Source organism: Streptomyces sp. NPDC002144, from assembly GCF_053593695.1.
Map to the genome: position 1 here is coordinate 57,672 of NZ_JBSFDB010000012.1, position 198,254 is coordinate 255,925.

The 198,254-nt window shown below is 72.2% G+C and carries 189 protein-coding genes and 4 pseudogenes (1 of these 193 only partly in view); 91 read left to right on the forward strand and 102 right to left on the reverse strand.

From position 1 onward, the window contains the following. From ACWCQ1_RS19620 to ACWCQ1_RS19640, 5 genes are all read left to right on the forward strand, one after another. Window positions 1–402, forward strand: the 3' portion of a protein-coding gene (locus ACWCQ1_RS19620) for a PaaI family thioesterase (protein ID WP_358599291.1). It extends 12 nt beyond the left edge of the window; 402 of the gene's 414 nt are visible here — the last part of the coding sequence; its start codon lies off the left edge, out of view; the stop codon is at window positions 400–402. A gap of 454 nt (window positions 403–856) precedes the next feature. Beyond that, window positions 857–1,072 carry a type A2 lantipeptide gene (locus ACWCQ1_RS19625; RefSeq protein ID WP_133043658.1) on the forward strand — a complete coding sequence of 72 codons (216 nt, stop codon included), beginning with the start codon at window positions 857–859 and terminating at the stop codon, window positions 1,070–1,072. Window positions 1,073–1,191: 119 nt separating this feature from the next. Next, a complete protein-coding gene (locus ACWCQ1_RS19630; protein WP_358599288.1) occupies window positions 1,192–1,998 on the forward strand; it encodes an HlyD family efflux transporter periplasmic adaptor subunit in 807 nt (268 codons plus the stop codon). Continuing rightward, complete coding sequence (locus ACWCQ1_RS19635; protein ID WP_451026998.1) at window positions 1,995–4,217, forward strand: NHLP family bacteriocin export ABC transporter peptidase/permease/ATPase subunit; 2,223 nt, start codon at window positions 1,995–1,997, stop codon at window positions 4,215–4,217. Before ACWCQ1_RS19630 ends, ACWCQ1_RS19635 begins: the two co-directional genes overlap by 4 nt. A gap of 1 nt (window position 4,218) precedes the next feature. Continuing rightward, entirely contained in the window at window positions 4,219–7,035 is a 2,817-nt protein-coding gene (locus ACWCQ1_RS19640; protein ID WP_451026999.1) for an NHLP bacteriocin export ABC transporter permease/ATPase subunit, read from the forward strand. A 7-nt stretch (window positions 7,036–7,042) separates the two neighbouring features. Here ACWCQ1_RS19640 and ACWCQ1_RS19645 read toward each other — a convergent pair whose 3' ends face one another. Further along, the gene (locus tag ACWCQ1_RS19645; protein ID WP_358599279.1) at window positions 7,043–7,570 is read right to left on the reverse strand and encodes an SRPBCC family protein; all 528 of its coding nucleotides are present in this window, start codon (window positions 7,568–7,570) and stop codon (window positions 7,043–7,045) included. A gap of 6 nt (window positions 7,571–7,576) precedes the next feature. Beyond that, a complete protein-coding gene (locus ACWCQ1_RS19650) occupies window positions 7,577–7,921 on the reverse strand; it encodes an ArsR/SmtB family transcription factor (RefSeq protein WP_133043653.1) in 345 nt (114 codons plus the stop codon). A gap of 184 nt (window positions 7,922–8,105) precedes the next feature. Here ACWCQ1_RS19650 and ACWCQ1_RS19655 point away from each other — a divergent pair, with 184 nt between their 5' ends. The 7 genes from ACWCQ1_RS19655 (at window position 8,106) to ACWCQ1_RS19685 (ending at window position 13,536) form a co-directional block, all read left to right on the forward strand. Then, window positions 8,106–9,611 (forward strand): MFS transporter, encoded by a 1,506-nt coding sequence (locus tag ACWCQ1_RS19655; RefSeq protein ID WP_451027000.1) that lies wholly within the window; start codon window positions 8,106–8,108, stop codon window positions 9,609–9,611. Window positions 9,612–9,764: 153 nt separating this feature from the next. After that, window positions 9,765–10,772 carry a Ppx/GppA phosphatase family protein gene (locus tag ACWCQ1_RS19660; protein ID WP_358599273.1) on the forward strand — a complete coding sequence of 336 codons (1,008 nt, stop codon included), beginning with the start codon at window positions 9,765–9,767 and terminating at the stop codon, window positions 10,770–10,772. An 18-nt stretch (window positions 10,773–10,790) separates the two neighbouring features. Continuing rightward, window positions 10,791–10,973: a hypothetical protein gene (locus ACWCQ1_RS19665; RefSeq protein ID WP_358599270.1), complete on the forward strand. Its 183-nt coding sequence runs from the start codon at window positions 10,791–10,793 to the stop codon at window positions 10,971–10,973. A 169-nt stretch (window positions 10,974–11,142) separates the two neighbouring features. Next, the gene (locus ACWCQ1_RS19670; RefSeq protein WP_358599267.1) at window positions 11,143–12,156 is read left to right on the forward strand and encodes an iron-containing redox enzyme family protein; all 1,014 of its coding nucleotides are present in this window, start codon (window positions 11,143–11,145) and stop codon (window positions 12,154–12,156) included. A 21-nt stretch (window positions 12,157–12,177) separates the two neighbouring features. After that, window positions 12,178–12,831, forward strand: coding sequence for a HemK2/MTQ2 family protein methyltransferase (locus ACWCQ1_RS19675; RefSeq protein WP_451027001.1), 654 nt, complete (start codon window positions 12,178–12,180; stop codon window positions 12,829–12,831). Continuing rightward, window positions 12,812–13,009 carry a CDGSH iron-sulfur domain-containing protein gene (locus tag ACWCQ1_RS19680; protein WP_358599261.1) on the forward strand — a complete coding sequence of 66 codons (198 nt, stop codon included), beginning with the start codon at window positions 12,812–12,814 and terminating at the stop codon, window positions 13,007–13,009. Before ACWCQ1_RS19675 ends, ACWCQ1_RS19680 begins: the two co-directional genes overlap by 20 nt. A 149-nt stretch (window positions 13,010–13,158) precedes the next feature. Next, window positions 13,159–13,536 (forward strand): STAS domain-containing protein, encoded by a 378-nt coding sequence (locus ACWCQ1_RS19685; RefSeq protein ID WP_358599258.1) that lies wholly within the window; start codon window positions 13,159–13,161, stop codon window positions 13,534–13,536. Window positions 13,537–13,669: 133 nt separating this feature from the next. On the opposite strand, the gene ACWCQ1_RS19690 is transcribed toward ACWCQ1_RS19685, so the two are convergent. Beyond that, window positions 13,670–14,101 carry a protease inhibitor gene (locus tag ACWCQ1_RS19690; protein ID WP_133043645.1) on the reverse strand — a complete coding sequence of 144 codons (432 nt, stop codon included), beginning with the start codon at window positions 14,099–14,101 and terminating at the stop codon, window positions 13,670–13,672. 324 nt (window positions 14,102–14,425) lie between these two features. Here ACWCQ1_RS19690 and ACWCQ1_RS19695 point away from each other — a divergent pair, with 324 nt between their 5' ends. Next, the gene (locus ACWCQ1_RS19695; RefSeq protein ID WP_358599255.1) at window positions 14,426–14,983 is read left to right on the forward strand and encodes a hypothetical protein; all 558 of its coding nucleotides are present in this window, start codon (window positions 14,426–14,428) and stop codon (window positions 14,981–14,983) included. Between the two features lie 118 nt (window positions 14,984–15,101). Next, a complete protein-coding gene (locus ACWCQ1_RS19700) occupies window positions 15,102–16,271 on the forward strand; it encodes a lactate 2-monooxygenase (protein ID WP_358599252.1) in 1,170 nt (389 codons plus the stop codon). A gap of 248 nt (window positions 16,272–16,519) precedes the next feature. Here the strand turns inward: ACWCQ1_RS19700 and ACWCQ1_RS19705 are convergent, their stop codons facing one another. From ACWCQ1_RS19705 to ACWCQ1_RS19715, 3 genes are all read right to left on the reverse strand, one after another. Further along, window positions 16,520–18,127 (reverse strand): RICIN domain-containing protein, encoded by a 1,608-nt coding sequence (locus tag ACWCQ1_RS19705; RefSeq protein WP_133043642.1) that lies wholly within the window; start codon window positions 18,125–18,127, stop codon window positions 16,520–16,522. 500 nt (window positions 18,128–18,627) lie between these two features. Continuing rightward, on the reverse strand, window positions 18,628–19,005 hold the full coding sequence (locus ACWCQ1_RS19710) for a toxin Doc (RefSeq protein WP_133043641.1): 378 nt from the start codon (window positions 19,003–19,005) through the stop codon (window positions 18,628–18,630). 3 nt (window positions 19,006–19,008) lie between these two features. After that, window positions 19,009–19,254 (reverse strand): hypothetical protein, encoded by a 246-nt coding sequence (locus tag ACWCQ1_RS19715; RefSeq protein ID WP_133043640.1) that lies wholly within the window; start codon window positions 19,252–19,254, stop codon window positions 19,009–19,011. Between the two features lie 146 nt (window positions 19,255–19,400). Between ACWCQ1_RS19715 and ACWCQ1_RS19720 the strand changes: the two genes are divergently transcribed. Both ACWCQ1_RS19720 and ACWCQ1_RS19725 read left to right on the forward strand, forming a co-directional pair. Continuing rightward, the gene (locus tag ACWCQ1_RS19720) at window positions 19,401–19,892 is read left to right on the forward strand and encodes a methylated-DNA--[protein]-cysteine S-methyltransferase (protein ID WP_451027002.1); all 492 of its coding nucleotides are present in this window, start codon (window positions 19,401–19,403) and stop codon (window positions 19,890–19,892) included. 14 nt (window positions 19,893–19,906) lie between these two features. After that, on the forward strand, window positions 19,907–20,629 hold the full coding sequence (locus ACWCQ1_RS19725; protein ID WP_451027003.1) for a 2OG-Fe(II) oxygenase: 723 nt from the start codon (window positions 19,907–19,909) through the stop codon (window positions 20,627–20,629). Here the strand turns inward: ACWCQ1_RS19725 and ACWCQ1_RS19730 are convergent. Beyond that, window positions 20,626–21,249: a hemerythrin domain-containing protein gene (locus ACWCQ1_RS19730; protein ID WP_451027004.1), complete on the reverse strand. Its 624-nt coding sequence runs from the start codon at window positions 21,247–21,249 to the stop codon at window positions 20,626–20,628. The genes ACWCQ1_RS19725 and ACWCQ1_RS19730 overlap by 4 nt on opposite strands. 171 nt (window positions 21,250–21,420) lie before the next feature. Between ACWCQ1_RS19730 and sigJ the strand changes: the two genes are divergently transcribed. Together sigJ and qcrB are read left to right on the forward strand one after the other, a co-directional pair. Then, window positions 21,421–22,329, forward strand: a complete 909-nt coding sequence (sigJ, locus tag ACWCQ1_RS19735; RefSeq protein WP_133043636.1) for an RNA polymerase sigma factor SigJ — start codon at window positions 21,421–21,423, stop codon at window positions 22,327–22,329. Further along, entirely contained in the window at window positions 22,326–23,795 is a 1,470-nt protein-coding gene (gene qcrB / locus ACWCQ1_RS19740) for a cytochrome bc1 complex cytochrome b subunit (RefSeq protein ID WP_358599240.1), read from the forward strand. The genes sigJ and qcrB overlap by 4 nt, the downstream gene beginning before the upstream one ends. Window positions 23,796–24,090: 295 nt before the next feature. Here the strand turns inward: qcrB and ACWCQ1_RS19745 are convergent, their stop codons facing one another. Then, window positions 24,091–26,334 carry a glycoside hydrolase family 9 protein gene (locus ACWCQ1_RS19745; RefSeq protein ID WP_358599237.1) on the reverse strand — a complete coding sequence of 748 codons (2,244 nt, stop codon included), beginning with the start codon at window positions 26,332–26,334 and terminating at the stop codon, window positions 24,091–24,093. 152 nt (window positions 26,335–26,486) lie between these two features. Next, entirely contained in the window at window positions 26,487–29,585 is a 3,099-nt protein-coding gene (locus ACWCQ1_RS19750) for a glycoside hydrolase family 2 TIM barrel-domain containing protein (protein ID WP_451027005.1), read from the reverse strand. 257 nt (window positions 29,586–29,842) lie between these two features. On the opposite strand from ACWCQ1_RS19750, the gene ACWCQ1_RS19755 reads away from it, so the two are divergent. Beyond that, the gene (locus tag ACWCQ1_RS19755) at window positions 29,843–32,209 is read left to right on the forward strand and encodes a SpoIIE family protein phosphatase (RefSeq protein WP_358599231.1); all 2,367 of its coding nucleotides are present in this window, start codon (window positions 29,843–29,845) and stop codon (window positions 32,207–32,209) included. A 4-nt stretch (window positions 32,210–32,213) separates the two neighbouring features. Here the strand turns inward: ACWCQ1_RS19755 and ACWCQ1_RS19760 are convergent, their stop codons facing one another. Next, the gene (locus tag ACWCQ1_RS19760) at window positions 32,214–32,783 is read right to left on the reverse strand and encodes an RNA polymerase sigma factor (protein ID WP_358599228.1); all 570 of its coding nucleotides are present in this window, start codon (window positions 32,781–32,783) and stop codon (window positions 32,214–32,216) included. A gap of 19 nt (window positions 32,784–32,802) precedes the next feature. On the opposite strand from ACWCQ1_RS19760, the gene ACWCQ1_RS19765 reads away from it, so the two are divergent. From ACWCQ1_RS19765 to ACWCQ1_RS19775, 3 genes are all read left to right on the forward strand, one after another. Next, window positions 32,803–34,173 carry a serine/threonine-protein kinase gene (locus tag ACWCQ1_RS19765; RefSeq protein ID WP_358599225.1) on the forward strand — a complete coding sequence of 457 codons (1,371 nt, stop codon included), beginning with the start codon at window positions 32,803–32,805 and terminating at the stop codon, window positions 34,171–34,173. A 112-nt stretch (window positions 34,174–34,285) separates the two neighbouring features. Next, window positions 34,286–34,978 (forward strand): DUF4232 domain-containing protein, encoded by a 693-nt coding sequence (locus ACWCQ1_RS19770; RefSeq protein ID WP_358599222.1) that lies wholly within the window; start codon window positions 34,286–34,288, stop codon window positions 34,976–34,978. Between the two features lie 82 nt (window positions 34,979–35,060). Further along, window positions 35,061–36,311 (forward strand): SLC13 family permease, encoded by a 1,251-nt coding sequence (locus ACWCQ1_RS19775; protein WP_451027065.1) that lies wholly within the window; start codon window positions 35,061–35,063, stop codon window positions 36,309–36,311. 25 nt (window positions 36,312–36,336) lie between these two features. Here ACWCQ1_RS19775 and ACWCQ1_RS19780 read toward each other — a convergent pair whose 3' ends face one another. After that, the gene (locus ACWCQ1_RS19780; RefSeq protein ID WP_358599219.1) at window positions 36,337–38,256 is read right to left on the reverse strand and encodes a ricin-type beta-trefoil lectin domain protein; all 1,920 of its coding nucleotides are present in this window, start codon (window positions 38,254–38,256) and stop codon (window positions 36,337–36,339) included. A 390-nt stretch (window positions 38,257–38,646) separates the two neighbouring features. After that, window positions 38,647–39,552 carry a helix-turn-helix domain-containing protein gene (locus ACWCQ1_RS19785; protein ID WP_451027006.1) on the reverse strand — a complete coding sequence of 302 codons (906 nt, stop codon included), beginning with the start codon at window positions 39,550–39,552 and terminating at the stop codon, window positions 38,647–38,649. Window positions 39,553–39,615: 63 nt separating this feature from the next. Here ACWCQ1_RS19785 and ACWCQ1_RS19790 point away from each other — a divergent pair, with 63 nt between their 5' ends. Then, a complete protein-coding gene (locus ACWCQ1_RS19790) occupies window positions 39,616–40,434 on the forward strand; it encodes a phytanoyl-CoA dioxygenase family protein (protein WP_451027007.1) in 819 nt (272 codons plus the stop codon). Window positions 40,435–40,463: 29 nt separating this feature from the next. Here ACWCQ1_RS19790 and ACWCQ1_RS19795 read toward each other — a convergent pair whose 3' ends face one another. The 3 genes from ACWCQ1_RS19795 to ACWCQ1_RS19805 form a co-directional block, all read right to left on the reverse strand. Further along, window positions 40,464–41,435 carry an aldo/keto reductase gene (locus tag ACWCQ1_RS19795; RefSeq protein WP_133043624.1) on the reverse strand — a complete coding sequence of 324 codons (972 nt, stop codon included), beginning with the start codon at window positions 41,433–41,435 and terminating at the stop codon, window positions 40,464–40,466. A 71-nt stretch (window positions 41,436–41,506) separates the two neighbouring features. After that, window positions 41,507–42,040 carry a flavoprotein gene (locus tag ACWCQ1_RS19800; RefSeq protein WP_133043623.1) on the reverse strand — a complete coding sequence of 178 codons (534 nt, stop codon included), beginning with the start codon at window positions 42,038–42,040 and terminating at the stop codon, window positions 41,507–41,509. Between the two features lie 49 nt (window positions 42,041–42,089). Continuing rightward, window positions 42,090–42,551, reverse strand: a complete 462-nt coding sequence (locus ACWCQ1_RS19805; RefSeq protein WP_133043622.1) for a nuclear transport factor 2 family protein — start codon at window positions 42,549–42,551, stop codon at window positions 42,090–42,092. A gap of 134 nt (window positions 42,552–42,685) precedes the next feature. Here ACWCQ1_RS19805 and ACWCQ1_RS19810 point away from each other — a divergent pair, with 134 nt between their 5' ends. After that, the gene (locus ACWCQ1_RS19810) at window positions 42,686–43,237 is read left to right on the forward strand and encodes a TetR/AcrR family transcriptional regulator (protein WP_358599320.1); all 552 of its coding nucleotides are present in this window, start codon (window positions 42,686–42,688) and stop codon (window positions 43,235–43,237) included. Between the two features lie 3 nt (window positions 43,238–43,240). Here ACWCQ1_RS19810 and ACWCQ1_RS19815 read toward each other — a convergent pair whose 3' ends face one another. The 3 genes from ACWCQ1_RS19815 to ACWCQ1_RS19825 all read right to left on the reverse strand — a co-directional run bounded on the left by ACWCQ1_RS19815 (window position 43,241) and on the right by ACWCQ1_RS19825 (window position 45,245). Beyond that, on the reverse strand, window positions 43,241–43,447 hold the full coding sequence (locus ACWCQ1_RS19815) for a ferredoxin (RefSeq protein WP_358599205.1): 207 nt from the start codon (window positions 43,445–43,447) through the stop codon (window positions 43,241–43,243). Between the two features lie 13 nt (window positions 43,448–43,460). Beyond that, entirely contained in the window at window positions 43,461–44,660 is a 1,200-nt protein-coding gene (locus tag ACWCQ1_RS19820) for a cytochrome P450 (RefSeq protein ID WP_358599202.1), read from the reverse strand. A gap of 165 nt (window positions 44,661–44,825) precedes the next feature. Next, complete coding sequence (locus tag ACWCQ1_RS19825; protein WP_358599199.1) at window positions 44,826–45,245, reverse strand: nuclear transport factor 2 family protein; 420 nt, start codon at window positions 45,243–45,245, stop codon at window positions 44,826–44,828. Window positions 45,246–45,423: 178 nt separating this feature from the next. Here ACWCQ1_RS19825 and ACWCQ1_RS19830 point away from each other — a divergent pair, with 178 nt between their 5' ends. Further along, on the forward strand, window positions 45,424–45,876 hold the full coding sequence (locus ACWCQ1_RS19830; RefSeq protein ID WP_451027008.1) for a nitroreductase family deazaflavin-dependent oxidoreductase: 453 nt from the start codon (window positions 45,424–45,426) through the stop codon (window positions 45,874–45,876). 102 nt (window positions 45,877–45,978) lie between these two features. Here the strand turns inward: ACWCQ1_RS19830 and ACWCQ1_RS19835 are convergent, their stop codons facing one another. After that, window positions 45,979–46,947 carry a cation diffusion facilitator family transporter gene (locus ACWCQ1_RS19835; RefSeq protein ID WP_133043617.1) on the reverse strand — a complete coding sequence of 323 codons (969 nt, stop codon included), beginning with the start codon at window positions 46,945–46,947 and terminating at the stop codon, window positions 45,979–45,981. A 98-nt stretch (window positions 46,948–47,045) separates the two neighbouring features. Here ACWCQ1_RS19835 and ACWCQ1_RS19840 point away from each other — a divergent pair, with 98 nt between their 5' ends. Both ACWCQ1_RS19840 and ACWCQ1_RS19845 read left to right on the forward strand, forming a co-directional pair. Continuing rightward, window positions 47,046–48,056, forward strand: coding sequence for a glutathione S-transferase family protein (locus ACWCQ1_RS19840; protein WP_451027009.1), 1,011 nt, complete (start codon window positions 47,046–47,048; stop codon window positions 48,054–48,056). Window positions 48,057–48,073: 17 nt separating this feature from the next. Further along, on the forward strand, window positions 48,074–48,376 hold the full coding sequence (locus ACWCQ1_RS19845) for a DUF4235 domain-containing protein (protein ID WP_133043615.1): 303 nt from the start codon (window positions 48,074–48,076) through the stop codon (window positions 48,374–48,376). Between the two features lie 15 nt (window positions 48,377–48,391). Here the strand turns inward: ACWCQ1_RS19845 and ACWCQ1_RS19850 are convergent, their stop codons facing one another. Beyond that, window positions 48,392–48,784 carry a VOC family protein gene (locus ACWCQ1_RS19850; protein WP_133043614.1) on the reverse strand — a complete coding sequence of 131 codons (393 nt, stop codon included), beginning with the start codon at window positions 48,782–48,784 and terminating at the stop codon, window positions 48,392–48,394. Window positions 48,785–48,864: 80 nt separating this feature from the next. Beyond that, window positions 48,865–49,329: a pyridoxamine 5'-phosphate oxidase family protein gene (locus ACWCQ1_RS19855; RefSeq protein WP_133043613.1), complete on the reverse strand. Its 465-nt coding sequence runs from the start codon at window positions 49,327–49,329 to the stop codon at window positions 48,865–48,867. 367 nt (window positions 49,330–49,696) lie between these two features. On the opposite strand from ACWCQ1_RS19855, the gene ACWCQ1_RS19860 reads away from it, so the two are divergent. Genes ACWCQ1_RS19860 through ACWCQ1_RS19870 form a run of 3 tightly spaced genes read left to right on the forward strand, consistent with a single transcriptional unit; the run spans window position 49,697 to window position 51,901 of the window. Next, a complete protein-coding gene (locus ACWCQ1_RS19860; RefSeq protein WP_133043612.1) occupies window positions 49,697–50,932 on the forward strand; it encodes a helix-turn-helix domain-containing protein in 1,236 nt (411 codons plus the stop codon). 46 nt (window positions 50,933–50,978) lie between these two features. Next, window positions 50,979–51,341 (forward strand): DUF1304 domain-containing protein, encoded by a 363-nt coding sequence (locus ACWCQ1_RS19865; RefSeq protein WP_133043611.1) that lies wholly within the window; start codon window positions 50,979–50,981, stop codon window positions 51,339–51,341. After that, window positions 51,338–51,901, forward strand: coding sequence for a TetR/AcrR family transcriptional regulator (locus ACWCQ1_RS19870; RefSeq protein WP_358599179.1), 564 nt, complete (start codon window positions 51,338–51,340; stop codon window positions 51,899–51,901). The genes ACWCQ1_RS19865 and ACWCQ1_RS19870 overlap by 4 nt, the downstream gene beginning before the upstream one ends. A gap of 54 nt (window positions 51,902–51,955) precedes the next feature. Here the strand turns inward: ACWCQ1_RS19870 and ACWCQ1_RS19875 are convergent, their stop codons facing one another. After that, window positions 51,956–52,918, reverse strand: a complete 963-nt coding sequence (locus ACWCQ1_RS19875) for a GlxA family transcriptional regulator (RefSeq protein ID WP_133043609.1) — start codon at window positions 52,916–52,918, stop codon at window positions 51,956–51,958. 72 nt (window positions 52,919–52,990) lie between these two features. Here ACWCQ1_RS19875 and ACWCQ1_RS19880 point away from each other — a divergent pair, with 72 nt between their 5' ends. Continuing rightward, a complete protein-coding gene (locus tag ACWCQ1_RS19880; protein WP_451027010.1) occupies window positions 52,991–53,941 on the forward strand; it encodes an NADP-dependent oxidoreductase in 951 nt (316 codons plus the stop codon). Window positions 53,942–54,008: 67 nt separating this feature from the next. On the opposite strand, the gene ACWCQ1_RS19885 is transcribed toward ACWCQ1_RS19880, so the two are convergent. Beyond that, the gene (locus ACWCQ1_RS19885) at window positions 54,009–55,115 is read right to left on the reverse strand and encodes an NAD(P)-dependent alcohol dehydrogenase (protein ID WP_358599173.1); all 1,107 of its coding nucleotides are present in this window, start codon (window positions 55,113–55,115) and stop codon (window positions 54,009–54,011) included. Between the two features lie 39 nt (window positions 55,116–55,154). Then, window positions 55,155–56,609, reverse strand: a complete 1,455-nt coding sequence (locus tag ACWCQ1_RS19890; RefSeq protein ID WP_133043607.1) for an aldehyde dehydrogenase family protein — start codon at window positions 56,607–56,609, stop codon at window positions 55,155–55,157. Between the two features lie 103 nt (window positions 56,610–56,712). On the opposite strand from ACWCQ1_RS19890, the gene ACWCQ1_RS19895 reads away from it, so the two are divergent. Together ACWCQ1_RS19895 and ACWCQ1_RS19900 are read left to right on the forward strand one after the other, a co-directional pair. Continuing rightward, window positions 56,713–57,150, forward strand: a complete 438-nt coding sequence (locus ACWCQ1_RS19895) for a MarR family winged helix-turn-helix transcriptional regulator (protein WP_358599170.1) — start codon at window positions 56,713–56,715, stop codon at window positions 57,148–57,150. A gap of 158 nt (window positions 57,151–57,308) precedes the next feature. After that, window positions 57,309–57,689 (forward strand): anti-sigma factor antagonist, encoded by a 381-nt coding sequence (locus ACWCQ1_RS19900; RefSeq protein WP_451027011.1) that lies wholly within the window; start codon window positions 57,309–57,311, stop codon window positions 57,687–57,689. Between the two features lie 57 nt (window positions 57,690–57,746). Here ACWCQ1_RS19900 and ACWCQ1_RS19905 read toward each other — a convergent pair whose 3' ends face one another. Then, a complete protein-coding gene (locus tag ACWCQ1_RS19905) occupies window positions 57,747–58,700 on the reverse strand; it encodes a ribose-phosphate diphosphokinase (RefSeq protein WP_133043604.1) in 954 nt (317 codons plus the stop codon). Between the two features lie 208 nt (window positions 58,701–58,908). Between ACWCQ1_RS19905 and otr(A) the strand changes: the two genes are divergently transcribed. After that, window positions 58,909–60,771: a tetracycline resistance ribosomal protection protein Otr(A) gene (otr(A), locus tag ACWCQ1_RS19910; RefSeq protein ID WP_358599164.1), complete on the forward strand. Its 1,863-nt coding sequence runs from the start codon at window positions 58,909–58,911 to the stop codon at window positions 60,769–60,771. 453 nt (window positions 60,772–61,224) lie between these two features. Here otr(A) and ACWCQ1_RS19915 read toward each other — a convergent pair whose 3' ends face one another. Continuing rightward, entirely contained in the window at window positions 61,225–62,415 is a 1,191-nt protein-coding gene (locus ACWCQ1_RS19915) for a cytochrome P450 (RefSeq protein WP_358599161.1), read from the reverse strand. Window positions 62,416–62,564: 149 nt separating this feature from the next. Between ACWCQ1_RS19915 and ACWCQ1_RS19920 the strand changes: the two genes are divergently transcribed. After that, a complete protein-coding gene (locus ACWCQ1_RS19920; protein ID WP_208778316.1) occupies window positions 62,565–63,227 on the forward strand; it encodes a DUF4230 domain-containing protein in 663 nt (220 codons plus the stop codon). Here the strand turns inward: ACWCQ1_RS19920 and ACWCQ1_RS19925 are convergent, their stop codons facing one another. The 6 genes from ACWCQ1_RS19925 to ACWCQ1_RS19950 are packed head-to-tail and all read right to left on the reverse strand — an operon-like array spanning window position 63,228 to window position 66,965. Continuing rightward, window positions 63,228–64,988: a complex I subunit 5 family protein gene (locus tag ACWCQ1_RS19925; RefSeq protein ID WP_451027012.1), complete on the reverse strand. Its 1,761-nt coding sequence runs from the start codon at window positions 64,986–64,988 to the stop codon at window positions 63,228–63,230. Further along, a complete protein-coding gene (locus ACWCQ1_RS19930) occupies window positions 64,988–65,335 on the reverse strand; it encodes a sodium:proton antiporter (protein WP_358599317.1) in 348 nt (115 codons plus the stop codon). The genes ACWCQ1_RS19925 and ACWCQ1_RS19930 overlap by 1 nt, the downstream gene beginning before the upstream one ends. 8 nt (window positions 65,336–65,343) lie before the next feature. Then, complete coding sequence (locus tag ACWCQ1_RS19935) at window positions 65,344–66,084, reverse strand: MnhB domain-containing protein (protein ID WP_451027013.1); 741 nt, start codon at window positions 66,082–66,084, stop codon at window positions 65,344–65,346. Continuing rightward, a complete protein-coding gene (locus ACWCQ1_RS19940) occupies window positions 66,081–66,341 on the reverse strand; it encodes a Na(+)/H(+) antiporter subunit B (RefSeq protein WP_451027014.1) in 261 nt (86 codons plus the stop codon). The genes ACWCQ1_RS19935 and ACWCQ1_RS19940 overlap by 4 nt, the downstream gene beginning before the upstream one ends. Then, complete coding sequence (locus tag ACWCQ1_RS19945; RefSeq protein ID WP_451027015.1) at window positions 66,334–66,786, reverse strand: MrpF/PhaF family protein; 453 nt, start codon at window positions 66,784–66,786, stop codon at window positions 66,334–66,336. Before ACWCQ1_RS19945 ends, ACWCQ1_RS19940 begins: the two co-directional genes overlap by 8 nt. Beyond that, entirely contained in the window at window positions 66,783–66,965 is a 183-nt protein-coding gene (locus ACWCQ1_RS19950) for a hypothetical protein (RefSeq protein ID WP_451027016.1), read from the reverse strand. Before ACWCQ1_RS19950 ends, ACWCQ1_RS19945 begins: the two co-directional genes overlap by 4 nt. Before the next feature lie 246 nt (window positions 66,966–67,211). On the opposite strand from ACWCQ1_RS19950, the gene ACWCQ1_RS19955 reads away from it, so the two are divergent. Together ACWCQ1_RS19955 and ACWCQ1_RS19960 are read left to right on the forward strand one after the other, a co-directional pair. After that, window positions 67,212–67,904: a VanZ family protein gene (locus ACWCQ1_RS19955; RefSeq protein WP_451027017.1), complete on the forward strand. Its 693-nt coding sequence runs from the start codon at window positions 67,212–67,214 to the stop codon at window positions 67,902–67,904. Between the two features lie 139 nt (window positions 67,905–68,043). After that, complete coding sequence (locus ACWCQ1_RS19960) at window positions 68,044–69,273, forward strand: lectin (RefSeq protein ID WP_133043594.1); 1,230 nt, start codon at window positions 68,044–68,046, stop codon at window positions 69,271–69,273. 9 nt (window positions 69,274–69,282) lie between these two features. On the opposite strand, the gene ACWCQ1_RS19965 is transcribed toward ACWCQ1_RS19960, so the two are convergent. From ACWCQ1_RS19965 to ACWCQ1_RS19975, 3 genes are read right to left on the reverse strand one after another with little or no spacing between them, the layout of a single operon-like run. Beyond that, window positions 69,283–69,528 carry a hypothetical protein gene (locus tag ACWCQ1_RS19965; protein WP_133043593.1) on the reverse strand — a complete coding sequence of 82 codons (246 nt, stop codon included), beginning with the start codon at window positions 69,526–69,528 and terminating at the stop codon, window positions 69,283–69,285. A 37-nt stretch (window positions 69,529–69,565) separates the two neighbouring features. Continuing rightward, window positions 69,566–70,588 (reverse strand): DNA topoisomerase IB, encoded by a 1,023-nt coding sequence (locus ACWCQ1_RS19970; protein WP_451027018.1) that lies wholly within the window; start codon window positions 70,586–70,588, stop codon window positions 69,566–69,568. Window positions 70,589–70,598: 10 nt separating this feature from the next. Next, complete coding sequence (locus tag ACWCQ1_RS19975; protein WP_451027019.1) at window positions 70,599–71,402, reverse strand: SDR family oxidoreductase; 804 nt, start codon at window positions 71,400–71,402, stop codon at window positions 70,599–70,601. 100 nt (window positions 71,403–71,502) lie between these two features. Between ACWCQ1_RS19975 and ACWCQ1_RS19980 the strand changes: the two genes are divergently transcribed. The 4 genes from ACWCQ1_RS19980 (at window position 71,503) to ACWCQ1_RS19995 (ending at window position 75,736) form a co-directional block, all read left to right on the forward strand. Continuing rightward, window positions 71,503–72,543 carry a PHP domain-containing protein gene (locus ACWCQ1_RS19980; RefSeq protein WP_451027020.1) on the forward strand — a complete coding sequence of 347 codons (1,041 nt, stop codon included), beginning with the start codon at window positions 71,503–71,505 and terminating at the stop codon, window positions 72,541–72,543. A gap of 37 nt (window positions 72,544–72,580) precedes the next feature. Further along, window positions 72,581–73,237: an HAD family hydrolase gene (locus ACWCQ1_RS19985; protein WP_451027021.1), complete on the forward strand. Its 657-nt coding sequence runs from the start codon at window positions 72,581–72,583 to the stop codon at window positions 73,235–73,237. 85 nt (window positions 73,238–73,322) lie between these two features. After that, the gene (locus tag ACWCQ1_RS19990; RefSeq protein ID WP_451027022.1) at window positions 73,323–74,486 is read left to right on the forward strand and encodes an FUSC family protein; all 1,164 of its coding nucleotides are present in this window, start codon (window positions 73,323–73,325) and stop codon (window positions 74,484–74,486) included. 284 nt (window positions 74,487–74,770) lie between these two features. Next, window positions 74,771–75,736 (forward strand): SDR family NAD(P)-dependent oxidoreductase, encoded by a 966-nt coding sequence (locus ACWCQ1_RS19995; RefSeq protein WP_451027023.1) that lies wholly within the window; start codon window positions 74,771–74,773, stop codon window positions 75,734–75,736. 42 nt (window positions 75,737–75,778) lie between these two features. On the opposite strand, the gene ACWCQ1_RS20000 is transcribed toward ACWCQ1_RS19995, so the two are convergent. Continuing rightward, window positions 75,779–76,609, reverse strand: coding sequence for an alpha/beta fold hydrolase (locus tag ACWCQ1_RS20000; protein ID WP_451027024.1), 831 nt, complete (start codon window positions 76,607–76,609; stop codon window positions 75,779–75,781). A gap of 137 nt (window positions 76,610–76,746) precedes the next feature. Here ACWCQ1_RS20000 and ACWCQ1_RS20005 point away from each other — a divergent pair, with 137 nt between their 5' ends. Next, window positions 76,747–77,775 (forward strand): SDR family oxidoreductase, encoded by a 1,029-nt coding sequence (locus tag ACWCQ1_RS20005; RefSeq protein ID WP_451027025.1) that lies wholly within the window; start codon window positions 76,747–76,749, stop codon window positions 77,773–77,775. A gap of 29 nt (window positions 77,776–77,804) precedes the next feature. Here ACWCQ1_RS20005 and nrfD read toward each other — a convergent pair whose 3' ends face one another. The 6 genes from nrfD to ACWCQ1_RS20035 all read right to left on the reverse strand — a co-directional run bounded on the left by nrfD (window position 77,805) and on the right by ACWCQ1_RS20035 (window position 87,058). Beyond that, on the reverse strand, window positions 77,805–78,701 hold the full coding sequence (gene nrfD, locus ACWCQ1_RS20010) for an NrfD/PsrC family molybdoenzyme membrane anchor subunit (protein ID WP_451027066.1): 897 nt from the start codon (window positions 78,699–78,701) through the stop codon (window positions 77,805–77,807). Window positions 78,702–78,757: 56 nt separating this feature from the next. Continuing rightward, entirely contained in the window at window positions 78,758–79,600 is an 843-nt protein-coding gene (locus ACWCQ1_RS20015; RefSeq protein WP_451027026.1) for a 4Fe-4S dicluster domain-containing protein, read from the reverse strand. Continuing rightward, window positions 79,597–82,842: a formate dehydrogenase gene (fdh, locus tag ACWCQ1_RS20020; protein ID WP_358599115.1), complete on the reverse strand. Its 3,246-nt coding sequence runs from the start codon at window positions 82,840–82,842 to the stop codon at window positions 79,597–79,599. The genes ACWCQ1_RS20015 and fdh overlap by 4 nt, the downstream gene beginning before the upstream one ends. A gap of 355 nt (window positions 82,843–83,197) precedes the next feature. Further along, on the reverse strand, window positions 83,198–84,487 hold the full coding sequence (locus ACWCQ1_RS20025; protein ID WP_451027027.1) for an ROK family protein: 1,290 nt from the start codon (window positions 84,485–84,487) through the stop codon (window positions 83,198–83,200). Between the two features lie 116 nt (window positions 84,488–84,603). After that, window positions 84,604–85,575, reverse strand: a complete 972-nt coding sequence (locus tag ACWCQ1_RS20030) for a phosphotransferase family protein (protein WP_451027067.1) — start codon at window positions 85,573–85,575, stop codon at window positions 84,604–84,606. Between the two features lie 442 nt (window positions 85,576–86,017). Next, window positions 86,018–87,058 carry a LacI family DNA-binding transcriptional regulator gene (locus ACWCQ1_RS20035; RefSeq protein WP_358599107.1) on the reverse strand — a complete coding sequence of 347 codons (1,041 nt, stop codon included), beginning with the start codon at window positions 87,056–87,058 and terminating at the stop codon, window positions 86,018–86,020. 136 nt (window positions 87,059–87,194) lie between these two features. Between ACWCQ1_RS20035 and ACWCQ1_RS20040 the strand changes: the two genes are divergently transcribed. Beyond that, window positions 87,195–88,859 carry a glycoside hydrolase family 13 protein gene (locus ACWCQ1_RS20040; protein ID WP_451027028.1) on the forward strand — a complete coding sequence of 555 codons (1,665 nt, stop codon included), beginning with the start codon at window positions 87,195–87,197 and terminating at the stop codon, window positions 88,857–88,859. 66 nt (window positions 88,860–88,925) lie between these two features. Here ACWCQ1_RS20040 and ACWCQ1_RS20045 read toward each other — a convergent pair whose 3' ends face one another. Continuing rightward, window positions 88,926–89,804 carry a DUF3626 domain-containing protein gene (locus ACWCQ1_RS20045; protein ID WP_358599101.1) on the reverse strand — a complete coding sequence of 293 codons (879 nt, stop codon included), beginning with the start codon at window positions 89,802–89,804 and terminating at the stop codon, window positions 88,926–88,928. A 40-nt stretch (window positions 89,805–89,844) separates the two neighbouring features. After that, window positions 89,845–90,843 carry a quinone oxidoreductase family protein gene (locus ACWCQ1_RS20050; protein WP_358599098.1) on the reverse strand — a complete coding sequence of 333 codons (999 nt, stop codon included), beginning with the start codon at window positions 90,841–90,843 and terminating at the stop codon, window positions 89,845–89,847. A 138-nt stretch (window positions 90,844–90,981) separates the two neighbouring features. Here ACWCQ1_RS20050 and ACWCQ1_RS20055 point away from each other — a divergent pair, with 138 nt between their 5' ends. Then, a complete protein-coding gene (locus tag ACWCQ1_RS20055; RefSeq protein ID WP_133043575.1) occupies window positions 90,982–91,566 on the forward strand; it encodes a CGNR zinc finger domain-containing protein in 585 nt (194 codons plus the stop codon). 38 nt (window positions 91,567–91,604) lie between these two features. Here ACWCQ1_RS20055 and ACWCQ1_RS20060 read toward each other — a convergent pair whose 3' ends face one another. Further along, window positions 91,605–92,198, reverse strand: coding sequence for a TIGR03086 family metal-binding protein (locus ACWCQ1_RS20060; RefSeq protein WP_451027029.1), 594 nt, complete (start codon window positions 92,196–92,198; stop codon window positions 91,605–91,607). Window positions 92,199–92,370: 172 nt separating this feature from the next. Between ACWCQ1_RS20060 and ACWCQ1_RS20065 the strand changes: the two genes are divergently transcribed. From ACWCQ1_RS20065 to ACWCQ1_RS20075, 3 genes are all read left to right on the forward strand, one after another. After that, the gene (locus ACWCQ1_RS20065; protein ID WP_133043573.1) at window positions 92,371–93,642 is read left to right on the forward strand and encodes an FUSC family protein; all 1,272 of its coding nucleotides are present in this window, start codon (window positions 92,371–92,373) and stop codon (window positions 93,640–93,642) included. 27 nt (window positions 93,643–93,669) lie between these two features. Beyond that, entirely contained in the window at window positions 93,670–94,698 is a 1,029-nt protein-coding gene (locus tag ACWCQ1_RS20070) for a hypothetical protein (RefSeq protein WP_358599091.1), read from the forward strand. A 406-nt stretch (window positions 94,699–95,104) separates the two neighbouring features. Beyond that, window positions 95,105–96,331 (forward strand): lactonase family protein, encoded by a 1,227-nt coding sequence (locus ACWCQ1_RS20075; RefSeq protein ID WP_451027030.1) that lies wholly within the window; start codon window positions 95,105–95,107, stop codon window positions 96,329–96,331. Here ACWCQ1_RS20075 and ACWCQ1_RS20080 read toward each other — a convergent pair. After that, window positions 96,299–97,024, reverse strand: coding sequence for a DUF2470 domain-containing protein (locus ACWCQ1_RS20080; RefSeq protein ID WP_358599085.1), 726 nt, complete (start codon window positions 97,022–97,024; stop codon window positions 96,299–96,301). The genes ACWCQ1_RS20075 and ACWCQ1_RS20080 overlap by 33 nt on opposite strands. Before the next feature lie 125 nt (window positions 97,025–97,149). Beyond that, window positions 97,150–97,758 (reverse strand): TetR/AcrR family transcriptional regulator, encoded by a 609-nt coding sequence (locus ACWCQ1_RS20085; protein ID WP_451027031.1) that lies wholly within the window; start codon window positions 97,756–97,758, stop codon window positions 97,150–97,152. A gap of 106 nt (window positions 97,759–97,864) precedes the next feature. Here ACWCQ1_RS20085 and ACWCQ1_RS20090 point away from each other — a divergent pair, with 106 nt between their 5' ends. After that, complete coding sequence (locus ACWCQ1_RS20090) at window positions 97,865–99,370, forward strand: cytochrome P450 (protein WP_133043568.1); 1,506 nt, start codon at window positions 97,865–97,867, stop codon at window positions 99,368–99,370. On the opposite strand, the gene ACWCQ1_RS20095 is transcribed toward ACWCQ1_RS20090, so the two are convergent. Beyond that, window positions 99,332–100,162: a pentapeptide repeat-containing protein gene (locus ACWCQ1_RS20095; RefSeq protein WP_451027032.1), complete on the reverse strand. Its 831-nt coding sequence runs from the start codon at window positions 100,160–100,162 to the stop codon at window positions 99,332–99,334. The two genes, ACWCQ1_RS20090 and ACWCQ1_RS20095, sit on opposite strands and share 39 nt — an antisense overlap. A gap of 66 nt (window positions 100,163–100,228) precedes the next feature. Further along, window positions 100,229–100,717, reverse strand: a complete 489-nt coding sequence (locus tag ACWCQ1_RS20100; RefSeq protein WP_358599076.1) for a GIY-YIG nuclease family protein — start codon at window positions 100,715–100,717, stop codon at window positions 100,229–100,231. Between the two features lie 215 nt (window positions 100,718–100,932). Between ACWCQ1_RS20100 and ACWCQ1_RS20105 the strand changes: the two genes are divergently transcribed. Continuing rightward, the gene (locus tag ACWCQ1_RS20105) at window positions 100,933–101,133 is read left to right on the forward strand and encodes a DUF5999 family protein (protein WP_358599314.1); all 201 of its coding nucleotides are present in this window, start codon (window positions 100,933–100,935) and stop codon (window positions 101,131–101,133) included. A gap of 4 nt (window positions 101,134–101,137) precedes the next feature. Here the strand turns inward: ACWCQ1_RS20105 and ACWCQ1_RS20110 are convergent. Next, window positions 101,138–101,581 (reverse strand): annotated as a pseudogene (locus ACWCQ1_RS20110) (RNA polymerase subunit sigma-70); the annotation flags it as partial. A gap of 107 nt (window positions 101,582–101,688) precedes the next feature. Here ACWCQ1_RS20110 and ACWCQ1_RS20115 point away from each other — a divergent pair. Then, window positions 101,689–102,543: an alpha/beta fold hydrolase gene (locus ACWCQ1_RS20115; RefSeq protein ID WP_358599073.1), complete on the forward strand. Its 855-nt coding sequence runs from the start codon at window positions 101,689–101,691 to the stop codon at window positions 102,541–102,543. Between the two features lie 50 nt (window positions 102,544–102,593). On the opposite strand, the gene ACWCQ1_RS20120 is transcribed toward ACWCQ1_RS20115, so the two are convergent. The 8 genes from ACWCQ1_RS20120 to ACWCQ1_RS20155 form a co-directional block, all read right to left on the reverse strand. Beyond that, window positions 102,594–103,895 (reverse strand): alpha/beta fold hydrolase, encoded by a 1,302-nt coding sequence (locus ACWCQ1_RS20120; protein ID WP_358599070.1) that lies wholly within the window; start codon window positions 103,893–103,895, stop codon window positions 102,594–102,596. Window positions 103,896–103,996: 101 nt separating this feature from the next. Continuing rightward, window positions 103,997–105,022 carry a LacI family DNA-binding transcriptional regulator gene (locus tag ACWCQ1_RS20125; protein ID WP_358599067.1) on the reverse strand — a complete coding sequence of 342 codons (1,026 nt, stop codon included), beginning with the start codon at window positions 105,020–105,022 and terminating at the stop codon, window positions 103,997–103,999. 82 nt (window positions 105,023–105,104) lie between these two features. Further along, on the reverse strand, window positions 105,105–106,517 hold the full coding sequence (locus tag ACWCQ1_RS20130; RefSeq protein WP_451027033.1) for a BNR repeat-containing protein: 1,413 nt from the start codon (window positions 106,515–106,517) through the stop codon (window positions 105,105–105,107). A 42-nt stretch (window positions 106,518–106,559) separates the two neighbouring features. After that, window positions 106,560–106,880 carry an L-rhamnose mutarotase gene (locus ACWCQ1_RS20135; RefSeq protein ID WP_358599061.1) on the reverse strand — a complete coding sequence of 107 codons (321 nt, stop codon included), beginning with the start codon at window positions 106,878–106,880 and terminating at the stop codon, window positions 106,560–106,562. A gap of 32 nt (window positions 106,881–106,912) precedes the next feature. After that, window positions 106,913–107,992, reverse strand: coding sequence for a rhamnose ABC transporter substrate-binding protein (gene rhaS / locus ACWCQ1_RS20140; protein WP_358599058.1), 1,080 nt, complete (start codon window positions 107,990–107,992; stop codon window positions 106,913–106,915). Between the two features lie 125 nt (window positions 107,993–108,117). Beyond that, a complete protein-coding gene (locus tag ACWCQ1_RS20145) occupies window positions 108,118–109,095 on the reverse strand; it encodes an ABC transporter permease (protein WP_451027034.1) in 978 nt (325 codons plus the stop codon). Further along, window positions 109,088–110,158 (reverse strand): ABC transporter permease, encoded by a 1,071-nt coding sequence (locus tag ACWCQ1_RS20150; RefSeq protein ID WP_133043548.1) that lies wholly within the window; start codon window positions 110,156–110,158, stop codon window positions 109,088–109,090. Before ACWCQ1_RS20150 ends, ACWCQ1_RS20145 begins: the two co-directional genes overlap by 8 nt. Beyond that, on the reverse strand, window positions 110,155–111,672 hold the full coding sequence (locus tag ACWCQ1_RS20155) for a sugar ABC transporter ATP-binding protein (RefSeq protein WP_358599053.1): 1,518 nt from the start codon (window positions 111,670–111,672) through the stop codon (window positions 110,155–110,157). Before ACWCQ1_RS20155 ends, ACWCQ1_RS20150 begins: the two co-directional genes overlap by 4 nt. 282 nt (window positions 111,673–111,954) lie before the next feature. Between ACWCQ1_RS20155 and rhaI (ACWCQ1_RS20160) the strand changes: the two genes are divergently transcribed. Further along, a complete protein-coding gene (gene rhaI / locus ACWCQ1_RS20160; protein ID WP_451027035.1) occupies window positions 111,955–113,115 on the forward strand; it encodes an L-rhamnose isomerase in 1,161 nt (386 codons plus the stop codon). Window positions 113,116–113,152: 37 nt separating this feature from the next. Here the strand turns inward: rhaI (ACWCQ1_RS20160) and ACWCQ1_RS20165 are convergent, their stop codons facing one another. Continuing rightward, the gene (locus ACWCQ1_RS20165; RefSeq protein WP_358599047.1) at window positions 113,153–114,040 is read right to left on the reverse strand and encodes a LysR family transcriptional regulator; all 888 of its coding nucleotides are present in this window, start codon (window positions 114,038–114,040) and stop codon (window positions 113,153–113,155) included. A gap of 165 nt (window positions 114,041–114,205) precedes the next feature. Between ACWCQ1_RS20165 and ACWCQ1_RS20170 the strand changes: the two genes are divergently transcribed. Next, window positions 114,206–115,081: an NmrA family NAD(P)-binding protein gene (locus ACWCQ1_RS20170; protein ID WP_451027036.1), complete on the forward strand. Its 876-nt coding sequence runs from the start codon at window positions 114,206–114,208 to the stop codon at window positions 115,079–115,081. Window positions 115,082–115,096: 15 nt separating this feature from the next. Here the strand turns inward: ACWCQ1_RS20170 and ACWCQ1_RS20175 are convergent, their stop codons facing one another. Then, the gene (locus tag ACWCQ1_RS20175; RefSeq protein ID WP_451027037.1) at window positions 115,097–117,730 is read right to left on the reverse strand and encodes a family 78 glycoside hydrolase catalytic domain; all 2,634 of its coding nucleotides are present in this window, start codon (window positions 117,728–117,730) and stop codon (window positions 115,097–115,099) included. 229 nt (window positions 117,731–117,959) lie between these two features. Between ACWCQ1_RS20175 and rhaI (ACWCQ1_RS20180) the strand changes: the two genes are divergently transcribed. From rhaI (ACWCQ1_RS20180) to ACWCQ1_RS20205, 6 genes are all read left to right on the forward strand, one after another. Then, window positions 117,960–119,120 carry an L-rhamnose isomerase gene (rhaI, locus tag ACWCQ1_RS20180; protein ID WP_451027038.1) on the forward strand — a complete coding sequence of 387 codons (1,161 nt, stop codon included), beginning with the start codon at window positions 117,960–117,962 and terminating at the stop codon, window positions 119,118–119,120. Between the two features lie 55 nt (window positions 119,121–119,175). After that, on the forward strand, window positions 119,176–121,215 hold the full coding sequence (locus ACWCQ1_RS20185; protein WP_358599035.1) for a bifunctional aldolase/short-chain dehydrogenase: 2,040 nt from the start codon (window positions 119,176–119,178) through the stop codon (window positions 121,213–121,215). Then, on the forward strand, window positions 121,212–122,660 hold the full coding sequence (locus ACWCQ1_RS20190; RefSeq protein WP_358599032.1) for a rhamnulokinase: 1,449 nt from the start codon (window positions 121,212–121,214) through the stop codon (window positions 122,658–122,660). The genes ACWCQ1_RS20185 and ACWCQ1_RS20190 overlap by 4 nt, the downstream gene beginning before the upstream one ends. A 72-nt stretch (window positions 122,661–122,732) precedes the next feature. Then, on the forward strand, window positions 122,733–123,488 hold the full coding sequence (locus ACWCQ1_RS20195; RefSeq protein WP_358599028.1) for a (Fe-S)-binding protein: 756 nt from the start codon (window positions 122,733–122,735) through the stop codon (window positions 123,486–123,488). Next, the gene (locus ACWCQ1_RS20200; protein WP_451027039.1) at window positions 123,485–124,972 is read left to right on the forward strand and encodes a LutB/LldF family L-lactate oxidation iron-sulfur protein; all 1,488 of its coding nucleotides are present in this window, start codon (window positions 123,485–123,487) and stop codon (window positions 124,970–124,972) included. The genes ACWCQ1_RS20195 and ACWCQ1_RS20200 overlap by 4 nt, the downstream gene beginning before the upstream one ends. After that, complete coding sequence (locus ACWCQ1_RS20205) at window positions 124,969–125,625, forward strand: LutC/YkgG family protein (RefSeq protein WP_358599022.1); 657 nt, start codon at window positions 124,969–124,971, stop codon at window positions 125,623–125,625. Before ACWCQ1_RS20200 ends, ACWCQ1_RS20205 begins: the two co-directional genes overlap by 4 nt. Window positions 125,626–125,627: 2 nt before the next feature. Here ACWCQ1_RS20205 and ACWCQ1_RS20210 read toward each other — a convergent pair whose 3' ends face one another. Both ACWCQ1_RS20210 and ACWCQ1_RS20215 read right to left on the reverse strand, forming a co-directional pair. Continuing rightward, a complete protein-coding gene (locus ACWCQ1_RS20210) occupies window positions 125,628–126,212 on the reverse strand; it encodes a hypothetical protein (protein WP_358599019.1) in 585 nt (194 codons plus the stop codon). Window positions 126,213–126,751: 539 nt separating this feature from the next. After that, the gene (locus tag ACWCQ1_RS20215; protein ID WP_451027040.1) at window positions 126,752–127,321 is read right to left on the reverse strand and encodes a TetR/AcrR family transcriptional regulator; all 570 of its coding nucleotides are present in this window, start codon (window positions 127,319–127,321) and stop codon (window positions 126,752–126,754) included. Between the two features lie 137 nt (window positions 127,322–127,458). Between ACWCQ1_RS20215 and ACWCQ1_RS20220 the strand changes: the two genes are divergently transcribed. The 3 genes from ACWCQ1_RS20220 to ACWCQ1_RS20230 all read left to right on the forward strand — a co-directional run bounded on the left by ACWCQ1_RS20220 (window position 127,459) and on the right by ACWCQ1_RS20230 (window position 130,760). Beyond that, the gene (locus ACWCQ1_RS20220; protein ID WP_133049433.1) at window positions 127,459–128,316 is read left to right on the forward strand and encodes an AAA family ATPase; all 858 of its coding nucleotides are present in this window, start codon (window positions 127,459–127,461) and stop codon (window positions 128,314–128,316) included. Next, window positions 128,313–129,668, forward strand: a complete 1,356-nt coding sequence (locus ACWCQ1_RS20225; RefSeq protein WP_451027041.1) for a vWA domain-containing protein — start codon at window positions 128,313–128,315, stop codon at window positions 129,666–129,668. The genes ACWCQ1_RS20220 and ACWCQ1_RS20225 overlap by 4 nt, the downstream gene beginning before the upstream one ends. A 120-nt stretch (window positions 129,669–129,788) precedes the next feature. Then, window positions 129,789–130,760: an NAD(P)-dependent alcohol dehydrogenase gene (locus tag ACWCQ1_RS20230; RefSeq protein ID WP_358599010.1), complete on the forward strand. Its 972-nt coding sequence runs from the start codon at window positions 129,789–129,791 to the stop codon at window positions 130,758–130,760. Between the two features lie 32 nt (window positions 130,761–130,792). Here the strand turns inward: ACWCQ1_RS20230 and ACWCQ1_RS20235 are convergent, their stop codons facing one another. Then, window positions 130,793–131,155 (reverse strand): cupin domain-containing protein, encoded by a 363-nt coding sequence (locus ACWCQ1_RS20235; protein WP_133049431.1) that lies wholly within the window; start codon window positions 131,153–131,155, stop codon window positions 130,793–130,795. A gap of 133 nt (window positions 131,156–131,288) precedes the next feature. Between ACWCQ1_RS20235 and ACWCQ1_RS20240 the strand changes: the two genes are divergently transcribed. Beyond that, window positions 131,289–131,684, forward strand: a complete 396-nt coding sequence (locus ACWCQ1_RS20240; protein ID WP_208779989.1) for a nuclear transport factor 2 family protein — start codon at window positions 131,289–131,291, stop codon at window positions 131,682–131,684. On the opposite strand, the gene ACWCQ1_RS20245 is transcribed toward ACWCQ1_RS20240, so the two are convergent. From ACWCQ1_RS20245 to ACWCQ1_RS20260, 4 genes and pseudogenes are all read right to left on the reverse strand, one after another. Further along, on the reverse strand, window positions 131,679–132,662 hold the full coding sequence (locus tag ACWCQ1_RS20245; RefSeq protein ID WP_358599006.1) for a threo-3-hydroxy-L-aspartate ammonia-lyase: 984 nt from the start codon (window positions 132,660–132,662) through the stop codon (window positions 131,679–131,681). The two genes, ACWCQ1_RS20240 and ACWCQ1_RS20245, sit on opposite strands and share 6 nt — an antisense overlap. A gap of 212 nt (window positions 132,663–132,874) precedes the next feature. Further along, window positions 132,875–133,582, reverse strand: a pseudogene (locus ACWCQ1_RS20250) (helix-turn-helix transcriptional regulator); the annotation flags it as partial. Next, the gene (locus ACWCQ1_RS20255) at window positions 133,579–134,937 is read right to left on the reverse strand and encodes a hypothetical protein (protein WP_451027042.1); all 1,359 of its coding nucleotides are present in this window, start codon (window positions 134,935–134,937) and stop codon (window positions 133,579–133,581) included. The pseudogene ACWCQ1_RS20250 and the gene ACWCQ1_RS20255, both read right to left, overlap by 4 nt. Window positions 134,938–135,016: 79 nt before the next feature. Further along, on the reverse strand, window positions 135,017–136,237 hold the full coding sequence (locus ACWCQ1_RS20260) for a 4-hydroxybenzoate 3-monooxygenase (protein WP_358599001.1): 1,221 nt from the start codon (window positions 136,235–136,237) through the stop codon (window positions 135,017–135,019). Between the two features lie 199 nt (window positions 136,238–136,436). Between ACWCQ1_RS20260 and ACWCQ1_RS20265 the strand changes: the two genes are divergently transcribed. The 3 genes from ACWCQ1_RS20265 (at window position 136,437) to ACWCQ1_RS20275 (ending at window position 139,390) form a co-directional block, all read left to right on the forward strand. Then, window positions 136,437–137,675, forward strand: a complete 1,239-nt coding sequence (locus ACWCQ1_RS20265) for a PP2C family protein-serine/threonine phosphatase (protein WP_358598998.1) — start codon at window positions 136,437–136,439, stop codon at window positions 137,673–137,675. A gap of 129 nt (window positions 137,676–137,804) precedes the next feature. Then, window positions 137,805–138,605: an SDR family NAD(P)-dependent oxidoreductase gene (locus ACWCQ1_RS20270; RefSeq protein ID WP_133049424.1), complete on the forward strand. Its 801-nt coding sequence runs from the start codon at window positions 137,805–137,807 to the stop codon at window positions 138,603–138,605. Between the two features lie 47 nt (window positions 138,606–138,652). Next, complete coding sequence (locus ACWCQ1_RS20275; RefSeq protein ID WP_451027043.1) at window positions 138,653–139,390, forward strand: SDR family NAD(P)-dependent oxidoreductase; 738 nt, start codon at window positions 138,653–138,655, stop codon at window positions 139,388–139,390. A gap of 9 nt (window positions 139,391–139,399) precedes the next feature. On the opposite strand, the gene ACWCQ1_RS20280 is transcribed toward ACWCQ1_RS20275, so the two are convergent. The 17 genes from ACWCQ1_RS20280 to ACWCQ1_RS20360 all read right to left on the reverse strand — a co-directional run bounded on the left by ACWCQ1_RS20280 (window position 139,400) and on the right by ACWCQ1_RS20360 (window position 154,671). Beyond that, the gene (locus ACWCQ1_RS20280; protein ID WP_133049422.1) at window positions 139,400–140,452 is read right to left on the reverse strand and encodes an MBL fold metallo-hydrolase; all 1,053 of its coding nucleotides are present in this window, start codon (window positions 140,450–140,452) and stop codon (window positions 139,400–139,402) included. Beyond that, a complete protein-coding gene (locus ACWCQ1_RS20285; protein WP_358598989.1) occupies window positions 140,449–141,981 on the reverse strand; it encodes a class I adenylate-forming enzyme family protein in 1,533 nt (510 codons plus the stop codon). The genes ACWCQ1_RS20280 and ACWCQ1_RS20285 overlap by 4 nt, the downstream gene beginning before the upstream one ends. Before the next feature lie 81 nt (window positions 141,982–142,062). Then, window positions 142,063–142,383 (reverse strand): EthD family reductase, encoded by a 321-nt coding sequence (locus ACWCQ1_RS20290; RefSeq protein WP_133049420.1) that lies wholly within the window; start codon window positions 142,381–142,383, stop codon window positions 142,063–142,065. 9 nt (window positions 142,384–142,392) lie between these two features. Continuing rightward, complete coding sequence (locus ACWCQ1_RS20295) at window positions 142,393–142,773, reverse strand: hypothetical protein (RefSeq protein ID WP_358598986.1); 381 nt, start codon at window positions 142,771–142,773, stop codon at window positions 142,393–142,395. Beyond that, complete coding sequence (locus tag ACWCQ1_RS20300; protein ID WP_451027044.1) at window positions 142,770–143,120, reverse strand: nuclear transport factor 2 family protein; 351 nt, start codon at window positions 143,118–143,120, stop codon at window positions 142,770–142,772. The genes ACWCQ1_RS20295 and ACWCQ1_RS20300 overlap by 4 nt, the downstream gene beginning before the upstream one ends. Window positions 143,121–143,218: 98 nt before the next feature. Further along, window positions 143,219–143,845, reverse strand: coding sequence for a TetR/AcrR family transcriptional regulator (locus ACWCQ1_RS20305; protein WP_133049417.1), 627 nt, complete (start codon window positions 143,843–143,845; stop codon window positions 143,219–143,221). 604 nt (window positions 143,846–144,449) lie between these two features. Beyond that, window positions 144,450–145,289: an enoyl-CoA hydratase-related protein gene (locus tag ACWCQ1_RS20310; protein ID WP_451027045.1), complete on the reverse strand. Its 840-nt coding sequence runs from the start codon at window positions 145,287–145,289 to the stop codon at window positions 144,450–144,452. Further along, a complete protein-coding gene (locus ACWCQ1_RS20315; protein WP_358598979.1) occupies window positions 145,286–146,053 on the reverse strand; it encodes an SDR family NAD(P)-dependent oxidoreductase in 768 nt (255 codons plus the stop codon). Before ACWCQ1_RS20315 ends, ACWCQ1_RS20310 begins: the two co-directional genes overlap by 4 nt. Next, the gene (locus tag ACWCQ1_RS20320) at window positions 146,050–146,826 is read right to left on the reverse strand and encodes an SDR family oxidoreductase (RefSeq protein WP_358598976.1); all 777 of its coding nucleotides are present in this window, start codon (window positions 146,824–146,826) and stop codon (window positions 146,050–146,052) included. The genes ACWCQ1_RS20315 and ACWCQ1_RS20320 overlap by 4 nt, the downstream gene beginning before the upstream one ends. Then, a complete protein-coding gene (locus tag ACWCQ1_RS20325; protein WP_358598973.1) occupies window positions 146,823–148,037 on the reverse strand; it encodes an acyl-CoA dehydrogenase family protein in 1,215 nt (404 codons plus the stop codon). The genes ACWCQ1_RS20320 and ACWCQ1_RS20325 overlap by 4 nt, the downstream gene beginning before the upstream one ends. A 12-nt stretch (window positions 148,038–148,049) precedes the next feature. Next, window positions 148,050–149,021 carry a phosphotransferase family protein gene (locus ACWCQ1_RS20330; protein WP_451027046.1) on the reverse strand — a complete coding sequence of 324 codons (972 nt, stop codon included), beginning with the start codon at window positions 149,019–149,021 and terminating at the stop codon, window positions 148,050–148,052. After that, the gene (locus ACWCQ1_RS20335; RefSeq protein ID WP_451027047.1) at window positions 149,018–150,229 is read right to left on the reverse strand and encodes an acyl-CoA dehydrogenase family protein; all 1,212 of its coding nucleotides are present in this window, start codon (window positions 150,227–150,229) and stop codon (window positions 149,018–149,020) included. Before ACWCQ1_RS20335 ends, ACWCQ1_RS20330 begins: the two co-directional genes overlap by 4 nt. Before the next feature lie 10 nt (window positions 150,230–150,239). Then, window positions 150,240–151,388, reverse strand: coding sequence for a thiolase family protein (locus ACWCQ1_RS20340; RefSeq protein WP_451027048.1), 1,149 nt, complete (start codon window positions 151,386–151,388; stop codon window positions 150,240–150,242). After that, on the reverse strand, window positions 151,385–151,756 hold the full coding sequence (locus ACWCQ1_RS20345) for a Zn-ribbon domain-containing OB-fold protein (RefSeq protein ID WP_208783031.1): 372 nt from the start codon (window positions 151,754–151,756) through the stop codon (window positions 151,385–151,387). Before ACWCQ1_RS20345 ends, ACWCQ1_RS20340 begins: the two co-directional genes overlap by 4 nt. Then, window positions 151,741–152,529: an enoyl-CoA hydratase/isomerase family protein gene (locus tag ACWCQ1_RS20350; protein WP_133049409.1), complete on the reverse strand. Its 789-nt coding sequence runs from the start codon at window positions 152,527–152,529 to the stop codon at window positions 151,741–151,743. The genes ACWCQ1_RS20345 and ACWCQ1_RS20350 overlap by 16 nt, the downstream gene beginning before the upstream one ends. 93 nt (window positions 152,530–152,622) lie before the next feature. Then, window positions 152,623–153,759: an acyl-CoA dehydrogenase family protein gene (locus ACWCQ1_RS20355; protein WP_358598960.1), complete on the reverse strand. Its 1,137-nt coding sequence runs from the start codon at window positions 153,757–153,759 to the stop codon at window positions 152,623–152,625. Window positions 153,760–153,876: 117 nt separating this feature from the next. Then, window positions 153,877–154,671, reverse strand: a complete 795-nt coding sequence (locus tag ACWCQ1_RS20360) for an SDR family NAD(P)-dependent oxidoreductase (protein WP_358598957.1) — start codon at window positions 154,669–154,671, stop codon at window positions 153,877–153,879. 62 nt (window positions 154,672–154,733) lie between these two features. On the opposite strand from ACWCQ1_RS20360, the gene ACWCQ1_RS20365 reads away from it, so the two are divergent. From ACWCQ1_RS20365 to ACWCQ1_RS20385, 5 genes are all read left to right on the forward strand, one after another. Further along, window positions 154,734–155,801, forward strand: a complete 1,068-nt coding sequence (locus ACWCQ1_RS20365; RefSeq protein WP_358598954.1) for an NAD(P)-dependent alcohol dehydrogenase — start codon at window positions 154,734–154,736, stop codon at window positions 155,799–155,801. A 146-nt stretch (window positions 155,802–155,947) separates the two neighbouring features. Beyond that, entirely contained in the window at window positions 155,948–157,300 is a 1,353-nt protein-coding gene (locus ACWCQ1_RS20370; RefSeq protein ID WP_358598951.1) for an FAD-dependent oxidoreductase, read from the forward strand. 163 nt (window positions 157,301–157,463) lie between these two features. Continuing rightward, a complete protein-coding gene (locus tag ACWCQ1_RS20375) occupies window positions 157,464–158,333 on the forward strand; it encodes a branched-chain amino acid ABC transporter permease (protein ID WP_133049404.1) in 870 nt (289 codons plus the stop codon). 12 nt (window positions 158,334–158,345) lie between these two features. Next, window positions 158,346–160,868 carry a branched-chain amino acid ABC transporter ATP-binding protein/permease gene (locus ACWCQ1_RS20380; protein WP_358598948.1) on the forward strand — a complete coding sequence of 841 codons (2,523 nt, stop codon included), beginning with the start codon at window positions 158,346–158,348 and terminating at the stop codon, window positions 160,866–160,868. A gap of 25 nt (window positions 160,869–160,893) precedes the next feature. Continuing rightward, on the forward strand, window positions 160,894–162,102 hold the full coding sequence (locus ACWCQ1_RS20385) for an ABC transporter substrate-binding protein (protein WP_358598945.1): 1,209 nt from the start codon (window positions 160,894–160,896) through the stop codon (window positions 162,100–162,102). A gap of 493 nt (window positions 162,103–162,595) precedes the next feature. Here ACWCQ1_RS20385 and ACWCQ1_RS20390 read toward each other — a convergent pair whose 3' ends face one another. The 3 genes from ACWCQ1_RS20390 to ACWCQ1_RS20400 all read right to left on the reverse strand — a co-directional run bounded on the left by ACWCQ1_RS20390 (window position 162,596) and on the right by ACWCQ1_RS20400 (window position 166,748). Then, window positions 162,596–164,218 (reverse strand): sensor histidine kinase, encoded by a 1,623-nt coding sequence (locus ACWCQ1_RS20390; protein ID WP_451027049.1) that lies wholly within the window; start codon window positions 164,216–164,218, stop codon window positions 162,596–162,598. Next, on the reverse strand, window positions 164,215–164,967 hold the full coding sequence (locus ACWCQ1_RS20395) for a response regulator transcription factor (protein WP_451027068.1): 753 nt from the start codon (window positions 164,965–164,967) through the stop codon (window positions 164,215–164,217). Before ACWCQ1_RS20395 ends, ACWCQ1_RS20390 begins: the two co-directional genes overlap by 4 nt. Before the next feature lie 212 nt (window positions 164,968–165,179). Then, window positions 165,180–166,748 (reverse strand): streptophobe family protein, encoded by a 1,569-nt coding sequence (locus tag ACWCQ1_RS20400; protein ID WP_451027050.1) that lies wholly within the window; start codon window positions 166,746–166,748, stop codon window positions 165,180–165,182. 460 nt (window positions 166,749–167,208) lie between these two features. On the opposite strand from ACWCQ1_RS20400, the gene ACWCQ1_RS20405 reads away from it, so the two are divergent. After that, window positions 167,209–167,520 (forward strand): hypothetical protein, encoded by a 312-nt coding sequence (locus ACWCQ1_RS20405; protein ID WP_358598936.1) that lies wholly within the window; start codon window positions 167,209–167,211, stop codon window positions 167,518–167,520. On the opposite strand, the gene ACWCQ1_RS20410 is transcribed toward ACWCQ1_RS20405, so the two are convergent. Continuing rightward, window positions 167,448–168,413: a pirin family protein gene (locus ACWCQ1_RS20410; protein ID WP_358598933.1), complete on the reverse strand. Its 966-nt coding sequence runs from the start codon at window positions 168,411–168,413 to the stop codon at window positions 167,448–167,450. The genes ACWCQ1_RS20405 and ACWCQ1_RS20410 overlap by 73 nt on opposite strands. Window positions 168,414–168,488: 75 nt before the next feature. Between ACWCQ1_RS20410 and ACWCQ1_RS20415 the strand changes: the two genes are divergently transcribed. Together ACWCQ1_RS20415 and ACWCQ1_RS20420 are read left to right on the forward strand one after the other, a co-directional pair. Next, on the forward strand, window positions 168,489–168,980 hold the full coding sequence (locus ACWCQ1_RS20415) for a MarR family winged helix-turn-helix transcriptional regulator (RefSeq protein ID WP_451027051.1): 492 nt from the start codon (window positions 168,489–168,491) through the stop codon (window positions 168,978–168,980). Continuing rightward, on the forward strand, window positions 168,977–169,420 hold the full coding sequence (locus ACWCQ1_RS20420; RefSeq protein WP_358598927.1) for a MarR family transcriptional regulator: 444 nt from the start codon (window positions 168,977–168,979) through the stop codon (window positions 169,418–169,420). The genes ACWCQ1_RS20415 and ACWCQ1_RS20420 overlap by 4 nt, the downstream gene beginning before the upstream one ends. 42 nt (window positions 169,421–169,462) lie before the next feature. On the opposite strand, the gene ACWCQ1_RS20425 is transcribed toward ACWCQ1_RS20420, so the two are convergent. Further along, the gene (locus tag ACWCQ1_RS20425) at window positions 169,463–170,854 is read right to left on the reverse strand and encodes a PepSY-associated TM helix domain-containing protein (protein WP_451027052.1); all 1,392 of its coding nucleotides are present in this window, start codon (window positions 170,852–170,854) and stop codon (window positions 169,463–169,465) included. Between the two features lie 146 nt (window positions 170,855–171,000). Between ACWCQ1_RS20425 and ACWCQ1_RS20430 the strand changes: the two genes are divergently transcribed. Next, complete coding sequence (locus ACWCQ1_RS20430; protein WP_133049395.1) at window positions 171,001–171,645, forward strand: peptide deformylase; 645 nt, start codon at window positions 171,001–171,003, stop codon at window positions 171,643–171,645. Window positions 171,646–171,673: 28 nt separating this feature from the next. Here the strand turns inward: ACWCQ1_RS20430 and ACWCQ1_RS20435 are convergent, their stop codons facing one another. Further along, window positions 171,674–173,107 carry a dihydrolipoyl dehydrogenase family protein gene (locus ACWCQ1_RS20435; RefSeq protein WP_133049394.1) on the reverse strand — a complete coding sequence of 478 codons (1,434 nt, stop codon included), beginning with the start codon at window positions 173,105–173,107 and terminating at the stop codon, window positions 171,674–171,676. A gap of 120 nt (window positions 173,108–173,227) precedes the next feature. On the opposite strand from ACWCQ1_RS20435, the gene trxA reads away from it, so the two are divergent. Further along, window positions 173,228–173,614 (forward strand): thioredoxin, encoded by a 387-nt coding sequence (trxA, locus tag ACWCQ1_RS20440; RefSeq protein WP_133049393.1) that lies wholly within the window; start codon window positions 173,228–173,230, stop codon window positions 173,612–173,614. Between the two features lie 43 nt (window positions 173,615–173,657). Here trxA and ACWCQ1_RS20445 read toward each other — a convergent pair whose 3' ends face one another. The 3 genes from ACWCQ1_RS20445 to ACWCQ1_RS20455 are packed head-to-tail and all read right to left on the reverse strand — an operon-like array spanning window position 173,658 to window position 177,367. Further along, entirely contained in the window at window positions 173,658–175,094 is a 1,437-nt protein-coding gene (locus ACWCQ1_RS20445; RefSeq protein WP_358598918.1) for a benzaldehyde dehydrogenase, read from the reverse strand. 30 nt (window positions 175,095–175,124) lie between these two features. Continuing rightward, on the reverse strand, window positions 175,125–176,303 hold the full coding sequence (locus tag ACWCQ1_RS20450) for a 4-hydroxybenzoate 3-monooxygenase (protein WP_358598915.1): 1,179 nt from the start codon (window positions 176,301–176,303) through the stop codon (window positions 175,125–175,127). A gap of 17 nt (window positions 176,304–176,320) precedes the next feature. After that, window positions 176,321–177,367, reverse strand: coding sequence for a LacI family DNA-binding transcriptional regulator (locus tag ACWCQ1_RS20455; protein WP_451027053.1), 1,047 nt, complete (start codon window positions 177,365–177,367; stop codon window positions 176,321–176,323). A gap of 115 nt (window positions 177,368–177,482) precedes the next feature. Between ACWCQ1_RS20455 and ACWCQ1_RS20460 the strand changes: the two genes are divergently transcribed. Both ACWCQ1_RS20460 and ACWCQ1_RS20465 read left to right on the forward strand, forming a co-directional pair. Further along, entirely contained in the window at window positions 177,483–178,175 is a 693-nt protein-coding gene (locus tag ACWCQ1_RS20460; protein ID WP_133049389.1) for a TetR/AcrR family transcriptional regulator, read from the forward strand. Then, on the forward strand, window positions 178,172–179,302 hold the full coding sequence (locus ACWCQ1_RS20465; RefSeq protein ID WP_451027054.1) for an FAD-dependent oxidoreductase: 1,131 nt from the start codon (window positions 178,172–178,174) through the stop codon (window positions 179,300–179,302). Before ACWCQ1_RS20460 ends, ACWCQ1_RS20465 begins: the two co-directional genes overlap by 4 nt. A 343-nt stretch (window positions 179,303–179,645) precedes the next feature. Here the strand turns inward: ACWCQ1_RS20465 and ACWCQ1_RS20470 are convergent, their stop codons facing one another. Further along, the gene (locus ACWCQ1_RS20470) at window positions 179,646–180,326 is read right to left on the reverse strand and encodes a TetR/AcrR family transcriptional regulator (RefSeq protein WP_207930038.1); all 681 of its coding nucleotides are present in this window, start codon (window positions 180,324–180,326) and stop codon (window positions 179,646–179,648) included. Between the two features lie 99 nt (window positions 180,327–180,425). Between ACWCQ1_RS20470 and ACWCQ1_RS20475 the strand changes: the two genes are divergently transcribed. After that, on the forward strand, window positions 180,426–180,989 hold the full coding sequence (locus tag ACWCQ1_RS20475) for an NAD(P)H-dependent oxidoreductase (protein ID WP_358598904.1): 564 nt from the start codon (window positions 180,426–180,428) through the stop codon (window positions 180,987–180,989). Between the two features lie 53 nt (window positions 180,990–181,042). On the opposite strand, the gene ACWCQ1_RS20480 is transcribed toward ACWCQ1_RS20475, so the two are convergent. Continuing rightward, the gene (locus ACWCQ1_RS20480) at window positions 181,043–181,948 is read right to left on the reverse strand and encodes a LysR family transcriptional regulator (protein WP_358598901.1); all 906 of its coding nucleotides are present in this window, start codon (window positions 181,946–181,948) and stop codon (window positions 181,043–181,045) included. 119 nt (window positions 181,949–182,067) lie between these two features. Here ACWCQ1_RS20480 and ACWCQ1_RS20485 point away from each other — a divergent pair, with 119 nt between their 5' ends. Continuing rightward, window positions 182,068–182,259: a hypothetical protein gene (locus tag ACWCQ1_RS20485; protein WP_133049385.1), complete on the forward strand. Its 192-nt coding sequence runs from the start codon at window positions 182,068–182,070 to the stop codon at window positions 182,257–182,259. Window positions 182,260–182,261: 2 nt separating this feature from the next. Here ACWCQ1_RS20485 and ACWCQ1_RS20490 read toward each other — a convergent pair whose 3' ends face one another. After that, window positions 182,262–183,143, reverse strand: coding sequence for an LLM class F420-dependent oxidoreductase (locus ACWCQ1_RS20490; protein WP_358598898.1), 882 nt, complete (start codon window positions 183,141–183,143; stop codon window positions 182,262–182,264). A 127-nt stretch (window positions 183,144–183,270) separates the two neighbouring features. Between ACWCQ1_RS20490 and ACWCQ1_RS20495 the strand changes: the two genes are divergently transcribed. From ACWCQ1_RS20495 to ACWCQ1_RS20505, 3 genes are all read left to right on the forward strand, one after another. Next, on the forward strand, window positions 183,271–184,035 hold the full coding sequence (locus ACWCQ1_RS20495) for an FkbM family methyltransferase (protein WP_133049383.1): 765 nt from the start codon (window positions 183,271–183,273) through the stop codon (window positions 184,033–184,035). Between the two features lie 136 nt (window positions 184,036–184,171). Then, a complete protein-coding gene (locus tag ACWCQ1_RS20500; protein ID WP_358598895.1) occupies window positions 184,172–185,143 on the forward strand; it encodes an alpha/beta hydrolase in 972 nt (323 codons plus the stop codon). Window positions 185,144–185,531: 388 nt separating this feature from the next. After that, the gene (locus ACWCQ1_RS20505) at window positions 185,532–186,554 is read left to right on the forward strand and encodes a helix-turn-helix domain-containing protein (RefSeq protein WP_133049381.1); all 1,023 of its coding nucleotides are present in this window, start codon (window positions 185,532–185,534) and stop codon (window positions 186,552–186,554) included. On the opposite strand, the gene ACWCQ1_RS20510 is transcribed toward ACWCQ1_RS20505, so the two are convergent. Then, window positions 186,551–187,105, reverse strand: coding sequence for a 2'-5' RNA ligase family protein (locus ACWCQ1_RS20510; RefSeq protein WP_451027055.1), 555 nt, complete (start codon window positions 187,103–187,105; stop codon window positions 186,551–186,553). The two genes, ACWCQ1_RS20505 and ACWCQ1_RS20510, sit on opposite strands and share 4 nt — an antisense overlap. An 88-nt stretch (window positions 187,106–187,193) precedes the next feature. Between ACWCQ1_RS20510 and ACWCQ1_RS20515 the strand changes: the two genes are divergently transcribed. Beyond that, window positions 187,194–187,652, forward strand: coding sequence for a MarR family winged helix-turn-helix transcriptional regulator (locus tag ACWCQ1_RS20515; RefSeq protein ID WP_451027056.1), 459 nt, complete (start codon window positions 187,194–187,196; stop codon window positions 187,650–187,652). 188 nt (window positions 187,653–187,840) lie between these two features. Continuing rightward, window positions 187,841–189,052, forward strand: coding sequence for an MFS transporter (locus tag ACWCQ1_RS20520; protein ID WP_451027057.1), 1,212 nt, complete (start codon window positions 187,841–187,843; stop codon window positions 189,050–189,052). Between the two features lie 82 nt (window positions 189,053–189,134). Here the strand turns inward: ACWCQ1_RS20520 and ACWCQ1_RS20525 are convergent, their stop codons facing one another. From ACWCQ1_RS20525 to ACWCQ1_RS20545, 5 genes and pseudogenes are all read right to left on the reverse strand, one after another. Continuing rightward, window positions 189,135–189,518 carry an NAD-binding protein gene (locus ACWCQ1_RS20525; RefSeq protein WP_451027069.1) on the reverse strand — a complete coding sequence of 128 codons (384 nt, stop codon included), beginning with the start codon at window positions 189,516–189,518 and terminating at the stop codon, window positions 189,135–189,137. Between the two features lie 12 nt (window positions 189,519–189,530). Continuing rightward, window positions 189,531–189,812, reverse strand: a pseudogene (locus ACWCQ1_RS20530) (hypothetical protein); the annotation flags it as partial. A gap of 37 nt (window positions 189,813–189,849) precedes the next feature. Continuing rightward, window positions 189,850–190,392 (reverse strand): DoxX family protein, encoded by a 543-nt coding sequence (locus ACWCQ1_RS20535; RefSeq protein ID WP_133049377.1) that lies wholly within the window; start codon window positions 190,390–190,392, stop codon window positions 189,850–189,852. Continuing rightward, window positions 190,389–190,757: a hypothetical protein gene (locus tag ACWCQ1_RS20540; protein ID WP_451027058.1), complete on the reverse strand. Its 369-nt coding sequence runs from the start codon at window positions 190,755–190,757 to the stop codon at window positions 190,389–190,391. Before ACWCQ1_RS20540 ends, ACWCQ1_RS20535 begins: the two co-directional genes overlap by 4 nt. A 21-nt stretch (window positions 190,758–190,778) precedes the next feature. Further along, window positions 190,779–191,699 carry a LysR family transcriptional regulator gene (locus ACWCQ1_RS20545; RefSeq protein WP_451027059.1) on the reverse strand — a complete coding sequence of 307 codons (921 nt, stop codon included), beginning with the start codon at window positions 191,697–191,699 and terminating at the stop codon, window positions 190,779–190,781. A 142-nt stretch (window positions 191,700–191,841) separates the two neighbouring features. Here ACWCQ1_RS20545 and ACWCQ1_RS20550 point away from each other — a divergent pair, with 142 nt between their 5' ends. From ACWCQ1_RS20550 to ACWCQ1_RS20580, 7 genes and pseudogenes are all read left to right on the forward strand, one after another. Beyond that, complete coding sequence (locus ACWCQ1_RS20550) at window positions 191,842–193,083, forward strand: MFS transporter (RefSeq protein WP_451027060.1); 1,242 nt, start codon at window positions 191,842–191,844, stop codon at window positions 193,081–193,083. Window positions 193,084–193,301: 218 nt separating this feature from the next. After that, on the forward strand, window positions 193,302–193,571 hold the full coding sequence (locus ACWCQ1_RS20555) for a hypothetical protein (protein WP_133049375.1): 270 nt from the start codon (window positions 193,302–193,304) through the stop codon (window positions 193,569–193,571). A 239-nt stretch (window positions 193,572–193,810) separates the two neighbouring features. Next, window positions 193,811–195,010, forward strand: coding sequence for an MmgE/PrpD family protein (locus ACWCQ1_RS20560; RefSeq protein ID WP_451027061.1), 1,200 nt, complete (start codon window positions 193,811–193,813; stop codon window positions 195,008–195,010). Between the two features lies 1 nt (window position 195,011). Continuing rightward, window positions 195,012–196,199 (forward strand): CaiB/BaiF CoA transferase family protein, encoded by a 1,188-nt coding sequence (locus ACWCQ1_RS20565; protein ID WP_451027062.1) that lies wholly within the window; start codon window positions 195,012–195,014, stop codon window positions 196,197–196,199. A gap of 21 nt (window positions 196,200–196,220) precedes the next feature. After that, complete coding sequence (locus ACWCQ1_RS20570) at window positions 196,221–197,387, forward strand: acyl-CoA dehydrogenase family protein (RefSeq protein ID WP_451027063.1); 1,167 nt, start codon at window positions 196,221–196,223, stop codon at window positions 197,385–197,387. Beyond that, entirely contained in the window at window positions 197,380–198,126 is a 747-nt protein-coding gene (locus ACWCQ1_RS20575) for a GntR family transcriptional regulator (protein WP_358598853.1), read from the forward strand. The genes ACWCQ1_RS20570 and ACWCQ1_RS20575 overlap by 8 nt, the downstream gene beginning before the upstream one ends. A 32-nt stretch (window positions 198,127–198,158) precedes the next feature. Continuing rightward, a pseudogene (locus ACWCQ1_RS20580) lies at window positions 198,159–198,254 on the forward strand (electron transfer flavoprotein subunit beta); the annotation flags it as partial.

Consider the following 198,254-nt stretch of genomic DNA (forward strand, 5'->3'; position numbering starts at 1 on the left):
ACCGCCGAAGCCGACAAGATCCTCTCCGTCAACTTCGCCCCATGGGTGCTCGACCTCGGCCTGCGTGTCGAAGCGGTGGGAGACGACCGGGCCATCCTGCGTCTGCCCTGGTCGGACCGCTTGTCGCGGGAGGGCGGAGGGCTGTCGGGGCAGGCACTGATGGCCGCCGCGGACACGGCGACGGTGATCGCGGTGTCCGCGGCGCGCGGGGCGTACGGGCCCATGACGACGGTTCAGCAGTCGACGTCGTTCCAGCGCGTGGTGTCCGGTTCGGATGTCCTGATCGAGGCGGTCCTGAGCAAGCTCGGCCGGCGCATGGCGTTTGCAGACATCACGATGACCGATGGGAACTCCGGCGAGATCGCCGCTCGGGCGAGCACGATCTACGCGCTTCTGGGCTGACACGTTCCGCAGTCGGCCGGTGACGGCCCGTCGTGAACAACGCGCCGAATCCCGGCTCCCGAGAATCTGCACATTGAATACTCAACGAAGTCACGGCGGGCGAAGGTTCTGCACAAGCGCGCCCACCCCCCATGCCATTGCGACGGGAGTGTCGGATTCACCTGACGATCAGCAAGACCCGGGACGAGCCGATGCGGTGACGCATGTGAAGAACCTGCCACCGAGCCGTGCGCACTCCTGCACGGATCGGTGGTCCTGGGACTCAAGTTGCCTGGTGAGGCGGTTGGTTGATTGGAAGCCCGGACCCGCCGCGTGCTTTGATCCATCGCACCGCGGGAGCCGCGAAGGGCTCCGGAGACGGACGCCCGGCACCCGCGGTCCGCGGTCGTCGCTCTGTCCCCAGAGGGGTGCCGCTCCCCCCTTATGAGATATCCATGTGAAGGGAAGTTCCATCATGAACTCCACCCCCCAGGTTGAGACCGTCGAGATCTCCGACGCCGAGCTCGACAACGTCTCCGGCGGTCTGTCCGTGAACGCCCTCGGCACCGTCACCGGCCTGGTGGACGGCATCGCCCCGGTTTCCGGCCTGGTCGACACGGCTGTCGGCACCGTCGAGGGTGTCACCGGCCTGAACACCGCCCCGGTCACCAACCTGGTCGCCGGTCTCTGATCGCACCTCCTGTGATCGTGAGTCCCGGAGCCGTTCGCCGGCTCCGGGGCTTGTCGTTGTCGTGAACCAGCCGGCTCACCGAGCCGGTCCTTCCTCGTTTTCAGGTGAGGGAAAGTCCCGTGCAGTTCCGCCAACAGGCCCTCGCCAAGCTCCAGTCGCCGGAGGAGCTCGACCTCCCCGTGCGCTTCGCCCGGCCGCAGGGCTGGCTCGCGCTGTCCGTGACGGTGGTCGCGGTGGCGGCCGCCTCGGTATGGGCGGTGACCGGCTCGGTGGCCTCCACGGTCAGCGCGCCCGCCATCCTCACCCATGGCCAGGGCAGTTACATCCTGCAGAGCCCGGTCGCCGGCCAGGTCACCGCCGTGCTGGCCGAGCAGGGCGAGCGACTGCCCGCCGGCTCCCCCGTCCTCAAGGTCAGGACGGCCCAGGGCGACACCGTCGTCCGCACGGTCGCCGCGGGCCGGATCACCGGGCTCGCCGCCACCATCGGGCAGATCATCCAGACCGGCGCGAACGTGGCCGCCGTGGAGAAGGTCGCCCACGCCTCCGACCCGCTGTACGCCACGGTGTACGTGCCCGCCGAGAACGCCGCCTCCATCCCCGCGCACGCCGAGGTCGACCTGACCGTCTCCTCGGTGCCCACCCAGACGTACGGCGTGCTGCGCGGGCAGGTGAAGTCGGTGGACCGCTCCGCCGAGTCGGCGCAGCAGATCGCCGCGTTCCTCGGGGACAGCCAGTTGGGCGAGCAGTTCACCAAGAAGGGCCGCCCGGTGGCCGTACTCGTGAAGCTGGACAAGTCGTCGGCGACGAAGAGCGGTTACCGGTGGTCGTCCAAGGACGGCCCGCCGTTCGGCCTCACCTCCATGACCATGGCCTCGGGCTCGATCCGGCTGGCCGACCAGCGTCCCGTCGATTGGCTGCTGCCGTGAGCACCGCACAGGAGACCCGGAGCAGGCGCCGCTCCGCTCCGCCCAAGCGCCCGGTCCCCAAGGGCAGGGCGAAGACCGTCCGTACGCCGACGGTCCTGCAGATGGAGGCCGTGGAGTGCGGCGCCGCCTCCCTCGCCATGGTGCTCGGCCACTACGGCAGGCACGTCCCGCTGGAGGAACTGCGCATCGCCTGCGGTGTCTCCCGGGACGGCTCGCGTGCCAGCAACCTGCTGAAGGCGGCCCGCAGTTACGGCCTGACGGCCAAGGGCATGCAGATGGACACGGCCGCCCTCGCCGAGGTGAGGACCCCGGCCGTGCTGTTCTGGGAGTTCAACCACTACGTCGTCTACGACGGCATGGGCCGTCGCTTCGGCAGGCGCGGTGTCTTCATCAACGACCCCGGCAAGGGCCGCCGTTTCGTGCCGATGGAGGACTTCGACGGCAGCTTCACCGGTGTCGTGCTGGTGATGGAGCCCGGCGAGGGATTCATCCGGGGCGGCCGCAGGCCCGGCGTCCTCGGCGCGATGCCCGCCCGGCTGCGCGGCACGGCGGGCACCATGCCGGCCGCGGTGCTGGCGAGCCTGCTGCTCGTCCTGGTCGGGGCTGCGGTGCCGGCGCTCAGCCGTACCTATATCGACATGTTCCTGATCGGCGGGCAGACCTCGCTGCTGGGGGTGCTGTTCGCGTCGATGGGCGCGTGCGTGCTGTTCACCGTCCTGCTGACCTGGCTGCAGCAGGCCAACCTGCTGCACGGCCGCATCATCTCCTCCACCCTCTCCAGCGCCCGTTTCCTGCGCCATCTGCTGCGGCTGCCGGTGACGTTCTTCGCCCAGCGCAGCCCGGCCGACCTGGTGCAACGGCTGCAGTCCAACGACCAGGTGGCCGAGACCCTGGCCCGCGACCTCGCGGCGGCGGGCGTCGACGCGGTGGTCGTCGTCCTGTACGCCGTCCTCCTCTACACCTACGATCCGCAGCTGACCTTCGTCGGCATCGGCGTCGCGCTGCTGAACATCGTCGCAATGCGGGTCGTCATCCGGCTGCGGGCCACCCGTACGGCCAAGCTGCGCGCGGACAGCGCCCGGCTCACCAACACCGCGTACACGGGCCTGCAGTTGATCGAGACGATGAAGGCGACCGGCGGCGAGGACGGCTACTTCCGCAAGTGGGCCGGACAGCACGCCACGACGCTGGAGGAGCAGCAGCGGCTCGGGGTGCCGAGCGCCTGGCTGGGCATGGTCGCGCCGACTCTGGCCTCGCTCAACAGCGCGGTGATCCTGTGGGTCGGCGGCATGCGCGCGGTCGAGGGCGGCATCTCGGTGGGCCTGCTGGTCGCCTTCCAGTCCCTGGTCACCCGCTTCACCGCCCCCATCACCCGCCTCAACGGAGTCGCGGGCCGCATCCAGGACTTCGCCGCCGACGTGGCCCGCCTGAAGGACGTCGAGAACTTCCAGGCCGACCCGCTCTACGGGCGTCCGGGCGCCGGTGACTCCACGCGCCGGCTGCACGGCCATGTCGAGCTGCAGAACATCACCTTCGGCTACAACCCGCTGGACAAGCCGCTGCTGACGGGCTTCGACCTCACGGTCGGCCCGGGCCAGCAGGTGGCCCTGGTCGGTGGCTCGGGCAGCGGCAAGTCGACCGTCTCCCGCCTGATCTCGGGTCTGTACTCCCCCTGGGAGGGCGTGATCCGCATCGACGGACAGCGCCTGGACGACATCCCGCGCGGGGCGCTGGCCGCCTCCGTGTCCTTCGTCGACCAGGAGGTCTTCCTCTTCGAGGGCTCGGTCCGCGACAACGTGGCGCTGTGGGACCCCTCGATCCCGGACGACGCCGTGATCGACGCGCTGCGCGACGCGGCCCTGTACGACGTGGTGACGCGCCGGCCCGGCGGCATCCACAGCAAGGTCGAGCAGGACGGCCGCAACTTCTCCGGCGGTCAGCGCCAACGCCTGGAGATCGCACGGGCGTTGGTGCGCCGGCCCAGCATCCTGGTCCTTGACGAGGTGACCAGCGCGCTGGACGCGGAGACCGAGCAGGTCGTGATGGACAACCTGCGCCGGCGCGGCTGCGCCTGCGTGGTGATCGCGCACCGGCTCAGCACCGTGCGCGACAGCGACGAGATCGTCGTCCTGCAGCACGGCACGATCGTGGAACGCGGGCGGCACGAGGACCTGGTGGCACGCGGCGGCGCGTACGCGGCGCTGGTCAGGGAGCGATGAGATGACGACCGCACACCAAGGCGACCTGGTACTCGGCGCCCTCGGCTCCCTGGGCAGCCGGATCGGCTGCTCGGGCCTCACCCGGCTCGATCTGGAGGGCCCGCAGGTGCTGTGGCTGGTCGCGGCCGGCAGCCTGGACCTGTTCGCGGTGGACGCCGTGCAGCAGGGCCACTGGCACCACCTCGGCCGGCTGGAGGCGGGCTCACTGGTCCTCGGCCCGGTCCTCGGGCCCCAGCACACCCTGGTCGCCCGTCCGTTGCGCGACTGCGTGGTCCACCGCATCGGCCTGCGCGAGCTGTACCAGACGGCCGACACCCAGACCTGGTCCTACGACGCGTACGGCAACCCGCAGTACGTCCCCCCGACGACCAGCCCGCTGGAGTACGCGCTCGCGCTCGGTGTCGGCCGCGGGCTGTCCGTCCTCTTCCAGGCGCCGATGGCGACCGACCGGGCCACGGAGGTCACGGACGACGACGTGTTCTGGATGCAGGTGCCGCCGGGCAGCGTCCAGTACGGCTCGCTGTACGGCGCCGAGGCGGCGGCCGACCTGCTGATGGACCCGGCGGTGTGGCAGAGCATGGTCGACCAGCAGTACCGGCTGCTCACCACGCTGGACCGTTGGATCGAGCAGGTGGAGCGCACCCACGAGACCCGGACGGCCGCCGGGATCAAGGCGGGTGAGGCCGTCCGCGCCCAGGCCGACCGGACACTGCTGGCCTCGATCGGCAAGTCCTCCGCCCAGCGCGCGACGTCCGCCGACGCCGACGCGAGCTACGCGGCGTGCAAGCTCGTCGCCGAGGCGGCCGGCATCCAGCTCGCCGACCGCGCGCAGAGCGGAACGGGAAGCGACCGGCTCGACCCGGTGGAGCAGGTGGCCGTCGCCTCCCGGGTGCGCACGAGGGCCGTACGCCTCGACGGCCACTGGTGGCGGGACAACATCGGGCCGCTGGTCGGACACCGCGCCCTGTCGGGTGCGCCGGTCGCGCTGCTGTGGCGGCGCGGCGGCTATGTGGCCGTCCATCCGTCGACCGGACGCGAGACCCCGATCGAGAAGGCCAACGCGGAGGAGTTCGAGCCGCGTGCGGTGATGTTCTACCGTCCGCTGCCCGACCGGACGTTGAGCCCGCTGCGGCTGCTGCGGTTCAGCATGCGCGGCACCGGCGGTGACCTCATGAACCTGCTGGCCGGTGGTCTGGTGACGGTGGCGATCGGCGCGCTGGTGCCCATCGCCACCGGCAAGGTGCTGGGCGAGTTCGTGCCGAGGGCCCAGACGAACCTGATCGTGCAGGTCTGCCTCGCGGTGATGCTGACCAGCGTGGTGGCGGCGGCCTTCATGCTGCTGGAGAACCTCACCATCCTCCGGCTGGAGGGCCGTATCGAGGCCACCCTCCAACCGGCCGTCTGGGACCGGCTGTTGCGGTTGCCCACGAAGTTCTTCACCGAGCGTTCCACGGGTGAGCTGGCGAGCGCGGCCATGGGCATCAGCGCGATCCGCCGCATGATGGCGGGCATCGGACCGGTCGTCGCGCAGTCGGTGACCGTCGGCGCGATGAACCTGGGCCTGCTGTTCTGGTACAGCCCGTCGATGGCCATGGCGGCGATCGGCATGCTCATCGTCATCGCGGGCGCCTTCCTCGGGCTCGGTCTGTGGCAGGTGCGGTGGCAGCGCAAGCTGGTCGTGCTGAGCAACAAGCTCAACAACCAGGCCTTCCAGACCCTGCGCGGACTGCCGAAGCTGCGGGTCGCCGCGGCCGAGAACTACGCGTACGCGGCCTGGGCGTCGCAGTTCGCCCGCAGCCGGGAGCTGCAGCAGAAGGTCGGCCGTATCAAGAATCTCACCACGGTGATGGGCGCGGTCTATCTGCCGCTGTGCACCCTGCTGATGTTCATGCTGCTCGCGGGGCCCGCGCGCGGGGTGATGTCGGCTGCCGCGTTCCTCACCTTCAACACCTCGGTGACGATGCTGCTGACCTCGGTCACTCAGCTGACCGGCGCGTTCGTGTCGGTGGTGGCCGCGCTGCCGCTGTACGAGGAGATCAAGCCGGTGCTGGAGGCGACGCCGGAGGTGCGCACGGCGAGCACCCGGCCGGGTCCGCTGACGGGGGCGATCGAGGCGCGCCGGCTGTCCTTCCGGTACGCGGACGACGGGCCCCTCGTCCTGGACGACGTGTCCTTCGAGATACGCCCGGGTGAGTTCGTGGCGATCGTCGGACCGAGCGGCTGCGGCAAGTCGACGCTGCTCAGGCTGCTGATCGGCTTCGACAAGCCGGTCTCGGGCAGTGTCCTGTACGACGGCCAGGACCTGGCCGCGCTCGACCAGTCGGCGGTGCGCCGGCAGTGCGGGGTCGTGCTCCAGCACGCGCAGCCCTTCACCGGCTCGATCCTGGACGTCATCTGCGGCACCGAGCCGTACACGCCGGAGGAGGCGATGGCGGCGGCCGGGATGGCGGGGCTCGCCGAGGACATCAAGCGGATGCCGATGGGGCTGCACACCATCGTCTCGGGCAGCGGCGCGGTCTCCGGTGGCCAGCGTCAACGCCTCATGATCGCGCAGGCGTTGATCCGCCGGCCACGGATCCTGTTCTTCGACGAGGCCACCAGCGCCCTGGACAACGAGACGCAGCGCATGGTGATCGAGTCGACGAAGGCCCTGAACGCGACGCGGGTCGTCATCGCGCACCGCCTCTCGACGGTGCTGGACGCCGACCGCGTCATCGTGATGGAGGACGGCAAGGTGGCCCAGCAGGGCCCGCCCGCACAGCTGCTCGCGGACACGGGCGGGCGGCTGCACGAGCTGGTGCGGCGGCAGATGGCCTGAGGCCGGGTCAGTCGAGGCCGGGAACGGGCGCCCCCGAGGGCACACCGGCTTCGATGTAGCCCTCGTAGAACTCCTTCCAGGGTTTTCCGGCCCCGGTGTGCGGCCCCTCGGACCGCTCGTCACGTGCCCTCGCGTCCAGGGCCGCCAGGCACACCTCCCAGCCGGCTCCGTTGCGGGCGGCGGTGTCGGTGGACTGGAGCACGTTGGTCAGGGTGAAGCGGGTGCGGCTGTCGTCCAGGGCCTCCAGGTCGAAGTGGAGTTCGTCGCCGCCCCACTCGAAGGAGAGGTGGCGCGGCTCGTCGAGGGCGAGCACCCGGCCCGTGGACTCGGGCATGTTCGGGTCGCCGGTGAAGGTGATCGTGCCGCCGGGGCGCGGGTCGATCTCGGCGCGGGACGGGAACCAGTGGGCGAGTTCCGCGGGGTCGGTGACGAACTGCCAGACGCGCTCGATCGGATGGTCGTAGACGCGGCTGAAGCGGACGGCCGGGCGGCCGTCGTCCAGGGTCAGATAGGTGCCGGTGAGATCAGCGGCCATGGTGGATCAGTCCTTCGGGGCGGGTTCCTCGGGATCGTCCGGCGCCGTCCGGTCGAGGCGGCGGCCCAGCTTGTCCAGGCTGCGGTTCCACAGCTCGCGGTACGGCGCGAGCCATGCGTCGAGCTCGGCGATGGGGGCCGGGTCCAGGGCGTAGACACGGCGCTGCGCGTCCTGCCGGACCCGGACCAGGCCGGCCTCCCGCAGCACTCTGAGGTGCTTGGAGGTGCTCGGCTGGCTCAGCCCGCATGCCTCCACGATCTCGCCGACGGGCCGCGGCCGCTCAAGGAGCAGCGCGACGATGGCCCGCCGGTGCGGATCGGCGAGAGCGGTCCAGAGCGAGGCGTCGGACATGGTTCCTAATATGCCTTCACGGTTATATTCCCGTCAAGGAATAAGAGACGGAGAACACATCTAGCGAAACGTTGCCGTTTCGCTCCCTGTGTGTCTAATCTACAGGTGTACGAAACCGTTTCGTTCAAAGCCTTCCTTTCGATTTTCGCCGTCCAACCCGAACGACTTCCCTGGAGTGGTTCTCATGTCCGAGAAGACCCTGGCCGAGAGTGCCGAAGCCGGCACCCTCGCCGAACCCGAACACCCCTCGTCGTCGAAGCGGTGGTGGATCCTCGCGGTCATCGCCCTCGCCCAGCTGATGGTGGTGCTCGACGCGACGATCGTGAACATCGCGCTGCCCTCCGCACAGAAGGACCTCGGCTTCTCCGACGGCAACCGGCAGTGGATCGTCACCGCGTACGCCCTGTCCTTCGCCTCACTGCTCCTGCTCGGCGGCCGGATAGCCGACCTGTTCGGCCGTAAGACCGCCTTCCTCGCCGGCGTGGCCGGCTTCGCCGCGGTGTCCGCGCTCGGCGGTGCCGCGAACAGCTTCGGGATGCTGGTCACCGCGCGCGCCCTCCAGGGTGTCTTCGGCGCCCTCCTCGCACCTGCCGCGCTCTCGCTGCTCAACACGACCTTCACCGAGGCACGGGAACGGGCCAAGGCGTTCAGCGTCTACGGCGCCATCGCGGGTGCCGGCGGTGCGGTGGGGCTGCTGCTCGGCGGACTGCTGACCGACGCGTTCGACTGGCGCTGGACGCTGTACGTCAACGTCGTGATCGCCGTCTTCGCCTTCGCGGGCGGCTGGATCCTGCTGACCAACCACCGTGACGCGACGAACGGCAAGTTGGACATGCCGGGCACCGTGCTCGTGGCCGGCGGTCTGTTCTCGCTGGTCTACGGCTTCTCGAACGCCGAGACGCACGACTGGGGCTCGCCGCTGACCTGGGGCTTCCTGATCGCCGGTGGTGTGCTGCTGGCCGCCTTCGCCTGGTGGCAGACCAAGGCCGCACACCCCCTGCTTCCGCTGCGCATCCTGCTGGACCGCAACCGGGCCGCCTCGTTCGTCTCGGTGCTGATCTCCGCCGGTGGCATGTTCGGCGTGTTCCTCTTCCTCACCTACTACCTTCAGCTCAACCTCGGCTTCAGCCCCACCAAGACCGGTGTCGCGTTCCTGCCGATGGTCGGCGCCCTGATGGTGGCGGCGCAGTTGGGCAGCACGGCCCTGCTGCCGCGTATCGGGCCGAAGGCGCTCATCCCGTTGGGCTTCGCGATCTCCGCGGTGGGCATGGCCTGGCTGACCGGGATCGGTGTCGGCTCCAGCTACGTCAGCGCGGTGCTGCCGCAGCTCATCGTGACGGGCTTCGGTCTCGGCCTGGTGATGCCCTCGGCCATGCAGCTGGCCACCGGTGGAGTGACCCCGGAGGACGCGGGTGTGGCCTCAGCGACGGTCAACGCCATGCAGCAGGTGGGCGGTTCGATCGGTACGGCGCTGCTGAACACCCTCGCCGCCAGCGCTGCCACGAACTACCTGAGCGGCCGGGACGCCACCAGCAAGCTGGTGCAGGCCCAGGCGACGATCGAGAGCTACACCACCGCCTTCTGGTGGTCGGCGGGTCTGTTCGCCGCGGGTGCCGTGATCGCCTTCCTGCTCTTCCGCCGCGGAGTGCTGGAGCAAAACGCGGACGCCGCGCCGGTCATCCACATGTGATCACCGCCGTGTGAGCCGCGCCGGACCGAGGGGCCGCCGTCTGCAGGGAGACGGCGGCCCCTCCTCGCATGTCGTGGCGTCTTCCGAGGATCGAGACCAGGGTGAGACCACCGGCGAGCTTTGGTCCGCGCACAATCGGGTACCCACGGGCCCATGCGAATCAGCGTGGTGGATGTGGGGTCGAACACCGTCCGGCTCGTGGTGGCGGACGCGGAGGGCGGAGTGCCGCTGCCGGTGCATACGGCGAAGTGGCGGCTGAGGCTGTCTGAACATGTCAAGCCGGGGAGCGACATCCCGCAGGAGGACGTGGAACGGCTGGTCGAAGCGGTCGGCGAGGCGAGCCGCACCGCGAGCCGCTGGGGTGCGGCCGGGCCACTGGCCTTCGCCACCGCCGTGGTTCGGGCCGCCCCGAACCGGCAGGAGGTGCTGCGCGCCGTCCGCTCGCGGACCGGGGTCGGGCTGTGCGTACTGCCCGGCGAGGTCGAGGCCGAACTGACCTTCCTCGGCGCGCGTCGCTGGATGGGCTGGCGGTCGGGACCGCTCGCCCTGCTGGACATCGGCGGAGGCTCCCTCGAAGTGGCCTTCGGGCGGGGCCGGTTGCCGGACTTCGTGGCCTCCCTCCCCCTCGGGGCGGGCCGGCTCACGCACGAGTTCTTCCCGGACCAGGACGCTCCCACCCCCGAGCAGGTACGCGCCCTGCGCCGTAAGATCCGTCATCAACTGCGGGACGTCGCGGCGCGGATCCGCTGGGAGGGGCCACGCACCGCGGTCTTCACCTCCCGCACCTTCCAGCAGCTGGGCCGGCTGTGCGGGGCCGCGCCCGGGCGCCACGGACCGTTCGTGGAACGGGAGTTGCACCGCGCGGACCTGCGGCTGGCCGCCGACCGGCTGGCCGCGCTGTCCGTCGCCGAACGCGCCCTGCTGCCCGGCATCTCCGCGCCACGCGCCGCGCAGAGCCTGGCGGGAGCGGTCGTCGGCCACACCGCGATGAAGCTGACCGGCCTCAAATCGGTCAGCGTCTGCCCTTGGGCGATCCGCGAGGGAGTGCTGCTGCGCCACATCGAGGACGGGCCGTCCTGGTGGGCGGAGGTCATCCGGCTCAACGAGGCGCCTGCGGCGCCGGAACCCGTGCCGCTGCGGATCGCTGCCGCGACGAGTTGAGGAGAGGTGGGAGTTTTCGTGTCGCGAGACGACAAGAACAGGGATGAGCAGACGGACACGGCGCTGGAGGAGGTTCTGCGCGAGATCGAGAACGCGGAGACCCGTGCGGGGGGCTCCGCCGGGCGGGGGCGGCATGAAGGGGAGGCGGGTGATGCGATCACGCCCAATGCGGGGGCGCAGGAGGAGTCGGAGGGGGAATGACGCCAGTGACGCCGTCGGATGTGTCACGGACGGACGGTCGGATGGCGGGTGCTGCTCCGTTGTGGCTGGTCGCGCCCCGCGGCAGAGCCGCACATTGACACAGCCCCGCGCCCCTTTGGGGCGTGACGGCTGCCGGGATGATGACGTGGCGTACGGGTACTCGGGCGTCATGAAGCACGACTGTGAAGGGCCGCTGCTGCCCGCTTCCCGGGGGCCCGTTTCCGCTGCCGTCATGGAGTATCTGGTGAGGGGCGGGGGGTTGCCCCGGGATGAGGACGTGGCGGGGGCCGGGGTGTATGGGGACGATCTCCAGCTGGCTCTGTACCTCTGTTACGAGCTGCACTATCGCGGGTTCGCGGGGGTCGGGCCGGAGCGGGAGTGGGATCCGGATCTGCTGCGGGTGCGGGCGCGGCTGGAGCACCGGTTTCTGACCGCGCTGCGCGCCGACACCCCGGTGCACGACACCGTCGAGTCCGCGCTCGGTGAGTTGCTCGTCGAGCCCGTCGACGGCGCCGGTGTCTCCCATTTCCTGCGCGACGAGGGCGAGTTGTGGCAGCTGCGGGAGTATGCCGCCCAGCGGTCGCTCTACCACCTCAAGGAGGCCGACCCGCATGCCTGGGTGCTGCCGCGGCTCGCGGGGCCGGCCAAGGCGGCGATGGCCGCGGTGGAGTTCGACGAGTTCGGCGGCGGCCGCCCCGACCGAGTGCACGCCCGGCTGTTCGCCGACCTGATGACCGACCTCGGCCTGGACACGACGTACGGCCGCTATCTCGACGCGGCGAGCGCGGAGATGCTGGTCACCGTCAACCTGATGTCCCTCTTCGGCCTGCACCGGGCCCTGCGCGGTGCCCTGGTCGGCCACTTCGCCGCGGTCGAGATCACCTCCTCCCCCGGCTCCCGGCGGCTCGCCGAGGCGATGCGCCGCACCGGAGCGGGTCCTGCCGCCGAGCACTTCTACGACGAGCACGTCGAGGCGGACGCCGTCCACGAACAGGTCGTACGCCAGGACGTCATCGGCGGTCTGCTGGCCGACGAGCCGCACCTGGCGCCTGACGTGGCGTTCGGCATCGACGCGACCGGATTCGTCGAGGACCGCTTCGCCTCCCGGCTGCTGGACGACTGGCGGGCCGGCCGGTCGTCCCTGCGGACGGGCGACCTTTCGGAAATCTCCTTTATTTCGTGACACCGGGGGTACCTGAGCCCGGTGAATCCACTGGTACCCCCGGGTGTGTACGCCCCACAGGAAGACACCGACCTCCTCGTCGGAGCCCTGTCCGAGGAACCTCTCGCGCCGGGTGCGCACGTCCTGGACGTGGGCACCGGAAGCGGCGCCCTGGCACTCGCCGCCGCCCGCCGTGGCTCGCGGGTGACGGCCGTCGACGTGTCCTGGCGGGCGGTGTGCACCGCGCGCGTGAACGCGTGGCTCGCCGGACTGCCGCTGCACATCCGCCGCGGAAACCTTTTCGCACCCGTACGGGGTCAGTCGTTCGACCTCATCCTGTCCAACCCGCCCTATGTGCCCACCCCGAAGCACCACGTGGCGCCGCGCGGTGCGGCCCGGGCCTGGGACGCGGGCGGGGACGGCCGGCTGGTCGTCGACCGGATCTGCCGGGAGGCGCCGGATCTGCTGCGCCCCGGAGGGGTGCTGCTGATGGTCCACTCCGCGCTCAGCGGACCCGACCGGACGCTCGACCACCTGCGGACCGCGGGCCTCAAGGCGGCCGTGACGGGGCGCCGCAGGATCGCGCTCGGTCCCGTGCTGCGCAAGAGAGAGCGCTGGCTGCGGGAGCAGGGGCTGCTGTCGGCCGCCGAGGAGAAGGAAGAGCTGGTGATCGTCCGTGCCGAACTCCCCGTCTGACTCCCCCCGCCGTATCAGGATCCAGCGCAAGGGCCCCCTGCTCGTGGAGGGCCCGGTGGAGGTGGAACTGGAGGACGGCACCACGGTCGCCTCCGACCGCTTCCGGGTCGCGCTGTGCACCTGCCGCCGCAGTCGCCGCTTCCCGTGGTGCGACACCAGCCATCGGGACCGCGCGTGACTGATCGAACTGACTAATTGTCAAGCACTTTCAGTGGTATTCACCTTGTCGAGTGAACCAGATCTTGCGGGCCGCCCCGCAGGGATGTTTCCGCGCGAGCCGGGGTAACTACGGGGATCGAATGCGCCCCTTGCCCCGGTGGAGCGGCCATGACCCCGGATGCGGACGACCGTGCCCTCGAACATCCCGCGCCGAACCCCCATGCCCGCACCAGGACCTCGGGCCGGTTCACCGTCATCGAGGTCGCGGGCGAGATCGACCTGGCCACCGCGGGGTTCGTCGCCGAGCACCTGGACGCGGCGACCGCCCGGCCGCTGCCGGACGTGCTGGTCGACCTGCGGTACGTCGCCTTCTTCGACTGCTCCGGACTGCGCGTCCTGTGCCGGGCCGAGTCCCGGGCCCGGGAGCGCGAGGGGCGGCTGCGGGTCGTCTGCGACCAGCCGCGCATCCGTCGGCTGTTCGCCGCTACGGGTCTGCTGAAACGCTTTCCGCCCCTCCCCGGCGTTCCCGGGGAGGGGCGGAGGTGATGCCAGGGGTCGGCGGGCGGCCCCACTCCGCCCTGCCGACCCCTGGTGCGAGATCGCTGCGTACCCCGCGACGGAGGCCCACACTCCCCATCCGCGGGCCTCTCAGGTGCCCGGGGACCGCGCGATCCCGGTCTCAGAAGGCGAAGACGTCGCTCGTGGAGGCGTCCTTCACGCACTGGTTGGCGAAGGTGCGCTCGTAGGAGACACGCTTGCCCTGCCAGACGCCATCGGCGGTCACGACGACGGGGTCGTACAGCTTGGTGCACAGCACGTCGTCCCTGGGCGCCAGGGCGTCGAGACCGCCGGCGGCGCGCAGTTCGGCGCAGGCCAGGGCGGCGGCCGGATGGGTGCCGGAAGGCGTGGGGGCGCAGCTCAGGGTGACCGCGCGCTGCGGGGTCACGGTGGCGGCGCTGTCTCCGTGCCCGATGGTGAGCACCAGGGCCGAGGGGGCGTAGAGCGAGGCGGGGGCGGCGGCCGGGGTGGCGAGGGCGGCTCCGGTGAGGGGGCCGCAGACGGCGGTGGCCGTGAGGGCGAGGGTCGCCGCCCAGCGCGCGGTGTTCCGCATTGTGTGCATCCTTCCGCTGGATTCCAAGGGGTGCCGGACCGTTTCGGGTTGGTGCCGGACCGGCGAGCGCGAGTCTGCCGAGTCCGCCGCGGAAACTCACGTCGACCCCCTGTGAATCAGTAACCTTGCGTGTTGAATCAGTGGCGCGAAGTCACGGCATCCGAACCATCGAAGCCCGGAACTGAGCGGTTCTTGATCGCCCGAAGCAGCCAAGTGGCTGATTCTGCCCGCTTCGTTAATCGGCCTGAAACATTCCGGTTGAGCTCTCGGCTGACTCCCCAGCACCCCCTTGTGTTCATGAGAATGCCGAGTAATCGTCATTACATGATTACGACAGAGCAGCACGAGAAGCTGCGCGGCTGGTTCACCGGCCGCCTTCCCGACGACCTCTTCGAGGAACTGGCCGAGCTCACCGCCGACCGCGAGGAGATCACCGTGATCGGCCGCATCCCGGAACCCCGGCTCGCCGAGGACGCCTCGGCCGCCGAGCGGGAGGCGGCCATCCGGAGCCGTATCGAGGAATTCCGCGAGCGCACCCGGGAGGCACGGGTGGCCGTGGCGCGCGAGGCCGAGCACCGCTTCCGCCGCAAGGTGTCCTGGGGGGTGGTGTGCGGCGGCGAGCGCGCCCTGTTCACCCATGTCGCCGCGCCCGTGATGACCCGGCTGCGCCAGCCCGAGCGCCAGGTCCTCGACACCCTCATCGCGGGCGGGGTGGCCCGCAGCCGCAGCGACGCCCTCGCCTGGTGCGTACGGCTGGTCCAGCGCCACACCGACGACTGGCTGACCGAACTGCGGGACTCCCTCGAGCAGGTGCAGCGGGTGCGGGCGCAGGGACCCGACACCGACGCCGAGCCGGAGGACGCACCGGCCGACGACGAATGACGGACCAGCCGTCCTCCCGGCGACCACGACCTGGCTTCAAGACCGGTGCCTCGCCCCGTACATACCCGCGAGTATGGTCATTGCTGCACGTGCTCGAGGCGGAGAGGTGGGGCGTACGGTGGCGAAGCACTGGGCCGATTTCCAGTACGAGATCTATCTCAACGGGATGAGCGGGGCGGTGCCCCGGCTCCCCACGGATCTGACCAGACTCGAGGCGCTGGCCGAGACGCGGCTCGGGCCGGGCCCGGTCGGTTATGTGGCCGGCGGCGCGGGCGACGGCAGCACCATGCGGGCCAACCGCGCGGCCCTGGAGCGACGCCGGATCGTGCCCCGCATGCTGCGAGACGTCGCTGAGCGGGACCTCTCGGTGCGGGTGCTGGGCCGCCCGCTGCCCGCGCCGGTGGCGCTGGCGCCCGTCGGCGTACTGTCGATCATGCATCCGGACGCCGAGTCCGCCGCCGCCCGCGCCGCCGCCGCGCACGGAGTGCCGTACATCCTGTCCTCGGCGTCCAGCACACCGCTGGAGCAGGTGGCGGAGGCACTCGGCGACACCGAACGGTGGTTCCAGCTGTACTGGGGCAAGGACCGCGAGGTGACCAGGAGCTTCCTCGGACGGGCGAAGGCCGCCGGGTTCTCCGCGCTGCTCGTCACCCTCGACACCCCGCTGGTGTCCTGGCGCCCACGGGATCTCGACCTCGCCTACCTCCCGTTCCTGCACGGGGTGGGCACCGCCAACTACTTCACCGACCCGGCCTTCCAGGCGGGACTGGCCAAGCCCGTGCACGAGGACCCGAACGCGGCCGTGCGGCACTTCCTCGGGCTGTTCGGGGATGCCGGACACACCTGGCCCGACCTCGCGTTCCTGCGGGAGAACTGGGACGGTCCGATCGTCCTCAAGGGCATCCTGCACCCGGACGACGCCCGGCTCGCCGCCGACGCCGGCATGGACGGCGTGGTGGTCTCCAACCACGGCGGCCGTCAGGTCGCCGGTTCCGTCGCAGCCGCCGACGCGCTGCCGCGGGTGGCCGAGGCGGTCGGCGACCGGCTGACCGTCCTGTTCGACAGCGGCGTCCGCAGCGGCGACGACGTCTTCAAGGCACTCGCGCTCGGCGCGCAGGCCGTCCTGCTCGGGCGGCCGTACGTCTACGGTCTCGGCCTGGACGGACAGGCGGGCGTCGAGCACGTGATCCGCTGTCTGCTCGCCGAGCTCGACCTGACCCTCGCCCTGTCCGGGCACGCCACGCCGGCCACGGTCAGCGCCGCCGACCTCGCCGAGGATCCCATGTGACGGCCCCGAGAACGTCCGCGCCGCCACCGCCCCGTCGATGGCGCGCTGAAGGACGGCGGCCGGGCCGGCGCCGGCCGCTTCCCGGCCGCAGCGGGCGGGCACAGGATCGTCTGCGGGGCCGGTTGCGAAATCCCGCCTGCCCCGCGACGCCCAGCACGCTCCCCCATGACTGCCGCACTGCCCTCCCTCCGGGCGGACGGCGGGACCTTCCCGACAGGCCCTTGCGGTCGCCCCCGAGCCCCCCTGCGCTACGCCCGCTCCCTGGCCAGTTCGGCGGGCCGCACCGCGGGCTTCTCCGGGCCCGTGATCGACAGCGAACCCGGGCTGGCGGACGCCGGCGGCTCGGTCAGCCACCGCTGTGCGGGCGAGCCGTCCCGGACCTTGACGACGATGTCGGCTCCCGGATCGTCGGTCGTGGCGGCCAGCGCGAGCTGCTCGTCCCAGCGCGGCAGCAACTCCCCGCGCACCGTGAGGTCGTAGCGCACGTCGTCACCGCCCCCGCAGGTGCCGAGGACGACCACACCGGCGTCCACGTGCGAGTCCAGGCACAGGTCGGGGGCCGCCGCGCTGCGCAGCCGTCCGTCGCCGCCGTAGGACCACTGCTGGCTCGCGTCTGTCGAGCAGGCCGCCAGTTCGGTGTCGGCCCCCGCCTTCGGCCTGCCCCTGACGGCGAGGCAGAGGTCGGCGGAGGCGTTGCGCAGCCTCGAGTCCCGCGGCACGGTGGGCAGTTGGGCGGTGCCGGGCGAGGACCCGGCGCCGGCACCGGGGGTCGAGCCGTCGCTCGCGCTGGTGGAGGCGGCCGGGTCGACACCGTCGTCGTGGGACCACATGCCGACGACGGCGACCGTGGCGATCAGCCCGGCGGAGGCGACGCCCAGCCCGGTCAACAGCGTCCGCGAGGTGCGCAGCGCGCCCGGGGTGCCGCGCCCGCGCAGCGGGATGCGGGGCAGGATGCGGGGGCGGCCGCCGCCGTGCCGGGCGGAACCACGCGGGCGCGGGGTGCGCGACCGCGTGCCCTGGCCCGCGCGGCCGGGACGGGACTCCAGATAGCGGCGGGCGCCCCAGCCGAGTACGGACTCGGCCAGCAGCACTCCCAGGCCGCCCTCGAAATGGCTCAGTTGTTCGGCGGCGAAACGGCAGTAGCGGCATTCGGTCAGATGTTGCTGGACATCGGGCAGCAACGCTCCGCCACGCCGAATCGGAACGTCGAGGAGACGGTTGTAGAAGCGGCAATCCTTGGTCGGCGCGAGTTCCCGATGGGCATGTACACATCCTTCACGGAATTTTTCCCGCGCCTGTTCGAGTGCGGCCGACGCGGTCTCGGTGTCCATGCCCAGCAGACCGGCCGGGACGGTTATCGCTTCAGCCTCCACCTCGGTGTGCCAGAGCAGACACCGGGCGAGCCCGGGTAGGGCCTGGAATGACCGCTCGGACAGTATGCGATTTTCGGGCGTCATCGACTTCGCCGAACGCATGCCGCGGCCGCCCGCGGGTTTGAGCAGCTCCGGCAGAACGGCGGATATCCGGTCCTCCGTGGTCCAGACGCGGACCGTGTCCCGCACCGCCACCAGGAACCGCGGGCGCAGCGCGAGCGCCGGCTCGCCGAGTGCCAGCCGGTCGAGCACCTGGTGGAAGGCGGCCGAGGTCACCATGGAGGCGACCTCGTTCCGGGAGGCGAGGCAGATGGCCGCGTAGTCGCGGGCCGGCTGCCAGTGCCGCGTCATGAGCAGCGCGACGGAACGTGCGGTCTCACCGTCGGGGCGGCCGCGGAGCCGGGCGGCGACGTTCTCGTCGGATTCTCCCGGAACACCGCCGGCCGGCGGGTAAGGCGGACGAGGGGGGTGGGGGGTGGCCACTGAGCGAATTCCTTCCCACGCGCATAGGACACACAGGAGTCACCGCCGCCGAAAAGGCCCCCTGGTGGTACACACCTCTTGGACGGCGAGCGCGAGGAGCGTGAATTCGGGTACGTCCGTCGGCCCCTGCTCCCCTCAGCCAGGCGAACGTGTCCCGGCCATTCCCCCCGCACGGGTGGTCAACCCTTGCACAACACACTGATGACCAACAAGGCACTTGAGCAACATCCGCATCTTTGAAGGGACTTCAGATACGCTCGCAACTCGCGTTCCCCGCCCCGGCTTTCCTCATTCCATGCGCCCCGTGTGAAACAGGCGCACGCGCCGGAGCACCGCGCACGCTCCCGGCGTGCGCGCCCCCGTGGTGCACTGGTGGCGGACCTTCTCGAAAGGCCCCGCGCAGGACGGCGGCTCTCCTGCGCAGCACGGGCCGCCGGCCTTGTTCCTCCCGCCCTGGGCCGGCGGCCCCGGGGGGTGACAGGGCCGTGCGGCCGGGGTCCTCAGATCTGCCAGGAGCGCAGCCGGTCCGCCGCGCCGTAGACATCGGTCTTGCCGTCGATCAGATCGCGGGCGAGATCGACGAGGGCGCCGTAGGGCGGGTCGATGCCGACGCCGCTGACGAACATGTACGCCACGGCGGTCGAGCAGGCGAAGCGGGCGTTGGCCGAGGGCAGCGGCTTGAGCAGCGCGAGGGTGTGCAGCAGGGCGGCCGCCCGCCAGGCCGGGTCGGAGTCCACGCCGAGGCGGGGCGGGTCCACGCGGTGCCGGGCCACGGCGGCGACCAGCGCGGAGAAGTCGTTGACGGTCGGCTGGTCGGGCAGGACCTCTTCATGCCGCTGGAGCAGCCAGGGCACGTCGATGTGGATGACGGATGCCATCGGTCAGGCGACCCGCCCCTCGCCCGTGGCGGACGGTTCGTCCTCGGGGAACGCGGCCGCGAACTCGTCGGCGTGGGAGGCGAAGAAGCGGCGGAACGCCTCCGCCCCTTCCTGCAGGGCCCGGTGCCGGGCTATGTCGGCCGCCGCCGCCTCGCGCACGAGCGCCTTCATCGACGTGCCGCGTTCCTTGGCGATCTGCCGCAGATCCTCGAGTTCACGATCACTGAACTCCACATTCAGGGCTGGCATGCCCTCACGGTACCGCCGAGGTACTCACGCGTAAATACTCCCTGCTCACAGTGCCCGTGTGACGGTACCTCGAGAGGTGCTCCGAGAGTGAGGACCACGTCCGATTCCCGCCGGTCGTGACCGGTGCCGCGCAGCAGACTTGAGCCATGAACACGTACACGACCATCGACAGCCCCCTGGGCGAACTGCTGCTGGCAGGGCGGGAGACGACCCTCACCTCGCTGTCCCTGCCGGGTCAGCGGGGCGCGCCGGCCGTCGGCGCGGACTGGCGGCGCGACGACGCGGCCCTCGCCGAGGCGGCCCGGCAGCTCTACGACTACTTCGCTGGCCGGCTCACCCGCTTCGACCTCGACCTCGCCCCCGCCGGCACCGGATTCCAGCAGCGGGTGTGGCGGGCCCTGGACGACATCCCGTACGGCACCACGACCACCTACGGGGAACTCGCCGGGCACCTGGAGGTGCCGCGACACGAGATCCGGGCCGTGGGCGCGGCGATCGGGGCCAATCCCCTGCTGATCGTCCGCCCCTGCCACCGCGTGATCGGCGCCGACGGCTCGATGCGCGGCTACGCGGGCGGAGTCGAGCGCAAGGTGCGGCTGCTCACCCATGAGGGCGCGCTGCAGCCGATGCTGGTGTGACGGAGGGAGACGACGTGACGCTCACCAGGGCCCAGGCCCGCAAACGGGCAGGCGACACCGACTGGACGGCCCTCGCCGCCGAGCTCGACGTGCACGGCAGCGCGCCCACCGGGCCGCTGCTCACACCGGCCGAGTGCCGTGACCTCGCCGCTCTGTACGACAAGCCGGAGCTGTTCCGGACCACCGTCGACATGGAGCGCCACCGGTTCGGCTCCGGCGAGTACCGGTACTTCACCCATGACCTTCCGGCCCCGGTGGCCGCGCTGCGTGCTGCCCTGTATTCCCGGCTGCTGCCCGTCGCCCGGGACTGGGCGGCCCGGCTCGGCCGCCCGGCGCCCTGGCCGGACTCCTTGGAGGAGTGGCTGGAGCGGTGCCATGCGGCCGGACAGGACCGGTCGGCGCAGATCCTGCTGCGGTACGGAGCGGGCGACTGGAACGCGCTGCACCGGGACGTCTTCGGCGAGCTGGTCTTCCCGCTCCAGGTGGTCGTCGGCCTCGACGTGTACGGCGCCGACTACACCGGGGGCGAGTTCCTCATGGTCGAGCAGCGGCCCCGGGCCCAGTCCCGGGGCACCGCGACCGCGCTGGAACAGGGCCACGGGCTCGTCTTCACCACCCGGGACCGTCCGGTGCGCACCCGGCGGGGCTGGTCGGCCGGGGCGATGCGGCACGGGGTGAGCACCGTGCGCTCCGGCCGCAGGCACGCACTGGGCATCGTCTTCCGCGACGCGTCCTAGAACGCCTCCTGGACGCCCGCCCACAGCCCCTTGCGGCGATAACTCCCCTCCCAGAACAGCCGGTTGAGGACGCGCACCGGCGCCGGGAGGGAGCCGAAGAAACGCTCGCGGTCCGCCGGCCCGGCGCCGTCGACGATCCACGGCACGAACACCGAGGCACCGCGCAGCCCTTGGGTCTCGCGCATCCGTCCGGTGAAGGCGCCCCAGTCCGCAGCGGTGAGGACGTCCTGCATCAGCGGCAGCGCGCTGTCCTCCTCGTGCCCCAGATGGTCGTCCAGAGTGGCCGTCAACGCCCTTACCAGGTCGGGCAGTTCGGGTGCCCGGTCGGTCAGCGCCGTGTCGACCGACGCGAGCAGGGGGTCGATACGGGCGTGCTCGGCCTCCATGTCGTCGAGGAGGGCGAGGTCGCGGGGGCGCCCGGTGAGGCGTTCCCGTACCCGGGGCCACAGCTCGGCGTCCTCGGCGGTGTGGTGGATGTGCAGCTGCCGGGTGAAGTTCGCCCAGCCGGCCCGGACACCCGGCGTGTGCGCCCGGCCCTCGGCGACCGCCTGCGCGAGGCGCTCCAGATCGCGCCGGAAGGCGTCGTGCGAGGCGTACATGGCGGTGAAGTCGATGCTCATCGGGTCCCTCCTGTCGAATCGGTCTCCCGTGCGGGACTCGCGTTCAAGAGGGCGGACCGGCCGGCGAGTGTGACGTCGCTGAGACGTGCGTCACACACCTCCGGTCCGATGTCACATTCGGGCCCCCGGTTCGGGTCGAAGTAGTGAGCGCACCGACGGGGAGGTCCACGTATGTCCGAGAGTTCTGTCGATGAGGCGACCGATGTGTTCATCGGCCATCGCGAGCTGCTGTTCGGCCTGGTCTACAACATGCTGGGCAGCGTCGCCGACACCGAGGACGTGCTGCAGGAGACCTGGCTGTCCTGGACCGGCCGGGGCACCGACGGCATCGACAACCCGCGCGCCTACCTGGTCCGCATCGCCGTCAACCACGCCCTTCAGCGCCGCGCCGTGATCACCCGCCGCCGTGAGACCTACATCGGCCCCTGGCTGCCCGAGCCCCTGGTCGCCGACGGCGACGGCGCCGAGGACCCGGCCCTGCGCACCGAGTCCGTGTCACTGGCGATGCTGGTCGTCCTGGAGTCGCTGACGCCACTGGAACGCGCGGTGTTCGTCCTGAACGAGGTCTTCGGGTACGCCCACACCGAGATCGCGGAGATCATCGACCGCACCCCGGCCGCCGTACGCCAGCTCGCGCACCGCGCCCGGGGGCATGTGCACGCCCGCCGGCCGCTGTACCGGGCGCATCCACGGGTGCGGCGGGAGGCGACCGAGCGGTTCGTGCGGGCGGCGCTCGGCGGGGACATCGCGGAGCTGATGGAGATCCTCGCGCCCGATGTCACGGTGTGGACGGACGGCGGCGGCAGGCGCAGGCCGGCGGGCCTGAAGCCGGTGCACGGCCGGGACAAGGCGGTCCGGCTGATCAACTCCTTCGCCACCCGGGGACGCGGGCCCACGGACCTCGACCTGCGCTACCGCCGGGTCAACGGCGACGACGCCGCCGTGCTGTTCCAGGGCGACTCCCCGTACGCGGTGATGGTCATGGACCTCACGCCCGACGGCGACCGGGTCAGCGACGTCTACATCGTGACCAACCCCGACAAGCTCACGCACGTGCACAAGGACGAGGAGGCGGAGTGAGCGCCACCGAGACCCCCGGCAAGGGCGAGCGCGTCGCCGACTGGCTCGACGGCCGTCTCGCCATCCACTCGCTGGGCCGCAAGTACCTGCGCAAGGTCTTCCCGGACCACTGGTCCTTCCTGCTGGGCGAGATCTGCCTGTACAGCTTCGTCGTCCTCGTCCTGACCGGGATCTTCCTGACCTTCTTCTTCCATCCCTCGATGAACGAGGTGACGTACCACGGCGGTTACCTGCCGCTGAACGGCGTGCGGATGTCGGAGGCCTACGCCTCCACGGTGCGCCTCAGCTTCGACGTGCGCGGCGGGCTGCTGATCCGGCAGCTGCACCACTGGGCGGCGCTGGTCTTCGTCGCCGGGATGCTGACGCACATGATGAGGCACTTCTTCACCGGGTCGTTCCGCAAACCCAGGGAGATCAACTGGCTGTTCGGCTGGGCCCTGCTGTTCCTCGGCCTGTTCGAGGGCCTGTTCGGCTACTCGCTGCCGGACGACCTGCTGTCGGGGACGGGGCTGCGCTTCGTCAACGGCGCGCTGCTGTCGGTGCCGATCGTCGGGACGTATCTGTCGATGTTCCTGTTCGGCGGCGAGTTCCCGGGCCACGACATCGTGGCGCGGTTCTACTCGCTGCACATCCTGATCATCCCCGGCATCATGGCCGCGCTCGTCGTGGCCCACCTCATCCTGGTCGTGTACCACAAGCACACGCAGTTCGCGGGGCCCGGGCGGACCGAGCGCAATGTCGTCGGCACTCCGTTCATGCCGGTGTACCTGGCCAAGGCGGGCGGCTTCTTCTTCCTGGTCTTCGGTGCCCTCACGCTGGTCGCGGCGGTGGCGACGATCAACCCGGTCTGGGTCTACGGCCCCTTCCGCCCCGACCAGGTCTCCACAGGTGCCCAGCCCGACTGGTACCTGGGGTTCGCGGAGGGTCTGGTCCGGGTGATGCCGGGGTGGGAGATCACCCTGTGGGGTCACACGCTGGTCCTGGGCGTGCTGATCCCGGTCGTGGTCTTCCCGCTCCTGCTCGTCTTCATCGGGGTGTACCCGTTCCTGGAGGCGCGGGTGACCGGCGACCGGCGTGAGCACCACCTGCTGGACCGCCCGCGCAACCGTCCCGTCCGTACCGGGATCGGGGCGGCCTGGATCAGCCTCTACCTGGTCCTGCTGGCCGGCGGCGGCAACGACATCGTCGCCACCCGCCTCCATCTCTCCATCAACACGGTCACCTGGACGGTCCGCGTCGCGGTGTTCGTCCTCCCGGCGATCGTCTTCGTCGTCACCCGCCGTGTCTGCCTCGGCCTCCAGCTCCGCGACAGGGAGCTGGTGCTGCACGGCCGGGAGACCGGCGTGATCAAGCGGATGCCGAACGGCGAGTACGTCGAGGTCCATCAGCCCCTCACCCAGGCCGAGCTGCACACCCTCACCGCGCACGAACGGCCCCGCGAACTCGTCGAGCACGAGCGGCAGTAACGGGACCGGCGGCGCAACCGCCGAGCCCTTTCCTGGCCGAGGTGCGGCGGATCGAGGCCGCCGACGTGGCCGTGCGCTCCGGAGCACGGCGTCCGGCCTCGCCGGCGTGGGACTCGGCGGCATCCACACGCCCGACGAGTACGAGCTCTCCCGCACCCTCCTGGAACGGATCACCGACAGCCATGAGGTCGTCGGCGAACTGCTCGCCTGGGGCCGGCACCACGCCGCGGAGGGCACCCCGCGCCGCGAGGAGCGCGAGGCGCTGCTCCGCAAGTGGGCCGGCGTGCAGGGGCGGTCAGCCCTGGTCGGCGACGAAGGAAGCCATGCGGGCCAGGGCCGCGTTCCAGTTGATCGCGGTCTCGTTGGTCGACCAGGACTGGATGTCGTCGATGTAGCAGAACTGGCCGACGCAGCCCTGGAGTTTGCTCTGTGCGTAGGGGTCCTGGATGGAGGAGTTCGGTCCGCCCGCGAGGGTCCCCCTGGGCGGGTTCGGCAGGTTCGGGTCGAGCTCGTGGGCGTACCAACGGCTGTGCTGGTTGTGGGAGGCGACCTCGCCGTAGCCGGTGACGTACGAGATGTTCAGGGCGTTGCGGCCGAGGACGTAGTCCATGCTCTGCGTCGCCGCGTCTCGGTACTTCGAGGCGCCGGTGATGTCGTACGCCGTGGCCAGGACGACCGCGTTGTTGAGGACCTGGTGGCTGGAGCCCCAGTCGTAGACGTTGTCGTCGGGGGCGTAGGGCATTCCGTACGGCTGGGACGTGAGCGTCGCCAGATAGCGGTCGGCGCCCTTCACGACGGACTGGCGCACCTTGTCCCGGCCGGGCAGCTTGCTGGGCACCGTGGCCAGGTCGAGCCGCCCCGCCGCCGCCGTCCGGCCCCAGTCGAAGCCGAGCGGGCCGAAGATGTCGGCGGTGTGCACGGGCGAGGTGCGGACGTAGTCGGCGAACTGCTGCTCCCCCGTGGTGAGATACAGCTCGGCCGCCGCCCAGTAGAACTCGTCGGTGGCGTTGGTGTCGTCGTAGGTACCGCCTCCCGTGCCGTCGCTCGCGGAGGCGTACATCGCGGGATGGGCGAGAGCGGCGGCCCACGCCTTGCGCGCGGCGGTCAGGGCCTTCGCGGCGAACGCGCGGTCGTAGGGCCGGTACAGACGGGCCGCCTGGGCCGCGGTCGCCGCCAGGTTGAGGGTGGCCTGGGTGGACGGCGGGTGCAGCTCACGCTTCTGCGGGTCGTCGCTGGGCAGCAGGGGCAGGCCCGTCCACTGCTCGTCGTGGACCTTGTGGTGGGCCATCCCGGCCAGCGGCCGGCCGTCCGGCACCTGCATCTTCAGCAGGAACTCCAGCTCCCAGCGCGCCTCGTCGAGGACGTCCGGCACCTTGTTGCCGCTCTCCGGGATGGCGAGCGTGCCGTCGCGCAGCCTGCCCGACTCGCCTGTGCGGGCCAGCAGTTCGCGTTCGTACGTGCTCAGCAGCTCCCAGGTGGCGATGCCGCCGTTGACGACGTACTTGCCGTGGTCGCCCGCGTCGTACCAGCCGCCGGTGACGTCGAGGGTGTAGTCGCAGACGCCGGGCTGACAGGGGACCTTCGCGTCGCCCTGGTTGGGCGGGACGTCGACATGGCCGGCGGGCCTGCCGTAGCCAGGGCGCAGGTCGTCACGGATCGCGATGCCGCTGCGCTGGGTGTAGTAGTACTTCAGCGAGTCCAGTCGCAGCTGCTCGTAGTCACCGGTGCCGATGTCGAACGGGCGGCTGGTCTCCCCGTCGGCCACCAGCGTGAAGCCCTTGCCCGGCTTGCGGTAGGCGCCGAAGTCGATGGAGTGGACGTTCTGCCCGGAGGAGGCGTCGACCCCGCGCGGCACGCTCCAGCCGTGCGCCACGGTGGTTCCGCCGGCGTTCTTCAGCTGCCAGGGCAGCCTGGCGGTGGCGTCGGTGACGAGGGTGGCGTTCTTCGGGCCGGAGGGCAGATAGCCGACCTGGTTGACGCGCACCCGCGGTCCTGTGTCGGGGTGGTACACCTCCGGCGGCACCCCGCCCAGCAGGGAGACGTCGTCCATGCACATCCGCCACGCGTCCGTGCTGCCGCCGGCCTGGAAGGCGACCTGCGCCTGGGTGGTGTCGACGGGCGAGGTGAAGGTGTAGGCGTAGGTGTCCCCGGAGACCGTCAGCTGCGGGCTGATCTCGAAGTAGGTGTCGTACGGCGACACCTGGAGCCCCACGATCGCCCGCACCACGTGCCCCTCGGGAGAACCGGAGGCCTTGAAGGCGAACCGGTACGACTCCCCCTTCACCAGGGTGACGTCGTTCTGGCCGACGGCCGCGTCCCAGCGGTTGGCGGTGCCGCCGGGGACGTCCGCGCAGAGCTGTCCGTCGGACAGGCCCGCGGTGACGTTGCTCGTCGTCCACCAGGGGGCGGTGGTGGTGTCGAAGGTGCCGTTCTTCAGCTGCTCCACCTCGTCGGCCGCCGCCGGGCCGGCGGGCAGCGCGGTGAGGGTCGCGCCCAGCAGGGCGGCCAGGGTCAACAGGACGGTTCTGCGTCGTTTCACGTCTGGGCTCCTCGGGTGGAGGGGCGGGTGACGCTCACCGGAACGAGAATGGGAGCGCTCCCAGATGCGGACGCAGCTCATGTTTGTTCGCGCCATGACACTCCGTCAACGGTCCGGACGGCACGACTTCCCGTCCGGACCGTTGCCCGGGGTCAGCCGGCCGGTACCTCCAGCTTGCTGATGCGCACCGCGCCCGCGGCGGTACCGGGGTGCGCGCTGGTCATCGTCAGCCGCAGCCGGGAGCCGCCGCTCGCGTCGAAGGTGATGACGGTGGGCGCGTCCGAGGCGGTGGCCCAGTCGGTCGACACCCCGGTCACCGGCACATACGTGTGCCCGTTCCACGCGGCGACCTCGACGGAGGCGGGCAGGCTGTGGGTGGCGTCGACGGTGAAGGACACCTCCACCCGGCCGAGGTTCCGGGTGCGTCCGAAGTCGACGGAGACCCAGTCCCGCGTCCGGGCCCCGTTGAAGGCGGGCAGCAGGGCGGTGGCCGACTTGGCGAAGGCGTTGGACCAGCCGGTGGCGGGGTCGCCGTCGAGCATCGCCGCGGGGAGGGTGTCCGGGCGGCCGGAGTAACTGGCGTCCGCGTACGGGTAGTTCGGGGCCGCCGGGTGGTCGGGCTCGAACGCGGGGGCCGGTGTGGCCGCGACCGAGCGGGCGGGCGTGGTGCGCACGGTCGCCGTACCGGTCCGCAGACCCGCCGCCCGCGCGGTCACCTTCAGGGAGCCGGGCCCGGTCCCGGAGCGGACGATCGCGAGGGCCTTGCCGTGAAAGGCGGTCCGGGTGGTGGCCTGGTAGCGCTCGGCGCTCTCCTCGCGGCCGTTGTCGAGCCCGGCCAGCGAGCCGCCCTGCACGTCGAAGGTGAGCAGATGCCCGGCGTCGGGCACCACCACGCCCCGCGCGTCGACGATCTCCGCGGTCACGAACACCAGTGAACGCCCGTCCGCGGCGAGCGACGTGCGGTCGGCGGTGAGGCGTACCGCGTGCGCGTCGCCCGCCGTGCGCAGCACGTCGGTGGCCACCGCCTTGCCGTTCCGCCGCGCCACCGCCTTCAGCTCGCCCGGCGCGTACGGCACCTTCCAGGTCAGGTGGAGCTTGCCCGCGCTGCCGTTCGGGCTGGTGTAACTGCCCGGATAGGGGCCGCCGGTGACGGTCTTGTCGTCGCCTGTGGCCTCGGTCGTCTCCAGATAGGTGCGGCCGTCGGTGGTCGTCTTGGTGTCGAAGCTCCTGGTGCCGAGGGACGTCCCGTTGAGGAAGAGCTCGACGGTCTCCACGTTGGAGTACGCCCACACCTCGACCGTGTCACCCTCCTCGTGGTTCCAGGTCATCGGCAGCAGATGGACCATCGGCTCGTCGACCCACTGGCTGCGGAAGAGGTGGTACATGTCCTTCGGGAAGCCGGCCGTGTCGACCGCTCCGAAGAAGGACGCCTTCACCGGGAAGACGTCGTACGGGGTCGGCTCGCCGATGTAGTCGATGCCGGACCACAGGAACTGCCCGGCGAACCACTTGCGGTCCCGGTCCTTCTTGTGGCCGTACTCGCCGCTCATGGTCCAGGAGGCGAGGTTGTTGTCGTAGGAGGAGACCTCCCGCCTGCCCGGCGTGTGGTTCTCGCCGGTGTTGAGGTGCTCGGGCTCCTGGTAGGTGCCGCGCGTGGAGGTCTCCGAGGAGGACTCCGACTCGAAGAGGAACAGCTTCGGATACCTCGCGTGCAGGGCGTCCACCGACTTGGCGGTGTTGTAGTTGAGTCCGAGGCCGTCCAGCTTGGCGAGCATGAGGTCGGCCGCCGAACCGGCGGCGGGCACGGAGTGGTACTTGTTGGAGCCGATGACGACCGGCCGCGTGTCGTCGGCCGCCTTGACGGCGCCGATGATCCGGTCGGCCATCGCCAGCCCCGCGCTGGAGGTGGAGTCGGGTATCTCGTTGCCGATGGACCACAGCACCACGGCCGGTGAGTTGCGGTGTGCGAGGACCATCTCGGTGGCGTCCTTCTCGCACCACTCGTCGAAGAAGCGGCCGTAGTCGTACTTCGTCTTGCCGGTCCTCCAGCAATCGAAGGCCTCCACCATCATCACGATGCCCAGTTCCTCGCAGACCTGGACGATCTGGGGCGAGGGCGGGTTGTGGGAGGTGCGGAAGGCGTTGACGCCCATCGACTTCATGATGGTCAGCTGCCTGCGCACCGCGTCGATGCTGATCGCGGAGCCGAGGGCGCCCTGGTCGTGGTGGAGGTCGACGCCCTTGATCTTGGTGTGGGTGCCGTTGAGGGAGAAGCCCTCGTCGGGGTCGAAGCGGTACTCGCGGATGCCGAAGGTGGTGCGGCAGGTGTCGACGGTCCTGCCGCCGACGCGTAGTTCGGTCTCCAGGGTGTAGCGGTGGTGCGGGGTCGCGAAGTCCCACAACTTCGGCTTCAGAACGGTGAGTTCGTGTGTCTCGGCGGCCTTGTCGGCGACGGTGGCCGTGGTGGCCGCGCGGGCGACCGTACGGCCGGAGGGGTCCTTCACCGTCGAGCGGATCTCCACCCGGCTCGTGGCGCCGGACTCGTCGACCACCGAGGTCCGGGCCCGGACGACGGCCCGCTCACCGCTGATGTCCGGCGTGGTGACGTACGTGCCCCAGCGCTCCACGTGCACCGGCTCGGTGATGACCAGGCGGGCCTCGCGGTAGATGCCGCTGCCGGAGTACCAGCGGCTGCTGGGCAGCTGGTTCTGCACCTTGACCGCGAGCACGTTCCCGGTGCTGCCGTCGGTGTGCACGAGACCGGTCAGATCGAGGGCGAAGCCGGTGTAGCCGTAGGGGTGGCGACCGACCTGGGTGCCGTTGCAGTAGACGTGGGAGTCCATGTAGACGCCGTCGAACTCCACCGAGATCCGCTTGCCGGCGAAGGCGGGCGGCAGGGTGAAGGCCAGCCGGTACCAGCCGAGGCCGCCGGGGAAGAACCCGGTACCGCTGGTGGTGCCGTACTGGGTGGTGGGGGTCTGTTCGATGCTCCAGTCGTGCGGAACGGCCACCTCGCGCCAGGCCGAGTCGTCGTAGCCGGGGTCGGGGGCGTTCTCGTAGGCACCGGTCGGATCGGTGATGCCGCCCGGATCGACCAGCGCGAAGCGCCAGCCGTCGCGCAGCGCGACCGTGTGCCGGCCGGACGCGCCCCCGGCCGCCGCGGCGGCGCGGGCCGCCGGGGTGGCCAGGAGCACACCGGCCGCGGGTGCGGCGGTGGAGGCGAGCAGAACCGATCTGCGAGTGACCGTCATGGCGGCTCTCCCTCATCAGGGCCCAGAAGTACTCACAACTGATCGTGAACAAACAGATTCTGACGGGCTGCCACGCGCGCCCGTCAAGGGTGCGGCGGGCGCCGTTCTGCCGCGCGGGCGACAGCGGCCGGTTTTGCCCCTTGACCGACCGCACGCCCACACTCGGGGGTTCCTCGTTCGCCGCGGACCACTTCGCACTACGCTGGGACTCCGGTGACGCACTTGTTCACTGTGCGTAGGCGCGATGGGTGGCGACGATGAGCCCGGTGGATCCGTTCGACGATGCCTCGACCGCGAGGGCCGTCATCGATGAGCGGGGACTCGTGGTCCGGTGGGGCGCCGGAGCCCGACGGCTGCTGGGGTTCGAGGCCGCCGAGATCCTGGGCCGCCCGGCGGCCGCCCTTCTGGCCGACGCGGACGAACTCGCCCCTCCCCCGGGTCCCCGCTGGAGCGGCGGCATCGACCTGCGCCACCGGGACGGTCGCACCCTGTCCGTCCGGCTGCTCGCGCTGCGCAGACCGCCCGAGGGGAACCCGGCCAGCTGGCAGGTCGTGGTCCCGCCGGACGGCGCGGAACTCCGTCCGTCCGACGGCGCGCTGACCGCGGCGGCACTGGCGCAGTCCCCCTGTCCGATGCTGGTCTGCGACGGGGAGTTGCGCCTGCGCTGGCTCAACGAGCGCATGGTCGGGATGATCGATCTGCCCGTCGAGAAGGTGACCGGGCTACGGATCACCGACATCGGCGTCCGCAAGGAGAACCAGGACCTCGAGGACCTGCTGGGCGAGGTGCTCGCGACCGGACAGCCGCGCGACATCGAGACGTACCTGCGCCCCAGCGGTCTCGACCACTCCTCCGCCTTCCTCACCCGGCTCGCACCGCTCACCGATGCCTCGGGACAGGTGCGCGGCGTCTGTCTGACCGGCCACGACTTCACCGAGCACTACCTCGCCCGCGAGCGCCTCCGCCTGGTCAACGAGGCCAGCGTGCGCATCGGCACCACCCTCGACGTCACCCGGACGGCTCAGGAGCTGGCGGACGTCTTCGTGCCCGCGCTGGCCGACCTGGTCAGCGTCGACCTGCTGGACCTCCAGGAGCACGGCGGAGAGCCCCCGCCCCGGCTCAGCGCGCCGATCGCCCTGCGCCGGGCCGCGCACGCCTCGCTCAACCCCGGGACCCCCGAGGCCGTTCTCAAGCCCGGGCAGACGGAGCACTACCCCGCCGGCTCGCCCCAGGCAGACTCACTGGTCGCGGGCCGCACCATCGTCGCCTCGGTCTCCGAGCTCGCCCAGTGGCTGAGCTGGCACAAGGCGCGCGCCGACCAGGTCAGGGAGTACGGCGTGCACTCCACGATGGCCGTGCCGATGCGGGCCCGCGGGCTGACCCTGGGCGTCGCGGTCCTCACCCGCTTCCGGCGGCCGGACCCCTTCACGGCCGACGACGTACTGCTGGCCGAGGAGATCACCACCCGGGCCGCCGTCTGCATCGACAACGCCCGCCGTTTCTCCCGCGAGCGCGAGACCGCCCTCGCCCTGCAGCGCAGCCTGCTGCCCCGCTCGCTTCCGCACACGGCCGCCGTGGACGCCGCCTCCCGCTATCTGCCCGCCGCGCGCGCGGGGGTGGGCGGCGACTGGTTCGACGTGATCCCGCTGTCGGGGATGCGCGTCGCCATGGTCGTCGGGGACGTCGTCGGCCACGGCATCCAGGCCTCGGCCACGATGGGACGGCTGCGCACCGCCGTACGCACCCTCGCCGACATCGACCTGGCCCCGGACGAGCTGCTCACCCATCTGGACGACCTGGTGGTGCGGCTGTCCGCGGAGTCCGGCAGCGACGGCACCGGCGAGGTCGGGGCGACCTGTCTGTACGCGGTCTACGACCCGGTGTCACGGCGCTGCACGCTGGCCCGGGCCGGGCATCCCCCGCCGGTCGTGCTGCCGCCCGGCGGCGAGCCTCAGCAGGTCGAGCTGCCGGCCGGACCGCCGCTGGGCCTGGGCGGGCTGCCGTTCGAGTCCACGGAGCTGGAGCTGCGCGAGGGCAGCGTGCTGTCGTTCTTCACCGACGGTCTGATCGAGATCCGCGAGCGGGACGTCGACGCCAGTCACCGGCTGCTGTGCCACGCCCTGTCCCGGCACGTGGACTCGCTGGACGAGACGTGCGACCGGATCCTGCACACCCTGCTGCCCCCGGGCGGCGCGCCGGACGACGTGGCCCTGCTGCTGGCCCGTACCCGGGGGCTGCCCGCCACCCGGGTGGCGACCTGGCACATCCCCGCCGACCCGGCGCTGGTGGCGCCCATCCGCAAGCAGGTCGTCGAGCAGCTGGACACCTGGGAGCTGCAGGAAGCGGCGTTCACCGCCGAGCTGGTGGTGAGCGAGCTGGTCACCAACGCGATCCGCTACGGCGCCCACCCCATCCGGCTGCGGCTGATCCACGACGAGTCCACGCTGATCTGCGAGGTGTCCGACACCAGCCACACGGCCCCGCACCTGCGCCGCGCCAAGACGTGGGACGAGGGCGGCCGGGGTCTGCTGCTGGTCGCCCAGCTCACCCAGCGCTGGGGCAGCCGGCACACCGGCGAGGGCAAGACGATCTGGGCGGAGATCGGCCTGCTCGACGAGGACTGAGCGCTCAGGCCCGGTCCGCCAGCCAGGGGCGGACCCGGCGGCGCGCCTCGTGCAGGCGGGACTTGAAGGTGCCGAGGGGAATCCCGGCGCGCTCCGCGGCCTCCGCGTACTCCAGCTGGCAGATGTCCCGGTAGACCAACGGCTCGACCAGCTGCGGGTGTTCGCGCTCCAGCCGCTCCAGGGCCTCCAGCAGGTCGATCCGGGAGCCGGCGATCACGCTCGTGGTGCGGGGGTCGACGGACCGGTCGGCGTCGAGGGGAGCCGGCTGCTCGGCGGCCCGTCGCTTGAGCTCCCGGTACTTCTGGCGGCAGCAGTTGGCGACGACCGTGTGCAGCCAGGTGCTGAAGCGGCTGCGTCCCTCGAAGGTGCCGATCTTCCGGGACAGCTGCAGCAGGACGTCCTGGGCAGCCTCCTCGGCGTCCTCGCGGCAGGGCAGGAAGCGGCCGCAGCGTCTGAGGATCTCGGGCCGGATCGCCTGGATCAGTTCCTCCAGTGCCGCCGGGTCGCCCGTGGCGGCCAGACGGGCGAGTTCCTCGGTGGGCACGACCAGGTGCTCGGCTCGGGATCGATCCACGTCCAGGCATGATAGTCGTATGCACTCCGTGGAGCGGATCGGGCGCTACCGCCTCGAACGACGCCTGGGCACGGGCGCGTTCGGCACGGTCTGGCTCGCCCACGACGACGTGCTGCGAGCGCCCGTCGCGGTCAAGGTCCTCGCCGACAACTGGGCTCACCGCCTCGATGTGCGCGAGCGCTTCCTGGAGGAGGCGCGCATGCTGCGCCGGGCCGGCTCCGAGCGGGTGGTGCAGGTCTACGACATCGGTGAACTGCCCGACGAGCGGCCGTACTTTGTCATGGAGTACGCCGACGGCGGCACCCTCGCCGACCTGGTCGCCGACGGTCCGCTGCCGGTCCCCGAGGCGCTGCGGCTGACGGCGCTGGCCGCCCGGGGCGCGGCGGCGCTGCACGAGGCGGGGATCGTGCACCGGGACATCAAACCGACCAACGTACTGCTGTCCGGGAGCGGTCCGCGGGTGCTGCTCGCCGACCTGGGGCTGGCCAAGAGCCTTGCGCAGGCCTCCGGACTCACCCTGGCCGCGGGCTCGGCCGGCTACCGTCCGCCGGAGCAGGCCGAGGCCGGTGCGGGGATCGACGAACGGGCCGACGTGTACAGCCTGGGCGCGGTCGGCTACCACCTGGTCACCGGCACGGTGCCGGGCGAGCCCGGCAGGGTCGTACCGCCCGACCGGCTGCGCCCGGACCTGGACCCGGCGGTCCGGCGCGCCCTGATGCGGGCGCTGGAGCCGGACCGGGAACGGCGCTGGCCCACCGCGCGGGCCTTCGCCGAGGAGCTGGAAGGGCTCACCTCGACGGGTCGACGGCCCCGGCGGCACCGCCGGGCCCTCGCCGTCACCGGGGTGGTGGCGGTGGCCGCGGCCGTCGGGGTGATTCCGATGCTCGTCCACCGGTCCGCGCCGGCGTCCGCCGTGCGGGTCGCCGACACCGGCGGACGGGTCACCGCCGAGGTCCCCGCCTCCTGGGACCGCCAGCTGCGCGACTCGGGCTGGGATCCGCGGGCGCTCGGCCTGCCCGGCGGGCACGAACCGGGGTTCGCCGTCGCGGACGACCTGGCGCGGTGGCCGGACCTCGCGGCCCCGGTGAACGGCGCCTTCGTCGGCCTGAGCGAGCACGGGGACCTCACGGCCGCGGTCAACGCCCTCGACCACCCCGGCTGCCACTACGACGGCGGCCACCCCTACACCGGCACGGCGTGGCGCGGCAGGGTCCGCGTCTGGAGCGACTGCTCGGGCCGGCCGGGGACGGTGACCGAGGCCGCGCTGGCACCGGCGGACGGTGCCGGGCAGCCCCGGGTGTACGTCCAGATCCGTACCCACGGCAAGGCCTCCGCCGCCGACCGCGTACTGGCCTCCGTGCGCGTGACGGGCCGGCAGGGCGCACCCTGAACACGCGCGAACTTTTTCGTCCGGGCGCGCATCGGACATGTATGACGGGGCACAGAGCGCCGTACGCACGCGCTGTGGCGTGTGCGGGCAAACTCCGGGAGTGTTGAGGACCATGGCGAACAAGTCCCCCTCCGTCCACCGGGCGGCTCTGGTGGCGGGCGCGGCCCTGCTGCTGGGCACGCTGACGGCCTGCGGCAGTGGCGGTGACAGCGGCGCGAGCTCTCCGCAGACGCTGAGCGGCACGGCCGCGCCGGCCACCGGCGGCGCCACCACCGGCTCGGCGAGCGCGTCCGTCACCGCCTCGGCCTCCGCGCCCGGCAGCACGGCCGGCAAGGCCACTCTCTCCGTGGGCAAGTCACCCTCGCAGCCCGCGTCGGCCGCCTCCAAGAGCCGCTGTCACACCTCCGAGCTGCGGGCGAGCGTCGGGCGCAACGACCCCGGCGCCGGGCAGGAGAACTTCCCGATCGTGCTGACCAACACGTCCTCGCGCACCTGCACGGTGCGCGGCTATCCCGGTGCCGCCTTCCTCGACGCGTCGGGCAGGCAGCTCGGACCGGACCCGGTGCGCGAGCCGGGGACACCCACGACGGTGACGCTGGCGCCCGGCAGGAGCGCCTGGGCCGGGATGACGTTCTCCAACCCCGGCGTCAGCGGCGCGCACGCCGCCACCCCGGCGGCGCTGCTGGTGACCCCGCCGGACGAGCGGGACCCGTTGAAGGTGACGTGGACGGGCGGTCCGGTGCCGGTCTCCGGTAACGCGTCCTCCGTACGCCTGATGGTGTTCGCCCCCGGGACGGGCCCCTGAGCAGCGGGGTCCTGACGGGTCTCTTACCGGGGCCTGATTTCATGGAGCCCTCCCGCCTCGCGCCGCCCTGAAGGACCGTGCCCTGAACACCCCGCTCGCCGAAGCCCTGTCCGTCGTCCTGCTCGCCGCCGTCCTCGGCTTCGCCGTCGTCCGCCCGAAGGGGCTGCCCGAGGCGGTGCTGGCCGTGCCGGCGGCGGGGCTCGTGATCGCCACCGGCGCGATCCCGCTGGACCATGCCAGGCAGGAGGCGGCGCGGCTCGGCCCGGTCGTCGGCTTTCTGGCGGCGGTGCTGGTGCTGGCCCACTTCTGTGACGTCGAGGGGCTGTTCCAGGCGTGCGGGGCGTGGATGGCGCGGTGGGCGGCCGGGTCGCCCGGGCGGCTGCTGACCGCGGTGTTCGCGCTGGCATCGGTGATCACCGCGGTGCTCAGCCTGGACGCCACGGTGGTGCTGCTGACGCCGGTGGTGTTCGCGACGGCCGCCCGGGCGGGCGTACGGGCCAGGCCGCACCTGTACGCGTGCGCCCATCTGTCGAACACCGCCTCGCTGCTGCTGCCGGTGTCCAACCTGACCAACCTGCTGGCGTTCGAGACGAGCGGGCTGAGCTTCACCCGGTTCGCCGCGCTCATGGTGCTGCCGTGGGTGGTGGCGATCGGCGTCGAGTACCTGGTCTTCCGGCGCTTCTTCCATGACGACCTGAGCGCCGCCGCCCACTCCCCCGAGCCCGGCGAGACGCCCGAGCTGCCGCTGTTCGCGCTGATCACCGTCGGCTGCACGCTGGCCGGGTTCGTGGTCGCCTCGACGCTCGGCGTCGAGCCGGCGTGGGTGGCCGCCGCGGGCGCGCTGGTGCTGGCCGGCCGGGCGCTGGTACGGCGGCGCGCCACCCCGCTGGCGGTGGTGAAGGCCGCCTCGCCCGCGTTCCTGGCGTTCGTGCTGGCGCTCGGCGTCGTGGTGCGGGCGGTGGTGGACAACGGGCTCGCCGACGCGCTCGGCCATGTGGTGCCCACCGGTTCGGGGCTGCTCGCGCTGCTCGGGATCGCCGCGCTGGCCGCCGTCCTCGCCAACCTGATCAACAATCTGCCGGCCGTGCTGGTCCTGCTGCCGCTGTCCGCCGCGGCCGGACCCGGCGCGGTGCTGGCGGTGCTGCTCGGGGTGAACATCGGCCCGAACCTGACCTACGCCGGGTCCCTGGCGACGCTGCTGTGGCGGCGCATCGTGCACGGGCACGGGCAGGACGTGCACCTCGGGCACTTCACCCGGCTCGGCCTCGTCGCCACGCCGGCCGCGCTGGCGTCGGCCGTTGCGGCGCTGTGGCTGTCGCTGCAGGTGGTCTGAGGCCGAGCGGGCCCGGGCCGGGCGGTCAGTGGCGGCCGCCGCCGTATCCGCCCCAGCCGTAGCCGCCCGGGCCGCCGCCGTATCCGCCCGGGCCTTGGCAGTAGGCGGGGTTGTAGGAGCAGTACGGGTTCGAGGGGTACGGGTTCGACGGCGTCGGCCGGGCGGTGGTCGGCTTCGCGCTCGGCGTCGGTGTGGCGGTCGGAGTGCTCGAGGCCCTGGGGGCGGCCTTCTTGACGGAAGGCGACGTCTCGGCCCTGGTGTCCGCGTCCCAGTTGACGACCTGCATCTGCAGGTCGGCGCGGGAGGTGTCGAACGCCCAGCGCTGGGCGTCCGTGTCGTCGCGGGTCTTGACCACGAGCGCGCCCGAACCGTCGGTGGCCGCGGGGCTCAGGGCCAGGTTCTGGTTCCAGCGCGGCACGACGGTGCCCTGCAGGGTGAAGTCGTAGCGGATGTTCTTCGGGTTGCCGTCCGTGCACGGGGCGAGCTGCACCGAGTAGGCGAGGTGGGAGTCGAGGCAGAGCTCGGGGTCGGCGACACTGCGCAGCCGGCCGTCCGTCTCGTACGCCCACTGCTGGCCGGTGGCCGAGGAGCAGGTGGCCAGTTCGGTCTCGGCGCCCTGGACGACCTTCTTGCCGACGACGGCGATGCACAGACCCGAGTCGAGGTTGTGCAGCCGGCCCTGGACGTCGCCCTGCGCGGCCTCGGCGGCGCTGATCCAGGAGGGGTGGTCGGCGGCGGTGCTCCGGCCGGGCTCGGGGGTCGGGGAGGCGTGGCCCCCGGCGGTGGGGGCGGAGTCGTCGCCGGAGCCGAGGACGGACCACAGGACCACCGGGAGGACCACCAGTCCGCTCACGGTCAGCACGGCCGCGGTGAGGTTGCGGCGGCGGGCCGCGGCACGCCGTGCGGCCTTGTGCGCCGAGCGGCGGGAGGCGGGACGGGCGCCCGGCGCGGTGTCGGCGGGCGCGCCGGCCGCCGGGACGGCCTCGCGTGTCCGCATGAACGGCGTGCCCGGCGTCGTGAAGGGTTCGCCCGCCATGGTGAACGACTCGCCCACGATCCCCTGGGGCTTGGGCGGCCGGGCCTCGGCGGGCGGCGGGGTGCCGTCCCGCAGGGGGCCCGCGATCCGGGACTGCACATAGGCCTGGGCGCCCCAGCCCAGGACCGCCTCGGCCAGCGCCAGGCCGAGGCCGTGGTTGAACTGGGCCAGCTGGTCCGCGGTGTGCCGGCAGTGCGTGCAGCGCGCGAGGTGCTCGGCGAGGTCGGGGTCGACGTCGATGCCGCCGCGCCGGTAGGTGACGTCCAGCATCCGCAGGTAGCGCCGGCACTCCTGCTCGGGCGCGAGTTCGCGGTGGACCTGCAGGCACTCCTCGCGCAGCCGGTCGCGGGCCCGCCCCAGCTCGACGCGCGCGTCCTCCACCTCCAGACCGAGCAGCCCGCCGGGTATCTCCAGCGGTTCGGCCTCCACCTCCACGTGCCACAGCACGCAGCGGAGCGACTGGGGCAGCCGCTGGAACGCCCCGGACAGCAGGCGCCGTTCGGCCGAGGGCAGCAGATGGGCGACGACACGGTCGCCGCCCTCGGCCGCGGAGCGCAGTTCGGGGTGGAGGTGTTCACGGCGGTGGTCGATGTCCCACTCGGCCGCGATCCGGCGCACGGTCACGAGGAGTTGGGGCCGCCAGGCGGAGGTGGGGCCGTTCTGCCGCAGGGTCTCGCCGAAGAGGCGGGTGAACGCCGCGGTGGTCAGCATGCCCGCGGCGGGAGCGCCGTCGGTACACAGCCGCGCGTAGGCGAACCCGGCCTCCCAGTGCCGGTCGAGGAGCTCACCGACGGGCTGCAGCGCGGGCGTCGTTCCCGTCCACTTCTTGAGTTCGGCACTCAGTTGCTCGTCCGTCACCTCGAACCGACGGGCAGATGTGGGGGAATTCGACAGGCCGACGTCTTTCACGGCTGCATTCCTCTCGGGGCATGCGCATAAAGTCCATACCAATTGGCATGGAGACCCGTCGGCAAGGCGACGAGTCCACTCGTACGGGTTCGGCATCTCGAACGTCCGCCGGGGACAGCTCTTTTGGAGCTCGGGAACGAACGGGAGTGGCCTCGCGCGCACAGTGAAAACGTGCATTTTCTGTGCGCCGACGACGCACACTTTTTCACAGGTCAGCGAACCGGAACAAGGGATCTCGCGGTTTTGTGCATTGCGCGCGGGCCGCCGGAGTTTGACGAATCGTCAATCCGCGGGAGGAAATTTCCCGCCGCCGCGCCGGGACGCCGGACGAAAACCATTGAGGGACCTCGCCCACCATACGCGCCGCCGGTCGCGCCGGCGTACGCCGGTTCACTCCCCAACCATTGACCCGCTCGCCCGGTACGCGCCGGGCGGCACCCCGTAGCGGGCGCGGAAGACACGGTTGAAGTGGAACGGGCTCACGAACCCCGAAACCGCGGCCACCCGCTCGACGGGGAGGTCGCTGCCCTCCAGCAGCCTCGCGGCGTGTCGCAGCCGTGCCTCGCGCAGGGCGCGCATCGGGGACTGGCCGAGTTGCTCGGTGAACAGATGGGCGAAGCGGGAGGGCGAGAGGGAGACGCTCGCGGCGAGCGAGCGGACGGTGTGCGGGGCGGCCGGGTCGGCGGCGATCAGCGCCTCGGCCCGGCGCACCCGGGTGTCGACACCGGCGGCGGGCGGGGCCGGGCGCGCGCCGGCGGCCGTGAGCAGGACGACCTCCTCCAGCGCCGTCAGGGCGAGTTCCCGGGCGGCGGTGCCGTGCGCCACGGCGACCCGGTCGTCGTCCGGCGCGGCGGCGGGCGGCGCCTCGGTTCCCGTCCAACGGGCGTCGGCAAGCATCCGGCGGAACGCCGCCTCGACGCGGCCGTGCAGTGCGGCCGGGGTCGGCGTGACGGCGTACAGCCCGTCCCCGGTGCCGTACGGGCGCAGCCACGGCGTCCAGGAGGGCCGTGCCTGACAGTGGGCCCACCAGAACCGCCAGCCGGAGGCGCCCGGTTCGACGCCGTACTGGTGCCCGACGCCCGGGGCGAGCACCACCAGGTCCCCGGCGCGGGCACCCGCCTCCGCGTCGCCCTGGCGCAGCCGGCCCCTTCCGCCGGTCGTCCAGGTGAACAGCCAGCTGCGCGCGCCACGGGGCCGGTTGATGGCGTAGCCCGGGCCTTCGTCGTAGTGGCCGATCACGACCAGACCGGGCGGCGGCGCAGCAGTCCCGGGCAAGTGGTCAGCCTTCACGGGCATCCTCCTGGTGAGGGCCGCAGCCTAACGTGACCAGAGGGAGGAACCCGACCGAGGAGGGAACTGATGACAGTCACGGACAAGGACGCGTCCGGCGCGGAGATCCTGACCCAGGACGGACTGCGGCGGTTCGCGCAGGACGGCTTCACGGTGGTGCGCGGGCTGTTCGGACACGACGAGATCGAGCGGCTGCGTGAGCGGTTCGCGGCGCTGCACGCGGGCGGGCCGGTGCCGGGACACTTCGAGCCGCGGGAGTCGGAGGATCCGCTCGCCGCGTACCCGAGGGTGATGCACCCGCACGAGATCGACGACCTCGCGCGGAGCGTGCTGCTCGACGCGCGGCTGCGGACGGTGCTTGAGGCCCTGCTGGGCGAGGAGGTGCTGGCCGCGCAGAGCATGTTCTACTTCAAGCCGCCGGGGGCCCGGGGGCAGGCGCTGCACCAGGACAACTTCTATCTGCGGGTGGAGCCGGGCACCTGTGTGGCGGCGTGGGTGGCCTGTGACGTGATCGACCGGGACAACGGCGGTCTCGAGGTGGTACCCGGCACCCACCTCATGGACCTGTTCTGTCCGGAGGAGGCGGACCGCGATGTGTCGTTCGCCCGGGAGTACGTCCCTCCGCCGCCGGGTCTCGCGGCCGTGCCGGTCGACATGGCGCCGGGGGACGTCCTGTTCTTCAACGGCAGCCTGGTGCACGGCTCCCAGCCCAACCGCACGGCCGACCGGTTCCGCCGCTCGTTCATCGGCCACTACGTGGGCCGCTCGGCCGAGCGCATCGGGGTCTACTACCGCACGCTCACCATGAGCGGCGAGCCCGTGCGGCTCGCCGAGAGCGAGGGGGCGGGCCCGTGCGGCACGGAGTTCGCACCTCAGGGGCCCCACTAGGCGAATCCCACGGGCCGGATCCGCACCGGTCAGCTGTGCCCGACGATCGGGTGCGGGGTGTAGGGCTGCTGGAGTTCCTCGATCTCCTTGTCGCTGAGCTCGAGGTCGACCGCGGCCACCGCGTCCTCGATGTGGTGCGGCTTGGCGGCGCCGACGATCGGGGCCGCCACCGTGTCCTGGTGCAGCAGCCAGGCCAGGGCGACCTGGGCGCGCGGCACGCCCCGGTCGTCCGCGATGCGGGTCACGGCCTCGACGACGGTGCGGTCGCTGTCCGGGTACAGACGGCTGCCGAAGTTGTCGCCCGCGCTGCGCTCGGTGACGGTGCCCCAGTCCCGGGTGAGCCGGCCACGGGCCAGCGGGCTCCAGGGCAGCACGCCAACGCCCTGGTCGGCGCAGAGGGGCAGCATCTCGCGCTCCTCCTCGCGGTAGAGGAGGTTGTAGTGGTTCTGCATGGACACGAACTTCGTCCAGCCGTGCCGCTCGGCGACGTACTGCATCTTGGAGAACTGCCAGGCGAACATCGAACTGGCCCCGATGTAGCGGACCTTGCCCGCCTTGACCACGTCGTGCAGGGTCTCCATGGTCTCCTCGACCGGGGTGTGCGGGTCGAAGCGGTGGATCTGGTACAGGTCGACGTAGTCGGTGCCGAGCCGGCTGAGGCTGTGGTCGAGCTCGCTCAGGATCGCCTTGCGGGACAGGCCGGCGCCGTTGGGGCCGGGCCGGGTCCGGCCGTGCACCTTCGTGGCGAGCACGATCTCGTCGCGGTTCGCGAAGTCGCGCAGCGCCTTGCCGACGATCTCCTCGCTGGTGCCGTCCGAGTAGACGTTGGCCGTGTCGAAGAAGTTGATCCCGGCGTCGAGCGCCTGCCGGATCAACGGCCGGGACGCCTCCTCGTCGAGCGTCCACTCGTGCGTGCCTCGGTCGGGCAGGCCGTAGGTCATGCAGCCCAGACAGATCCTCGAGACGTCCAGGCCCGTCGAACCGAGCTTCACGTACTGCATCGTTGCCGCTCCTGCCTTCGGTATGGGGGTACCCGAGGGGAGCGTACGTCCTCGTGCCGGAGGGCTGAACGTCATCGTCGCCCGAGCAGGTCCAGCGCCGTCTCCCAGCCGAACTCCGGTCGTGCGCCGTCCTCTCCCGCCTCGCCGGAGTACGGCTCGCCGAACCGGACGCCCATGGCGCGCAGCCGGATCAGGCTGTCCCGGTAGGCGGGATGGGCGGCCAGGGAGTCGGCCACGCACGGGAGGACGGCGACCGGGACGCCGAGGCCGTAGGACTCGCAGAGGGTGGCCACGGCGAGGGTGTCGGCGAGGCCGGCCGCCCACTTGTTGACCGTGTTGAAGGTGGCCGGCGCGACCACGACCGCGTCCGGGGGCGGAAAGGGGCGCGGGTCGCCGGGGTTGCGCCAGGCGGAGCGTATGGGCCGGCCGGTGCGCGCCTCGACGGCCGCGGTGTCGAAGAAGCCGTTCATGGCGACCGGGGTGGCGATGACGCCGACCTCCCAGTCCCGTTCCTGCGCGGCGGTGATCAGCCTGCCCACGTCCGCGGCGATCCCGGCGGCACAGACGACGACGTAGAGGAAGGGCCTTTCGGCCTGTTCGGTCATCCCGAGACCCTACTGCCCTGCTGAACGGCAGCCCGGCTGAACGGAGTCCCTACTGAAGCGGGAAGCTCTCCCCGCGTTCGGCCTCGGGGCGCGGGCCGTGGATGCGGCGCTGCTTCTCCTCGATGGGCACGTCGTTGATGCTGGCCTCGCGCCGGGTCATCAGTCCGTGTGCGTCGAACTCCCAGAGCTCGTTGCCGTAGGAGCGCCACCACTGGCCGTCGGCGTCGCGGCACTCGTACTGGAAGCGGACGGCGATGCGGTTGCCGTCGAAGGCCCACAGGTCCTTGCGCAGGGCGTAGTCCAGCTCGCGCTCCCACTTCGCGGTGAGGAAGCCGACGATCTCGGCGCGTCCGGTGACGAAGGTGTCGCGGTTGCGCCAGACCGAGTCCTCCGAGTAGGCGAGCGCCACCTTGTGCGGGTCGCGGGTGTTCCAGGCGTCCTCGGCGGCCTGGACCTTCTGTGCCGCGGTCTCGCGGGTGAACGGGGGCAGGGGCGGACGGTCGGCGGCCATGGGTTCCTCCTCGGCGGATGGACGGGCAGCGGCGGAGAACGGGCGTTCTCCGGCTCGGCTGCTACCATAGGAGAACGCTCGTTCTCACGTCAAGGAACGCCGCGCACGAGGAGGTCGCACACCGCATGGCCGTCATGGACAGCGCAGTCGCCCGGGAGCAGGCGCTGGACGCCGCCGAGGAGTTGTTCTACGGGCGGGGCGTCCAGGCCGTCGGCATGGACGACATCCGGGGCGCCTCCGGGGTCTCCCTCAAGCGGCTCTACCAGCTGTTCCCGGCGAAGGAGCAGTTGGTGGAGGCGTATCTGGAGCGGCGGGACGTGCGCTGGCGGGATCGGCTGGCCGCGTTCGTGGCGCGGCGCGAGGATCCCCGGGAGCGGATCCTCGCGGTGTTCGACTGGCTGGAGGAGTGGTTCGGGGAGGACGGCTTCCGCGGGTGCGCGTGGATCAACTCCTACGGCGAGCTGGGCGCCACGTCGACCCGGGTGGCGGGCCAGGTGCGGGCGCACAAACAGGCGTTCCGCGGCTACCTCGCCGGGCTGGTGGCGGACGCGGGGCTGCCCGGCACGCTGGCCGGGCAGCTGTTCCTGCTGGCGGAGGGCGCCATGGTCACAGCGGGCATCACCGGGGAGACCGAGCCCGCGCGCGAGGCCCGTGCGGCGGCGCGGCTGCTGGTGCGAGCCGGCTGAGCCTCACCTCTCGGCCACAGTGATGGCGCTCACCGGGCAGGCACGGGCGGCCTCACGGACCATCGGGTCGCCGCCGCCGTCCTCGCGGCCCGGCAGCAGCGTGCTGAGGCCGTCGTCGTCCTGGGTGAAGACCTTCGGGGCGGCGAGGGCGCACTGGCCCGCGCCGATGCAGACGTCCCTGTCGATCTCTATACGGGTGTCGGTGTGCATGGCCTCGAGCCTCTTACCAGGTCACGGGGAGTTCCAGCATCCCCTGGATGGTGTCGCCGGGCTTGAAGGGGATCTCCTCGGGCGGGGCGGCCAGCCGCAGTCCGGGCAGCCGGTCGAAGAGGGTGTGCAGGGCGATCTCCAGCTCGGCACGGGCCAGGTTCTGGCCGAGGCACTGGTGGATGCCGAAGCCGAAGGCGACATGGTGACGGGCGGGACGGTGCCAGTCGAGGGTGTCGGGGGCGGGGTAGACGTCCGCGTCGCGGTTGATGACCGAGGTGGAGAAGACCACGCCGTCACCGGCCCGGATGGTCGTGGAGCCGGCCTCGATGTCCTCCGTGGCCCTGCGCAGCAGCCCGTCCGCGATGGACAGCAGACGCAGCAACTCCTCGACGGCGTCCGGGAGCAGCCCCGGGTCGGCCCGCAACTCGGCCAGTTGCCGCGGGTGCTGGAGGAGGGTGAAGGTGCCCAGCGAGATCATGTTGGCGGTCGTCTCATGGCCCGCGACCAGCAGGATGGTCGCGAACGAGATGACTCCCCGGCGGTCCAGCACGCCCTCGCGCAACTGCCCGTGGACGAGTTCGTCCAGCACCCCGTCGCCGGGCTCGGACTGCTTCTGCTTGTGGTCGATCAACTCCTCGAAGTAGCCGTCCAGTTGGTCGCGTGCGTCCTGGACGTCCGTGACCGCGGGGCCACGCAGCAGACGCCGTGACTGCGCCTCGAAGAAGTCGTGGTCCTCGTACGGGACGCCGAGCAGTTCGCAGATCACCATCGACGGCACGGGGAGGGCGAAGGCGCTCACCAGCTCGGCGGGCGGCCCCTTCTCGGTCATCGCGTCCAGCAGCCCGTCGACGATCCGCTGGATCCGCGGCCGCAGTTCGGCGGCGCGCCGGAGGGTGAAGCTGGGCACCATCATGCGCCGCTGGGCATGGTGCTCGGGGTCGTCGACGCCGAGCAGCGCGACCCGCCGGTTCTTCACCGCCGCGAAGCGCTCGGTGGGCGCCGGGAAGCCGGGATGGTTGCGGTCGGTCGACAGGCGGGGGTCGGCGAGCAGTTGGCGGGCCAGGGCGTGTCCGGTCACCAGCCAGGCGGGACGGCCGTCGTAGAGGGTGATGCGGGTGAGCGGGCGGGCGGCACGCAGGGCGTCGTAGCCGGTGGGCGGGTGGTAGGGACAGGTCCGGTCCTGGGGAAAGGCCACAGGTTCCGTTTCCGTCATGGAAGACCTCGCAGACGATGAGTGCGTCGTGCAGATCTTCATTAGATGCCCGGGGCATCTATGGGGCGACGAACAGTTCGGCCAGATCGGTGACGCGGGGATTCTGGCCGAGGACGCTCGCTCGGGCTCCGGCGGGCCGGCCGTGGTCGGGGACGGGTCGGCTCCTCAGCCGAACGCCCGGCTGACGGCGAGGCTGTCCTCGTAGACGTGGTGGCGGGTGATACGGCCGTCCGCCGCCGTGAGGTGCAGCGCGAACCTGGCCTGATAGGGGCGTCCGGTGGGCCTGGCGGTCTGCCGGATCTCGCCGAGTACGACGGCGTGCTCGCCGTCGACCAGGATCCGCTCGATCCGCGTCGCCGCGCGCTCCGGGACGTGCTGGGCGGCCAGTTCCCGGAAATGGGCGGCGGCCTCGGCGCGGGTGGCGCGGTGGCGGATCCACGGCGTGGCGGCGCGGCCGTGCTCGTCCTCGGGCCAGTTGACCAGCCAGTCGACGTCGGGAGCGTACAGCTCGGCGATGCGGTCCGGGTCCCCCTCGCCGATGCGGCGCAGCAGTTCCTCGACCACCGCGCGGGTCGTGACGGTCATGGGCGTTCCCTTCCGGTGGGTGTCGTCGACACTGTGCCGCGCCCGTGCGGGTGAACGCGATGACCCGCGGGGTAATGGTGTGGTTCCGCGGGCGGTGCGATAGGGATGAACCATGCGGGCACCTGTGTTGCAGCACGGTGCCAGTCGAGTACCGGAACACGACGATGGGACGGATGCCATGCCTCTCGAGGGCGAGTACGTACCGAGTCCGGAGCAGTGGGTTCGCGATCAGGTGGAGCTGTACGAGAGCTCCGGCGGCACGAAGGGCACGACCCTGATGGACACCGGGATGCCCGTCATCGTGCTGACCACCCGCGGCGCGAAGAGCGGCAAGATCCGCAAGACGCCGCTGATGCGTGTCGAGCAGGGCGGGCGGTACGCGGTGGTGGCCTCCAAGGGCGGCGCTCCCGAACACCCCGTCTGGTACCACAACATCAAGGGCGATCCCCATGTGGAGCTCCAGGACGGGCCGGTGAAGCGGGACTACACGGCCCGCGAGGTGACCGGCGCGGAGAAGGACGAGTGGTGGGAGCGCGCGGTCGCGGCCTACCCGCCGTACGCCGACTACCAGAAGAAGACCGACCGGGAGATCCCGTTGTTCGTGCTGGAACCGGACGAGACGAACGGGTGACGCGCTCCCGGCCCGGTCGCTGGTGAACCGGGCCGGGAGAAAATCTCGGGGAAATTCTCCGGGAGAAGACGCATGTTCCGGTGAGTGCCGGGCACGCGTGCGTCAGGCCCCGCCGCGTTCCCCCGTCGCGGCGGGGCTTTCCCATGCCTCCTCGGCCGGCCGGTCGGTGATGTCGAGGAAGATCTGGTCGGCCTCCGGCACGCTGCTTGCCACGGACCGCTTGATGCGTACGGCGACCTCCTCCACCCGCTCGCTGTCCAGTCCGGGCACCAGGTCGACACGTGCGGCGACCAGGGCCTTGTCGAGGCCGGTCTTCATGGTGAACAGCGCCTCCACGCTGTCGATCTCGGGCTGTGCCTCCAGCACCTCCCGGATCCGGTCGGCCGCCTCCGGGTCGGCGGCCTCCCCGATCAGCTGGTCGCGTGCCTCACGGCCCAGGTGGTAGGCGACGTACACGAGCAGCGCGCCGATCACGATCGAGGCCGACGCCTCCCAGACCACCTGACCGGTGACCATGTGCAGCGCCATGCCGATGGCGGCCACCGTCACACCGAGCACCGCCGTGCCGTCCTCGGCGACCACGGTGCGCAGCGCCGGGTCGCGCAGCCCGCCCTTGCCGCCCTGCCGGCGCACCTGGTGCAGGGCCCGCAGCAGGGAGGCGCCCTCCGCGAGGAAGGCGACGCCGAGCACGACGAGGCCCGCCACATAGCCGCTGGTCTTCTCCTCGGCGCCGTTGCGGAACGCCTCGACGCCCTGGAAGAAGGAGAAGCAGCCGCCCATCACGAAGATGCCGACGGCCGCGAGAAGGGACCAGAAGAAGCGCTCCTTGCCGTAGCCGAAGGGGTGACGCCGGTCGGCCGGCCTTCTGCTGCGGCGCAGCGCGGCCAGCAGGAAGACCTCGTTGAGGCTGTCCGCCACCGAGTGCGCCGCCTCCGACAGCAGGGCCGGCGATCCGGCGATCAGGCCGCCCGCCGCCTTGGCCGCCGCGATCACGAGGTTGGCCCCGAGCGCCACGAGTACCGTGACGCGTGTCCTTCGATCCGCCTGGTTGTCCGAGGATGTCCTACTCACCTTCGCCGACTGCCCCTGACGGTTCGGATCACACCGTGCGGGCGGCCGAATTCGGGGAACGCGGTTGTCAGAGCACCGGCGCAGTGGGAGGAGGAGGCATGGGCGGGGGCAACGAGGCGTACGGTACGAAGGCCTTCAAGCGGTCCAAGAGCCATTTCACGGACCGGATCACCGCGGACGGCCGGGACGGCTGGCCCGTGGAGGCGGGGCGCTACCGGCTGGTGGTCAGCCGTGCCTGTCCGTGGGCGAGCCGTGCGGTGATCTCGCGCCGGCTGCTGGGCCTGGAGGGCGCGCTGTCGATGGGCATCGCCGACCCGATCCAGGACGACCGCAGCTGGCGCTTCACCCTCGACCCCGACGGACGTGACCCCGTCCTCGGCATCCGCTTCCTCAGCGAGGCCTACGACCGGCGGGAGAGCGGCTACCCGGGCGGGGTCAGCGTGCCCGCGATCGTCGACGTACCCAGCGGAAAGCTGGTGACCAACGACTACCAGCAGCTCACCCTGGACCTCGCCACCGAGTGGACGGCCCTGCACCGCCCCGGCGCGCCCGACCTGTATCCGCAGGCCCTGCGCGACGAGATCGACACGGTGATGGCGGACGTCTACGAGGACGTCAACAACGGTGTGTACCGGGCGGGTTTCGCCACCGACCAGGAGGAGTACGAGGCCGCCTGCGCCGGGGTGTTCCGGCGGCTGGAGCTGCTGGTGCCGCGGCTGGAGAGGCAGCGATACCTGGTCGGGGACACGATCACCGAGGCGGACATCCGGCTGTTCACCACGCTGGTGCGGTTCGACGCCGTCTACCACGGCCACTTCAAGTGCAACCGCTGGAAGCTCGCGGAAAATCCGGTGCTGTGGGCCTACGCCCGCGACCTCTACCAGACGCCGGGCTTCGGTGACACCGTCGACTTCGATCACATCAAACGGCACTACTACCAGGTGCACACCGGAATCAACCCGACCCGGATCGTGCCCCTGGGCCCGGACCTGTCCGGCTGGCTGACGGCCCATCACCGCGAGGAGCTGGGCGGCCGGCCGTTCGGTGACGGCACCCCGCCGGGACCCGTGCCGGCGGACGAGCGGGTCGCCGCGACCGGGCGCCCCTGACGACGAAGGAGTAGGACATGGCCAAAAAGAAGAAACTGAAGCTGCCCCTCGCCTACAAGCCGCTCGGTTTCGCGCTCGGCTGGGTGAGCGGATCCCTCGCGGGGCTCGCCTTCCGCAAGACGTGGATGGCGATCCGGCACGAGGAGGACGCGCCCGACGCGCTGGACAAGGACCGCGGCTGGGGGGAGATCCTGCTGGCCGCCGCCGTACAGGGCGCGATCTTCGCGGTGGTGCGCAGCGCGGTGGACCGCGGCGGCGCCAAGGCCATCGAACGCTCGACGGGCGTCTGGCCGGCCGCCGACGACGGCGGCCGGGACTGACGCGGCCCCTGTGCCTCAGCCCTGCTTCGGGGCTGTCGGTGTGGTGCGGCGCAGGGTGAAGGAGTGGCCGGCCGGGTCGGCGTACCCGCGTTCCTCGTACGGCCCGGCGGCGTCCTTGGTCTCCAGCGGGCGCCCGCCGAGCTCCACCACCTTGCGCTCGGCCGCGTCCAGGTCCGTCACGACGAAGTCGAGATGGGCCTGGAGCGAGTTCTCCGGGCGCGGCCAGCTCGGCGGTGTGGCGTTCACATCGCGGCGGAAGGCCATCCGGGAGCCGTCGGCGCTCCTGATCTCGACGCGGTTGGCGGTCGCGTCCGTCTCCTCCGCCTCCAGCAGTTCCTTGTAGAACACGGCGAGCTTCTCGGGCTCGGCACAGTCGAGCACCACGTAACCCGCTTCGACCAGTGGCATGTCTCCTCCGAAGGGTCCCGGGCGCGGGGCAGTCCGTGTCCCGCCGCCCTCACCCTGTCGGATATCCCGCGCCCGTCGATTCAGTCGGCGACCAGCCACTCCCCGTTCCGCATCACCTCGCGTCCCGGGAGCTCGTCGGCCTCCCGCCAGGCCTGGATGCGGCTCGGCCGGACGCGGAAGTACAGGTAGGGCGTGGCCAGTTGGCGTGGGTCGAAGCCCGTGCCGGCGGCGAAGAGGTCGCCCTCCTCCTGGCTCAACTCGGCCTGGGACACGGTCTGGACGGTGCCCTCGACCATCACGACGTCCCGGGTGGGGCCGATCCCGACGCGTGCGGTGCCGGTCGCCCGCAGATTGCGGCCGGTGGGGCTCGCGGCGGGGGTCGCGAACAGCAGGGTCTCACCGTCCCAGCGGTAGGAGAGCGGTACGAGGTACGGCGCTCCCCCGTCGGCGCCGGCGCTGGCGACCCACGCGTCGACGTCGTTCTCCAGCCGGTGCAGGGTGTCCTTCTTGCGCTGTTCGGGGGTGCGTGGGGCGGGTGCGGTCATGGTGCGGCGGGCCTCCTCGCGGTCCTGGTCAACTGGCCTGTCCAGTGTGGTCGGTGATCGTCTCCGGCGCCCGCTTTTCCGCGAGCCGGGCCGCCGCCGCGTCCAGCAGCAGATCCAGGGCGGCCGGGTAGGCGCTGCGGTTCATGTCGGCGACCAGATGGCGGGCGCTCGCGGCGATGTGCGGGTGGGTGGTCGCGGGTGGCGCTGACGTTCGTGGGAGGGCAGGAGGTGTACGCGGCGCACGACGCGTGAGCGCCGCGAGACGGCCGTGTGGGGCCGGCCTGTTGTCGCCGGCCGACAATCCGCGGGTCCACGACTGTCCGCCGGTGATAAGCCCCGCCGTATTACCGGCGGGTATCGTCGCCGGATGCCGAAGAGAGCCGCTGTGACCGAGGACGATCCGGGCGGCCCGTTCAACGCCCTGCCACCGGACCTGCACCGCCATCTCAGACCCTTCTTCGCCGACATCACCAAGGAGGTCGTACGGGCGATCCAGACCGAGATCCCCGAGTACGCGCGGCCTGCCGACGACGCGTATCTGCAGGGGGTGCACCGGGGTGTGGACCACGCGCTGCGGGGACTGCTGGAGCGGATGGCCGAGCCGGACACGGACTGGGAGCCGGTGAAGGCGACGTACCGGCGCATCGGTCGCGGGGAGGCGGAGGAGGGCCGCAGCCTCGACTCGTTCCAGTGGGCGCTGCGCCTCGGCGCCCGGGTCACCTGGCGGCGGGTGAACGCGCTGGTCGACGCCGACCTGCTGCCGCGCAACGTGCTGGCGGCGTTCGGCGAGGCGCTGTTCCTGCACCTGGACGAGATGGCGGCCGCGACCACGGCGGGGTACACGGAGGCGCGGCTGCACGAGGCCGGCGAGCTGCAGCAGCGCAGGTCGCGGCTGGTCGACCTGCTCACGGCCGATCCCCCGGCCTCCGCCGAGGCCATCGCGGAGCTGGCGCACGGCGCGCGCTGGCCGGTGCCGCGGGCGCTGGCGGTCGTCGCGGTCGACCAGGGTCAGCGGCGCGGTCGGCAGCCCATCGTGGCGCCGGAGTTCCTGGCCCGGTTCGACGTCCAGCCGGCCGTGGTGGTGGTGCCGGATCCCGAGGGCCCGGGCCGGGCGCGGGCCGTGGCGGCGGCGCTGCACGGGCTGCGGGCCGCGATGGGGCCGACGGTGGCCCTGCAAGAGGGGGCGCGGTCCCTGCGCTGGGCGGGCCAGGCGCTGGACCTGATCCGCCGGGGGGTGCTCGGGGACGCCGGGATGGTGCGCTGCCAGGACCATCTGGCGACCCTGTTGCTCCTGCGCGACGACACCCTGATCGACGCCCTGGCCGCACAACGGCTGCGACCCCTCCGGCGGGTCCGTCCGCCGCAGCGCGAGCGTCTCGCCGAGACCCTGCTCAGCTGGCTGCAGTGCGGGCACAACGCGAGCGAGGTCGCGGTGCGGCTGGCCGTGCACCCGCAGACGGTGCGCTACCGGATGCGGCAGCTGGACGATCTCTTCGGCGCCCAACTGCACGACACGGCGGCCCAGTTCGAGATGCAGCTGGCGTTACGGGCACTGGAGCTGCGCGGCGGCACCGTCACTTCCTGGACGGATGTCCAGCTATAGTGGACACCTGTCCAGGAAGTTGGTTCGGAGAACTCGGAGCCCAGCAATGCAGACGGTCGCGAACGTGCTGGTCGGCCTGGTGGCCGCCCTGCACGCCTACATCCTCGTGATGGAGATGTTCCTCTGGCAGAAGAAGCCCGGGCGGGCCCTGCACGGGTTCGACCCGGAGATGGCGCGGGCGACCGCTCCGATGGCCGCCAACCAGGGCCTCTACAACGGCTTTCTGGCCGCCGGGCTGGTCTGGGGCCTGATCGCGGCGGACCCGACGGGTTACCGTGCCCAGGTGTTCTTCCTCTCCTGCGTCGTGGTCGCGGGCGTCTTCGGCGCCGTCACGGCCAACCGCCGCATCCTGTTCGCCCAGGCCCTGCCCGGCGCGCTCGCCCTGGCCGCCGTGCTGATCGCGCGGTGACCCGGCCGGCGCCCGAGGACCCGAGGGCCGCGCGCACCCGGGCGCGGTTGCGCCAGGCCCTGCTCGCGGAGTGCGCCGAACGCCCGCTCGCCGAGGTGGGGGTGGCGGCGCTGGTGCGCAGGGCCGGAGTCGGCCGGGCCACGTTCTACGTCCACTACGCCGATCTGGAGGCGCTGGCGGTCGACGCCTGCGCGGATGTCGTACGCGAGGCCGTGGAGGCGCTGCACTCCTGGACGAGCCGCCCCGACCCGGTCCACGCGCCGCCCGCGCTCGGGGAGTTCTTCGCCTCGCTCACCCCGCACGCCGGTCTGTACCGCGAGTTGCTGACCCCGGGCGGCGGCGGTCCGCTGGGCCGGGTGCTCCACCGGGATCTGCGCGCCTACAGCCTGCGCGAGCGTGAGCGCGCGGGCGCCGCGGACGCCCCGCTGGTCGCCTCGGCGGTGGCCGCCACCTTCGCCGGGGTACTGGCGGACTGGCTGCACGGCCTGCTGGACTCGGACGCGGCTGCCATCGCCGATCAGGTGTGGCAGTTGCTGGTCGCACTGCACGCCAGCCGCTGAGCGCTGAGCAGGAAGCACGGCGATGAGCCGTCGATCCGCTGTCACCCGACCTGCTCAGCCGACGGCCGCCGCCTGGAACGTGCGTCGGTACGCCTGTGGGGACACCCCGATCGCGGCGTGCAGATGCTGGCGCAGGGAGGCGCCGGTGGCGAAGCCGACCTGGCCGGCGATCTGATCGACGGGCAGATCGCTGGATTCCAGCAGGTGCCGGGCGCGGGCGACGCGCTGCTGGATCAGCCAGCGGCCCGGGCTCAGGCCCACCTCGTCGTTGAAGCGGCGAGCGAAGGTGCGCAGGCTCATCCGGGCGTGCGCGGCCAGGTCCGCCAGGGTGAGCGGTTCGTCGAGGTGCTCCAGGGCCCACGCGCGCGTGGCGGCCGTGCTCGCGGCGCCGCTCTCCGGCACCGGCTGCTCGATGTACTGGGCCTGGCCGCCGTCCCGGAACGGGGGGACGACACAGCGCCGGGCCACGGCGTTCGCCAGTTCGCTGCCGTGGTCGGTGCGCACGATGTGCAGACAGACGTCGACACCGGAGGCGGCGCCGGCCGAGGTGAGGATGCGGCCGTCGTGCACGAAGAGGACGTCGGGGTCGAGGTCGACGTGCGGATAGCGGCGCCGGAAGGCGTCGGTGACCTGCCAGTGCGTGGTGGCCCTGCGGCCGTCGAGCAGGCCGGCCGCGGCGAGCACGAAGGCGGCGGTGCAGATGGAGACGATCCGGGCGTCCGGGCGGATCCGGGCGAGCGCCGCGGCGACCTCGGCGGGCAGCTCCGCGGGGATGTGCGAGGACGTCATGGAGGCGACCACGACCGTGTCGGCCGTGGCCAGGATCTCGGGTCCGTGCTCCACGCCGATGGTGAAGTCGGCGCAGCTGCGCACCGGTTGGCCGTCGACGCTGCACGTCAGCACCTCGTACCGGCCGTCGGCCGCGCCGAAGATCCGGCTGGGGATGCCCAGCTCGAAGGGGTACACACCGTCCAGGGCCAGCACCACGACCCGTTCCACCCGCCGCTGATCACTCATGGCATGATTCTATCGAAGGTTGGCAATCGTGCCATTTTCCGGGGCGGGCGGACCCCGGCAGGCTGGTTCACCATGAGCGATGTGAAAACGATGCGAGCCATCAGCCAGGACGTCCTCGGCGGTCCCGAGGTCCTCAGGGAAGTGGAGTTGGAGCGGCCCGAGCCGCGTACGAACGAGGTGCTGGTGCGGGTGCGCGCCGCCGGCGTCAACCCGACCGACTGGAAGCACCGCGCGACCGGCGGCTTCCTGGGCGAACCGCCCTTCGTCCTGGGCTGGGACGTGTCCGGCGTGGTCGAGGCGGTCGGGGTGGGCGTGGCCCGCTTCCAGCCCGGCGACGAGGTCTTCGGCATGCTGTCGTACCCCTTCGGCCACGGCTCGCACGCCGAGTACGTCACCGGTCCGGCGCGCTGGTTCGCGCACAAGCCGGCCTCGATCGACCACGTCCAGGCGGGCGCGCTGCCGCTGGTGTCGCTGACCGCGTGGCAGGCGCTGGTGGAGTACGCGGACGTGCGACCGGGACAGCGGGTGCTGATCCACGCGGCGGCCGGCGGGGTCGGGCACGTGGCGGCGCAGATCGCCAAGGCGCGCGGCGCGTATGTGATCGGCACGGCCAGCGCGGGCAAGCACGAGTTCCTGCGCGGCATCGGCGTCGACGAGACGATCGACTACCGGGAGACGGACTTCGCCGAGGCCGTGAAGGACGTGGACGTCGTCCTGGACACGATCGGCGGCGACACCTCGACGCGTTCACTGCGCGTGCTGCGCCCGGGCGGCATCGTGGTGTCGATCCTGCCGGTGGGGTCGAGCGACTTCTACGACGAGGCCGAGCGGCTCGGTGTCCGGGCGCTGCGGATGCTGGTCGACGCCTCGCACAGCGGCATGGCGGCGATCGCGGCGCTGGTGGAGGCGGGGAAGCTGAGCGCCACGATCGCCGGCACCTTCCCGCTGGCCGATGCCGCCGAGGCACACAGGCTCGGCGACACCGGCCGGACCACGGGGAAGCTGGTCCTGACGGTCGACTGAGTCAGACCTTCGGCACGGTCGGGCGTCAGACGGGTCAGAACGTCAGCACGGTCGGGCGTCAGGCGGGTCAGAACGTCAGCACGGGCTTGATCGCCTTGCCCGCGCCCATGTCCCGTACCGCCTGGTCGATGTCCGCGAACGGATACGTGCTGATCAGGCGGTGCAGCGGCAGCCGGCCCTCCTTGACCAGGCGCACCAGGGAGGGGATGAAGGACTGGGTCTCGGCGTCGCCGAGGGTGAGGCCGACGACCTGCTTGCCGCCCAGCAGCCCGTTGACGTCCAGGGCGACCTCGGTGCCGAAGGGCGGGGCGCCCACGACGACCAGGGTGCCGCGGGCGGCGAGCGCGTCGACGCCCTGGCGCAGGACGGCGACGTTGCCGGTGGTCTCCACGATGCCGTCGGCGCCCTGCCCGCCGGTGATCTCGGCGAGCGCCTCGCCGAGATCGGTGTCGCCGGCGTCTACGGTGTGGGTGGCGCCCAACTTTCTTGCCAGGCAGAGCCGTTCAGCGACCCGGTCGACGGCGACGATCCGCGTGGCGGGAGTGAGGGAGGCGGCCATGACGGCGGAGAGGCCGACGGCGCCGGCGCCGAGGACGACGACCGTGCTGCCGGTCACCGGCTTCAGCACGTTCCAGACGGCGCCGACTCCGGTCTGCACACCGCAGCCGAGCGGGGCGATGGACTCCAGCGGGACGTCCGCGTCGACCTTGACGAGGCTGCGCTCGTCCACCAGCGCCCGCTCCGCGAAGGAGGACTGGCCGAAGAAGTGGCCGCCCAGCGGCTCCCCGTCCCGGCTGATGGTGCTGCTGCCGTCGGCGCGGCGGCCGCCGATCAGGTTCAGCGGCAGCCAGGACGCGCAGTACGCGGGGTGGCCGCCGTTGCAGTTGCGGCACTCACCGCAGGAGGTGAAGGACAGCACCACGTGGTCTCCGGGCGCCACACCGGTGACCGCGGAGCCGACGGCCTCCACGACGCCGGCGCCCTCGTGGCCGAGGACCCCGGGCAGCGGGAAGGGCAGGCCGCCGCTCGCGACACCGAGGTCGGTGTGGCACAGGCCGGTCGCCACCATGCGGACCAGTGCCTCGTGGGGACCGGGCTCGTCGAGCTCGACCTCGGAGAGGGTGAACGGTGCTCCGCCGGACTCGACGACCGCGGCGCGGGTGGAGATGGACATCGTACGGACTCCCTTTGCTGTCGGGCGCGTTCAGCGGGCTCAGTCGAGCGAGACGACGACGGACTTGACCTTGGTGTAGGCGTCGAGTGCCTCGGGGCCGTACTCGCGGCCGTAGCCGGAGTCCTTCACCCCGCCGAAGGGCACCGCGGGGTCGAGCATCGCCCAGTCGTTGATCCAGACGATGCCCGCCTGGAGGCGGCCGGCGATACGGTGCGCGCGGGCGAGGTTCTGCGTCTGGATGCCCGAGGCCAGGCCGTAGGGCGTGGAGTTGGCGAGCTCGACCGCCTCGTCCTCGGTGTCGAAGGGCTGCACGGTCAGGACGGGGCCGAAGATCTCCTCCTGGACCACACGGGAGTCGTTCGACAGGTCGGCGACGACGGTCGGCTTGTAGTAGTAGCCGCCGTCGAGGTCGAGGCGCTCGCCGCCGCAGACGATGCGGCCGCCCTCCTTGCGCGCCAGGTCGATGTACTCCTCGACCTTCTTCAGGTGCTTCTCCCCCGCCATCGGTCCGACGACGGTCTCGGGCTGCCGGGGGTCGCCGACCGGGACGCCGGGCACGGCGTCGGCGAGGATGCCGAGCAGGGTGGCGTAGACCGGGCGGGAGACGAGCAGACGCGGGCCGCCCATGCAGAACTGGCCGGTGTTGAAGACGAACGCCTTGATGATCGCGCCGACCGCCTTCTCCAGGTCGGCGTCCTCGAAGACGATGTGGGCCGCGTTGCCGCCGAGCTCCATGGTCACGGGCTTGAGGGCCTCGCCGGCCACGCTTGCGACATGCCGGCCGATGGCGGTGGAGCCGGTGAAGGCGACCTTGTCGACCCCGCGGTGGCGCAGCAGTGCCTCACCGGCGACCGGGCCGGCGCCGGTGACGACGTTGACCACGCCGTCGGGGACGCCCGCCTTCTGCAGCAGGCGGGCCATGTACAGGGCGCTGAGCGGGGTCTCGTCGGCCGGCTTGTGGACCACGGTGTTGCCGGCGGCGAGCGCGGGGCCGAGCTTCGAGCCGGCCAGGATCAGCGGGAAGTTGAAGGGAGTGATCGCGGCGACCACGCCGATCGCCTCACGCCTGGTGTACGCGAGGGCGTTCATGGGGGTGTCGCGCACGGAGCCGTCCAGCGAGTGGGCCAGGGCGGCGAAGTGCTCGTAGTCGTTGGCCGCGTTGGTGATGTCGACGGCGTGGCACAGCGAGATGGGCTTGCCGACGTCCAGGCTCTCCAGCCGGGCGAGTTCGTCGGCGTTCTCGCGGATCAGCTCGGCCACCCGGTACAGGATCCGGCCGCGCTCACGGCCGCTCAGCCCGGACCAGGTCCCGCTGTCGAAGGCCTCGCGGGCCGCCCGTACGGCCGCGTCCACGTCGGCGGCGCCCGCCTCCGCGACGGTGGTGACGACCGCGCCCCGGGACGGGTCGACCACCTCGGTGCGCGCTCCGTCGGCGGCCTCGCGCCACTGCCCCCCGATGAACAGCCGTCCGGGTTCGATCTCGAAGGTGGTCATCACCACTCCTCAGCCTCTTCGCCAAGATTTCAACAAACAGGATTCCTGTTGGTTCGCAGTTTCATTACAGACAGGTTTCCTGTCAATGCTCTAGGCTGGATCCATGCTCGACACCCAGGCTACGAAGACTTCTCCGTCCCTGCTCTACATGGTCAAGCAGGTGGAACTCGTGGTGCGCTCCCATCTGGACGAGCTGGTCAAGCCGTCCGGGATCACCGCGCTGCAGTACACCGCCCTGACCGTCCTGGAGCGGCACGACGGGCTGTCCGCCGCACAGCTCGCCCGGGACTCGTTCGTCACCGCGCAGTCCATCGCGGACCTCGTGCGGTCCCTGGAGAACCGCGGCCTCGTGCGCCGGGAGCGCAACCCCCACAACCGCCGCGAACTGCTGATTCTGCTGACCGACACCGGGCGCGAGCTGCTCGCCCAACACGCGACTCCCGTAAGGGAGTTGGAGGAGCGGATGGTCCAGGAACTCACGGCACACCAGACCGAGCAGTTCCGCCAGGCGCTGTCCAAGGCGTGGCACGCCCTGTCCTAGGCGTGCGCCGGCGCAATCCTTCCTCGCAATTCGAAGACATATGTCAATCGAACATGCTCAAATTCACTCGTTCGAGGGTAACTTGCAGGGCGGGGAGGGATGTGCGCCCGCTCGGTACCCGGGGGCACCATCAGGAGCAGGTTGGAGGCGAGGTCGTCGTGCAGCAGGAGCCTGCGCCGCTCACCCGGCATCTGCGCGTCCACCAGGACCGGGGCCACACGGTGCTGGAGTTCCGGGGTGAGATCGACATCGCCGCCGCGACGGAGATGGCCCCGTACCTGGACGAGGTGACGGCGCAGCCCGCGGCCCGGCTGGTGATCGACCTCCGCCGGACGGAGTTCTTCGACTGCTCCGGGCTGCGCCTGCTCTACCGGGCCCGCAGCCGCTGTCTGGACCACGACGGCGAGCTGCGGCTCGTGTGCACCCACCCGCTCACCCTGCGGATCATGCGCGTCACCGGCCTGTCCCGGCTGCTGCCCGCCCATCCGACCCTGGACGCGGCCCTGGGGCAGCCGGAGGCGACGTCGGGGACGTTATGAAGCTCCCTGCCTCGGGACGACGGGAGAGATGCCGAGCGTTACTCCGTCGCCTCATGTCTATTCGTTCCGCGGCGCGTCGAACAGGGCGCTGACGGACTCGCCGTTGTGAATGCGCCGTACGGCCTCGGCGAGCGCCGGGGCGACGGTCAGGATCTGCAGTTTCTCGGTGCGCTCCTCCTCCGGGACCGGCACGGTGTTGGTGCACACGATCTCCAGGACGTCCGGCTGCTCCCCGATCCGCTTCAGCGCACCGGCCGCGAACAGTCCGTGGGTGCAGGCGACCCGGATCGAACGCGGCCCCAACTCCCGCAGCCGCTCCAGGAGTTCGAGGACGGTACTGCCCTTGGCGATCTCGTCGTCCAGGATGATCACGTCCCGGTCGGCGACCTCGCCGATCACCGAGCTGATGGTGACCCGGTCGTCCGCGTACCGCTGCTTGGCGCCGGCGGCGACCTGGGCGCCGATCATCCGGGCGAAGGCGGCGGCCTCCTTGGCGTTGCCGAGGTCGGGCGAGACGACGGTGGTGCGGGTCAGGTCGTAGCGCCGGAAGTACGCGGCGAGCTCGCGCCGGGCGTGCAGATGGTCGACCGGAACGGAGAAGAAGCCGTGCACCTGCGGCGAGTGCAGGGTCATGGTCAGGACACGGCTCGCGCCCGCCGCCACCATCAGGTCGGCGACCAGCCGGCCGCCGAGGGAGATGCGCGGCGCGTCCTTCTTGTCGGAGCGGGCGTAGGAGTAGTGCGGCATGACGACGCTGATCCGGGCCGCCGAGGCCCCGCGCGCGGCGTCGCACATCAGCAGCAGCTCGACGAGGTTCTCCTGGACCGGCTTGACCAGCGGCTGGATCAGGAAGACGTCGCGCTCGCGGCAGTTGGCCTGCAGCTGCACCTCGAGGCAGTCGTTGGCGAAGCGGCTGACCCGGGTGGGGCTGAGCGGCACACCCAGATGCGCGCACACCTCGGCGGCGAGCTCGGGGTGGGCGCTGCCGCTGAACACGGAGATGTCTCGCACGATCCGCTCCTCGCATGATCATGACGGGGGGACGGCTTCATGCTACGGGCCCGCGTTCGGGCCGGATATTCGGTTGCGGACCGCCCCCGGCCGCGCGCCATGATGGCGCCGTCCGTGTCCTCTCACGTCAGGATTCCTCGCATGCGCCGACTCCTCGGAATCAACCAGCGCCCCCACTGGCCCACGGTTCTCGAGGACTCGACCCCGCATGCACACCCTGAACATCGGAATTCTGGCCCACGTCGACGCCGGTAAGACCAGCCTGACCGAGCGGCTGCTGTTCGACCACGGAGCGATCGACCGGCTCGGCAGCGTCGACAGAGGTGACACCCGTACGGACGACGGGGAGATCGAGCGGCAGCGCGGCATCACCATCCGCTCCGCGGTGGCCGCGTTCACCGTCGGTGACACCCAGGTCAACCTCATCGACACACCCGGTCACTCCGACTTCATCGCCGAGGTCGAACGTGCCCTGGAGGTGCTCGACGGCGCGATCCTGCTGCTGTCCGCCGTGGAGGGCGTGCAGGCGCAGACGCGGGTGCTGATGAGGACGTTGCGGCGGCTGCGGCTGCCCACCCTGGTCTTCGTCAACAAGATCGACCGGGCGGGTGCCCGCGGTGAAAGCCTGCTCGCCGACATCCGCAGCAAGCTGACGCCGTACGTCGCCCCGCTCACGGACGTGACGGGCATCGGCACCCCCGACGCGCGCGTGACACCCCGCCCGGCCGCGGATCAGCGGCTGGCCGAGGGGCTCGCCGAGGTCGACCCGGGCATCCTCGCGGCGCTCGTCGACGGCCCCGAGCCGACCGCCGACGACCTCTCCAAGGCCCTCGCGGCGCACACGGCCGCCGGCTCCTTCCACCCCGTCCTGTTCGGCTCGGCGCTCGGCGGCCAGGGCATCGCCGGTCTCGTGGACACGGTGATCCGCCTGATCCCTCCGGCCCCGACGTCCGGTGCCGTGGGACCACATGGCACCGTGTTCGCCGTACGGCCCGGACCGGGCGGCGAGCGGACGGCGTACCTGCGGTTGTACGACGGTGAGGTGGCGCAGCGCCAGCGGCTGACGTTCCTGCGGCGCGAGGCCGACGGCCGGACCACCGAGGTCTCCGGTCGGGCTCACCGCCTGGACGTCGTCGGCCGGGAGGGGCCCTTGACCGCCGGGAACATCGCGGCGATCGGCGGGCTGGGTGGAGTGCGGGTGGGTGACCGGCTCGGTGAACTCAGCGACCGGGCACCGCAGTTCGCGCCTCCGACACTGGAGACCGTGGCCCGTGCCCGCCGCCCGGAGCAGGCGGCGCGACTCCGTGAGGCCCTTCTGGCCCTCGCCGACCAGGACCCCCTGATCCACGCCCGGCCGGCGCCCGGGGGAGCCACCGCGCTGCTGCTGTACGGCGAGGTCCAGATGGAGGTGATCGCGGCGACGCTGGCCCAGGACTTCGGTGTCGAGGCGGACTTCGAGCCGGGCCGGGTGCGGTTCCTGGAGCGGCCGCGGGGCGTGGGCGAGGCCTGCGCGGAGATGCCGTGGCACCTGGGCACCCGTTACTGGGCGACGATCGGGCTGCGGGTGGCGCCGGGACCGCGCGACTCCGGCGGGGTGTTCACGTACGAGACGGAACTGGGCGCACTCCCCCGCGCCTTCCACCAGGCCATCGAGGACGCGGTGCACGCCGGCATGCTGACCGGGCTTTCGGGCGCGCCGGTCACCGACTACCGCGTGACGCTGATCCGCTCCGGCTACTGCTCGCCGATCAGTACGGCGGCCGACTTCCGGGGTCTCACCCCGGTGGTGCTGCGCCGCGCGCTCGAGGAGGCGCGGACGCGGCTGTACGAGCCGTACCACGCGTTCGAGACGGAGATCCCGCTCGCCGCCCTGGCCCCGGTGACCGCCGAACTCGCCTCACACGGCGCGGAGTTCACCGGAACCACGCCCGGCGCGTCGTCCTGGCTGATCACCGGCGAGCTGCCGGCCCGCCGGGTACGCGAGATCGAGCTGCGCCTGCCCGGCCTCACCCACGGCGAGGGCGTGTGGTGGTCCCGCCCATCGGGCGACCGGGAGCTGCGGACGCACTAGCCCCTTTCGGCCGTGCCCGTCGTCCGCCCTGGAGGGCGAGCCCTGTGGCGTCATGGGCCCCTGGGGAGCGTGCTCTCGGCGTGCCGGGTGCAAGCCCGCGTAATGGACGTACTTGGATTTGTGCCCGGTGCGGCGAGTGGGGTGCCCCCTTGGGGAAGCGTGTCGAGCACCTCGGGGCAGGCGGGACTGTCGCAACAGGCTCTGGCCCCTTTCGGCCGCTCCCGTCGTCAGCCCGGAGGGCGGGCGCCGAGGTGGCCGGTGCCTGTCGGCATGCCCTCTCCGGGGACTGCGTGCCGGGTGACCCGGTGCGGGCGGACGGTGTCGGCGGCTTCCGGCCGGGCGGCGGACGTGCTGCCCGGCCGGCGTGCGGGCCCGGGGCGGTGCGGTGGCCGGGTGATCTGGCCGGAGCGGTCGGTCAGGGGCGGCCGACGCGGCTGTACCCCCCGTGCCGCTTCACCACGACACCGGCAGGGTGCGTGGGCTTCGGGTCATCTGGCCCTCGCGCCAGTCGATCGTCTCCGGGGTGAACTCGGCGCGCAGGCCGGGGAAGCGGGAGGCGAGGCGGTGCAGGGCGAGGCCGAGTTCCAGGCGGGCGAGCCAGGCGCCGAGGCAGTGGTGGGGGCCGGCGCCGAAGACGACGGTGGGCGCGGGCAAAGGGGTGAAGGGATCCGGCGGGCCGGGCGGGAAGACGGCGGTGTCGCGGCTGGCGGAGTTGGTCTGTACGGCGACCACGCTGCCCGCCGGAATGCGGACACCGCCGACCTCGGTGTCCTCGACGGCCCGCCGGAGCAGCCCGGGCAGGACGCGGCCCTCGCTGAGCGGGACGGCGCGCAGCAGCTGCTCGGCGGCTGTGGCGGCCGTCTCCTCGCCCTCGGCGAGACCGGCGTAGACGTCACGGCGGTCGGTGAGGAGGTAGACGACGAGGTTGCCGAGCGCCGTCATGGTCGTCTCGTGCCCGGCCACCACCAGACCGCACACCAGCCGCACGAGCTGCCGTTCGTCGATGCCGAGGGCGTCGCCCGCCGCCACGAGACCGCTGACCAGGTCGTCGCCGGGTGCCTTGCGCCGTTCGGCGATCAGTTCGGCGCCGAACTCCGCGAACTCCGCCATGGCGGCCACCACCTCCTCCCGCGTGTGCGCGCCGCCGGAGAGGGCGTGGTCGGCCCAATGGCGGATGCGCTCGCGGTCGAGGTGGTCGAGGCCCATCAGACGGCAGATCACCGAGACGGGCAGCGGACGGGTGAACCCCTCGACGATGTCGGCCGGCCGCTCCCCGGCCGCGAAGTCGTCGAGGAGGGTGTCGACGACGGAGGCCACCCAGGGCCGCCAGCGGGCGATCGCGCGGGGCGTGAACGCCCGCTGCACGGTGCCGCGCAGCCGCTGGTGCGGTTCGCCGTCGAGGTTGACCATGCCGTCCGGGTCCCCCAGCAGGTTCGGCACGACGAGCAGCGGCGGCGCGTCGTCCGCGTGCAGCGATCGCCTGTCGAAGCGGTGGTCCATGAGCACCTGGCGGACGTCGGCGTAGCGGGTCACGAGCCAGACCGGGGTGCCGGTGGCCAGCGCGGTGCGCCGGGGCGGACCGGCCTCGGGGAGGTCGATGCGGTGCATGGGGCAGCGGGAGAGGGCTGTGCTGTCTGTACTCATCCGGGACTCCAGGGGTGCCGGTACGGACAGTTCTCCCACGCTAGTGCGCCCCGTCTGCCCCCCACCAGATATCGATCGGCCAACGACACGGTCTGCCAAGGGATTTGGCGGGCATCCGTGGAAGTAGTTCAGGAAGGAGGACCGCCGCCATGACGACTCCCATCAGGCGCGTGTCCAGGCGCATGCCCGGCTGGGCGAAGGCGGTGAGCGCCGTCGTGCTGGTGCTCGTGGTGTTCTTCGCCGGGATCCGGCTGAGTGTGCTGCCCGGTCTCAAGGACCTGTTCGGGACGCAGACGCACGACCGCACCGGTCCCGCGCTGCTGCAGTCCATTCAGGACATGAGCCGTTACGACGCCGCCTCCGGCAACTTCCAGGTCGTGGTGGACCTGGAGAAGGACACCAAGTATCTGCCCGACGCGATCCGCGGCAGCCGGACCCTGTACGTCGGGGCCGGCACCGTCGACGCCTATGTCGACCTGGGCAAGGTCGGCAAGGACGACGTGACGGTCAACGGCGACCGCACGTCCGCCACCATCCGGTTGCCGCACGCCGCGCTCGGCAAGCCGGCCCTCGACCCCGACCGCTCCTACGCCGTCTCCAAGCAGCGCGGTCTGCTGGACCGCCTCGGCGACTTCTTCTCGGACAACCCCAACGGTGAGCAGGCGGTGCAGAAGCTCGCGGTGAAGCACATCGGCGAGGCCGCCAAGGACAGCGGGCTGACCAAGCGTGCCGAGACCAACACCGTCGACATGCTGCAGGGGCTGCTGCACTCGCTCGGCTTCAAGGAGGTGCACGTCTCCTACCAGAGCTGATCAGGCGCCCAGCACTCCCGGCAGCGCCAGCGCGCCGAGCAGTGCGGCCCCGACCAGCACCCATGCCACGTAGTCCCCGACGTGCCCGGACTGCAGGCGCCGCAGCGGCAGCGCCCAGTCCGGGCACGTCAGCAGTTTCGGGCGGACGGCGGCGAGGGCGGCGAGGCCCACGGCGAGCCCGGTCGACAGCAGGCCGAGCAGCACGCCGGGTCCCGTCCACTCCGCGGACCCGATCACCCCGCCGGACCCGGCCTCGTTCACCGAGCGCGCCACGACGTCGGCGAAGCCGGGGCCCACGCCCACGGCGAGCGCTGCGGCCAGCAGTACGGCCGGCACCGCCGTCATGGTGTCCGGGATCCGCCGGATGCGGTGTCCCGTCTCCGGCTGTTCGCCCGAGCCGGTCGTCTCGAAGTCGCCCTGGTCCGGCGGGGTGGGGCCGAGGCCGAGGAACACCCCGGCGGCGACGCGCAGCACGGCCGCGGCGGTCACCGCGCTCCCCGCGACGTACAGCACGGTCAGCGGGCCGCCCCCGGCCTCCTCGGCGACGGCCTTGCCGAGCGCGGTGCCGAACGGCGGCAGCCCCGCGAGGGCGAGGCCCCCGAGGACGTACATCACGGCCACCCCGCGCAGCGCGCGGGCGCGCCCGTGCAGGGCGTGCTCGTCGACGCTGCCGTAGCGGTCGAGGAGGATGCCCGTGAGGGCGAACAGGGCGGCCTTCACGCCGGCGTGTCCGAGGACGTACAGCGCGACCCCGTCGTCGGCCTCGGGGGTCAGCACACCGATGCCGATGAGGAAGAGCCCGGTGTGGGCGACCGTCGAGTAGGCGAGCAGCCGTTTGATGTGCCGCTGGTACCAGCACATCACCGCGCCGATCACCACCGTGAGCACGCCGAGCACCACCAGAGCGCGCCGCAGGTCCTGGGGCGGGATGCCACCGGGTCCGGCGAAGACGGTGCCGTACACGCGCCAGACGCCGTAGGCGCCGAGTTCGACCATGACACCGGACAGCAGCATGCACACCGGGGTGGGGGCGACGGCGTGCGCGTCGGGGAGCCAGAAGTGGAAGGGGACGGCCGCGGCCTTGACCAGCAGACCGGTCAGGACGAGGACGAAGCCGGCGACGGTGAGCGCGTCCGGCGCGCCGTGTGCGTCGAGACCGCGCCCGATCTGCGTGAGGGCCAGCTCGCCGGTGCGGGCGTACAGCAGCCCGAGGCCCATCAGCATGGCGTACGCGCCGAGGGAGTTGACGACGGCGAAACTCAGCGCTCCCTGCACGGGCCTGGCCTCCTCGACCCGGGTGCCGGTCAGCGCGTAGGCGACGACGCTCATCAGCTCGAACCAGACGAACATGTTGAACAGGTCGCCGGCGATCGCGAACCCGCACATGCCGCCCTGGAACAGCAGCATCAGCGCCGGGAAAGAGCCCGCGTGGCGGCGCGGCGGTTCGTCGAAGTAGTGCCAGGAGTAGACCAGCGCCGCCAGGGTCAGCAGCGAGGCGAGCGCGGCCATGCCGAGGCCGGGTCCGTCGCCGGTCAGGACGATGCCGACGCTGTGGCCGTCGACGGGCGTCCAGCCGCCCACCCACTCCGCCATCGGCGGCGAGGAGCCGAGCAGCAGCACGACGGCGAGTCCGGCCGTCGCGGCCGACACCGCGCAGCCCGCGGACTCGGCGGCGACCCGGGGCAGCCGGCGGCCGACGGCGACGAGCAGGGCGGCCCCGAGGACGGGGACGGCGACCAGGAGCGGCAGCAGGTCGTTCATCAGCCGCGCAGCTCGGAGAGTTCGTCGGGGTCGACGGTGCCGTGGCGTTTGGCGATCTGGACGACGAGCGCGAGGAGCAGGGCGGTGACGGTGGCGCCGACGACGACGTCGGTGAGGGTCAGCGCCTGGACGACCGGGTCGACGACCGGGCGGGAGCCGGGCTTGATGTCGGAGAAGACGGGGGCGGTGGCCTTGTCCCGGTAGCCGACGGCCAGCAGCAGGACATAGGTGCCGGCCTGGCAGACGGACAGACAGCCCACGGCGTGGATGAGGTTGCGGCTGGTGGCCAGGCCGTAGCAGCCGGTCAGGAAGACCCACACCGCCACCAGGTACGGCAGCACGTCCATCACGGATCTCATCTCCCGCTCTCCTCCTCGATCTCGACGGCCTGGTCCAGGAAGCGGGCGAGCAGGACGACGACCGCGCAGGCGACCTCCATGCCGATGGCCGCGTTCAGCAGCGGCACGGTGCCGCCGGACGAGAGGGTGTTGAAGGTGCCGTACGGCAGCAGGGTGTTGGCCAGGAAGGCCGTGCCGCCGATGAGGCCCGCGATGCCGGTGACGACGTAGGCGGAGGAGGCCAGCGCGTCGCCGACCTCGTATCGGCCGACCGGGCGGACGCGTTCCAGGGCGGCGTAGTCGGCGCCGAGGTAGAGCAGGTGCAGGGCGGTCGCGGCGACGACCCCGCCCTGGAAGCCGCCCCCGGGGCTGAGCTGGCCGTGGGCGACGACGTAGAGGCCGGTCAGCAGGGCGACGGGCAGGACGAGGAGGGCGTAGCGGCGCACCGGCCGGGCCACGTCGGCGGGTTCGGGGCGGGCGCGCCGCTCGTCCTGGGTCTGGCGCAGCAGGACCACGCAGCCCAGGACGGCCGCGAAGAGGATGGTCATCTCGCCGAGGGTGTCGAAGGCGCGCTGGTCGAAGTTGACGGAGGAGATGGTGTTGGCGGTGCGCCGGGCCAGGGAGGCGTGGACCGCGCGGTCGCCGTAGGGGTGCCGGTCGCCGCCGAAGTGCGGCAGCCGCAGGCAGGCGGCGACCAGCAGGGCGGCCAGGCCCGCGCCGCCGGTCAGCAGGACCCACAGTCGGGCGCGCCGGGTCACCGCTCGCCCTCCTTCTCCCGGCCGCGCCGCCTGATCTTGCGGACGGCGAGCATCAGCAGCAGCGGGGTGAGGGCGGAACCGACGGCGAGCTGGGACAGGCCGACGTCCGGTGCCTGCAGGACGGTGAACAGCACGGCGAGGACGACGCCGAGGACGGACAGGACGAGGGCCTGGCGCATCGGGTCGCGGGTCGCCACGGCCATCGTGGCGGACGCCGCGACCAGCAGCAGCGCGACGACGATCACCGCGTCAGCCACCGCGGACCCCCCGGAAGCCGCCGGACAGGGCACGCGAGGCGATCACGTTCCCGCTGATCAGCAGGGCGCCGATGACCAGCAGTTTGACCATCGCCCGGCTGGGTCCGGTCGCCACGCACAGGGCGGTCACCGCGGCCGCGCCGAGGCCGGCGACCGTCCAGGTCAGACCCCAGGCGCGCGGCGGGTCCTCGGCCAGTTCGTCGGCGAGCAGCCGAGCGAAGACCAGGGTGCCGACCGGGCCGAGCAGGGCGAGGACCAGACCGAGGTCGGCGTACGACGGCCGGTGGTAGGCCTGGGACAGCAGCAGCAGGCCCGGGCAGGCGAGGGCGGTGGACAGGTTCTGCGCCACGACGCGGCGGCGCAGCGGGCCGGTGGCGACGCCCCACAGGGCCGCGCCCAGGCCGCCGGCGAGACCGACGGTGGCGGCGAGCAGCCAGCCGTTCACGATCCGGTCACCGCCCGTCGCGCCGCCCGCGCGGCGAGGGCGCCGACCAGGGCCGAGGCCGCGCCGACCGCGAGTTCGAGGGTGTCGACGGTGCTGATGAGGACCAGCCACAGCAGGGCGAGCGCGACCCACCAGCCCAGCAGTTCGGCCGCCGCGAGGAGCGCGGTCCGCGGGGTCATGCGCCACCTCCTCGGGCTCCGCTCGCACGCCTTCGCGGCGAGAGGTCCGGTCCGTCCTTCCGCGGCATCCAAGCATCGCGGCGGGCGCCGCGGGGAGCGGCGCGCTCGGCTCACCGCCCGGTTGCCCCGACAGCGGGAAGAAAAACCGCGCGGGCGCACCACCCAGGAACCGGGCACGGCGGCATCGTCGGCGGATGTGGGGGTAACCGCCTTTCGACACAGGGAAGTTGAAGACTGGAGGACCGGATGGCCCGTGCAGCCTTGCGCCCACGTTCCGCATGGCGCCTGGGTGTCGCCAAATCCGACAAGGCCGGGAAGGCCGGGAAGCCCGCGAAGAACGGCAGAGCGGAGAAGGCCGCGAAGCCCGCGAAGAGCGGCGCACCGGTGAAGGGCGGCACATTCTGGAGGAGGGCGAGGACCGAGCCGGCCTCGCGTCCTGAGCCGCGCGAGCGGCATGTCCTGCCCCTGCCGATCCGGCTGCTGGCGATGCTGGTCGCCTTCGGGTTCATGGTGGCGTTCGCCGTGGTGCTGGCCAAGCTGACGCTGGAGCCCTCGCCCGCCTCGGCCTCGCTGGTGCACACCAATCTGCATCCGGGCCGCTCGATCCGGGCGTACATCGAACAGCCGGCGCTGCGCGACGCCGTGAAGCAGATCGGCGGCAACATTCTGCTGGGCATCCCGTTCGGCGTTCTCATCCCCGTCGTCGCGCCGCGAGCGCGCGGGCTGCTGCGCGTGCTGCTGCTGACCGCCATGGTCATGCTGCTCGTGGAGTTCGCCCAGGGCGCGCTGGTCGACGGACGCGCCTTCGACATCGACGACGTCATCCTCAACACGAGCGGCGCGCTCATCGGCTGGATCGTCCTGGGGCGGCGGATGGGCAGGGTGCACGCACGGGAACGGGTCCCGCGCCGGGCCGCCAAGGGGACAAAGAGCGCTTAGCCGGTCACGTCAACCCCTGGTCCGTACCAGGGTATTGACGGTGTCCTTATCTCACTCCTTAAATCAAGAGGCGACGCCTTCACCCCCCACCTCGGCCGGGCGCATCCGTGCGCCCGGCCGCCGCATGGAAGGAAGTGCCGTGGCCTCCCCACGACTGCTGCGCCGATGTCTGTTCGCCGCCCTGTCCGCCGTGCTGGTCGCGTCCGCCGCGACCGGTGCGGCGCACGCGGATCCGCCCAGGGCCGCCGCAGCCGCGGTGGCCTTCTCCGACACCTTCGACGGGCCCGCCGGTGCCGCCGTCGACTCCTCCAAGTGGCAGACCGAGACCGGCGACAACGTCAACAACCATGAGCGGCAGTACTACACCGCCGGCACCCGCAACGCGGCCCTGGACGGCCAGGGCCATCTGGTGATCACCGCCCGGCGCGAGAACCCGGCCAACTACCAGTGCTGGTACGGCACCTGCCAGTACACCTCGGCCCGGCTCAACACCTCCGGCAGGTTCACCGCCCAGTACGGTCATGTCGAGGCGCGGATGAAGATCCCGCGGGGGCAGGGCATGTGGCCCGCGTTCTGGATGCTGGGCACGCCGGTGAACTGGCCGGACTCGGGCGAGATCGACGTCATGGAGAACGTCGGCTTCGAGCCCTCCACCGTGCACGGCACGATCCACGGGCCCGGCTACTCCGGCTCGGGCGGCATCGGCGCCGCCTACTCCCTGCCGAACGGACAGGCCTTCGCGGACGCCTTCCACACCTTCGCCGTCGACTGGGCACCGGACTCGATCACCTGGTCGGTGGACGGCACCGTCTACCAGCGGCGCACCCCCGCCGATCTCGGCGGCAGGACCTGGGTGTTCAACAAGCCGTTCTTCCTGATCCTGAACCTGGCCGTGGGCGGCTACTGGCCGGGCGACCCGGACGGCTCGACGTCCTTCCCGCAGCAGCTGGTCGTCGACTCGGTGTCGGTCACGACGGGCGACTCCCCCACAGGGACGGCCATCAGGGGCCTGGCCGGCAAGTGCGTGGACGTCGCCGGCGCGAACCCCGCCAACGGCACGCCCGTTCAGCTCTACGACTGCAACGGCACCGCCGCGCAGCAGTGGACCGTGGGCTCCGACGGCACGATCCGGGCGCTCGGCAAGTGCCTGGACGTCACCGGCAACGGCACCGCGGACGGCTCGACCGTCCAGCTGTGGGACTGCACCGGCGGCCCCAACCAGAAGTGGACCGTCACGGGGGCGCAGGACATCGTCAACCCGCAGGCGAACAAGTGCCTGGACGTCACCGGCAACAACGCCGCCAACGGCACCCGGCTGCAGATCTGGACGTGCACGGGCGGCGCCAACCAGAAGTGGACGGTCGGCTGAGCCGGCGGCTCAGTGCTTCGTCCAGGTGTACTTGTCGCCTCCCACCCAGCGGATCAGGTCCGGGTCGTCGAGGTCGTGGATGGGGATGCCGTACGAGGCGGCGGCCTCCAGTACGTCGGTGACGGCCCGGGCCTCGCCGATGACCTGACCGTCGATCTCCACGATCCGGAAGGGGGCCTGCCCCGGCCTGCCCGGGCACACCCCGAGCACCAGAACCCGTGGACGGGCGATGTGCGGAACTCCTTGTTCGGTCATGCAATAGAGCGTAGAACGCGAGGCGGACGGCGACCCGTCAACGCCCGCTCTCCAGCAGATCCAGCACCGCCCGCTCGACGGCGCCCTGCGTGGCCGGACGCCCGAACTCGCCGTGCTCGCCCAGCCGGGTGAGCACGGCGGCGATCGTGACGTCCCGCTCGAACAGCTCGAAAACCTTCGGGTCGATGTAGGAGGCCCGGCACACGGCGGGCGTGTTGCCCAGGTAGTGACTGACCTCGCGGACCGCGCGGGCGATCTGCCGCCGGCGGGACGCGGGGGTGGCACGGGCCTGCGCGGTGGGGACGGAGAGCGCGACGGCTGCGAGGACCGTGGCGTGCCAGGTGCGGAAGTCCTTCGCGGTGATCTCCGTCCCGGACAGCCGCCGCAGCGCCTCATTCAGGTCGTCGCCGTGCAGATCGTGCCAGGCACCCCGGTCCCGGTACACGAACAGCCGCTCCTCAGGACGCCGGCGCCGCGCCAGGGACCGTACGACGGCGTGCGCCTGTTCGTCGACGAGGGCCCGTACGAGCTCGACGCCCCCCTTGGCCGGGTAACCGAACTCGATCTCACCACGGCGGCAGGTGACGTGCTCGCGCAGCATGGTCGTCAGGCCGTAGGTCTCGCTCTGCCTGGTGTGCCGGTCGCTGCCGATGCGGAAGAAGCCCAGGTCCAGCAGGCGCACGGCGCAGGCGGTGACCCGGGCCCGGCTCAGTCCGCGTCCGGCGAGGTCGATCGCCACCTTGGCGCGCAGTTCGGGCAGGGTGCGGGCGACCTCGCGGACGTGTTCGTGCTTGGCCTGCTCCTGCTGCGCGCGGAACCGCTCGTGGTAGAGGTACTGGCGGCGTCCGGCGTCGTCGGTGCCGACGGCCTGCAGATGCCCGTTGGGCCAGGGGCAGATCCACACGTCCCGCCAGGCCGGCGGGATGACCAGGCCGCGGATGCGGTCGAGATGGGCGGGGTCCTTCAGGGGTGCGCCGGTCTCGTCCCGGTAGCGGAAGCCGCGCCCGCAGCGGACGCGGCTGAAGCCGGGACGGTCGCAGTGGCTGGTGCGCAGTCTCACGGCCGCCCGCTCAGGGCCGCCGCCAGTCGTCACTGGCGAGATGCGAGCCCGCCTGCGGGCCCATCCGCAGCATTCCGCCGTCCACGCTCCAGGACGCGCCGGTGACGTATCCGGCGTCGGGGCTCGCGAGGAAGGCGATGACGGCGGCCACCTCACGGGCGTCACCGGGCCGGCCGAGCGGAATGCCCGGACGGGGCTCGGTGTGCACGTCGCCGTCCTCCTGGCCGGTCATCGGCGTGGCGATCTCACCCGGCGCGACGGCGTTGACGGTGATGCCGTACTCGGCGAGTTCCAGGGCCATCACCTGGGTGAGCAGTCCCAGACCGCCCTTGGCCGCGCAGTACGGGGCCGCGCCGACCCTCGGCTGGTGCTCGTGGACGGAGGTGACGTTGACGATGCGGCCGCCGTCGCCCTGCCGGATCATGTGCCGAGCCGCCCGCTGCCCGCACAGGAACGGGCCGACCAGATCGACGTCGAGGACCTCGCGGACGGTGTCCAGGTCCAGATCGAGGAACGGGGTCATGGTGCCCGTACCGGAGTTGTTGACCAGGACGTCGAGGCGGCCGAGCCGTTCGCACAGCTCGTCGACCGTGTCGGCGGCCTCGGGCAGGCCGGTCAGGTCCAGGTGGGCCACCTCGGCCCGCCGCCCGTGGGCGCGCACCTCGTCGGCGGTCTCCTCGGCGCCCTTGTGGTCGGTGTTCCAGGTGATGCCGACGTCCATGCCCGCCTCGGCCAGCCGGACGGCCGTGGCGCGGCCGATGCCCGAGTCGGAGCCGGTGACCACGGCCACCTTGCCGGAAGCTGATGGGGACATCGCCGACCTCCTGACCGTCGCTGAGGGTGGGGCATCGCAGTACCCCGGGTGAGCGGGCACAAACCGTGCGAGATCCGTGCGGCCGGGGAACCCTGGAGCCATGGATCCCGTCGAGGCGCTGGACCGGATCGCCTTCCTGCTGGAGCGGTCCCTGGCGCCGACCTACCGTGTCCGCGCCTTCCGTACGGCCTCCCGCGTGCTGGCGAGGCTGCCCGCGGACGAGGTGCGCGACCGGGCCGCCTCCGGGTCGTTGGAGTCGCTGAAGGGGGTCGGCCCGAAGACGGCTCAGGTCGTCCAGGAGGCACTGGCCGGGCAGGTGCCCGGTTATCTGCGCAAGCTGGAGGACGAGGCCGGGGCGGCGGACGGGGACCGGGCGGGCGCGGAGCTGCGGGCGCGGCTGCGCGGGGACTGCCATCTGCACTCGGACTGGTCGGACGGCGGCAGCCCGATCGAGGAGATGGGACGGGCCGCCGCGGCGCTCGGGCACGAGTGGGCGGCCCTGACCGACCATTCGCCGCGGCTGACGGTGGCGCGCGGGCTGTCGCCGGAGCGGCTGAGGGAGCAACTGGACGTGGTGGCGCGGCTGAACGAGACCTGGGCGCCGTTCCGGCTGCTGACCGGCATCGAGTGCGACATCCTCGAGGACGGCTCGCTGGACCAGGAACCCGGACTCCTCGAGCGGCTGGACGTGGTCGTGGTGTCGGTGCACTCCAAGCTGCGCATGGACGCCCGCTCGATGACCCGGCGCATGGTGGCCGCGGTCCGCGACGAGCACTCCGACGTGCTCGGGCACTGCACCGGCAGGCTGGTGACCGGGCGGGGGCGGCCCGAGTCGGAGTTCGACGCGGACGAGGTGTTCGCCGCGTGCGCCGAGACGGGCACCGCCCTGGAGATCAACAGCCGGCCCGAGCGGCTGGACCCGCCCCGGCGGCTGCTGCGCCGCGCGGTTCAGGCGGGCGTGCTCTTCTCGATCGACACCGACGCGCACGCGCCCGGCCAGCTGGACTGGCAGATCCTCGGCTGCGCCCGCGCCGAGGAGTGCGGGGTGCCGGCCGAGCGGGTGGTGAACACCTGGGCCCTCGACGACCTGCTCGCCTGGACCCGCCGGCGGCGCACGCCGGCGGGCGTGGCGGGCCCGTGACGTGGTACCCGAGCGAAGAGCGAGCAAGGGAGAACGCATGGAACGGGCGGCCGTGTTCGACGTCGACGGAACCCTCGTGGACACCAACCACCTGCATGTGGCGACCTGGTGGGAGGCGTTCCGGCAGGCGGGCCACCAGGTGCCCATGCACGCCATCCACCGGTCCGTCGGCCTGCCCTCGGAGGATCTGATCACCCGGGTGCTGGGCGAGGAGCGGGACAAGGACCGGGACGGCGAGCTGAGCGCCGCGCACAAGACGCTGTACGCGCAGTACTTCGACCGGCTGCCCGCGCTGGAGGACGCCGGCCGGCTGCTGCGACGGCTCCATCACGACGGCTGGCGGGTGGTGCTGGCCACCTCCGCGAGCGGCCCGGAACTGTCTGCCCTGCGGCGCGCGCTCTCCGCCGACGAGGCGATCCACGCCACGGCCAGCGCCGACGACGTCGAGGAGGGCAAGCCGGCCCCCGAGCCCGTCGAGCACGCCCTGGAGCTCGCCGGGGTGCCCGCCGAACGGGCGGTCTTCGTCGGCGACACCGTGTGGGACATGCGTGCGGCCACCCGGGCCGGCGTGCGCTGCGTCGGTGTGCTGTGCGGCGGAATCCCGCGCGCCGACCTGGAGGAGGCGGGCGCGGAGGCGGTGTACGACGATCCCGCGCACCTCCTGGCCGATCTGGACGGCAGCCCGCTGGCCTGACTACGGCCCGCAGTCCGGCTCCGAGTGCGGCACGTCACTGTGTCCGGGCTGCTGTGGTCAGCCGATCTTCGGTTACCCGCACCGGATGACGCGAGTGACCGAAGCGGTACGACGATCAGCACAGGGCGGGCAGTGGACCGGCGTCGGACGGAACGTGCGGGCGGCCTGGCGCTCGCCGGGCCGGGAGCGGGATCTGGTCGTGCAGTCGCTGAAGGCCGCGGGGGCGGCGGTGCTGGCGTGGTTCGTGGCGAGCGACGGCATGGACGACCCGATGGCCCTGATGGCTCCCTGGGTGGCGCTGGTGCTGGTGCAGGCCACCGTGTACAGCTCCCTGCGGCGCGCGGCGCAGCAGTTCGCGGCGATCTGCACCGGCACGGTGTTCGCCTCACTGGCCCAGGCGGTCACCGGGAACACGCTGGGCGCGCTGGCGCTGTGCCTGCCGGTGCTCATGCTGCTGTCCAACTGGTCCCGCTTCGGCGACCAGGGCATCTACGGCGCCACCACCGCGGTGTTCACGCTCGCGGCCGGCAGTGTCACTGCGGCCACGGTCGGGCACCGGGTGGGGCAGGCGGCGCTCGGCGCGGTGATCGGGATCGCCGTCAACGCGCTGGTGCTGCCGCCGATCCATCTGCGGGACGTCCGGGAGAACCTCGCGACCCTCGCCGAGGAGGCGGGGGACATGCTGCGGACGGTCGCCGACGACATGCGGCACGAGCGCTGGGACGCGGCGACCGTGGGCGGCTGGCGGCACGGCGCCGCCCGGCTCGAACACCGGCTGGAGGCGGTGCGCTCGGCCCGCCGCTGGAGCCGGGAGAGCCTGCGCCTGACCAGCAGGCCGCTGCGCAGGCTGCGCCGGCTGCCCTCGGACATACCGCCCGACAGCGAGGACGAGCGCTGGAGCCGGATCACCGGCCACGTGGTGACACTCACCCGCACCCTCGCGGTCGCCGCCGAGGACGAACGGACGCCCACGGCGCCCGACGCCCCGGTGCTGCACACCTACGGGCAGCTGCTGGAGCTGATCGCGCGGGCCTGCCACGCGCAGGGGCGCCGGCTGCTCGACGGGCCCGGCGAGGAGGAGGTGGACGAGCGGGTCGAGGAAACCCGGCGCGAGCTGCACCGGCGGCTGCAGGAGGGGCTGCGGGAGCAGGCCGGGTACGGGGCGGACCGTACGACGGTCCTCGGGTCGCTGCTGCTGCAGGCGGAGAACCTGTGGGCGGACACCGTTCCGGCCGCCGCGCGCGGGTGACGCAGATCACCGCGCAAGGATCCCAACGGCGGAACACCACAAGGTAGTTCGCCGTTGAACAAGCCGTGGGTGCGGATGGGACAGTGTCCCCGGGCCTCACCATTCGCCCACAGGGACGATCGTTCGGCTGAAGCCCTGTGGAGCCCTTCGCCGAGAGGCGACCGCCATCCGTGCCCACCCTTCGACGGCCCCGACCGAGATTCCCCCGTCCGGTCGGGGCCCTTCCGCATCCGGCCCCGGTCCCGCTTGACTTCGAGCGCACTTCACTTCGTAGCGTTCACGGCATGACCACTGCACAGCACAAGATCGGATCCGGATTCGGCGCGACCAGCACCGCCGACGACGTCCTGCGGGGCATCGATCTCACGGGGAGGCTCGCGCTGGTCACCGGCGGCTACTCGGGCCTCGGCCTGGAGACGACCCGGGCCCTGACGAGGGCGGGCGCCCATGTCGTCGTCCCGGCGCGGCGCCGGGCCACCGCCGAGGAGGCGCTGGCCGGTGTGACCGGCGTCGAGGTGGACGAGCTGGACCTCGGGGACCTGGAGAGCGTGCGTTCCTTCGCCGACCGGTTCCTGGCCTCCGGACGGACCGTCGACATCGTGATCAACAGCGCCGGGATCATGGCGTGCCCGGAGACACGGGTGGGACCGGGCTGGGAGGCGCAGTTCGCCACCAACCACCTTGGTCACTTCACCCTCGTCAACCGGCTGTGGCCGGCGATCGCGGCGGGCGGCGCCCGCGTCGTCTCCGTCTCCTCCCGCGCCCACCACTTCTCCGGCATGCGCTGGGACGACGTGCAGTGGACGAGCGGCTACGACAAGTGGGAGGCCTACGGCCAGGCCAAGACCGCGAACGTCCTCTTCGCCGTCCACCTCGACCGGCTGGGGCGTGACGCCGGTGTCCGCGCCTTCTCCCTGCACCCCGGCGGCATCCTCACGCCCCTCCAACGGCACATCCCCAAGGAGGAGATGATCGAACGCGGCTGGATCGACGCGGACGGCAACCTCCTCAACCCGCAGGGCTTCAAGACCCCGGAACAGGGCGCCGCCACCCAGGTGTGGGCGGCGACCTCCCCCCAACTGGACGGCCTGGGCGGCGTCTACCTGGAGGACTGCGATATCGCCGAGATCGCCCCGCCGGACGAGTCGACCACCAACGGCGTCAAGCAGTGGGCGATCGACCCGGACCAGGCGGCCCGCCTGTGGGACCTGTCCGCGCAACTGACGGGCGTGAACGCCTTCGCCGCCTAGCGGAAGGAGCGGCGCCCGGTCGGCGGGGGCCGGGGGCCGGACTCAGTCCGTCATGAACTCCCGCAGATCCGCGGTCAGTTGCTCGGCATGGGTGGCGAAGAGGCCGTGGCCGGCGTTCTCGTAGACCTTGAGGGTGGCCTCGGGCAGGAGGCGGGCGGCCCGGTGGGCTGTCGTCTCCAGGGGGGCCGAGGTGTCGTGGGTGCCGTGGATCACCAGGGCCGGCAGGTCGAGCTTGGGGAGTTCGGCGGTGACGTCGACGACGGCGATCAGCGCCTGGACGGCGGCCGTGGAGCGAGGCGTGGAGATCAGGGCGCGGTCGACGATGTGGTGCCGGTACGCCGGGGACACGTCGTTGCCGGGGCGCTCGACGGCGAAGAAGGCGTCGACGCCGTCCCGGAAGAAGGCCGCGCGGTCGCGCCGGCAGACCTCGTTCGCGGCCAGCACCACGTCCTGGTCCACGCCGTCCGGGTTGTCGGCGGTGCGCACCACGCCCGGCGCGATCCCGGCGACGAAGGCGACCCGGGCCACCCGCTCGGTGCCGTGCCGGGTGAGGCAGCGGGTGATCTCGACGCTGCCCATCGAGTGACCGATCAGGGTCGCCTGCCACAGGTCCAGGTGGTCCAGGAGCCCGTGCAGGTCGTCGGCGAGGGTGTCGAGGTCGAACCCGCCCCACACGTCGTCGGAGCGGCCGTGCCCCCGGCGGTCCAGGCCCACGCAGCGCAGGCCCTCCTCGGCGAGCCGGGGCACCTGGAACTCCCACATCTCCGAGCCCAGGTAGGCGCTGTTGACGAAGACGGCCACGGGTCCGTCGGCCGGTCCGTAGTCGACGTAGTGCAGCCGCGTACCGTCGGCGGGGCTGGCGAAGTACGGCATGGACGTCCTCCTGGGATCCGGTGCGGTGGGTACGTCCCTCATGCTTCCGCGCGGCGCCGAGCGGGTCGATTACCTCCGACGTCATGAACCCAGCACGGGCCGGGTACTCGGTCTCTCCCCCGGGAAGGGAGTCGATCGTGAGCGGCACGACGGGCAGCAGGATCGTGGTCACGGGCGCCACCGGCAACGTCGGTACCAGCGTGGTGCGCGCCCTGGCCGAGGAATCGGACGTCGGCTCCGTGCTGGGGCTGGCCCGGCGGATACCCGAGTGGTCCCCGCCCCGGACGGACTGGTCCCCGGTCGACCTGGCGTCGGAGCGCACGGATCTGGCCAAGGTGTTCGCGGACGCCGACGCGGTGGTGCATCTGGCCTGGGCCTTCCAGCCCACGCACGATCCGGCGGTGACGTGGCGGACCAATGTCCTCGGCAGTATCCGGGTGTTCGAGGCGGTGGCGAGGGCGGGGGTGCCGACGCTGGTGCACGCCTCGTCGGTCGGGGCGTACTCGCCGGGGCCGAAGGGACGCGCGGTGGACGAGTCCTGGCCGACGCACGGCTGGCCGGACGCGGCGTACTGCCGGGAGAAGGCGTATCTGGAGCGCGCCCTGGACACCTTCGAGCGGGAACATCCCGAGGTGCGGGTGGTGCGGATGCGGCCGGCGTTCCTGTTCAAGCGGGAGTCGGCGAGCGAGCAGCGCCGGATCTTCGGCGGACGGTTCCTGCCGGGGCCGCTGGCGCGTCCGGAGATGCTGCCGTTCCTCCCGGACATCCCGGGGCTGCGGGTGCAGGCCCTGCACACCGACGACGCGGCCCGGGCGTACGTCCTCGCGCTCGCCCAGGAGGTACGCGGCGCCTTCAACCTGGCCGCGGAGCCGCCGGTCGACGCGGAGATGCTGGGCGAGATGCTGGGCACGCGCCCGGTGCGGCTCCCCCGCGCCGCGGCCCGCAGGGCGATCGCCGCGGCCTGGGGACTGCACCTGCTGCCCGCCTCACCCCACCTCTTCGACGCGGTCCTTCGGCTGCCCCTGATGGACTGCACCCGCGCCCGCACGGAGCTGGGCTGGGAGCCCGAGCACACGGCGACGGAGGTTCTGGAGGAGTTCCTGCACGGCCTGCAGCACGGAGCGGGAGCCGACACGGAGCCGCTGCGCGGACGCAAAGTCGGATGAGGCCCGGGACCGGGGTGTGAGCCGAGGGCTCACACCCCCTCTTCGTCGAGCCTCTCCCGCTGGGGCACCACCGTGTACTTGGGGTCCTTCGCCGAGGCCACGCCCGCCGCGAACACACCGAAGCGGGTGCAGGCCGAGCCGGCGAGGAGGGCGAGGCCCGAGGCGATCGCCGGACCGCGGCGGCCGCCGAAGGCCACCGCGCCCAGCCCGCCTGCCGCCGTCAGCACCCGGGCCGCCCGCAGGAGGTTTCCGGCCCTGCCCTCCTTCCAGGTCTCCGCGACCATGCCCAGCCGCCGCTCCGCGGCCTTCTCCACCGCCGCGTCGGCCAGCGCAGCGAGCCCCGCGGCGCAGCGCGCCGGCGCGTTCTCGCCGGTGGGACCGACCGCCAGGGCCATCCCGGCCGCCGCGGCCGCCGCGGAGGCACCGAAGAGGTACGGCAGCTCACGGTGGGCCCCGTGCCAGGCCGGAACGGCGGTGTCCGCGGCCAGCACCCCGGTGTACGTGGCGACCGCGGGCCCCAGCAGTGCCGCGGCGCCGGTTGCCGCGCCCCCGAGCCGCGGCAACCGGCCGGTCACGGCGCTCGCCGCCGCCGCGCCCGCCGCCGGTCCGTAGACCGACAGCAGCCACGACCCCACGCTCATGGGCGAGGTCGGCTTGAACACCCGCAGCATGTTCGCGAACCGGCCGGGCCGGCCCAGGTCATGGATGAGCGCGGCCGCGGACAGCGAGATCGCGCCGAGCGAGGACACCTTCAGCGCCGTGGCGGTCGTCGTACGGCCGGTCAGATGCGCGCCCGCCGCGAGGACCGACCCGGCGCCCGCGAGCCCGCCCAGGAAGAAGTACCCGGCGATGTCGGGGGCGGCCCAGGACGGCGCCTTGATGACGGGACGGCCGTAGTACGACTGGAATTCCGCGCGCGGCACCATCGCCTGCTCGCCCCGCCGGCGCCTGCGCCCCGAGCGCTGCGGACGTTCCGAGACGGTCATCGCCGGCCCCTTCCCGCGAGCGCGAAGCAGGCCGCGACCCCGCCCAGCAGGGACAGGGCGGCCGCGCCCGCGTGCTTCCACATGGCCGGCAGGTCCCGGGTGGTGACGACGGGGTCCGGCGGCAGCCCGTACACCTCCGGCTGGTCCAGCAGCAGGAAGAACGCGCCGTCGCCGCCCACGCCGTTGTCGGGGTCGTCGCCGTACAGCCTCGCGTCGGTGACGCCGGCCTCGTGCAGCTGGTCGACGCGCAGCGCGGCCCGCTCGCGCAGTTCGTCCAGCGGGCCGAACTGGATGGACTCGGTGGGGCAGGCCTTGGCGCAGGCCGGTTCCTGCCCCGCGCCAAGGCGGTCGTAGCACATCGTGCACTTGAACGCCCGGCCGTCGTGCGGGCGTTGCTCGATGACGCCGTACGGGCAGGCCGGCACGCAGTAGCCGCAGCCGTTGCAGATGTCCTCCTGCACGACGACGGTGCCGAACTCGGTGCGGAACAGCGAGCCCGTGGGGCACACGTCGAGGCAGGCGGCGTGGGTGCAGTGCTTGCACACGTCGGAGGACATCAGCCAGCGCAGTTCGCCCGAGCCGTCGACGGCCGTCTCCTGGGCGGTCGCCCCGCCCTCCACGACGGGCAGTTCGGTACGGCCGTCGGGGCGCGGCTGCTCGATGAAGGCGACGTGCCGCCAGGTGGAGGCGCCGAGCGCCTGGGTGTTGTCGTAGGACATGCCGGTCAGGGACAGGCCGTCCTCGGGGATGGCGTTCCACTCCTTGCAGGCCACCTCGCAGGCCTTGCAGCCGATGCAGACGGAGGTGTCGGTGAAGAACCCGACGCGTTCCTCGCTCACTTGCGCACCTCCGTCCCGGTGGTCCCGGTGATGCCGGCCCGCCGCCGGTACTCGGCGACCAGCTTCGGCAGGTCAGGTCCGCGCGGCCGGCGGCCCGGGAGGATGTCGGCGGACAGCGCCTTGTCCTCCTGGATGTGAGCGTTGGGGTCGAGGGAGATGGAGGTCAGCTCGTTGGCCGCGTCGCCCGTGGCCACACCGTTGGGCCCCCAGTGGAAGGGCAGCCCGATCTGGTGGACCGTGCGGCCCTGCACCCGCAGCGGGCGGATCCGCTCCGTCACCAGCACGCGTGCCTCGACGGCGTTGCGGGCGGTGACGACGGTGGCCCAGCCGCCGTTCTCCAGGCCGCGCTCGCGGGCCAGTTGGGGCGAGACCTCGCAGAAGAACTCCGGCTGCAGCTCGGACAGGTACTCGGACCAGCGGCTCATGCCGCCCGCCGTGAAGTGCTCGGTCAGCCGGTGGGTGGTGACGACGTACGGGAAGACGTCGGCGCCCTTCTCGTCGCCGCTGGGGTGGTAGCGGTTGCCCTCGCGGGGCATCAGCTGGCGCACCGGGCTGCGCGGGGTCGACGGGTAGAGGGCGTTGGGGAAGGGCGAGTCCTGGGGCTCGTAGTGGGTCGGCAGCGGACCGTCCTCGAGGCCCGCCGGGGTGTAGAGCCAGCCCTTGCCGTCGGCCTGCATGATGAACGGGTCGTCGCCGCGCAGCGCGTCGGGGCCTTCGGCGTCCTCGTCGGGCACGTGGTCGGGGGCGCGGTCGGGCACGAAGTCCGGGACGTCGTGGCCGGTCCACTTCCCGGCCTCCGCGTCCCACCAGAGGTACTTCTTGCGTTCGCTCCACGGGGTGCCGTCGGGGGCGGCGGAGGCGCGGTTGTAGAGGATGCGCCGGTTGGCGGGCCAGGCCCAGGCCCATTCGGCGGCCACCCAGTCCTGCTCCGAGCCGGGCTTCTTGCGGGCGGACTGGTTGACGCCGTCGGCGTAGACACCGCAGTAGATCCAGCAGCCGCAGCGGGTGGAGCCGTCGTCCTTCAGCTCGGTGTAGGCGCTGAGCGGGCCGTTGTCGGGGCCGTGGCCGCTGATCTCGGCGAGGACGGCGTCGGCGACGGGTTCCTCGAGCTCGCCGGTGACCGGATAGTCCCAGGCGAGGTCCTGGATCGGCCGGTCCATGGGGTCGGTGGAGCCGGCCAGCCGTTCCTTGATGCGGCGCCCCAGGTGGTACATGAACCACAGGTCGCTGCGCGCGTCGCCCTCCGGTTCCACGGCCGCGTAGTGCCACTGCACCCAGCGGTTGGTGTTGGTGAAGGAGCCGGACTTCTCGGTGTGGGCGGCCGCCGGGAAGAAGAACACCTCGGTGCCGATGTCCTCGGTGCGCAGCTCGCCGCTCTCGATCTCGGGACCGTCCTTCCACCAGGTCGCCGACTCGATGAGGGAGAAGTCGCGTACGACCAGCCACTCCAGGTTGGCCATGCCCAGGCGCTGCAGCCGGGTGTTGGCGGAGCCGACGGCCGGGTTCTCGCCGAGCAGGAAGTAGCCCTTGCAGTCGCCGTCGAGCTGGGCCATCACCGTGTCGTAGGTGGAGTGGGAGCCGGTCAGGCGCGGCAGGTGGTCGAAGCAGAAGTCGTTGTCGGGGGTGGCGGCATCGCCGTAGTAGGCCTTCAGCAGGCTGACGATGTACGCCCGCATGTTCGCCCAGAAGCCCTTCACCGTGCGGGTCGTCTCGATGAAGTTGTCGAGGTTCATGTCCTCGTGGGCGTGCGGCATCGGGATGTAGCCGGGCAGCAGGTTGAACAGGGTCGGGATGTCGCTGGAGCCCTGGATGGAGGCGTGGCCGCGCAGCGCCTGGATGCCGCCGCCGGGGCGGCCGATGTTGCCGAGCAGCAGCTGCAGGACGCACGCGGCGCGGATGAACTGGGAGCCGGTGGTGTGCTGGGTCCAGCCGACGGCGTAGCAGAAGGCGCTGGTGCGCTCGGGTCCGGAGTTGCGGGTCAGCTCGTCGCACACGCGCCGGAAGGTCTCGCGGGGGATGCCGCAGACGTCCTCGACCATCTCGGGGGTGTAGCGGGCGTAGTGGCGCTTGAGTACCTGGTAGACGCAGCGCGGGTGCTGCAGGGTCTCGTCGGTGGGGGCGCGGTGCCCGGTGCGGGCGCCGCCGGAGCCGTGCGCCTCGGCGCCGGCGGCCTTGCGGGTGCGCTCCTCGTACATCTCGTCGGCCTCGCCCGCGGGCTGCTGGATCTGCACGCCCTCGTACTGCCAGGTGGAGGGGTCGTAGTGGGCCTTCTCCGCGTCGAGTCCGGAGAACACGCCGTCGAGGTCCTCGGTGTCCTGGAAGTCCTCGCTGACCAGGGTGGCGGCATTGGTGTACTTCAGGACGTACTCGCGGAAGTCCTTCCCCTCGGTCAGGACGTGGTTGATGATCCCGCCGAGGAAGGCGATGTCGGTGCCCGCGCGGATCGGGACGTACAGGTCGGCGAGGGCGCTGGTGCGGTTGTAGCGGGGGTCGACGTCGATGATGCGGGCGCCGCGTTTCTTGGCCTCCATCACCCACTGGAAGCCGACCGGGTGGCACTCGGCGAAGTTGGAGCCCTCGATGACGATGCAGTCGGAGTGCTGCAGGTCCTGCATGAAGGTGGTGGCGCCGCCGCGGCCGAAGCTGGTGCCGAGTCCGGCGACCGTCGCGCTGTGACAGACCCGGGCCTGGTTCTCCACCTGGACCACGCCGAGGCCGGTCAGCAGCTTCTTGATGAGGTAGTTCTCCTCGTTGTCCAGTGTCGCGCCGCCGAGGCTGGCGATGCCCATGGTGCGGGCGGTGCGCATCCCCTCGTGTTCCCACTCCCAGGTCTCGCGCCGGGTGCGGATCACGCGCTCGGCGACCATGTCCATCGCCGTTTCCAGGTCGAGGGTCTCCCAGTCACCCGAGTACGGACGGCGGTACAGCACCTGGTGCTCACGGGCCGGTCCGGTGGTCAGCTGGAGGGTGGCCGAGCCCTTGGGGCACAGACGGCCGCGGCTGACCGGGGAGTCGGGGTCGCCCTCGATCTGGACGACCTTCTCGTCCTTCACGTACACCTGCTGGCCGCAGCCGACCGCACAGTACGGGCAGACGGACTGCACCACCCGGTCCGCGCGGTCGGTGCGCGGACGCAGGCTCTCGGTGTACGGCGATTTCGCGGCGGCACCCCGTCCTGTGCGGTCGGTGCCGGTGAGCTGACGGTAGACGGGCCAGGAGCGGATCCGGTCGCCCATACCCATGATGGCTCCCTGTCGCAGTCAGGCGGAGGACTCGTCCGGCGCGGGATGTTCGGGGTGGACGGTGGCCGAGCGGGGGGCCGTCCTGGCGTCCCGTCCCGGCCTCGTCGGTGTCGGGCGTATCCGACTCGTTCTCCGCGTCGGCCGGCAGCGGGATGTCCAGGGGATCCTCACCCTCACGCACCAGCTGGTCCGGCAGATCCCTCGGCACGGGCTCGCCGCCCTGGCCTGTGTCACGCCGATCGGCCACGGCGCACTCCCTTCACCTCGTCGGGCGAGACGCGAGTACCTCCGGGCGCGGCGCGCGAAACGTCCGTATGCGCGGATGACTGCCGTGACCGGCGCGTCGCGCGGCGCCTCAGTGGGGAGCGCGCTCCTCCAGCGCCGTCCGCCAGGCCGGGACCGGCCCCTCGGGAGCGGGTTCCAGGCGCCGCCCGCCACGGGCGAAGAAGTCGGCGAGCGGCAGGATCGCCGCACCGACGGTGACCGCGTCCGGACCGAGCCGGCCCAGGTCGATCGTGACCTTCTCGGCCGGGTGCCGCAGCGCGTACGAGGCCGCGTGCCGGCGCACCGCGGGCAGGAACCGCGTACCGAGCTGGAGTCCCGCCCAGCCACCGATGAGGATCCGCTCGGGCTGGAAGAGGTTGATCAGGTCGGACAGTCCGGCGCCCAGGTACTCGGCCGTCTCCTCCAGCACGGCCAGAGCGACCGGGTCGGCCGTGCCTCCCTCGGCCGGGTACGCGGCGGCGAGCATCGCGGTCAGCGCCGTCTCCTCGTCGGTGCCCTCCGGGGGCCGCCCGCCCTCCTCGCGCCAGCGTTCCAGCAGGGACTCGGCCCCGGCGTAGGCCTCCAGGCAGCCGAGCGCGCCGCACCGGCAGCGGCGCCCCCTGACCCGTACCGTCAGATGCCCCCACTCGACGGCCCGGCCGTGCTCCACCTCGGGCGTGACCAGACAGGCGCCGACGCCGGAGCCGAACAGGACGACGATCGCGTTGTGGGCCCCGCGTCCGGCGCCGAACCACATCTCGGCCTGGCCGAGGGTCTTGGCGCCGTTGTCGATGAAGTAACGGACGGTGTCCGGGAGTCCGGACGTCGAGCGGAGCAGCGCCTCCAGCGGGATCGCGTCCCAGCCGATGGTCTGCCCGTGCACGACGGCACCGCGGTCGGGGGTGTGCTCGACGATGCCGGGGACGCCGATGCCGACGCCCAGCAGCCGGCCGGCGTCGACTCCGGTGCCGGCGAGCACCTCGGCGATTCCGTCGCGGATGTGGCCGACGATGACCTCGACCTCGTACCGCTGCTGGGTGAGGGGCCGCTCGGCGCGGGCGAGTTCGGTGAGAGTGAGGTCGAACAGCTCGACGCGGACGCGGGTCTCGCCGACGTCGACGCCGATCATGTGGCCCGCGCCGGGTGCCACGCGCAGCAGGGTGCGGGGGCGGCCGCCGTCGGAGTCGACGCTGCCGGCCTCCTCGACCAGCCCGTCGGCGACCAGGTCCGCGACGACGTTGCTCACCGAGCCGGAGCTCAGTCCGGTGACCGGGCCGAGTTCGAAGCGGCTCAGCGGTCCGTCGAAGTAGAGCCGCTGCAGCACGGCCGTGCGGTTGGCCCGCCTGAGGTCCCGTACCGTGCGCCCGTTCCGCCCCGCCATGTGGCTCCTCCCGAACCCTGTCCGAGCTGCAACATACCTCCGCGAGGGGGCCCGGCGCGACATTCCTCCAACCCTTAGTTCACGTTGTGAGCTAAGAGACGGTGCTCTGCGGCGGGCTATGCGGCGGAGCTGGAGGCCAGATCCTCGATCTCGTCCAGGGCCGCGACGAGTTCGGGGGCGACCCGTTCCTGACGCCACTCCTCGTGCTCCAGTCCGCGCGGGACGACCTCCGTCAGCATGATCAGGTAGAGGTAGGCCCGGTAGAGGGCGAGCCGCAGGAGAGCTCCCCGGTCGAACTCGGTCCGGCCGCCGGCCTCGCGATAGCCCGCCAGGAACACCTCGTCCTTCCTGATGTCCCCGAGCAGCGCCAGCGAGACGAAGTCGGCCAGCGGGTCGCCCCAGAACATGCGCTCGCCGTCGATCAGCCCGCCGATGCGGGTCTCCCGCGCCGAGCGGTCGAGCAGGATGTTGCCCTGCCACAGGTCGAAGTGGACGAGGCGCGGGACGGTGACCGTGTCGAGCGCGCCGTAGGCGGAGCGGACGGTCCGGGCCACCTCGTCGACGGGGCGGGGCAGCCGGGCCCGGTACTCGCGGGCGTCGTCCAGGACGGCGTCCAGCATTCCGGCGAACGCCGTGCGCCAGTCGGCGGCGAGCGGACCGAGCGCCCCGGACGGATACCCGAACGCCGGCCCGGTCACCCGGTGCAGCCGCGCCACCTGGCGCCCCAACTCGGTCCGCAGCGGCGGCCGTTGGACCGGCGGCAGCGAGTCGTCCCAGGGGTCGCCGGGGCACGCGGTCATCAGCAGGACCTCGCGTTCGGCGTCGAGCGCGATCACCCGCGGTGCGGGCACGTCGGCCTGCTCGGCGCCCCGGTAGAACTCGGCCTCCGCGACGAGCAACCGGCGCTCGTGGCGCAGGCCGGGGGTGTTCGGCGCGACCTTGAGCACATAGCGGACGCCGTCGGTGAGCCGCAGCTCCTCGACGGTGTTGTAGGTGCCGCCGCTCAGGGGGCGCAGCTGGGCGAGTCGGCCGGGCGGGATGTCCGCACCCGCCAGGATGCTTCGGGCCCGCTCCCAGGAGTCCACCACCGTGCGCCCACCTCCCCTGCCGGTCACGTCCTCGACGTCATGCCCGTCCGCGACGAGTGCGTCGATCCACTCCTCGGCCGCCACCGTGTCCCCGCCCGGCGTGCGATCACGGAACAGGGTACGGAACGCCTCCCGCACACCGGCGCCATTCTCGAACCGTCGCCGCACGAAGGTCCCCGCGGTGCTGAAGGCCGGGCGGAGCGAGACGGCCCCGGCCCTCTCCGCGGCACGGGGCTCGTCGGCGTGCGGGAAGTCGACATCGGGTGCGTCACGGCCGAAGGAGCAGAGAACAAGGGCGAGTTCGGCGCCCGCCGCGCTTGCCGCGGTGCGGTCGGCGCCAGCACCCCGGAAGGGGGCGAGGCCCGTTCCCTACGGATCATGATCACCGGGGCGACGTGGTCGGCGATGCGGAAGGACTCCCAGCAGGGCGGGATGCTCATGGTCAGGACGCGTTCTCCGGCTCGGGCGGGGCGGCGGTCGTGGCCCGTGGGATGAGCCGGGTCGGCAGGACGACGTGCCGGCGGTGGTCGGTGCCGGCCTCGCCGATCAGCTCCAGGGCGAGTTCGCCGGCCAGCCGGCCCATCCGTGCCGGGGACTGGGCGACCGTGGTCAGGTCGAGCCAGTCGGCCACCGGCTGGTCGTCGAAGCCGAGGACGGACATCCCCTCCGGCACCGCGATCCGGGCTCTGCGCAGGGTCGCGATCAGGGCGGCGGCGAGTTCGTCCTGCTCTGCGAAGACGGCGGTCGGCGGCTCGCGCAGGCTCAGCAGCTCGCCGAGCGCCTCGGCGACGCCGCGTCCGTCGGCGACCCGGGCCGCCACCACCAGGGAGTCGTCCAGCGGGACGCCCGCCTCGGTGAGCGCCCGCTGGTAGCCGAGCAGCCGCTCGTGCGAGCTGAAGGCGAACCCGGTGGCGCCCACGGTCTGCATGAAGGCGATCCGCCGGTGGCCCAGGTTCAGCAGATGCCGGGTGCCGTTGCGGGCGCCGGCCACGTCGTCGACGTACACGCTCGGGCGTCCCTCGGCGTGCTGGCTGACGTAGATCACGGGCATCCCGAGGTCGTCCAGGCGCGTGCTCTCCTCCTCGGTGAGGTCGAAGGAGAACACCAGCAGCGCGTCGGCGTTGCGCCGGGCCGGCAACCGCTCGAAGAACGCGGCCCGTTCGGCGAGGTCGGGTATGACGTAGACGGTCAGCTCCATGTCGGCCGCGCGCAGCAGCGGGCCCAGGCTGGACAGGGCCGAGCCCATGAACCAGGAGTTGAGCGTGGGCACCAGCGCCGCGACCACTCCGGTCCTGCCGGTCACCAGGCTGGAGGCGTGCCGGGAGACGGCGAACTCCAGCTCCCGCGCGGCCCGTTCGACGCGGGCGCGGACCGGCGGCGAGACGTTGTCCAGGCCCCGCAGGGTGCGGGAGACGGTGGAGACGGAGACCCCGGCCCGTTCGGCGACGTCGGCCATCGTGGGGTGCCGTCGATCGGCTGGCATGCGCGGACGCTAGCACAGGCGTACGGGAGCCGTGGCAGCGCTGTCACGGCCGTTACCGGCACGTAGCGCATTGACGGTGCGACCCTTCAGACCGCAAGCTTGCAAGCGTTGTCACAGGCGAGGAGCGCGCACCCCTATGTCCACCCACCCCGCACCCTGGTGGCGCGACGCCGTCATCTACCAGGTCTACATCCGCAGCTTCGCCGACGGGAACGGCGACGGTGTCGGCGACATCGCCGGCATCCGCTCCCGGCTGCCGTATCTGAAGTGGCTCGGCGTCGACGCCGTCTGGATCAACCCGTGGTACCGGTCCCCGATGGCGGACCACGGTTACGACGTGGCGGACTTCCGTGAGATCGACCCGTTGTTCGGCACGGTCGCCGAGGCGGAGCAGCTCATCGAGGAGGCGCACCGGCACGGGATCCGGGTCATCCCGGACATCGTGCCCAACCACACCTCGGACCGGCACGCCTGGTTCCAGGCGGCGCTGGCGGCCGGTCCGGGCAGCCCGGAGCGGGAGCGCTACGTCTTCCGGCCGGGCCGCGGACCGGACGGTGCCGAGCCGCCCAACGACTGGGTCTCCACCTTCGGCGGCCCGGCCTGGACCCGGCTTCCCGACGGCGAGTGGTATCTGCACCTGTTCGCCCCGGAGCAGCCGGACCTCAACTGGCAGCACCCTCAGGTGCGCGCGGAATTCGAGTCGATCCTGCGGTTCTGGTTCGCCCGGGGCGTGGACGGTTTCCGCATCGACGTCGCCCATGGGCTGATCAAGCATCCGGAACTGCCCGACCTGCCGCCGCGCCGGGCGGACCACGGGCCGCGGGAGCACGTCGACCATCCGCACTGGGACCGCGACGAGGTGCACGACATCTACCGGGCCTGGCGCCGGGTGGCCGACGAGTTCCCCGGCGACCGGTCCTTCGTCGCCGAGGCATGGGCGGACACGCCGGAGCGGCTGGCCGCCTACGTCCGCCGGGACGGCCTGCACACCGCGTTCAACTTCGACTTCCTGATGTCGAGCTGGGACGCGAAGGACCTGCGCTCCGTCATCGACGACTCCCGCGCGATGCTCGGGGCGGTGGGCGCGCCGGCCACCTGGGTGCTCTCCAACCACGACGTGGTACGCCATCCCAGCCGCTACGGCCGCAAGGTCGTACGGCGGTGGACGGTGAACGAGCCCTACCGGCCCGAGGGCCCCCTGGACCTGGAGCTGGGCACCCGGCGGGCCCGCGCGGCGGCCCTGCTGATGCTGGCGCTGCCCGGCGGTGCCTACGTCTACCAGGGCGAGGAGCTGGGGCTGCCGGAGGTGGAGGACCTGCCGGAGGCAGTGCTGCAGGACCCCGTCTGGGAGCGGTCGGGGCACACCGACCGGGGCCGCGACGGCTGCCGGGTGCCGATTCCGTGGTCGGGCCGGAGCGCGCCGTACGGTTTCAGCCCGGACGGCGCGCGGGGCGAGCCGTGGCTGCCGCAGCCGGAGGCGTGGGCCGAGCTGAGCGTGGAGAAGCAGAAGGGGGACGCTCGCTCCATGCTGACGCTGTACCGCGCGGCGCTGCGGCTGCGGCACGAGCATCCCGCGCTCGGCGACGGCGACCTGGAGTGGCTCGACGCCCCCGCCGGAGTGCTGGTCTTCCGCCGGGAACCCGGATTCGTGTGCGCGGTCAACCTCTCCGCTGACCCCTGCCCGCTGCCCGGGCACGCGTCGGTGCTGCTGGCCAGCGGCCCGGTGGAGGACGGTGTGCTGGCGCCTGACCAGGCGGTCTGGCTCGCCACCGACGCATTCACCCCCGGGCCCGCCGCATGACGGTGCAGCGCTGGGTGATCGGGACGCGCACGCGGGCCAGGCAGCCCGCGGGCATGCCTGACGGGTTCACCCACGTGCCGGCGCCCGGCGCGCCGTCCCCGCTCCCTCCGGGGCGCCGAAGCGGGCGAGGGTGTGCCACACCATCTTGAGGTCCTGCAGTTCATGGCGGCCGGTGCGGGCGGCGTCCCCGATGATCCGTGGATCGACCACGCCGTCCTGGGCGATCCGGGCGCCCAGCTCCACGTACTCCCGTCCGCGGTAGTCCGCGTGCTCGCGCAGCTCGGCCACCGTCAGCCGGTAGCCGGGGTGCCACTCGACGGGACAGGGCAGCAGGCGGGCCGCGGCCTCGACCGGCGTGCCGCGGTAGCTCGCGTCCAGGACCAGGGCCTCCACGTGCCCGGCAAGGGTGACACCGCCGTGGACCTGGGCCTCGATGTAGTCGTTCAGGGCGTCCTGCTCGTCGGCCTCGGCGAGCGCGACGAGGGACATGCCGGCGGCCACCCCGAAGTCGGTCGGCTCGGCCGCGCTGTCGGGATAGCAGAAGGTGGCGCGGGCCAGGGCGTCGCCGGTGAGACGGAAGTGCGAGGAGCCGAACCGCGGGGCGGCGCCGACCACTTGGCGGCGGAAGTTCAGGGCGCCGTAGACGGGCCGCTCGTGCGGTTCGGCCTCGTCGTAGGCGCCGGCGAAGATCCGGCTCTCCCAGCGCCAGCGGTCGCCGCCGGGGTGCGCGGTCAGGCCGCCGTTGCTGGTGCCGGTGACGAACTGCGAGTGGTAGGCGCCGTCCTGGCCCAGTGCCCGGAGGATGGGCAGCCCGCCGATCAGCCGGTCGGGATGGAAGTTCAGCGTGATCCGCACGTCGGCAGCGACGGCCCGGCCCGTCGAGCGGGAGGCGACATGGCGCAGCGCCCGCCGTGCCCGCTCGGACAGGACGTTCGTGAGGTCCACCGCCGGCTCCTCCCCCGGGCCGCCCGTCTTCGGCCGCGGCTCAGAGGTCGGCCACGGCGAGCACGATCTTGCCACGGTTGTCCCGCCGCTCCAGCGTTTTATGGGCCCTGCGGGCCTCGTCGAGGGATACGACGGTCTCGACCGGGACCCGGAACGCCCCGGAGGCCACGCGTTCGGCCAGTTCGCGCAGGTCGGGACGGGGATCGTAGCCGTGGATCTGGAGGTTGGTGAGCTGGAAGCCGAGGATGGAGACGTTCTTGGGGTAGAAATCGCGGGTGTCGATGGTGCTGGGCTCCAGGGCCACGTTGGCGAGCGCGACGACCCGGCCGCCGTGTCCGACCTCGCGCAGACTCCGCTCGAACGCCGGGCCGCCGACCGTGTCGAGGACGACGTCGGCACCGCGCCCGTCGGTCAGCCGCAGCACCTCCTCGACCTCCGCCTCCCCTGAGTGGGCCGATGTGTCGATCACGTCGTGGGCGCCGAACTCCCCCGCCCAGGCGGCCTTATCGGCCGACCCGGCGAGCGCGATCACCCGCGCGCCGGTCTCGGCGGCGATCTGCACGGCCGCGCTGCCGACCCCGCTGGCGGCGGCCTTCACCACCACCGTGTCGTCCTTGCCGGCCCGGGCGAGTTGCCGCACGCAGTACCAGGCCGACAGACAGGCGACGGGCAGCGCGGCCGCCTCGACGAGTCCCACGCCCTCGGGCAGCGCGGTGACCTGGGTGACGGGTACGACGGCCAGCTCGGCGTAGAAACCGGGGGCGTTGACGCCGTCCAGCGCCATGACCCGCTGGCCCACCGCGAGTTCGGTCACCCCCTCTCCCACCGCCGCGACGACACCCGCCGCCTCCACGCCCGGGATCAGCGGCGGCCGGCCGGCCCGGTGGTACTTGCCCGCCCTGATCAGCGCGTCCGCACGGTTCACCCCCGCGGCCGCGACCCGCACCAGGACCTCACCGGGGCCCGCCACGGGGTCGGGCACCTCGACCGGCACCAGCACCTCGGGCCCGCCGAACTCGTCGATCCGTACCGCACGCATACCGCACCTGCTTCCTGTCGCAGCCGCCCATCCGACTGACACCGGTTGAAGTGGTGTCACTCTCCGACACCCGTTCAACCGGTGTCAAGAGGCTCTGCCGACGCGACGACACCTCATGAACCGGTGTACGCTCTGCTCATGACCGGCACCTCGCCCGCCGACCCGGCGCTCGCGTTCCCCTTCATCGGCGGCCGCCCCTGCCTGGACTTCGTGGCGACGCTGGGCCGACGGCACGCCACCCCGCTGGAGCGGCTACCGGATCCGGCCGCGCTGGCCCGCTGGTTCGCCGAGGCGGGGCTGGCGGTGGGCGACGAGCCTGCGCGCGTCACCGCCAGGGAGCTGGCGGACGCCCGCGTCCTGCGCGAGGCGCTGTACCGGGTCGTACGAGCCGCGATGGCCGGGCGGCAGCCCGAGGCCGTGGACACCGAGCTGGTCAACGCGGCGGCGGCCCGACCCGACCTCGCGCCCCAACTGGGCCCCGAGCCCTGGTCGGCGCGGCAGCCGGTCCGGGCGGCGCTGGCGACGGTGGCCCGGGACGCCGTACTCCTGGTGCGCGGTCCCCTGCTGGAGCGGGTCAAGAAGTGCGAGAACCCGGACTGTTCCCTGCTCTTCCTCGACGACTCCCAGGCGCGACGGCGCCGTTGGTGCTCCATGGAGCGGTGCGGCAACCTCGCGAAGGTGGCCGGCTACCGCTCCCGCAGCCGGGCCGCCCCCGCACGGTGAAGGCCGACCGGTCGTGGAACGTCCGGAGCTCCGCAGCTTCAGGAAGAAGCGGGCGTCCAGTGCGGGTCGCGGCCGAGGAAGGCCAGCAGGGCCTCGGCCCTGTCGTAGTCCGGCGCAACCGTGAGGGCGGGCGCGAACACCCGGTACGCGTCACGCAGCCGATCGACGAGGTGGTCCGCGGCCGGCCGGATCCCCTCCGCCAGTTCCGCGCTCAGCGGCCGGTCCTGGCCGGTGGCGACGGCGATGTCCCAGGCGTGCACGGCCGCGTCCATGGCGGCCGCCCCGGCGGCGAGCGGCAGGGGCAGCGGGCCCAGGGGCGTCGGCACCTGGCCGGCGCCGGACGGCAACCCGGCGTAGGCGTCGGCAACCTGACGCAGCGCCTTGTCGAGTTCGCCCGCCGGGTCACCGTCGAGGGCGTCCGCGGGGTGGAAGGGGTCCGAGTCAGGCTGGCCGCCGGTGATCGCCAGGCCGTAACCCTGCTGGTCGATGCGCGCGTGGTTGAGGACCTGCCGGGCCGTCCACTCGTCGCACGGCGTCGCCGCTCCCCAGGCCGACACCGGCACCCCGGCGACCACCTCACCGAGATAGGCGTGCGCGCGTGTGAGAACCTCGAAACCCCGGAGGTCCGCCATCACCGTTCTCCCCTCGTGCCGTCCTTCGACCGTTGCCAACAATCTAGGTTTCCTTGCGGACAGTTACGGTCCGCAAGGAGTACGAGCGCCAGGGAGGGCCCGGGAAAACCAAGCAAAGCCAAGCGAAGCCAAGAAACGCCAAGGAACGCCAAGGAAAGAGGATCAGCGCCAGGTGCCAGATGTACGTGCGTGGACGGCGCCGCTCGTCGAGTTCGTGAAGCGGCGCCGGGACCCCGTGGTGGTGCAGACACTGCGGTCGGCCGTCGCGGCGACGGTCGCCTACGTCGTCGCCCTGCGCCTGAGTCCCGAGGCCGCACCACTGACCGCGCCGCTCACCGCGCTGCTGGTCGTCCAGGTCACCCTGTACGCCACCCTCACCAACGGCATCCGCCGGGTCAACGCGGTCGTGGCCGGTGTCCTGGTCGCGATCGCGTTCAGTCTGCTGGTGGGCCTGACGTGGTGGAGTCTCGCGCTGCTGATCGTCGCCTCGCTCGCGGTCGGACGGCTGGTCCGCGTCGACGAGTACGTCCCCGAGGTCGCGATCAGCGCGATGCTGGTGCTCGGCGTCACCACCGTCGGCGACACCGCCTGGGCCCGGATCGTCGAGACGCTGATCGGCGCGGTCGTCGGGATGGCCTGCAATCTGCTGCTGGCGCCGCCGGTGTGGGTGGACGAGGCCGGCGAGTCGATCGAGGGGCTGGCCCGTCGGGTACGGCGCCTGATGCTGCGGATGGGTGAGGAGGCCGCGGGCCGTACTCCGGTCGAGCACGCGACCGAGCGGCTGTACGAGGCACGCCGGCTCGACCACGACATCGTCGAGGTGGACGCGGCCCTCCGACAGGCCGAGGACAGTCTGCGGCTCAACCCACGCGTGCGTGAGGGCCTGCTGCACCGGGTGGTGCTGCGCACGGGGCTGGACACGCTGGAGATCTGCACGGTCGTCCTGCGGGTGCTGGCGCGCACGCTCACCGACCTCGCCAAGCAGCGCGATCCGGAGCCGTTGTTCGCGCCGGAGACGGGGGCCGCGGTGGAGCGGCTGCTGTCCGAGATCGCGGACGCGGTGGTCAGTTTCGCGGTCCTGGTCACCACCAGCGTGAGCGTCAGCGCCGAGTCGGCCGAGGCCCGGCTGACCGCCGAGCTGCGGCAGGCGGCGGCCACCCGGGACAAGCTCGCCCAGCTGCTCCTCGAGGAGGTGCAGCGCGACGCCCGCACCTGGCAGCTCTACGGGGCGGTGCTGACCGAGGTCAACCGGATCCTGGACGAGATGGACACCGAGCACCGCTCCCGGCGGCTGCTGGAGGAGCTGGACCGCACCTCTCGTGAGCAGCGCGAACGTATGCCGCGGCTGACCCGGCTGCGGGAGAGCGTGCGCGACAGCGGGCGGATGCGGGTGCCGGAGGTGCTGCGCCGGAACCGGGGCGAGGGCGCCCGTCGTTCTAGGTGACGTGACCGGAAACGAGGGGGCGGGCGGATGAGCGGCGAGGCCGTGCGGATCGACGGGGACGTACTGCGGCTGCCGGGCGGGGCGGCGGTGCGGTTCATGCGCACGCTGCGGCTGCCCGAGACGGGCACCCATCCGCTGCCGCCCGGGCTCGGTCAGTTCCCGGTGCGCCGGATCGCCGACTACCCCGACACGGTGCCCGAGCAGTGGCGCGTGCGGGGCGGTGTGATGCTGCCGGTGTATCTGCGCGAGGCGATGTGGCTGAGCTTCTACGGCACCGCCGAGCCGGCCGCCCTGCAGGTCGGGGTGGGCAAGGTGTGCGCGGTCTCGGGCGAGCCGTGGAGCGACCGGCTGTCCCGGAACCCGCAGAACTACCTCGTGCTGCCGCGCCAGCCCTGGCTGGACGGCATCAACTCCGGCAAGGGCACGGTCCGCCAGTTCGTGGCCGTGCCGCTGGGCCTCGGGGCGACGGTCGAGGGCCAGGTCACCGGCGAGGAGGTGTGGGGCGGCGTACAGCTGCAAGCCTTCCCGCTGAGCGGGCCGAGGCTCGCCGAGTGGCGGGAGGCGGAGCGGCGCCGGGCGCGGGCGTCGCGCCGGATGACGACGCTGGGCGGCTACGGTGCGGCGATGCCGATGGCGGCGGCACCGCCACCCGCCCCTGGCGCGGCCCCGGCCGCCGCGGCGATGGGGCTGGGGGTCGGCGGCTCGATGCGGCAGGAGGTCTATGAGGACGACCGGCCGCTGTCGGACTGGGCCGAGGAGCCGGCGGGGCGGGTGTTCGTGCACCTGGTGACGCCTCCGGAGTGGCGCCGCATCACCGGCGAGGCGCCCCCGCCGTCGCCGGTGGACCGCGCGGCCTACACCCGCGCGGGCCTGCCCTGGTTCGACTACTACGACCAGGACGCGGCCGATCTCGCTCCGACGGACACGCTGGAGGCGGTGAAGCCGGTCGGCGACTGGCTCGGCGACGACCACGAGCCCTGGCAGCCCCCGACCCCGCACCAGGTGCAGCAGTTGGGCGACGCACCGGGCAAGCCGGTGCAGGACGGCGACTGGTAGACACGTCCGCCACGTGCGGCAGGGCGGGGAGCTCTGGCAGCCCCACAGGTCCGGCAGGCAGGCGGCTCCGGCGGCCAGCAGCTCCGGCAACTCCGGCAGGCCTGGCAGCTTCGGACCCCTGCACGCCCGGCTGCTCCCGGGCCATCTCGTAACCCCCGGGGTCCCGCAGCGGACGTCGCTGGAGCGCGAAGAACACGGCCGGCGGGATCACCATCGAGATGCGCTCGCCGGGTGCTGGCACCCACCCGGACGGGTCCGGCCGGGCGGCGGTGTTGCAGGGGCCGGCGCGCGACGGGAGCTCTCATTGCGCTCTGCGCAACGAAGGGTGCCCGTGTTGCACGGGCCGGGGGGTCCGGGTCATGGTGGCTAGTCACGATCGGGGCGAGCGACCGGCTGAGGTGCGGGCATGGGCAGTGGGACACGAGCGGCGGGCGGCGGCTGGAGCAGGCGCCGCTTCGTCGGCGCGCTCGCGGGAGCCGCCGCGATCACGGCACTGCCCGCGCCGGCCCCGCCCAAGGGCACCCCGGACGCCGAACCCGCGGCCGCCACCACACCGCGGCCGTCGGCCAAGCCCTCCACACCGCGCCCCGCGCCCCGCAAGTCCGGGCCGCGTCCCCTCTACATCGGCACCTACACCTCCGTCGAAGGCGGCGGCAGGGGCGTCGGACTCGCCACCTACGACCCCACGAGCGGCCATGTCACCGGCGCCGGCACCCTCACCGGAGTGCCCGATCCGTCCTATCTGGCCGCGCATCCCGACGGCCGCACGCTGTACGCGGTGGACGAGCGGGACGACGGCGCGGTGACCGCCGTACGCCTCGCCGACCGCAAGGTCCTGGGCAGCCGCGCCACCGGCGGTGCCGGGCCCTGCCATCTGTCGGTGCATCCGAGCGGCCGCTGGCTGCTGAGCGCCAACTACGGTTCCGGCAGCGTGGCCGTGCACCCCATCGACGGCTCGGGCGCCCTGGGCAAGCGCGCCGACCTGGTCGTGCACTCCGATCCGGCGCCGGGACCCGGCCAACAGGGGCCGCACGCCCACCAGTTCATCACCAGCCCCGACGGCGGCCATGTCCTCGCGGTCGACCTGGGCACGGACACCGTCTACACCTACCGCCTCGACGAGCGCACGGGCCGGCTCACCGAGGTCGCGCAGGCGCACACCCGGCCGGGCGCCGGTCCGCGCCATCTCACCTTCCACCCGGGCGGCCGCTACGCCTATCTGGCCAACGAGGTCGACGACACGATCGCGGTCTGCGCCTACGACCCCTCCAGCGGGCGGCTGACCATCGGCGCACCGCAGTCCACGGGCTCCGGTCCGGGCACCAACTACCCGGCGCAGATCCTGGTGACCCGCAACGGCTCGTACGCCTTCCTCGCCAACCGCGGCGACAATACCCTGGCGCGCTATGCCGTCGAGGCGGACGGCGCCCGGCTGCGGCTGCTCGGTACGGTCCCGGTATCGGGCGACTTCCCCCGGCAGATCGCCTTCTCGCCGGACGGCGGGCTGCTGTTCGCGGCGAACCAGAAGTCCGGCACGGTCAGCGTGTTCCACGTCGACGACCACAGCGGTGGACTGCGGCTCGCGGGCGCCCCGTTCGCCTCACCGGTCGCGGTCTGTGCGCTGCCGCTGTAGGGCACGCGGGCAGGAGGCGGCGCTCGCCTGGGAGAGCAGGGCGTGCATGCGCTCGGTGAGCTGACCGACGTCGTCGGCGGGGGTGTGGAAGGGCAGGCGTACGTCGCCGTGGGCGCGGTTGCGTTCGATGCGCAGGGTCAGCCCGTGCCGGTCGACGGCGAGGGGCTGGACGCGGACGGCGCCGTGCAGACTGGCGTGGTCGACGAGGCGGGTGAGCCGTTCGACCGCGTCGGGGTGGCAGTCGGCGAGGTGGGTCAGCAGATGCGCCTCGGCGAGGGCGAGCGGGTCGGGCGCCGCGGCGGCGAACTCGTCGAGGTCGACCACCACCGCGCCGGACGGCTGCCGCAGCACGATCCGGGTGGGGCGGAAGGCCAGTCGGTCCTCGTCGGGGACGAGGCATCCCGCGAGCCAGAGCCGCGCGCGGATCCGGCTGCGCACCGGGACGGGCGCCACGTCGGCGAACTCCAGCACGGCGGACGGCTCGCCGCGGGGTGCGCAGATCGCGGCCGTGAGCAGCGCGCTGTCCTCGGGCACGCTCAGCAGGACCCTGCCGTCCTCGGCCACGGTGTGCGCGCCGACGAACTCCTCGCGCCCGCCCTCGGCGGTCACCGCGCAGGACCACGCGGTGGCGAGCACCGAACGGGCCCGTTCGGCCGCGGCAGGCGCGGCCGTCCAGCTCTGGCTGTCACCCATCCCAGAAGCCTCCTTAGGTAAGCCTTGCCTAACCTATCGAAGATCGAGGCGCACGCCAACCAATCGGAACGCACGCCACCAATCGGGATGCACGCCAACCACGAGAGGGCCGGACCAGCAGATCCTCAGGGCGCGATGACACCCAGCAACGCCCGCGCGCACAGATCACGGATCTGCTCGCGCCCCAGCTCCGAGCCGCGCAGCCACTCCAGGCAGACGGCCGTGGTGAAGGCCAGCCAGCCCCGGACCGCGAGTTGCAGGTCGGGACGCGCTCCGGCGACCGGGCCGAACTCGGGGTCCGCTTCCAGCGCCGCGAGAATCTGACGCTCCTGCGCGGCCAGCGCCCGCTGGTAGACCCGGCGTACCGCCTGGTCCCCGGCGGCGTCGGCGCGGTGGAAGGCCCGGAAGCCGTGCGCATGGGCCTCGACGTACTCGAGGTACGTCTCCAGCCCCGCCGCGAGCTGCCGGCGCACCGGGACGCCGGGCACGGCCGCCGTCATCCGCAGCATGCGCTCGCTCTCCCGCTCGACGACGGCCGCGAAGAACTCGCGCTTGGTCGGGAAGTAGTGGTAGAGCAGCCCCCGGGAGACACCGGCGATCTCGGCGACCTGCTCGATCCAGACGTCGTCGTACGGACTCTCCGAGAACAGCCGCGCCCCCACCGACAGCAGCTGCTCCCGGCGCTCACCGGTGCTGAGCCGGCGGCGCGCGCGCTCGCCCTGGTTCGCGGCCATGTCCGCACTTTACTTGACGCCGGTTCAACAGCGGGACCAGACTGGCCACGCTATTGAACCCACGTACAACGAGCTCAATCGCCGCTGGATCAAGGGAGATCGCGTCATGGCGCAGACCACGACAGGGGCGGCGCTGCCGGGCGGATTCCGCAGTGCCGAGCAGGGCTGGCCGGAGCTGCACCGCATCCCGCATCCGCCGCGCCGACTCCCGCTGCTCGGTGACGTGCTGGGCGCCAACCGGGCCACGCCGCTGCAGGACTCCCTGCGCTTCGCCCGCCAACTGGGGCCGATCTACCGGCGCAAGGCCTTCAACCGGGAGTTCGTGTTCGTCTGGGGCGCCGATCTGGTGGCCGACCTCGCCGACGAGTCGCGGTTCGCCAAGCACGTGGGCCTCGGCGTCGCCAATCTGCGGCCCGTCGCCGGGGACGGGCTGTTCACGGCGTACAACCACGAGCCGAACTGGCAGCTGGCCCACGACGTGCTGGCCCCGGGGTTCAGCCGGGAGGCCATGGAGGCGTACCACCCGATGATGCTGGCCGTCGCCGGGCGGCTGACGGACCACTGGGACCGGGAGCAGGCGGCGGGGCGGGCGGTGGACGTGCCCGGGGACATGACCAAGCTGACGCTGGAGACCATCGCGCGGACCGGGTTCGGCCACGACTTCGGCTCCTTCGAGCGGTCCCGGCCGCACCCCTTCATCACCGCGATGGTGGGCACGCTCACCTACGCCCAGCGGCTCAACTCCGTTCCCTTCCCCGGGCTGCTCCGGCGGGCCGCGCAGCGCAACGCGGCCGACATCGCCTTCCTCAACCGCACGGTCGACGACCTGGTCCGCGCGCGGCGCACGGCGGGCGGTGACGGCGACCTGCTGGACCGGATGCTGGAGACCGTCCACCCAGAGACGGGCGAACGGCTCTCCCCCGAGAACGTCCGCCGGCAGGTCATCACCTTCCTGGTGGCGGGCCACGAGACCACCTCGGGCGCCCTCTCCTTCGCCCTCCACTACCTCTCCCGCCACCCCGAGGTCGCCGCCCGCGCCCGCGCGGAGGTCGACCGCGTCTGGGGAGAGACCCCGACGCCCGGCTACGACCAGGTGGCCAAGCTCCGGTACGTACGCCGGGTCCTGGACGAGTCGCTGCGGCTGTGGCCGACCGCGCCCGCGTTCGCCCGCGAGGCTGTCCAGGACACCGTGCTGGCCGGACAGCACCCGATGCGGCGGGGCGCCTGGACGCTGGTGCTCACCCCGATGCTGCACCGGGATCCCACGGCATGGGGCGCCGACGCCGAGCACTTCGACCCGGACCGCTTCGACCCGAAGGCGGTACGGTCCCGCCCCGCGCACACCTTCAAGCCGTTCGGCACCGGAGCGCGGGCGTGCATCGGCCGGCAGTTCGCGCTGCACGAGGCGACCTTGGTGCTCGGCCTGCTGCTGCGCCGCTACGCGTTCGTCCCCGACCCGGGGTACCGGCTGCGGGTGACCGAGCGGCTCACCCTGATGCCGGACGGGCTACGGCTGCACCTGGACCGCCGCACCGTGACCGCCGGTGCGGCGGCCACGGTCGAGGAGGCTGCGTCAGAGCTGCGCTGCCCAGTGCACCGGGCGGCTGACTGAGCCCGGCAGCCGGGTGCCGGCGCTGCCCCGGGCCGCGTTGAGCTGGGGCTGGGTCAGGAAGAACGCGCCGGTCAGATCGGCGTCGGTGAGCTCGGCGTCCCGCAGGTCGGCGCCGATCAGGTCGGCGCCCCGCAGATCGGCACCGGTGAGGTCGGCGGCTATCAGACAGGCGCCGCGCAGATTCGCCCCGCGCAGGTCGGCGCCCTTGAGGCGGGCACCGATGAGGTCGGCCCCGCGACGGTCCTTCTTGCGGCCCCGGACACCCGCCCGCGTCGCCTCGCTCGCCTCCAGCAGCAGGACGTTCACCGTCTGCCGGTGCGCGCCGACGTCCAACGCGGCCAACTGGTCCGGGCCCTGACCGGCGAGGCTCTCGGTCTCCTCCAGGAGGCGGCGCAGCTCGGCGTGGAGGGGGCGGGCGGCCGGCAGGGTGAGCGCCTCGGTGAGGTACCACAGCAGTTCGTGCAGCTGCCGTACGACCGGGAAGACGTCGAACATCAGCCGTGCCTGCTCCGGCGAGCCGGCGCGCCAGTCCTGTCCGCCGAAGGTGATCTGCGAGACCTGCTGCCCGGCGCCGAAGCAGTCGTAGACCGTGCAGCCGGTGAACCCCTTCTGCCGCAGCGTGGCGTGAATGCCGCAGCGGTGATCGCCCCGGAGGTTCGGGCAGGGTGTGCCGGCCTGTTTGTCGATCGCGAAGTCGGCGGAGGCGGCGAAGGGCAGGGCGACACAGCAGAGCCCGAAACACCGCTCGCAGTCGGCACGCAGGTCGGCGCGGCCGACGGTCTGATCTGGCATATCGCACATGTTATCGACCGGGCGGCTCCCCCGAAGGGCACCCGCGCGCCGCCGCCGGTCCGCCGGCTAGGGATGCCGTGCCGCCTCGGCGGCCTCGATCTGCTCCCGCAGCCTCGCGATCTTCTCCTTCTTCGCCTCGATCCCGCGGACGATGAGCCGCAGATGGGCCGACGACTCGGGTACGGCCGCCTCGAACTCCCTGAGCCGTCGCTGCTCCACGGCGAGTTCGGTTCTGAGCCGGGACGCGGGGTCCGCGGGCGGGGGCGGGAGGCGGCCGTTGAAGACCACGTTGTACTTGGGGCGCTCGGTCCAGACCGCCTCACGCTCGGCCGCTTCCGCGTCGTCGGGATAGCCGATCCGTATCCCGATGACCTGCGGACCCCACGGCTGCTCGCGCAGGTGCGTGCGCACCCGGGTGCGGGGAGCGACCGATATGCCGACATACAGCAGGCCCTCGAGGCCGTAGAGCCGGTACAGCGCGATCCGGCCGCCGGCATGCAGGCTGCCCTCCTCGTCGAACAGGCCCCGCAGGAACTGCGCGTCGACGTCGCCCATGACACGACCCCCTTCGCGTGCTCACGCCGCCACGCCCCACGGTCCCACGCGGGTCCGACAGTGGGCCTTCCCGGCTTTCATGACCCGGCGGAACCGAACCTCACCGATGAGTTTCCGGGCTTGTGGGGGTCTTCTCATACAACGGAAAACAAACTCGGCTACCACGGATACGAGCCCACTTCAGGCGGGAGCCAGACGGATCGAGGAGAGAGATCATGTGCAGCCACCGGCCTCCGTGCCCCAGCGCAGACAGCCCCGACCACCACACGGCCGCCGTCGTCGCGGCCCACCCGGAACAGGGGTGGAGCCTGCTGTGCAACGGGACGATCGTCTTCGACGACACCGGCGAACTCCTGCCGGACGGGCGGGTCGTGAACCCGTACCGCACCCTCGGCCCCCTGGCCGTGGCGGCCTGAGACCCGGCCGCCCCTCGGGGGCGTTGAGGATCCCGACCTCCATATCGACCAGGACCATCCGCATCGAGCGCGCGAACTGCCGGAAGGCCAGGGCCTGTTCGGCCACACTCCGCGCACCGCGCACCACCTTCGAAGCGGCGCCCCCGACCGGTGCCCAGGAGTCGGCGCGCAGCACGATGTCGCGGTCCAGGACCGCGACCAGCGCCTCGAAGTCGTCCGCCCGGGTGGCGGCCGTGAACGCGCCCACGACCTGCCGCTATCGGCCGAGAGCGGGCTCCGCCGACGGGGTGGCGCTCCGCGCCCGGCGCCGGGCGCACAGGTCGTGCAGCACGAACGCCGGCCGCTCGGCCGGTTCCAGCGGCTCGAGGACCACCAGCGGCGCGAGCCTCACCGAGTCGACCTGGAGACCGCGCGAGCGGAGCATGTCGGGGCAGACCCGGGCGACGACGTCCATCCCGTCCCCGTCGGTCGGCGCCACGCCTCACGGTGGCCCAGGCACACGGCGGCCTGCCCCTCCTCCCAGCGGCAGAATGGCTGCGGTGAGGAGGTGTGGCGGTGGCCGAGCGGATGATCGACGCGCGCGGTGTCTCCCTGTGCACCGAGTCCTTCGGTGACCGGTCGGACCCGCCGGTGCTGCTCGTCATGGGGACCGGCGCCTCGATGCTCTGGTGGGACGAGGGGTTCTGCCGGATGCTCGCCGAGGGCGGACGGTTCGTGATCCGGTACGACCATCGCGACACCGGCCGGTCGGTCACCTACGAACCGGGCCGCCCCGGATACACCGGTTCGGATCTGGTGCGCGACGCCGTGGGGATTCTGGACGCCTACGGGATCGAGGCCGCCCATCTGGTGGGGGTCTCGGCCGGAGGGGCCTTGGCGCAGCTGGCGGCGCTCGACCATGCGCCTCGCGTTCTCTCGCTCGTCCTCATCAGCACCTCCCGGGCGGTACGCGGAGGCCCCGAACTGCCACCGCCGAACGAGGAGTTCATGCGGTTCGTGTCGTCCGCGCGGGTCGACTGGGAGGACAAGGCCTCGGTGGTCGACCACCTGGTCGAGTACGCACGCGTGCTCGCGGGAGGGCGGCGTCCGTTCGACGAGGCCGCCGCCCGGGATCTCGTCCGCCGTGACGTCGAGCGTGCGCGTGACTTCGCCGCCGTGCGCAACCACGACCTGCTGGCCGAGGGCGAGCCCTCGCGTCGGCCGCTGTCGTCGATCGCGGTACCCACGCTGGTGATCCATGGAACCGCGGATCCGCTGTTCCCCCTCGCCCATGGCGAGGCGCTCGCCGAGGAGATCCCCGGCGCGCGGCTGCTGGCCCTCAAGGACGCCGGGCACGGGGTCGACAGAGCCGACCGGGAGACGATCGTCTCCGCGGTCATCGCGCACACCGCGACCGACGAACGGCGTTGAGCACGTTCTGCGCGGTCACGGGGCGGACGGTGGATTCGGCCGCCGTGGTGTCAGGCCTCGTCGCGGGTGAGGGCGAGCAGCCGGTCCAGGACGCGGGGGCCGCCCGCGCGGACGCCGTCGTGCTCGAACTCGTTCGTCACCCAGGTGCGCAGGCCCCGGATCGTCCGGGCCGTCTCCAGGGCGTGGGCCGTGTCGACGTACATGTCGTCGTGGTAGACGGCCGCCGCGGCCGGGACGTCGTTGGCGGCGAGCCGGACGGGGTCGTACAGCGGCGGCCAGTCGGTGCGGGCGGCGAGGAGTTCGGCCGTTTCACGCAGGGGCCGCAGTGCCGGGTCGCAGTCGAACATCCAGGGGTGGATCGATTCGCCGGTGAAGAGCAGGGGGGTGTCACCGGCCAGCGTCTTGGGGGCGTCGAACTGCGGGAACTCGGCCCGCACCCGCTCCGCCGACCAGGCGGTGGGGCGCTCGTCCTGGCCGTAGCAGGCCTCGTGGACGAGGGCGTACAGGGGATGGCTCGCGAACGACAGGCTGCCCTGCACCTCCTCCTGGAACGCGTCGGAGAGGGCCATGCCCCGCGGGGTGCGGACGAAGGCGTGCTCGAGGAGGTGGTGGAGGCGGTGGCTGCCCTCGCTGCCGCCGAGCATGATGCCGAGCGACTGGAAGGCCTCGACCGTGAGGCGGTAGCCGTTCGGCAGGGTCACCTCGTGGGTGAGCAGGTGGTCGGCGATACGGCGGGCTCGCTCGATGTCCTGCGGGTAGCGGGCGTAGTGGGCGGCGACCTTGCGTTCGATGCGCGGGTAGGCGGCCCGGTAGACGTCGTCGGCGTGGGCGTCGAGGGAGGGCAGACCGCCGGTGATCACGGCGGCGGCCAGGCCCTCGGGGGCGCTGGAGAGGTAGGTGACCGTGCAGAAGCCGCCGAAGCTCTGGCCGAGGACCGTCCAGGGGGCGCCCCCGGTGACCTGTGGGCGGATGGCCTCGCAGTCACGGACGATCGCGTCGGCGCGGAAGTGGGCCAGGTAGTCGGCCTGCTGGGCGGGCCCGCCGCGCAGCGGGAGGGTCTGGCGGTTGGCGGGCGTGGAGTGGCCGGTGCCGCGCTGGTCGAGGAGGAGGACCCGGTACTCCTTCAGGGCCCGCCCCAGCCACGCCGGCTTCCCGACGAAACGATTCGCTCCGAATCCGGGTCCGCCCTGCAGATAGACCAGCCAGGGCAGGTCCTGCCGTACCTTCTCACCCGCGACGACCTCACGGGCGTACAGCTCGATGGACTCCCCCGCCGGGTCGTCGTGGTCGAGGGGCACGGTGAAGTGGCGGTCGGTGAGGACGACGCCGGGCTGGCGGTACGTGGCGCTCAACTGATCTCCAGGGACGGACGGACTTCCGGTCGGGTCCCACTTCACCACAAGTTCGTCCGCCGGCCGACCCCGACGATCATGAAATCCTACTGAACAGGCGATCAGCGGGCCGAAAGACTCGAACGCCGTACGACCAGCTCCGGCTGAAGGACGACACGCCGGTGCTCGTGCCGCCTGCCCCCGCCCTCCGCCTCCGTCTCCTCCAGCAGCAGATCCGCCGCCAGGGCGCCCATGGTGACGGCGGGCTGGCGTACGGAGGTGAGCGGGACGGCGGCGGCGGCCGCGAACTCGATGTCGTCGTAGCCGACGATGGCGAGGTCGTCCGGGACGGTGATGCCAGCCGCGTACATGGCCTGCAGTACGCCGAGGGCGAGCAGGTCGTTGGCGCAGAAGACGGCGCTGGGGCGGTCGGCGAGGCCGAGCAGTCGGGCGCCGGCGTCCCGGCCGGCGGCCACGTCCAGCCGCTCGGTGGGCAGCTCCCGCAGGCATTCGGGGCCGAGGCCCGCCTCGCCGAGCGCGTTCAGGGCGCCCGTGCGGCGGTCGCGGACCTGGTTGAGGCCGGGCGGACCGCTGACGTACGCGATGGAGCGGTGCCCGGCGTCGACCAGATGGCGCACGGCGAGCGCACCGCCCGCCACGTCGTCGACGGACACCGAGCACTCGGTCGTCCCCTCGGCCACCCGGTCGACGAGGACGAAGGGGATGTTGTGGCGGCGGAACGTCTCGATGTTGCGGCCGGTCGCGTCGGCGGGGGTGAGCAGCACGCCCCGCACCCGCTGCTCGGCGAAGAGCGAGAGGTACTCCGCCTCCTCACCGGCGCTCTGCGCGCTGTTGCAGACCATCACGCCGAGCCCGGCGTCACGCGCGGCGCGCTCGGCCCCGCGCGCCACGTCGACGAAGAACGGGTTGCCCATGTCGAGCACGAGCAGCCCCATGATCCGGCTGCGGCCCGCGCGCAACTGGCGCGCGGACTCGCTGCGGACGTATCCGAGCCGGTCTATAGCGGACTGCACCCGGGCCCGGGTCTCGGTCGCGACCGTGTCCGGACGGTTGATGACGTTGGACACCGTGCCGACGGAGACTCCGGCGGCACGGGCGACGTCCTTGATACCCACCGACTGGGCCATCAGGCAGGGACCTCCAGAGGAACGCGGGACGGCGGGAAGAAGACCTTCACATTACCGTCATCGCCCCGCACATCGGCGCCGGTCACGAGGGCAGTGCGAAGTCGACGACATGCAGCGCCGACGGGGTCGTGCCGCTCGACTTCTCCTGGTACATGAACGACAGGATGTTGTCGTACCTCACCCGCAGCTCGTCGATGACGACCTCGCCGAAGGCGTTGAGGTCACCGCCGTCGTACAGCAGTGTCCAGTCGGTGTACCCGGACGCCTTCGACGCGGCGGCGATGCGGCCGTAGGGGAAGACGGCGTAGGCGTTGTCGTACCTGTCCAGGACCAGCTTGGTGCGCTGGCTGGAGTTCAGGGCGACGGGGATCTCCGTCTTCTGCCAGGTGCCCGACGCGTTCTTGCGGACGTGGAAGGCGCGGCCGTTGGCGGTGCGGTCGGCGACGTAGTTCGTGGTGCACTGGCCGAAGCGGCCGGGGACGTAGCTGATGATCGCGTGCGGGAGGCCGGTGGAGTCCGTCCACTGGCTCTCCTGGTTCATCAGGGAGTGGTCGGGGTTGAGGGAGTCGACGACCAGTCCGGAGTCCGTGACGGCGACGGTGTCGGCGGTGCCGGTGGTGGCGACCAGGCTGCCCGCGTTGTTGCGCCAGGTGCGGCCGCGGTCGGTCGAGTAGACGTAACCCGTGTCGTGGTTGGTGATGCCGCCGCTGTCGCACATCACGGCCGCGTTCTGCTCACGCCAGGTGAAGAAGGAGTGCAGCCGGCCGTTGACGTCGTAGTCGATGCCGTGCAGATACATGTTGCGGGCCGTCGAGGAGCCGTGCGAGCTGGTGTACGTGCCCGTGGAGCTGGACCACTCCCCCAGCGCCGTCCAGCCCGAACCGTCGTACTCGGCAAGCGCGTTGCGGCCGTTGCCGGAGATGCCGACCCGGTAGCCGAGCTGGAGCTTGCCCTCGGGGGTGGAGACGAACTGGGGGTAGGTGAACTGCGAGGTCAGGGCGAGGCCGTCCAGGGACGTCTGGACGGGGCCGAAGACCGACGAAGTCCAGCCGGTGGTGCCGGGGTTGTCCAGCAGCCCGGCGACGGACTTCACGTAGAAGTAGCCGTCGCTGTGCGAGTCCATGTTCAGATGCAGCCGGCCGTCGACCTTGGAGACCCCCATGGAGATGACGTTGTGGGAGTCGCTGGTCTTCAGGACGTGGGAGAGGGTGACGGTCGACCAGCTGCTCGCGCCGAGGGCGCGCCGGCCGACCACGGCGTTGCCCGTCGAGGTGTACCAGGCGGCGTACTGGTAGCCCTTGTAGGTCAACAAGCCGTTCTTCTGGAACGAGTTGTTGTTGACCAGACCGTCGTAGGAGACGAAGAAGACCGCCCGGGAGTCGAGTTGGGTGGTGCTCTTCCTGCTGACGGAGGGGCCGGGATCGGCGGCCCGTGCGATGCCCGGTGTTGCCACGGCCGCCAGTATGGCGGTGGCGAGCACGGTGCGTCTCTTCATGAGCGGCTCCAGCGAGGGGGCGGGGAGGATCGGCGGGGACGGTCAGGCGAGGTGGAACACTTCCGTGAGCGGTTTCATGGCCTCGTCGGGCCGGGCGCCGTCCAGCGACTCGAAGAACGGCGCCATCTCCGCCTGCCAGCGGGCGTTGACCTCGGTGGCCTCCATGCCGGCCTGGGCGGCGGCGAAGTCCTCGGTCTCCAGATAGCCCACGAGCAGGCCGTCGTCGCGCAGGAAGAGGGAGTAGTTGTGCCAGCCGGTGGCGGAGAGTGCCTCGAGCATCTCCGGCCACACGGCGGCATGGCGTTCGCGGTACTCGGCGAGCCGGTCCTCGCGGACCTTGAGGAGGAAACAGACGCGCTGCATGAAGTACCAGCTCCCGAACGGGACGAAGGGGCCTAGAAGTTGAACTGGTCGATGTTCTTCGCGGTGAACACGGTCGGCTTGCCGAGCGTGATCACGCCGTCCTTGCCGATGGTGTACGTGGTCGAGCCGGCCTTGAACGTCTCGCCCTCCTTGCCGGTGATCTGACCGGAGGCCAGCGCCACGGCGGTGCGGGCGGCGAGGTCGCCGAGCTTCGCCGGGTCCCACAGCTCGAAGCCCTCGACGGTGCCGTTCTTGACGTAGTTGCGCATGTCGTTGGGGGTGCCGAGGCCGGTGAGCTTGACCTTGCCCTTGTACTTGGAGCCGGACAGGTACTGGGCGGCGGCCTTGATGCCGACGGTGGTCGGGGAGATGATCCCCTTCAGGTTCGGGTACTGCTGCAGCAGGCCCTGGGTCTGCTGGAAGGACTGCTGGGCGTCGTCGTTGCCGTAGGCGATCTTGACCAGCTTGATGTTCTTGTACTTGGGGTCCGCCAACTCCTTCTTCATGAAGTCGATCCACACGTTCTGGTTGGTCGCGGTCTGCGCGGCCGACAGGATCGCGATCTCGCCCTTGTAACCGATCTGCTGGGCCAGCAGCTGCACCTCGGTACGGCCGAGGTCCTCGGCGGAGGCCTGCGAGACGAAGGCGTTGCGGCAGTCCGGCTTGGTGTCGGAGTCGTAGGTGACGACCTTGATGCCGTTGCTCATGGCCTGCTTCAGCGCGGTGCACAGGGCGCCCGGGTCCTGCGCGGACACGGCCATCGCGTTCACCTGCTGCTGGGTGAGGGTGTTGACGTAGGAGACCTGCCCGGAGGTGTCGGTGGCGCTGGAGGGGCCGACCTCCTTGTACTTGCTGCCGAGTTCGGTCAGCGCCTTCTCGCCGCCCTTGTCGGCGGAGGTGAAGTAGGGGTTGTTGACCTGCTTGGGCAGGAACCCGACGGTCAGTCCCTTCTTCAGCGCGGCGTTCGGGTCGGCCTTGGCGGTGGAGGTGGCCCCCGAGTCGTCACTCTTGGAGTTGTTCTTGGTGGTCCCGCCGCAGGCGGTGAGAGCCAGGGCGAGGGAGGTTCCGGCGGCGAGCGCCGCGCAGGCACGACGAAGGGATGACTTACGCATGGCATGGAGTCCTTTGATAAAGGGGTGAGCTTGGACGCGCCCCTCAGGGGCGCGGGGCGGAGTCGATCTGCGGCTCCGCCGCGCGGGCGCGACCAGCCACAGCCGGCCCGCAGTTGACGAACGACCTATCCCGCGGCGCGTGCGGCAGCCCGTGCGACCGCGATCTGCCGGGCGACACGCGGACCCAGCACGGACACGACCAGCAACACACCCGTGACGACGATCTGCGACTGCGCCGACACGTTCAGCAGGCTCATCACGTTCTGCAACGCCCCGAGCAGGAAGACACCGGCGATCGCACCGCCCAGCGTCCCCTTGCCCCCGTCGAAGTCGATGCCGCCGAGCAACACCGCGGCGACCACGGACAGTTCGAGCCCGGTCGCGTTGTCGTACCGTGCACTGGCGTAGTGCAGCGCCCAGAAGATCCCGGTCAGGGACGCCATCAGTCCCGTCGCCATGAACAGGATGAGCTTGTGGCGTTTGACCCGGATCCCGGCGAACCGCGCCGCCTCCTCGCTCGCGCCGATGGCGAACAGCGACCGCCCGAACGGCGTGGCGTGCAGGACGACCACGGCGATGACGAGCAGTACGAGGAAGGGCAGGAAGGCCTGCGGCAGGAAGGTGTTCCCGAGGCGTCCGGCCGCGAAGTTCAGGTACTGGGAGGGGAAGTCGGTCACCGCGTCGGAGCCGAGCACGATCTGTGCGATGCCCCGGTAGGCGGCGAGGGTGCCGATGGTGACGGCGAGGGAGGGCAGCCCGAGCCGGGTCACCAGCAGGCCGTTGACCAGCCCGCAGACCAGGCCCAGCAGAAGGCACAGCGGGATGATCGTCTCGATCGCCATGCCCTCGTTCCACAGCTTGCCCATCACCGCGCCGGACAGGCCGGCCGTGGAGGCGACGGACATGTCGATCTCACCGGAGACGACCAGCATCGTCATGGGCAGGGCGACCAGGGCGATCGGCAGGGTGTTGCCGATGAGGAAGGAGAGGTTCAGGGCGTTGCCGAAGCCGTCCACCGTGCCGAACGACAGCAGCAACAGCACGACCAGGAGGGCGCCGACGACCGTGTCCCAGCGGACCGCGTGCGTGAGGGAGTCAGGCATGGCGGGCGTTCCCCTTCTGCAGGGCCGTCTTCTTCGCGGCCGACTTCTTCAGCGCGGAGGCCACGCGCAGCGCGACGATCCGGTCGACCGAGATGGCGAGGATGAGCAGGATGCCGTTGATGGCGAGCACCCACACCGAGCTGACACCGAGGGCGGGCAGCACGCTGTTGATGGAGGTCAGCAGCAGAGCGCCCAGCGCCGCCCCGTACACGCTGCCGGAGCCGCCGGTGAAGACGACACCACCGACCACGACCGCGCTGACGACGGTGAGTTCGTAACCGGTTCCGGTACCGGAGTCGACGTTGCCGAAGCGGGCCAGGTACATGGCGCCCGCGAGGCCGGCGAGTGCGCCGCAGAAGGTGTACGCGGCGAGGATCCGCTTGCGGACGGGGATGCCGGCCAGTCGCGCGGCCTCCGGGTTGGAGCCGAGCGCGTACAACTCCCGTCCGCTGCCGAAGTGCTTGAGGTAGTACGCCGTGGCCACCAGCACCGCCAGCGCGATGAGCGCCAGCCACGGCACCGCGGAGATGCCGCCGGAGCCGAAGTCCACGAAGCCGCCCGGCAGGTCGGCCGCCGTGATCTGGCGGGAGCCGACCCAGATGGAGTCGATGCCGCGGATGATGTAGAGCGTGCCCAGGGTGACGACGAGGGCCGGGACCTGGCCGAGGCTGACGAGCAGACCGTTGAGCAGGCCGAAGCCGATGCCCAGCAGCACCGCCAGGACGACGGCGACGACCGCGTTCCCGCCGCCGTGGAGGTAGTCGCCCGCGGCGAAGGCGGCGATGCCGAGGGTGGAGCCGACGGACAGGTCGACGTTCCTCGTGATCACCACCAGGGACTGGCCGGTGGCGACCAGGACCAGGATGGTCGCGTTCAGCAGCAGGTCCTTGATGCCCTGTTCGGACAGGAAGTCGCTGTTGCCGATCTGGGTGATGACGATCATCACCAGGAAGACGACCAGGATGGCGAGTTCGCGCATCTTGAACACGCGGTCGACGAGCCGGGTGCCGCTGGAGCTGGGCACCTCGGCGACGGGGGTTTCGTTGGGGGTGGTCACCGTCATGCGGCGGCCCTCCCGGTGGCTGCGGCCATCACGGTTTCCTCGGTGGCTTCGGCGCGTGGGATCTCGGCGGCGAGGCGGCCCTCGTGCATCACGAGCACGCGGTCGGCCATGCCGAGGATCTCGGGCAGGTCGGAGGAGATCATCAGGACGGCCACGCCGTCGGCGGCCAGTTCGCTGAGCAGCCGGTGCACCTCGGCCTTGGTGCCGACGTCGATGCCCCGGGTGGGCTCGTCGACGATCAGCACCTTCGGCCCGGTGGCGAGCCATTTGGCGAGGACGACCTTCTGCTGGTTGCCGCCGGACAGGGTGTTGACGGTGTCGGCGATCCGGGCGTACTTCACCTGGAGCTTGACCGCCCAGTCGAGGGAGCGGCTGCGCTCGGCGCCCCGGTCCATCAGGCCGGCCCTGACGGTCGTACGGAGGCCGGTGAGGCCGATGTTGCGCTCGATGGACATGTCCATCACCAGGCCCTGCGCCCGCCGGTCCTCGGGGACGAGGGCGAGGCCCGCGGCCATCGCGGTGGAAGGGGCGCCGTTCGTGAGCTTGCGCCCCTCGACCTCGACCTCTCCGGCGTCCCAGCGGTCGATGCCGAAGACGGCGCGTGCCACCTCCGTGCGACCGGCGCCGACGAGTCCGGCGAGACCGACGATCTCTCCGTGGCGCACCTCGAAGGAGATGTCGGTGAAGACGCCCTCCCGGGTCAACCGCCGTACGCTGAGGGCGACTTGACCGGGCTTGACGTCCTGCTTGGGGTAGAGCTCGTCGAGGTCGCGGCCGACCATGCGGCGCACCAGGTCGTCCTCGGTCATGCCCTCGATCGGCTCGCTGGAGATCCAGGCGCCGTCGCGCAGGGTGGTGACCCGCTGGCAGATCTCGAAGATCTCCTCCAGCCGGTGCGAGATGAACAGCACCGCGGCGCCCTGTTCGCGCAGGGTGCGCACGACACCGAAGAGCCGGGCGACCTCGCTTCCGGTGAGGGCGGCCGTCGGTTCGTCCATGATCAGGACGCGGGCGTCGAAGGAGAGTGCCTTGGCGATCTCGACGATCTGCTGGTCGGCGATGGACAGGCCGCGGGCCGGGCGGTCGGGGTCGAGTTCGACCCCGAGGCGCTGCATCAGCGCCAGGGTCGCCGCGTGCGTGGCCTTGTGGTCGATCCGGCCGAGCGCGCGCCGGGGCTGGCGGCCCATGAAGATGTTCTCGGCGATCGAAAGGTCGGGAAAGAGCGTGGGCTCCTGGTAGATCACGGCGATGCCGGCGTCGCGGGCGTCACCGGGGCCGTGGAAGACGACGGGCTCACCGTCGAGCACCACCCGGCCGGCGTCCGGCCGGTGCACCCCGGCGAGGGTCTTGATCAGGGTGGACTTGCCCGCACCGTTCTCACCGGCGAGGGCGTGCACCTCGCCGGGGAACAGTTCCAGGGACACGTCCCGCAGGGCACGCACGGCGCCGAAGGACTTCGAGATGTCCTCGAGCGCCAGCACCGGGGCCGGACCCGTGTCGGACGGGTGGGTCATGAGGGGCTCCTCGACGACGCCCCAGATGACCCTCGGGAGGTCCTCACGGCGTCGTGAAAGGTTTCAACTTGGTTGCCGGGACGTTAGGCGCGGCGAGCTTGTCACGTCAATGGGTGGGCCCCGAAAAAATTTCGAGAGCGCCTCGAGAGCCAAAGGTCACGGTCAGGCCACGGGCAACAGGGTGTGCGCGAACGCTTGACACCCTGCACAACCGGCCTAAGCTTCCCCTCCTGAATCGATTCATACTGAAGCCTTCCGACCCGACGTCACAGGAGCCCTGAAGTGACCGAGCTCGCCGCGGTGAAGTCCGCGCTCAAGACCCAGGCAGTCGAGACACCGTCGTGGGCGTACGGGAACTCGGGGACCCGGTTCAAGGTGTTCGCCCAGAAGGGAGTTCCCCGTACACCGCAGGAGAAGCTGGCCGACGCCGCGCAGGTGCACGCGCACACCGGTGTCGCCCCGACGGTCGCCCTGCACATCCCGTGGGACAAGGTCGACGACTACGGCGCGCTGGCGAAGTACGCCGAGGACCACGGCCTGAGGCTGGGGGCGATCAATTCCAACACCTTCCAGGACGACGACTACAAGCTCGGCAGCATCTGCCACCCCGACGCGGCCGTACGCCGCAAGGCGGTCGACCACCTGCTCGAATGCGTCGACATCATGGACGCCACCGGCTCCCGCGACCTGAAACTCTGGTTCGCCGACGGCACCAACTACCCCGGCCAGGACGACCTCCGCGCCCGCCAGGACCGCCTCGCCGAAGGCCTCACCGAGGTCTACCAACGGCTGGGCGAGGACCAGCGGATGCTGCTGGAGTACAAGTTCTTCGAGCCCGCCTTCTACTCCACCGACGTCCCCGACTGGGGCACCGCCTACACCCACTGCCTCAAGCTCGGCGAGAAGGCACAGGTCGTCGTCGACACCGGCCACCACGCACCCGGCACCAACATCGAGTTCATCGTCGCCACCCTCCTGCGCGAGAACAAACTCGGCGGCTTCGACTTCAACTCACGCTTCTACGCCGACGACGACCTCATGGTCGGCGCCGCCGACCCCTTCCAGCTCTTCCGCATCATGTACGAAGTCATCCGAGGCGGCGGCTACAGCCCCGACATCGCCTTCATGCTCGACCAGTGCCACAACATCGAAGCCAAGATCCCCGCCATCATCCGCTCCGTCATGAACGTCCAGGAAGCCACCGCCAAAGCCCTCCTCGTCGACCGCGACACCCTGGCAGCCGCCCAGCGCGACGGCGACGTCCTCGCGGCCAACGCCACCCTCATGGACGCCTACAACACCGACGTACGACCACTGCTCGCCGAACTCCGCGAGGACATGGGCCTCGACCCCGACCCGATCGCCGCCTACCACCGCTCCGGATGGGCCGAGAAGATCATCGAGGAGCGGGTCGGCGGGCAGCAGGCCGGGTGGGGGGCGTAAATTCCCGGTTCGGACCGCTGTCACCCCCCGGGACCACTCAGCCCCGTTGCTTCGTGGCCGTTCCTTCTGCCGCCGTCTGGAGGGGTGCCACTGACGTGGCGACGCGGACCAGGGCCGCCGTGGCCGTCGAGCGGGAGTGCTGGGGCCAGGCGATGGAGAGGGTGGCCGGCGGGGCGTCCGGGAGTTCGCGGTAGGCCACACCCGGCCGGGGGTAGCGGGTCGTGACCGACTCCGGGAGCAGCGTCACCAGATCGCCGAATTCGACGAGCGCGAGCAGTTGGGCCAGATCTGTGATCGCGTACTGCTCCATGATCGCGTCCAGGTAGCGGCACAGGCCACCCGAGTCGCCCGGTTCGACGCCCGGGAGGGCGAGATCGGCGAGGGTGAGGTCGTCGCGGGCCGCGAGCGGGTGGGTTGCGGGCAGCGCGGCGAGGCGGGGTTCGACGGTCACCGTCTCGGCGTCCAGGCCGGTGCGGTCGAAGGGTTCGTAGACGAGGGCCGCGTCCGCCTCGCCCGCACGCAGGAGCCGGGCCTGTTCGCCCCAGCCGGAGAGGCGGACCGTGACGGGCCGGGCCGCCGGCTCGGTGGCGTAGCGGGCCAGGATGGCATCCAGGAGACCCGCCGCGCCGTCGGCCTTCACGGTCAGCACGAGCTTGGGTTCCGGGTCGGCCGCGCGCTGGGCTCGCCGTCCGGCCGCCTGGAGGGCGTCCAGGGCGATCCGGGCCTCCGCCAGCAGGACGGTGCCGGACGGGGTGAGGGTGACGCTGTGGGTCGTGCGCTCGAAGAGGGTGATGCCGAGGTCCGTCTCGAGTTTGCGGATGGCGCGGGAGAGGGGCGGGGCGGAGATGCCCAGCCGTTCGGCGGCGCGGGCGAAGTTCAGTTCCTCCGCGACCGCGACGAAGTAGCGCAGTGACCGGGACTCCATGGCCGTGGACCTCCTTCGGTATGACCCGGAGGGTAACAAGCGGGACCTGGTCGGTCCTTCCCCGGCGGAGGCTCACGGCGCAGGATCGAGGTACGCGGTCCCCCGTACCGCCGCAGGCGACGGGACGTGAACCGCGCTTCCAGCGAACCGTTTTGGAGCTTCTGCATGCTTGTCATCACCACGCCCACCGGTCAGATCGGCCGGCAGGTCGTCGACCGTGTCCTCGGCGCCGAGCAGCCGGTCCGTGTGATCGTGAGGGATCCCGGCCGGCTCGCCCCCGAGGTGCGGGAGCGGGTCGAGGTCGTCCAGGGCTCGCACGCCGACCCCGATGTCCTCATGAAGGCCTTCACGGGCGCGGAGGCCGTGTTCTGGGTGATACCGCCGGACCCGCGCACGGAGAACCTCGAGCGCCACTATCTGGACCCGACCCGGTCGGCGTGCGAGGCCATCACCAGGCACGGCGTGGAACGGGTGGTCGGCGTGTCGACCATGGGCCACGGCATCGAGAAGAACGCCGGGCACCTGTCGGCCGCGCGGGCCGCCGAGGAACTGATCGCCGGAACGGGGGTGAAGTCCCGGGCGCTGCGGCCTCCGTTCTTCATGGAGAACCTGCTCCGTCAGCTCGACGCGATCAAGAACCAGGGCACCTTCTTCCTGCCGAGCCGCCGCGACCGCACCCTGGCCCTGGCCGCCACCCGCGACATCGCCGAGCGAGGCACCGAGCTGCTGCTCGACGACACCTGGAGCGGACAGGGCGGTGTACCGGTGGTCAGCCCCGACTCCCTCACTCCCGACGGCATGGCGGAGGTCCTCGGCGATGTGCTGGAGCTGCCGGTCCGCTACCAGCAGGTCCCGATCGACGCGTACAGGTCGATGATGCTGGAACACGGGGCGAGCGAGGCCACGGCCCAGGGCGTGGCCGACATGGCCGTCGCCCAGAACGAGGGGGCCTACGACGAGGAGCACCGCACCGCGCGGCCGAGCCCGACCGGTTTCCGCCAGTGGTGCGAGGAGGTGCTCAGGCCCGCCCTTCTGGCCTGAACACTTCCGCCGCGCTCACCCGGGACCGGCGAACGGATGCCGTACGGCGGCGGGCGGCCAGGCGGGAGCGGTGTGGGGCCGCCGGAAGGTGTGGTGGCCCGAGCCGACCTCGAACGGCTGCTCGTCGCCCGGCAGTTGTACGTCGGCCCGGGTGTTCGGCGGGACACGGACCTCCACCACCAGCGTGTCGCCCTCGATCCGCCAGCCCGCCTCCGCACGGCCGTACGGCGTCTCGTGCGCGGCCTTCGCGAAGCTGAGGTCGCCGCCGGGCACCGGCGCGATCCGCAGCCGGCGCCAGCCGGGCTCGGCGGCCTCCAGCCCGGCGACCGTGCGGTGCAGCCAGTCGGCGACGGCACCCAGGGCGTAGTGGTTGAAGGACGTCATCTCGCCCGGGTTGATGCTCCCGTCGGGCAGCATCGAGTCCCACCGCTCCCAGACGGTCGTCGCACCCATGGTCACGGGGTACAGCCAGGACGGGCAGCCCTTCTCGACGAGCATCCGGTAGGCCAGTTGCGGCTCGCCGGCCGCGCACAGCGCGTCGCAGACCAGCGGCGTCCCGGCGAAGCCGGTGGCGATGCGGAAGCCCGCCTTGCGCACGATGAGCGCCAACCGCTCTGCGGCGCCCTGTCGTTGACGCTCCGTCGGGAGCAGCGAGAAGCAGAGGGCGAGCGCGTACGCGGTCTGCGCGTCGCTGGCCATCAGCCCCGCCGGCGTGACGAACTCCTCGGCGAACGCGGCCCGTACGGACCGCGCCAGCTCCTCGTACCGCACGGCGTCGTCCTTCTCCCCCAACAGCCGTGCCGTTTCGGCGAGTACGTCGGCCGAGCGCGCGACGTGGGCGTTGGCGACGAGGTCACCGTTGGTCCGGGCGGCGCCGGGGTCGTCGGGCGGGGCGGCCGGATCGAGCCAGTCGCCGAGCTGGAAGTCCTGCCGCCACAGCCCGCCGCCCTGCTCGGTCAGCCGGGCGGCGGCCTGCATCCAGGCCCGCATGCTCGGGTACTGGGTGCGCAGCACCTCCAGGTCGCCGAAGCGGCGGTAGAGCGTCCACGGCAGCAGCACGGCGACATCGGCCCACACCGCGTGCGGGGTCCCGCCGAACGCGTCCCCCAGGATGTCGGGCACGACCAGCGGCGGTACCCCGTCGGCGCGCGCCAGTTGCTCGGCGGCGAGGTCGCGCAGCCAGCCGCCGAGCATGCCGGAGCAGTCGTACAGGAAGGACGCGGTGGGGGCGAAGACCTGGATGTCGCCGGTCCAGCCGAGGCGTTCGTCGCGCTGCGGGCAGTCGGTGGGGATGTCGAGGAAGTTGCCGCGCATGCCCCGGACGACGTTCTCGTGCAGCCGGTCGACCAGTGCGTGCGAGGACCGGAACCAGCCGGTGCGGGCCATGTCGGTGTGCAGGACGACGGCTTCGACCGCGCTCGGATCCAACTCACCGGGCCAGTCGTCGACCTGGGCGTAGCGGAAGCCGTGGAAGGTGAAGCGTGGCTCGTACGTCTCCTCGCCCTGGCCCGCGAGGGTGTACGTGTCCGTCGCGCGGGCGACGCGCAGGGGCCGCACGCCCAGTTCGCCGTGTTCCAGCACCTCCGCGTGGCGCAGGGTGACCGTGTGCCCGGCGGGTCCGCAGACACGGATGCGCAGGCGGCCGACCAGGTTCTGGCCGAAGTCGAGGACGGTCCGGCCGGAGGGGGTGGTGATGACCTCGACCGGGGCGAGGGTCTGGGTGCGGCGCACGGGCGGGCCGGTGGGCGCGACCAACTCGGCCGCGGGGGCGGGTAGTTCGATGACCGGTGACCAGCCGGCGGTGTCGTGGCCCGGTTCGGACCAGCCGGGGCGGGCCAGCCGGGCGTCGTACGCCTCGCCGTCGTACAGCTCGGACCGCAGGATCGGGCCGGTCGTGGCACGCCAGCTCTCGTCGGTGACGATGGTGGTGACGGTGCCGTCGGGGTGGGTGACCTCGAGTTGCGCGAGGAGGGCACGGTGGTCGCCGTAGAGGTTGCGGCGGCCGCCGTGGAAGCCGAGTCGGCCGGAGTACCAGCCCTCGCCGAGCAGCGCGCCGATCGCGTTGTCGCCGTGCCGGAGCAGGCCGGTGACGTCGAAGGTCTGGTAGCGCAGGCGGTGGTGGTAGGAGGTCCAGCCGGGCGCGAGGACGTGGTCGCCGACGCGGGTGCCGTTGATCTCGGCCTCGTAGACGCCGTACGCGGTGATGTGGAGACGGGCCGAGGTGACGGGCCTGTCGAGGGTGAAGCTGCGGTGCAGCAGGGCCGCCGGGAGCGGGGAGTCGGCGCGTTCCCGGTCGGGGGTGACGGGGCGGGCGGTCCAGTCGACGGGGGCCAGCAGTCCCGTCTCCGCGTAGGTGACCGGCGACCAGGCCGACGGCTCGGCGCCCGCACCCCACACCCGGACCCGTACCCCGACCCGGCTGCGGGAGCCGAGCACCGGCCCCGGCCACTCCACCAGAACCGAGTCGGCGCTGACCACGCGCCCGGTGTCGGCGAGGACCGCGCCGTCGGCGTCGGTGATCTCGACCCGGTAGGCGCGCTGGGTCCAGTCCGGCGTCTCGGTTTCCGTGCGCCAGGTCAGCCGGGGGCGGGACTCGCCGATACCGAGCGGCTCGCGGTGGTGCTCCAGGACGGGGGCGGTGACGATCACAGGGCGGCTCCCGGTGGGCGCGTGTCTGTTTGAGTGCATACAGACTCGACAAAGGCCGTGAAACGATTCACGGCATGGTGAGGGTGTCGCGACGCCGAGTCAAGGGGTCCGACTCCGAATGATCCGGTTTTCGCAAACGTCACCGAGGTGGTCGCGTCGACACCTTGACGGCGTCGCGCTGCTGCGCTTAGCTTCCCTGAAACGATTCAAACAGTGTTCAGAGGTGGTCATGCCAGACCCGTCCGCCGTGAAGGCAGCACTCGCGGCACAGAAGATCGAGACCCCGTCGTGGGCCTACGGCAACTCCGGTACGCGCTTCAAGGTCTTCGCCCAGCCCGGCGTGCCGCGCGATCCCTGGGAGAAGCTGCTGGACGCGGCGAAGGTGCACGAGTTCACTGGCGTGGCGCCGACGGTCGCCGTGCACATCCCGTGGGACAAGGTCGACGACTACGGGAAGCTCGCGGCGTTCGCCCGGGAGCAGGGGGTGGCCCTGGGGGCGATCAATTCCAACACCTTCCAGGACGACGACTACAAGCTCGGCAGCATCTGCCACCCCGACGCGGCCGTACGCCGCAAGGCGGTCGACCACCTGCTCGAATGCGTCGACATCATGGACGCCACCGGCTCCCGCGACCTGAAACTCTGGTTCGCCGACGGCACCAACTACCCCGGCCAGGACGACCTCCGCGCCCGCCAGGACCGCCTCGCCGAAGGCCTCACCGAGGTCTACCAACGGCTGGGCGAGGACCAGCGGATGCTGCTGGAGTACAAGTTCTTCGAGCCCGCCTTCTACTCCACCGACGTCCCCGACTGGGGCACCGCCTACACCCACTGCCTCAAGCTCGGCGAGAAGGCACAGGTCGTCGTCGACACCGGCCACCACGCACCCGGCACCAACATCGAGTTCATCGTCGCCACCCTCCTGCGCGAGAACAAACTCGGCGGCTTCGACTTCAACTCACGCTTCTACGCCGACGACGACCTCATGGTCGGCGCCGCCGACCCCTTCCAGCTCTTCCGCATCATGTACGAAGTCATCCGAGGCGGCGGCTACAGCCCCGACATCGCCTTCATGCTCGACCAGTGCCACAACATCGAAGCCAAGATCCCCGCCATCATCCGCTCCGTCATGAACGTCCAGGAAGCCACCGCCAAAGCCCTCCTCGTCGACCGCGACACCCTGGCAGCCGCCCAGCGCGACGGCGACGTCCTCGCGGCCAACGCCACCCTCATGGACGCCTACAACACCGACGTACGACCACTGCTCGCCGAACTCCGCGAGGACATGGGCCTCGACCCCGACCCGATCGCCGCCTACCACCGCTCCGGATGGCAGCAGCGCATCGCCGCCGAACGCGTCGGCGGCACCCAGGCCGGCTGGGGCGCCTGACTCCCCCGCCTCTCGTTTTCCCACCGTTCCGACGAAGCAAGGAAGAGACCCGCTCATGGCACCCCACCCCGAAGCCGCCGCTCTGCTGGCCCGTTCGCATCGGCTCGGCTCCGATCCCCGTAACACCAACTACGCCGGCGGCAACGCCTCGGCGAAGGGCACCGAGACCGATCCCGTGACCGGTGGTGACGTCGAGTTGATGTGGGTCAAGGGGTCCGGTGGTGACCTCGGGACGCTCACCGAGGCCGGACTGGCCGTCCTGCGCCTGGACCGGTTGCGGGCGCTCAAGGGGGTGTACCCGGGCGTGGAGCGCGAGGACGAGATGGTCGCCGCGTTCGACTACTGCCTGCACGGCAAGGGCGGTGCCGCTCCCTCCATCGACACGGCCATGCACGGGCTCGTCGAGGCCGCGCACGTCGACCATCTGCACCCCGACTCCGGGATCGCGCTCGCCTGCGCCGCCGACGGGGAGAAGCTGACCGCGGAGTGTTTCGGGGACAGTGTGGTGTGGGTGCCGTGGCGGCGGCCCGGGTTCCAGCTGGGCCTGGACATCGCGGCCGTGAAGGAGGCCAACCCGCAGGCCATCGGCTGCGTGCTCGGCGGACACGGGATCACGGCGTGGGGAGAGACGTCCGAGGAGTGCGAGCGCAACTCACTGCACATCATCCGGACCGCGGAGGCGTTCCTGGCGGAGCGCGGCAGGCCTGAGCCGTTCGGTCCGGTGATCGAGGGCTACGAGGCGCTGCCCGACGACGAGCGCCGGGAGCGGGCCGCCGCGCTGGCGCCGTACGTCCGGGCCCTCGCTTCCCGGGACAAGCCGCAGGTCGGGCACTTCACCGACGCGGATGTCGTGCTCGACTTCGTCGCGCGGGCCGAGCATCCGCGGCTGGCGGCGCTGGGTACCTCGTGCCCGGACCACTTCCTTCGGACGAAGGTACGGCCGCTCGTCCTCGACCTGCCGCCCACCGCGCCGCTGGAGGAGGCCGTCGCCCGCCTCAAGGAGCTGCACGCCGAGTACCGCGAGGAGTACGCCGCCTACTACCAGCGGCACGCGCTGCCCGACTCCCCCGCGATGCGGGGCGCGGACCCGGCGATCGTGCTGGTGCCGGGGGTGGGCATGTTCTCGTTCGGCAAGGACAAGCAGACCGCGCGCGTGGCCGGTGAGTTCTACGTCAACGCCATCAACGTGATGCGGGGCGCCGAGGCGGTGTCGACGTACGCGCCGATCGAGGAGTCGGAGAAGTTCCGCATCGAGTACTGGGCGCTGGAGGAGGCCAAGCTCCGGCGGATGCCGAAGCCCAAGCCGCTGGCGACGCGGGTGGCGCTGGTGACGGGGGCCGGCAGCGGGATCGGGAAGGCGATCGCCGAGCGGCTGGTCGGTGAGGGCGCCTGTGTCGTCGTCGCCGATCTGAACGCCGAGAACGCGGCCGCCGTGGCCGAGGAGCTGGGCGGGTCGGACAAGGCTGTCGCCGTGACCGTCGACGTGACGTCGGAGGAGCAGATCGCGGAGGCGTTCAAGGCGGCCGTGCTGGCGTTCGGGGGGGTCGACCTGGTCGTCAACAACGCCGGCATCTCGATCTCCAAGCCGCTGCTGGAGACCTCGGCGAAGGACTGGGACCTGCAGCACGACATCATGGCCCGCGGTTCCTTCCTCGTCTCGCGCGAGGCGGCCCGGGTGATGATCGCGCAGGAGCTGGGCGGCGACATCGTCTACATCGCCTCCAAGAACGCCGTCTTCGCCGGGCCCAACAACATCGCCTACTCCGCCACCAAGGCCGACCAGGCCCACCAGGTGCGGCTGCTGGCCGCCGAGCTGGGTGAGCACGGCATCCGTGTCAACGGGGTCAACCCGGACGGTGTGGTGCGCGGGTCCGGCATCTTCGCGGGCGGCTGGGGCGCACAGCGCGCGGCCGTGTACGGGGTGCCGGAGGAGAAGCTGGGCGAGTTCTACGCGCAGCGGACCATCCTCAAGCGTGAGGTGCTGCCCGAGCATGTCGCGGGCGCCGTGTTCGCGCTGACCGGCGGGGAGCTGACCCACACCACCGGCCTGCACGTCCCGGTCGACGCCGGCGTCGCGGCCGCGTTCCTGCGATGAGCGGCGCCGTGAAGTCGTACGCCGCGGTCGACCTCGGCGCGTCCAGCGGGCGGGTCATGGTCGGCCGCGTCGGCCCCGACAGCCTGGAGCTGTCCGAGGCGCACCGGTTCGTGAACCGGCCCGTGCGCGTTCCGGAAGGGCTGCGCTGGGACGTGCTCGCGCTGCACGGGGGTGTGCTGGACGGGCTCAGGGCCGCCGGGCAGGTCGACTCGGTCGGCATCGACAGCTGGGCCGTGGACTACGGGCTGCTGGACGCCGACGGGGCGCTGCTCGGCAACCCGGTGCACTACCGGGACTCCCGCACCGAGGGCGTCGCCGAGAAGGTGTGGGCGATCGTGCCCGCCGAGCGGTTGTACGCGGCGACCGGGTTGCAGTACGCGCCCTTCAACACGCTGTACCAGTTGGTCGCGGCCCGGGATTCCGCCCAACTCGCGGCCGCTCGGCGCCTGTTGCTCATTCCCGATCTGCTGGCGTACTGGCTGACCGGCGAGCAGGGCACCGAGCTGACCAACGCCTCGACGACCCAGCTGATCGACCCCCGGACGCGCGCGTGGTCGTACGACGTCGCCTCCCGGCTGGGCGTCGACCTCGGCCTGTTCGCGCCGCTGCGCCGGCCCGGCGATCCGGCGGGTGTGCTGCGGGCGGAGGTGCTGGAGGAGACCGGGCTCACGGGGCCGGTGCCGGTGACGACGGTCGGCTCGCACGACACGGCGTCCGCGGTGGCCGCCGTGCCGGCGGACGGGGAGCGGTTCGCGTACATCTGCACCGGGACCTGGTCGCTGGCCGGGCTCGAGCTGGACGCGCCCGTGCTGAGCGAGGAGAGCCGGGCGGCCAACTTCACCAATGAGCTCGGGCTGGACGGCACGGTCCGGTATCTGCGCAACATCATGGGGCTGTGGCTGCTGCAGGAGTGCGTACGGGCCTGGGGCGAGCCTGAGTTGGGCGGGCTGCTGCTGGAGGCGGCCAAGGTGCCCGCGCTGCGGTCGGTGGTGGACGCGGGGGACGCCGCGTTCCTGGCGCCGGGCCGGATGCCGGAGCGGATCGCCGAGGCGTGCCGCGCCTCGGGGCAGCCGGTACCGGGGACGCCCGCCGAGATCACCCGGTGCATCCTCGACTCGCTCGCCCTCGCGCACCGCAGGGCGGTCGAGGACGCGCAGCGGCTGGCGGGTCACCCGGTCGACGTCGTGCACGTGGTCGGGGGCGGCACCCGGAACGCGCTGCTGTGCCAGCTGACCGCCGACGCCTGCGGGCTGCCCGTGGTGGCGGGCCCGACGGAGGCGGCGGCGCTGGGCAACGTGCTGGTCCAGGCCCGGGCCCACGGTCTGGTCGGCGATCTCGCGAGCGGGCGGCGGCTGCTCACCCGTACCCAGCCACTCACCCGGTACGAGCCGCGGGGCGACACGGCACCGTGGCGGGAGGCGCAGGCCCGGCTCGCCGACCGGTGAACGGGGTCTCCCCCGCGCCCGCCTGGCCGACTACTCTGCACTCATCCGATGATCGATTCACAAGGAGCCGCGATGCGTGTCGCTCTGTTCCTGACCTGCGTCAACGACACGCTGTATCCGGACACCGGGCGCGCCGTGGTGAAACTGCTGACCAGGCTGGGCGTCGAGGTCGACTTCCCGATGGCCCAGACCTGCTGCGGGCAGGCGCACTACAACACCGGCTACCGGCATGAGGCCGAGCCGCTCGCCCGGCATTTCTCCGATGTCTTCGGGGAGTACGAAGCGATCGTCACGCCCTCCGGGTCGTGCGGGGCGATGGTGCGGGAGCTGTATCCGCGGATGGGTGAGCGGGCCCGGGCCGAGGGGCGCGGGGACACCCTCGCCGCGACGCTGGCGCCGGTGGTGCCGAAGACGTACGAGCTGACGGAGTTCCTGGTGGACGTGCTGGGGGTGACGGACGTCGGGGCGTACTACCCGCACACGGTGACCTACCACCCCACCTGTCACGGGCTGCGCGGGCTGGGCCTCGGCGACCGGCCCCGGCGACTGCTGAAGGCCGTCAAGGGGCTGGAGTTGGTCGAACTGCCCGGTGCCGACGAGTGCTGCGGCTTCGGCGGCACCTTCGCGCTGAAGAACTCCGACGTCTCCACGGCGATGGGCGTCGACAAGGTGCGCAACGCCGAGTCGACCGGCGCCGAGGTGCTGTGCGCGGCCGACAACTCGTGTCTGATGCACATCGGCGGCACCATGACCCGGCTCGAGGTGGGGATGAAACCGGTGCACATCGCGGAGATCCTGGCGAGCACGGAGGAGGAGGCGGCCGTATGAGCGGGACCTATCTGGGAATGCCGGCCTTTCCCGAGGCCGCGCACGAAGCGGTGGGCAACCAGACCCTGCGCGGGAATCTGCGCCACGCCACGCACACCATTCGCGCCAAGCGGGCCAAGGCGGTCGCGGAGGTGTCCGACTGGGCGCTCCTGCGGGAGGCCGGCAAGCGGATCAAGGACCACACCCTGCGGCATCTCGACCGGTATCTGCTGCAGTTGGAGGAGTCGGTCACGGCCGCGGGCGGCACCGTCCACTGGGCCGCCGACGCCGACGAGGCCAACCGGATCGTCGCCCGGCTGGTGAAGGAGACCGGCGAGTCGGAGGTCGTCAAGGTCAAGTCCATGGCCACGCAGGAGATCGGGCTCAACGAGGCCCTGGAGGCGGAGGGCATCCGGGCCTACGAGACCGATCTCGCCGAGCTGATCGTGCAGTTGGGCAAGGACCGGCCCTCGCACATCCTCGTCCCGGCCATCCACCGCAACCGGGGCGAGATCCGGGACATCTTCCGCGAGGAGATGGGCGAGTGGGGGCGCCCGGCCCCCGAGGGCCTGACCGACACGCCCGCCGAACTCGCCGAGGCCGCCCGGCTGCATCTGCGCGAGAAGTTCCTGCGGGCCAAGGTCGGCATCTCCGGCGCCAACTTCATGATCGCCGAGACCGGCACGCTGGTGGTCGTGGAGTCCGAGGGCAACGGGCGCATGTGCCTGACCCTGCCGGAGACGCTGATCTCGGTCGTCGGCATCGAGAAGATCCTGCCCACGTGGCGGGATCTGGAGGTGTTCCTGCAGACGCTGCCCCGCTCCTCGACGGCCGAGCGCATGAACCCGTACACCTCGATGTGGACCGGAACGACGGACTCCGGGACGGCTGACGGGCCGCGGACCTTCCACCTGGTGCTGCTCGACAACGGCCGCACCGACACCCTCGCCGACGAGGTCGGCCGCCAGGCGCTGCGCTGCATCCGCTGCTCGGCCTGCCTCAACGTCTGCCCGGTGTACGAACGGGCCGGCGGGCATGCCTACGGCTCGGTCTACCCGGGCCCCATCGGCGCCATCCTCAGCCCCCAGCTGAGGGGCACGGCAAGCGAGATCGACGCCTCGCTGCCGTACGCGTCGTCGCTGTGCGGCGCCTGCTACGAGGTGTGCCCGGTCGCGATCGACATCCCGGAGGTGCTGGTGCATCTGCGCGAGCGGGTGGTGGAGGGCGGTCCGGCGGTACGGCAGGGCAACAAGGTGGTGCTCAAGCCCGCGAAGGGTCATGCCGCCGAGCGGGCCGCCATGCGTGCCGCCCGCTGGGCGTTCACCCACCCCGGCGCCCTGCGCGGCGGCCAGCGGCTCGCCTCCCGCACCCGCCGGCTGCATCCGCGGACCCTGCCCGGACCGGGCAGGGCGTGGAGCGGCAGCCGGGATCTGCCGGCTCTCCCGGCGGAGCCGTTCCGGGACTGGTGGCAGCGCACCAACGGCGGAAAGGACGGTGCCAAGTGAGCAGCAGGGACAGGATCCTGGGCCGGGTGCGGCGCGCGCTGGCCGATGTGACACCGGACGAACGGCCGTACGAAGAGGCCGTCGCCCGGGACTATCTGCGCGAGCACGGTGAGCGGAGCGTCGAGGAGACGGTCGATCTGCTGGCGGAGAACCTGGCGGACTACCGGGCGCTCGTGCATCGGTGCTCCGCGGGCGAACTGGCGGCCCTGATCGGCCGGTTGCTGGCCGAGCGGGGTTCGAAGACGGTGGTGGTGCCCGCGGGGCTGGAGACGGAGTGGCTCTCGGCGGCCGAGGTCGAACACATCGCGGATCTCGCCGACAGTACCCCGCACGAGCTCGACCGGGTCGACAGCGTGATCACGGCCTGCGCGCTCGCCGTCGCCGAGACCGGCACCATCGTCCTCGACGGCTCCCCCGACCAAGGCCGGCGCCGGATCACCCTGGTTCCCGACCATCACATCTGCGTCATCCGGGTGCCCGACCAGGTGGTCTCCTCCGTGCCCCAGGCCCTCGAACGCCTCGACCCCGCCCGCCCGTTGACGTGGATCTCCGGCCCGTCGGCCACCAGTGACATCGAGCTGGACCGGGTCGAGGGGGTGCACGGCCCGCGCACCCTCGAGGTCGTGCTCGTGAGCGAGGAGGCGGAGCTCTAGCGTCAGCAGTACGTCATCGGGCAGCCGCGGCGCAGTGAGTGCTCGGCGGCACGCAGGTACAGGGCGACGTAGAACGCGGTGTCCAGGTCCTCGCTCCAGGGGCCTGGCCGGACCGCGGCCAGCTCCTTCGCCTCACCCTCGAGGAACCAGAACGTCAGGCCGAGGTTTCCGGGCTCCTGCGGCACCTCCGGCGGCAGTCCGATGACGTCCGACAACCGCTGGGCCAGGGCGAGCACCTGCGGCGCTCCCGCGATCACGGTCGTGTCGGTGTAGGCGGAGCCGATCGGCAGATGTATCTCCTCCTCCAGCGAGACCGGCACCAGCACCGTCCACGCGCCGAGGGTCTCCTGCTCCCGGGGCGTCAGATGCGCGCGGCACAGCGCGGCGAACCCGTCCATGGGCGGGCTGATCTTCTCCTCGAACCAGGCATTCGGTTCCTCTTCCGCGACGGGCTCGTACCGCGGCAGTCCGCGCCGCTCCAACTCCTCGTTGAGCGCCGAGGCGACGGCTCCACGGCCGCCCTCGTCCTCGTCCTCGTCGCCTTCGGCCCATTCCCGGGCGCCCACACTGACCAGATAGATACCCATGCCCGGAAGCTAGCGCCTACCACTGACATTCAGGTGCCGGGCGGTGGGAGCCGAGGCTCTGATCGTGACGGCCATCGGCGCACGCACCGGGCTCGTGCTGCGGGTGATCGCTTCGGTGCCCGCACCGGCCCGGTGCTGCGAGCGACCGCTTCGGCGTCCCCACCGGGCTCCGTGCTGCGCGTGATCGCTCCCGCGTCGGCCGACCCGGCGCTGCGGGCGACCGCTTCGGCGTCCCCACCCGGCTCCGTACTGCGCGTGATCGCTCCCGCGTCGGCCGACCCGGCGCTGCGGGCGACCGCTTCGGCGTCCCCACCCGGCTCCGTACTGGCAGCGACCGCTTCGGCGTCCGCACCGGCCCGGTGCTGCGGCGCCTGCTTCGGCATCCGTGCCTTCCGCTGGGCGGACCTGTTTCGCCAGGCGGACCTGGTGAAGTCCGCTGCGGTCCGGTCGCGCCCCCGAAGGGGCGCGGGGAACTGCGCGACCGGCCACGACGGCGCCGCGGACGGCCGACGACGCATCCGGCTTTCCCAGCGGAGCGCTCAGCGCATGCCGGCCGCGTCCAGCAAGGTCGTCACGGTGGCCGTGGTCAGGTCGTCCAGGGTCTCGATCCGGGCGCCCGCGCGGGCACTCGCGCCGTCGAAGACCAGCATCAGCTGGCGGGCGAGAAGGTCGGGGTCCGCGGCGCCGCCCAGCTCCGCCTGCGCACGGAAGACGTTCTGCAGATGCAGCTTGGCCTCCCGGGCGACCACGCTCGCCGGGTGCTCGGGGTCCTTCAGCTCGACGAGGGCGGCGAGGTAGGGGCAGCCCCGGTACTCCGGCTCGGCGGAGAGGCTTTCCACCTGCCGGAAGACGTAGAGGATGCGTTCCCTTGGGGTGTCGGCGTCCTGAGGGCCGGGGGTGAGCTGGGCCGCGTAGCCGGGCGCGCGGCGCTCCAGACTGGCCGCGAGGACCTCGTCCTTGCCGGCGAAGAGCTGGTACATCGACCGCTTCGACACTCCCGCCGTCCGGCACAGCGCCTCCACGCCGATGGAGACACCGTCGCGGTAGAAGAGCTCGGAGGCGGCGTCGAGCAGCCGATCCCTGGTGGACGCCTTGTCTGTCGTGGCCATACGGGGAGCGTACCTCCCGAAACCGCCGAAGGAAACCGATCGGTGTACAGGCCGGAGCTGCGGATTCCGGGGTGACACAAGCGCTGAACAAGCGCTTAGATAGTAGACCCGGTACCGCCGCCCACCTGGAGGCCCCGTTGTTCACGTCCGTCGACGACGTCTCCGCGCGTCTCGCCGCCACCGGTTACCTCGCCTCACCGGCCGTGGCCACGACCGTCTTCCTCGCCGACCGGCTCGGCAAGCCGCTGCTGGTCGAGGGCCCGGCCGGGGTGGGCAAGACGGAGCTCGCCAAGGCGGTGGCCGAGGTCGCCGGGGCACGGCTGGTCCGTCTGCAGTGCTACGAGGGCGTCGACGAGTCCCGGGCGCTGTACGAGTGGAACCACGCCAAGCAACTGCTGCGCATCAGCGCGGGCCGCGACGAGACCTGGGACGAGACGCGCACCGACATCTTCAGCGAGGAGTTCCTGCTCACGCGCCCGCTGCTGACCGCGATCCGCGGCGACGAGCCCAAGGTGCTGCTGATCGACGAAACCGACAAGGCGGACGTCGAGGTGGAGGGCCTGCTCCTGGAGGTGCTCAGCGACTTCCAGGTGACGGTCCCCGAACTGGGCACGATCACCGCCACCCGGCGCCCCTTCGTCGTCCTGACCTCCAACGCGAGCCGTGAGCTGTCCGAGGCGCTGCGCCGCCGCTGTCTGTTCCTGCACATCGGCTTCCCGGACGAGGAGCTGGAGCGCCGGATCGTACGGCTCAAGGTGCCCGGCCTCGACGAGGCGCTGGCCACCTCCGTGGTCCGGGTGGTGGGCGCGCTGCGCGCCATGGACCTGCGCAAGGTCCCCTCGGTCGCCGAGACCATCGACTGGGCGCGCACCCTGCTCGCGCTCGGCGCCGACACCCTGGAGGAGACCGTCGTCCGCGAAACGCTGGGCGTGCTCCTCAAGCACCAGGACGACGTCCTCAAGGCCGCCGCCAAGCTCGACCTGGACGCGGTGTGACGGCGCCGGGCGTCGCGGAACGGCTGACCTCGCTGGTCGGGGCCCTGCGGGCGCACGGTATGCGGATCGGCACCGGCGAGACCGTGGACGCGGCGCAGGCCGTCGCCGAACTGGGGCTGACCGACCGGGAGTTGCTGCGGGAGGGGCTGGCGGCGACGCTGCTGCACGGCCCGGCCCAACGCCAGGTGTTCGACCCGGTCTTCGACCTGTACTTCCCGCGCGGCATCGGCGCGCCCGAGACCGGGCCGGCGGACCGGGACGACCTGCGCGACCGTCTCGCGGCCGCCCTCGCCGCCGACGACCTCGCCCTGCTGGGGCGGTTGGCGGCGGAGGCGGTCGACGGCTTCGGCGGGTACGGCACCGCGCCGGGGTCGGACGGCTGGTCGTCGTACCAGACGCTGGAACGGCTGCGCCCGCAGACGCTGTTCGCCCGGGTCCGGGACGACGTCCGCGCCACGAGCGGCGGTTCGGAGTTCACCGACCGGCTGCTGGACGACGAGATCCGGCGGCGCATCGAGGCCTTCCGGCGGCTGGTGGCGGCGGAGGCGCGTCGACGGGTGGCCGAGCGGCGCGACCGGGACCAGCTCGCCCGGCGCGCGGTGGCCACCACCCCCGACCGGGTCGACTTCCTGTACGCCGGCAAGGACCGGCTGGCCGAGCTGCGCCGGACGGTGCAGCCGCTCGCCCGCAAGCTCGCCACCCGGCTCGCGGCGCGACGGCGCCGGGCCGCGCGGGGCAGCATCGATCTGCGGCGCACCCTGCGCGGCTCGCTGTCGACGGGCGGGGTGCCGGTGAAGCCGGTGCTGCGCAGGCGCCGTCCGGTCCGGCCCGAGCTGGTGCTGCTGTGCGATGTGTCGGGTTCGGTGTCGGGGTTCTCGGACTTCACGATGCTGCTGGTGCAGGCGCTGCACGACCAGTTCAGCAAGGTGCGGGTGTTCGCCTTCGTCAACCGGATCGACGAGGTGACCGGGCTGCTGGAGCACGGCGCCGCGGACGCCGAGGGCCTGAGCGCCCGTATGCGGGCCGAGGCGACACTCACGGGTTGGCACGGCAGCAGCGACTACGGCGTCGCGCTGGGCGAGTTCGCGGAACGCTACGGCGACGCGGTCGGCCCCCGCACCACGGTGTTCGTGCTCGGCGACGCCCGGACGAACATGAGCGACCCCAACCTGGCGGCCGTACGCCACATCGGGGAACGGGCCCGCCGCGTCTACTGGTTGAACCCCGAGCCGCGCACCCAGTGGGGCACGGGAGACTCCGCGGCACCGGAGTACGCCGAGCTGGTGGAGATGCACGAGTGCCGCAACGCCCGCCAGCTCGGCGCGTTGGTCGGCCGGCTGCTGCCCGTCTGAGCACCGGGCCGCGCGTCGGCTCGGGCCGGGCAGCGGGCTCATCCCCGGGAACTAGGGCATCTCCCCTATGTCGCCCGGGGCTCCGTTTCCCTACGCTCGCCGGTGGCGGAGGGGGAAGCGATGAAGGCGATCATGCAGGACCGGTACGGATCGGTGGACGTGCTGGAGTACGGGGAGACGCCCCGGCCGGAGCCCGCCGACGGCGAGGTGCTGGTGCGGGTGCACGCGGCCTCGGTCAACGCCTACGACTGGCATTTCCTGCACGGCGACCCGAAGCTCGCCCGTCCCATGATGGGCCTGCTGCGGCCGAAGCAGCGCATCAGGGGCCGCGACTTCGCCGGGCGGGTGGAGTCGGTGGGTGCCGGCGTCACCTCGCTCAAGCCGGGGGACGAGGTCTTCGGCGAGGCCGACGGCGCCTTCGCGGAGTACGTGTGCGCCCCGGAGAGCACCGTGGACGTGAAGCCCGCCAACCTCACCTTCGAGCAGGCGGCCGCGGTCCCGCTGGCGGCCAACACCGCGCTCATCGGCATCCGGGACGTGGCCCAGGTGGATCCCGGCGAGACCGTGCTGGTGAACGGTGCCTCCGGCGGCGTCGGCACGTTCGCCGTGCAGATCGCCAAGGCGTACGGCGCACAGGTGACCGCCGTGTGCCGCACACGCAACGTCGATCTGGTCCGCTCGCTGGGAGCCGACCACGTCATCGACTACACCGAGGAGGACTTCACCCGCGGCGGACCGTACGACGTCGTTCTGGATCTGGTGGGAAACCGCTCCCTGGCCGAGTTCCGGCGCGCCCTGACTCCCACCGGGACCCTCGTGCTGTCCGGCGGAGGCATGTACGAGGGCGGCAGCTTCGTCGGGCCGATGGGACTGTTCCTCAAGCGCCGGGCGATCGCCCCCTTCGCGCGCCAACGGCTGGTGGAACTCCCGGCGAAGCAGAGCAAGGCGAATCTGGCCGAGCTGCGGAGGCTGGTCGAGTCCGGGAAGATCGCCCCTGTCGTGGAGCGGGTGTTCCCCCTCAGCGAGGCGGCTCAGGCCATTCGCCACCTGGAGGTGGAGCACGCCCGCGCGAAGATCGTCATCACGGTGTGAGCGGGCTCCACCCCGCGGTCGGTCCCTGCCCTTCAGCCTTTCGCCTTCGCGTACTCCGTCGCCATCTGGCCCGCGAAGTCGTAGACCACGCACGGCTCGTCGCTGACCACCCAGGCGTCGTGGCCCGGTGACACCACGAACACGTCGCCCGGTCCGACCTCCTGCTCGGCGCCGTCGTCCATGCGCAGCCGCATACGACCGGAGACGCAGTACCCGTTGTGGTGGACCTCGCAGCTCTTCGTTCCGGCGATGGGACCTACGGACTCGGACCAGCGCCAGCCGGGTTCGAAGGTGCCAACGGCGAAGTCCAGCCCGGACATGTGCACCGCTTCGAGGTGTCCGCGCGGGAAGTCGCGCCGCTCGTCGGGCTTGTCGATGGCCTTGATCTCAATCATGTCGGCTCCCTCCATTGCGAGCCCCGCCCACGCCACCATCGTCCGCCCGTGCGGTCGACACCGCCATTCGGGTGAGCGCAGAATGACGGCTGGAAGCCGCAATCGCCGAACCACCAGAAAGGTGGCGATCACCGTGGCTGAACACCCTCACGCACAACTCGTCCGCACGGGCTACGAAGCCTTCTCACGCGGCGACATGGACACCCTGCGCTCGATGATGACGAGCGACGCGACACACCACGTGCCCGGCAGCCACCAGCTGTCCGGCGACTGCAAGGGGATCGACGCGATCCTCGACTACTACCGCCGGCTCTACGAGGAGACGGGCGGCACCTTCAAGGTCGAACTGCGCAACATCCTGGTGGACGGCCGCGGCCATGCCGTCTCCATGCACCATGTCACCGCCCAGCGCGGCGACAAGCGGATCGACGAGGACGGATGCATCGTCTTCCGGATCGTCGGTGACAAGATCACCGATCTCGACGAGTGTGTCGAGGACCTCGAACGGGGGGACGAGTTCTGGTCATGACGTCGCCGCCCGGCCGCACAGCCGGGCGAATCGGTCGGCGTCCACATTGCCGCCGGAGACGATGACACCGACCCGGCGGGGCAGCGCATCCACCCGCCCGGCGAGCAGCGCGGCCAGACCGGTGGCGCCGCTCGGCTCGACGACGATCTTCAGCCGCTCGAACGCGAACCGCATCGCCGCGCTGATCTCGTCGTCGGACACGAGAACGACTCCGTCGACGAGCCGCTGGTTGACGGAGAAGGTCAGCTCGCCGGGCGTCTCCAGCGCCTGCCCGTCGGCGATGGTGCGCGGCACCGGGATGGTGACGCGCCGGCCCGCGTCCAGGGACCGTTTGGTGTCGTCCCCGGCCTCCGGCTCGACGCCGGTCACCCGGATGCCGGGGCTGACGCCCTTGGCCGCGGTGGCGCTCCCGGCGATCAGCCCGCCGCCGCCGACGGGCACGATCAGTGCGTCCAACTCTCCTGCCTCTTCCAGGAGTTCGAGAGCGGCGGTGCCCTGTCCCGCCATGACATCGGTGTGCTCGTAGGGCGGGATGAGCGCGAGGCCGCGTTCGCCGGCGAGGGCTTCGGCGACGGCGGTGCGGTCCTCGGTGTAGCGGTCGTAGGTGACGATCTCGGCGCCGTAGCCCTCCGTGGCCGCCCGCTTGGAGGCGGGGGCGTCCTCGGGCATGACGATGACGGCCGAGGTGCCCAGTTCACGCGCGGCCAGGGCGACGGCCTGGGCGTGGTTCCCGGAGGAGTAGGCGGCGATGCCCCGGGCCAGCTGTTCGGGGGTGAGCCGGGAGGCGGCGTTGTAGGCGCCGCGGAATTTGAAGGCACCCACGCGCTGGAAGTTCTCGCACTTGAGGTGGACCTCGGCCCCGACGAGGGCGTCGAGGGTACGTGAGCGCAGGACGGGCGTGCGGTGGACGACGCCCCGGAGCCGGGCCGCCGCGTCGCGAACGGTGTCGAGGGTGACGGGCGGGGTGGTGGTCGTCACGCGGGTCCTCCAGCGGTGGTCGGGGTGGCGGCGGCGCGGGCCGCGGGTCCTCCACGGGTGGTCGGGGCGGAGGCGGCGCGGGCCGCGGTGGTCGGGGCGGTGACGCCACGGGCCGGGGGTCCTCCAGCCGTGGTCGGAGCGCTGGCGGCGCGGGCCGCGGGTCCTGCAGCCGTGGTCGGAGCGGAGGCGGCACGGGCCGCGCGTCCTGCAGCCGTGGTCGGGGCGGAGGCGGCGCGGGACTGGGAGAGATAGCTGTACGCGGAGGCGCGGGAGATGCCGAGGCTGCCGGCGACCTGTTCGACGGCGCGGCGCACCGCGAAGACGCCGTGGTCGTCGAGGGCGCGGAACAGGTCGAGGCGTTCGGCGCGGTCGAGGGCGGCCCAGGGACGGTTGCGCCCGATCCGGTGGGCGTCGAGAAGGGCGTCGACGACCGAGTCGATGTCGTTGCCGAAGGTGGTGACCGGCGCCTCGGCCGCGCCGGCGGCGACCCCGGACAGCGCGCCGAGCAGGGCGTGGGCCTCCTGGACGGCGGTGACGTCGACGTTGAGGCACAGGGCGCCGAAGACCGCTCCGGTGGAATCGCGCAGCACCATCGTGGACGCCTTGACCAGCGTGCCGGAGGGGGTGCGGGTGACGTAGTTCAGCTCGTCCTCGGCCCGGTCGCCGCGAGCCAGGACGCGCAGGCCGATCTCGCTCATCGCGCCGCCCACGGCCCGCCCGGTCACCGAACCGGCGACGGCCACGACCGAGTGCTCCGGGTGGCGGTAGTCGTGCAGGACCGCCTCGCACACCGGCCCAAAGGTCGCCACGATCCCCTCGACGACCGGACGCAGCGCCGCGAGGATCGCGTCCCGCTCGGCGTCGAGGGCCCCCTCACCCGTGGCACCCGTGTCGTCCGCGTCGTCGGTGTCATCCGTCACGAACCGTAGACTACCGGTCCAACTCCTGGACGAACAGTCCAGGACGAGGCGCTGTCATGGGTCGCGGCGTACGTCAGCGCGTCACGGGCGGCGTGCCGGTCGCCGATCGTCTCCCACCACGGGTGCGTGTGCATCTCCTCGGCGAGGCGCCGGCACCGCTCCCGCGCGTCCGCCAGTCGCTCCCGCTGCTCGCCGGTGATCTCGGCCCGGCCCGCCGCGATGTCCGCGCCGCTCGGCAGGTGCGCGGCGATGTCCGCGGCGTGTTCCAGGGCCCGGGTGAAGGTGCGCCGGGCGGCGACCAAATCGCCCGGTATGACGAACTCCCCCACGACGAAAGGGCGGGAGAACTCGGACGGTCCCGGCTCGGTGTGCCACAGCGAGGCGTCGATGGGCCGCTCGTCGTCCAGCGCCCCGGTCAGCTCGGCCCGCACGCCCCCGGCGGCCCCCTCCCCGCGCCGCTCCGCGCCGGTCGCGGGCCGAGCCGTCGGCACGACCATGCCCGGGACGGGCTCGGGCCGGCCCTCGAGGAACTCCTCCTTGTCGTTCGGGGTGACCCACATGTGCCAGCCGCGCCGGCCCGAGGGACGGGGCAGATACAGGGAGACGAGCTCACCCGTGGCGGTGCGCCGGATGACGTCCTCGTAGTACAGACCCCGGACCGGTTCCCACAGCGCGTGCCGGCCGCCGCACCGGCCCGCGCCCTGCTGGGGGCAGGGCACCGGGTTGCTCCAGTCGCAGCGGGACATGTGCAGCTGCTTGATCCCGCCGCGCACCGGGAGGGCGGCACGGTCGGAGACGTCGCGCCAGCTCTGCACGTTCAGCCGGGCCCACGGGGCGCGGTCGATCGGTATCGCGTTCTCGTTGTTGACCAGCCACAGCGGGGTCAGCCCCGCCCGTCGCGTCATCCGGGTGCGGTCGTCGACGGAGCCGCCCGCTATCGCGGCGAGCTGGATTTCGTAGGCGAGCCGATGGCTGTCGGCGCCCTCCACGGTGACGTCCACGCGGCCCTTTCCCTGCTCGCCCGCCGCCGGTCGTGTCACACGGAATCCCTCGCCCGACGCGACCTCGGCCGTGTATTCCCCCAGCGCCTTGTGGAGATCGCTTTCCGCCTTCGTCTCGGGGCGTTCCCCTTTTGCCACATGCATCGCGTGCGGACGGCCGTTGACCTTGCGGATGGTCATGAAGCCGGGGCAGATGAACCCCTCGTCCTCATGGGCTTCCAGGCAGTAGAGAAGATCCGGTTGGTAATTGCCGTAGATCTCGTCGAGCAGCCGGGGGTATTCGGGGTGCCCGAGATCGGCCTCGGTCAGATCGAGCGTGATACCGAGGCCCCTGTGCCAGACGCTGTAGGTCATATGGCGAGAGTAGGACGTACCACTGACAATGGGCCCCCGGAAAGATCACGAAGGCCCGGGAAAAGCGCGTTCGGCGTTTTCAGGAACCGACGGAATTGGCCTCCGGATCAAGGCCCGTCATGAGTTCCGCGAAAGCGCCGGCCGCGGCCTGTGAGGTGAAGAGCCGCTCGAGGCGGGCGCGGGCGAGGTGCTTCAGGAACGGCCCGGCGTCGGTGTCGTCGCCCGCGTCGTGGACCGTGCGGGTCAGCCAGTGGGAGAACTCCTGGTCGTTCCAGACGCGGCGCAGACAGCGGCGCGAGTAGGCGCGCAGGCCGGTGTCGTCGTGGTCGTGCGCGAAGTCGCGTACGGCGCGGGCGAGGACGTCGGCGTCGTAGAGGGCGAGGTTCATGCCCTTGCCGCCCATCGGGGAGACGATGTGCGCCGCGTCGCCGACCAGGAAGAGACGGCCGTACTGCATCGGGTCGTGGACGAGACTGCGCAGCCGGAAGATCTCCCGGTCGGTGATCGGGCCGGAGGGCAGCGCCGGGTCGCCGAGGCGGGTGCGCAGGGCGTCCCAGACGCGGGTGTCGGACCAGGCGTCGGGGTGGTCGTCGGGCGGGCACTGGAGGTAGTAGCGGCTGCTGCGCGGGCCGCGCGGGAAGTGCGCGGCGAAGCCCTGGGGGCTGACCGCAAGGAGGGGGTGGGCCGGGGGCGGTGCGTCGGCGAGGACGGTGAGCCAGCCGATGCCGTGGTCGAAGGCGTGGGCGGTGAGGGCTCCGGCGGGGACCGTGGCGCGGCTGATGCCGTGGTCACCGTCGCAGCCGGCGACGAAGGCGCAGGTCAGGGTGTGGAGCGTGCCGTCGGGGCCGCGGTAGCGGACGGTGGGGTGCTCGCCGGTCAGGTCGTGCAGGGAGACGTCGGCCGCCTCGAAGCGCAGGTCGCCGCCGTCGGCGAGATAGTGGGCGGTGAGCTTCTGGACCAGGACCTGCTGGGGGCAGAGCTGGGCGGCCGGGCCGTCGGAGCCGTCGCCGTCGGACACGAAGTGACGATCGCCGTCCACCCGGAACTCGAGGATTCCGTCGTAGGGGACTCCGCCCAGGACCCGGTCGGCCAGCCCCCAGGAGTCGAACATACGCACGGCCCGGGTCTCCACGATGCCGGCCCGCTGCCGCTGCGCGACGTATTCGCGGCTGCGGCGTTCCAGAACCACGCAGTCGACGCCGCTGCGCCGCAACAGGTTGGCGACCGTCATGCCGGCGGGCCCCGCGCCGATCACCACCACCGTGGTCGACTCCGCCAACTCCCGCTCATTTTCAGCCACTTGGCCACCTCCTGGGTCAGGGTAGCCGAGCGGGACCGATCCCAGGAGGGCGGACGGCCGGGTGAGTACGGCCGCCGGGTTCCGCCGTCGCCGCGTCAACCTGCGGACACCGGACGGAGCACTCGAGCACCCCCGTGGCCTTTTGCCCTCTATCGTGGAAAATCACTCATATGACGGCTCGGGGCGAGGCAGGCAGTGCATGACGGAACCGCAGATCGACTACGCGGCGGTCTTCCGAGGTCTCCCTGGCATGGTGGCCCTGCTGACCCCCGACCTGGTGTACGCGGACGCCAACGAGGACTTCCAGCGCCTGTCCGGACGCACCCGCGAGCAGCTGGTGGGCCGCTACATCTTCGATGTCTTCCCGGAGAACCCGAACGACCCGGCGGCCGCCGGCATGCGCGACGTGAAGGCCTCGATGCTGCGCGCGGTCGCCACCGGCGAGCGCGACACGATGGCGCTGCAGCGCTACGACATCGAAGACCCGGAGCGGCCCGGGCACTGGCACGAGCACTACTGGAGCCCGGTCAACGCGCCCATCCTCGGCCCGGACGGGAAAGTGGCCCTCATCGCGCACCGGGTGGAGGAGGTCACGGAGCTCATCCGGGCCCGCGGGGGCACCGGAAGCAGCGACCGGCAGGCCCGTGTGCTGGAGGCGGAGCTCTACACACGCGCGCGTGAGCTGCAGGAGGTCAACGAACGTCTGCGCCAGGCGCACGCCCGGGAGCGTGAGGTGGCGCTGGCGCTGCAGGCGGCACTGCTGCCCGCCCCGCGGCCGATCGAGCAGCACCGGACGGCCGTGCGCTACCGGCCCGCCATCGGCGCGCTGAACGTGTGCGGGGACTGGTACGACCTGGTCGACCTGCCCACCCAGGGCGACCGGATCGCGCTGGCCGTCGGTGACGTCGTCGGCCACGGGCTCGCGGCCGCGTGCGTCATGGGACAGCTGCGCAGCGCGCTGAGCTCGGCGTCCCGGGTCGTGGAGGGACCGGCTCAGGCACTGGACGCGCTGGGACTGTACGCCCGCCATGTCGAGGGCGCCGAGTCGACGACGGCGGTGAAGACCTTCGTCGACTGGGACAGCCACACCATCACCTACAGCAGCGCCGGTCACCCGCCGCCCGCCCTGGTGGACCGCGAAGGCACCGTGACCTTCCTGGACCAGGCCACCGACCCGCCGCTCGGCGCCCGCCCGGAGCATCTCCCCCGCCAGCAGGCCACCGTGTCCTTCACCGAGGGCGCCACCCTGGTCCTCTACACGGACGGGCTGATCGAGCGGCGCGACGAGGACATCGACGTCGGCCTGGCCCGCCTGGCCGACGCCCTCGCCCGCCACCGCAAGGCGGACCCGGAACCCCTGGCCGACGCCCTGCTGGCGGACCTCCTCCCCGCGACCGGCAGTACCGACGACACCGCCCTGGTGGTCCTGCGGCTCTGATTCGCCACCACGGCCGGAATCGGGTTCAGTCCGCCCGGGGCTTGTCGCCCCCGCTCAACCGACCGTAGACTCCGAGAAAATGAAGCTAGTTCAGTTCATGTCGTAGGTCGGACTCGGGAGGGCTCAGCGGTGGGTTCCCTGGACGGCAAGGCCGCGCTGGTCACCGGCGCGGGGCAGGGCATCGGGCGGGCGATCGCCGTGGAGCTGGCCCGTCGGGGCGCGTCCGCCGTGGCCGTCGCCGACCGCGACGCGGAGACCGCCACCGAGACCGCGGCCCTGGTGCGCGCCGCCGGGGCCCGCGCGGAGCCCATCGTCTGCGATCTGCGCGTCCGCGACCACATCGCCGCCATGGTCACGCGGGCCGCGGAGCACTTCGACGGACTCGATGTCCTGGTCAACAACGCCGGGGTGATCGAGACCGCGTTCACGACCGAACCGGACCGCGGAGTCGACTCCCTCCCGGAGGAGGTCTGGGACGCGGTCTACGAGGTCAACCTCAAGGCGGTGTGGCTGACGACGAAGTTCGCCGCGCCGTATCTGCGCCGCTCCACGCGCGGTCCCGCCATCGTCAACACCGCCTCTGTCTCCGGCCTCACCGGCTTCGCCAACGCGCCCGCCTACGGGGTCACCAAGGCCGGCGTCATCCATCTGACCAAGGTCACCGCCGTCGACCTGGCGCCGGTGCGCTGCAACTGCTTCTGTCCCGGTGTCATCGAGACGCGGCTCACCCGGGACTTCCTCGCCGCCGCCGCGGATCCCGAGGCCGCCGAACGCGAGCTGACCGCGCCCCAGTTGGTGGAGCGGCTCGGACAGCCGGAGGAGGTCGCCGCGCTGGCGTGCTTCCTCGCCTCAGACGACGCCGCGTTCATCACGGGGTCGTCGTACGTCGTCGACGGCGGCGCCCTCGCCTGGCTCGGCGTACGGAACTGACCACCACCGACACGGCCGAGAGGCAAGGGGATCCGATGGGCTCCAGGATGGCAGGGAAGACCGCGCTGGTGACCGGTGCCACGGGAGGCATCGGCGACGCCGTCGTGCGCCGGCTCGCGGCCGAGGGCGCGGCGGTCGTGGTGACCGACCTCGACGCCGACCGCTGCGAGAAGCTCGCCGAGGAGGTAGGGGGCGGCGCCCTGGGGCTGGCCCTGGACGTCTCGGACGAGGCGGCCTGGCAGGAGGCCGTCGCCGAGGCGACCGCCCGGCGGGGCGAGTTGTGCGTGCTGGTGAACAACGCCGGCATCGCCAGCATGAACACCGTCGTGACCGAGACCATGGAGTCCTGGGAGCAGGTCCTCGGGGTGACCCAGACCGGTGTCTGGCTCGGCATGAAACACGCCGGGCCGTCCATCGAGCGGGCCGGCGGCGGCTCCATCGTCAACGTCGCGTCGATCTTCGGCACGGTCGGCGGGTTCGGCGCCCAGTTCTCGTACCACGCGGCCAAGGGCGCCGTACGTCTGATGACGAAGAACGCCGCGCTGCACTGGGCGAAGCGGGGCGTCCGGGTGAACTCCCTGCATCCCGGGTTCATCGAGACACCGCGCTCGCGCGAACTGTGGCGTGACACACCCCGGTTGACCGCGATGCTCGAGGGGACGCCGCTCGGCCGGCTCGGCACGCCCGAGGAGGTGGCGGCCGCCGTGGCCTTCCTCGCCTCGGACGAGTCGAGCTTCATGACCGGGTCCGAGCTCTACGTCGACGGCGGCTGGACCGCCCGGTGAGCGGACCCGTCAACCACCCACGGCCGTATACCGATTGACCTCGTCGGTTCGTGTGCGCTCGGCCCTTCCCCGGGCCACCAGCACGTCCAGGTGCGCCGCCGTCTCGTTGACGGCGAGCATCTGGTCGAAGGGTCCGAGCTTCGAGAAGGGGACCCTTCGGCGGGTCCATCCCAGCTCCCCCGCCACCTCGTACGCGGTCCTGGTACGGCCGTCGAGGGCAGCCAGCGTCTCGGCGAGACGGTCGTCGTGGTGGGCGAGGAGTTCCCCGACCCGGGTGTGCACGCTGTCGCCGACCGGGCCGTGCGCGGGCAGCAGCCGGGCGTCCGCGAGTGTGGTCATCAGCCGCAGTGAGTCGAGGTAGTCGCCGAGCGGCAGCGCGGGACCGCCGAGTTCGAAGCCGATGGAGGGGGTGATGTGCGGCAGGACATGGTCACCGGAGAACAGCAGTCCGCGTGCCTGGTCGAGGTAGACGACATGGCCCTGGGTGTGGCCGGGTGTCGGAACGACCGTCAGGCGCACGTCGCCGAAGTGGAGTTCCTCCGCCTGGAGCCAGCGGTCGGGTGCCTCCCAGACGGTGGCGTCGAAGTCGCCGTCGTACATCGCGGCGACCCGCTCGGCGAGTTCGTGGGCACCGGCCCGGCGCAGGGTCGCCAGCGAGCCGACCGGCTCGTCGGTGCGCAACTCGCCGAGCAGTTCCAGGCCCCGCCGCTCGCCCGCGCCGAGGTAGACCCGGGAGCCCAGCAGCCTGCGCAGTTCGACGGCCTGGGTGTAGTGGTCCCGGTGGATGTGGGTCACCAGGACATGGCTGATCTCGCCGAGGTCGTGACCGAGTTCGCCCAGCGCGTCCTCAAGTGCCGTGCGGGATTCGGGGACCGACCACCCGCCGTCGACCAGGACCAGCCCCTCCGTCAGCCCCTCCAGCGCGTAGACGTTGACGGCGCGCAGTCCGTCGTCCGGCAGCGGGAGCGGAACGCGGTGGACGCCGGGTCCCACGGTCTCGGGTCCGGCGTGCGCCCAACGGCCGCGGTCGAAACGGGGGGTGTGGGTGGTGGGGGTGGTCATGCATCTCCTCGGCGGTGCTGTTCGGGGTGGGGGGCGAGCCCCGCGTGCAGCTCGTGGACGAGCGCACGGGCCCCGGAGCGGTCGAGCTTGCCGACGGTGGTCTGCGGCAGCTCGTGGACGGTGAAGAGGAACTCGGGCCACTTGGCCTTGGACAGGCCGGTGCGGGCGAGGTGCGCGGTGATCTCGTCGAGGCCGAGTCCGTCGTGTCCGTCCTCCACCACCACGAGCACGGCGGCGCGTTCGCCGAGGAGCGGGTCGGGTACGGGGGCCACGCAGGCGCGCGCCACCGCCGGGTGGGCGGCGACGGCGCGCTCGATCTCGGTGATGTCGAGGTTGCGTCCGCCGCGGATGATGACGTCCTTCTCCCGGCCCATGACGGTGACCGTGCCGTCCTCGGCGGTCATCAGCAGGTCGCCGGTGGGGAAGAAGCCGTCCGCGGTGAGGGCCGGCGGTTCGACCTTGCCGTCGCGGGCGTAGCCGAGGAAGAGGGACGGGCCGCGCACCTGGGCGCGACCGGTCGCGCCGGGCCCCAGGACGGCGCCGTCGGCGGCCACGGCCCGGAGGTCGGTGCCGGGGAAGGGCCGTCCGTCGCGGCCGAGGCGGACCTCCTCGGGGTCGTCGGGCAGGGGCGAGGTGTGGCCGAGACACTCCGACATGCCGAAGACGCGCAGGATCGTCGTCCCCAGGGAGCGTTCGGCACGGGCGAGGGCGCCGCGGTCCATGGGGCCGCCGCCGACGGTGATCGAGCGGACCCCGTCGAGGACCTTGGAACCGGCGGCAGCGGAACCCATCTGGAGGGCCATGGTGGGCACGCACATCGTCCACCGGACGTCATGGGCGGCCATCCGCGCGAGCGCGTCCTCGCGGTCCCACCGCCCGGACAGCACGAGCGGCCCGCCCAGCATCAGCGCGAGGCAGACCCCGAAGCAGTAGGCGGCGGTGGAGGAGAGCGGGACGACGGCGGCCACCGCGTCCCCCTCGCGCAGACCGTTGACGTCCACAGTGCAGGAGCACGCGTAACGCAGGGCGCTCTCCGACTGGACGACACCCTTGGGACGCCCGGTGGAGCCGGAGGTCAGACCGATGACGGCACCGCCGGACCACCGGGAGACATCGCGCGGGCCCCGGCCGGCGAGGACGGTCCAGCCGTCGAGCGCCTCCGTCGCCGCCGCACCCGGCAGCGCTCCCGCGCCGCCCCAGTCCTCGATCGCGGACGGTTCGGCGATCAGGACGTCGGGCCGGATGTCCTCCAGGGCGGCGGCGAACTCGGCGCGGGTGGTGTGCCGGTTGACCAGGGCCAGGACCCCGCCGGTCCGTCCGACGGCAAGCGTCGCGGCGACCGTGCGCCACGAGTTGTCGGCCTGCAGCAGCACGGTGCCGCCCGGGGTGCCGGCCGGCGTCATCGCCTCGGCCAGCCCACTCGCCCGCCGCAGCAGATCGCGCGCGCCGTGGCGTCCGTGATCGTCGACGACGGCCGTGAAGTCGGCCTGCTCGGACCGTTCCTGGAACTCCCGCACTGTCTGTCGCATCCGCTTCCTCGCCTCGTCGCGAAGGGCCCACCGCGCGTAGGAGGGTGGGCGGGGTCGGCCCGGGACGCGCCCCGGGCGTGCTCAGCCGCCGTACATCTCCGTCTCGCCGCCCATGACGGCGATCCGGCGTCCGCGCATGTCGCCGACCTGGGCGACGGCCGCCGCCCACTCGGGGCTCCGGAGTGCCGTGCGCAGGTCCTCGGGGGTGTCGAAACTCAGCACGGAGACGCCGTCCCAGCCCTCCGAGCGCGGTTCGAGGGCGGCGTCGAGGTCGGTGTGCCGCCAGGACCTGAGACCGGGCAGCCGCCGGGTGAGCTCGGCGTGATCGCCGCGCCACCAGGCGATGAACCGCTCGTGGGTCCACTCGGGCGGCCGGGCGGCCAGCAGGACCAGGTTGTACATCGCGCCTCCTCAGGTGAACAGGACCGCGGGCGAGCGCCCGATCAGCAGCCGCCGGACCCTGCCCTCGTCGTCCAGCCGGGCCGAGGCCACGAAGGTCGCTTCCGGCGCGCCCGACCTGCGCACCTCGCCGAGATACAGCTCGTCCCGGCCGACGGCGGACGCGGTGAGCAGATGGTGGGTGCGCACGCCCACCTCGCGCTGGGCGAGGTAGCCCTCCATCTCGGCCCGTCCGCCGTGGAAGTCGGTGCCGGCGCCGCCCCCGGTGGAGAAGAGGATCGAGAAGGAGAAGTCCTCGCTGATCAGGTCGAGGATGCGGTCGGCGTCGTCGCTGTCGAGGATCCCGAACCAGGTGGTCAGGAACGGGGCGGCGGATGTGGCCGGCGCGCTCACGGCCGGTCCACGAGGTCGAAGTCGGGGGTGAAGAAGGACTGGTAGCGCGCCATCAGCCCGGCGGGCGAGACCTGCGCGGCGGAGAGGAAGGCACCGGTCGTCACGCCCTGGTCGACGACGAAGCCGTACGCCGTCTCGACGTCCCCGTCGACCGAGTACCGGACGATCTCGTGCCGGCGGTCCACCGCGTCGCGGCCGGCGAGGTAGCCGGTGAAGTCCTCGCGGGACGTGCCGGTGCGCTGGCCGCTGGGGAGGGAGATGAGAAACCGGAAGCCCGGTTCCAGGAGTTCGAGGGCCTTTTCCGGGTCGTGGCCGTCCATCCTGGCCATGTATTTGCGAAGCACCATCGCCGATCGCTCTCCCTCAGCTCCTGAAACAACCTGAGTTCAGTTCAGTTTGACTGTAAGGCAGCCGCCCCGCCGCCGACAAGGGGCGGGGCCGGAGCCTATTCCGCGACCATCCGCACCACGCAGCCCTCGATCATCTCGCTGATCTCCGACAGGGGGATCGCCCCGCTCGGGCGGTACCAGCGCCAGACGCTGACGATCATGCCGAGGACGGCGAGGCCGAGGGTGTGCGCGTCGCGGACCGGGTAGGCGCCCTTGGACATGCCGCGCATCAGCAGGTTCGTCCAGTCCCGCTCGACCATCTGCACCAGCTGACGGGCGGCGACGCGTTCGGTCTCCTCGCGCTTGGACTTCCGCGGGGTGGCGAGCAGCGACATGTTCGCCTGCAGGATGCGCATCTGGCGGATCTCCTGCTCGGTGACGGCGAAGGCGGCACGCACGGCGGCGCGCAGTTCCTCCACCGGTTCCGTCTCGTCCTTCGTGGCCTCGACGAACTGGTCGTGGGAGCGCTGGAGTTCGAGGCGCATGATGGTGAGCAGGCAGTGGGCCTTGGACTCGAAGTAGTGGTAGAGGGCGGTCTGCCCGATGCCGACCCGGTCGGCCACCTCCGACCACTTGGTGTTCTCGTAGCCGTCCTCCCCGAACCGCTCCACGGCGGCCACGAGAATCGCGCCGCGCTTCGACCTGGGCCCCTCCTCCGGATCCACGATCCGCGCCCTCGCCATCGCCTCTCCCTCTCCTTCACGGACGATTCCGATCACCGCCCGGTCGTCCGAGAGTAGACCCAAGTTCAAGTCGGTCACGAATCGGGGATCGGACGGGGTGTGCACGCGCCGGGGGCACGGGGAAGGGCGCCGGGGCGGAGCGCCGGGGGCGGGTTTCTGGGCCGGGGGTACGCGGTGGAGGGCACGGGGCGTGGGGCCTCGGGCCGGCTTTCGAGGGCCGGGGTTCGCGGTGGCGGTTGCTGCGGCTGGGGGTGGGTCGTTTCGAACGTCGGCTGCGGCGGACTCGGGCGTGGGCTCGGGCGGCGCCGACTCCACGAGCGGGTCGGGCGCATGGGGGCGAGCCCGCGTCGCGGAGCCGGCACCGGAGCGGGGTCAGGATGCCGCGGGGGAGGCCGTGGCCTCGGGCCCGCGGGAAAGGGCCGCAGTCCGGGGTCCGCCCGGGAGGGCATGGCCTCCGCACGCCGCCCCACAACATCGCCACCACACACCGCCCCACGACACCGCCACCGCACACCGCCCGCCCCAGTCGCCACCGCACGCGCCCCTACAGCGTTGCTGCCGGCCGCGGCCCGACGTCGGCACCACCGGCCCTCGCCGTGCCCCGTCAGATGGCACGGTCCTCCGCCCCCGGGAAGTTCCCGCCCCCAGACTCGGTCCCGCCCCCATCGAGCCCCCGAAAATTCGGGCGGCGCCCCGCGACGAACGCTGTCACGCCCTCCCGGCCCTCCGCCGACGCCGCCGCGGCTGCGAGGTGGCGGGACTCCTCGTCGAGGTGTTCGGCGAGGTCGGCCGAGAGTGCCCGGGTGACCAGCCGTCGGGTCACGCCGTACGCCGACGTGGCTCCACGGGCCAGTGCCCTGGCCGTCCCCACGGCCTCCTCGGTCAGCCGCTCCGGGGCGACGACCCGGCCGACCAGTCCCAGCCGCAGCGCCTCCTCGGACGTCACACGCCGATTCGTCAGCAGCAGGTCCAGCGCCCGTCGGGGTCCGACCAGTCGGGGCAGGGCCCAGCTGACCCCGGCGTCCGGCGTGTACCCGATCGCGGTGTAGGCGGCCGTGAAACCCGCGTCGGTCGACGCGAGGCTGACGTCCGCCGCCGCGAGCAGACCCAGCCCCGCCCCCGCGACGGCCCCCTGCGCGGCGACCACCAGCGGAGCGTCCAGGCCGGAGAGAAGGCGCAACGCCCCGTGGAGCGCGTCGGTGACCTCGGTGAGATGGTCCGCCAGACGGCCGCCCGACAGCCCGGCGAACTCCTTCAGGTCACCGCCGACGCAGAAGGACCGCCCCCGCCCGGTGAGCAGCACCGCCCGGACCCGCGCCTTCTCGCACTCCTGGGCGGCGTCCAGCAGCGCCCGGGCCATCGCCAGGTCGATGGCGTTGCCCGCTCCCCGGCACATCTCGACCCGTGCCAGCCCGTCGTCGTCGACCTCGACCGTGACCCTCATCGCGCCGTCCACCCGCCGTCGACGGTGAGCACGTGCCCGGTGCAGTACGAGGACGCGTCCGAGGCCAGATAGAGCAGCGCCCCGTCCAGCTCGCCCCGCTCGCCGCCGCGTCCGAGCATGGTGCCGCGTTCGACCCAGCGCCGAGAGCGGTCGTCGGAGAACAGCTCGTCCGTCATCTCCGAGCGGAACCAGCCGGGTGCGAGCGCGTTGACCCGCACCCCTGACCTCCCCCACTGTCCCGCCAGTTCCCGGGTCAGCCCGACGAGCCCGGCCTTGGACGCCGCGTAGGCCGCGCCTCCCAGCGGCGCGCCGGAGACCAGCCCCAGGACGGAGGAGACGTTCACGACCGACCGGGTACGGCCGCCGTCCGGAACCGGCGCCTCGGCCAGGAGCCGCGCGAGGTGAAAGGGTGCCACCAGGTTCACGTCCAGCACCCCCGCGAAGTCCTCCGCGCTCTCGTCCTCCGCACGTACGGCGCCCGGCGCGCCCGCGTTGTTGACCAGGACGTCGATCCGGCCGGTCGCGTCGAGCGCGGTCCCCATCAGCCGGACGCGGTCCTCCGCGCGCGAGACGTCGCAGACGACGGGGTGGATGCGCGGGTCGTCGGCGGCGAGTTCCTTGAGCCTGTGCGGTCGCCGCGCGGCGGCGAACACGCCGGCGCCGGCCGACGCGAGGACCGTGGCGAACCGGGCCCCGAGCCCCGAGGAGGCCCCCGTGACCACGGCCGTGCGCCCCCGCAGCGAGAACAACTCGGCGGGCGTCACGCGTCCACCCCGATCGGCAGCACGGTCGCCCCGCCGTCCAGGACCAGGGTCTGTCCCGTCATCCAGGCCGAGGCCTCTGACGCCAGGAAGACGGCGGCGTGCGCCACGTCCTCCACCGTCCCGAGCCTGCGCAGCGGCAGCCTCGCGGTCAGGATGGGCTCGCGCGGCTCCCACACGGCACGGGCCAGCTCCGTCTTGATCAGTCCGGGCGCGATGGCGTTCACGCGCGCCATCGGCCCGAGCTCGTAGGCGAGTTGCCGGGTCATGTGCAGCATGGCGGCCTTGGTGGCGTTGTACCAGCCGATGTGCGGATCGACGATCAGCCCGCCGACGGAGGCGATGTTGACCACCGCTCCCCCGTGCTCGCTCATCCACGCCTGCCAGGCGTACCGGGTCCAGGCGAGCATGCCGTACTGGTTGACCCGTACGGTCTTCTCCGCGCGCGGCAGGTCGAGGCCGAGGAGGTCGCCCATGTAGGGGTTGGTGGCCGCGTTGTTGACGAGGACGTCGAGTCGGCCGAGGCGGGCCATCGTCTGCTCGACGCAGGCCTCGGCGTCCTCGGGCTCGCCGACGTTGGCGACCACCTCGTGGACCTCGCCGTCCCCCTTGATCCGCAGCAGTTCCTCGCGTGCGGCGGCCAGTCCGTCCGCCTTGCGGGAGGCGATGACCACATGGGCACCCGCCTCCCGGTACGCCTTGGCGATCCCGAGGCCGATGCCCCGGGAACCGCCGGTGACGACGGCGACCCGGCCGTCCAGTTGTCGTCCGTTCACGCCGACTCCTCCGGGTACTTGGCCAGTTCACGCCGTGCCACCGTCCGCAGATGCACCTCGTCCGGTCCGTCCGCGATCCGCAGCGCCCGGGTGATGGCGTACAGCCGGGCCAGGACGGTGTCGTCGCTGACCCCCGCGGCCCCGTGCGCCTGGACCGCGCGGTCGACCACCCGGTGCGCTACCTCCAGCGCGGCCACCTTGATCGCGGCGACTTCCGTCCGGGCGGCCGCGTTGCCCGAGGTGTCCATCAGCCAGGCCGACTTCAGGACCAGCAGCCGCAGTTGCTCGATCTCGATGCGGCTGCGGGCGATCCACTCCCGTACGACGCCCTGTTCGGCGAGCCTGCCGCCGAAGGCGGTGCGGGTCAGGGTCCGGCGGCACATCAACTCCAGTGCCCGCTCGGCGAATCCGACCGCCCGCATGGCGTAGTGCATCCGCCCCGGCCCCAACCGCCCCTGCGCCAGGGCGAATCCCTCGCCCTGGCCGCCGAGGAGCGCCGAGACCGGCACGCGCACGTCCTCGAAGAGCACGTCTCCGTGGCCGCAGCGGTCGGTGTAGCCGAACATGGGGAGATCGCGCAGCACCGTGATGCCCGGGGTGTCGCGCGGAACGAGCAGCATGCTCTGCTGCCGGTACGTCGGCGCGTCCGGGTCGGTGACACCCATGAGGATGATCAGCCGGCAGTCGGGATCGAGGATTCCGGACGTGTACCACTTGTGCCCGTTGACGACGTACTCGTCACCGTCCCGGGTGATCCGGGTGCGGATGTTGCGGGCGTCGGAGCTGGCCACCTCGGGCTCGGTCATGGCGAAGCACGACCGGATCTCGGCGGAGAGCAGCGGCCTCAGCCAGCGGTCCTGCTGCTGGGGTGTGCCGAAGAGGGCGAGCAGTTCCATGTTGCCGGTGTCGGGTGCGGAGCAGTTGAACACCTCGGGCCCGATCACCGAGCGGCCGGCGAGTTCGGCGAGCGGCGCGTACTCGAGGTTGGTGAGGCCAGCGCCCCAGTCTCCGTGCGCGAGGAAGAGGTTCCACAGCCCTTCGGCTCGGGCCTTCTCCTTCAACTCCCTCATGACGGGCGGCAGTTCATGCGGGTCGTCGGCCTCGGCGAGCTGCCGGTCGTGGACCGGCTCGGCGGGCAGGACGTACTCCTCCATGAACGCGGCCATGCGCGAACGGAGTTCGTCGGCCCTCGGGGAGAGTGCGAAATCCATGGTGGCGCTCCTTCAGGGCCGTCGGACGAGGATGCCGTGGGCCGAGCGGATCATCGCCGCGATGGTCGGCGGCAGCCGCTCCTGGTCGGGGTCGTGGTGGGTGCCCTCACGGTGCCGACGCAGGTTGTGGCCCATGATCGCGGCCATCTTGGTGCGGGCCAGGGCGCGGAACCAGTCGAAGGCGGGGGGTTCGGGGCGGCCGTCGAGGTAGGCATGGAGCAGTTCCCGCTCGGTGGGCAGGCCGGGAACGGCACTGCCCAGCCGGGGGAAGTTGCGGTGGTCGGCGAAGAGGAGGAACCAGGCCAGGTCGATGCGCGGATCGCCGAGACCCCAGATCTCCCAGTCGACGACGGCGGCCGGCCGTTCGCCCCGGCACAGCACATTGCCGAGGCGGAAGTCGCCGTGGGTGAGCACCGGGGCGACTGCGTCCGGGAGTCGGGAGCCCAGCGCCTCCAGCACCTCCTCGGCCCCGGACCGGAGTTCGGCCGGCACCGCGCGCATGGTGCGGCTCCACCTGTCCAGCTCCCCCGCCGGGTCGAGCGGTTCGGTGGCCTGCGGCGGCTTGGTGTCGTGGAGATCGCGCAGCACGTCGGCCAGGGCCAGCATCCGCGTCCGGCACAGTCGCGGATCGAGGCGGTGTTCGTCGAGGACCGGCTCGATCGCCTCGCCGTCCACGAACTCCATGGCGAACCAGGCCGGTTCGGTGTCGTCGACGGCGACAATCTCCGGTACGGGGACGGATGATCCGGCGAGGGCGCGCAGGATCCGGGCCTGGCGCAGCACGTCGTTGCGGCCGACGGGCCGCCGGCCGGGTGGCACCGCCTTGATGACGTACGACACCGGGCCCGCCGCGATGCGGTAGGTGAGCCCGGAGTGGCCGCCCGGCAGGGTGTGCAGGTCGCCGAGGGACGTGCCGGGGTGCCGTGGGGTCAGTCGGCCCCGGACCCGGCCGGCGAGGTCGCTCACCTCGGTCGTGGTGCTCAACGCCCGGCCCCTTTCGGCTCCTTGGGCAGTCCGAGGACGCGTTCGGCGAGGATGTTGCGCTGGATCTCGTCGCTGCCGCCGGCGATGCGGTAGCCGGGTGCGCCGAGCAGGTGCTCGGTCCAGGCGAACGTTCCCCACTCCCCCGTGTCGGCGGCCAGCCGCGGCCCGAGGAGTTGCTGGACGAGGTCGGTGGTGGCGCGCATGGTCGCGGTGGCGTGAAGCTTGCCGACCGAGGCCTCGGCACCGGGTGCGCGGCCGGCCGCCAGCGCCGAGGTGACCCGCACGGCGATGAGCCGCTGGACCAGGGCGCGGACGAACAGGTCGGCCGCCTGCTGCCGTTCCCCGTCGGTCAGCGATCGGGGCAGGTGCCGGGCGAGGTCGAGGGCGCGGTCGGCGTTGTCGAGGCCGAGTCCGCCGGAGTCGAGGCGTTCGGCGGCGAGCACGGTGAGGGTGACCCGCCAGCCCTCACCGACGGGTCCTAGCCGGTCGGTGTCGGGGACGAACACGTCGTCCAGATAGACCTCGTTGAAGCTGGAGCCGCCGGTCATCTGCCGGATGGGCCGTACGGTCACGCCCGGCGCGTCCATCCGGACCAGGAAGACCGTGATGCCCGCGTGCTTGGGCACATCGGGGTCGGTCCGGCAGACGGCCACGCCCCAGGTGGCGACCCGGGCTCCGGAGGTCCAGATCTTGTGGCCGTTCAGCCTCCAGCCGTCCTCCTCCGGCACGGCCCGGGTGCGGACGGCGGCGAGGTCGGAGCCCGCCTCGGTCTCCGAGAAGAGCTGGCAGGCGAGTTCGTCGGTGCGGAGCAGGGGGCGCAGCAGGCGCCGCTTCTGCTCCTCGGTGCCCCAGATGCGCAGGGCGGGGGCGACGAGTTGCTGGGTGACCGGGAAGATCTCGGTGCGCCGCGGTACGTCGAACGCGGACTCCTCGGCGCGGTACAACTGCTCGTAGTGAGCGGGGAGTTCGCGTCCTCCGTACTCCGCCGGCCAGGAGAGCGCGCCCCAGCCCTGGTCGTGACGGATGCGCTCCCAGGCCCGTGTCCGCTCGGTGTGGGCGCGTTCCTCGGCCTCGGTCCAGTTCTCGAAGACGGCCACCGAGTCGTCGCCTCGGCCCCACTCCAGGTGGGCGGCGCGCGCCGGCGCCACGGTCCTCAGCCAGCTGCGGGCCTGCGCCCGGAACTCGTCCGGGCCGGGTATGCCGTCCATGGTCCTCCTCTCAACGGGTCAGCACGGTGCAGGCGCTGACGCCGGGCGCCCCGTACACATGGGTGAAGCCGGTCCGTGGATCGCCGGGCACCTGTCGTTCGCCGGCCCGGCCGCGCAGCTGCTGCACGATCTCGTGGACCTGGCGCAGTCCGGAGGCGCCGATGGGTTCGCCGTTGGCGATGCATCCGCCGTCGGTGTTGACCGGCAGCGAGCCGCCGATCCCGGTCGCCCCGAACGGGATGAGGGACTCCTGCTCGCCGTGCTCGCAGAACCCGCACTCGGCCAGGTGCATCACCTCGGCGCCGCTCTCGGTGTCCTGCAGCTGGCACACGTCGATGTCCCGCGGCCCCAGTCCGGCCTGCTCGAAGGCGCCGCGGGCGGCGTCCGCGCTGACGCTCGTCGGGGTTCCGGGGGGCGCCCACGGGCTGAACACCTCGAAGGAACCGAACCGGCGGGTGCGCACGACCGCCGCACGCAGGGTGACGGCCTTCGCCTCGATCTCGCGGGCCACCGCCGGACCGCACAGGACCAGGGCGACCGCGCCCTGGCCGGGCGAGCAGAACATGTAGCGGGTCAGCGGGTCGTTGACCATCCCGGACGCCAGGATCTCGTCCGCGTCGAGCGGCTTGCGGCGCCAGGCGTGCGGGTTGAGCACGCCGTTCGCGTACGCCTTCTCGGCGACCAGTGCGAGGGTGCGGGCGCTGATGCCGTGGTCGTGCATGTACCGCTGGATCTTCATGGCGAAGAACTGGGTGGTCACCATCAGCCCGTCGCGGCCGTAGACCTCGTCGAGCCCCCAGTCGGCGGGGCGCGGGTCGAAGGCGCCGCGCGGATGCTTGTCGAAGCCGACGGCGAGCGCCACGTCCGCCGCGCCGGAGCGGATGGCGTGGGCGGCCGAGACGAGCGCGCTGCCGCCGGTCGCGCAGCCGTTGCGCACATTGGTGAACGGCACTCCGGTCAGGCCGAGTTCGGCGACCAGGGTGTCGGCGTTGCCGGCGGCGTCGCTGCCGCCGTACGCGGCCCGCACCCGGGACCACGGCAGTCCGGCGTCGGCGAGGGCGGCCCGCACGGCCCGCACGGCCAGGCGCCGGCCGCTCGCCTGCGTACGGGCGAAGGAGGTGATCCCGGCACCGCAGACCAGCACGTCCTCGCCGCTCATACGGCGGCTCCCGTGGCCCTGGGCACTCCGTCGCCGGCTGTCAGCGTCACCGGCATGCCGATCTCCGCGTCCTCGGGCCGGATGTCGAGCCTGGCCAACACCCGCACCCCTTCCGGCAGTTCGACGTATCCGACGGTGAACGGCGCGAAGCCGGCGGCGGGTGGGACGTAGGGCGGCGACTTGGGCGCGTAGCGCTGCACGGTCCAGGTCCACAGGGTGCCGGTGGCGGAGAGCACGACCGGTTCGGCCGGTCCCCCGCAGCGCGGACACGCCGGGTCTGCGGGGTAGACGGCCACCGCGCAGTCGGCGCACCGGGAGCCGCGCAGCCGGCCCCCGGTCCCCGGCACTTCGCTCAGCGGCCCTTCCACTGCGGCTCCCGCTTCTCCAGGAACGCCGACACACCCTCCGCGGCGTCCTCGGAGTTGAGCATCACGCCGACCGCGAGGTGCTCCATGACCATCAGCGACTGGATGTCCGCGTCGAGGCTTCGGTCGATGGTCATCTTGGTGATCCACATGGTGAACGGGCTCTTGTCGACGAGCTGGTCGGCGAACTCCTCGACGGTGGCGTCGAGTTTGTCGGCGGGGGCCGAGGCGTTGATGAGGTCGAAGTCGGCCGCCTCGACGCCGGTGAGCAGCTTGCCGGTGAGCATGAGCTCCTTGGTCTTGCGGACGCCGATCATGCGCGGCACCCGGTAGATCGGGCCGGCGCCGCCGAACAGCGCGCGCCGGATGTGGAAGTCGCCGATCAGGGCGTCGTCCGCGGCGATCGCGAAGTCGCAGGAGATCATCAGCTCGAAGCCGCCCGCGGTGACGTGGCCCTCCAGGACGGCGATCGACGGCGTCTTCATCGAGTACAGCCGGTCGCAGACCTTCGCCGACAGCACCGCGACGTCGATGGCGTTGGAGCGGCCGACGAAGTCGGCCTTGAGGCTGTCCAGGTCGAACCCGGAGCAGAAGGTGTTGCCGCGTCCGCGCAGGATCAGCACGCGCAGCTCCGGGTCCGCGTCGACCTCGGTGATGATCTCGTCCAGCCGCTCGAGAATCGGCACGGTCACGCAGTTCTTCTTGTGCGGGCGGTTCAGCCAGACCCGCGCCACATGCCCGTCGCGCTCGAACTGGATCTCGTCCTCGACTGCCATGAGTTCCTCCAAACTGAACTGAATTGAGTTCGATTCTGTGGGCAGTGGGTGCCCCTGTCAATGGACCGGCCGCTGCCGGTCGACCCCGAGAAGTCAGCCGGTGCGGCCGGTGAGCCCCAGCAGCCCGGCCAGGCGCAGACGGTGGTCGTCGCCGGTGCCGAACAGCGCCTCGTCGGCCCGGGCCCGGCGCAGATAGAGGTGGGCCGGGTGCTCCCAGGTGAAGCCGATGCCGCCGTGCAGTTGCACGTACTCCGCGGTGGCCAGACGGTAGGCCGCGGTGCAGGCCACCGCGGCCGCGCTCGCCGCCACCGGCAGCTGGTCGGTCCGTCGCCCGGCCACACAGGCGGCGGCGTACGCCGCCGCCGACCGCGCGCCCTCGACCTCGACGAGCAGGTCGGCCAGCCGGTGCTTGACCGCCTGGAACGACCCGATGGGGCGCCCGAACTGGGTCCTGCGCACCACATGCGCGAGTACGGCGTCCAGGGCGTGCGCACTCCCGCCGACGTGCTCGGCGGCCAGCGCCGCCCGTGTCGCGTCGAGGACCCCGGCGACCGTGTCCGGCGCCCGTCCGGGCTCGCCGACCGGCTCGGCCGGTGCTCCCCGGAAGCGGACGAGCGCCTGCCGGCGGGTCGGGTCGAGGACGCGACGAGCCGTGCGCTCGCAGGTCGCGGGGTCGGGTTCGCAGGCGAACAACCGCTCCCCGTCCGGCGCCCGGGCGGCGACCAGCAGCAGATCGGCGCCCTCTCCGTCGGGCACGAAATCGGCCTCGCCGCGCAGCATCCAGCCGCCGGCGCCCTCTTCGGCCGTGACAGCGCCGGGATGCGGGAATCCGGCGACCGTGGCGGTGAGCGAGCCGTCGGCGATGCCCGGCAGCCAGCGCGCGCAGGCCTGCCGGTCACCGCTGTCCAGCAGGGTGTGCCCGGCGAGGACGACGGTGCTCAGCAGCGGCGCCGGGCTCAGCACACGCCCGGTCTCCTCCATGGCCACGGCGAGTTCGGCGAACGTGCCGCCGGCGCCGCCGTACTCCTCGGGGACGGCGAGCCCATGGACGCCGATCTCGTCCGCGAGCCGGTGCCACAGCACCTCGTCGTGGCCCCGCGGGCTGTCGGCCTGCTTGCGGACCTCCTCGGGTTCGCAGGTCTGCGCGAGGAAGTCCCGCAGGACGGAGCGCAGTTGGCGCTGCTCCTCGGTCTCCCGCAGCAGCGCGGGGTCGGCGTCGAGCCGGAACATGCGTACCTCCCTCGGCCGCGCCCGCCCCAGGGGGCGCGGGGGTGTGACATCGTGCGGCTGCGCGGACGGGCGCCGCCGCCCGCCGGGACCGGGCGGTCACCCAGGACGGTTCGGTGCTCACACCGTGAACCGCCCGCCGTTGGCGAGCAGCACCGCGCCGACGAGATTCGCCGCCTCCTCGCTCGCCAGGAACAGGGCGACGTCGGCGATCTCCTCCGGTGTGGCGTACGGCCGTACCCGGCCGTCCGCGAAGCCCTGCCGCAGCGCCGCGGGCGTTCGCGCCGCCATGCCGGTCTCGGTCGGCCCGGGTGCCACCGTGTTGACGCGGACGCCGAACGCGATCGCCTCCTTGGCGACGGACTGGCTCAGCGCGTGGGCCCCGGCCTTCGAGGCCGCGTAGTGCGGATAGCCGACCAGGGTGTCGAAGGCCGAGGAGGAGCCGACGGTGACGACGGCCCCGGACCGGCGGGGTGCCATGGCCCGGACGGCCGCGCGCAGCACATGGAAGGTGCCGTCGAGGTTGACGCGCATGACGCGGCGCCAGGCCTCGTCGCCGAGCCGCGCCGTCACCTCCGGCGGCCGGTCCGCGTGCAGCGCCTCGGCGATCCACTCCTTGGCGGCGGGATCGTCGACGCCGGCCGCGTGCACCACGACGTCCAGCCGCCCGTGCCGCCGTACGGCCTCCTCGAAAGCCGCGTCGACCTGGGCCGGTTCGGCCACGTCCACGGTCAGGGGGTGCGCCCGCGGCAGCTCCTCGGCTACGGCCCGGGCCGCCTGCCCGTCGATGTCCACCACGAGAACCGGGGCACCCTGTGCGGCGAGTCGCCGGGCGGCCGCCGCGCCGATGCCGGATCCCGCGCCGGTGACGAGCGCGACCCGCCCGTCGAAGCGCCCCGCGTGCTCACCCTCCACGTACGGTCACCACCCCCACGGCCGACTACTGAACTGACTTCATTTTTGTTAATGTCCCGGGTATGTCAACAGGCAGGACGAGAGCGGTCCGGCTGACCCGCTGGGGCGGTCCACCGGAACTCACCGAGGTGCCCCGGCCGAGCCCGACGGGCGAAGAGGTCCTCATCGAGGTGGAGGCGGCGGGCGTGTGCCGTTCGGACCTCCATGTCATCGACGCGCCGCCGGGCGCCCTTCCGTACCGGCTCCCGTTCACCCTCGGGCACGAGACCGCGGGCCGCGTGGTCGAGCGCGGCCCGCTCGCCACGGGTCCGGCGAGCGGCGAGCGCGTGGTCGTGTACGGCCCCTGGGGCTGCGGGAGTTGCGCGCGCTGCGCGGCGGGGGCGGAGAACTACTGCGACCGGCGCCCGGCGCTGGACGCGGACCGCGCGGGGACCGGGGCGGGCCTCGGGCGGGACGGCGGGATGGCCGACCTGCTGCTCGTGCCGTCCGGGCGGCTGCTGGTGCCGGTGGGCGACCTGCCGGCCGTACAGGCGGCACCCCTGTCCGACGCCGGGCTCACGGCCTGTCACGCCGTGGCAGCGGTCCGGGGCGCGCTGGACGAGGACGCCTGCGTGGTCGTCATCGGCATCGGCGGCCTGGGGCACCTGGCCGTTCAGCTGCTGCGGGCCACGACGACCGCGCGGGTGCTGGCCGTCGACGTACGCGAGGAGGCGCTCGCCCTGGCCGAGGAGTGCGGCGCGCACTTCGCCACCCTCCTGCGGCCCGACACCGCGGCGATCCTGCGGAACCGGACGGGCGGCGCGGGTGCGGCGGCCGTGCTCGACTTCGTCGGCGGCCCCTCCAGCCTGGAGCTCGCGGTGGAGGTGCTGCGGCCGGGCGGGGAGCTGGCCGTGGTGGGCAGCGGCGGCGGAGAACTGACGGTCCGCAAACCGGGCGCACTGCCTCCGGGGACGCGGATCTCGCTGCCGTTCTGGGGAACCCTGCCCGAACTGCGGACGGTGGTCTCCCTGGCCCGCGAGGGCGTCCTGCGGGTGGGGGTCGAGCGGTTCCCGCTGTCGGAGGCGCCGCGGGCCCTCGCGAGGCTTCGGTCCGGCGACGTACGGGGGCGCGCGGTCCTGGTTCCCGACTGACGTGCCGGTTGCCGACCCGTCCGGCCGGGCCATCGACGCGGCCGGAACCCGTACCGGCCCACCTCGCGCGATCCACCCTCTCGACTCCAGAAGTGAGTTCAATTAGCGTCTGTCCCACTCGGCGACACGAAGGCGGTGGACCCGCTATGGATGCGGAGACAGTGGATCTTCTGGTGATGGGCGGTGGCATGGCCGGTCTCTCGGCCGCCGCGAAGGTGGCCGCCGAGGGCGGCACGGTGGTCCTGGTGGAGAAGGCGGAACGCACCGGCGGCTCCGCACGCTTCGCCGGCTTCGTCTGGACGACCCCGACGGTCGAGGAGATGCGCCGGGTCAACCCGGACGGCGACCCCGAACTGGCCACCGCCCTGGTGCACGGGTTCGCCGACGGGGTGGCCTGGATCCGGTCGCTCGGCGTGGAATGCCGGCCGCCGGTGCCCGTGCTCGGCTTCGGCCGGGGGCACCAGGTCGACACCCACCACTACCTCGACACGTGCGAACGGCTGATCCGCGACCGGGGCCAGGAGGTGCTGACCGACACCTGGACGCGCGCCCTCGTGACGGACGACGGCGCGGTCAAGGGCGCGGAGTGCGTCCTGCCGGACGGATCGGTGCGCCGCATCGAGGCCACCTGGACCCTCCTCGCGACGGGCGGCTTCCAGGGCGATCCGGGCCTGCGCGCCGAGCACGTCCACCCGCGCGCCGCCGACATCGGGCTGCGGGCCAACCCGCACAGCCGGGGCGACGGCCTCGCGCTCGGCCGTTCGGCCGGCGCCGCGTTCGGGAAGAAGGACGCGGGCTTCTACGGCCACCTGATGCCGGCGGGCGTCTCCCTGGCCGACCCCGCGCGCTTCGTCGACCTGGCGCTGTACTACAGCGAGCACGCCCTGCTCTTCGACACGACCGGCGAGCGCTTCGTCGACGAGACGGTCGGGGACCATCTGACCGCGATGGCGCTGCTGGAACGGCCGGAGGCCCGCGGCCTGCTGGTCGCCGACGCGCGCGTGCACCGGGAGTGGATCAGCGCCTCCTACGTCGAGGGCATCCCCGGCGTGGACAAGTTCCAGCTGTGCCACCGCGCCGGCGCCCGCAGTGCGGTGGCCGACAGCCTGGAGGACTTCGCGTCGATGCCCGAGGAGTGGGGCTATCCCGGCGCCACGATCCGCGACCGCGTGGAGGAGTTCAACGCGGCCGTGCGCGCGAACGCCACGACCGCACCCGGCCGGCTGCTGGACCGGCGGCCGCTCGACGAACCGCCCTTCTACGTCCTCGAGGCGGCCCCCGCGATCACGTTCACCTTCGGCGGCCTGCTGATCGACACGGAGGCACGCGTGCGGTCCGCGGACGGGGCCGGTCCGGTGCCGGGGCTGCTGGCGGCGGGTGCCGACGCCGGCGGCCTGTACCGGCGCGCCTACGCGGGCGGCCTCGCCCCCGCCCTGGTCTTCGGTCTGGCGGCGGCGCGGACCGCGCTCGCCGGGGCTCCGGCGAGCGTCGCCCGCTGAGCCCGATCGGGCCGCCGCGCACAAATCCCGTGCACGAGGGTTGCCCGCCCGGCACCGGAGTGCCTAGCTTACTGAATTGAGTTCACTTTAACTTCGCGGTCCGTGAGGTGATCATGCCGTTTGCATGCGTGGCGCGAACGCGCCCTTCCCCGGGGGAGGGACTATGAGTCAGTTCCTGCTTGTCCTGGTCAGCGGTCTGGCCAGTGGAGCCGTCTACGGCCTCATGGGCCTGGGGCTGGTCATCATCTACCGGGCCACGGACGTCGTGAACTTCGCGATGGCGTCGCTCGCGACACTGGGCCTGTACGTGGCGGTCTCGCTCCACGACCACGGTGTGGCCACGGTGCTCGGCATCCTCGCCGCCGTCGCCATCACCGTCGCGGCGGGCCTGCTCGTCCGGGAGACGGTGATCCGGCCCCTGGGGCAGGGCCAGTTGTTCTCCGCGCTCGTCGTCACGATGGGCGTGTCCCTGATCGCCGAGAGCGCCGCCGGATCGATCTGGGGCGACCAGCCCAAGTCCTTCCCCAGCCTGGTCGACGGGACGGTGCGCTGGTCGGGTGCCGCGGTGCCGGTGCAGAGCCTGGTCACGATCGGCGTCGCCGCCGTGGCGATGACCCTGGTGGGCTATCTGTTCGCCCGCACCACGCTCGGCTCGGCCATGCGCGCCGTCGCCGAGTCCGCCGACACCGCGCGCGTGGTCGGGCTGAGCGCCCAGCGGCTGGCACGGATCTCCTGGGCGCTCGGCCTGGGGCTGGCCGCACTGGCCGCCTCCCTGTACGCGCCGCGCTCCGGTCTGGTTCCCACCGCGCTGGTCGCCCCGCTGTTCCGGGCCTTCGCCGGGATCTTCCTGGGCGGTCTGACCAGCATGTACGGGGCGGTCCTGGGCGGGTTGACCATCGGCGTCCTGGACAACCTGGCGGCCAACTACGTCTCCGCCAGCTTCCGGGACACGTTCGTGTTCACGTTCACCGTGCTGGTCCTGCTGATCCGTCCGCAGGGCATGTTCGGCACCCGCACCTTCCAACGGGTCTGAGGGGTCGCATCCATGGTCTTCAACCGTTCCCTCCTGGCCAGGGCCGCCCTGGGTCCGGCCGCCGGCGCGGTGCTGATGGTGTTCATGGCCTCCGGCGCGATCCCCGCGTACCAGATGTACTCCGTCGGACTCGCGGCCGTGTACACGATCGTCGTGCTCTCGGTCGGCCTGCTCGCCGGCTGGTCCGGCATCTGGTCGGTGGGCCACCCCGCGTTCTTCGCCGTCGGCGCATACTTCGCGGCGTACGGCAGTGCCCACGACTGGCCCCTGGAAGCGGTAGTGCTCGGTGCCGTCGCCACCGGCGCCGTCCTGGGCGCCTTCCTCGGATACGCGGGCGCCCGCTTCTCGGTGCTCTACATCGCCCTGCTGACCCTCGCCTTCACCATGGTGACCCTCGAACTCGTCAACCGCTGGAGCAGTGTGACCGGCGGCGACCAGGGAGTGCCGGTCGTCCAGCTGCGCAGCGCGCTCGGCCTCGGCACGATCCTGGGCGGCAGCACCGAGGCCCAGTACCTCGCGGTCGGAGCGGCCGCCGTGGTGCTCGCGCTGGCGGTACCGGCCGCCGCCTCGGGGCTGCGGATGCGGCTCGTGGCCGCCAAGTCGCACCCCCTGGCCGCCCGTACGATCGGCATCGCCCCCGAGGCGCAGTCGTCGCTGTCCTTCGCCGTGAGCGCGGCCTGCACCTGCCTGGCGGGCGTGCTGCTCGGGCTGCTCACCGGCTTCGTCAGCCCCGACCCGTTCTCGCTGTCCTTCGGCATCTCGCTGATCGCGGCGTGCGTGCTCGGCGGGGTCGGCACCATCGTCGGCGCCGTGGCCGGAGGCGTCTATCTCACGTGGAACCCCTCGCTGTCCTCCGCCGTGGGGCTGCCCCAGCCCGTCGTGCAGGGCCTCGTCCTGATCTGCGTGCTCCTCTTCCTACCCGGCGGCGTCGTGCCGTTCCTCGGCAAACCCGTGCGCAGTCTCGCGCGGCGCCTGCTGCGCCGACCGGACACCCGACTCCCCCTGCCCGCCGAGGAGTCGACCGCCCCCGCACCCATCCGGCCTCCCACCGACGACTCCGTCCTGCTGCGCCTGGAGCACGTGTCGGTCTCCTACGGCGGACTCCAGGCCCTGGAGGACGCCTCACTGACCGTGCTTCAGAACGAGATCCTGGCCGTCATCGGACCCAACGGGGCAGGAAAGACGACCCTGTTGAACGCCCTGTCGGGACTCACCGGCAACGGCCGGGTGAGCGGAACCGCCGACTTCGCCGGCCGGCCCCTGCTGCGGACCAGGGCGACCGCGCGCCGGCGGCTGGGCATCGGCCGTACGTTCCAGCACGCGGAGGTCTTCTCCGAACTCACCGTCGCCGAGAACGTGTTGTGCACCCGTCGCCGGATCACCGCCCGGGACCGGGCCGAGGTGGCACGGGTGCTGCACTCCGTCGGCCTCGCGGAGGTGGCCGACCGCCGCCCCGGGGAGCTGCCCTTCGGCCTGCAGAAGCGCCTCGACCTCGCCCGCGCGATGGCCGAGGACCCGAAACTGCTGGTGCTGGACGAGCCGTTCGGCGGCCTCGACGCGAGTGAACGGGCCCTGCTCGCCGGGCACATCAGGCGGCTGCACGCCGGCGGCACCGCCGTGGTGGTCATCGACCACGTCCTCGACGACCTCTTCTCCGTCGCCCACCGGGTCCTCGCCTTCGACTTCGGACGCACCATCGGCGAGGGCGCCCCGGACACCGTGCTGCAGGACCCGAAGGTGCGCTCCTCGTATCTGGGCACGGTCGACGGCAGGACCCGGCCGCCCGAGCACACCGGCGAGCGCAGCATGATCCGCCTGCACGGCATCGGCCACGGCTACGGCGGCGTGGTCGCCCTGCGCGACGTCGACCTCGACGTCCGCCAAGGCGTCGTGCTCGGCGTCGCCGGAGCCAACGGCGCGGGCAAGAGCACCCTGGCCGGCGTCCTGCACGGCTCCCTCACACCCGCGCACGGGGTCAGGGAGGCGGGCACGGGCGTCCGCACCAGCCTGGCGCCCGAGGGACGGGCCCTGTTCAAGACGCTGTCCCTGCGCGAGAACCTCGAAGTCGCCGCGTACGCGGGCGGTGTCACCGGCGCGCGACTGCGCGAGCGGCTGGAGGAGACCGTCGAGTGGCTGCCGGTGCGGCTGCGCGACCGGATGTCCGCGCCGGCCGGCGGACTGTCCGGCGGCGAGCAGCAGATGCTCGCCATCGCCCGGGCCCTGATCGTCGGGCCGGACGTCCTGATCGTCGACGAACCGGCGCTCGGGCTCGCCCCGGCGCTGGTCGACGAGGTCTACGACCGGCTGGCGGGCCTGGCCCGGGAGGGTCTGACCGTCGTCCTGCTCGAGCAACTGCTCAGCCGGGCCATGTCCGTGTGCCACGAGGTGGCCGTGCTGCACGAGGGCGTCGTCGCAGCCCACGGCCGGCCGGGCGATCCCGCGTTCGCGGCACAGGCGGAGGCGGCGTACTTCAGCGGCGGCCTGGAGGCCGCCCCGAACGCGGCGGCTCCCGCCCGGACCTCACGAGTGAACTGATTCCTGTAGCGATACGAGGTGGACCATGTTCCGGACCGTAAGAAGACTCCGCCGCGCCGCGGGAACGGCGGCCGTCCTGGCCGCGGTGGCGCTGACCGCCAACGCGTGCGCCGGCCAGGACTCCGCGGGAGCCGCCGCGAGCTCCACCGAGATACACATCGGCGCGTGGCTGCCGCTGACCGGGTCCACCGCCGCGTACGGCGTGCCCCAGAGAGCCGGTGCCGACGCCTACTTCAAGATGCTCAACGCCCAAGGAGGCATCAACGGACGCAAGATCCGGTGGACCGTCAAGGACAACGCGGCCGACCCTCAGCAGACCGTGCAGATCGCCCGTGAACTGATCGGCCAGGACAAGGTCGTGGCCATCGTCAACGCGAACGGCACCTCCCAGGCCGAGGCGGCCTTCCCGTTCGTCCTCAACCAGTCCAGGGTCCCGATCCTGAACGAGGTCGGCGGCGCCGAGAACTGGTACAAGCCGCCGCGCCCCGGCCTGTTCGGCACACAGACCCTCTACGAGGACCAGGCCGCGGCGGTCGCCGCGTGGGCCGTGCAGGACGGCGCGAAGAAGATCCTCGTCGTGCACAGCGACCCGGCCGCGTTCGTGAACGTCGCCAAGCAGGTGGAGCCCGTCGCGAAGAAGGTGGATCCCACGGTCGAGGTCGACCGGCTGCCGGTCAAGTACCAGACCACCGACTACACGCCGGTGATCAGCAAGGTGAAGGCGGCGAAACCCCAGGCGGTGATCCTGATCCTCACCTCGCCGGAGGCGGCGGCCTTCGTCAAGGAGGCCAAGCTGCAGGGGCTTTCCCTGCCCACCTACGCCTACGCGCCCGTCGCCGCCGAGTCGACGATCTCGCTGGCCAAGGACGCCGCCGAGGGCCTCAAGGCGGTGCAGCTGGTGAAGGCGCCGTCGGATCCCGACCCGTCGGTCAAGGAGTTCCGTACCGCGATGGCGAAGTACGAGCCCGGTCAGGACGCCGGGTTCCTCGCCCTGTGGGGCTGGAGCAACGCGAAGGTGTTCGCCCAGATCGCCAAGACCGTCAAGGGGCCGGTCACGTCCCAGTCCCTCATCGCCGCGTGCCAGAAGGCGTCCTCCGTGGACCCCGGGGTGTCTCCGGTGATGAAGTTCGGCGCCGACGACCATCTCGGCACCCGCAGCGTGCAGCGCGTGGTCGTCAAGAACGGCGTCTGGACCTCCGTCGGCTCCTTCTACACCCCTCCCACCCGCGACTGAGCACACCGACCGCCCCGAACGCCGTGTCCCCGACAGGGACACGGCGTCCCCTTGCACCCGCCGCACCAGCACCGCGGTACCGGTCTGCGGACCGCCCCACTCCACGCGGACCGGCGGCGGCAGGGACCTGGTCGGCATGCGCGAACGCGCCGCCCTCTACCAGGGCCAGGTCACCTCCGGCCGCAACCCGCGCGGAGGCAGGAGCGTCCACGCCCGTCTCGTCCCGGCGCCGACGGCTTCTTCCTCAAGGACGCCCGGCCCGACGAACTCGTCGTCGGCATCCGCGCGGGGGCCGCCGGCGACTCCGTCGTCTCCCCCGGCATCACCCGCAGCTCATCGAGACCTACACCCGGCGCGCCCCGGGCGGACGTGCCGCCGGACAGGAACACAGGATCAACCCCGTCACCGAGCGCGGACAGTGGAGGCGGTGGTCTTCGCCTGCGACGTCGGACTGGTCCGGCCGGTCTGACCTCGCCCCGCTTCGGCGTCACCGTCAGTCCTGCAGGACGGGCTGTCGCGGTGAGCCGGTCCGCGTCGGCCGGTCGGTCAGCAGCGGAAGGACGACCCGGAAGGTGGCACCCCGGCCGGGGACCGAGTCGACCTCGACGTGGCCCGCGTGGGCGCTCACCAGGGAGTGCACGATGGACAGGCCGAGACCGGCGCCCCCGGTGGCACGGTTGCGGGAGGCGTCCGCGCGGTAGAAGCGTTCGAAGATGCGGCCGCTCGTGCCGGGAGCGAGGCCCGGGCCCTGGTCGGCGACCTCCAGGACGGCGTGGTCGCCGACGGTACCCACACCGATGCGGATGGCCGTGCCGGGTGGTGTGTGGGTGACGGCGTTGCCGACGAGGTTGGTCACGACCTGACGCAGCCGGGCCTCGTCGGCGAGGGCCGGGGCGGAGGTGGGCGGACCGTCGCCGTCCGGGCCGGTGAGACTGACGGTCCGGGCCGGGTCCAGGGCACGTACGTCGTGCAGGGCGTCCGCCGCGAGTGTGCGCAGGTCGGTGGGAGCGAGGTCGAGGTCGGACGGGGAACCCGGCACGGGGTGGACCGCCGGCCTTCCCGTGGCCCTGAGCGCCTGTTCGTAGAGGCGGGCCAGCAGGAGCATGTCCTCGACGAGCCGGGTGAGGCGTTCGGACTCGCGGGCGATACGGGCCATCGTGGCGTCGACGTCCTCCCGTTCGGGCAGGGCGCCCATACGGTGCAGGTCGGTCAGCCCCTTGATACCGGCGAGCGGGGTGCGCAGCTCATGGCCGGCGTCGGCGACGAACCTGCTCATCCGGGCCTCCGACTCGGCGCGGGCGGCGAACGCGGTCTCCAACTGTCCCAGCATTCCGTTCAGCGCCCTGGCCAGGCGGCCCAACTCCGTTCGTGGGCCGCCGAGTTCGGGCACGCGTCGGGAGAGGTCGCCGCGCGCGATCTCCGCGGCCGTCCGCTCGACCCGGGAGAGCGGACCCAGTCCGGAGCGGACCGCGAACCAGCCCGCCACGGCCAGGACCGCGAGAAGCACGAGCCCGGTGTCGCGGTAGGTCTCCCACATGCGTCCCACGGTGCCGTCCACCTGTTCCATCGACGTCGCCACGACGACGCCGTCGGAGTCGGCCACCGTCGCCGTGGTTCCGGGCAGGAGCGCGTGTGCCGTCCGGTGCACGGCGATCACCCGCCAGCGGCCGTCCCCCTTCGTGCCGTCGACGGTGAACGGGCGGCCGCCGCGCTCGGCGATGGCGGCCTCGTCCAGCCGGGGCAGCGCCGGGCCCTGGGCGTCCCGGGCCCGCGTCCCGCCGGCGAGCGAGTCGATACTGCTCTCGACGGTGCCGTCGGCGGCGACATAGGTGATGACGGGGTTGCCGAGGACGTCCGTACTGAAGTCGGCCAGCGCCGTCGGCGGTCTCCGCTCGGCGCCGGTCTCCGCCACAGCCGGCGGCAGGACGGCGAACACCTGGGCGGCGGCGCGGAGTTGGGAGTCGACGCGTCCCTGCAGGTAGCCGTGCAGGGCGTTGCCGGTGGCCAGGGCGAAGGCGGTGAACCCGGCCGCCAGCAGGGCGACGGCCAACACCAGTACCCGGCCGCGCAGCGACGCGCGCGCCCACAGCGCACCGACCCGGCGAGGCCGGCTCATGACCTCGGTCCACGCAGCACGTATCCCACGCCGTGCACGGTGTGGACGAGTTTCGGACCGCCGTTGTCGATCTTGCGGCGCAGGTAGCTGATGTAGGTGTCGACGATGCCGGTGTCGCCGTTGAAGTCGTAGTCCCACACCCGTTGAAGGATCTGCGCCTTGGAGACCGTGCGACCGGCGTTGGTCATCAGGTAGTGCAGCAGCCGGAACTCGGTGGGCGACAGACGGATCGGCTCGCCCGCGCGGGCCGCCTGGACGGCGTCGGGGTCGAGTTCCAGATCGGCCACGCGCAGCAGGGCGGTGGGGTCGCCGCTGGTGCGGCGCAGCACCGCGCGGATACGGGCGATCAGCTCCTGCAGATCGAACGGCTTCGTCACGTAGTCGTCGCCGCCCAGCACCAGGCCCTCGATCTTGTCCCGGGTGGCGTCCCGGGCGGTGAGGAACACGACGGGGATGTGCCCGGTGCGGGGTGCGGCGGCCGGACGGTGCCGCTCGCGCAGCCGCCGGATGACCTCGAAGCCGTCCAGGTCGGGAAGCAGCACGTCCAGCAGCACCAGATCAGGTGCGGCCTCGTGCGCGCGGTCGAGGGCCTCCTGACCGGTCCCGGCGGCCGTGACCGTGAAACCGGCGTGTCCCAGCGCCGCGCACAGCAACTCCCGGACGGTGGGCTCGTCCTCGACGATCAGCAGATGCGTGTTGCCGGCGGCCGGCGCCGCGCCGGGCTCATGTCCGGTGCCCGCACCGGTCAGGGCGGAGCGCTCGACAGGTGTCACAGGGTCCTCCAGGCGCGAGACGGCGCGGTCCCGGTGCCGCCGGGAACGGGTGTGCGGCGGAAGACGCGCGGCCCGCGGGACACCCGGGATGCTGTCGCGCAGCGTACGGCCGCGGGTGTCTCCGCCATGTAAAGCCCACGGTCGCCGGGATCAACGGTCGCCGGGATCACGATCATAAGGCTCTGCGGTCAAAGGGCTCTGCGGTCATAGGGCTCCACCGTCATCGGGCCACGGCGTCCGCGTGTCCGGGCCAGGAGGCTCCCGGCGAACCCGGCGAGAGAGCCGACCAGCAGTCCGAATACGACGGTCCGCAGCACGCTGCCGCTGAGTTCGCCCCGCATCCCGCCCATCTCGCTGCCGAACATGCTGAAGCCGAAGTGCCCGGACACCCCCGCCGCCCAGACGCCCGCACCCAGGACGAGGGCCGTGACCACACCGATCCGTTCGGCCATGGCGAGGTGCCCGGCCAACGGGCCCCGCCAGGGCAGCAACGGCACTTCATGGCCCGGGCGCGTGGTCCGCGCCGCGCGGTAGGCGCAGGCGGTCAGGATCAGGCCGGACACCATGAGAGCCATGAGCCACACCGGCCAACCACCCACCGACGCCGAGCCCAGCGACGCGACGCGGTCCTGCTGCCGGCCGTCGGCCGCACCACCGCTCAGCGCACCCATGATCGCTGCGAGGGGGTTGGTGCTGTCGCTCTGCACCGGGTGGACCGCCGCCGTCCATGAGGAGCCGACGCCCAGCGTCAGGAACGCCACCAGGGCGTTGGGAGCGAGCAACAAGGTGCCACCCGCCACCGAGCCGACCCGGTCACCGACCACGGCTCCGACGAAGCCGATGGCCAGCAGGGGTACGGCCGCCAGGACGAGGACCGTGCGGACGACGGCCGAGAGGCTCGGCCCCCAGCTCGCGCGCAGCCGGGCCGGCGCACCGCCCAGCGACAGCCGCGCCCGGCGGCTGATCAGGCAGCCCACGCCGAGGACGACGGCCACCCACAGCAGTGCGCCCAACCCCGCCGGTCCCACGCCCACGTGATAGGCCATCGCCGGCTGGGCGCCCGTACCCCCACCGCCGAAGAGACCACCCAGGCCACCGGGACCACCGCCTGAGCCGAACAGATCGGCCAGGCCGCCGCCCGCGCCGCCGAAACCCCCGCCGGACGAGTCCCCGCCGCTTCCGCGCATCCCGGCCGTCGCCGACGCGGGCAGGGTGACCGTTCCCCGTGCGAGAGCTGCCACGATCATGAGGACGACCAGGGCCGCGGTTCCCGCCCCTGCCGCCCGCACGGCGAGTGCGCCACCGGTCAACCGCACCCGGCGCCGCCCGTGGCTCAGCCGCCAGGAGAACGCGACCCACAGAACGATGGCGCCGACCAGGGTGACGCCCAGTGGCATGGCATCTGCCGAACCGCTCATCGACGGCCCCAGACCGCCGCCGCCTCCGCCGAACAGCGAGGCCAGACCGCCCATCCCGCCGGTGTCCGGGGACGCGGCCGGATCCGCGGCGACCGGGCCGCCGACGGCCATGGCGGTCACGGCCATCGTCAGCGGCCACAGCGATCCGTAGGACCCCGCGCCGAGCAGCCCCAAGGCCAGCGCGGACACGGCGGCCATGGCGACCACCGCGCACACCGCGGACGCCGCCCCTTCCAGGGCGTTCCGCCACGGGCCGGTCATCCGTACCGGCGTGGTGTGAGATGGGGAGTGCGGACCCGAGCGGGGCCCGGACATGAGGGAGGTCGTGGTGGCAGCCATGCGGGAAGGCTCCGCTTCGCTCGCGGGCGGGCGGCACGCGGCGCCGGACGGGGGAGGCCCGGCGCCCCGTTCCGGGGGGACGCGGCCACAATGGCTGCCGCGAGTACGACCTTCCCGAGTGGTTCTGAGAGGTTTCTGGGAGTCCGCGGCCGAGTGGCCAGGTCGGCGGCCACCCATGACCGCGGTGCGGGTCCGACTCTCAGGAAGTTCCCAGAACCGCGCGCACCTGACTGGAGCTCGGCGCTGACCTCACCGATGACCTCGACGTCCTTCTCGGGGGCGGGTGTGCTGCAGATGAGCACGTCCGGGCGCGCCTCCAGCCGGGGGTAGTCGACGTGGCCCCGGTCCTTGGACATGCGGACCCCGCCGGCCGCCGGCGTCGGGTCTGGCGGGTCGTAGCGGCAGCGGTCGGGCTCGAACGCCCCCGGGACCTCGACGGCCGGCCCGCTGCCGGGTGGAGATGGAAGCGCCGGGAGGCTGGCAATCCAGACCGCCGTGGCCGGGGCGGAGGCCGAACTGCGCGCCGCACGCGCCCTCTTCCTCTGCCGCCCGTACGTCCGCAGAGGTGATCAGGGCCATGCACGGCCTCGGTGGCGCTTCGTCCATCTACGAGGGCTCGCCTCTGCGGCGCCGGCTCCGGGACGCCGACGCCATCACCGACAGCATCCAGGTTGCCCCGGACACATGGGAGACCGTGGGTCAGCGCTCCCGGCCCCTCGGCTTCAACCGCAGCGGCGGCAGTTCGGGGGCGGGCAGTGGGGCGCCGTCGTAGCCCTTCACCTCGCCGAACCGGGTGCCTTCCATCCAGTCCCGGCGGGCCTGCTCGATCTCTTCCTGGGACCGGCCGATCCAGTTCCAGAACATCACGAGCTCCTCCTCGAACGGCTCGCCGCCCAGGAGCATCAGGCCCGCGTCCGACTCGGCGCGCAGGGGGAGTTCGGCGCGGCCGCAGCCGAGGTAGAGCATCGAGCCCGGCAGCACCGGCACGCCGTCGACGTGGGCCTCGCCGGACATGGACAGCACGGCGTACTCGAAGTCCGGCTCCAGCGGGAGGCGTACGTCCGCGCCGCGGGTCAGTGCCAGGTCGGCGCCGACGATCGGGGTGTACGTCGTGCCGGGCGAGGTCGCGCCGTCCAGGTCGCCGAGGATGAGGGTGGCCGTGAGTCCGGGCGCGGTGACGCGCGGGAGTTCGGCGTGGTGCTCGAAGCGCGGGTCGGTGTGGCGGTGGCCGTCCGGGAGGGCGACCCACAGCTGCGCACCGTGCAGGAAGCGGGCGTGCGGGCGGGGGCTCTCCTCGGAGTGGCTGATGGCCCGGCCCGAGGTCATGAGCCCGAGCTCGCGGGGGCGGATGGTCTGGAGGCTGCCGGTCGAGTCGCGGTGCAGTACCTCGCCCTCGTGCAGCCAGCTGACCGTCTGCAGGCCCATGTGGGGGTGCGGCGGGACCTGCATGCCGGGTTCGTCGGCGATGTCGTCGGGGCCGTAGTGATCGACGAAGCACCAGGCGCCGACCATGCGGCGGCCCAGGTTGGGCAGCAGGCGGCGGACTTCGGTCGACTCGCCGAGAGGGACCCGGCGAGGACTGAGGAGTTCGCGCACCGGCTCCGCCACGACGAAGCCACGGCCGCCGCACAGGGCGGGAACCGCCTCGCGATCAAGATTGCTCATGGCGCACAACCTAGTCCCGTAGCCGCCCCAACAAAATAGTAGCCATGGACATAGTAGCGATGTACAGTATCTCTCATGAGCAGCGGTTACGAGAACGCGACGCCCGGGTTCCTGGTGTGGCGTCTGTCGATGAAATGGCGGGTCGCCGTCGACCGGGCGATGGTCCCGCTGGGCCTCACCCACGCCCAGTACTCGCTGGTCGCCTCGTTGCACGGCATGCAGCGCACCGGCGAACGCCCCAGCCAGCGCCGGCTGGCCGACCACACCGGCCTGGAGCCGCTGTACGTCTCCAAGCTGGCCCGCAGCCTGGAGTCGGCCGGCCTCGTGGAACGCACTCGCGACCCCCGGGACCCGCGCGCGGTGCAGTTGGCCCTCACCGACCAGGGCCGCGAGGTCACCGGGCGCGCCATCACGGTCGTACAGGGTCTGCTGCGGCAGTTCCTGGCGCCGCTCGGCGGGCTCGACGCCCCGCGCGCCCAGGAGTTCACCCGCGACCTCGCGACCCTGCTCGACGCACCTCTTGATCCGTTCAGCGAGAACGACCAGAACGAGAAGGAGCAGTCTTGACCACCACCGCACCCGCCGCCGATGCCCGCGCCCTGGGCCTGGCGCACTACGCCGCCCGCGCCGTCCTGGAGAGCGTCCTGGACCGGCACGGTGCCACCTTCCAGCAGCAGATCACCCTCCGGCTCGTCGTCGTCGCCGGGCAGCCGGTCGAGCGTGAGGCCCTGGTGACGCAGGTCGTCGGCGCGCTCAAGGTCGACCCGGCCGAGGCGCGGGGTGTCATCACGGAACTGGGCGCCAAAGGCCTCATCACCGTGGACGGGTCCGACGTGCGCGTCACGGACGCCGGAGGTGACTTCTACACCCGGGTGAGCGCCGAGACCGGGGAGATCAGCGCCCGGATCTGGGGTGGCATCCCGGCCGAGGACCTCGCGGCGGCCGGTCGCGTCCTGGCGACCGTCACCGAGCGGGCCGACGCGGAGCTCGCCGCGCTGTCCGTCTGAACCACGGGCCCGGCTCTCCGAGGAGCCGGGCCCGGTCGTGTTCTAGCCCGCCGAGGCGCGGGCGCGCCGGTGCGCGATCTCGCCGTAGAGCACGTCCGCGACGACGAAGGCTGCCAGGGGGATGCCGAGAAGCGGGACGAAATAGCCGAGTACGGCGATGACCGCAACGCACGGGACGAGGATCTGCGGGGGCACCTGCTGCCAGGCGCCGCGTGGGATCGGCCGGCCGAAGGAGGAACCGCGGCCGCGCTGCCACCACATGCGGTAGCCCCAGACGATCAGCAGGACCAGGGCGAGTGCCAGGGCCATCAGGGCGATCTGGTTGACCAGGCCGAAGAGGATCCCGGTGTGCAGGTCGATGCCCCAGCGGGTCAGCTTCGCGAGCAGCGGGTAGTCGGCGAACCGCAGCACGTCGGTGACCTCGCCGGTGGCCGGGTCCACCGCCACGGAGTCCTGCTTCTCGGGCCAGCTGCGCTGGACCTGCCGCACCACGTACGCGGAGTCGGCGTCGGCGGGCGGCACGATCTCCACCGGATCGGTCAGGCTCTCGGCGCGGGCCGCGGACAGGACCTTGTCGAGACCGACCCCGTGCTCGCCCCCGCCCGCGGAGGCGGCGCCGTGGCCAGCGTGGTCGCCGCCCGCCGTCGCCGAGACGGACGGGGTGGCCTGGCCGAGCGAGGTGCGCAGTTCGTCGATGTTGGCACCGGCGTACGTCGACCAGGTCAGTCCGGTGGCCGACAGGAAGAGGAAGCCGGCGGCGGTCCATACCCCGACGGTGCCGTGCAGGCCGAGCGTGCGGCGTCGGCCGCTGGTACCGCGGACCTTGCGCAGGGCTCGGCGGCGGGAGAACCACAGCGCCAGGCCGCCACCCGCGATCACCCACAGCCAGCTGGCGGCGAACTCGCTGTAGAGGCGGCCGGTGTCGCCGAGGTGCAGGTCCCGGTGGAACTCGTCGATCCAGGTCCGCAGCGGCAACGCGCCGGTGGAGCCGTACTGTTCGAGGGCCCCGCGCACCTTCGCGGTGTACGGGTCGACGAAGACGGCGAGGGTGTGGCCGGGCTCCACGCCCTTCACGCCGGACAGCAGCACCCGGGTGGTGGCGTCCGCCTCCGGGGAGGGCCGTACCGCGGAGACGGTGCCCTCGGGATGGGCCTTGCGGGCGGCGCTCACCTGCTGGGAGACCGGCAGCTTGGTGTCACCGACCTCGGCGACGGTCATCTCGTGGGCGTACACGAGCTTCTCGGCCTGGAAGGCGCCGGCGTACAGGAACCCGGTGACGGCGGCGACGAGCAGGAAGGGGGCGACGAGCACTCCGGCGTAGAAGTGCAGCCGCAGGACGAGGGGCCGCAGGGAGGCCCACGGGCCTGGTGAGGCCGTGGGGGCCGGTTCGGCTTTCGGGGTCTCGTCCTTGGTCGGCGAGGGAGCGGTGGACATCGGCGGGCTTCTCCGGGGGACGGGACGGTGTGGTGCTGTGGCGGTCCAGTAGTCGGGGGAGGCGGACGCCGAGTTCCCGGAGGCCCAAGTGGCGTGCGTCACACGGCACTTCGTCCGTCCCCGACCGTTCATGGCATGCTGACCGCATGGCAACTCCCCGTAACCACCCGTCACTTGCCGAGCAGGTCGAGGAACTCCTCGCCACCGACGGCCCACTGCCCATCGTCACGGCCGGTGACCCCGTCCTGCGGCGCGGCACGGAGCGCTTCGACGGACAGCTCGACTCGGCCCTGCTGGCCCGCTTCGTCGAGGCCCTGCGCGTCACCATGCACGCGGCGCCGGGCGTGGGCCTGGCCGCGCCGCAGGTCGGCGTGGCGCTGCGGATCGCGGTGATCGAGGACCCGGCGCCGGTGCCGGAGGAGGTACGGGTGGCGCGGGGGCGGGTGCCGCAGCCGTTCCGGGTCCTGGTCAATCCGTCGTACGAGCCCCTCGGCGCCGCCCGTGCCGCGTTCTTCGAGGGGTGCCTGAGCGTGCCGGGCTGGCAGGCCGTGGTGGCCCGGGCCGCCGAGGTACGGCTGACGGGCGAGGACGAGCACGGGCGGCCGGTGGACGAAGTGTTCACCGGCTGGCCCGCGCGGATCGTGCAGCACGAGACGGACCACCTGGACGGCACGCTCTACCTCGACCGGGCGGAGCTGCGGTCGCTGTCCTCGAACGAGGCGATGGCCCAGCGCTGGACGCGGCCCACACCGCACGAGGCCGCGGACGCGCTGGGCTTCGAACTCCCGTAGGCCGGAAGGCGTCCGGGCGCGAGCGCCGTCAGTTGTCCCGGTACGCCTCCAGCAGCCGCAGCCACACCTCGCTGATCGTCGGGAACGACGGAACGGCGTGCCACAACCGGCTGATCGGGACCTGACCCGCGACCGCGACCGTCGCCGAGTGGATGAGCTCACCGACGCCGGGGCCGACGAAGGTGACGCCGCGCAGGATCTCCTCGTTCAGGTCGACGACCATGCGGGCGCGGCCCCGGTAGCCGTCGGCGTACAGGCCCGCGCCGGACGCGGAGGACATCTCGACGTCCACGGCACGCACGCGGTGACCGGCCTGCTCGGCCTCCGCGAGGGACAGGCCGACGGCCGCGGCCTCCGGGTCGGTGAAGACGACCTGGGGAACCGCGTGATGGTCGGCGGTGGCCGCGTGCGCGCCCCAGGGGTCCGTCTCCAGGATCGGCACGCCGGAGGCGCGGGCGGCGATGGCGGCACCGGCGATGCGCGCCTGGTACTTGCCCTGGTGGGTGAGGAGCGCGCGATGGTTGACGTCGCCGACCGCGTACAGCCAGGTGCTGCCCGACACGAGCATGCTGTCGTCGACCGGCAGCCAGCCGCCGGGCTCCAGACCGACCGTCTCCAGGCCGATGTCGGCGGTGCGCGGCTTGCGGCCGGTGGCGAAGAGGATCTCGTCGGCCTCGATGCGGTCGCCCTGGCCGGTCATGACGACGACCGTGCCGTTCTCCCGCGCGACCGACTCCACCGACGTACCGGTCCGCACCTCCGCGCCGGCCTCCGCCAGCGCCTCCGCGACCAGCTCCCCGGCGAAGGGTTCCATCCGGGGCAGCAGGCCCTTGCCGCGCACCAGGAGGGTGACCTTCGAGCCGAGGGCCTGATAGGCGGTGGCCATCTCGGTGGCCACCACTCCCCCGCCGACCACCACGAGCCGGCCCGGGACCTCCTGCGCGCTGGTGGCGTTCCTGCTGGTCCACGGCTTCACCTCGGCCAGCCCGGGCATATCGGGCAGCACGGCGTCGGTGCCGGTGCAGACGGCGACGGCGTGCCGGGCGGTGAGCACGCGCTCCGCGCCGTCCGAACCGGTGACGCTGACCGTACGGGGGCCGGTCAGCCGGCCCTTGCCGCGGTAGAGGTCGGCGCCGATGCCGTCCAGCCATGTCGCCGCGCCGTCGTCGTGCCAGTCGGAGGTGTAGTAGTTGCGGTGCGCGAGGACCGCGGCCGCGTCGAGGGGGCCCTGCACCGACTGGCGCAGTCCGGGCACGCGTCGGGCGTCGGCGCGGGCGATGGCCGGGCGCAGCAGAGCCTTGCTGGGGATGCACGCCCAGTACGAGCACTCGCCGCCGACCAGTTCGCTCTCCACGACCGCGGTGGACAGGCCGGCCGCGCGGGTGCGGTCGGCCACGTTCTCCCCCACGGGCCCGGCCCCGAGCACCACGACGTCGTACGCGTTGGTTTCCGTTTCCGTCATGGGGTCAGTCTGGTGGGTGGTGTGCGTTGAGGCCACACGGGTAGGGGCGCGGAATACGTGATGGGCCGGCCGTGTTGTGCCGTCGGTTCGCCCCGACAGCAGGAAGAGGGAATTCAGGTCATGAGCAGCACCGTGGAGCTCACCAAGGAGAACTTCGACCAGACGGTCACGGAGAACGAGTTCGTCCTCATCGACTTCTGGGCGTCCTGGTGCGGGCCGTGCCGTCAGTTCGCGCCGGTGTACGAGAAGGCGGCCGAGGACAACCCGGACCTGGTGTTCGGCAAGATCGACACGGAGGCGCAGCCGGAGCTGGCCGCGGCCTTCGGCATCCAGTCGATCCCCACGCTGATGATCGTGCGTGACCAGGTCGCCGTGTACGCGCAGCCGGGCGCCCTGCCCGAGGCCGCGCTGGCGGACGTCATCGGGCAGGCACGCAAGCTGGACATGGACGAGGTCCGCAAGGCCGTCGCCGCACAGCAGGCGCAGGCCGAGCAGAACGGTCAGTGAGGACCGGGACCGGAACGGCCGGGCCTAGAAGGAACGGCCGGGCCTAGAAGGGGTACGGCGCCACGTCACCGCGTACGGTCGTCCAGCGCACGTCCGTGAACGCCTCCAGGTTGGCCTCGCCGCCGAAGCGGGCGCCGGTGCCGGAGGCGGCCACGCCGCCGAAGGGGGCCACGGCCTCGTCGTTGACCGTCTGGTCGTTGATGTGGACGATGCCGGTCGGGATGCGCTCGGCGAGGTCGAGGCCGCGGGCGGTGTCACGGGTGACGATGCCGAGCGAGAGTCCGTACTCGCCGGCCGCGGCGAGGGCCGCCGCCTCCTCGGGGGTGCTGAAGGGCCGTACCGGGGCGACCGGGCCGAAGACCTCCTCGGCGTAGGCGGGGCTCTGGTCGTCCACCCCCGCGATGACGGTCGGCCGGTAGAAGAGCCGGTCGTGGGTGCCGCCGGCGGCCACCTTGGCGCCGCGTGCCGTGCTGGCCTCGACGAGCCCGTGCACCTTGGTGAGCTGGGCGTCGTCGATGATCGGGCCCAGGTGGACCTGCTCACGGTGCGGGTCCCCGACGGCGAGCGAGTCGGCCTTGGCCGCGAGGCGCTCCACGTACTCCTCGTACAGGGACCGGTGGACGAGGTGGCGGCCGGTCGTCATGCAGATCTGGCCCTGGTGGAAGAAGGAGCCCCAGGCGGCCGTGGAGATCACGGCGTCGAGGTCGGCGTCCTCCAGGACGACCATGGCGGAGTTGCCGCCGAGTTCCAGGTGGACGCGCTTGAGGTGGCGTCCGCCCGCCTCGCCGACCGCGCGGCCCGCGGCGGTGGAGCCGGTGAAGGAGATGACGGGGACGCGCGGGTCGGCGACCAGGGCCTGGCCGACGTCCGGGCCGCCCGGCAGGACGTGGAAGAGGTTCTCCGGCAGGCCCGCCTCCGCGAGGACCGCGGCGAGGGAGAGCCCGCCGCAGACGGCGGTGCGCGGGTCCGGCTTGAGGACGACCGCGTTGCCGAGCGCCAGGGCCGGGGCGACGGAGCGGATGGACAGGATCAGCGGCGCGTTGAACGGGGAGATCACACCCACCACGCCCACCGGGACGCGCCGGGTGTAGGACAGGCGGGGCGCCTCGGAGGGCAGGACCTGGCCGGCGGGGCGGGAGGCGAGGGCGGCGGCCTCGTAGCACTCCTGGGCGGCGACGTGCAGTTCGAAGTCGGCCTTGCCGGGGATGGAGCCGGACTCGCGGACGAGCCACTCCCGCAGTTCCTCCGCGTGAGCGGTGAACAGGTCGCCGGCCTTGCGCAGGACCGCGGCGCGGACGAAGTGCGGGGCACGGGCCCACTCCGTCTGGGCGGCGCGTGCCGCTTCGGCGGCCCTGTCCACGTCCTCGGCGGAGGCGAGGGTGACGGTGGCGAGCGTGTCCCCGGTGGCGGGCTCCGTGACGGCGTACTCGGGCCCCGACAAGGGGTGGGACTGCCAGGTCTTCGGGTCGAGCAACGGCATGACGGCTCTCCGTTTCGTCACCGGCGGGACTCAGGTCATGAGCGGAAGTCCCGTGTAGTTCGCGGCCAGTTCGGCCGCCGCGTGGCGGGATGCGGTGATACGGCGCAGCCGGGTGAGCTGCATCCGGTTCTCGAAGGCATCCCCATCTGGTTGAGCATGCAACATCTTAGTCATGTCGTACGAGAAACGCGTGGCCTGCCACACACGCTCCAGGCACGTGTCGGAATACGTGTCGAGCAGTCGCTCGGATCCCGTGCGGTGCAGTTCGACGAGGGCGCGAGCGAGGACGCGGACGTCGGAGACGGCGAGGTTGAGGCCCTTGGCGCCGGTCGGCGGGACGATGTGGGCGGCGTCGCCGGCCAGCAGCAGCCGGCCGTGGCGCATCGGCTCGTGCACGAAACTGCGCATCGGGGTCACGGACTTGGCGGTGATCGGGCCGCGGTCGAGGGTCCAGTCCCCGTCGATGGCGAAACGGGCGGCGAGTTCGTCCCAGATCCGGTCGTCCGGCCAGTCCTCGGGGTCGCTGTCGTTGGGAACCTGCAGGTAGAGGCGGGAGACGTGCGGGGAGCGCATGCTGTGCAGGGCGAAGCCGCCCCGGCCGCGGGCGTAGATCAGCTCCTCGCAGGAGGGCGCGACGTCGGCGAGGACGCCGAGCCAGGAGTAGGGGTAGCCGCGTTCGTAGGTGCGGCTCACTGCGGCGGGGAACGTGTCGCGGGAGATGCCGTGGAAGCCGTCGGCGCCGACCACCCAGTCGCAGGTCAGCGTCTGCTCGCGGCCCTCGTGCAGAAACCGTACGACGGGTGAGGTGCCCTCGGGTTTCTCGATGCCCAGCGCCTCGGCCTCGAACAACAGCGGTGGCCCGTCGGCCAGTTGGAGGGCGACGAGGTCCTTCACGATCTCGGTCTGGGCGTAGATGGTGACCGTGCGGCCGCCGGTGAGGGTGGGGAAGTCGATGTGGTGGCGTTCCCGGTCGAAGCGCAGCTCGATGCCCTGGTGCACCAGGCCCTCGGCGTTCAGCCGCTCGGCCGCGCCGGCCTCGCGCAGGGCGTCGACCGTGCCCTGCTCCAGCATTCCGGCGCGCTGGCGGTGCTCGACGTACGCACGCGTCCTGGCCTCCAGGACCACGCAGTCGATCCCGGCGCGGTGCAGGAACCGGGCGAGGAGGAGCCCGGCGGGGCCGCCGCCGATGATGCCGACCGTGGTGCGCATGGGCGCCTCCCCTGGGTTCAGCTGGAGTCGCGGTGGACCACCGTGGCTCCCAGCACCTTGTGCGTCTCGGGCGCGGCAGCGGGGTTGCGCACCGCGCGGTCCACGAGTTCGGCGAGGTCGCGGCCGGACGGCAGCTCGATGTGGACCGTGCTCAGACGGGGCCTGAGCAGCCGGCCGAGCATGAGGTCGTCGGCACCGATCACCGCCGTCTCCTCCGGAACGCGCACGCCCACGTCCTGCAGGGCCCGCATCAACAGCATCGCGTACTCGTCGTTGTAAGCGAACACGGAGTCCAGGTCGAGTTCGCGCCAGCGGGCGGCGAGACGCGCGGCGGACTCCTCCTCGTAGGCGAGGGAGAGCTCGGTGACCGTGGCGTCGGTGCCGTCCAGGGCACGGCGCACCCCTTCGAGGCGAGGCTGGGAGAAGACCTCCAGGCCGCCCTCCTCGGGTACGACGACACCGATGCGGCGCCGGCCCCGGTCGAAGAGGTGACCGCCGGCGCAGTGACCCACGGTCTCGTGGTCCATGAGCAGGGCGTGGGCGCCCTCGACCGCCTTGGGGCCGAGAGTGACGACGGCGCGGGCGCCGGAGCCCTTGAGCACCGCGACACCCTGCGGGCCCAGGCCGGCGCCGGGCACCAGGACGGCGACGGGGCGCAGTTCCGCCCAGGCACGGGCGGCCTCGTCGCCGTGCCGGCCGACGGTGCCGTACTGGACGACGGTGTAGTCGAGGCGGCCGAGCGCCCACTGCAGTTCGTTGATGAACTGGCTGTAGAGCGGGCCGACCGGGATCGTCGGGGCCGGCATCAGGACCATGCGGCTGTGTCCGGCGCGCAGGCTGCGGGCGGCGGCGTGCGGCACGTAGCCGAGTTCCTTGGCGGCCTCCTGGACGCGGCGCCGGGTCGGTTCGCTGATGCGGACGGCGCTGGTGTTGTTCAGGACGTAGGAGACGGTCGCGCGCGAGACGCCGGCCAGGCGGGCCACATCGGCGCTCGTCGGCACGGAGCGCGGTGCGGGCGACGCGGGCCCGGGCGTTTTCGGTATCTGCACCATGACGTACCGCATCTTCGCAGAAGCGGAGGCGACTGCCCCGGTGGGGGCGGGACAGAGCCGCGTTCCGATGGACGAACATGTTCGTCACGAACTTGTTCGCAGCGAACATGTTCGGTACGGTTGCATCATGACCGACCGACCCGACACCCCCCGCAGCCGTCGCGAGCGGCCCGCCAAGCCCGCCCTGACCCGGGAGGGCATCATCGCCGCGGCCGTGGCGATCCTGCGGGCCGAGGGCCTGGGGAAGGTGACCATGCGGCGCCTGGCGCAGGAGCTGGACACCGGCCCGGCCTCCCTCTACGTGTACGTCCGCAACACCGCCGAGCTGCACGCGGCCGTGCTGGACGAGCTGTTGGGCACGGTCGGGCCGGCCCCCGCCGGGGGCGACTGGCGCGAGCGGCTGGAGCGGGTGCTCACCGCGTACACCGCGATGCTCTTCGAGCACCCGACCCTGGCCCGCTCCGCGCTCACCGCCCGGCCGAGCGGACCGCACTACCTGAACCTGATCGAGACCCTGCTGGCCCTGCTCGACGAGGGCGGTGTGCCGCCCGCGCAGGCGGCCTGGGGCGTGGATCTGCTGCTGCAGCACGCCACCGCCACGGCCGCCGAGCATGTCGAGGAGGCGTCCGAGGAGGACTGGGACGCCCTGCGCCGCACCCTGGCCGGCCTGTCCGACCGCACCCACCCGCGCATCGCCGCACTCGGCGGCGCGCTGCTCGCCGGAGCACCCGAGGAGCGCCTGTCCTGGGCGTTCCGGGCGTTGATCGCGGGCATCGAGCGGACCGCCGTACCCGACCGACCCCAAGGAGACACGACATGACCACCCACCACCCCGTCGCGATCATCGGCGCAGGACTCGGCGGCCTCGCTCTGGCCCGCGTGCTGCACGTGCACGGCGTCCAGGCGGCCGTCTACGAACTGGACGCCTCCCCCGCCGCCCGTACGCAGGGCGGCATGCTCGACATCCACGACGACTCCGGCCAGGTGGCGCTGCGCGCCGCGGGCCTGTACGAGGACTTCCTGGCCCGTGTCCACCAGGGCGGGCAGGCCACCCGGGTCCTGGAGCCGGACGGGACGGTCCTCCTGGACCGTCCCGACGAGGACGGCGGCCGTCCCGAGATCGACCGCGGCGATCTGCGTGACCTGCTGCTCGGCTCGCTGCCGCGGGACACCGTCCGCTGGGGCGCGAAGGTCACCGGCGCGCGGCCGGTGGGCGGCGGCCGGCACGAGGTGACCCTGGCGGACGGCACCGCCTTCACCACCGATGTGCTGGTGGGCGCGGACGGCGCCTGGTCGACGGTGCGTCCGCTCGTGTCCGACGCCCGGCCCCGCTACACGGGCGTCTCCTTCGTCGAGGCGGACCTGCGGGACGCGGACGTACGGCATCCGGTGGGCGCCGAAGTGGTCGGCGGCGGCATGCTGTTCGCGCTCGGGGAGGGCCGGGGCCTCCTCGCGCACCGCGAGAGCGACGGCAGTCTGCACGTCTACGCCGCGCTGGAGTGCGCCGAGGAGTGGCTCGACGGCATCGACTTCGCCGACGTCGAGGGGGCCAGGACGCGGGTCGTCGAGGAGTTCGCCGGCTGGGACAAGGGCCTGCGGGCACTGGTCGCCGACGCCGACGGCGCGCTGGTGCCGCGCCGGATCCACGCCCTGCCGGTCGGCCACCGCTGGGCCCGGGTCCCGGGCGTCACGCTGCTCGGCGACGCCGCGCATCTGATGTCCCCGTTCGCCGGTGAGGGCGCCAACCTCGCCCTGCTGGACGGGGCCGAACTAAGCCTCGCGCTGGTGGCGCACCCGGGGGACACGGAGGCTGCGCTCGCCGCCTACGAGGAGAAGATGTTCCCCCGCAGCGAGTTCTCGGCGACGGAGTCGGCACACCAGGGCGAGCTGCTGTTCCGCGCCGACGCCCCCCGGCGCCTGGTCGAGATGTTCACCGCGCACAACTGAGCCGGTCTCAGCGCAGCGCCTTTCCTGCCGTCACCCGGCCGACCAACCGCACGTAAGGTCGAGCAAGGCTGCGGGCGGCGGTTGCGCAGCGCCCCTCCGGCAACCAGCCACCCGCACGACCCCACCCCCGGCGCTCCCGATCGCCTCCGCGGGCAAGCGGAGCCGGGCTCAGCGCGGCGGCTCTCCTACCGTCACCCGGTCAGGCAACCGCACACACGGTCGAGCAAGGCTCCAGGCAGCACTTCCGCAGCACTCCTCGAGCAACCAGCCACCCGCACGACCGCACCCCAGCCCGCCCAGCGCCGGCTCTCCCCATCGCCTCCGCGGGCAAGCGGAGTCCGGCTCAGCGGGGCGGCTCCGTGCCCGTCACCCGGGCGACCAGGTCGACCCAGCCGGTCTCGAGCCGCTCCAGCGGCATGCCGCACTGCCGGGTGCGGTGGTGGATCAGCGCGGGGTCGAGGTAGCTCATCAGCGTCTGGGCGAGCAGCTCGCAGTCGGCGTCGGGCACGACCTGCCGCAGCAGGACGGTGACATGCATGGCCATCGCCCGCGCCGAGGGGTGGCCGAAGCGCCGGGTCGGCTCCGACTGGGCCGCCAGCTGCAGGTCCAGCTGCTCGGCCGAGCGGTACAGCACCGCCACGCCGAACGCCCGCAGCCGCTCCAGGGGCGGCGCCCCGGGGCCCAGCGGCGGCGGACCGCCGAGGAAGTCGGCCTGCAGGGTGCGCGAGGAGTGGTCGAGCAAGGCCATCAGCAGCCCGGTCCGGTCGCCGAAACGGCGGAAGACGGTCCCCTTGCCGACGTCGGCCGCAGCGGCGACCGCCTCCATCGTCACCCCGGCCACACCGTGCTCGGCGATCAGCCGGGCCGCGGCCTCCAGCAGCCGGGCCCGGTTGCGCGCGGCGTCGGCGCGCAGGCAGGGGTGCTCCTCGGCGGTGCCGAGCTGCAGCAACTCGGGCTCACCGACGGGCTCTGGCGGCGTCGGGAGGGGCGGCAGGGAGGCGGACATGAAGACAGCGTAAAGCATCGGGAAGAAAACTGGACCGCGGTCCGGTTATGGTGCTAGAAAATAAAACGGACCTCGGTCCGGATCGTAACGGCAATGTTTCAGCACTTTGGAGTCCCCATGTCTGTCCGCATCCTCGCGCTCGTCGGCAGCCTTCGCGCCGGTTCGACCAACCGCCAGCTCGCCGAGGCGGCCGTCAAGTTCGCGCCCGAGGGCGCGGACGTCGAGATCTTCGAGGGCCTGGCCGAGATCCCGTTCTACAACGAGGACATCGACGTCGAGGGCGACGTCCCGGCCGCCGCCGCCCGTCTGCGCGCCGCCGCTCAGGCGGCCGACGCGTTCCTGCTCTTCTCCCCCGAGTACAACGGCACCATCCCGGCCGTCCTGAAGAACGCCATCGACTGGCTGTCCCGCCCCTACGGCGCGGGCGCCTTCGGTGGCAAGCCGGTCGCCGTCGTCGGCACCGCGTTCGGCCAGTACGGCGGCGTGTGGGCGCAGGACGAGGCCCGCAAGGCCGTCGGCATCGCCGGCGGCAAGGTCATCGAGGACCTCAAGCTGTCCATCCCCGGCTCGCTGACCCGCTTCGCCGAGACCCACCCGGCCGACGACGCCGAGGTCGCCGCCCAGCTGACCGAGGTCGTCGCCCGTCTGCACGGCCACGCGGGCGAGGCCGTCGCCGCCTGACCCAGGACCCGCGCCGAAGGGCCGTGGCCGCGAGGCCGCGGCCCTTCCGTGTGTCAGGCCACCGCCGTCGCCGCCAGCTCGCGCAGCTCTTCGAGGGCGGCCGCCACCGCGGGCCGCTCCCGGCCGCCCCGGCGGGTGCAGGTCAGCAGTTTGCGGTGCGGGTTGCCCGCGACGCGCACACGCGTGATCGGCAGTTGCGGGGTGAGCTGCGCCATGCGCGGGATCAGTGCCACCCCGAGCCCGCCCGCGACCAGGTGGGCCATGACGTTCCAGTCCTGGGCCAGATGAACCACGTCGGGGTTGAAGCCGGCCTTGCCGCACGCGGACATCACATGCGTACGGCAGGGGCTCTCCGGCATGGGCGCGATCCAGGCCTCCCGCGCCGCGTCCGCGAGATCGACCCGCGCCCGCCCGGACAACTCGTGCCCGTCCGGTACGACGAGGTCGAACGGGTCGTCCAGCAGCGCCCGCTGGTCGAAGCGGGCGTCGCCCAGCGGCGGGTTGTGCGGGGTCGCCTCGACGATCGCCAGGTCCGTCTCCCCCTCGAAGAGCAGGTCGAAGCTCTCCGGCACCCCCGCCTCCCGGATGCGGACGGAGAGTCGGGGATGCCGTTTCTGAAGCCGGGCCGCCATCGGGGCGAGCAGCACCGAGGCGGCCACCGACAGTCCGCTCACGCGCAGCGGCCCGGCCGGGTCGTCATGGTCGGCCCGCAGATCGAGCTCGGCCTGCTCCCAGCGGGCCTGGATCGCGTCGGCGTGCGCGAGCAGACTCTCGGCGGCCGGGGTCAGCCGTACCCCGCGTCCCTGCGGCTGGAGCAGGTCGACGCCCAGGTCGCGGGCGAGCTGACGGATCTGCTGGGAGGCCGCGGACGGGGTGAAGTGCAGGGCCTGGGCGGCGGCGGTGACCGTGCCGTAGTGCGCGACCGCCCGCAGGACATGGAGCCGGCGCAGGTCAATCATGAAGCCCACGCTTCAAGGTGACGTCCGGAAAGTCAACCTGGACGTGAACGGATTCCCCGCCGCACCCTTGGTTGTGTCGCGACGGTCCGCCCGTCATCACGTAAGAGGAGCACACAGCCATGACCAGCACCACCGGCACCGCCTGCCCGCACTGCGGCTGGCCCGACGGCGCCGAGCCCTTCCAGGTGGTCTCCCGGCACGTCACGACGGCCGGGACCACCCTGTGGACGCGTTGCGCGTGCGGTTCGCTGCAGGTCCGGACGGTCGACGGCTGCGGGACACGTGTCGTCTCCCGCAGCCGGCCCGCGTGAGGTCAGTCCAGTTCGGCGAGGCGCGGCACGAGCGGGGCCACGAACCGCTCCATCCAAGCCGCCGTCTCGCCCCGGCGCGGAGCGAGGATCACCGTGTCGATGCCGAGTCCGGTGTAGCCGCCGATGTCGCCCAGGAACGCGTCGAGGTCGCCGTCGGTCGCGGGCTCCCCGCCGTAGGTGACGGTCTTGCGGACGGCGTCGTAGTCGCGGCCCTCGCTGTCGCAGTGGGCGCGCAGCACCTCCAACTTGTGCCGGACCTCCTCCGGTGAGGTCGTGAAGAGGTTGCAGGCGTCGCCGTACCGGGCGACCAGCCGCAGGGTCTTCTTCTCCCCTCCCCCGCCGATCATGATCTCGGGGTGCGGGCCGCTGACCGGCGCCGGGACGCACAGGGTCTCGGCCAGGCGGTAGTACCGGCCCTCGAAGGGGCCGTTGTTCTCGGGGGCCCACATCTGCAGACAGATCCGCAGGGCCTCCTCCAGCCGTTCGAAGCGTTCGGCCAGCGGCGGGAAGGGCACGCCGAGCCCGGCGTGCTCCCGGTCGTACCAGGCGGCCCCGATACCGAGGGTGGCGCGTCCGCCGGACAGCACGTCGAGGGTCGTGGCGATCTTGGCCAGCAGACCGGGGTGGCGGTAGGTCACACCGGTGACCAGCGCGCCGAGTCGGAGGGTGGAGGTGCGGGCGGCGAGATAGCCGAGGGTCGTGTAGGCCTCCAGCATCGGCTCCTCGGCGCCGCCGTTGAACTCCATCTGGAAGTAGTGGTCCATCACCGACAGCCAGCTGACCCCGGCCGCCTCGGCCGCGGCGCCCGCGGCGGCGAGTTCGGCGCCGAGCGCGGGTCCACCGGCGCTGTGGTCGAACCGGTTGATGTGCACGCCCACCCGCATGTCGTTCTCCGTTCGCCCGCGTCTTCGACGTCATCGGTGACGCTAGATCTTCGAGCGCTCTCGAAGTCAAGTACCGGGCAAGTACCGGGGTGGGCGTGCGTACGGTCGCCTCTGCGAGGATGATCGAATGCGGACCCTTTACGAACGACTGCGAGACCTGCTGCCCGAGTCGGGCGTACGGGCGGGGGCGACGGACGAGACGGGGCGCGATCTGCAGTCGCTGGCCTCCGAGTTCCTTTGCCATCAGCACGTCGGCGAAATGCTGGACCTGTACGACGTCAACTGCGTGTTCGACGTCGGCGCCAACACCGGTCAGTACGGCAGGGAACTGCGCGAGCTCGGCTACACCGGCCGGATCGTCTCCTTCGAGCCCGCCTCCGCCGCCTTCGAGCGGCTGGCGGAGGCGGCGGCCGGTGACCCCGAGTGGCGGGTGCACCGGCTCGCCCTGGGCCGCGAGGAGGGCGTCACGGCCATCCACACCGGGTGGGACACGATGAACTCGCTGCTGCCGCCCAGCGATTACGGCCGCGGCCGCTACGAGCGCTTCACCGAGACCCGCACCGAGGAGGTCCGCGTCCGCCGCCTGGCCGACGTGATGGACGAGGCCCTCGACGGCATCGACGATCCGCGCCCGTTCCTGAAGATGGACACCCAGGGCTACGACCTGGAGGTGTTCACGGGCGCCGGGGACCGGATCGGGGAGTTCGTGGGCCTGCTGTCCGAGGTCGCCCTGCTGCGGCTGTACGAGGGCAGCCCGCGGATGGACGAGGCCGTGGCCGCGTACGAGGCCGCCGGCTTCGAGACGACCGGCCTGTACTCGGTCTCGCGGGACCCCGCCACGGGCCGGGTGGTCGAGTTCGACTGCGTGATGATGCGGGCCAAGAGGGCCTGAAGGCAGCCGGCTCCTTGTGGCTCGGGGGACCCGCCGCCTGGCGGGCAGGTTCCGCCGGACGGCGGCGGTCCGTACGGCGACCGGTGGCCCGATCATGTCGGACACGAGCCGCCGCGCCCCGCGTGAGGAGAAAACCATGACCCTGGTGCCGCCCCCGTTCGACCCCGAGCTCGCCGGAGCTCTGGAGCTGATCAAGGACATGATCTCGCCCGGGCTCACCCTGGACGAGATCGACATCGTGCGCCAGGGACCGGGAATCGAGATGCTCGCCCAGCTCGACCTCACGGCGGACGGCTTCTTCGAGGTCGAGGACCGCACCGTGCCCGGGCCGGAGAACGCGCCGGACATCTCGCTGCTCATCTGCCGCCCGGCCGCCGAGCCGACGGCCGGGCCGCGCCCGCTCGTCTACCACGTGCACGGCGGCGGCATGGTCATCGGCAACAACCGGGTCGGCGTGGACGTGCCGCTCGCCTGGGCGAAGGAGCTGGACGCGGTCGTCGTGTCGGTCGAGTACCGGCTGGCGCCGGAGCATCCGCACCCGGCGCCGATCGAGGACGTGTACGCCGGGCTGGTGTGGACGGCTGAGCACGCGGCGGAACTCGGCGCCGATCCCGAGCGGATCGTGATCGCCGGTGCCAGCGCCGGCGGTGGGCTCAGCGCGGCGCTCGCCCTGCTCACCCGGGACCGCAAGGGGCCCCGGCCCATCGGTCAGGTGCTGATGTGCCCGATGCTCGACGACCGCAACGACACGCCCTCCAGCCACCAGATGGCGGGCCTGGGCGTCTGGGACCGCACGGCCAACGAGACCGGCTGGACGGCCCTGCTCGGCGCCGCGCGCGGCGGCCCGGACGTCTCCCCGTACGCCGCGCCGGCCCGCGCCGAGGACCTCACCGATCTGCCGCCGGCCTTCCTGGACGTCGGCTCCGCGGAGACCTTCCGTGACGAGGTCGTCGCCTACGCCTCCCGCATCTGGCAGGCGGGCGGCGTCGCCGAACTGCACGTCTGGCCGGGCGGCTTCCACGGCTTCGACGGCTTCGCCCCCCAGGCGTCCCTGTCCCAGGCCTCCCGAGCGGCCCATGTGAACTGGCTCCGCAGGCTCATCGGCTGACGAAACCGGGGCGGGGTGGCGGGGTGGCGTCGCTTCCGGGGCGGCGGATGGCACTGGTGAGGTGGCAACCCCGGGGCGGCGGCTGCCCCTGGCGCGGTGGCTGCGACCCCGGGCAGCGGCCGGCACCAGCACGGCGGCTGCAACCCCGGGGCGACGGCCGGCACTCCCACGGCGGCTGCAACCCCGAGGCAACAGCCAGCACCGGCACGGCGGCTGCGACTCTGGGGCGACGGCCGGCCCTGGCGCGGCAGACGCGCCGTGCACGGCCCCGTCCTCGATAGCCGTGCCGGCGCGCCGCGGGCGGACGACGGGCGACCCGCCGCCCGCCTCAGGCATGACCGGCGTCCCGAGGCTCCCTCCCGGCGCTTCGATGGCGCACCATGTGCGTATGAAAGAGCTGGCGGGACGGCTGACCGCGGTGGATCCGGATGCCGGGGCCGCGGTGCAGGTCATCTCCTACTTCGACCGGCTGGCCGAGAGCAGGGCCGGGTTGGAGGCCCTGGTGCGTGGGGCGGCGGTGCTGGCCGGGTGCCCGGCGCGGCTGGTCGACGCGGCGCGGCACGTGCGGGTACGGGTCGAGCCGGACGGCACGCGCAAGGACTCGGAGACCCCGCCGGACCCCGACTGGCCCTGTGCGGCACTGGAGCCCGGCGGTGTCCCCGCCCTGTGGCTGGAACGGGCCGGAACCGTGCCCAGCGTGGTGGACGCGGTGATCCTGGAACGGGCGGCGGGCGCGGTGCGACTCGTCCTGGACCGCACCCGGGGTCGCGCGCCCGCGTCCGCCGCCGATGATCCCGCGCTGATCGAGACGCTGCTGGACGGCACGGTCGTGGAGCCGACGCGGCTGCACGCGGCTCGCCGCCTGGGCGTCGACCCCGCCGACCCCGCCGTACGACTGCGGGCTGTCGCTCGGGGTGACGGGCCGCCCCGCGTCCTGGTCACCCCCGGGGGCGGGCGTCCCGCGGAGTCGGAGCTGCCCGGCGGTCGCCTCGGGGTCGGACCGGCCGTTCCTGTGCTAGAGCTGCCGGCCTCCTGGGCCGCCGCCCGCACGGCGCTGCGGTTCACGGCCGACGGCACGCCGCTCGATCCCGGTCCGCGCGTGGTGTACGCCGATGAGCTGGGCGGCATCGCGCTGCTCGCGGATCTGGTCGTACCGGGTGCCGAACCGCCGCCCGACGTGCGTTCCGTCGAAGCGGCGGCGGCCGCGGTGCCCGGTCTGCTGGCCACCCTGCACGCCGTGGCCGCCACGGCGAGTCAGCGGGCGGCGGCCGCCGAGATCAACGTGCACCACTCGACGCTCCAGGACCGCCTCACCCAGGCCGAACACCTGCTGGGCTGGCCGCTGCGCACCCCGCAGGGCCGTCTCAGACTGCAACTGGCCCTGACCATGCGGCACTTGGCGAGACCTTAGGCGTCACCCGGGGCGTCGGGGCGCCCCAGAGCGAAGGCCGCCCGCTGCCGCCACCCCGTGCCGTCGAAGACCACGAGGTCGACCGAGGTCACGCGAGCCGCGACGGGAAGATGGGCGGCCAACTCGGGATCCGCTTCGGCCAGAACGCTCTCGTCGTGCGTCTGGGCGACGGTCAGGTGCGGGACGGGCTCGTACTTTCCGCCGTACGGCGGCGCTTCCGGCCAGCGCTCGGCGATCTCCTCGGTGAGGCGGCGGAAGGGGGCGTCGGGCTCGGGAGCGAGGTAGAGCAGCCCGGGAAAGCGGCCGGAACGCTCGAACCGCACGTCGAAGGGCCGGTGCCGGCCGATCGCCTCCTCGAGGGCGGCGCAGACCGCGTCGTCGACGGCGTCCGCGTGCAGGAAGGGGAAGAGCACGGTGACATGGGCCGGAACTCCCGTCCGGGAGGTCGGGTCGAGGCGCTCGCGCCAGGTCCCGACCGCCGGTTCGGCCTCGGGGACCCGTACGACGAGGGCCGTCTGCCCTGCCTGGAATCCCTTGGGAGTGTCCGCCACGGCACGATGTATAGCAGGCAGGAGCCGCTTGCACGCGCGCCCTACATGCCCCCGCCGGTAATTTCACCGGTGGCTTATCCTTGAGGCCATGACCGCCACCGACCCCGCGCTCACGGCTCTGGCCCAGGGCTGGTGCGCCCTCTCGCTGCTGCACGGCAGGATCGAGGCGCACATCGAGCGCGCGCTGCAGGCCGGGCACGATCTGAGCGTGCGGGAGTACTCGCTGCTGGACGTGCTGAGCCGGCAGCACGACGGCGAGGGCGGCCATCTGCAGATGAAGCAGGTCGCCGACGCGGTCGTGCTGAGCCAGAGCGCCACGACCCGGCTGGTCACCCGTTTGGAGGACCGCGGGCTGCTGACGCGCTACCTGTGCCCCACCGACCGGCGCGGCATCTACACCAATGTCACCGAGGCCGGCCTGAAGCTGCTCGAGGAGGCCCGCCCCACCAACGAGGCGGCCCTGCGCGAGGCCCTCGACGAGGCCGCCAGGAATCCGGAGCTCGCCCCGCTGGTGAAGGCGGTCGAGACCCTGGGCGGCCCCGTCTGATCCCAAAGCCCCCCGAGACAGACCCCGGCCCCCGTGAGCACTCTCGTCACGGGGGCTTTCTCCTGAACAGATGCATGCACACGCGCACTATCGGCGACCACCATTCCCCTCGCTTGCATTTATACCGCGCCTGCAACTATTGTCGACGCTCGTAAGCGCAACAAGCAATCTTCTGGAAGGTTTCTCCCATGCCTCTCGCCCTTCTGGCCCTGGCCATCGGGGCCTTCGGGATCGGCACCACCGAGTTCGTGATCATGGGCGTGCTGCCCCAGGTCGCGGGTGACTTCGGGGTCTCCATCCCCACCGCCGGATGGCTGGTCTCCGGTTACGCGCTGGGCGTGGTCCTGGGCGCGCCCGTGCTGACCGTTCTGGGCACCAGGGTCTCCCGCAAGAAGATGCTGATGTTCCTGATGGGCGTGTTCGTCGTCGGCAACGTCCTGTCGGCGCTCGCGCCCGTCTTCGCGGTGATGCTGATCGGCCGGGTGGTCGCCTCGCTCGCACACGGAGCGTTCTTCGGCATCGGATCGGTGGTGGCGGCCGGACTGGTCGCGCCGGAGAAGAAGGCCTCGGCCATCTCCCTGATGTTCACGGGCCTGACGGTCGCCAACATCGTGGGCGTCCCCCTGGGGACGTACGTCGGACAGGCCGCCGTCTGGCGGGTCACCTTCGCCGGCGTCGCCGCGCTCGGCGTCGTGGGCCTTCTCGGTGTGGCCAGGCTGGTGCCGGAGACGGGCCGGCCCGAGACCCACACCCTGCGCACCGAGTTCGCCGCCTTCCGCAATGTCCAGGTCTGGCTCGCGATGGCGATGACGGTGCTCGGCTTCGGGAGCGTGTTCGCCGCGATCACCTACATCACGCCGATGATGACCGAGGTCGCCGACTACTCGTCCGGCGCGGTCACCTGGCTGCTGGTGCTGTTCGGCGGGGGGATGTTCCTGGGCAACCTGGTGGGCGGCCGGTTCGCCGACCGGGCGCTGATGCCGATGCTGTTCACCGCGCTGGGCGCGCTGTCCCTGGCCCTGCTGCTGTTCACGGTCACGGCCCACGACAAGGTGCCGGCCGCGCTGACGCTGGCGCTGATCGGCGCTCTCGGGTTCGCGACCGTGCCTCCGCTGCAGAAGTGGGTGCTGGACCAGGCCTCGGCCGCACCGACCCTGGCGTCCGCCGCCAACATCGGTGCCTTCAACCTCGGCAACGCGCTCGCCGCCTGGCTGGGCGGCGTCGCCATCGCGGGCGGGCTCGGCTACACCTCCCCGAACTGGATCGGCGCGCTTCTCGCCGGCAGCGCGCTGCTGCTCTCCGTCCTGGCGGCGTTCCTGGACCGCCGCCGACGGCCTGCCGGGCGGGTCGTCGCCTCGTCCGCCGTACCCGAGAGCGCGTCGATCGCCGCACGGCACTGACGTGTGGCGGCCTCACGGCACGGCACTGACGCCTGGGGGCCTCGTGTCATGGGCCCGCTCGCGAAGGAACGCCGGGGAGGCCTCAACCGGGCGTCGGCTGGTGCCTGTTCATCAGGGCGAGCGCGGCGGTCGCGGCCGACGTGACGACGTCCGGCTCGGCACCGGCCGCCTCGGCGACGTCGGTGACCAGCCGGACGTCCTTGCGCAGCAGGGGTCCGACGTGGATGGCGAGACGGTCGAGGGTGCCGCCGGCGGCCGCGACGCGGTTCAGGGCGAAGCTGCCGGCGCTGCCGTGCGCGAGGACCCGGGCGAGGGCGGCCGGGGCGATCGCGAGGTCGCGGCCCAGGGCGAGGGTGTCGGCGGCGGTGGCCAGATTGGCCGTGAAGAGCACGTTGTTGAGGAGTTTCGCGACCTGCCCGGTGCCCTCGGCCGCCGCGGGGCCGCCGCCGCTGACCGGGGCGTCGATGAGGGAGACGCCGTGGGTGCGGGCGCGGTCGGCGAGGCGGCGGCAGGTGTCGGGGTGGACGGTGCTGTGCACGGCGATCACCCCGCCCTTGCGCAGCCGGCGAGGACACCGCGTTCGCCGGTGACGACCTCTTCCACGTCCGCGTCGTCGACGCCACAGAGGCAGACCAGGTCACTGGCCACGGCCAGGTCCGCCGGGGAGGCGGCCCGCCGGGCCGGGGTGCCGGCGAACGGGACGAGGGTGGCGGGCCCACAGGGTGGTCTCGTAGCCCGCGTCGATGATCCGGCGGGCCATGGGAGCGCCCTGGCTGCCCAGGCCGATGAAACCGGCATCAACTGGCCTCCTGCTCAAGGGGTTCGGGACTCGGCGCCGGTTCCGGTGCGGGCCGCTGGGGGCGCCAGAACGTGGCGAGCAGACCCCCGGTGGCCACGACGGCCACGCCGAGTGCGATGGCGAAGCCCGCCCACCCGGACACGTCGATGCCTGCGGCCTCGTCGAGCGAGGCGCTGCCCGGGCCGAGCACGGCCAGCGCCAGGGAGACGACGGCGAGGGTCAGGACGTACTCGTAACCCTCCTTGAAGACGAAGAAGCCGTTGGGGCGGTGGGCGAGCAGGCCGGCGACCAGCATCACCGAGATGACGGCCGCGCAGGCCAGCGGGGTGAGCAGGCCGGCCAGCAGGAGGACCCCGGCGCCGATCTCGGTGACCACGCTCATCCAGGCCTGGAGCACGCCGTGGCGCAGGCCCAGGCCGGTGAACCAGCGGGCGGTGCCGGCGATACGGCCGCCGCCGCGCCAGTGGTTGAGACCGTGCGCGATCATGACGACGCCCAGGACCAGGCGCAGCAGAGTCGCGACCACATCCGTCTGGTTCATCCCGCTCTCCCCTCTCGTGGGGGCGCGGCGATCTCGGCCTCTCGGGTCACCGCGCACTCCTCGACGAACGACAGCACGTTCAGGTGATAGGCCCGGGCCGAATGCCCGAGGCTCAGATTGTGCCCGCTGTCGGCTTGTTCGTTAATGCACGTGCGAGGGGATGCCGTGAAGAGGGAGGAGATGTCGGCCGGCGCCTCGGGGCCGGAACTCCACACTTCCTCGTGGTCGCCGAGGCTGTAGCGCACAGGGATCCGTACGCGGGCCGCCAACTCCGGGAATTCGTAACACCATTCGCGTGCCGCGGACTCGTAGGCCGGGGAGGCGGCGGCGATGCTCGCTCCGCCGAAGACCTCCGGCTGGTACAAGTGGCCCGGTGACGTAGTCCGTCAGCGGGCCCACTTCGGGGTCCAGCTGTGCGGGTCGCGCCGGGCGGTGCCGAGGTGGGCACGGAGCGCGGCGAGCGCCGGGTGGGGGTTGCCGGCACGCCAGACCAGTGAGTGGGGGTAGACCGGTGTGGGGTCGCGCAGGGGGATGCGGCGCAGATCGTGGTCGGCCGGCCAGACCATGCGGGTCTGGACGCCGACGAAGGTCGCCAGGTGCGGGGAGTCGGCGATGGTGTCGAGGAGGGGCTCGGTGCCGAAGTCGGGGCCGGTGACCTCGATGGTGAAGCCGAAGGCGGCGGCGAGATCGTCGTAGAAGGCGGCCCACTCGGTGCCGGCGACGTTGCCGGGCATCCAGATCCGGTGCCCCGCGAGCTGTGCGGGGGTGACGGCGCGGGCCGCGGCGAGCGAGTGCGCGGGACCGGTGAGGAGTTGGAGCGGCTCGTCGTGGACACGGGCCGCCTCGATGCCCTCGGGCAGCTGTCGGGCGGGGAGGGTGAGGGCGCGGAAGGACGCGTCGACGGTGCCCGCGCGCACCGCCGCGACCGCCGCCTCCGCGTCGAAGAGCGTTACGACGTCCAGGGCCGTCTCGGGGTGGGCGCGGTGGAAGTCCCGTACCAGGTCGGCCGGTGCGAGTCGGCGGCCGATGACGTCGACGCGCAGGGCGCGCCGGCCGGGGCGCACGGAGGACGCCGCCTGTTCCTCGGCCCGCAGCAGCTCGCGGGCGTGCGGCAGGAAGACCTGCCCGTCGACGGTGAGCTGCGCCCCGCGGGCCGTGCGGGTGAACAGACGTGCCCCGAGGTCCTTCTCCAGCGCGGCGACACGCTTGGAGACGGCCTGCTGGGTGACGGACAGGGCGAGGGCGGCTTCCCGGAACCGTCCGGCGTCCGCGACGGCCACGAAGGTGCGTACTGCGTCGAGATCCACGGCCCCCTTTCTACCGCGTCCGGTCGAGCGGTTTCCCACAACGCACGGTTGTCGCGTGGCGGGTCTGTCGGTTGTTTGCCCACGCGCCCGCCGAGCGGCTTTGATGTCGCCGGTCGGGATTCGCGCGGGACGGGGGACGGGCATGCGGGGCGGGCGTTCGCTGGGGCGGCGGTTCGAGTGGCTGTGGGGGGCGTACGCCGTCAGCGCGCTCGGGACGTGGCTCGCCTTCGACGCGTTCTCGCTGATCGCGGTGATCGTGCTGCACGCTGGGGCAACCGAGGTGGCGGTGCTGTCGGCCGCCGGACTCGCGGTGGGGGCGGCGGTCGCGACGCCGCTGGGGCCCTGGATGGAGTTCCGGCGCAAGCGGCCCGTGATGATGGCCATGGACCTGGTCCGCTGTGTGGCGTTGCTGACCATTCCGGCCGCTTTCGCGCTCGGCGCGCTCACCTTCGTACAACTCCTGGTTGTGTCGGTCGTCGTCAGTGCGGCCGACATCGGCTTCACCGCGGCCAGTGGAGCCTTCCTCAAGTCGCTGCTGCCGCCGGAGGACCTGCTCGCCGCGAACGCGCGGTTCGAGGCGACACAGTGGACCGCGACGATCCTGGGGCCGCCGCTCGGCGGGGCCGCGATAGGCGTGTTCGGGCCGGTGACGACCACCCTGGTCAACGCGGTCAGTTTCCTGCTGTCGGCCGTCGGGATCCGGGCGATCGGCGGGACGGAGACGCATCCGGTACGGACGGGCACCGCGCGGGCGGGCGGCCTCCTCGAAGGCTGGCGCTACATCCTGGCGCATCCGGTGCTCCGGCCGCTGTTCTGCAACACGGTGCTCTACAACGCCATGATCATGGTGTCGCTACCGCTGCTGGCCGTGCTGATGGTCGGCGATCTGGGGTTCACGGCCTGGCAGTACGGCCTGGCCTTCTCCGTGCCCAGCGTGGGCGGCCTGATCGGCTCGCGGCTGGCCCGCAGGCTCGTGCCGCGCTTCGGGGAGAGGCAGGTGCTGCTCGCCTCGGGACGACTGCGGGCGTGCTGGCCGATCGGCCTGGCCTTCGTCGGGCCCGGCACGGCGGGACTGGTGCTCGTCATGGCCGTGGAGCTCGGGGTGATCACCTCGTGTGCCGTCTTCAACCCGGTGTACTCCACGCTCCGGCTGCGGCAGACGGACTCCGGCCGGGCCGCGCGCACGCTGTCCGCGTGGTCGGTCACCACCAAGGCCACGACCGCCGGGATGACTGCCCTGTGGGGTGTGCTGGCCGGCTTCACCGGCCCTCGCACGGCGATCGCGATCGCGGGCGTCCTGGCCCTGGCCACCCCGCTGCTCCCCCCCCGCCGCATCGAGCCCGCCCCGGAGATGGCGCCGCTGCGCGCGGACGGAGTCCTCTGATCCGAAAACGCCATTCAAAGCGGAGGAGGCCCACGACATCGTCGCATCCGAGTCGATCGGCTGGGCCCGTGAGCGGATGGCCGGGTTCAAGGTGCCGGGATCGGTGGAGTTCCGTGAGGAGTTGCCGCTCGGCGCCACGGGCAAGGTGATGAAGGACCACCTGCGATGAGGACGGACGGGACCGCGATCCGGATCCCGCAGGAGAACGGAGATCTCTCGTGACGACGACCAACCACACTGCCGGTGTGACGGCCGAGCGGTCACTCGATCAGCTGGAGCGCCTGGACGACGAGATCATCGCGCTCCTGGCCCGCCGTCGCGCGATGGCCCAGGAACTCCCTCCCCCCGCCCGTGCCCGCGCCGCCGACCCCGCCTTCGCCGAGACCGTACGGGGCATGACGGGCCGCTACCGCCGGGAACTGGGCGGTGCCGGGGAACTCGTCGCCCGCGCGGTGATGGTGCTGTGCGATCCGAGCCGGGAGAACTGAGGAAAGCTTCCCACAGTCACCGGTGCGTACAACGTCACTGCTGCGTACAGCGTCATTGATGCGTACGACGTCATTGTGCGTACGACGTCATTGGTGCGTACGACGTCATTGGTGCGTACAAAGTGCGCCCCAGGGCCCGGATGTGTCCTGGGCCTCACTCGGGGAGTGCGGCACGACACACATCGGGCCACGTCAGTCGGCGTTGACAGCGCTCAGGATTTGGCCGTACAAACTTTTTCATGGCCGTTGCCCGAGCGCTCGCCCAGTGGGCCCGCGATCTCCGCCCGGCGCCGGAGGACCTGGCGCTGGCGGAGCGATCGCTGGCGGACACTGTCGCCGTGGCGCTGGCCGCCCGGACGCATCCGCTGCGATCCGTCGCCGCCTCCCTGCCGGACGCGGCCCGCTGGGCGGCAATGGCCCATGTGCTCGACTTCGACGACCTGCACACCGACACCACCGCCCACATCTCCGTGGTCACCGTCCCGGCCGTGCTCGCCGTGGGAGGTGACGCCCGCGCCTACCTCGCGGGGGCGGGGGTCATGGCGCGGCTCGGCGCGATGCTCGGCTGGGGCCACTACGCGGCCGGCTGGCACACGACCTGCACGGCGGGCGCACCGGCGGCCGCCGTCGCGGCCGGGACCGCCCTCGGGCTGGACGCCGAGCAACTGGCCACCGCGATGGCCCTCGCCCTGCCCGCCGCCGGTGGCGGGCAGGAGGCCTTCGGTACGCACGGCAAGTCCTTGCAGGTCGGCTTCGCGGCCGAGGCGGGGGTGCGGGCCGCGCGGCTGGCGCGGGCGGGAGCGACCACGGATCCGCGCGCACTGGAGGCCTGGATCAGCCGGGTCGGCGGCACGCCCGAGGCGGACTTCCCCGCCGCCCCGGCCGTCCCCGGCGGCCTCGCGGTCAAGCTCTTCCCCTGCTGCTATGCCATGCAGCGGCCCATCGCCGCGCTGCGGGAGGTGCGCGACCGGATTCACGGCGACATCACGGCGGTCACGGTCACCACGCCGGCGGGCACCGTTCAGCCGCTCGTCCACGACCGTCCGGTGACCGGCCTGGAAGGCAAGTTCTCGCTGCCGTACGCGGTGGCGGCGGCGCTGCTGGACGACTATCCCGGCTTCGACAGCTTCACGGACAGGGCCGTCGCGCGGCCCGAGGCGCAGAAACTCGTCGGCCTCGTCGGGGTCGAGCTGCTGCCGGGTGAGACGAGGACGCTGCTGGACGGGCGCGTGGAGCTGCGGGTCGGCCTCGCGGACGGCGGTGAGGTGTGCGCCGAGCTGGAGTTGCCGCCCGGGGCCCCGCAACGGCCCGTGTCCGAGGCCGAGTTGCGCGCCAAGGCCGCCTCCTGCGGTACGGATGTGCCCGCGCTGCTGGACGGGTTGACGTGGGCGGGAGCCCGCGAGGTGCTGCGCGAGCAGTTCCCCGACGAGGAGGCGTGACGTGCGGCAGCAACTTCCCCTGTCCGGCATCACGGTGGTCAGCCTCGAGCAGGCCGTCGCCGCCCCGTACGCCACCCGCCAGCTCGCCGACCTCGGTGCCCGCGTCATCAAGGTGGAGCGGCCGGGAGAGGGCGACTTCGCCCGCCGCTACGACACGACCGTGCACGGTCACTCCAGCTATTTCGTCTGGCTCAACCGCTCCAAGGAATCCCTCACGCTGGACCTGAAGGACCCGCGCGGCCTGGAGATCCTGCGCCAACTCCTCGACGACGCGGACGTGTTCATCCAGAACCTGGCGCCGGGCGCCGCCGACCGGCTGGGTCTCGACACCGGCACCCTGGCCGAGCGCCACCCCCGGCTCATCCCGTGCACGATCTCCGGGTACGGCACGACCGGACCCTGGGCCGGCCGCAAGTCCTACGACCTTCTGGTGCAGTGCCAGACCGGGCTCGTCTCCCTCACCGGAACCGCCGACGAGGCCGCCCGCGTCGGCATCTCCGTCGCGGACATCGCGGCCGGGATGTACGCCTACAGCGGCATCCTGACCGCGCTGTACACGCGGGCCACGACCGGCCGCACGCACCCCGTCGAGGTGTCGTTGTTCGAGGCGCTCGCCGAGTGGATGGGCCAGCCCGCCTACTACACCCGCTACGGCGGCACCCAGCCGGCCCGCCTCGGCACCCAGCACGCGACCATCGCCCCCTACGGCGCCTTCCCGACCGCCGACGGCCGGCAGGTGCTGTTCTCCATCCAGAACGAGCGCGAATGGGCCGTCCTGTGCGCGGAGTTCCTGGGCCGGCCGGCCCTGACGGACGATCCGCACTTCGCCACCGGGTCCCAACGCGTGGCGCACCGCGACGAGTTGAACGCGATCGTCGCCGAGCGCATCGCCCGCTCCGACGCCGACGACGTCCTCGCGGACCTGGAGCGGATCGGCATCGCCTGCGCGGGGGTCAACGACGTCGCCGCGTTCCTCGACCACCCCGTGCTGGCCGCCCGCGGACGCTGGCAGGAGGTGGCCGTGCCGGGCGCGACGGTCCAGGCCCTGCTGCCGCCCGCCGACCTCGCGGGCGTCCCCGCACGCATGGATCCCGTACCGGACGTCGGCGAGCACACCGACGCGATCCTCGCCGGACTCGGCCGTACCCGCGACGACATCGACGCCCTGCGCGCCGACGCCGTCATCTGACGACGTGTGGAGAATGCCCCGATGAGCGTCCTGGACCTCCTGCCCGACGACGAACAGCTCGTCGTACGAACCGTGCGCGAGTTCGTCGACAAGGACGTCAAGCCGGTCGTCAAGGAGCTGGAGCACTCCGACACCTACCCCGAGCACCTCATCGAGCGGATGAAGGAACTCGGTGTCTACGGCCTGGCGATCCCCGAGGAGTACGGCGGGAACCCCGTCTCCATGCCCTGCTTCGTGCTGGTCACCGAGGAGCTGGCGCGCGGCTGGATGAGCCTGGCAGGGGCTATGGGCGGACACACGGTCGTGGCCAGGCTCCTGCTGCTGTACGGCACCGAGGAGCAGAAGCGGCGCCATCTGCCGCGGCTGGCGACCGGTGAGGTGCGCGCGACGATGGCGCTCACCGAGCCGGGCGCCGGTTCCGACCTCCAGGCGATGACGACGGTCGCGCGCAGGGAGGGCGGCGAGTACGTCGTCAACGGCGCGAAGACCTGGATCACCAGCTCCCGCCGCGCCGGACTGATCGCGCTGCTGTGCAAGACCGACCCGGCCGCCGAGCCGCGCCACCGGGGCATCTCGATCCTGCTGGCCGAGCACGGACCGGGCCTCGTCGTCTCCCGTGATCTGCCCAAGCTCGGCTACAAGGGCGTGGAGAGCTGCGAGGTGTCCTTCGAGGACCACCGGCTGCCCGTCGAGGCACTGCTCGGCGGTGCGGAGGGCCAGGGCTTCGGCCAGATGATGAAGGGACTGGAGACCGGCCGGCTCCAGGTCGCCGCCCGCGCGCTGGGAGTGGGACGCGCGGCGCTGGAGGACTCGTTGCGCTATGCCCAGGAGCGGGAGAGTTTCGGCAAGCCCATCTGGCGTCACCAGTCGATCGGCAACTACCTCGCCGACATGGCGACCAAGCTCACCGCCGCCCGCCACCTCGTCCTGCACGCGGCCCGGGAGGCGGAGGCCGGGCACCGGGTCGACATGGAGGCGGGCATGGCCAAGCTGTTCGCCTCCGAGACGGCGATGGAGATCGCGCTCAACGCGGTGCGGATCCACGGCGGTTACGGCTACTCGACCGAGTTCGACGTGGAGCGGTACTTCCGTGACGCCCCGCTGATGATCGTCGGCGAGGGCACCAACGAGATCCAACGCAACGTCATCGCGGCCCAGTTGGTGGCGAGGGGCGGCCTCGATGGCTGAACAGCCCCAGCGGGAGAGCACCTATCTGCGCCTCGCGCGCGAACTGCGGGCGGCGATCCTGCGCCACGACTACCCGGACGGCGTACGGCTGCCCACCGAGGCCGAGTTGGCCCAGACGTACGGGGTCAGCCGGCAGACCGTGCGACGGGCGTTCCAGGACCTCGTCGCGGAGGGCCTGGTGTACCGGGTGCCGGGGCGCGGCACGTTCTCCACGCCCCGGGAGGAGCAGTATCTGCGGCAGTTCGGGTCGGTGGACGACCTGATGGGGCTGTCCATCGACACCCGCATGGACGTGGTGACGCCGCTGCACCGGCGGGTCGACGTGGACGCGGCGGGCCGCCTCGGTCTGCACACCGACCGCGTGCACAAGCTGTCCTTCCTGCGGCTGCACGAGGACACGGCGTTCTGCCACACCTCGGTCTGGCTGCCACCCGCCATCGGCCAACTCCTGTCCGACGTGACCGAGTTGACGCTGCCCGGCACCCCGAACGCCTTCACCGTCATCGGGCTGCTCGACCAGAGACTGCCCGAACCGATCGCCGAAGCCGAACAGAGCATCACCGTCGCCGAGGCCACACCGGAGATCGCCAAGCACCTGGGCTGTGAACCGGGCCGGGCGCTCCTGCGCATCGACCGCGTCTACCAGACCGTGACCGGACAGCTCGTCGAGCTGGCCATCAGTCACTTCCTGCCCGAGCACTACTCGTATCGCGTACGGCTGCGGCGCAGTGGCCAGTGAAGTCCGTACCAACCTGTTGAGGAGAAGGAACCTTGAGCTTGAGGATCGTTGTCACTGTGAAGTACGTGCCCGACGCCACTGGCGACCGGCACTTCGCCGATGACCTGACCGTCGACCGGGACGACGTG

What these genes read in the sequence shown, in the direction of transcription:
- ACWCQ1_RS19625 (WP_133043658.1), top strand. Translation starts at nt 857, where the DNA reads ATGAACTCCACCCCCCAGGTTGAGACCGTCGAGATCTCCGACGCCGAG.
- ACWCQ1_RS20185 (WP_358599035.1), top strand. Translation starts at nt 119,176, where the DNA reads ATGGCACCCCACCCCGAAGCCGCCGCTCTGCTGGCCCGTTCGCATCGG.
- ACWCQ1_RS20385 (WP_358598945.1), top strand. Translation starts at nt 160,894, where the DNA reads ATGTTCCGGACCGTAAGAAGACTCCGCCGCGCCGCGGGAACGGCGGCC.
- ACWCQ1_RS19655 (WP_451027000.1), top strand. Translation starts at nt 8,106, where the DNA reads ATGTCCGAGAAGACCCTGGCCGAGAGTGCCGAAGCCGGCACCCTCGCC.
- ACWCQ1_RS20155 (WP_358599053.1), bottom strand. Translation starts at nt 111,672, where the DNA reads ATGACCCACCCGTCCGACACGGGTCCGGCCCCGGTGCTGGCGCTCGAG.
- ACWCQ1_RS20215 (WP_451027040.1), bottom strand. Translation starts at nt 127,321, where the DNA reads ATGGCCACGACAGACAAGGCGTCCACCAGGGATCGGCTGCTCGACGCC.
- ACWCQ1_RS19975 (WP_451027019.1), bottom strand. Translation starts at nt 71,402, where the DNA reads ATGTCCCCATCAGCTTCCGGCAAGGTGGCCGTGGTCACCGGCTCCGAC.
- ACWCQ1_RS20050 (WP_358599098.1), bottom strand. Translation starts at nt 90,843, where the DNA reads ATGCGTGCGGTACGGATCGACGAGTTCGGCGGGCCCGAGGTGCTGGTG.
- ACWCQ1_RS20060 (WP_451027029.1), bottom strand. Translation starts at nt 92,198, where the DNA reads ATGGCGGACCTCCGGGGTTTCGAGGTTCTCACACGCGCGCACGCCTAT.
- ACWCQ1_RS19645 (WP_358599279.1), bottom strand. Translation starts at nt 7,570, where the DNA reads ATGGCCGCTGATCTCACCGGCACCTATCTGACCCTGGACGACGGCCGC.
- ACWCQ1_RS19730 (WP_451027004.1), bottom strand. Translation starts at nt 21,249, where the DNA reads ATGAGCATCGACTTCACCGCCATGTACGCCTCGCACGACGCCTTCCGG.
- ACWCQ1_RS19650 (WP_133043653.1), bottom strand. Translation starts at nt 7,921, where the DNA reads ATGTCCGACGCCTCGCTCTGGACCGCTCTCGCCGATCCGCACCGGCGG.
- ACWCQ1_RS19925 (WP_451027012.1), bottom strand. Translation starts at nt 64,988, where the DNA reads ATGAACGACCTGCTGCCGCTCCTGGTCGCCGTCCCCGTCCTCGGGGCC.
- ACWCQ1_RS20195 (WP_358599028.1), top strand. Translation starts at nt 122,733, where the DNA reads ATGCGTGTCGCTCTGTTCCTGACCTGCGTCAACGACACGCTGTATCCG.
- ACWCQ1_RS20505 (WP_133049381.1), top strand. Translation starts at nt 185,532, where the DNA reads ATGAAAGAGCTGGCGGGACGGCTGACCGCGGTGGATCCGGATGCCGGG.
- ACWCQ1_RS19685 (WP_358599258.1), top strand. Translation starts at nt 13,159, where the DNA reads ATGACCCCGGATGCGGACGACCGTGCCCTCGAACATCCCGCGCCGAAC.
- ACWCQ1_RS20480 (WP_358598901.1), bottom strand. Translation starts at nt 181,948, where the DNA reads ATGATTGACCTGCGCCGGCTCCATGTCCTGCGGGCGGTCGCGCACTAC.
- ACWCQ1_RS20575 (WP_358598853.1), top strand. Translation starts at nt 197,380, where the DNA reads ATGGCTGAACAGCCCCAGCGGGAGAGCACCTATCTGCGCCTCGCGCGC.
- ACWCQ1_RS19815 (WP_358599205.1), bottom strand. Translation starts at nt 43,447, where the DNA reads ATGCACACCGACACCCGTATAGAGATCGACAGGGACGTCTGCATCGGC.
- ACWCQ1_RS20370 (WP_358598951.1), top strand. Translation starts at nt 155,948, where the DNA reads ATGGATGCGGAGACAGTGGATCTTCTGGTGATGGGCGGTGGCATGGCC.
- ACWCQ1_RS19840 (WP_451027009.1), top strand. Translation starts at nt 47,046, where the DNA reads ATGGGCGGGGGCAACGAGGCGTACGGTACGAAGGCCTTCAAGCGGTCC.
- ACWCQ1_RS20355 (WP_358598960.1), bottom strand. Translation starts at nt 153,759, where the DNA reads ATGTTCCGGCTCGACGCCGACCCCGCGCTGCTGCGGGAGACCGAGGAG.
- ACWCQ1_RS20000 (WP_451027024.1), bottom strand. Translation starts at nt 76,609, where the DNA reads ATGCCGTACTTCGCCAGCCCCGCCGACGGTACGCGGCTGCACTACGTC.
- trxA (WP_133049393.1), top strand. Translation starts at nt 173,228, where the DNA reads ATGAGCAGCACCGTGGAGCTCACCAAGGAGAACTTCGACCAGACGGTC.
- ACWCQ1_RS20150 (WP_133043548.1), bottom strand. Translation starts at nt 110,158, where the DNA reads ATGACGGTGACCACCCCCAACGAAACCCCCGTCGCCGAGGTGCCCAGC.
- ACWCQ1_RS20390 (WP_451027049.1), bottom strand. Translation starts at nt 164,218, where the DNA reads ATGAGCCGGCCTCGCCGGGTCGGTGCGCTGTGGGCGCGCGCGTCGCTG.
- ACWCQ1_RS20285 (WP_358598989.1), bottom strand. Translation starts at nt 141,981, where the DNA reads ATGCGACAGACAGTGCGGGAGTTCCAGGAACGGTCCGAGCAGGCCGAC.
- ACWCQ1_RS19950 (WP_451027016.1), bottom strand. Translation starts at nt 66,965, where the DNA reads ATGACCCCGCGGACCGCGCTCCTCGCGGCGGCCGAACTGCTGGGCTGG.
- ACWCQ1_RS19750 (WP_451027005.1), bottom strand. Translation starts at nt 29,585, where the DNA reads ATGACGGTCACTCGCAGATCGGTTCTGCTCGCCTCCACCGCCGCACCC.
- ACWCQ1_RS19695 (WP_358599255.1), top strand. Translation starts at nt 14,426, where the DNA reads ATGATTACGACAGAGCAGCACGAGAAGCTGCGCGGCTGGTTCACCGGC.
- ACWCQ1_RS20255 (WP_451027042.1), bottom strand. Translation starts at nt 134,937, where the DNA reads ATGACCTACAGCGTCTGGCACAGGGGCCTCGGTATCACGCTCGATCTG.
- ACWCQ1_RS20350 (WP_133049409.1), bottom strand. Translation starts at nt 152,529, where the DNA reads ATGGCAGTCGAGGACGAGATCCAGTTCGAGCGCGACGGGCATGTGGCG.
- ACWCQ1_RS19885 (WP_358599173.1), bottom strand. Translation starts at nt 55,115, where the DNA reads ATGTCCATCTCCACCCGCGCCGCGGTCGTCGAGTCCGGCGGAGCACCG.
- ACWCQ1_RS20445 (WP_358598918.1), bottom strand. Translation starts at nt 175,094, where the DNA reads ATGCCGTTGCTCGACCCGAAGACCTGGCAGTCCCACCCCTTGTCGGGG.
- ACWCQ1_RS20415 (WP_451027051.1), top strand. Translation starts at nt 168,489, where the DNA reads ATGAGCAGCGGTTACGAGAACGCGACGCCCGGGTTCCTGGTGTGGCGT.
- ACWCQ1_RS20560 (WP_451027061.1), top strand. Translation starts at nt 193,811, where the DNA reads ATGGCCGTTGCCCGAGCGCTCGCCCAGTGGGCCCGCGATCTCCGCCCG.
- ACWCQ1_RS20325 (WP_358598973.1), bottom strand. Translation starts at nt 148,037, where the DNA reads ATGGATTTCGCACTCTCCCCGAGGGCCGACGAACTCCGTTCGCGCATG.
- ACWCQ1_RS20100 (WP_358599076.1), bottom strand. Translation starts at nt 100,717, where the DNA reads ATGGGCGACGTCGACGCGCAGTTCCTGCGGGGCCTGTTCGACGAGGAG.
- ACWCQ1_RS19990 (WP_451027022.1), top strand. Translation starts at nt 73,323, where the DNA reads ATGACGCGAGTGACCGAAGCGGTACGACGATCAGCACAGGGCGGGCAG.
- ACWCQ1_RS20280 (WP_133049422.1), bottom strand. Translation starts at nt 140,452, where the DNA reads ATGACCACCCCCACCACCCACACCCCCCGTTTCGACCGCGGCCGTTGG.
- ACWCQ1_RS20400 (WP_451027050.1), bottom strand. Translation starts at nt 166,748, where the DNA reads ATGGCTGCCACCACGACCTCCCTCATGTCCGGGCCCCGCTCGGGTCCG.
- ACWCQ1_RS20265 (WP_358598998.1), top strand. Translation starts at nt 136,437, where the DNA reads ATGACGGAACCGCAGATCGACTACGCGGCGGTCTTCCGAGGTCTCCCT.
- sigJ (WP_133043636.1), top strand. Translation starts at nt 21,421, where the DNA reads ATGTCCGAGAGTTCTGTCGATGAGGCGACCGATGTGTTCATCGGCCAT.
- ACWCQ1_RS19755 (WP_358599231.1), top strand. Translation starts at nt 29,843, where the DNA reads ATGAGCCCGGTGGATCCGTTCGACGATGCCTCGACCGCGAGGGCCGTC.
- ACWCQ1_RS19930 (WP_358599317.1), bottom strand. Translation starts at nt 65,335, where the DNA reads ATGGACGTGCTGCCGTACCTGGTGGCGGTGTGGGTCTTCCTGACCGGC.
- ACWCQ1_RS20475 (WP_358598904.1), top strand. Translation starts at nt 180,426, where the DNA reads ATGTCTGTCCGCATCCTCGCGCTCGTCGGCAGCCTTCGCGCCGGTTCG.
- ACWCQ1_RS20375 (WP_133049404.1), top strand. Translation starts at nt 157,464, where the DNA reads ATGAGTCAGTTCCTGCTTGTCCTGGTCAGCGGTCTGGCCAGTGGAGCC.
- ACWCQ1_RS20055 (WP_133043575.1), top strand. Translation starts at nt 90,982, where the DNA reads ATGACCGGCACCTCGCCCGCCGACCCGGCGCTCGCGTTCCCCTTCATC.
- ACWCQ1_RS19715 (WP_133043640.1), bottom strand. Translation starts at nt 19,254, where the DNA reads ATGCCAGCCCTGAATGTGGAGTTCAGTGATCGTGAACTCGAGGATCTG.
- ACWCQ1_RS20130 (WP_451027033.1), bottom strand. Translation starts at nt 106,517, where the DNA reads ATGAAGAGACGCACCGTGCTCGCCACCGCCATACTGGCGGCCGTGGCA.
- rhaS (WP_358599058.1), bottom strand. Translation starts at nt 107,992, where the DNA reads ATGCGTAAGTCATCCCTTCGTCGTGCCTGCGCGGCGCTCGCCGCCGGA.
- ACWCQ1_RS19845 (WP_133043615.1), top strand. Translation starts at nt 48,074, where the DNA reads ATGGCCAAAAAGAAGAAACTGAAGCTGCCCCTCGCCTACAAGCCGCTC.
- ACWCQ1_RS20520 (WP_451027057.1), top strand. Translation starts at nt 187,841, where the DNA reads ATGCCTCTCGCCCTTCTGGCCCTGGCCATCGGGGCCTTCGGGATCGGC.
- ACWCQ1_RS20200 (WP_451027039.1), top strand. Translation starts at nt 123,485, where the DNA reads ATGAGCGGGACCTATCTGGGAATGCCGGCCTTTCCCGAGGCCGCGCAC.
- ACWCQ1_RS19820 (WP_358599202.1), bottom strand. Translation starts at nt 44,660, where the DNA reads ATGACGGAAACGGAACCTGTGGCCTTTCCCCAGGACCGGACCTGTCCC.
- ACWCQ1_RS19995 (WP_451027023.1), top strand. Translation starts at nt 74,771, where the DNA reads ATGACCACTGCACAGCACAAGATCGGATCCGGATTCGGCGCGACCAGC.
- ACWCQ1_RS20405 (WP_358598936.1), top strand. Translation starts at nt 167,209, where the DNA reads ATGGAAGCGCCGGGAGGCTGGCAATCCAGACCGCCGTGGCCGGGGCGG.
- ACWCQ1_RS20040 (WP_451027028.1), top strand. Translation starts at nt 87,195, where the DNA reads ATGTCCACCCACCCCGCACCCTGGTGGCGCGACGCCGTCATCTACCAG.
- ACWCQ1_RS19800 (WP_133043623.1), bottom strand. Translation starts at nt 42,040, where the DNA reads ATGACCGAACAGGCCGAAAGGCCCTTCCTCTACGTCGTCGTCTGTGCC.
- ACWCQ1_RS20470 (WP_207930038.1), bottom strand. Translation starts at nt 180,326, where the DNA reads ATGCTTTACGCTGTCTTCATGTCCGCCTCCCTGCCGCCCCTCCCGACG.
- ACWCQ1_RS19850 (WP_133043614.1), bottom strand. Translation starts at nt 48,784, where the DNA reads ATGCCACTGGTCGAAGCGGGTTACGTGGTGCTCGACTGTGCCGAGCCC.
- ACWCQ1_RS20235 (WP_133049431.1), bottom strand. Translation starts at nt 131,155, where the DNA reads ATGATTGAGATCAAGGCCATCGACAAGCCCGACGAGCGGCGCGACTTC.
- ACWCQ1_RS19785 (WP_451027006.1), bottom strand. Translation starts at nt 39,552, where the DNA reads ATGCCCGTGAAGGCTGACCACTTGCCCGGGACTGCTGCGCCGCCGCCC.
- ACWCQ1_RS19860 (WP_133043612.1), top strand. Translation starts at nt 49,697, where the DNA reads ATGCCGAAGAGAGCCGCTGTGACCGAGGACGATCCGGGCGGCCCGTTC.
- ACWCQ1_RS19825 (WP_358599199.1), bottom strand. Translation starts at nt 45,245, where the DNA reads ATGACCGTCACGACCCGCGCGGTGGTCGAGGAACTGCTGCGCCGCATC.
- ACWCQ1_RS20105 (WP_358599314.1), top strand. Translation starts at nt 100,933, where the DNA reads ATGTGCAGCCACCGGCCTCCGTGCCCCAGCGCAGACAGCCCCGACCAC.
- ACWCQ1_RS20025 (WP_451027027.1), bottom strand. Translation starts at nt 84,487, where the DNA reads ATGGCGGGGCGGAACGGGCGCACGGTACGGGACCTCAGGCGGGCCAAC.
- ACWCQ1_RS20035 (WP_358599107.1), bottom strand. Translation starts at nt 87,058, where the DNA reads ATGCCAGCCGATCGACGGCACCCCACGATGGCCGACGTCGCCGAACGG.
- ACWCQ1_RS20340 (WP_451027048.1), bottom strand. Translation starts at nt 151,388, where the DNA reads ATGAGCGGCGAGGACGTGCTGGTCTGCGGTGCCGGGATCACCTCCTTC.
- ACWCQ1_RS20135 (WP_358599061.1), bottom strand. Translation starts at nt 106,880, where the DNA reads ATGCAGCGCGTCTGTTTCCTCCTCAAGGTCCGCGAGGACCGGCTCGCC.
- ACWCQ1_RS19880 (WP_451027010.1), top strand. Translation starts at nt 52,991, where the DNA reads ATGAGCGATGTGAAAACGATGCGAGCCATCAGCCAGGACGTCCTCGGC.
- ACWCQ1_RS20455 (WP_451027053.1), bottom strand. Translation starts at nt 177,367, where the DNA reads ATGCGGTACGTCATGGTGCAGATACCGAAAACGCCCGGGCCCGCGTCG.
- ACWCQ1_RS20495 (WP_133049383.1), top strand. Translation starts at nt 183,271, where the DNA reads ATGCGGACCCTTTACGAACGACTGCGAGACCTGCTGCCCGAGTCGGGC.
- ACWCQ1_RS19720 (WP_451027002.1), top strand. Translation starts at nt 19,401, where the DNA reads ATGAACACGTACACGACCATCGACAGCCCCCTGGGCGAACTGCTGCTG.
- ACWCQ1_RS20165 (WP_358599047.1), bottom strand. Translation starts at nt 114,040, where the DNA reads ATGGAGTCCCGGTCACTGCGCTACTTCGTCGCGGTCGCGGAGGAACTG.
- ACWCQ1_RS20300 (WP_451027044.1), bottom strand. Translation starts at nt 143,120, where the DNA reads ATGGTGCTTCGCAAATACATGGCCAGGATGGACGGCCACGACCCGGAA.
- ACWCQ1_RS20485 (WP_133049385.1), top strand. Translation starts at nt 182,068, where the DNA reads ATGACCAGCACCACCGGCACCGCCTGCCCGCACTGCGGCTGGCCCGAC.
- ACWCQ1_RS19895 (WP_358599170.1), top strand. Translation starts at nt 56,713, where the DNA reads ATGCTCGACACCCAGGCTACGAAGACTTCTCCGTCCCTGCTCTACATG.
- ACWCQ1_RS20210 (WP_358599019.1), bottom strand. Translation starts at nt 126,212, where the DNA reads ATGGGTATCTATCTGGTCAGTGTGGGCGCCCGGGAATGGGCCGAAGGC.
- ACWCQ1_RS20230 (WP_358599010.1), top strand. Translation starts at nt 129,789, where the DNA reads ATGAAGGCGATCATGCAGGACCGGTACGGATCGGTGGACGTGCTGGAG.
- ACWCQ1_RS19985 (WP_451027021.1), top strand. Translation starts at nt 72,581, where the DNA reads ATGGAACGGGCGGCCGTGTTCGACGTCGACGGAACCCTCGTGGACACC.
- ACWCQ1_RS19765 (WP_358599225.1), top strand. Translation starts at nt 32,803, where the DNA reads ATGCACTCCGTGGAGCGGATCGGGCGCTACCGCCTCGAACGACGCCTG.
- ACWCQ1_RS20170 (WP_451027036.1), top strand. Translation starts at nt 114,206, where the DNA reads ATGCTTGTCATCACCACGCCCACCGGTCAGATCGGCCGGCAGGTCGTC.
- ACWCQ1_RS20190 (WP_358599032.1), top strand. Translation starts at nt 121,212, where the DNA reads ATGAGCGGCGCCGTGAAGTCGTACGCCGCGGTCGACCTCGGCGCGTCC.
- fdh (WP_358599115.1), bottom strand. Translation starts at nt 82,842, where the DNA reads ATGGGTATGGGCGACCGGATCCGCTCCTGGCCCGTCTACCGTCAGCTC.
- ACWCQ1_RS20490 (WP_358598898.1), bottom strand. Translation starts at nt 183,143, where the DNA reads ATGCGGGTGGGCGTGCACATCAACCGGTTCGACCACAGCGCCGGTGGA.
- ACWCQ1_RS20425 (WP_451027052.1), bottom strand. Translation starts at nt 170,854, where the DNA reads ATGTCCACCGCTCCCTCGCCGACCAAGGACGAGACCCCGAAAGCCGAA.
- ACWCQ1_RS20145 (WP_451027034.1), bottom strand. Translation starts at nt 109,095, where the DNA reads ATGCCTGACTCCCTCACGCACGCGGTCCGCTGGGACACGGTCGTCGGC.
- ACWCQ1_RS19640 (WP_451026999.1), top strand. Translation starts at nt 4,219, where the DNA reads ATGACGACCGCACACCAAGGCGACCTGGTACTCGGCGCCCTCGGCTCC.
- ACWCQ1_RS19670 (WP_358599267.1), top strand. Translation starts at nt 11,143, where the DNA reads ATGAAGCACGACTGTGAAGGGCCGCTGCTGCCCGCTTCCCGGGGGCCC.
- ACWCQ1_RS20275 (WP_451027043.1), top strand. Translation starts at nt 138,653, where the DNA reads ATGGCAGGGAAGACCGCGCTGGTGACCGGTGCCACGGGAGGCATCGGC.
- ACWCQ1_RS20450 (WP_358598915.1), bottom strand. Translation starts at nt 176,303, where the DNA reads ATGCGCACCACGGTCGGCATCATCGGCGGCGGCCCCGCCGGGCTCCTC.
- ACWCQ1_RS20305 (WP_133049417.1), bottom strand. Translation starts at nt 143,845, where the DNA reads ATGGCGAGGGCGCGGATCGTGGATCCGGAGGAGGGGCCCAGGTCGAAG.
- ACWCQ1_RS19955 (WP_451027017.1), top strand. Translation starts at nt 67,212, where the DNA reads ATGGCCCGTGCAGCCTTGCGCCCACGTTCCGCATGGCGCCTGGGTGTC.
- ACWCQ1_RS20465 (WP_451027054.1), top strand. Translation starts at nt 178,172, where the DNA reads ATGACCACCCACCACCCCGTCGCGATCATCGGCGCAGGACTCGGCGGC.
- ACWCQ1_RS19805 (WP_133043622.1), bottom strand. Translation starts at nt 42,551, where the DNA reads ATGGCCGCCGACCGTCCGCCCCTGCCCCCGTTCACCCGCGAGACCGCG.
- ACWCQ1_RS19890 (WP_133043607.1), bottom strand. Translation starts at nt 56,609, where the DNA reads ATGACCACCTTCGAGATCGAACCCGGACGGCTGTTCATCGGGGGGCAG.
- ACWCQ1_RS20090 (WP_133043568.1), top strand. Translation starts at nt 97,865, where the DNA reads ATGGCGCAGACCACGACAGGGGCGGCGCTGCCGGGCGGATTCCGCAGT.
- nrfD (WP_451027066.1), bottom strand. Translation starts at nt 78,701, where the DNA reads ATGGTGCCGCGCGCGGAATTCCAGTCGTACTACGGCCGTCCCGTCATC.
- ACWCQ1_RS20095 (WP_451027032.1), bottom strand. Translation starts at nt 100,162, where the DNA reads ATGCCAGATCAGACCGTCGGCCGCGCCGACCTGCGTGCCGACTGCGAG.
- ACWCQ1_RS19710 (WP_133043641.1), bottom strand. Translation starts at nt 19,005, where the DNA reads ATGGCATCCGTCATCCACATCGACGTGCCCTGGCTGCTCCAGCGGCAT.
- ACWCQ1_RS19875 (WP_133043609.1), bottom strand. Translation starts at nt 52,918, where the DNA reads ATGAGTGATCAGCGGCGGGTGGAACGGGTCGTGGTGCTGGCCCTGGAC.
- ACWCQ1_RS20085 (WP_451027031.1), bottom strand. Translation starts at nt 97,758, where the DNA reads ATGGCCGCGAACCAGGGCGAGCGCGCGCGCCGCCGGCTCAGCACCGGT.
- ACWCQ1_RS19915 (WP_358599161.1), bottom strand. Translation starts at nt 62,415, where the DNA reads ATGAGTACAGACAGCACAGCCCTCTCCCGCTGCCCCATGCACCGCATC.
- ACWCQ1_RS20290 (WP_133049420.1), bottom strand. Translation starts at nt 142,383, where the DNA reads ATGTACAACCTGGTCCTGCTGGCCGCCCGGCCGCCCGAGTGGACCCAC.
- ACWCQ1_RS19790 (WP_451027007.1), top strand. Translation starts at nt 39,616, where the DNA reads ATGACAGTCACGGACAAGGACGCGTCCGGCGCGGAGATCCTGACCCAG.
- ACWCQ1_RS20070 (WP_358599091.1), top strand. Translation starts at nt 93,670, where the DNA reads ATGAGCGGCGAGGCCGTGCGGATCGACGGGGACGTACTGCGGCTGCCG.
- ACWCQ1_RS19795 (WP_133043624.1), bottom strand. Translation starts at nt 41,435, where the DNA reads ATGCAGTACGTGAAGCTCGGTTCGACGGGCCTGGACGTCTCGAGGATC.
- ACWCQ1_RS20430 (WP_133049395.1), top strand. Translation starts at nt 171,001, where the DNA reads ATGGCAACTCCCCGTAACCACCCGTCACTTGCCGAGCAGGTCGAGGAA.
- ACWCQ1_RS20310 (WP_451027045.1), bottom strand. Translation starts at nt 145,289, where the DNA reads ATGAGGGTCACGGTCGAGGTCGACGACGACGGGCTGGCACGGGTCGAG.
- ACWCQ1_RS19965 (WP_133043593.1), bottom strand. Translation starts at nt 69,528, where the DNA reads ATGACCGAACAAGGAGTTCCGCACATCGCCCGTCCACGGGTTCTGGTG.
- ACWCQ1_RS20515 (WP_451027056.1), top strand. Translation starts at nt 187,194, where the DNA reads ATGACCGCCACCGACCCCGCGCTCACGGCTCTGGCCCAGGGCTGGTGC.
- ACWCQ1_RS20125 (WP_358599067.1), bottom strand. Translation starts at nt 105,022, where the DNA reads ATGGCCCAGTCGGTGGGTATCAAGGACGTCGCCCGTGCCGCCGGAGTC.
- ACWCQ1_RS20570 (WP_451027063.1), top strand. Translation starts at nt 196,221, where the DNA reads ATGAGCGTCCTGGACCTCCTGCCCGACGACGAACAGCTCGTCGTACGA.
- ACWCQ1_RS19855 (WP_133043613.1), bottom strand. Translation starts at nt 49,329, where the DNA reads ATGACCGCACCCGCCCCACGCACCCCCGAACAGCGCAAGAAGGACACC.
- ACWCQ1_RS19810 (WP_358599320.1), top strand. Translation starts at nt 42,686, where the DNA reads ATGGACAGCGCAGTCGCCCGGGAGCAGGCGCTGGACGCCGCCGAGGAG.
- ACWCQ1_RS20435 (WP_133049394.1), bottom strand. Translation starts at nt 173,107, where the DNA reads ATGACGGAAACGGAAACCAACGCGTACGACGTCGTGGTGCTCGGGGCC.
- ACWCQ1_RS20080 (WP_358599085.1), bottom strand. Translation starts at nt 97,024, where the DNA reads ATGGGTGACAGCCAGAGCTGGACGGCCGCGCCTGCCGCGGCCGAACGG.
- ACWCQ1_RS20500 (WP_358598895.1), top strand. Translation starts at nt 184,172, where the DNA reads ATGACCCTGGTGCCGCCCCCGTTCGACCCCGAGCTCGCCGGAGCTCTG.
- ACWCQ1_RS20410 (WP_358598933.1), bottom strand. Translation starts at nt 168,413, where the DNA reads ATGAGCAATCTTGATCGCGAGGCGGTTCCCGCCCTGTGCGGCGGCCGT.
- ACWCQ1_RS19865 (WP_133043611.1), top strand. Translation starts at nt 50,979, where the DNA reads ATGCAGACGGTCGCGAACGTGCTGGTCGGCCTGGTGGCCGCCCTGCAC.
- ACWCQ1_RS19830 (WP_451027008.1), top strand. Translation starts at nt 45,424, where the DNA reads ATGCCTCTCGAGGGCGAGTACGTACCGAGTCCGGAGCAGTGGGTTCGC.
- ACWCQ1_RS19770 (WP_358599222.1), top strand. Translation starts at nt 34,286, where the DNA reads ATGGCGAACAAGTCCCCCTCCGTCCACCGGGCGGCTCTGGTGGCGGGC.
- ACWCQ1_RS19690 (WP_133043645.1), bottom strand. Translation starts at nt 14,101, where the DNA reads ATGCGGAACACCGCGCGCTGGGCGGCGACCCTCGCCCTCACGGCCACC.
- ACWCQ1_RS20380 (WP_358598948.1), top strand. Translation starts at nt 158,346, where the DNA reads ATGGTCTTCAACCGTTCCCTCCTGGCCAGGGCCGCCCTGGGTCCGGCC.
- ACWCQ1_RS20535 (WP_133049377.1), bottom strand. Translation starts at nt 190,392, where the DNA reads ATGAACCAGACGGATGTGGTCGCGACTCTGCTGCGCCTGGTCCTGGGC.
- ACWCQ1_RS20460 (WP_133049389.1), top strand. Translation starts at nt 177,483, where the DNA reads ATGACCGACCGACCCGACACCCCCCGCAGCCGTCGCGAGCGGCCCGCC.
- ACWCQ1_RS19980 (WP_451027020.1), top strand. Translation starts at nt 71,503, where the DNA reads ATGGATCCCGTCGAGGCGCTGGACCGGATCGCCTTCCTGCTGGAGCGG.
- ACWCQ1_RS20075 (WP_451027030.1), top strand. Translation starts at nt 95,105, where the DNA reads ATGGGCAGTGGGACACGAGCGGCGGGCGGCGGCTGGAGCAGGCGCCGC.
- rhaI (WP_451027038.1), top strand. Translation starts at nt 117,960, where the DNA reads ATGCCAGACCCGTCCGCCGTGAAGGCAGCACTCGCGGCACAGAAGATC.
- ACWCQ1_RS20365 (WP_358598954.1), top strand. Translation starts at nt 154,734, where the DNA reads ATGTCAACAGGCAGGACGAGAGCGGTCCGGCTGACCCGCTGGGGCGGT.
- ACWCQ1_RS20550 (WP_451027060.1), top strand. Translation starts at nt 191,842, where the DNA reads ATGCGGGGCGGGCGTTCGCTGGGGCGGCGGTTCGAGTGGCTGTGGGGG.
- ACWCQ1_RS19660 (WP_358599273.1), top strand. Translation starts at nt 9,765, where the DNA reads ATGCGAATCAGCGTGGTGGATGTGGGGTCGAACACCGTCCGGCTCGTG.
- ACWCQ1_RS20335 (WP_451027047.1), bottom strand. Translation starts at nt 150,229, where the DNA reads ATGGACGGCATACCCGGCCCGGACGAGTTCCGGGCGCAGGCCCGCAGC.
- ACWCQ1_RS19920 (WP_208778316.1), top strand. Translation starts at nt 62,565, where the DNA reads ATGACGACTCCCATCAGGCGCGTGTCCAGGCGCATGCCCGGCTGGGCG.